The sequence below is a fragment of the Thalassoroseus sp. genome (assembly GCF_984380535.1).
In genome coordinates, this window is sequence record NZ_CFHRBF010000003.1 from 173015 (window position 1) to 335662 (window position 162648).

94 protein-coding genes, 1 tRNA gene and 1 riboswitch are annotated in these 162648 nt (G+C 53.3%); of the genes, 38 read left to right on the forward strand and 57 right to left on the reverse strand.

Annotated elements, in window-relative coordinates:
- Positions 1–30: 30 nt before the first annotated feature.
- Both AC5DDB_RS05210 and AC5DDB_RS05215 read right to left on the reverse strand, forming a co-directional pair.
- Positions 31–870, reverse strand: a complete 840-nt coding sequence (locus AC5DDB_RS05210; protein WP_491738628.1) for a hypothetical protein — start codon at positions 868–870, stop codon at positions 31–33.
- Positions 871–955: 85 nt separating this feature from the next.
- The gene (locus AC5DDB_RS05215) at positions 956–1726 is read right to left on the reverse strand and encodes a hypothetical protein (protein WP_491738629.1); all 771 of its coding nucleotides are present in this window, start codon (positions 1724–1726) and stop codon (positions 956–958) included.
- Positions 1727–2139: 413 nt separating this feature from the next.
- On the opposite strand from AC5DDB_RS05215, the gene AC5DDB_RS05220 reads away from it, so the two are divergent.
- Together AC5DDB_RS05220 and AC5DDB_RS05225 are read left to right on the forward strand one after the other, a co-directional pair.
- The gene (locus AC5DDB_RS05220; protein ID WP_491738630.1) at positions 2140–2340 is read left to right on the forward strand and encodes a hypothetical protein; all 201 of its coding nucleotides are present in this window, start codon (positions 2140–2142) and stop codon (positions 2338–2340) included.
- Entirely contained in the window at positions 2340–2669 is a 330-nt protein-coding gene (locus AC5DDB_RS05225) for a hypothetical protein (RefSeq protein WP_491738631.1), read from the forward strand. The genes AC5DDB_RS05220 and AC5DDB_RS05225 overlap by 1 nt, the downstream gene beginning before the upstream one ends.
- A 117-nt stretch (positions 2670–2786) precedes the next feature.
- Here the strand turns inward: AC5DDB_RS05225 and AC5DDB_RS05230 are convergent, their stop codons facing one another.
- The 7 genes from AC5DDB_RS05230 to bshB1 all read right to left on the reverse strand — a co-directional run bounded on the left by AC5DDB_RS05230 (position 2787) and on the right by bshB1 (position 11948).
- Entirely contained in the window at positions 2787–2957 is a 171-nt protein-coding gene (locus AC5DDB_RS05230; protein WP_491738632.1) for a sigma factor-like helix-turn-helix DNA-binding protein, read from the reverse strand.
- Positions 2958–2979: 22 nt separating this feature from the next.
- The gene (locus AC5DDB_RS05235) at positions 2980–5196 is read right to left on the reverse strand and encodes a PqqD family peptide modification chaperone (RefSeq protein ID WP_491738633.1); all 2217 of its coding nucleotides are present in this window, start codon (positions 5194–5196) and stop codon (positions 2980–2982) included.
- 85 nt (positions 5197–5281) lie between these two features.
- Positions 5282–6976 (reverse strand): NCS2 family permease, encoded by a 1695-nt coding sequence (locus AC5DDB_RS05240; protein ID WP_491738634.1) that lies wholly within the window; start codon positions 6974–6976, stop codon positions 5282–5284.
- A 67-nt stretch (positions 6977–7043) separates the two neighbouring features.
- Positions 7044–8444 (reverse strand): HEAT repeat domain-containing protein, encoded by a 1401-nt coding sequence (locus tag AC5DDB_RS05245; protein ID WP_491738635.1) that lies wholly within the window; start codon positions 8442–8444, stop codon positions 7044–7046.
- Positions 8445–8594: 150 nt separating this feature from the next.
- A complete protein-coding gene (locus tag AC5DDB_RS05250) occupies positions 8595–9686 on the reverse strand; it encodes a prenyltransferase/squalene oxidase repeat-containing protein (protein WP_491738636.1) in 1092 nt (363 codons plus the stop codon).
- A 42-nt stretch (positions 9687–9728) separates the two neighbouring features.
- Positions 9729–10760 (reverse strand): DUF1559 domain-containing protein, encoded by a 1032-nt coding sequence (locus AC5DDB_RS05255; RefSeq protein WP_491738637.1) that lies wholly within the window; start codon positions 10758–10760, stop codon positions 9729–9731.
- Between the two features lie 330 nt (positions 10761–11090).
- Positions 11091–11948 (reverse strand): bacillithiol biosynthesis deacetylase BshB1, encoded by an 858-nt coding sequence (gene bshB1 / locus AC5DDB_RS05260; RefSeq protein WP_491738638.1) that lies wholly within the window; start codon positions 11946–11948, stop codon positions 11091–11093.
- A gap of 202 nt (positions 11949–12150) precedes the next feature.
- On the opposite strand from bshB1, the gene AC5DDB_RS05265 reads away from it, so the two are divergent.
- The 5 genes from AC5DDB_RS05265 to AC5DDB_RS05285 all read left to right on the forward strand — a co-directional run bounded on the left by AC5DDB_RS05265 (position 12151) and on the right by AC5DDB_RS05285 (position 18265).
- Entirely contained in the window at positions 12151–13209 is a 1059-nt protein-coding gene (locus tag AC5DDB_RS05265) for an NAD(P)/FAD-dependent oxidoreductase (RefSeq protein ID WP_491738639.1), read from the forward strand.
- 11 nt (positions 13210–13220) lie between these two features.
- On the forward strand, positions 13221–14393 hold the full coding sequence (locus tag AC5DDB_RS05270) for a M24 family metallopeptidase (RefSeq protein WP_491738640.1): 1173 nt from the start codon (positions 13221–13223) through the stop codon (positions 14391–14393).
- A gap of 116 nt (positions 14394–14509) precedes the next feature.
- A complete protein-coding gene (bioF, locus tag AC5DDB_RS05275; RefSeq protein WP_491738641.1) occupies positions 14510–15706 on the forward strand; it encodes an 8-amino-7-oxononanoate synthase in 1197 nt (398 codons plus the stop codon).
- Positions 15703–16632, forward strand: a complete 930-nt coding sequence (locus AC5DDB_RS05280) for an alpha/beta fold hydrolase (RefSeq protein ID WP_491738642.1) — start codon at positions 15703–15705, stop codon at positions 16630–16632. Before bioF ends, AC5DDB_RS05280 begins: the two co-directional genes overlap by 4 nt.
- Before the next feature lie 190 nt (positions 16633–16822).
- Positions 16823–18265, forward strand: a complete 1443-nt coding sequence (locus tag AC5DDB_RS05285; RefSeq protein ID WP_491738643.1) for a sialidase family protein — start codon at positions 16823–16825, stop codon at positions 18263–18265.
- Positions 18266–18444: 179 nt separating this feature from the next.
- Here AC5DDB_RS05285 and AC5DDB_RS05290 read toward each other — a convergent pair whose 3' ends face one another.
- From AC5DDB_RS05290 to AC5DDB_RS05310, 5 genes are all read right to left on the reverse strand, one after another.
- Positions 18445–26847 (reverse strand): Calx-beta domain-containing protein, encoded by an 8403-nt coding sequence (locus AC5DDB_RS05290; protein WP_491738644.1) that lies wholly within the window; start codon positions 26845–26847, stop codon positions 18445–18447.
- 588 nt (positions 26848–27435) lie between these two features.
- Positions 27436–28512 (reverse strand): hypothetical protein, encoded by a 1077-nt coding sequence (locus AC5DDB_RS05295; RefSeq protein ID WP_491738645.1) that lies wholly within the window; start codon positions 28510–28512, stop codon positions 27436–27438.
- Positions 28513–28593: 81 nt separating this feature from the next.
- Entirely contained in the window at positions 28594–29295 is a 702-nt protein-coding gene (locus tag AC5DDB_RS05300; RefSeq protein WP_491738646.1) for a DUF2293 domain-containing protein, read from the reverse strand.
- Positions 29296–29993: 698 nt separating this feature from the next.
- A complete protein-coding gene (locus tag AC5DDB_RS05305; protein WP_491738647.1) occupies positions 29994–30470 on the reverse strand; it encodes a hypothetical protein in 477 nt (158 codons plus the stop codon).
- A 43-nt stretch (positions 30471–30513) separates the two neighbouring features.
- On the reverse strand, positions 30514–31953 hold the full coding sequence (locus tag AC5DDB_RS05310) for a sulfatase (protein ID WP_491738815.1): 1440 nt from the start codon (positions 31951–31953) through the stop codon (positions 30514–30516).
- A 281-nt stretch (positions 31954–32234) separates the two neighbouring features.
- Between AC5DDB_RS05310 and AC5DDB_RS05315 the strand changes: the two genes are divergently transcribed.
- Both AC5DDB_RS05315 and AC5DDB_RS05320 read left to right on the forward strand, forming a co-directional pair.
- The gene (locus AC5DDB_RS05315; protein WP_491738648.1) at positions 32235–33458 is read left to right on the forward strand and encodes a Tm-1-like ATP-binding domain-containing protein; all 1224 of its coding nucleotides are present in this window, start codon (positions 32235–32237) and stop codon (positions 33456–33458) included.
- An 18-nt stretch (positions 33459–33476) separates the two neighbouring features.
- Positions 33477–34319 (forward strand): phosphoenolpyruvate hydrolase family protein, encoded by an 843-nt coding sequence (locus AC5DDB_RS05320; RefSeq protein ID WP_491738649.1) that lies wholly within the window; start codon positions 33477–33479, stop codon positions 34317–34319.
- Between the two features lie 43 nt (positions 34320–34362).
- On the opposite strand, the gene AC5DDB_RS05325 is transcribed toward AC5DDB_RS05320, so the two are convergent.
- Complete coding sequence (locus AC5DDB_RS05325; protein ID WP_491738650.1) at positions 34363–36924, reverse strand: DUF1583 domain-containing protein; 2562 nt, start codon at positions 36922–36924, stop codon at positions 34363–34365.
- Between the two features lie 260 nt (positions 36925–37184).
- Here AC5DDB_RS05325 and AC5DDB_RS05330 point away from each other — a divergent pair, with 260 nt between their 5' ends.
- Positions 37185–39020, forward strand: a complete 1836-nt coding sequence (locus tag AC5DDB_RS05330; RefSeq protein ID WP_491738651.1) for a metallophosphoesterase — start codon at positions 37185–37187, stop codon at positions 39018–39020.
- A gap of 187 nt (positions 39021–39207) precedes the next feature.
- Here the strand turns inward: AC5DDB_RS05330 and AC5DDB_RS05335 are convergent, their stop codons facing one another.
- The 9 genes from AC5DDB_RS05335 to AC5DDB_RS05375 all read right to left on the reverse strand — a co-directional run bounded on the left by AC5DDB_RS05335 (position 39208) and on the right by AC5DDB_RS05375 (position 54394).
- Entirely contained in the window at positions 39208–40002 is a 795-nt protein-coding gene (locus tag AC5DDB_RS05335) for a tetratricopeptide repeat protein (RefSeq protein WP_491738652.1), read from the reverse strand.
- Between the two features lie 492 nt (positions 40003–40494).
- The gene (locus AC5DDB_RS05340) at positions 40495–41256 is read right to left on the reverse strand and encodes an HpcH/HpaI aldolase family protein (RefSeq protein WP_491738653.1); all 762 of its coding nucleotides are present in this window, start codon (positions 41254–41256) and stop codon (positions 40495–40497) included.
- Positions 41257–41333: 77 nt separating this feature from the next.
- Positions 41334–42203, reverse strand: a complete 870-nt coding sequence (locus AC5DDB_RS05345) for a fumarylacetoacetate hydrolase family protein (RefSeq protein WP_491738654.1) — start codon at positions 42201–42203, stop codon at positions 41334–41336.
- 130 nt (positions 42204–42333) lie between these two features.
- Positions 42334–43614: a DUF1501 domain-containing protein gene (locus AC5DDB_RS05350; protein WP_491738655.1), complete on the reverse strand. Its 1281-nt coding sequence runs from the start codon at positions 43612–43614 to the stop codon at positions 42334–42336.
- Positions 43615–43678: 64 nt separating this feature from the next.
- Positions 43679–47359, reverse strand: a complete 3681-nt coding sequence (locus tag AC5DDB_RS05355) for a DUF1553 domain-containing protein (RefSeq protein ID WP_491738656.1) — start codon at positions 47357–47359, stop codon at positions 43679–43681.
- 313 nt (positions 47360–47672) lie between these two features.
- The gene (locus AC5DDB_RS05360; protein WP_491738657.1) at positions 47673–50885 is read right to left on the reverse strand and encodes an efflux RND transporter permease subunit; all 3213 of its coding nucleotides are present in this window, start codon (positions 50883–50885) and stop codon (positions 47673–47675) included.
- Complete coding sequence (locus AC5DDB_RS05365) at positions 50882–52396, reverse strand: efflux RND transporter periplasmic adaptor subunit (protein ID WP_491738658.1); 1515 nt, start codon at positions 52394–52396, stop codon at positions 50882–50884. The genes AC5DDB_RS05360 and AC5DDB_RS05365 overlap by 4 nt, the downstream gene beginning before the upstream one ends.
- A complete protein-coding gene (locus AC5DDB_RS05370) occupies positions 52393–52830 on the reverse strand; it encodes a MarR family winged helix-turn-helix transcriptional regulator (RefSeq protein WP_491738659.1) in 438 nt (145 codons plus the stop codon). The genes AC5DDB_RS05365 and AC5DDB_RS05370 overlap by 4 nt, the downstream gene beginning before the upstream one ends.
- 199 nt (positions 52831–53029) lie before the next feature.
- Positions 53030–54394, reverse strand: a complete 1365-nt coding sequence (locus AC5DDB_RS05375; protein ID WP_491738660.1) for a tetratricopeptide repeat protein — start codon at positions 54392–54394, stop codon at positions 53030–53032.
- Positions 54395–54686: 292 nt separating this feature from the next.
- Here AC5DDB_RS05375 and AC5DDB_RS05380 point away from each other — a divergent pair, with 292 nt between their 5' ends.
- The 8 genes from AC5DDB_RS05380 to AC5DDB_RS05415 all read left to right on the forward strand — a co-directional run bounded on the left by AC5DDB_RS05380 (position 54687) and on the right by AC5DDB_RS05415 (position 64362).
- The gene (locus AC5DDB_RS05380; protein ID WP_491738661.1) at positions 54687–55760 is read left to right on the forward strand and encodes a hypothetical protein; all 1074 of its coding nucleotides are present in this window, start codon (positions 54687–54689) and stop codon (positions 55758–55760) included.
- A gap of 345 nt (positions 55761–56105) precedes the next feature.
- Entirely contained in the window at positions 56106–58019 is a 1914-nt protein-coding gene (locus tag AC5DDB_RS05385) for a DUF1588 domain-containing protein (protein ID WP_491738662.1), read from the forward strand.
- A 20-nt stretch (positions 58020–58039) separates the two neighbouring features.
- Positions 58040–59419, forward strand: coding sequence for a DUF1552 domain-containing protein (locus AC5DDB_RS05390; protein WP_491738663.1), 1380 nt, complete (start codon positions 58040–58042; stop codon positions 59417–59419).
- Positions 59420–59551: 132 nt separating this feature from the next.
- On the forward strand, positions 59552–60790 hold the full coding sequence (locus tag AC5DDB_RS05395; protein ID WP_491738664.1) for an RNA polymerase sigma factor: 1239 nt from the start codon (positions 59552–59554) through the stop codon (positions 60788–60790).
- Between the two features lie 133 nt (positions 60791–60923).
- On the forward strand, positions 60924–61325 hold the full coding sequence (locus AC5DDB_RS05400) for a YciI family protein (RefSeq protein ID WP_491738665.1): 402 nt from the start codon (positions 60924–60926) through the stop codon (positions 61323–61325).
- A gap of 116 nt (positions 61326–61441) precedes the next feature.
- Positions 61442–61903: a YybH family protein gene (locus tag AC5DDB_RS05405; protein ID WP_491738666.1), complete on the forward strand. Its 462-nt coding sequence runs from the start codon at positions 61442–61444 to the stop codon at positions 61901–61903.
- Positions 61904–61907: 4 nt separating this feature from the next.
- Positions 61908–62267, forward strand: a complete 360-nt coding sequence (locus AC5DDB_RS05410) for a YciI family protein (protein ID WP_491738667.1) — start codon at positions 61908–61910, stop codon at positions 62265–62267.
- A 202-nt stretch (positions 62268–62469) separates the two neighbouring features.
- Complete coding sequence (locus tag AC5DDB_RS05415; protein WP_491738668.1) at positions 62470–64362, forward strand: tetratricopeptide repeat protein; 1893 nt, start codon at positions 62470–62472, stop codon at positions 64360–64362.
- A 40-nt stretch (positions 64363–64402) separates the two neighbouring features.
- Here the strand turns inward: AC5DDB_RS05415 and AC5DDB_RS05420 are convergent, their stop codons facing one another.
- From AC5DDB_RS05420 to AC5DDB_RS05445, 6 genes are all read right to left on the reverse strand, one after another.
- A complete protein-coding gene (locus AC5DDB_RS05420; RefSeq protein ID WP_491738669.1) occupies positions 64403–67309 on the reverse strand; it encodes a CRTAC1 family protein in 2907 nt (968 codons plus the stop codon).
- 83 nt (positions 67310–67392) lie between these two features.
- A complete protein-coding gene (locus tag AC5DDB_RS05425; RefSeq protein ID WP_491738670.1) occupies positions 67393–70371 on the reverse strand; it encodes a CRTAC1 family protein in 2979 nt (992 codons plus the stop codon).
- A gap of 30 nt (positions 70372–70401) precedes the next feature.
- Entirely contained in the window at positions 70402–70914 is a 513-nt protein-coding gene (locus tag AC5DDB_RS05430; RefSeq protein ID WP_491738671.1) for a hypothetical protein, read from the reverse strand.
- Positions 70915–71019: 105 nt separating this feature from the next.
- Positions 71020–72123, reverse strand: a complete 1104-nt coding sequence (locus AC5DDB_RS05435; RefSeq protein WP_491738672.1) for a DUF1559 domain-containing protein — start codon at positions 72121–72123, stop codon at positions 71020–71022.
- Positions 72124–72339: 216 nt separating this feature from the next.
- Positions 72340–74121, reverse strand: a complete 1782-nt coding sequence (locus AC5DDB_RS05440) for a CRTAC1 family protein (protein WP_491738673.1) — start codon at positions 74119–74121, stop codon at positions 72340–72342.
- 12 nt (positions 74122–74133) lie between these two features.
- Positions 74134–75261 carry a tetratricopeptide repeat protein gene (locus AC5DDB_RS05445; RefSeq protein ID WP_491738674.1) on the reverse strand — a complete coding sequence of 376 codons (1128 nt, stop codon included), beginning with the start codon at positions 75259–75261 and terminating at the stop codon, positions 74134–74136.
- 95 nt (positions 75262–75356) lie between these two features.
- On the opposite strand from AC5DDB_RS05445, the gene AC5DDB_RS05450 reads away from it, so the two are divergent.
- The 4 genes from AC5DDB_RS05450 (at position 75357) to AC5DDB_RS05465 (ending at position 85194) form a co-directional block, all read left to right on the forward strand.
- On the forward strand, positions 75357–76355 hold the full coding sequence (locus AC5DDB_RS05450) for an SMP-30/gluconolactonase/LRE family protein (RefSeq protein ID WP_491738675.1): 999 nt from the start codon (positions 75357–75359) through the stop codon (positions 76353–76355).
- Between the two features lie 295 nt (positions 76356–76650).
- Positions 76651–78336, forward strand: coding sequence for a cation:proton antiporter domain-containing protein (locus tag AC5DDB_RS05455; protein WP_491738676.1), 1686 nt, complete (start codon positions 76651–76653; stop codon positions 78334–78336).
- Positions 78337–78576: 240 nt separating this feature from the next.
- The gene (locus AC5DDB_RS05460; protein WP_491738677.1) at positions 78577–83679 is read left to right on the forward strand and encodes a PVC-type heme-binding CxxCH protein; all 5103 of its coding nucleotides are present in this window, start codon (positions 78577–78579) and stop codon (positions 83677–83679) included.
- Between the two features lie 270 nt (positions 83680–83949).
- A complete protein-coding gene (locus AC5DDB_RS05465) occupies positions 83950–85194 on the forward strand; it encodes a sialidase family protein (protein WP_491738678.1) in 1245 nt (414 codons plus the stop codon).
- Between the two features lie 30 nt (positions 85195–85224).
- On the opposite strand, the gene AC5DDB_RS05470 is transcribed toward AC5DDB_RS05465, so the two are convergent.
- Both AC5DDB_RS05470 and AC5DDB_RS05475 read right to left on the reverse strand, forming a co-directional pair.
- Positions 85225–86712: a DUF1501 domain-containing protein gene (locus tag AC5DDB_RS05470; protein ID WP_491738679.1), complete on the reverse strand. Its 1488-nt coding sequence runs from the start codon at positions 86710–86712 to the stop codon at positions 85225–85227.
- A 28-nt stretch (positions 86713–86740) separates the two neighbouring features.
- Positions 86741–89644, reverse strand: coding sequence for a PSD1 and planctomycete cytochrome C domain-containing protein (locus tag AC5DDB_RS05475; RefSeq protein WP_491738680.1), 2904 nt, complete (start codon positions 89642–89644; stop codon positions 86741–86743).
- A gap of 298 nt (positions 89645–89942) precedes the next feature.
- On the opposite strand from AC5DDB_RS05475, the gene AC5DDB_RS05480 reads away from it, so the two are divergent.
- From AC5DDB_RS05480 to AC5DDB_RS05495, 4 genes are all read left to right on the forward strand, one after another.
- Complete coding sequence (locus AC5DDB_RS05480) at positions 89943–92327, forward strand: PSD1 and planctomycete cytochrome C domain-containing protein (protein WP_491738681.1); 2385 nt, start codon at positions 89943–89945, stop codon at positions 92325–92327.
- Positions 92328–92388: 61 nt separating this feature from the next.
- Positions 92389–93780 (forward strand): DUF1501 domain-containing protein, encoded by a 1392-nt coding sequence (locus AC5DDB_RS05485; protein WP_491738816.1) that lies wholly within the window; start codon positions 92389–92391, stop codon positions 93778–93780.
- A 316-nt stretch (positions 93781–94096) separates the two neighbouring features.
- Positions 94097–95407, forward strand: a complete 1311-nt coding sequence (locus tag AC5DDB_RS05490) for a hypothetical protein (protein WP_491738682.1) — start codon at positions 94097–94099, stop codon at positions 95405–95407.
- Between the two features lie 48 nt (positions 95408–95455).
- Positions 95456–97303, forward strand: a complete 1848-nt coding sequence (locus AC5DDB_RS05495; RefSeq protein WP_491738683.1) for a polymorphic toxin-type HINT domain-containing protein — start codon at positions 95456–95458, stop codon at positions 97301–97303.
- A gap of 142 nt (positions 97304–97445) precedes the next feature.
- Here AC5DDB_RS05495 and AC5DDB_RS05500 read toward each other — a convergent pair whose 3' ends face one another.
- The 7 genes from AC5DDB_RS05500 to AC5DDB_RS05530 all read right to left on the reverse strand — a co-directional run bounded on the left by AC5DDB_RS05500 (position 97446) and on the right by AC5DDB_RS05530 (position 114159).
- Entirely contained in the window at positions 97446–99224 is a 1779-nt protein-coding gene (locus tag AC5DDB_RS05500) for an FkbM family methyltransferase (RefSeq protein ID WP_491738684.1), read from the reverse strand.
- A gap of 12 nt (positions 99225–99236) precedes the next feature.
- A complete protein-coding gene (locus AC5DDB_RS05505) occupies positions 99237–101354 on the reverse strand; it encodes a hypothetical protein (protein ID WP_491738685.1) in 2118 nt (705 codons plus the stop codon).
- Positions 101355–101384: 30 nt separating this feature from the next.
- Positions 101385–102860 carry a glycosyltransferase gene (locus AC5DDB_RS05510; RefSeq protein ID WP_491738686.1) on the reverse strand — a complete coding sequence of 492 codons (1476 nt, stop codon included), beginning with the start codon at positions 102858–102860 and terminating at the stop codon, positions 101385–101387.
- The gene (locus AC5DDB_RS05515; RefSeq protein ID WP_491738687.1) at positions 102857–103225 is read right to left on the reverse strand and encodes a hypothetical protein; all 369 of its coding nucleotides are present in this window, start codon (positions 103223–103225) and stop codon (positions 102857–102859) included. The genes AC5DDB_RS05510 and AC5DDB_RS05515 overlap by 4 nt, the downstream gene beginning before the upstream one ends.
- Positions 103226–103337: 112 nt before the next feature.
- Positions 103338–107744 (reverse strand): protein kinase domain-containing protein, encoded by a 4407-nt coding sequence (locus AC5DDB_RS05520; RefSeq protein WP_491738688.1) that lies wholly within the window; start codon positions 107742–107744, stop codon positions 103338–103340.
- 276 nt (positions 107745–108020) lie between these two features.
- Positions 108021–109742, reverse strand: a complete 1722-nt coding sequence (locus tag AC5DDB_RS05525) for an exo-alpha-sialidase (RefSeq protein WP_491738689.1) — start codon at positions 109740–109742, stop codon at positions 108021–108023.
- A gap of 7 nt (positions 109743–109749) precedes the next feature.
- Positions 109750–114159, reverse strand: coding sequence for a hypothetical protein (locus AC5DDB_RS05530; RefSeq protein WP_491738690.1), 4410 nt, complete (start codon positions 114157–114159; stop codon positions 109750–109752).
- A 134-nt stretch (positions 114160–114293) separates the two neighbouring features.
- Between AC5DDB_RS05530 and AC5DDB_RS05535 the strand changes: the two genes are divergently transcribed.
- A complete protein-coding gene (locus AC5DDB_RS05535; protein WP_491738691.1) occupies positions 114294–116174 on the forward strand; it encodes an IGHMBP2 family helicase in 1881 nt (626 codons plus the stop codon).
- A 128-nt stretch (positions 116175–116302) separates the two neighbouring features.
- On the opposite strand, the gene AC5DDB_RS05540 is transcribed toward AC5DDB_RS05535, so the two are convergent.
- From AC5DDB_RS05540 to AC5DDB_RS05550, 3 genes are all read right to left on the reverse strand, one after another.
- Complete coding sequence (locus AC5DDB_RS05540; protein WP_491738692.1) at positions 116303–118228, reverse strand: TolC family protein; 1926 nt, start codon at positions 118226–118228, stop codon at positions 116303–116305.
- A gap of 308 nt (positions 118229–118536) precedes the next feature.
- Positions 118537–121971: an efflux RND transporter permease subunit gene (locus AC5DDB_RS05545; protein ID WP_491738693.1), complete on the reverse strand. Its 3435-nt coding sequence runs from the start codon at positions 121969–121971 to the stop codon at positions 118537–118539.
- Positions 121972–122075: 104 nt separating this feature from the next.
- On the reverse strand, positions 122076–123254 hold the full coding sequence (locus AC5DDB_RS05550; RefSeq protein ID WP_491738694.1) for an efflux RND transporter periplasmic adaptor subunit: 1179 nt from the start codon (positions 123252–123254) through the stop codon (positions 122076–122078).
- Between the two features lie 349 nt (positions 123255–123603).
- Between AC5DDB_RS05550 and AC5DDB_RS05555 the strand changes: the two genes are divergently transcribed.
- From AC5DDB_RS05555 to AC5DDB_RS05570, 4 genes are all read left to right on the forward strand, one after another.
- Positions 123604–124962, forward strand: coding sequence for a two-component system sensor histidine kinase NtrB (locus AC5DDB_RS05555; RefSeq protein ID WP_491738695.1), 1359 nt, complete (start codon positions 123604–123606; stop codon positions 124960–124962).
- On the forward strand, positions 124959–126323 hold the full coding sequence (locus AC5DDB_RS05560; protein ID WP_491738696.1) for a sigma-54-dependent transcriptional regulator: 1365 nt from the start codon (positions 124959–124961) through the stop codon (positions 126321–126323). Before AC5DDB_RS05555 ends, AC5DDB_RS05560 begins: the two co-directional genes overlap by 4 nt.
- Positions 126324–126526: 203 nt before the next feature.
- Positions 126527–127717 carry an SGNH/GDSL hydrolase family protein gene (locus AC5DDB_RS05565; RefSeq protein ID WP_491738697.1) on the forward strand — a complete coding sequence of 397 codons (1191 nt, stop codon included), beginning with the start codon at positions 126527–126529 and terminating at the stop codon, positions 127715–127717.
- 169 nt (positions 127718–127886) lie between these two features.
- Positions 127887–129899 carry a sulfatase-like hydrolase/transferase gene (locus AC5DDB_RS05570; RefSeq protein ID WP_491738698.1) on the forward strand — a complete coding sequence of 671 codons (2013 nt, stop codon included), beginning with the start codon at positions 127887–127889 and terminating at the stop codon, positions 129897–129899.
- Positions 129900–129971: 72 nt separating this feature from the next.
- Here AC5DDB_RS05570 and AC5DDB_RS05575 read toward each other — a convergent pair whose 3' ends face one another.
- The 5 genes from AC5DDB_RS05575 to AC5DDB_RS05595 all read right to left on the reverse strand — a co-directional run bounded on the left by AC5DDB_RS05575 (position 129972) and on the right by AC5DDB_RS05595 (position 140391).
- The gene (locus AC5DDB_RS05575) at positions 129972–131075 is read right to left on the reverse strand and encodes an alpha/beta hydrolase (RefSeq protein ID WP_491738699.1); all 1104 of its coding nucleotides are present in this window, start codon (positions 131073–131075) and stop codon (positions 129972–129974) included.
- Between the two features lie 68 nt (positions 131076–131143).
- Positions 131144–132031: an alpha/beta hydrolase gene (locus AC5DDB_RS05580; RefSeq protein WP_491738700.1), complete on the reverse strand. Its 888-nt coding sequence runs from the start codon at positions 132029–132031 to the stop codon at positions 131144–131146.
- A 45-nt stretch (positions 132032–132076) separates the two neighbouring features.
- The gene (locus tag AC5DDB_RS05585) at positions 132077–133114 is read right to left on the reverse strand and encodes a peptidase M42 (protein ID WP_491738701.1); all 1038 of its coding nucleotides are present in this window, start codon (positions 133112–133114) and stop codon (positions 132077–132079) included.
- A 71-nt stretch (positions 133115–133185) separates the two neighbouring features.
- Positions 133186–138693, reverse strand: a complete 5508-nt coding sequence (locus AC5DDB_RS05590) for a neutral/alkaline non-lysosomal ceramidase N-terminal domain-containing protein (RefSeq protein WP_491738702.1) — start codon at positions 138691–138693, stop codon at positions 133186–133188.
- 369 nt (positions 138694–139062) lie between these two features.
- The gene (locus AC5DDB_RS05595) at positions 139063–140391 is read right to left on the reverse strand and encodes a DEAD/DEAH box helicase (protein WP_491738703.1); all 1329 of its coding nucleotides are present in this window, start codon (positions 140389–140391) and stop codon (positions 139063–139065) included.
- 579 nt (positions 140392–140970) lie between these two features.
- Here AC5DDB_RS05595 and AC5DDB_RS05600 point away from each other — a divergent pair.
- Positions 140971–143856, forward strand: coding sequence for a choice-of-anchor Q domain-containing protein (locus AC5DDB_RS05600; RefSeq protein ID WP_491738704.1), 2886 nt, complete (start codon positions 140971–140973; stop codon positions 143854–143856).
- Between the two features lie 266 nt (positions 143857–144122).
- A tRNA-Arg gene (locus AC5DDB_RS05605) sits at positions 144123–144196 on the forward strand.
- A gap of 285 nt (positions 144197–144481) precedes the next feature.
- Here AC5DDB_RS05605 and AC5DDB_RS05610 read toward each other — a convergent pair.
- The 5 genes from AC5DDB_RS05610 to AC5DDB_RS05630 all read right to left on the reverse strand — a co-directional run bounded on the left by AC5DDB_RS05610 (position 144482) and on the right by AC5DDB_RS05630 (position 149503).
- Positions 144482–145390, reverse strand: a complete 909-nt coding sequence (locus AC5DDB_RS05610; RefSeq protein ID WP_491738705.1) for a tetratricopeptide repeat protein — start codon at positions 145388–145390, stop codon at positions 144482–144484.
- A 221-nt stretch (positions 145391–145611) separates the two neighbouring features.
- Entirely contained in the window at positions 145612–146655 is a 1044-nt protein-coding gene (locus AC5DDB_RS05615) for a hypothetical protein (protein WP_491738706.1), read from the reverse strand.
- 14 nt (positions 146656–146669) lie between these two features.
- On the reverse strand, positions 146670–147857 hold the full coding sequence (locus AC5DDB_RS05620; protein WP_491738707.1) for a multiheme c-type cytochrome: 1188 nt from the start codon (positions 147855–147857) through the stop codon (positions 146670–146672).
- Entirely contained in the window at positions 147854–148282 is a 429-nt protein-coding gene (locus AC5DDB_RS05625) for a hypothetical protein (protein ID WP_491738708.1), read from the reverse strand. Before AC5DDB_RS05625 ends, AC5DDB_RS05620 begins: the two co-directional genes overlap by 4 nt.
- A gap of 141 nt (positions 148283–148423) precedes the next feature.
- Complete coding sequence (locus tag AC5DDB_RS05630; RefSeq protein WP_491738709.1) at positions 148424–149503, reverse strand: DUF1559 domain-containing protein; 1080 nt, start codon at positions 149501–149503, stop codon at positions 148424–148426.
- 508 nt (positions 149504–150011) lie between these two features.
- Between AC5DDB_RS05630 and AC5DDB_RS05635 the strand changes: the two genes are divergently transcribed.
- The 3 genes from AC5DDB_RS05635 to AC5DDB_RS05645 all read left to right on the forward strand — a co-directional run bounded on the left by AC5DDB_RS05635 (position 150012) and on the right by AC5DDB_RS05645 (position 153469).
- Positions 150012–150929, forward strand: coding sequence for a metallophosphoesterase (locus tag AC5DDB_RS05635; RefSeq protein WP_491738710.1), 918 nt, complete (start codon positions 150012–150014; stop codon positions 150927–150929).
- A gap of 177 nt (positions 150930–151106) precedes the next feature.
- Positions 151107–152393, forward strand: a complete 1287-nt coding sequence (locus tag AC5DDB_RS05640) for an SGNH/GDSL hydrolase family protein (protein WP_491738711.1) — start codon at positions 151107–151109, stop codon at positions 152391–152393.
- 101 nt (positions 152394–152494) lie between these two features.
- Positions 152495–153469, forward strand: coding sequence for a hypothetical protein (locus AC5DDB_RS05645; protein WP_491738712.1), 975 nt, complete (start codon positions 152495–152497; stop codon positions 153467–153469).
- Positions 153470–153472: 3 nt separating this feature from the next.
- On the opposite strand, the gene AC5DDB_RS05650 is transcribed toward AC5DDB_RS05645, so the two are convergent.
- The 5 genes from AC5DDB_RS05650 to AC5DDB_RS05670 form a co-directional block, all read right to left on the reverse strand.
- Entirely contained in the window at positions 153473–154741 is a 1269-nt protein-coding gene (locus AC5DDB_RS05650) for a WD40/YVTN/BNR-like repeat-containing protein (protein ID WP_491738713.1), read from the reverse strand.
- Positions 154742–154801: 60 nt separating this feature from the next.
- Positions 154802–156373, reverse strand: coding sequence for an arylsulfatase (locus AC5DDB_RS05655; RefSeq protein ID WP_491738714.1), 1572 nt, complete (start codon positions 156371–156373; stop codon positions 154802–154804).
- A gap of 496 nt (positions 156374–156869) precedes the next feature.
- The gene (locus AC5DDB_RS05660) at positions 156870–157187 is read right to left on the reverse strand and encodes a DMT family transporter (RefSeq protein ID WP_491738715.1); all 318 of its coding nucleotides are present in this window, start codon (positions 157185–157187) and stop codon (positions 156870–156872) included.
- Between the two features lie 16 nt (positions 157188–157203).
- A riboswitch (guanidine-III (ykkC-III) riboswitch) is annotated at positions 157204–157268 on the reverse strand.
- Positions 157269–157412: 144 nt separating this feature from the next.
- Positions 157413–159035 carry a phytoene desaturase family protein gene (locus AC5DDB_RS05665; RefSeq protein ID WP_491738716.1) on the reverse strand — a complete coding sequence of 541 codons (1623 nt, stop codon included), beginning with the start codon at positions 159033–159035 and terminating at the stop codon, positions 157413–157415.
- A gap of 37 nt (positions 159036–159072) precedes the next feature.
- On the reverse strand, positions 159073–160389 hold the full coding sequence (locus AC5DDB_RS05670) for a Gfo/Idh/MocA family protein (RefSeq protein WP_491738717.1): 1317 nt from the start codon (positions 160387–160389) through the stop codon (positions 159073–159075).
- Positions 160390–160915: 526 nt separating this feature from the next.
- On the opposite strand from AC5DDB_RS05670, the gene AC5DDB_RS05675 reads away from it, so the two are divergent.
- The gene (locus AC5DDB_RS05675) at positions 160916–162019 is read left to right on the forward strand and encodes a hypothetical protein (protein WP_491738718.1); all 1104 of its coding nucleotides are present in this window, start codon (positions 160916–160918) and stop codon (positions 162017–162019) included.
- A 162-nt stretch (positions 162020–162181) separates the two neighbouring features.
- Positions 162182–162648: pentapeptide repeat-containing protein (locus AC5DDB_RS05680; RefSeq protein WP_491738817.1), on the forward strand; the 467-nt coding region annotated here is incomplete at its 3' end.

Consider the following 162648-nt stretch of genomic DNA (forward strand, 5'->3'; position numbering starts at 1 on the left):
ACATCTTGAAGCAGAAAGGCAATTTGCGATTCAGGATTCTTGCTTCGATTCGGCCGTTGCCGGCTCTGGGAAGGGCAACGTTGTCGGACTGGGCAGAAACATATTGTCGGTCTTCGGAACGTAGACTCCATCATTTTCCGCAACGCGATTCGCCAACTTCCACAGCGTCTGCAGAAGTTTTTCGATCTCCCGCTGTACCGGCTGCGACTGGCAAACCAACATTCCATGCGGCACTAGTGCAATTGTTCCCTTTTTCGAAGCCATCGGATTTGGCATCGGCGAGCGATTGTTTGTCGGCGGCTTCTTCGAAATGAAATTAACGCTGTCCGGGCTTCTTTGAACGCCTGTTCTGTCCCAAGTCAGGGGAGCGACTGTTTTCTGGATCAGTGTCGGCAAACTGTCGATCGGATAGTCGACAGCTTCGAGGGCTCTCAGGTCATAAACTACAGTTTCGAAACGATTTGCGGCGAAAGACTTCGGGACGATCATCAGGAGATTGCCCTCGATCACAAAGTCCGCTGCGGCTTTTTCACAAACCACGTTTAGGGCATCCTGAATGGTCGCATGTTCCATCTCGATACTCATCCGAGCGGCATAAAGGTGATGCCGAAACCCCTCTTGCTTGTCAAAGTAAACGGGAAGATCGGAGGCGTCTGCGAGGTATTGGATTGCCTCGAAAATTGTGTTGTCTTCGAAAATTATCTGGTATCGTGGAATGTTCGCGAGTTTATGGCGAATCATTTGTTCTGTTTTCGAATTGCTGGCAACTCGAAACGTCGGGGGGGATTTATCGGCATCACTCGCCACCCCATCAGAAGGCAATAAAAGAAGAATCGCCGTGGTCAGTGCCAATAGACTGAGTGATTTCATAATCGGACTCCAGGACGCGATTGATTGCGGACGCTAAAACAAGGTGGGCAATGCGAGATTCAGTTTCATGACGTGACGACCCAGATTATTGACCGATTTGACCACCTGATTCGGCGGTCCCTTTTTTTTGTCTCGCCAGAGTCCAGAGTTGCTGCAGCGTTCGTTCGACTTCTCGTTGCACTCGTGGTGACTGATAAACCACCATCCCCCCGGGCACGAGTTCGACATTTCCGCGTGACGATGAAGTATTGGTGCGAACGGCCGCTGCCACCGTTTGCCCATCCGGACTGTCGATCAGGTCGGTTCGAATCTCCCGAGAGTCCGTGGCTTTCGATCTCGCCCATGTGCCAGGAGCGACCGTTTTACGAAGTGCAGCGGGCAGGTCCTGCGTTGGATATTTGGCGTCCTCGAAGGCTGTAAGATCGTAGACGACCGTTTCGAATCGTTCCTCAGCGACAGCTTCCGGAACAATTTTGAGCAGACTGTCCTCAACAAGAAATTCTGCCGAGGCTTTCTCACAGAGCAGATTGAGGACATCCGAGATGGTGCATTGTCTCAGGTCCCCCGTGAATCGTGTCTGATCGACTACATCGGCAAATGCATCATCCGATGCAATATATATGGGAAGCTTCCCGAAATCTGAGATGTATTGAACAACCTCACGACCCGTGTTGTCTTCGAAAATAAGTTGAAACTCAGGGTCCTTCGAGATCTTTTCTCGAATCCTTTGTTCGGTTTCTGTCCCGCACGGAATCCGAAAAGTGGGGGGCGACTCTGCCTGCTCTTCTGCGATTGCCTTAACCGGGACACACAAGCCTATTGCAGAGACGGCGGTCAACAACAATTGCGTCTTCATGTGATGCCTCCCTGAAAGTTAGGAGCGGATGCCGACGATATGGCAGATTCCGAACGAGAATCACTCGGAACACGATGGTGATCGGTACACCATACCAGGGTTGCAAAAGGAATTCATCGAAATTCGACACACAAAGTTTTGACAACCGGAATTCTCGACCTATCTTTGCCGTGTCGCAGCGGATCAGCAGTTGGTGGGCAACACAACGAACTGTCTGCACCGCCGACGCATCTTTGACTACGGTGCGGCAAGGAAAGCTGGGAGCTTTGAGGGGACCTTGCCGTACCGTTTTTCATTCGCCTGCCAACCAATTTCGCGAATCTCGCACGTTTGGGACGACTCTACTGGCGCGAAGTGTTCGGGATTGCCGATTCTTTCAAGGACATGGCTTTTTTCCTCATTGCGAGCGTCCCATGGCAATCAGCCTGGATTTCCCAAACCGCGAAGAATTTTCGCATCGAATTCTGGAATCGCGACGAATTCGCTGGACACTCCTGCTGGTGGGAATCGTGCTTTGGATTCCCCTGATTTGGCGACGCGTGGCTGTGATGAATCAGCCTTCCGAATCAGCCGCTGTCGCGGAGATGGCTCTCCAGATCGAAGAGGTGCACTGATGGTCAATTTGCGAATTGCTCAGTATGCTTTGTCGCTGGGATTACTCATGTTGGGCGTGGCAGCAATGATCCCTAAGCCAAACCCATCACCGGCTTGGATCGCCGCGAGAAATGAGTCGTCGATTCGACCAACTGGGCAACCTAACCAGCCAGCGGAGACAATGATTGCTGAGCGGAAGACCGACGATCGCCCCGAAAGCGACGATCAACCGCCACGCATGCAACTTGCCATCCGCCCAGAACGTGTCGATGTGGAACGCCCAGCGTCTCCGATGAACACCTCGGAAGCCGCCGTTCCGATGCCGATCGATCTTCCACCACTGGAATAGTGTGGAATCGTGATAATTGGCACGCAGGCTATTAGCCCGTAGGTCAGACTGTCGCTGACAAAACCCATTTCTGCGGTTCGCAAATGTCTGGCATAGCCTGAACCACGACTTGCTGAATTACGAGCAGAACTGGAATTGCTGCCGGAGGATGTCTGTATGGACTGTCTCTACTTCGGTCCGGGAACGCGATAGAAGTTTGGCGATTTCCTCGAACGTGAGTTCTTCGTAGTTGCGGAGAATGAGAATGAGACGTTCGATGCGAGAGAGTTCAGAGTTCGCTGGTTTCATGCTAGTTGTTCGTCTGCGGGAACTACAATTTGAAGTGAAAGGTTTCCTGGACGCTTCGCCACACCCACTCAGCGGCCGTTTGTTCGGCGATGGTAATTCTTGCTCGTCCCCGCATTCCTGGCTTCGTAGCGAATGGCGGGGTGGGCATCGCCAGTGTGGCACGGTAAGCCGAGCGAGTTAGGACTTCGTCATTCTGTTCGTTGGACACCGTTGCGAGTGGTCCGCCGAATTTATTCGAAAGCGATGGCGGAGCTGTTTTGACATCCGCTGGGGCCAGATTCGTAATCGCCGTCGAAACCGTTTGACCGGGCATGCCATCGAACAGGATCTTCACGGCAGCTCCGCGAATCACTCGGTTTCGGTCGGATTGATCGATTAACAAGACCGCTTCCGTTTCCGCAGATGGGGCCAAACTCAGTAGGTGAGTCCGCGGAGGCAGCCAACAGCCTTGGTTCTCGGCGTCCAATGGAGATCCCTCCCAGGTCGGCAGGGAATCTTCGTCGGCCGAACTTTTACGAACCGGCGGCGGGGCAATCACGACACCATCACAGGGCGCGACCACTTCCAACCGCTCAAGTTTTTGCTTCGCTTCGGCCAACCGATCGCGTGTGGTTTGCAGCGTGGCATCGGCGAGTTCTTTTGACGGATGATCCTTTAAGATCTCATACATGCGAACTTCCACTTCTTGCGACTCGATGGTCATTTCCAGTTGTCGCACGCGTTGTTCCTGTTCGAAGTTCGTACATCGCGCGAGGACTTGCCCACTGACAACGTGTTCCCCCGGTTGCACAAGAACTTCTGTGAGTGCTCCTGGTGTCGAAGTGTAAACGTGCCGGACTCCGTTGGGTTGCAACGTTAGCGGGGCTTCCACACGAATCGGCAACGGAACGAACCACGCCGCCGCTCCAAGCGTTCCTAAAACCGCCAGGGTTCCCAGTACGCGAATCGGTTGAATCTTTTGTTTTCGAGGCATGGTTACGATCCGAACGACAGACATTACAAGACCGGCTAACACTCCGAAAATCGAAAGCAAGCCCAGAAACAATCCGAGAGTTTGCAAACCGTAGGGTTTCAGCCATTGGTAGAGCGTAAAGACAATTGTGAACGCAATGAACCAGCGGTAGCCGGCGGCGGCGATGGAGTACAACACAAATCGCCAGCGTCCGCGATCCGGTAGAAACGGGTCACGCGGCAAATGAATGCCAAAGCACAACCGCGCGAATGTGTTCCGTAACAAGCGGTCGGCTTTGCCTCGTAGGTTTGGAATTTCCAACCAATCGCTGAGGATGTAATAGCCGTCGAATTTCAACAATGGATTTGCATTGAAGATGACGGTCGTGATTGTCGTCACCAAGAACACGTTTAACGCTAGATAGTGCAGCAACCCCGGTTCCGTGTGCCACCACACGATAATCGCAACTGCGGAAACGGCGACTTCTGCCACCATCCCTGCTGCGGCGATACCGATCCGCTGCCATTTGCTGGGAAGAATCCACGAATCCGTCACGTCACAATACAAACACGGGCTAAACACGAGAAACGCCACACCGATTTCGTGACTTTCACGCCCCGCATGCCGACACGCCAAACCGTGAGCGATTTCGTGGAACAGTTTCGCCGCTCCAATCGTCAACCACAGATACGCCAAGTTCGGCCAACTGAAGAACTGTTGAAATTCCGGCAGACGACGTTCGAACTCTCCAAAGTTGATCAGCAAGAAAATCCAAGTGACCGCGACGCCCACACCGATGCCGAAGAGACAAATCGGGTGAAACAGCCACTTCATCAAAGGGTAGAGGAACGAAAGCAAGCCCTGCGGGTCCCAGCCTGGGACTTTGATGTAGAAGATGTTCTTGCAGGCGGCGAAGAACCGTTTTCGACGCTGTTCGCGTTCCCAATCACGAAGCGTTTGACCTTGGCCGTTACGTTCGCTGACGACCAAACCCTTTTTGTGCAAGTCGTGCACCAAACGGTGAATGTCTGCCAGTGTCGGCCGGAGTGTGGGAAACTCCTGTTGCAATTCCCGCCGGATTTCCTCGGGACTACGCTGTCCATCCAACAATTCCAACACGCGGAACTGTTCGCTACGCAGCCGATAGTATTCCAGCGATACCGGATCTTTGACGACATAGTCTTCAAAGTCCTGGTAGGCGATGGTTTCGATCGACAAGTCCGACCGCATCCGAATCGGAATCGGCCGTTTAGTCGTGTCGATGAGGTAGCTGGGCGTTTGGCTCATCCGTGAGCGAGTGGATTAATGGAATGGAGCAGACCGCAAGAATGCGGGATGTACCATTTCCAGCCATTTGGGGCAAGATGTTCCGTCAATCGGCAACGGCGATGGTTTCGTCGTTGACCTTCGCAGGGTTATTTTCTTCCTTCTGGAACCAACCTCCGTAAGCAAAGAACATAACCGCGAACAACCCCCAGCCAATTGCCACACCGAAACCACGGTAGACAAGACCAGTCTCCGGGGTGGGTTGGAAGAGGAATAGAAAATCCAAGCTGTTGCCGCCCATCTGATAAGCGTGCATCAAGCCAAGTACCGTAAACACACTGGCCACAAGTGCCCATATCCCGGCGGAGTAGAATTTCTTGTCGATCAAGTTAGCGGAAATGGCCGCGAGAATCATGCCGGTGAAAATGTAACCGCGTTCCATCACAAAGAGCCCATGCGCGAGGAAGCCATTCAGTTGGGCCTGCGGATTGTCCGTCAGTAGCTGTTCGAGTGTAATTCCACCGGAACCGGCGAGCATCACAGCGATGAACGCGCCCTGTGCCACCGTTGCTCCCCACGCTGCAATTGCCGGAAATAACCCGATTGCCACGGCCGGTGCATGTTCACGCGGCGTTTCTTGAAAACTCTGCGAGGTAATGATCACGCCAATCCACAGCAAAATTCCGATGCCCGCCTCCAGGGGAATCAGTTGGCTGATGGCAGAGACCGTTCCTGTGAGACAAATGATCGTGATGACCAATCCATTCAATGTCGAATACCCAGCCCGCGCTCCCAACCCCTTCCAGCCTGGGTGGCCGATGTAAATTGTCGTCGGGAAGCAACTCCCGAACAGGGCAGCGGCAATCGTCCCCAGTCCGTTGGCGGCGAGTGACGTTCGGGTGTCGAATTCATCACCGGAGGCGGCCGCCGATTCAATGTTCTGCAAACTTCCGACGAGATTGAACAACCCCATCGGTATGATGACGGAGAGATACCCGAGCCATTGTGGAGAATTTCCGAGCACCTCCCAAATCGCCCCACCCGCGAACGAAGGTAAATAGAAGCCCGCTGTTTCAGTGGCTTGGGTGAATCCGTCCCAACTCATTGCGGGACCGGTAAGCGACTCCGGCAAAATCAGTGGTCCGAGCCAACCCACGATCGCTCCGAACAACACCGCCACAAACCCGCCTGGCAATCCCAGCGGAAATCCGACCCGTGAGAAATACGTCAGCAACACGACCGCCAATGCGAGCATCGAAACCAATGGGCGTTGGAACATGTCCAACGTGAACTTCATCGAGATGAAACCGATGGCAATTCCGGCAAGTGTCGAGAGTAAAGCCGCTCGCGGCGTTTTGCGACGGACAAAACCGGCGATGAATGCCCCCCCGAATTCGATCACCCCGCTTCCCAGACACGCGATCAAACCCATTTGCCATGCAAATCTCGCCGGGTCTTCATAACCTTCGGCCGTCGCTTTTCCGAAGGCCGGCAGCATGACGAAGTAAACGTAAACGAGCAGCGATGGCGTGTTGATCCCGTATGGCAATGCGGTGACATCGTTCCGCTCGGTTCGCTTGGCCAAGCGGTGTGCCTGCCAAGCGTAGAAGATGTTCCCTAGTAACAAACTCACCGCAACGCCGGGAAAAATCGCTTCGAGCAGTAGCGGTGAATCTGCCGGGATTCCGCAGTAGCTGCAGAGAACGACGATCAAAAGAAGTTGGACGAGATTATCAATAAAGAGTCCAAAGAAACCGTCCAAATCGCCTTTGACGAAGTACGGATACCGGCTGCGTGTCATCGGATGTCAGTCTGGAGTTGGAGTCAATCAGGAGCGCGACGCGGTGGCTTGTGGTTCTTGCGGGGTGTCAATCGAGAGGTTCGTCTTCCGATATCGACTGAATGGCTGCTGCGGCCGCCCGACGCACGAATTTGTTGCGTTCGCGCATGGCAGCCGTGAGTTCCGGCAACGCCGATACCGCATGTTTGCCGGCTGTTCCAAGCCCGCGTGCGGCGGCACGACGAACTTGCCAATCTTCGTCGGTCAAAAGTTCGACTAACACGGGCAACGCAGATTTCCGCACGTTCGGATCGTGATCGATCAGTCGACCGAGCGCAATTGCGGTTCCGCGACGCTGGTCGCTTGAATCATCTTCGGCGGCTTTCTTGAGTTCCGCGAGCGATGTTTCCGAGACTTTTGTCAGCGTCTCGGCAATCGCATCGACGACATCTGTGTCCGATGTTGCCAACGCCGCGACCAAAGCCGGCACATGCGGTTGAAGGTTTTGATCGAGCGTGCGAAATGCGATCGCAGCATTTTCTCGGACTTGGGCATTAGCATCGGAGAGCGATTTCGCCAACGCATCGGCCGTTTCCGGCGAACGAGGTGCAACCCGAGCAATCGCGAGCACGGCAACCTGGCGAACGTATTCGTCGTCGTCGGTGGTTCGTGCAGTCAACACCTGCAATTCGTCCCGGGCCCCTTCACCGATCCGGCCCAACGCCCGCACAGCTTGTCGGCGGACACGCGGGCTGTCGTCCTGTGTGGCGGATGCAAGGGCTTTAGCGGAACCTGCAGCCTGTTCGCCAAGCACTGCTAATGCATCTGCCGCTGATGAGCGAATCACGATTTCCGAATTCGTCAGGAGCGTCGCCAACTTGTCGACTGCAACTTTGGCACTAGGATCAACCTGTGCCAATCCCAAAGCTGCCGCCACTTGGACTTCCGGTGTTTTCGCATCGAGAGCCGATGTGAGCACGTCGCGGGATTCCTTGGCCACCGGTCCGATTTCCCCGAACGTGCGGGCGATCACCGCTTGACGTTCCGCGTCGGATCGCTCGAAGACTTTGATTAACTCCGGTACCGCGGGTTTCGCGGCTGCGCCGAATCGACCCAACGAGACAGCCGCCGTATGACAGACAAAGGCACTTTTGTCATCGAGCTTCTTGACGAGTGCGGGAACGATTTCCTTTTCCACCGGACCGATTTCCGCCAGGGCTTCCACGCAAGCGGCTCGTGTCGGTTCGTCGGAATCGTCAAGGTGTTCGATCAAACTTGGCACAGCGGGTTTGGCGGCCTCGCCGAGTTGGAACAACGATCGAGCCGCCGCATACCGATTGATTGGGTTGGCATCATTCAATTGTTTGACCAGGGTTTGCACATCGTCTGTGGAGGTCGCAGCGTCTTGAGCCAACAGCGTCGGCGTGATGCAAACGAACGCCACGATCCACATCCAACCGGCACAACGCGGAGATTTTCGAGTGTTCATCGAACGCCATTTGTCATGAGTGAAGAACAGGAATTCAACATGGCTGTCATCATAACAGCGGTTGATCACTGATGCAGCGCAACGAAAAACCCGCCGATTGCAACCGGCGGGCTTTCGTTCGTCAAACGTCGTCACGAGAAACGCAGTGACTTACTTGCCGTCACAGTAGCTCAATGCCATCAAGGCGTACGCAGTGGAAAGATTCGGGTCACCTTCGTACCACCGCGGAGCCGTGTTGACCCAGCTTCCATTCTCTTTTTGTAGTTCAACCAGTGTGCTGGACAGATCGGTTTTCCAGTTGTGAGACTTTCCGTCGGCATCTTCGATCGTCGAATTGCCCAAGGTATCCAGGGCTTTCGCGAACGTGTGGAAGTAATAGAACCGACCTTGCTGGCCCAACCCGGGATTCTCGGTCAACGTGTAGTTTTTTTGAATCCAGGAGTATGCCGCTTTCACACGCGGATCTTTGGGCGTGAGACCGGCGTAGATCATGCTTTTCAAACCGGCGTAGGTCATTGATCCATACGATCGCAAGCCGCCGTTATCGGTTTCGCCGGCTTGAGACGTACCGCCGGCAGCGGGTGTGTAATAGAAGCCTCCATCGTCAACCTTCGAAGCGAACTCCGTCGTGTTGTGTTCGGTTTCGAGGTTCTGTGTACGGGAGACGAAGATCAAAGCCTTTTTGATGGCAGGATCATCCGGGCCTGCTCCCGATGCTTTCAACGCTTCCAGCAAGTATTGGGTGTTCGACAAGTCGGGACGCGAATGCCCACCGTAACCGGCACCCCCGTAGGAAGTATCGGAGCTTTCGAGGCCTTCGCCCTCATCCCATTGCAGTCCTCGGAGGAACTTCGCTCCATTGGCGATCACATCACTGTATTTCTTGCTATCGAGGTTGCTAAGAGCCAACATCGAAATCGCGGTTTCATAGTTACGGTGATTGCTGTCGGCAGCGTAGATTCCGCCGTCTTTCTGAATGTGTTTCTTAAGATAAGCGACGGCCTTTTGAACCGACTCATCCGATTCCGGGACGTCACTGAGTACCAACGCATTCAAGCATAAGGCGGTGATTCCGGGCGACTTGTCGGTCGTCCAGTATCCCTCTTCGTTCTGGGAGATCTTGAGAAACTGCACGCCTTTCTCAACGGCTTTTTCACGGGCATCGTTTGACTCAGCGGCGGACGCAGTCGAGGCGATAGCCGCCATTATGGTGAATACAACGAGTTTCCGAACTACTGACATAGGTCACTCCTAAATTGTATGGTTTCAAAATTGGTCGAAGGATCAAAAGTCGGACGGAATGACTTCACCACCGCTGCGGGTGCCCAGTCCACGCCATATGGCAAGGTCGATCGATTCACTCACGGATCGCACCGATCCATCCACCAATGCCGCATTGACAATCCCAGCGTGATAGCTGCGAGAAGTGATTGCGGCGTATGTGGGGCTGCCGGCATTGCCGTTGCGGCCTTCCTGCCAGGAGTTGTAATCCGCATCGATCTCCGTCCCGCCTTGATTATACGGAACGAAAGTATTCGGCGTGAGTGTCGTGGTGACACCCGTGTGATGCACGCGTCCGTCCGGCCATTCCGTATGCCCAGTGCCTTTTTCGTCGGTACCAGTTGCCGCTTGTGTTGCAACTGCTGCCGCATTGGCGGGAATCGCTGTGTTCGAGGGTCCGCCGTTGCGATTATAAAACTGCCAAGCTTTGACCTCGGCGGCCAATAACGTGTTTGTCGTGCCATCGGTAAAAGCGGCGATCCGCAGTTTTGCATTCGGGTAGAACGCCCCGTCACCTCCACGGTTGGTGGCCGGGTCGTACACGAACCATGGGCCAAAGTTGAAACCGTAATTCGTGGGATACAATGTCGGTCGACCATCAGTGAAAGTCCGAGCTTCATCCGAACGGGGATCGCTTGGGCAGGCATACGGAGGGATTTTCACTCCATCGATCACAGTCTGGCTGTCCCAAGCCGCTACCAAATCCACTTGTGCGTAGATATTGCCTTGTTCCAAATACGGCAGAATCCGCCCATGCACGCCCCAAGAACCGTTGTTGCCGGTGGACGATACACTCAAGTCGACAATCGCACTCGGTGGCAGAACGTTGTTCGTGGAAATGTAGTTGTGAATCGCCAGCCCGAGCTGCTTCAAATTGTTCTTACATTGGGTCCGACGTGCCGCCTCACGAGCCTGCTGCACCGCTGGCAATAACAATGCAATCAAAATGGCAATGATCGCGATCACGACCAACAGTTCGATTAGGGTAAAGCCTTGTCTTCGATGGGTCTGCATAATCTGTCTTTGCTCTTTCATTCATCTTCCCATTCTCAAGAGTAAACCTCCCCGGCATCTGAGACGACTTACAGTCGATATTCTAACCGCCAACGTCAGCGGAAAGTATTTGAATAGCATCACCCTGGTGAATTCGTTCTGAACTGTCCTTGACGAATCTTCGACCATTGATGCTTGCTATAAAACCCGGTAACAACTTGTGTTCCGTCAAACAATGCTCGGCAAATGCCGGAAGTTGACTCGCCAAAACGACATATAGACGCTCGATCGTCGCGTCGTCGGGAACTTCAATCGTGTGCTCTGCGACGCCAATCCGTAAACGTGGAATTCCGAAAAACTCAACGAGAACTTTCATATCATCGCCTGAAACGACGTCAGCCCGATTTCCTCCCGACACGCAAACGGTTCCGCATATGCTGTGCCGATTGTCCAGCCCCAATACCGTGCTCGATCTCGAATGTCGTCCAAAGGAGCCGGAAATTCTTGCGATTTCCCGACGAGAAACTGGCTTTCGTAACACCGAATGGCCGCCATTTTTCGTTCGATGACGTCACTGATATCGAACACGAATTTCGGATTCGGACGGATTCGGAGGTGAATGCTCCAAAAATAGAAGAGCTTAGGTGGCCAATACGGATCGCCGAGCATGTCACTTTTCGAAAGTTTCGCCCAGAAGCGGGCGTCATCGACCAGTCGGCTGGCTGCAACGTGATCTGGGTGGGCGTCTTCCCAGTATGGGGCCAACAAGACACGAGGGCGTGTCAACCGAAATACTTGTGCCAGTTCACGTTTCGCATCAAGCGTGTTTTCCAAACTCCGGTTCGTCAGCCCGAGATGGTAACGCCAGGAGAGATCGAGGATCTCCGAGGCAGCAGCAGTTTCTCTTTGACGAATTTCCGGAGAACCATGAGGAGTGGGTTCGCCGTTGGTGAGTTCCACGACACCGACTCGCAAGCCCTCGGCTCGACATCGCAAGATCGTCCCGCCGACACTGATTTCCGCGTCATCGGGGTGCGGAGCGACCACTAAAATGTCCAACGGTTCATCCAACGGCTTCAATGTTGTCTCCGATCCAGAGGGAAAATGGCAAATCGCAACAGCGGGAATCGGCAAGAGTTGCCAGGGGTTGGCAACTTTCGTATCGTTTCCTACCGTAAGTTCTCCGAGGCAGCCCACGCAAGTGCGGCGAGCAACTTCGGTTGGTAACATGGGGCTTGTGAAATCGGTGGCATCCGGTGCTGCGGACGGTTGGTCTGTGAGTGCAAATTGCTAAACGACTACTTAGATATCAGCAATTGCTTGCAAAACGCGGTGGATGCCAACCATTTTTCATGAGTGACTTTTGCATCAGTGATTACCCAGAGTTGTATGCCGCAATTCTGAGTGTAGTCGGTTTTGAAGGGACATCCCGGTGGCAGAAAAAGTTGTGATTATTGGTTCCGGACCGTCGGGATGGGCCGCTGCCATTTACGCAGCTCGTGCGGAATTGGAACCGCTTGTCTTCGAAGGCGCGGAGACCGAAGAGAACCGTGTGCAAGGAACCATGCCGCTCGGTCAGTTGAACTTGACGACAGAAGTCGAGAACTACCCAGGGTTTGCGGCAGGGGATATGGGCGGATATCTCGATTCGGCTTTGCCGGAAGAGTTGGTTCCCTACCGTGATCCGAAAGCCGAATCGCATCGAGCGGTTACCGGTCCTGAGTTGATGGAACTCATGCGGCAACAGGCGAAGAATTTCGGCACTCGGATCGTGACTGATGACATCGTCGAAGTCGATTTCTCTGAGAAACCATTCAAACTCACGCCGAAAAACGGCGACCCGGTCGAAGCCCATGCGGTAATCATCGCCACTGGTGCTCGTGCGAACTGGTTGAACTTGGAGAGTGAAACCAAATACAAGAATCAGGGTGTCTCCGCATGTGCCGTTTGCGATGGGGCTTTACCTCGGTTCCGCAATAAACCGTTAGTCGTGATCGGCGGTGGCGATAGTGCGATGGAAGAGGCAACGTACCTCACCAAATTTGCCAGCCAAGTTCACCTCGTCCACCGACGTGATGAACTTCGTGCCAGCCCGATTATGGCCGAACGAGCCAAAAACCACCCGAAGATCACAATTGAGTGGAGCACCGAAGTCGACGAGGTTCTCGGCGACGATAAAAACGGTGTGACCGGTGTTCGCCTCAAGAGCACGAAGGAAGTCGGCGAGACGAAAGAGATCGAAGCCGGCGGAATGTTCGTCGCGATCGGTCACACACCGAACACTGCCTTTCTTAACGGTCAGATTGAACTCAACGAAGCTGGCTATATCGTCTGGAAAACCCCGTTCCGGACACACACGAGTGTGGAAGGTGTGTTTGCCGGTGGTGATGTCGCCGACGATCATTACCGTCAAGCCGTCACCGCTGCCGGGACCGGCTGTATGGCGGCCCTTGATGCTCAACACTACCTCGAAGAACACGGCCTAACCTGAAAGACGTTTTGATGTTGACCGAATCTGGATGCCGAAGTCGTCAGGAACGGCTTTGGAACGCACTGCCTGAAGGCGTGGAATGGGTGTTGATTGCCGACCCGCGGCATGTCCAATACCTCTGCAACTTTTGGGTCAATCCGATTAGTTTCTCGCTCGGCGAACGTGGTTTGCTTCTTCTGGAACGCGAAAACGGCTCGACGTTGCTGGCGGACAATTTTTCGCTTCGCTCGGCGGCCTCGACTCCGTTCGTCGATCGGGAAGTGGATCAAAAGTGGTACGATCATCGACACTCCGTCGACAACCGTGATCACGCTCTGCTAGCAGCTCTCAATTCGATCTCGGAACGACTCTACGCGCATGAGGGAGTTGTCGAAGCCGAGTGGTTGCCTGTGGGAGCCTATGAAGTTCTCGGTTTGGATCACGAGCGACATTCCGTGACAGCGGAACCAAACCGGCGGGCGGGTCTGTCGGTTGACTTGGGGACAACGCTGCGGGAACTCCGTCGACAAAAAGATGCCGACGAAATTGCGTTGCTCAAGCAGTGCATGAAAGCCGGCGATGCGGGTCATGCCCGGGCGCGAGAATTCATTCAACCGGGCGTGACGGATCTGGACGTGTATCGCGAAGTTCAGTCCGCTGCGGTTGCTGCCGCTGGACGTCCGGCAATCGTCTACGGTGATTTCCGGGCCACCAACGCCGAAACTCCCAAAGCCGGGGGACCGCCTGCCAACAAGACGTTGGAAGAGGGCGACCTGTTCATCCTGGATTATTCCGTGGTGATTGACGGATACCGGAGCGATTTCACAAATACCTACGCCGTTGGCAAACCGACTGATCAACAAGAGATGATCTTCCGTCTCTGCGAGGCTGCATTGGCATCCGCCGAAGCCACACTTCGTGCGGGAGTCGCGGCGAAGGATGTCTTTGCGGCAGCGACAAAGCCCTTCGACGAAGCTGGTTACGGCCCACTGACTCATCATGCCGGTCACGGGTTGGGACTCGGACACCCGGAAGCGCCAATTCTGGTTCCCGAAAGTACCGACAGCCTGATCGCTGGCGATGTGGTAACGCTTGAACCCGGCTTGTATGTGGACGGTATCGGCGGTGTGCGGATCGAAAATAACTATCTCATCCTCGATGACGGCGCAGAGAAGTTGAACAACCATCTGATCGCCCTGACCTAATTTCGCGTGGCCCGTCCACAGCGTTGTCGTTGTGGGCGTTGCCATTCCCGATTTGAATCATGCTCATCCCAGCGTGGGCATGCCACTTGGCTCTTCGATAGAAGTGCGATCCGGTCATGTCCCGTTCGCTACCGTGGATCGACGCCGCTTTGGAGCAGTTGCAAGCCGACGGTTTGAAACGCGAACGTCGAGTGTCATCCGATTCGTCCCTGATCTCGTTTGCGTCGAACGATTATCTCGGGCTGTCGCGTGATCATCATGTCATCGAAGCGGCAACTGCTGCGTTGCAACGGTATGGCGTTGGTTCCGGCGCAAGCGCGTTGGTGACCGGCTACACCGATGCCCATCGGGAATTGGAAACTGCACTCGCCGACTTCGAAGATGAAGAGTCGGCGATTCTGTTTCCCAGCGGGTACGCTGCCAATGTCGGCACGCTGACGGCATTGATGAATTCCGAAGATATCGTCTTCTGCGAGCGACTCAACCATGCCAGTCTGATTGATGGATGCCGACTGTCGCAGGCTCAGTTTCAAGTCTTTCGCCATGACCAACTCGATCGACTGGAAAGTCGGTTGCAGCGGTCGATACAGTATCGACGACGGGTAATCGTCACGGATTCTGTCTTCAGCATGGATGGTCATGCCGCCGACTTGCGTTCGCTTTGCGAAATCGCGGAACGGTACGATGCGGCTGTCGTCGTCGATGAAGCACACGCAACGGGCCTGCTCGGCGAACATGGACGTGGTGTTGCCGAGTGGCAAGGTGTTTCCGATCGAATCGCGGTCTGCATCGGTACGCTAAGCAAAGCTATTGGCGCTCTTGGCGGGTTTGTTGCGGGCCCTCAGTCCTTTACGGATTGGTTGTGGAATTCCGCTCGATCGCAGATGTTTTCGACGTCACTTCCGCCAGCAGTTTGTGCTGCAGCGACTGCAGCTGTTCGCATCATCGGAAATGATCCGGAACGTCGGCAACGTGTGTTAAAGCTTGCAGACTCGTTGCGATCTCAACTCACCGAAGCCGGTTTCACGATTCCAAAGGGCGGGGTCAGTGCGATTGTTCCCGTCATCCTTGGTGATCCCGAAACGACTGTACGTTGGGCGGCGGAACTCGAAACCAGAGGATTTCTCGTCGGTGCAATTCGCCCTCCGTCAGTACCAACCGGGACGTCCCGACTACGAATCGTTGTTCGTGCCGATCATCAATTGGACGACATCCAACGGTTATTCGACGCACTGTGCGAGCTTCGACAGTCGCTTCCACTGAACTTCAACCGTTTCCCGTCGGAAACGAAAAGCCCTGAGCATGCGATATGACTGAAACTCTCACGACCGCGCCGGCAAATACCCGCGATGGATTCGAAGCCGAATATCCGTTTGCGTCCCGCTTTCTGAACGTCGATGGTCACCGGATTCACTACATCGACGAAGGGACCGGTCCGGTATTGCTGATGGTTCATGGCAACCCGACTTGGAGTTTTGCGTGGCGAAACTTTGTGAAAGATTTGTCGCAGGACTACCGGGTGATCGCCATTGACCATCTCGGGTGTGGCTTTTCTGACAAGCCACAAGACTACGACTACTGTCTGGCGAATCACATTCAGAACTTGACCACACTCATCACCGACTTGGAATTGAACAATATCACATTGTTTGCGCATGACTGGGGTGGTGCGATCGGGATGGGAGCTGCGAATCAGTTGCCCGAACGGTTCGAACGGTTTGTTCTCTTCAACACTGCGGCGTTTCGTTCGCAGGAAATTCCGCTGCGAATTGCGGTTTGCCGGATTCCGGTTCTGGGACGCTTGATGCTCCGCGGCTTGAATGCGTTCTCGCGGGCCGCGGTGCGAATGGCCGTATCCAAACCAGAACGTATGACGAAAGCCGTCCGGAAAGGATACCTGGCACCGTACAACAACTGGGCCAATCGGATTGCTGTCGCTCGATTTGTCGAAGACATTCCGCTGAAGAAGTCGCATCCAACCTATGCAACTCTTGAGGAAGTGGAGAATGGACTGAAGCAATTTCAGGATCGCCCCATGCTACTCGTTTGGGGCGAACAGGACTTTTGTTTCACGACGAACTTCCTCAAAGAATTTCAACGCCGATTTCCCACAGCCGAGACACTTTCGCTCCCCGATGCGAATCACTACGTCTTTGACGATGCCCACGAGGTAATCTTGCCCCGAGTTCGCGAGTTTCTAGCAGGAAACAATTCATTCGAACCGAGAAGCTCGAATTGAGATTTCGAGGCTGCGAACGCCACGGCTTCAAGACACTTTGAATCGACCGCGAATAACCGCGCAAGACGGCAAACTTACCATGCGACAGTTACCGTTACTTATCGTTCTTCTTACGAGCTTACCGTCCGGTACGAGAGCGGATGAACCGAGCCGTTCGCAATCACATGCGACAATGGGACCAGCTGTGTTCATGACTGCGAACGATTTCTCGATCGCAACCGGAAAGCCATCGTTAGTGCAAATGTCTCGCGGATCGACGCACATTCCCGTTTGGTCTCTATCGGGGGGCACGCCGGGGCAATCCGTATCCGGGGTGGCAGCTGGTTTTTCCCATACCGTTGCCGCGATCAAGGTCGAGATCATTGTCACAACGAATGACGCCGCGACGAGTCCCGAGTTCTCCGATGTTTATCGAGTTCACCTGTCTCAAATGGTAGACGACGAGGCATTCACCGAACGGTATCGCCTCGGCAAACCCGTTCAGACTGTCTTACCGAAAGGGCCATTTCAGACTCGAACAATCTTGCTAGAGTCCTATTACGAAATTGTTCCTGAAGCACCTCTAACAGTACGGATTCAACGAGAGCCTGCCCTTCCTGAAGATACCTTCACACGCCCGACTGGACTGGCTGCAGTGAAGATAACTCCTCTCAGAGCGCCCGCGGAGCCAAGAGTCGTTCAAAGTGTGGCTGGTTACAATTCTTGGCCGATGATCCAGGCGATCGGTGGAAAACTTGTCTGTACTTACAGTCGCGGAACCGCCCATACGATTAACGAAGACGCTCGGGCGGTTTTTGCGCGGACTTCGACGGATGGCGGAAAAACGTGGACGGCGGAAACAACGGTTGCGGATACTCCCGGCTATGGCGAAGTGACGGTTGGCAAAGGTTTGGACTCCGAGGGAGCAATGCTTCTTTGGGTCCGTCGGATCGGAAAGGATTGGAACCATGACCTGTATCGCTCTAAGGACGGCATTCACTTTTCACGCCTTGCGACTCCAAAGCTCGATGTGCAACCAATGCAGATTACCGACATCTTTGACGTTCCCGATGTCGGACTGATGTGTCTATGGTTCGCGGGGAACTACAGTCAGCAAAACGTGCACTCCTGGGGCACCATGACTAGTAGCGACAATGGTGTAAGTTGGACGCAAACGACCATTGAGTCCGAATTGGCGAAAAGCGACTGGCCAACCGAACCGGCGGCGGTTTACCTCGGGGACGGTAGAATCCTCGCGGTCGCCCGTACAGAAACTGGCCCGTCTCAATTTCAGATGGTCTCACAGGACTCTGGTAAGACATGGACACGTTCACGGACCAATATTAGTGACATCGCAGCATCGACTCCCACTTTGATTCATGACACCAAAACGGGACTTGTGAGCAATTACTACTACGAACGAGGTCGTGGACTCCTGCGACGACGCGTCGTCGATCCCGCCTTCATCTTTGATAACCCAAAGAGCTGGCCTCATTCCGAAGCCGTTGCGATTGGTAGCCAAGTGAAGTTCGATTCCGGAAATGCCAATGCCACCGTGATTGGTGACACACATTACGTCGCCTACTATTCCGGCAAAGCCCCCAATACATCGATACTCGTCTCAGTCCATCCCGCCCCCATTGCAGACAACTAGATCGAGTTGCGGTTTCGCGGCGTATTGATTGCGAATGTGAGATTCAATCAGACGTCTCTTGATAGCGGGTCTCGAAAACAGAAAAGCCAACCGAAAGCTTGAAGCGGTCTCGAAAGAGAAGGCTTCAAACCTTGGTTGGCGTTTTTTGTGATTAACCGGTTACTCTTTGCTGAGATGGACTAGACGAAGGCAACACGGTTCCGACCGTTTGTGGGATCCCAGAAGAAGAATTCGTCGCCATCGGCGTCTGCAAAGACATCGTCTCGCAGTTGGACGATTTCGTCATACTCACCATTAATTGCCAGCGGAGCAACTAGGTTATCAATGATCCGCGGTGGCGTATTTGCCATGGTATCGAACAACGCAACACGATTGATACCGCCGTCGTTATCCCAGGCGAATACATCGTCAATGCCGTTGCCATCAATATCGCTGATCGCGATGCGATTGTATTCGGAACCGTTGAATGCAAGTGTCGGCAACACGTCCGTTTGCACGTTCGCGACGCCTGTCATTTGTCCGGGCAGGACCGGTGTCAGTGTAACGATTCGGTTTGTGCCACCGGCAAGTTCGATAAACAGCAACTCATCCAATCCGCCGGCGTTAAACTGACCGACATACACAGAGTCGTATTGCCCGTTAATTGTCGTGGGATTGATGGCGGAGATTTGGACGTTATTAACGTTGGTGTCTCGACCCGGCGTGACGGTTGCCAGATGAACGAGACGATTGCGTCCACTACCGGGTTGGTAGAAGAACAAATCTTGCGGACCCGTGCCATTAAAGTTTCCAGCGACGACGGTTTCGAAGTCGTTGCCGTTGATGGCCCTGACATCGATCACGTTAGTCTCAACAATGCCAGTCACATTGCCCGACGGACCGGTCGCATGAATCAGTCGATTTTGGCCAGTTGCAGGATTCCAGAAGAACAAGTCTGTCCCGCCACCTTCATCGAAGTTTCCGGCGACAACTTGGGTGTAATCGTTGTTGATGGCGAGCGGCGAAATGGGGTTATTCTGCTGCTGACCGTTCCCAAAGACGATACGGTTTGCCCCGGTCTTCGGATCCCAGAAGAACAAATCGTCTTCCGGCCCCCCAAGTCCATCAAAGTTACCACTTACGACGATTTCAAAATTCCCGTTGATAAAAGCATTCGCGATGGGTTGATCGACAATCTGTCCCGAACCGGTATCGATATCGTCGTTCAAGATTGTGCCAATTCCCCGACTGTCACTTAGCGTAACGCTGAGCCCACCCGATTGAAGGTTCGACAGGTCGACGAAGAATTGCTCATCGTCTTCCACGACGGCGTCTGCGGTGATTGACACCGTGATTGTCGCAGTCGTCTGTCCGGCTGGAATCGTGATGGTACCGCTCGTGGGAGTGTAATCATCGGCGTTGGCAGAGTTGGGCGTCGTTGTGAAATCGATCGTCACATCAGTGCTAACCGGTTGTGATAGCGTGACGGTAAACGTCATCGCCCCGGCGTCTTCATCTTGAGTGACATCGCTGATGGAAACGGTCGCCATATCGTTATCAGTAATCGTTCCCGTACCGCGACTGTCGGCGAGTGTCACGTCCCTGCCGTTCGCTTGCAGGTTGGACAGATCGACGAAGAACTGTTCGCTCCCTTCAACGACCATGTCTTCGGTAATCGGGATGGTGATACTGGCCGACGTTTGGCCAGCAGGGATTGTGATGGTACCGCTTGTCGGCGTGTAGTCACTCAAACCTGCCGAATCCGAAACCGTCGTGAAGTCGATCGTGACGTCCGTATCGACGGTTTGAGTTAGTGAAACCGTAAACGTCATTGTTCCCGCGGCTTCATTGGCGGTTACATCATTGATTGAAATCGTGGCAGAGTCGTCATTACTGATCGTGCCCGCGCCGACACCATCAGCGATCGTCGCTCCGGTGGCACTCGATAATTGCACTAGGAACAATTCATCGGATTCCACAACTTGATCCGGCGTCAGCATGACCGTAAACGTTGCCGTGGTTTCGCCGGGAGCAAAAGTCAGTGTTTGAGCGGCGAATGTGTAGTCTTCACCTGCCTCAGCCGAGCCATTGCTCGTGAACACATTCACTGTTACCGGCTGGAAACTTGGAGCGGATAAGCTGACGGTAAACGTCGCCATTCCGGTGTCTTCACTGACCGTCACGTCATCGATGGACAATGTCGCTGCGTCATCATTGATGATCGTGCCAATTCCTTGGCCGTCAAGAATGGTAACGCTGAGACCGCCCGACTGCACGTTCGAGAGATCTACTGTGAATTGCTCATCCGCTTCCACCATCATGTCCGCAGTGATTGTCACGGTGATCGTCGCAGACGTCTGACCAGCAGGAATCGTGACTGTGCCGTTTGTTGGCGTGAAGTCATTCGCATCCGCCGAATCCGGCGTTGTGGTGAAGTCCACGGTGACATCGGAATCAGCCGGCTGACTGAGAGTCACCGTAAAGGTCATCACCCCAGCGTCTTCGTCCTGCGAGACATCGTCAATGGAGATCGTCGCGGAGTCATCATTCAGAATCGTCCCGATCCCCTGTCCGTTGTCGATGGTCACATCGCGGCCGTTCGCTTGGACATTGGCGAGATCGATGAAAAATGTTTCGTCGGCTTCAACCGTCGTGTCTGCGATGATATCGATCGTGATCGTGGCAGACGTTTGACCGGCCGGGATCGTTACACTGCCGTTTGCGGAAGTATAGTCCGTGGCATCGGCCGTGTCGGGAGTGGTCATGAAGTCGATTGTGACATCGACATCCGCCGGCTGACTGAGTGTGACTGTGAAGGTCATCGTCCCAGCATCTTCGTTTTGGGTGACGTCATCGATCTGAATGGTGGCGGCGTCATCGTTGAGAATCGTCGCCACCCCAATGCTGTCGGCAATCGTTGCACCATTGGCGTTCGATAGTTGAGCGGTGAACTGCTCGTCCGCCTCAACGACGAGATCTGTGGTCAACAAGACCGTGAATGTCATTTCAGTTTCACCAGGAGCGAAACTCAGCGACTGCGAAGCAAAAGTAAAATCGCTTCCGATTTGAGCCGATCCGCCGACTGTCGATACGTCAACGGTTACCGGCTGAACACTTTGCGAAGAAAGACGGATGGTAAACGTCGCCATGCCGGTGTCTTCGTCCACGGCAACATCGTCGATCGAGAGCGATGGCGGATTGGCATCGTTCAAGTTCTCGATGCCGGTAAATGAAATCTCCTGACTCATCATGTCATTGGGAGTCAGTGTTCCGTCGCCGGTTCCCGTAACATCGACTGTAGACGGTCCGTTATAGTTCAGCGAATCGCCAGGACTGATGCTCGGCTCGTTACCGTTGATCAAGATGTTTGGGCCGGCCGCAGGTGTCGGACTGACATTGAACGTGTCGCCGCCGGTGCCGCCGTTAATTTCGTAAACGTTCGTATCAGAACCCGTCGTGGCGAGTAGATCGATGGTGTCCTGGCCATTACCACCGTCGACCGTGACATTGGCATCGAACAGGTTGTCGAGTTCTTCGAGAGTCAGGATGTCGTTTCCGCCGCCAAGGTTCACCGTCAAAGAGTTCGTCGGGTTGATGAATTCGACTGGTAGTCCGCTGCCGGGGCCAGTGATTAGACTTTCGTTGTCTGAGTCCTCTCCGTCGTCGGATAGGGTGACATTGTCCTCCGCGACACCAAAAGTAAAGATGCGATCTTCGGCGGTGAGTCTATCGAGGATCGAGGCTTCAATAGCCGAGTAACTAACGGTGCCAGCCGGATCACCGCTGCCCGCATCGATGATGACTTGCCCGGACGACTCTCCACTAAAGATATGTTCGATCGTCGTGACATCAGTCCCATTGCTTTGCAACAGGAGTTGATCGTTGTCGCTAACGCCGTTGCCATCGAAACTGACTCCGCCGGTCGGTAGCGGATCGCCGAATTCGTAGTTGATCAACGCCGTGTCGTCATCATTGGAACCGACCAAACTAATGGAGTTCACATCGGCTCGCGGCTGGTCAAATATGACGACACCATTGACGAGCACTTGCACATCCAGCGGATTCGTGGGGTCGATGCGGACTTCGAACATGTCCGCGTTGCCGTCTTCGTCAGCGGTGATGGTGACGTCGTTGTTATCGATCGTCACGTTCTCCGCGTTGATCGTTTCGATGCCATTAAACATCACATCCATGAAGCCGGTCATCGAAATGGACCCGCTGTCATCGTCGGTGAAACTCACGGTGCCATCGCCTTCGAAGTTCAACGTGTCACCCGGGGTGACGTCATCAGGATCGTCGCCGTTGATCGTCAAGGTCGTGGCGTTGGTCGGCGCGACATCGAACGTGTCGGCTCCGTCGCCGCCGTTAATCGTCAGGTTGCTGACGTTGGTGTAGTTGAGCGTTTGCAGATTCGTCGATGAAAAATCAGTCTCGTTGACGTCAGTTACATCGGCGGCGTCAGAAAGTGTGACGTTCAGATTGGCGATATTTTGCAGGGTACCGCCGAGACTGTTCGTCTGAATGATGAGGTCGATCAGGTTCAGTGTCGATTGACCATCTGCGAGCAATGCGACCATCGAAAGCGTGATTCCGAGGTCCTGCACGGTGACTTCCGCCGGGCTGATGATCGAAAGCCCTAGACCACCCGAACCGTTGATCGTGACATCACCGGGATTGCCGCTGGCCCCTCGCAGTGTAAAGTCAGTGAATGTCGGGAAGTCGATCGTCACTTGCTCGTCGTACACTCCGTCATGCAAAATCACTTCCCCACTTGGCCCGGTAACGTGGGCAAACGCATCTTCAATTCGGCCCATTGCGTCGAGTTGGTCACCGAGCGTCGTGACGTGGATCGTGGAAGTATCGGCCTGAAAACCATCGGTGGCATCCATGTTAGCATCGCCACCATCGAGGAATGGCGTAAAGTCGACGGGCCCGTTGATGGCGGCGAAAATCTGAGCATCATCGGTGCTGCCGAACCAATTCAGTTCCGCATCAATCGGTGTTCCACTTTGGTTGTCGATGAAGATCGTGTTGCCGGAGAGATCGTTCTCATTGATTGTTGCGGTCGATGTGCCGTTCAGTTGCACACCGATGTTGTTATCAATGACGAAGTTGTTGCTGACCATCGCCATTGCGGTATCGTTGAGTCGCACGCCAATGTCGAAACCGCTGATCGTATTCGCTCCACTGGTGGCATCGATAATTGCTCCACCGTTTGCGTCAACGCCAATTCCGATTCCGCCCATCGTCCCGGTGTTCGTCAGCGAGTTCCCTTCCAGGAACACGGAATCGGTGTTGTCCTCCAGGAAGACGCCCGTCGCAACTTGCGTCAGTGTGTTATCCAAAAGTTGCACCGGATCACCATTCGTACCGAAGCGGAACTGAAATCCGGTGTTGGCTCCGTCGATCTGATTCCCCTCGTAGACTACCGTCGTGCCGGTACCGCTATTGGAAACGGAAGTCACCCGGAACGCTCTCTGCAGGTTCAACGTCGGATCGTTGTTGGGGTCGAGGTTGGTAAACGTGTTGTTCGAAATCGTGATGTTGCCATCGATCGTATTCGAGTTCTCCCAAATACCGATGATGGCTTCTGGATCGGCAGACTGAGCATTGAGAACGTTGATCGTATTGTTGTCGATCAGCAGACCGTTGTAAGACGTGCCACTTGTGTTCGACTGCATGGCAACCGAGGAGGCAAACGTGTTGTTGCCGGAATCGCTGATGCCATCACCGGGGATGTCGATCCGGTTGCCCTGGATGACTTGGTTTTCACCAAAAGCAAAGTGGATGCCGATGTTCTGGTTGCCATCGGTAATGATGTCCGTGGCCATTCGGATGTAGTTGTTTTGAATCGTCGTGTTATCGAACTGATCCACCGGGCCGCCGAAGAACAAACCGATGCTCAGATCGAAATCAAAAATCTGAAGGTTTGAGATCTCTAGACCGGCATAGCTATCCGGCGAATTAAAGTTCGAGACAAACACACCTTCCAAGTTGGCAGTGGCGATGTCGCCAGGACCTTGAATCGTGGCATCGCCAAGTGCATTCGCGGTGATGGTGACGTTCTCACGACCGGCGACTAAAAAGATCGAATAATCGTCGTCGGTTCCTGTCATACCGTCGCTACCGGCTTCCCAATCTTCGGCGGCGAATGTTTCGGTCCAATCGAACGTGCCTTCGAGGATGATTGTCGAACCCGCCCCGGCCGACTGCACGGCGTTGTTGATCCGCGTATAGTCGTTGTCGGTGTCGGTCGGTACGTCAGAGGTTGCACCTGTCGACTGGACTAGAATTGTAATCGCACCGGTCATCACGCCTTGCACGGTTTCGATGTCGGTGAAATTGATTTCCTCTTGACCGGCTTCAGCGATTGTTCCGCTGCCCATGCCGGTTGGGGTCAAAGTCCCGTTGCCGGAGTATTGAAGGATGTCACCGGTGAGTGTTCCGGTTGGAGTGCCACCATCCACATTGATGGTGAGCGGTCCGTCGGGCTGAGCGGTAATGGTAATGGTATCCGCTCCGTCTTCACCGTTGATGTTGATCGTGTCATCAAGACCAGCCGGCAGCGTGCCAAGAGTGAAGTCGTCCATTCCATCACCGGCATTGATGGTGATCGTGCCCATCGTTGTCGGTGCGTTGAACGAGGTTGTTTCAAACGTCCCGTTGACGCTGCGAAGTCGCAAGTCAAAGTTCATGTCCGGCGATTCTTCGAGGACGAATTCGTCATCAGTTGCCGGCAGGTTAAAGGTGACATCGTCACCAAGATCGCTGTCGATCAGAATCGGTTCGAGGCCGGTATATGTGATAGTGAAAGCCATCGCCGCTGCAGGTGTCAGTTCAATGCTGCCGTCGGTGGCGTTGTCATAATTGAAGACCGCTGCGTCGAATACCCCGCCGATTACTTGCAGAGTGTCGGACGCGCCTTCGCCGCCGATCACATTTACCGGAAGGTTGATCACTCCGTTGCTGTAATCAATGACGAATGTATCCGATTCATCATCCATGCCGCCGCTCGTTTCATCGGCTCCCAAGAGATTGATCTCTGTCAAACCGGCAAGCGGAATCGTGTCTTGCACGACGCCGTCGAGGACCAATACCACGGAGTCCCCCGCGCCGTTCAATCGGACCGTCAGCGTATTTGCGCCGTCACCTTGAGGTGCGGTCATTAAAGCCTGCACACCGGAAACGGTATTCACCTGAAAACCGTTTGTTGGGTCGTTATCCGCGTCGCCATCATTGAGGAATGTGGTGACATCAACCGGTCCGACGACCGACTGCGAAATTTCCTCGGCATCGCTTGTCCCGAAGAAATTATCGTTGGCGTCGACTATCTCACTGCCACCGATATCACCGACGACGATGGCGACCACCGTATTGTCGAAGCCGTTTTCATTGACGCTGACGTTGGGGCGGTTCTGCACGAAAATGTGATTGGTATTCGCTCCGAGGTTCGAACCGTCAAAAACGTTTTGAGCGATTTCCGTGTTCGGACCACGGGCACGCAGTTGAGAACCAAATCGCGTTGTTGTTCCGGCAAACTGGTTCCCTGTGGCGGTCACGCCATCAGAGTCAATCGTGACGAGCGTGTTGCCTTGCTCGCTTGTGTTGTCGTCAGAGCTGATCCCGCCTGCGATCCCCGTGATTTGATTGTTCGTGAAGGTAATGTTCGACGTATTTCCACCACCGCTGCCGCCACCGATTGTGACTAACTGACGAGGGACGTTTGGCGTGGTGAACTGGCCACCAAATCCAATTCCGGCCGGTTGAGCGCCAACAAAAGTCTGGCCGGAAAATTCATTGCCATCGATGACGAATCCGTCGATGGTTGCACCGAATTCGGTGAGCAAGCCGTGATCGCCGTTGGCACGAATTTCGTTGTCCTGAATGGTGGCTCCCGTGTGATTTCCTTGGAAATAGACGGCGGCATTTTCCAGACCTGGGTTACCGTTGTCGATTCCAATGATGGTAAAGCCCTGCGTCGGCGCTCCGATGGTGACATCGGATGTGTTGCTGGTGACAACCACCGTACCAAGACTTCCGACTCCGGAGATCCCTTCGATCGTTGTCGAGGCACGGCCATTCAACGAGACCAACGAAAGGTTTTGATCGATTCGGACATTTTCGTTGTATGTCCCATCCCCGACCGTCACGGTGGCCCCGACCGCAGCCGCATCGATGCCGTCTTGAATGCTCGCGGGCGATGTGACGTTGACCGTGGACGCGTTCCCGTTCACAGTGCCGGTGATATCTTGGTTGAACGTGGCCGTTTCGATATCGGTAATTGTCACGTCCTGTGCAAAGGCGGCGTCGCCAACGGAGAAGGTCACTGCTTGTCCGCCGGCTGCGCCGATGTCTTGCACGATAATTGTGGTCACACCGGCTTGGTCAGCGAGCACGTCTTCGCCGTTTTCGGATGTTCCGACGTCAATGTTTCCGCCATCGACGCGTAGAAATGCTTGATCATTAGCGGCATCCAAAGTGACCGTTAGCGTTCCAAGATTGAAGACAGCATTGACGGAAAGCAGGGTCCTGTCTTCCAACGATTCAACGCGGGAGACCAATTCGCTCGATCGCCGTCGACTCCGGCGGGACGAGGAAATCATCGCCGAAGCCGATGACCGAACGTGATGTTTTCTGGAGTGCAGTCGACGGGAGGAAGATACGAGATTAGACAGCCAATGTCGCAAAAGCATTGCAGAACTCCGTGGGTGGGTTCAAGTTTCAACGGTGGGGGTGCGTCCGTGCAATGGAAGGCGTCGACATTCGTCAATGAATGCCAGGACGTAGTTAGGAGGGGACGCTCATGGAGAACGCCTTAGGTGGGGTGCGTGCAATCGAGGATGTCATGGGCAACCGATGAGGCATTCATGGCACGCAGAAACCCTATTCGTAGAATTCCTCACAAGTTCGCCACATTCGGTTGCTTCGTTATATACCGCAGACCACTTTGATTGACATTGGGGGCAAGGTCAAGGGGACTTGAGCTGAAAATTGTTCAGCAAATTCCCGAGGTTTTTGGCGCGAAGTAGGGGGCAGTCCGCGGCTCTTGACAACGCAGCGTAAGAGTGCAATGTCCCGCGGATTGAGATCTTCGTAGCACGGCGTGTTGAATACCATATTCACACCGGGCTGCTGCCGTCACCGGCAGTGCGATGTCGATTCCGTTTTAATTCATCGCGAGCGGATGCGATTCATCGAGCGACGTTATCCGTCACGGCTTGTGAATTTGTCAGGGCATCGAGTCGCAGTGTCGCCAGGTAGATTGCTGCTTTTCCCTCGTGCGACGAGTAGTAAGAGACCAGGAGTCGGTTCTCCTGTTCGTTGATGACGAAACCCGGATAGCTAGTGTCGCCGCCACTCGGCAACGTGACGAGGTGCTGAAACTGGGAGGTCTTTAAATCGAGTTGCCAAAGTTCCGTAGCGGTTCTGCCTCCATACCCGCGACTGCCGGCTAACCAATTGCCGTCGGGCAATGAGATTAGGTTTGGTCCGCCGAAGCTTTGATTGGAAGCCTGAAATTGCCACTTCGTATACGGGGGGTTCGCTTGACCAATCCAACCGGCGGGTTTTTTGCCACCACGACGAATCATCGCGAGCATTGTTGCGTCCGGTAAAAATCGGAGCGTGGTTTCGCTCGGAAAGTCGACGTCGAGTGTGGCGACATGCTCGTAACGGATGCCATCGCGACTGCGGACAAGTTGGAGCGATCGCGGTTTACCGGGCGGCACTTGTTGCACACAACCCCAGACCCAATTGTCATGCCAAGTGACTCTCCAAAGCCAGTCGAATCCCGTTGTGATTGTTTCGGGTAAAACAACTCTGTGTGGTTCTCCGAAACGACCGGTCTCGTGGTCTCGAAAGAATACTCGCGACTCGATCCGTTTGCGTTCCGACCCGTGGTAGTAAGATGCGCCGGTATTGAGCATCAATCGACCGTCGGGTGTCACGGAGAGCTTCGGATCACGCAGGTCGACATGCGGTTCTGCAAGCAACGCGACCGATTGCCAATTCATGTCGTCACGGGAACGAATGACACGGATCACTCCGTTCTGTCCTGGCACATGGCCAGAACCCTCGCGGAAGGTGCAATACAGATCGCCTTCGAATCGGATCAGGTCGGTGAAGGCACTATGCTCGGCACGATCCCAAATTCTCTCGACGGAAACAATTCGCGTTTGCTCGGCGGTCTCGTCTGCCTGGACGACAGTCGAAGAAATGACGCCAACGAGATAACCGAGAAGTCCGATTCCGTTTCGGTATTTCCGCATGGTTTTGCTTTCTTCTTGGCTCGGGCGAAGTCGAATCCGGCCTGTGAATGCTCGAATGTCGATCGTGAGTGGAAGATGGTTCTACGTAGTCTCACCTGGCTGAGCCAATTTTGCCAGTGCCAGGTGGAGTGGACAGCTTGCGGTCGTCACTGGCTCTCCGCGTCGGTACGCTGCCAACAGCTTGCGAGACTCCTCGGCGAGCTGGCGACGGACTTCGCGACGCTTGCCTTTGATGCGGGCAATTTTCATGGAGTCGTACGCGGTCGTCTGATGTCGAAGCCAAGCAATCACGGCGGACTCGGCTCGTTGTTCGATCGGAATCCTTTTCGTACGAGCGACCGTCCCACTACCGACTGGAGTCGCATGTTGCGCGACAGCATCCGCAAGCCGCTCGGCCAGGGTGTCGTATGCGGGGGCGAAGTCCAGAAAGTCCCGAATCGCGGCGCGGAAGTCTTGCACGTATTCGAGATGTTGCTTTTCGCGTCGAGCCGTGTCGGCAGCTCGTCGTTTCGCGTAGGTTTCGGTGGAACGCTCGGCAGCGAGTTCTTGGCGGATCGAGTCGATGCGGTCAGCCGGTGCCCATACACCGCGAGAGAACGTCTTCCGTCCCTTTTTCTCCTGCACTGTCCAACTTGGACCACCGGACTTAACGCGTCGTGTCAATGCCGCATCGCCGGGCGGGAGCAGTTCCCAACCATCCGGGACTTGCAAAACTTGGCCGTCTGATGTGCATACCGTCCGCTCTTGCGGGCCGGGACTGACAATCCGTGTCTCATGGGGCATTTGTCATCTCGTGACTGAAATTTGGGAAAGTGCGGATATTCGTAGTTTTTGTTCCTCATAGATGTTGGTCATTAGGTCAAACAAGGTATTGCCTGTTCATCTGCGTTGATATGCAAGTCGAGACTGATCTTCAGCTATGGGCTCGCACCAAAAACGGAAACGTCTAATTCATTTGATTGTGCCACTCGTTAGTAATTCGAGGTGCTTTTTGTATACTGCTTCAGTTCTTGGTTTGAACTGAATGCACTTCGAACGAGAGACGCAATGGAGGAATTTTTGCGAGAGTGCCCAGCGTGCGGTCGGACTTTCGGAACCGCACTTCGTACGCCTGCGAAGATGACTTGGCGTGGTTGGTTCTTTTTTGTCTTGGGACTCTTGGTTGGCATCCCCTGGGGGATTCTTCTGGTGGGACTGACGGCTGGACTCGTGCTCATTATCCCGCTGAGTGGCGATGCACTTGCTTCTTCAATCAAACTGTTCTTAGGCCCCGGCTATTTACTCGCGAGATATGGGTTTGAGCTTCCGCGTGTCAAAATAATGCGTTGCTATGGATGCGGTTGGCGTGGCAAAGTGAGAGTCGCAGCGCCTCAATTTGGGGCACGGCGACGGACTCGGCGATGGTAAGAATCCGTGCGAATCAAGGTTTCATCAAATCAACATGGCGGTGCAACTTACTCGCGTCTTGACCGACGTGATGTTTAGAGCCACTGTTGTACGATGTCTTCAACTTCCTCGCCTTCGAGCGTTTCATGCGCGAGCAGATTATCGACGATCGTGGCGATCGCCTCCCAATGGTTCTCACGCTCTAACAGTCGACGGAGTTGCTGAGTCGCTTGTTCGAGGTAAGCCAATCGTTTGCGTTCGAAGGGCATTAACGGAGCAGCCGCTTCCCAGGCCAGTTTCCAGTCGGCCGACCATTCCGCGACGAAGCCGGGATGGTACGCTTCGCCACGATGAATCATCTCAGCAACGGGTCCAGCTAAAGCAACGAAGACTGACTTTTCGTGGAATTCACGATCCGTGAAATTTTGTATCGGCCATTCGACGCGGATGTCGGCATATCGTTCGGGACCGTCATCCCAATCAGGGTCGATCGTCACCGAACGGACGCGGGCTCCTACATAGATCGCCATGAAAGCATGACCCGCTTCGTGATACGCAGAAACTTCGGACAAGTCAAAAACCCAGTGTGAGAGCAGGGGACCTTGTGACAGGATCTTAGTTGCGATCGAGATCGTTCGTACGAACCGCTTGTAGCTTCGCAGCCATCTTCCTACGAAACGACTCGACGACGGTTTTGTACTCCGGCTTGTCGGCCAGGTTTGTGTATTGCTTGGGGTCGGTTTGCATATCGAATAACTCGATTCCCTTCTGCGCCCGTTCGCCGTATTGAATGTAGGCCCAGCGGTCCTCTCGCAATAGGAAACCCCGTCCGTTGACGCAGAATGCCGCATCGCGAACCTCAGCGGTTGGCGTATCGAGCAAACGGCTAATGTTCCGACCTTGCAGACGCTCGGGCACTTCAAGCCCACACAGACTCGTGATTGTCGGGTACAGGTCAAGCAACTCGACGAGCGAATTGCAGACGGCTGGCTTCTGGCCGGGCACACAAATAATCAGTGGCACCAACGCAGACTCCTCGTGCAAACTGACTTTGGCCCAGAAGTCATGTTCGCCGAGATGATAACCGTGGTCGCTAGTGAAAATCACGATCGTTTTGTCATCGAGTCCTGCATTTTCGAGTGCATCCAAAACCTTGCCGACTTGCGCGTCCATATAAGCGACTGAAGCGTAGTAACCGCCGACTGCTTTTTTCTGTCGCCGCACGTCCATCTTCATGTTGAGGCTGGTCTTGTAGTTGATCCCGGCCTTCGGAATATCGTCCCAATCACCTTCCACTTTTTCGGGCAGCTTCATGTTGTTGTATGGTAGGAACGGTTCGTAATACGGTCTCGGCGAGACGAATGGCACGTGCGGCCGGACGAAGCCAACACCTAGGAAAAACGGCTCATTGCGGTGTTGATCGATCAGTTCGCACGCCTTGGCTGCTGTTTTGCCATCGGAGTGAACCATGTCGTCGCCATCCGCTTCGACAACCACAAACGTGTTGCCGCCGACCACGGGTTTCTTGCCATCGGGATTACCTTCGAGCGTCTCGCCATCCCCCGGGGCTTTCCATTCCGGCCCGGGGCTATTGAACCGCTCCGTCCACGAGGCTGGATCGTCTTCCCCATCCGTTCCCGCTTCGATTCCGCCTGGCACACCCATGTGGAAAATCTTGCTCACGCGGGCCGTGTAGTATCCATTGTTTTTGAAGTGCTGTGGCCAAGTGGCGCGATCACCGATTGCCTTCCGCGGACTAATGTAGCCGAGAATGCCGGTCGCATGCGGATAGTAGCCCGACAAGAATGACGCTCTCGAAGGTCCACAGTACGTGCCTTGGCAATAGGCACGAGTAAAGCGGGTGCCTCTCGCTGCAAGTCGGTCGATGTTCGGCGTGGAACAAACTTCGTTGCCGTAACAGGAAAGTGCCGTCAATGTCAGATCGTCGGAGATAATGAACAGTACGTTGTACTTGCCCGGATTGGTTGCCCCCGTTGCGGAAGCGAATCCGAAGACGAGGGTAAGCGAAACGGCCAACGAACTGACAATGATCATGCGACGGTTCAACACTCGCAATGCGGTTCGAAGAAGCGGATGAAATCGAGATAGAAGCATCGACATTGCGATCGGCTTTCGTCTTGTTGTTCGGAGTTTCTGCTGCAAGAGCACACGGCCACGATAACGCGATCGACCGGATTTTCCACCCACACCGCTCGAAACTCTTTCGATCACACTCGTGACTTCAAAGGCCTGCTCCATCGATTGGACATCTTCGTCGATCCGTGGATAATGCGCAGCAACAACGTTAAACACCACTCACCACGCCGGGCATGCCGATGGAAGGTTACGTCTACGCCATTGCAACAATGGATACCAAGTGCGACGAATTGCTGTATCTCGTACGTTGTCTCGCTGCCGCTGGAGTAGCCGTGCGGACCATCGACGTGAGTGCGGCCGAGTCCCGTGATTTCGGTGCAGACGTATCCCCCACGGATTTGATGGGGCAAGAATGGGACCCGAGACATGTTGATCGCGGTGAGGCGATCGCGTCGCTGAGCCATGCGCTCGCAAGTTTTCTCGAACGTGAGGCGGCGGATAATCGCCTGCAAGGTGTGATTGGGATCGGCGGCAGCGGTGGGACGGCTCTGATCACCCATGCGATGCGTCGACTGAGAATCGGCTTACCAAAGTTGATGGTCTCGACGGTCGCCAGTGGAAATACGCTGCCCTATGTTGACTGTTCCGACATCCTAATGATGCCCTCGGTGATCGATATCGCCGGAGTGAATGCCGTCTCTCGCACGGTGCTGGGAAACGCTGCTCACGCCATGGCGGGGATGGTGACGCATCGAATGGAAGAATCCGCCAAACGCCCAACCCTCGGCATGACGATGTTTGGCGTGACAACTCCCTGTGTGACCCGTGTCCGTCAGCACTTTGAGCAACAAGGTTACGATTGCCTGGTCTTCCACGCGACGGGAACCGGCGGACGGGCTATGGAGTCACTCGTCCAATCCCAAATGATCGAAGGCGTGCTGGACATCACAACAACCGAAGTCGCGGACGAGGTTGTCGGCGGAATCTTCCCGGCGGGTGAAAAACGGTTTGATGTTTTGATCGAGCAAGGCGTACCGTTGGTAATCAGTGTGGGGGCTCTCGATATGGTCAACTTTGGCGGTTTGGATTCTGTTCCGCCGGAGTTCCGCCAGCGCAATCTACACGTGCACAATACACACGTGACACTCATGCGGACCACGCCTGAGGAATGCGTTCTCATTGCACAATGGATGGCTCGCAAGCTCAATCGTGCTCGTGCTCCGTTTGCACTTGTGATCCCAGAGAAGGGGATCTCGGCGTTGGATGCACCCGGCCAACCGTTTCATGACCCAAATGCCGACGCGGTACTGTTCGCCGAGCTAGAGCGGCAAATCGAACCAGCTGATAGCCGCCGAATTCTGCGTTCACCGACGCACATCAATGACGTTAAATTTTCCCAGTTTGTGATTGAGCAGTACGAAAATCTCGTTGCGGATTCTGGTTCATCACCTTCGACGACCTGATTTAGAAAGCAGTGAGCCGTGGCAGAACCACGCAAGACGATTCTTGAACGACTTCGAAAAAAACGCGCGGACGGTTTGCCGATTGTTGGCGGCGGCGCCGGAACCGGCATTAGCGCGAAATGCGAGGAAGCCGGCGGGATCGATTTGATCGTCATCTACAATTCCGGTCGATTTCGCATGGCCGGTCGCGGGTCGTTAGCCGGTCTGATGCCTTACGGCAATGCGAATGCCATCGTCAAAGAAATGGCGACCGAAGTTCTAACCGCTGTGACACACACACCCGTCCTGGCCGGTGTGTGCGCGACCGATCCCTTCCTCATCCGTGATCACTTTCTGCGGGAACTCAAGGAGTTGGGATTCGCCGGTATTCAAAACTTTCCCACGGTAGGCCTGATCGACGGCGTGTTTCGGGCCAATCTGGAAGAAACTGGAATGGGATTCTCGCTTGAAGTCGACTGTATCGCTGCGGCTCATGAGCTGGATTTGCTGACGACTCCCTATGCGTTCGATCCTCGGCAAGCCGAGCAATTAGTTCAAGCCGGTGCGGATATTGTTGTCGCTCATATGGGGCTGACCACCAAGGGAACCATTGGGGCTCAGACGAGTCTATCGTTGTTGGAGTGCGTGACACGCATCGCGGAGATCGTCGCAGCGGCACGTAGCGTTCGCGAGGATGTCTTTGTGTTGTGTCACGGTGGACCAATCGCGATGCCGGAAGATGCCCAGTATATCCTTGACCAACTCCCCGACGTCGACGGTTTTTATGGAGCCAGTTCCATGGAACGTCTGCCAACGGAAACCGCAATCATCGAACAGGTGCGTCAATTCAGCCAATTGAAATCCCAGTCAACCACGGACTAAGCAAAGCGTTCTGACTCGGTGAGTAAAGGCAAAACAATCACTGTCATTCTGCCAACGCCTCGGCGTGAATGTGCAGTTTCTTCCAGAGCACTTGGAGTCCCTGTTTCGGCGGTTTTTCATCGTAGGTCCCGATTCCGATCCGAATGCCGTTGAAGGCAGTCTGTTTGTCGTTGACCTTCTGCTGATGGATGAGTCGATAGTTGTGCGAATCTCCCTCGGCGATGAGGAAAGAATAGGTTTTGCCAATCCGCGTAATTCTCATCCGTCCCGCGGAAGATGCCTCAGCGGTAACGCCTTCGAATTGGATTTCGACATCCTGGCCAGGGCGGAAATAGTCAAGTTCCGCCTGAGTGACTCGCCGTCGATCGATACCGGGATGGGCGTAGACTCCGTGCCAAACCCGGGAGTGTGTCGTTAGGTCATCTTCCGTCACCACCGTGAGGTATAACGCAGCAGAGCCATTTGTCGGTTCCCCGAAACGAAGGTTTTCAAATTCCGCAATCACATCGAAATCACCGGCAATACGAATGTCAGGCGCAATCCAAACATCTTTGAACGACCTCGCGGGTGGACGTTGCATGTGCAGCCCGTTTTCCGTTTTCATCACCTTTCCAGCCATGTCGGTGTTGTTGAGAAAGAAGACACGGTTCTGAAAAACGAGTGGTTCTGTGGCGAACCTGTTATCCGCTGGTTTGGAGAAGTCGAAGTGGTATTCGATTGGCAACTCTGCTGACCGCGAATTGATCTCGTCAAGGTGTGTTCCATATAACTCCTGTCGAGCGAGTTCCGGGATTCGCGTTGGCCAGTTGCCTCGCCAAGTCATATTGCGGACTTGAACTTTCGATTGATCAGCATAGTGGAACAGACCAAACGTGCGATCATTGTGCTCGGAAATGTCGCCGGCATGGACTTCCGACTCATTGACGAAAATGGTGACTCTGTCGTCAATCAGTTCAAACCGCAATTTGTTCCAACCCTCCGTTAGAGGCACTTTGGAGGAACTAATCACTCGAGCATTTTGAGGGTCGAGTCCGGTTCGCTCCCAGATACCATTGGTGATCTCATGAACTCGGACTCCATCCGGTGCAAGTAGGAACGCCTGTTGATCGAGTGCGGGAAAAACCTCAAATTCTTCCGGTTGATAGTAGAATTCATACTCGATCGTCCCATCTTCAAGCATCGGGCGAAAATACCGCAGGAGACTCTCGTGATACGTTCCGACAAACTCCTCTTTTCGGCGGGCATATAGACCACCATTGGGGCCAAGCGTTTTTTCGAATCGCCAATCGGACTTTGGCCCGCCCACGTTGTCGCGATGAAATCGCATCCAACCGGAAAGATTAGGATCGGTCGTCATCTCGATCTCTTCCGGAACCGTTGGCGAACCGGTAATCCGAACATCCCGGATGCTCGCATTCGAGAAAAACATCGTCCGCAAGGCAATCCAAGGGAACTGGTGTTCGTGAAGCGGCTCAGAGACCAGTTCTCTCCCATTCATAAAGAGTCGACAAACCCCATCACGAACCACGGCTCGATAGTGAATCCAATCGTTGACCAACGACAGTTTCGGATCGACAGGGACTGGGTTCTTGACGATGCCTCGCAGGTTGCCAACTTCAAACGAATTGCGGTGATAGTGTGGGGAGATCCAATGACCGCCAATCACGAGTTGACCTTCTCGATATCCGAAACCGGTGATATCACATTCCACTTCATAGTTGCCCTGCAAGGGGATTCGATAAAGCAGATAGTCGTTTTGATGTCTAGCGAGGCACTCCACTTGCCGATCCGTCCGCTGCCAGCGTGACTCGGGAAAACCGACGCCTCGGGTTTTCTCATCACATTCACTGACCGGATGCCAGTTTTTTAACTGCGAATCTGAAGTATCTTCATCCCGCAGCCGAGTTTGCCCCCAGAGGGCTTGGATACATCGGTCCCATTCGTCATGACCGATGGAGTTCTCAGCGACTCGAACTTGCTGTTCAAGTATGCGTTGCAAGTATTCGGCTGCAATCTCCCGCAACGCCGGACTTTTGGCGGCGAAGCTAAGGAGCAGAGTTTCGGGCCAACGACCATAAAGATTGCGAGCCATTTTCTGGACACGACGGGACTCGAGTTCATTCAAAAATTTCTCAGCATCTGCGGTTTCGCCGCGACGAATCTGAACCATCCCGGAAAGAGCAAGTTGGCATCTTGCCTGGTGTTCTCCTCGAGGTTTTACTTCACGGACCCGTCGATACAACTCGTCTAGCATCCCTATTGCTTCCGCGGTCAGAATCAGATCAATCGCCGGTGAAACGATCGTTCCTGTCGGATTGAAATCGTAGGTGTTCGTCCGAGAAACATAGGGGCTGAAATTCGCCGTGAGTCGAATGGTCGCATGACTCTCGGATGGCAAAACCCAGTCGGCAAGAAACTCGTAACGCTCTTGAGAACTAAATGAAGCAGCGTGCTGGCGGACGACATCAACGTTTGCTCCCAATTGTTCGTCGCCAAACAAATCGTTCAAAACGTGGGCATCAGGTCCTGCAACGGTTATGGATGCATTCGCGTGACTCATCAGCAGCACGGCAAACACTTTCCACACTAGCGGCGACTGTCTCATCAGTTTCCCCCGTTAACGCTCTCGTTTGTGGTGACATGATTCTAACAGAGAATCGTGTCACAACGAGCACGATATGAGTGAATTAACGAAGCGTGACGAGATCCCGCCGACTGTCGACGCACGAAGATTTTCGCATGGGGCGGTTGGCTCGCTTGATGAGATTGTGGTAGTAATTCGAAAACTCCGATCGTTCATGAATACCGTTCGTTTCCGATTTCAACATCCGATTGAGTGCTATGCATTTCCGAATGACATATTTCGTGTTGACCGTTCTTCTAGGAGCGACTCCGTTATTGGCACATGACGGGCCTGACCCGTTAGCGCGTTGGCGTTGCGATGACCGCTCCGTGAGCACTCAACAGTCGACTTTGAAATCTCGGTTGGGTCCAGATGGCAAAATCCTTGGGAAGTACCGTGTCATTGAGGATCAGCAGACTTCCTGTCTATTCCTGCAAGGTGGTCAATGCGGCATCGAACTGGCAAAGAATTACGCAGATGCAACCAAGTTTCTCCCCTCCGAGGCGATGACAGTTTCTGCGTGGGTTTCGATCGATCGACCGTTGCAATGGGGTGGCTTGCTAGGTGTTGTTCAAGACAACGGCGATTCAGAATTCGGTTGGTTGTTAGGATATGATCAAAGGACATTCACGTTCGCTTTACGGGGCCAGCACGGACCCGAAAAGTTGACATATCTCAAAGGCAAAACCAAGTACCAGCCGGGAAAACTCTATCATGTCGTTGCGATCTATGATGGCGAATCCATGCAGCTGTTTGTCAATGGAAAACTCGACGCCGAGAGCCAAGAGCAATCCGGCCGCATCGTTTATCCAGCCGAAGCTCCCTGGATGCTAGGGGCATATCGTGACGAGAATGAATTCTATGGGCATCGAGGCCGAATTTATGAAATGGCTTTGTATGATCGAGCAGCAAAATCCGCCTGGGTTCAGCATGACTTCGATCACAACGCCGGCTTGGCCACGCTCCCCGTTGTTAACATCGTCGACCCGCCCGCATACATCGTCGAGCCATATCTTCAGTTTGGGACGATGACTTCAATGACGGTCATGTGGCGAACTAAAAGAACCGGCCATTCGATTGTTCATTATGGCGAAACTAGCGAGTGTCTTCAGAAAGTCGAAGGCGAGGAAGATGCAGAGATTCACGAGATTACGATCGAGAACCTCAAACCGGAATCCCAATACTTTTATCGGACGGAAACCCGATTCGAAGGGGCTTCGCCTTTACTGAGTGATGTCTTTACGTTTCAAACCGCGGTCAAACCCGAAACACCCTTTGCGTTCGCGGTTATTAGCGACACTCAGGGAAACCCGGCTGTGTCTGGAAAACTCGCAGAACATGCCTGGGGACAGCGGCCTAGTTTTTTGTTGCATCCGGGGGACCTCGTCTCGACTGGCGGAAACGATGCTCATTGGACGGAGCATTTTTTCCCTGGCTTACGTCCGTTGATCAACTATGTTCCCTTTTATCCTGTCTTGGGGAATCACGAACAGAATGCCCGCAATTACTTCGACTATGTTTCCTTGCCAAACCCAGAGTACTATTACGAGTTTCAGTTCGGCAACACTCACTTCTTTATGATCGACAGCAATCGTGTGATCGCTCCGAGTTCCGAACAATATCAGTGGCTAGACAAGGCACTTGCGAAATCAAAGGCGACATGGAAAATCGTTTGTCACCATCATCCTCCCTATTCGTCTGATGAGAACGATTACGGTGATCTCTGGAAGACGAATGTATCATCTCGTGGTGACCTGCGAGCGCGTCAACTTGTTCCCCTTTACGAGCGACACAACGTAGACATCGTCTGGAATGGGCATATCCATTCTTACGAGCGGACTTGGCCAGTTCGGCAGAACAAGGCGGTGGAATCCAACGGGCCGATCTACATGATTACCGGTGGCGGCGGAGGTGGCCTTGAAACGCCTGGGCCAATTCGACCGTTTTTCCAGAACACCGTCCGATATGGACATCATTACGCAATGGTACGCGTTAACGGTCGTCGTTTGGAACTTCAGGTGTACGACTTGGAGAACCGTTTGTTCGATCAGTTGGTCATCGATAAGCAGACCAAATGATCGTTAGATTTCATCGGTTCGAGCACCTTAAGTGCCATGCGACCTGCCTCGGATTCCGTAGGAGACATATCACAAGAACGTCAGCTGTGAAACGGGCAGGTTTCGTTTTTCGCTTGAACTAGAAACAGTGTAAAACGAAATTCTGTTTAATTATCTAACGTTGGTTCACAAGACTTGCGGGTGCGATTTAACATTCGAATCCGCAACCTCGTAGTCGCAGTTCGACGAGCCTCTGTCGACAGGCAATCACCCGTTGGTTGTCACTGGCACGTCGAAATAAATCGACGAGTTTTTCGAGACAACACGAACACGTTAGAGTAACAATCTGGGAGGTCGGCAACTCACGAACAAGCTCATATGCATCGTCGAGTCGGTTCTCCTTAACCAGGGGCGTTGCCAAACCGATTCGATAACGCGGGTTGCCAGGATCGCGTCGAATGGCTTTCCGAACCATCCGCTCTGTGGTCGAACTTGGGTACCCACATCGGCCGCTATAATATGCGAGGTCGTAATAAACCTGGGCGTTCTCCGGGCTTCGTTTGGCGGCGTTCCGGCAGGCGGTCATGGAAAGATCGGGGCGATCGACCAAATCCAGCGAGATGGCGACGTCGAGCAAATGCGTTGCAGAAAGTTCGTGGCTATCTGCGAGCTTGGAGAGCAATTCGGTGGCAACTTCGAATTGACCAGATCGGGCGTAGGCACTCGCAAGACAAACCTGACTGTTCTCGCATAGAGTGACCGCCAGAGAAGCCCGTTCGAAAGCTGAGATCGCCAGCGGAAAGTTTCCACTTTGAAAATGGACGCATCCAAATAGTTCCCAAGCTCGTCCGTCCTCGCGATTCCGCATCACGCAGGCTTTCAACAATAACTTGGCGGCCCGAAAGTTGCGATTTGCGATGGCATGTCTTGCAGCAGCCAGTTGTTTGTATCGCGATTGATTATTCGTCGGATTGAGCCGCTGAGTCGCCAGTTTCACCATCATTCTGCCCGTTTTCCGCTGACCTTGATCGTTTCTGTCTGATTAATTCTCACGCTCTTTCGAGGCGAGAACGCTGAAGCATCGTAACGTACCAATTAGCCGAGACTCCGCTGACGGACCCGCCCCGGCAACACTCATCGCATTCATGATATTGAGACTCATTCTCAAGACTGAAAGCAGGTTTGTCAATTCGTCGGTCGGAAAATCGGTGTATTTTTCAGTGACTTCGACGGGAGATGTCTGTAAGCAGTTACTCGATCAGAGTTTGTGCAATCGAGTTGGGCTTCGCTCGTGCAAGGCCTGAAGCCATATCAACTATGAAAGTATGATCGGGATGGGGCTTTCCAGTGGTGGAGATAAGGTCCCTGCCGCCTCGCAATGTTGGTCTTTGTGACAAAGCCGGTTCTTGTAGTTCGACTGTTGGATGTGTGCAAATGTTTCGGTTTTCGGGTGGGTCGTGTGGTCATTCCCGCATCGAGTCGGCGACTGGTTAGGTTATTGATTTGTTGACCGCAATTGAGACAGCATTTGCTTCGCCGTCTGGGCGATCATCAAAAGATCGACGCCGGACACGATAAGTGAGAAGCCTTTGTCGCGATACGGAATGACCGCCTCCGCCGTGACTCCGAATATCCCCAGGGGCATTTCGGCAGCGTGGCAGACGTCAGTCACATGGTCGATTGCAGCGACGACTTCCGGGTCCGTGACTTGGCCCATCTTTCCGAGGCTGGCAGAGAGATCGTATGGGCCGATCAGAATTGCGTCGACGCCTTCCACTTTCACGATCGCCTCGATGTTCTCGACAGCTTCGATATGCTCGGCTTGGACAATGACCGCCACGTTATCGTTGGCTGTCCCCACATAGTCCGCGAACCCCTGCCCGTAGGTGGTCGCCCGTCCCAGACCCACGCCACGGCTTCCCTGTGGTGAATAGCGACAGCAACGGACAACAGACTCCACCTGCTCAACCGCGTTGGTCTGCGGGGCGATGATACCGGTGGCGCCGATGTCGAGAGTCTTCTTGATCGGGATTTCTTCAGGGGCCGGTACGCGAACCACGCATGGAATTCGATGATCAACCGCCCGCAACACAGAAAGCAGATCTGTGGTTTCGTGAGGCCCATGCTCGGCATCGATAAATAGCCAGTCAAATCCGACTTCGGCCAGAATCTCCGCCGATGCAGGATCCGTGGAATTCACTAACGTGCCAAGCAACGTTTGGCGTTCGCGAAGTCTTTTGCGGAAGTCGTGATTCATTTCAGTATCCTAGATTCGATGGTCGATCGGCGGGCGTGTGATCCAAACGGATCTGCTTCAGGAATTCGGCGACGGGTCTAAAGCCCGTGCGGCATACGTCGACAGGGGTTCGCGAGCGTTCCTAGCCCTTCAATCGACGTTTCCAACAACCATCCGTCCTGAAGGTATCGGGGAGGTTTGCATCCCATCCCAACACCATCCGGTGTGCCGGTGAAGATGATGTCGCCGGTTCGGAGTTCACAAATGTTTGAAAGATAGGCGATTAGAGTCGGAATATCAAAAATCATGTCGCTTGTGTTTCCCTCTTGAAGCGTTTCGCCGGCCGCGTGGCATGTCAGTCGAAGCGACGTGATGTCGACCTCATCCGCAGTTGTCAGCCAAGGCCCCATGGGTGCGAACGCGGCGAAACTTTTGGCGATGCTAAATTGCGGAGGGGTGCAAGCGAGTTGCAGCGTCCGTTCGGAAATATCCTGCCCGACACAATAACCGGCGACGTGTTTCAGGGCATCATCGCGGCGAATGTTGCGACCAGCTTCACCAATCACCACGACGAGTTCGACCTCCCAATCTGTCGTGTCGGTGGGAAGCGGTATGGTGGCCCCTGGCCCTGTAATGGACGAGGGAAACTTCGTGAAAATCATCGGCTCTTGTGTTGCCGTCATGGAGACTTCGTCACCATGAGCCTTGTAGTTCAGGCCGATTGCAAAGACCTGACTTGGATTGGGAACCGGCGATTGCAATCGATCGAGTGATTCTTGCAAGCGGTCTGTGCTAAGAGACGGATCTGCGACCAGGTCGCTGCCTGCGTACCAGCTTTGGAGTTCGTCAAGTTGCAAGATGAGTTGTTGATTGTCCGAAGGAAATCGCCCGTCGGAAGCGAGTTCGACATCGACACCGCCCGACTCCGTCACGATGTGTGCACGGCCTTCGATATTGGCAATTTTCATTGTAGACCTTTCCGTGTGACACTTTACATGTCGGCGAAGCCCAGAATCACACTAATGCTCTGATGCTAGGCGTTGAAGTGCCGTTTCGGGTGTGTAGAGGGCTCTCATTCCACTTGCTCCGATTGCAGCACTAAGCGAACAATGCTTTGATCGACTGACCTTGATCGGTAATGGGTACGGGACGTGACCCATCGAAGAGTTCATGGGCTGGATCGATGCCGAGAGCATGATGAATGGTGGCATGATAGTCGGGAATGGAAACAGGGTTCTCGACGATTTTCTTGCTGAGTTCGTCGGTGACACCATACACACCGTGATGTTTCAAACCTCCACCCGCGAGGAGGAGACTGAAGCAACTTCCCTGATGACCTCGACCGCCGCGAGAGTCGAAACCGGCTGGACGTCCGAATTCCGTACCGACCGCAATGAGGGTCGTATCGAGCATACCCTGGTGCTCGAGATCCTGAATCAATGCCGACAACGCAATGTCGAGTTCCTTGATCAACAGATGTTGGTTTTTCTGGCCTTCGTTATGAGTGTCCCATCCTGTGCCGTTGATAAAATTGAGATTATGGGACACCTCAATAAATCGGACGCCAGCCTGGACAAGACGACGGGCCATGAGGCATCGTTGACCGAACTCGCCACCATATGCGTTTCGTAATTCCGCGGGTTCGTTTTTGAGTTGAAAGTGTCGCATGAATTTCGGACCGGCGAGTCGCATCGCTTCTGCCTGCGCCGCTTTGTATTGCTCGATGACCGAAGACTGCGGCACACGACTGGTCAAGGGTTCCAGAAGTTCGCGACGTCGTTCGACACGAGTCGGCGTGACGTCTTTGGGACGGGAGAAACCGGCAGGACCACTTTCGGTATCGACCAGATAAACATAGCCGCCTTTAGCTCCTAGAAAACCTGGGCCGCGACTGACATTCGGGTAACCGATCACCATGTAGGCGGGCACTTCAGGATTTATCGGGCCACGAATATGACCGATGATGGAACCAAGCGACGGATAGGTGATGCTTCCGCTGATCGGTCGCCCCGTATGGACGAAGTTGGTGCCAAAGGCGTGTTCGTCGACGAGATGATGATTGACCGTTCGGATCACTGTCAGCCGATCCGCGAGTTTCGCTGTCCGGTGCAAATGTTCGCAAAACTTCACACCCGGGACGACTGTGTCGATCGTGTCGTATTCCGACCCCGGAACGACGGGAGACGCTTTCGAGTTGCCGCGGTGTTTCGGATCGAATGTGTCAATCTGCGACATCCCGCCACCCAGCCAGAGAAAGATCACACTCTCGGCCTTCCCCTTCGAGACGTTGACAGCCGCAGAGGAGGCGAGCAACGACGGTGCTGTCAAGGCAGTCCCAGCGATTGCGCCGGTTTGTTGAAGAAATGAGCGACGGTCCATATGGAGTTTCCCAGCGATGTATCGGAGTCGTGAGTTTGCAGTCAGACGATTGATCTCTGAACGATCACGGCGTGTAAATCAATTCGGGTGCATTCAGGATTGCCCACAATGCGTCCTCCATGCGAAGACGCCATTCTTCCTGGAGGGCATTCGTCGGGGGATCACCGCGACGTGCGGCAACTTCTTTTTCTTGCGCTAAACTATTGGCTGGTCCATCGACGTGGTTTGACCAGCTTACGTATCGGACGCGTTCCCGTTTACCAGGAGCAGGACGAACTCTTTTGGACTTTGGAATCACCCGCGTGTCATAGCCTTCGGACAGGAAAGAGACATAGCGTTCCCGCTCAGTTGCCGATGGTTTGCGTGTCAGTATTCGAAGAAACATGCGATCGACGAGTTGTTCGACGGTTTGATCTTCCAGGGCTAATCGGGTCATGCCATGCCGGTCACTGAGTCGCGTCAACCAGATGCTCATGACACCGTTTCCGAAGATGGCTGGTTGAAGAGTGTTGGAGTCGGTGTCGCGTTGGCTCTGCGGATCTTGGCGGGCTCCACGCCATCCAAAAGCTTTCAGTACACTCGCGACCGCTGTCACGCGTGGCAACCCCAAGCTAGGGCGGTCGCGTTCGTTTGAAGTGGACGCCAGCATCCAAGACCGACGGGGTTTGCCGAGTGTCAACGCGTTCTTGATATCTCTCACGCTATCGATGTCCAAACTGACTTCTTCCAAATCGAACGGTGTGCCCGTCGCGTGAAAGACAGAGTCGACAATTTGCTCCGCCATCAATCGGCGTGGCGCCGGTGAAATATATAGAGGACTTGTTTCTACTAGCAGTGGATCTGTCGCTCGTTGGTAAGCATGGGAGTTAAGAATCAGCCGACTGATCGCCTTCATGTCATATCCTGACTCAACAAATCGACGAGCCAACCACCGCAACAACTCTGGATGCGAAGGGCCGCCTTTTTCCCAGTCCGCAACGTTTTCCACCAATCCTCGCCCCATCAAACGCTGCCAAATCCGATTTACCATGACTTGCGCAAAGCGTTCGTTTTGCGGGGCTGTGATTAAAGTGGCCAGGCGGTCGCGGGGGTTCTGCGGGTGCTCGGCCAGAAGATCAGCAACCGATTCGTCACAATAGCGTTCGAACGGCCAAGCCGGTTTGACGACGGCTCCGGGTTCCAGCGTGACCTCAATCAACGGTTTGCGGCCGGCTTGATGCAAGCGTCCGGCTGGTACACTGCTGGACTTTGGAAGTTTGATCGTGTCCTGTTTCAGCAAACCCGCTAATTGCAATAAATCTTTCTGCAGTGAGACGTGTGCTGGTGCGTCATGACAACGGGCGCATTTCATTTCCACGCCCAGAAATGCGGAACTGACGATGATTCCCTTAGCAGCCATCGGAAGATCATTCTGCGAAGCCGTACCAAAACCCGCCGGTCCGCCAAAGCGTTCGCTGCCTTCCATCCGAATGAGTTCCGTGACAAACAAGTCCGCAGGTTTGTTATCGATCAGCGACTCGTACAGCCACCAACGGAATGGACCCGTGTTGTTGAGTGTCGGGTTGATCATATTGGGATTCTCGGCGAGAACGTCTAGCCAGTAACCCATCCAATGATCGGCCCACCGCTCATCCGCTAATAGTCGATCGATAACTTTCACCCGTCGCGTTTGCGGGTCGTCCGCGAGGAACGATTCGATCTCGTGCTCGGTCGGGGTGACACCGACAGTGTCGAGCGTAACTCGGCGGAGAAACACCAAGTCATTTGCGAGGGGCGTCAGTTCAAAATTCTTGACATCGAACTGTGGCCAAATGGCACCGTCGTTGATCCAGCGTTTCAGCAATGCGATCTCATCTTTGGTGAGTGGTTCGCCTTTCGGAGGCATCACGAGGCTTTCGTCGGTCGACGTCACACGTTCGATCAATGCGCTCGCGTCTGAATTGCCGGGAACGATGGCCGGGCCTTCGGAATCACCACCTTGCAATGTCGCTGCATGATTATCAAGTTGCAAGTTGCCCTGAGCCTTGCCGCCTTGATGACAGTCGTAGCAACGGCTTTCGAGTAACGATCGGATGTCTCTGAAGTAATCGACTTCGGACTGCCGACTTTGTTCGGCATCACGAGCAACAGCAGCAATCCGAGCCGCGATGAAGTGATCGATTTCATTATGTGCCGGGTAGCCGTTTGGGAGCGCGGGGACTTCAACGGCCTTGGTACTTGTCAGCCAGTCAACGGCAGCCTTCCGGCGTTTGTTCCAATAGTCACTGTGCGCTTCGCGACACTTGGCTCTCGCAGTCGCGTTGATCTGATCCAGTCGCAATTGGCGTTCGGCAGCGTAGGATTCCCATCCGGCGTCATTGTACGCGACATGTCGTTCGCCGGGGGCAAGTAGCGACCATGAGTCGCTGCCTTCGAGCGAGATCGCCGCAACCGTCTCGCCAAGTTCCGGTCGTTGTCTGAAATTGCCTCTCACGTTCCCCAGAATGGTTTCTAAGATTACAAAGTGCTCACCGCCGGATGTTTCGAACTCGCACCAGGCATCACGGTTGCCGGGCGGTGCGAATCGGAAATCAGGACCGAGATCAAGGTAGTCGTCCTGCACCGCGAGCGGAGTATGCCCGCCGGAGTCCAACGATCGTCTTCCGTTTTGCAAGAGTTCTTTACCATCAATGAACAGCCGCGACATCCCGCGGCCTCGCAACAACAGTCGATGTTTGCCCGTGGGCAATTCGACAATTGCGGATGCACGCAAGTGTGACGGATTTTCGCGATCACCTCTCACGCCAGTGGAAACGTACTTGTGAGGAACCGCAAAAAATCCGAAAGCGTCTTCCAGATAGGTTTCTGTGACCTCGGGTTCTTCAGGCCAGCTTTGGGACCCGGCTACACCCTTTTCGCTGATCTGGACAAGAACTCGCCCCGCTGGAATCATGTCACGAGTTACTGCGGGTGGCGGCGGAACGTACTGGTATCGTCTCGCGATTTCCTCGGGATCAAAGCCGGAGCGGTATATCGCGAGATTGTCGAGCACGCCGCTAAACGATGAAGCTTCGGCCCGTGTGTATCCACTGCCGACGATCAGGTCATCCGCATCCTGCACCGGGGGAAGGTCCGTCTTGCCGTCGAGATCCCATTTGCCGGTGACCGGCTTACCGTCAATCCAAGCTCGTAGGCTGTCAGCTTCGCCGAAGGTGAATTGTAACGCCACATGATGCCAACCAGTCGCCGGCACCGCAGAGTCACTCCACCACCGATGCCAAGCATACTTGCCCGTCTCGGGATGCCGAGTGGTAAACAACAAGCCAACCTGAGAACCCGCGCCCGTTTCTTGGAATCGGACTGCATAGTTTTGATTCGTTTCCGGGAATGCTTCGCCGTGTTTCGGGTGTCGTCCTTTACCGAGCACATAGGACACATTGCCCCGACTTCCAGACTTTAGTTTCACCCAAGTTTCAAACGCGAACGTGTCGCCGAGGCCAAAACGAATATTCGTGAAACCACCCCGCTCGTGGTCCTTGATTTCGATAACGCCTTCGTGTCCACGGAACGTCATGGCGTGGTTATCCGTGGGGAATCCGGGATATCGCGGAGGGCGTGGCCCCTCAGTCGACGTCCCGTATTTGCCTAGCCATGCTCCCGGAGACGAGGCCCTATCAAAACGCCATTCCAAGATCGGGTCGGCGGCAACGCTCCATCCGCTCCACGCGAGAATGATGGTCGTCGTCAGTATCGTCAATGCTTTCATAGTCAACTCGTTGGCGAACGCTGCTACTGGCGTTTTCGGCGGTATCAAGGCGGTCGTTAGGTGGGAATGTGGCCAGGATCCGCCATTGTTACCCGGAACGATGCAAACGTGCAACAAAGCAAGACGAAAAGCATCGCATTGACGACATTCGCAGACGATTCCGTTCCTACGCCAACGACCGTAGAAACGGAATCAACTCGACCTGAGACCGCTCGGCAGCGTCTCATGGATTCGCGATCGCCTAAGCCTTGCCGCTTTACGCGGAAGCTTGTTACGAGAACACTGCGTAATTGTCCGCAGCGATTTCGTGGAATCACTCGGCCAACTCGTTCAAAGGGTTCTCGTTTCGCGTCAACAGCAAATACAAAGCAGGAATGATCATCAACGAAAATACCGTGGAGGCTATGAGGCCAAAGATGATTGCTGCACAAAGTGGTTCCCACATCGGGTCCGAAAGCCCTAGCGGAATCAGACCGATGACAGTTGTCAAACTCGTGCTGAGAACGGGGCGTAATCGATCCGCTCCACCCCGTGCTGCAGCCTCTTTGATTGTTGCTCCGCGACGACGGTGATCGTTCATCGTTTCCACCATGACGATGGCATCGTTGACCACGATACCGATCAGCGAAATGATTCCAATCATTCCCAGAAACGAAAACGGCATACCGGTTAAGAAAAAACCACTAAACGTGCCGATGAGTCCTAATGGAATCGTCGCCACAATAATAAATGGTTGTGTGAACGAGCCGAAAAGCAGGACTAGTAACGCAAAGACGAGAAACAATGCGACAATCATCGCGCTTCCTGCAGAGCCGAACGCCTCAGCAGACTCTTCGGCCTCGCCGCTAATCCGATAACTATAACCGTTCGGCCAGGCCGATTGAAGTTGGTCAAGTTTCGGCGTCCAGTCGGCTAGTATTTCAGCAGGTAATCGATTGTCGTCGGTCTTAGAGGAAACGGTGATCGAACGCTGTCCGTCTTGTCGTGTGATCGAAATTGGCGAAGTCCCGGTCACAGGCTGCACCACGGCTAGCACCGGGACAGATTGACCGTTCGGCTGAAAGGCACGGACCGTGACTAGTTCGTTCATTCGAGTCGGTCCACCGAGTCTCCCATCACGACTAGGCCATGCGGTACCCAAGCGGATCTCCAAGTCTTCCTCGACGCCGCCGATCGCGAACTTGCCAATCTCTTGATCGCCCATGGCAAAACGGATCTGAGAGGCGAGTTCTTCTGTCGTAATATTGTAAAAGTCGAGTGCTTCCCGTTTCGGAACCAACTTAATGTCGACTTGCACATTCCCTAAATTGTCCCGAACATCCACCGCACCTGGCACCGATCGCAAGGCGGCCTGTGCCTGCTTGGAAAGTTCTCGTAGCGTGTTCATGTCGTCGCCGATGATTTCGATTTGCACCGGGTCAGAAGCCTCGGGGCGACCGGTTTCCGCCATCAATTGCATACTAGCACCTGGGAAGTGGTTGTCGACGGCTGTCTGTAGTTCCGCCCGCAACTCGTCCACATACTCATACGCGATTTTCTCACGCTCTTCCCGAACCACAAACTGGCAAGAAAAGCCAAGCAAGTAGTCTGCTTCAGACGGTGCTAATGCTTCACCTAGTGACCCTTGGACAAGCGGACTTTTCTGTCCGACTAATTTCACGACACTTTCGAGATATGGCTTCTGGCGTAGAATCTCACCGACTAGGTCCGCGCACTCTTGCGAAGTTGCGAGCGTCGTACCAGCGGGGAGTTCAATCGTTACACCTAAGTTTTGCCCGTCACGTTGCGAGTACAACGTCTGCGGTAACGTTCCGAAGCCAATCGCCGAAACAACGAATAACCCCAGCGACGCACTGACCCATAGTAATGCCACGAAGCGATTGCGGAGAGTATTTCGTAAACTCCAGCTGGCTAGGTGACTAGACGACCATAGCGTCAACCGATCGACTAGTGTTTTACGTTCGTTCCCCCGAGATTTCATGTTCCCGAGCAAGAACCGTGAGAGGGGCACATCAACGGCAACGGCCACAATGAAGCTAAGAACTAAACAACTAATTGTCGTCACCGGCAGAATGCGAATGAATTTGCCCGATGTGCCACTAACCGCGATCAATGGAGCAAGTGCAAGAATGGTCGTCATCTGTCCCGCGAATGCCGGGACTGCAAACCGCCGAATCGTCCACATCGCCGAGCGTCCCCAAGAGAGATGCTCGACAAAGATGCCTTCGTGCAGACCTTCCATCATTAGGATAAACACATCAACTAGCAGACCAAGTGCTAGTACCATACCGATCAATACCATCTCGTTGAGCGTGTAACCCATAAGCCAGATGAGTGTCATCGCACCTAAGAAGCTAAGCGGAATCGACAGCCCGGCAATCAAAGCTTCACGCCAAGACAACATGAACAATAGCACGATGAACACACCGAGCATTGCTTGCCAGCCGTTATTGAACACCCGCAATAGAGATTCCCAAATCCGGCCGGATTGATCGCTAGTCACTCGGTATTCCAAACCATATGGCCAATCTTCGCTGCCACGAATTGCTTCCAACTCGGCTTTTGCATTTTCGATCGTCTGTAAGGTATCGGAAGCAGGGACTTTCGTCAGAGAGATTTCGATTGACTGCTTAAACGGCTCACCTTTCCAACTGAGAAACGCACGTGAGGTTTCGCGTTCCAAATCTCGCCGAACATCGGCAATTTCTTTTAATCGCACGACGCGACCGTTTAAGCCGTCGAGTCGTGTAATCGGTAGTTCTTGCAGATCTTCGACGTCACGAAAGCGACCATAGAGTCGAGCAGTCGCGCCGAGCTCATCGCTGTCAATCTCCCCCCACGGCATATCTTGGTTCGCTTTTTGAATGCGATCGCGAACCGTCGTCGGTGCGATTCCCAACGATGCCAACCGCTCGGGGCGAAGCTGAATCCGTACCACTTCGTTCCGCAGACCACCAATCTTGACCTCGTTCACGCCTTGGACTCGTTCCAAACGGTCTTCAAGATCCTCCGCTGTCCGACTGAGGATCGCCGGCCCGACATCGCCGTAAAGTGCGATACTAATGATCGGGCGGTCGTCCACAGATACCTGATTGACCTTGGGTTTCTCGGCTTCGCGTGGAAGTTCGGCTTCAGCGTCGCTGATCTTCGCACGGAGCAGTTGCATCGACTCCGCCAAATCCGCCTCGGCGACAAACTCGACGGCGATCATCGAGTACGAGTCAAATGAGGCACTTGTGACCTTCTTGACGCCCTTCAGTGATGAAAGCTCGTTCTCGATCTTCTCAGTAACTTCTTGTTCAATTGTCTGTGGGTCAGCGCCAGGCCAGAAGGTGGCGATCGTGGCTTGAGGAATGGCCAAGTCTGGGAGCGATTCCTTGATCAGCGCGTTGTACGCCATCAAACCGCTAGCGACAATTAGTACGACTAGTAGCAAGCCGAAAACCGGTTTGAGCACGAAGAACTGCATGAGTCCGCCAGCTTCGCTGACTTCGGGAATGTGCTCTTGAGTCGAAACATCATTCATCGATTGTTGCTCCGTGTTTGAGCCATTCGATGCGTGCGATCTATAACCGGCGGGGCTGGCACGTCGATGCGGAGTGCTTGATCAAATTGATGACGAGCCGCTTGACGTAACGCTTCGTCTTTGGGGTTGAGAATTCGGACTGGTGCACCATCGACAAGTCGATACCGCCCATCCGTTACGAGTAGCTCTCCCGCGGCCACCCCAGACACGATTTCTCGATGAGTCAAACCTTGAATTCCTAGCACGACATCGCGTCGCTCGACGACACCTTCATCCGCTGATTCGCTTTGTTGATAGACGAATACATAAGGGCGGTTTTCTTCGTATAGCAATGCGTCGAATGGAGCCAACACAGCGTCGGTCTTGCTCTGACTCGCAATCCAGCAAGTCACGAACATCCCGTCTCGGAGATGTTCAGCTCCGATAGTCGTTCGCACTTTGACTTGCACGCTTCGACCGCCCGGATTGACAGCCGGATTCACGGAGTAAACTTCACCGCGGGCTTGCCAATTGGGGGTAGAACCCGGAGAAGCATCGACGACTCCTTCGACCGCACTGATCGTAGCTGCTTCTGAAGTACCGCCAGGAAGCAATAGCACCTGCTGACCGACTGTAATGCGGTCTGCTTGGAACGAGGGTACATCCATCGTCACTTCATATTCGGATGGATCGATCACAACCATTGGGATCGTCTGCAAAGCTTCCGATTCACTCGTGGTTTTAACATTACTCTGCGTAAAGTAACGTCCTTCTTCGATGTTCAAATAGGCAACAATGCCGTCGATCGGAGATACAATTTCTGCTTCTTCCAGTGCGATATTGGCCTGTCGAAGTTTAGCCTCTGTGACTTCGATTTGACTTTTGATTGCTTCAGCTTGCGCCTGCGCTGCAGCAAGAGCGGATTGTGCATTGTCCAACTTCGCTTTCGCTTCTTCGACATCGGCTTCAGTCGCTGCGTTTCCGCGTTGGAGTTGAACCATTCGATTGTATTGAGTGCGGGCTAGTTCTAGCTGTGTTCCGGCCTGTGCTGCGTCTGCGAGCGATGCCTGTGCGTTCGTTTTCGCTTCTTGAATTCCAGCGAGAGCCGCATCGACATCGGCGACATATTTTCGTTTATCCAGCTGAGCCAACACCTCGCCTTTCTTGACCGCATCACCAGCTTTTTCAGGACCGACGAACGTAACACGACCGGTCATTTCAAAAGTCAAGTACTCACGCTGCACGCTCCTCGCTGTGCCCTCTGCAAATACCCAAGCTTGAATCGTATCTTGCAAAGCTCGCGTTACGCGTACTGGCTGAGGTGTATATCGCGGCTCTAACTCTGCCTCTGCAATCTGTTTCGACTCTTGCAGTCGATCCACCGCAGCGATCGCCACAAAGTAACCCGCAACACACAAAGGAATTAGCCAGACAAATGGCCGAAGATAGCGAAGCCAGGACATCGTTTGTTTTGGAGAAGACGATTCGTGCTGCGGAGTTTGTTCCGGATTTTGAGAAGCTTCTTGATTCATGCATCACCTCCTAGGTTTGCACAGATCGTCTCTAGAGATTTCATCAATTGTGAGACCTGTCGCTCACTGAGACCCTGTGTGATCTGTTCACGAATTTGCACTCCCACTTCGAGAATGGTTTGCCACACTGGGTCGACTTTGTCTGTCGTTCGTAACAGTTTGACACGACGATCGTTCGGCGACGGGAAACGCTCCACCCAACCGTCTCGTTCCATACGGTCGACGATCCGAACGACTGTTGACGGTTCGACCTGAATCCGGTCGGCTAGTTCTGTCTGTGACATCTCCCCATGACAGGCCAAGGTACCGAGTACCTGAACTTGCCGAAACGTGATGCCATGGGGTTGCAACTCGTCGTTCGCTACCCGTTCCAAGAGATTTGCCGCCGACAGCAACCAATAGCCGACGCCCTTTTCAAAATGACGATGCGTCATTACATGTACCTCCAATGAGTGTTCGGCATATTATTGCATGTGCAACTATTTGGCAAGGCGACTTCATGGTTCCGTAGTGACTAATTTATCAGTACGAGGTCAAAGAGAGAGTGGTTTGAGCGTATGCTCAGCGGACAGAAACTCGCGGCTTCCCACCGAGATTTCGTGCTCGACGCTTGGATCAGGCGAGAAACTGGCTCTAGAACTCCATCTCGATAACCAAGCCCGACTGATATCGCTCGGCAGCAAAAAGCGGGTTTTCCGAGTCGAACAGATCGTAGTTGAAGATGAGTGCCGTCGAAATGTTGTCAGTCAGGTAGTACCGAAGCTCGGCTCCTGCTTGCCACACGTTTTCGTTGCGTGATGGCTCAAATTCATAGGCGTAAAAGTCGCGATAACCCCAACCCCCTCGAACTGTAAGTTCCAGTTTCTCGATGAGCGGGACGACACCTTCTGTAAAGAGGTTTACACCTCGGTAGCGATAGTCACTGCCGTCGGTGTCGGCGGCCGAAAGATCAATGCCACCACGTACTAACCGCAAATACCGATATGGCAGAAAGATATCGTGAGCGATACCGAAGCTTTGTGTCAGACCGTCTTGCGATGTGACCGAAGGCAGAATCCCATCGTTCAGAAAGTCGGTATTATCAATCGCGTAGTAGACGAACGAGCCGTGCGTGTCATCCCAGAACGCAGACATACTTGCGAGAAGCGTGTGTCGATTACCGAGCGTCGTCCTGTCGAATTCGTCGTGCGTGAACTCGTATGCAATGCGGGGCACAAAGACAGATTCATCTCGAAAAATAAAGTACTCTGCAAACCAACCAGGACGGTAACTCTGCAAATTGAACTGACTAAAGTTTCCTTCGTTCAGAGTAAATTGGCCTCGCAATGTCGGACCGGTTCGCCACTGACCTTCGTCGATCATGCCGTATTGCAGGTCGGGAGACACATAGATTTGAGCACTACCGCGGTCACCAGGAGCAATTTGACGATTGATCGGTGCCAACGCCACATTGCTATTATAGAGAAGACCTGTTTCTAGACGAAAATCGAGCCGGTCTTTCATGAGTTGCCGCATTGGAGGATCGGCGTCGTCGAGCTGGTTGAGTACGTCTCGCGAGTCGAATGTTCGAACTTCATAGCCGGCTTGAACGACAGCTGTATTTTGAACATCGATCTCAGTCTGTGCTTGGGTGGCATACTCGCTTTCTGGCGCGATTTCGATCACCTTTTGATAACACTCGACAGCGATCTCTGTCCGCCCACTTTTCGCTAATGTTCCGGCCAAATCAAACCAAGCCGCCGCACTTTGTGGCGTTAGTGTAACGGCCTGCACGAGTGCTTGTTCAGACTCTTCATAAGCTTCCTGTTGTTGCAGGGCACGTCCTAGCAGTCGCCATGAGTTAGCGTCCTGGGGATTCTGCTGAACCCGGTTGCGAAGCATTGCGAGGATTTCTTGAGACTTCGCGGGCGATGAGTTTGACTGTGCCCAGGCAGCGTCGAGGAACCCGTATCCCGCGAAAGCGAAGATGAGCAATGTGGAACGAAAGATTCGATTCATGAACAACCGATGCGACTGAAACTGAGGAGTACGATTCGCGTCGACGGTAACGAAATCTCGAATTCCGTTTCCGCCTGGCCCAACGCGTCCTTGTTGTGAGAACGGTGGCTGCCGAGATTCGGAGACGGATTGATGTTCGTTCCGAAACTCAAAGACAGGACCAAGCTGAAGGGCGGGACTATCGCGAAAGTTTGGGATTGACGCAAGCCACAAAAATCGTTTATTCAGCGTGTCCTCTCTCACGATTAGTCAAAATCGTATCCACGAACTGCGGGCTTACTCGGAGGTTTCCATGAGAAAACTACCCGTTATTGCTTTGGCTGCGCTATTTGCCAGTCAATCCGTCTCCACCTTATTTGCCCAGGCTGCCAGCCGCGGTGGCAACGTTACTGGACGAGGCCAAGTAAACGCGTCTGCTGTACAGCGTGCGCTCGATAGTCGAGCGGCTTTGATCAATCGCGTGTCCGGTGCAGCACGAACTTCAGTTGGAAATAGCGCAGCGGCTAGTTCCCAGACGTCGCTGAATGCGAGCAGTCGTGTCAATGTCTCGACAGGCACGAACTCCCGTGGAATTGGTGTTTCTAGCGGTGTGAATGCCAATGCGAATGCATCGACCAATGCAAGCCTTGGAACCGGCGTGTTGATGCCATTGTCGGGCCAAGCAACCGGGCGATTGTCCCAAGAACTGCTCAACCGGCGTGAGCAATTGATGCAGACGCGTGGGCAGGTTCAGGCGGACACTCGCATTCGAACGCTGCTGCGTGCCGATGTTGCCTCGCAACAAAACGGTGGCGCTGAGATTCGTTTGAATCGTCAGTTCACGATACCCGAGCGAACACCGGCGACGGCCCCGGCTCTGGGCGCTCGGACCCGTGCGGAATTGATGGCTGCAGGACAGGCCGCCGTCACAACGACCCCCGGCGAACGTGTGTTAGCCGCACGGTTGGCGGAAATTGACCGGATGCGTGACTCCGCTTTGGCACGCGGAGACCTCGAAACGTTGGCACGTGCCGATCAGTTGGAAGCCACCGCACGAGCACAGTTCGAAAGCCGCACACAGCAAAACGCGTTCGGCGGCGTTGGATCGGTCATGCGAACTCGGGCTCAGGCGATGCAAGACACTCGTGTTCAATCTGCAGGATTCTTCTCTGATGCGAACGAAGCATCGACGGAATTCCAAGGCCGAACTCGTCAAACGATCGACGCCGCTTCCAACGTTCGCGGTCCTCAACCAAATATTCGTGGGAATGCCCGTGTGAATACGCGGACATCGACGACAGCAAATGCTGCCGGGACAGCCCAGTCGATTTCCAGCCAGTCGAAAACCACCACGAACACTTCGACCAACGTTAACGCGGTCGAATAGTGATCGAAGAGGCCAAGCCGTTTACAACATGCCACACTTCGAGCAACTCGAAGTGTGGCATGTTTCGTTAAACCCTTGGCACGTATTGATGATGAGTCACTTCCGTCGTTTCCCCTATCGGCGAGGTTCCCGTCCCGGTAAAATAGCAACTGCGCCCAAACTGACTTTCATCGAAGACGACGTTTATTTCCCGCCATGACAATCCCCATTCGCCGATTTTTGTCAATTCTCTTCTTATCTTATTTTGTGCCCAGCAGTTCGTGGGCAAATGCTGGCGACAAGCCGAAAGAAACGATCGGTACGTTCGTCGAGGAACACTGTACTTCTTGTCATAATACGGAAGTCATGAGTGGCAAGCTCAACTTGCAGCATGTGGCGGACGATCCGGCGACGGCGGATTCGACACTTTTCGAGCGGATACATGAGGTCGTCTCCGACGGTCAAATGCCGCCCGTCGACGAAACACAACCGAGCGACCGGAATCGAGAGCATTTTTTGCAGGAACTTTCGGCAGTGCTGAAGTCGCACTCCGATCTGGCGGAAAAGGCTCGCCAACCGGGTTGGGGAAACTTGGTGGATCATCAAGTTCTTTTCACAGAGCCCAAAGTCCGTAAGGCAGCGACGCCGGCACGATTGTGGCGGATGAGTCCGCATATCTTCATGCAACGAGCGAACACGCTCTCCCGGATGCGATTGTTAGTGCCTCGCCGGAATCAGGGCGGCGACGGACTTCACCCAGCGTTCGCGTACATGACACCTTCCCATACGTTCCGCGACAATGCCGACGCTCATGCCTTTGAAGAAGCGACAACGGAACTTTTGTTCGACATTTGCTGGGATATTGCCGGATTTCAGACTTCCGCAGATTCGCCGCGATTGAATCCTCATGTCGCAAGATTTCGAGCACAGTCCGGTCACAGCGATAAAGACTGGCGGAGGTTAATCGCTTTGCAATTGAATCTTGCCTTGCATCGTCGTCCAGACAAAGACGAGATGGAAGGCTTGCTCGAATTGGCACGCAAGACCGAGCGAGATGCTGGTCTCGATGCGGCATTACAGTCTGTTTTTACTGCGGTACTTTTGAAGCCGGAGGCGGTATATCGTTTCGAGGTTGGCGACGGCGAGCCCGACGAGTTTGGACGGGTCTTCCTTGCTCCATACGAACTGAAACACGCGATTTCCTACGCCCTCACCGATGCTCAGCCCGATGAAACGCTTGAAGAAGCGGCATCAACTGGCAAACTCGCCACGCGGGCCGATGTTCGTCGCGAAGTCAAACGATTGCTGGGCAATTTCGAAACCGTTTCGCCTCGTTTCTTGCGGTTCTTTCAAGAGTATTTCGAATACACCAATGCACCTGCGGTGTTCAAAGATCATCGACTAGCCAACGCCATCTTTGCCCGAGAGCGAGTCGAAGATGCCGACGAGTTGGTGTTGCACATTCTCAAGAAAGACGAGCAAGTTCTACATCGATTACTAACTGAGGACACCTTGTTTCTTGTAGCTAACGGATTGCGAATGAACGCGCCGACCGAACGGCGTTTTCGTCGGGATCTGTTGCCCGACTACGGACTTCCGCGAGATTGGGAATGGACGAAGCAGCAACCGCTTCAGCCAACTTTTGGTCGTCGGTCTGGCATTCTTACTCACCCCGTTTGGCTGCTCGCGTTCTCAGACAACGAAAAGAACCAAGCGATTCAACGTGGACGTTGGGTACAAATGAAATTGCTCGGAGGGACCGTGCCCGATACACCAATCGGCGTGGATGCCAAGCTCCCGACAGATCCGCACCTGACGCTTCGCGAGAAAATGGCTCAGGTGACCAGTGCCGGCTATTGTTGGACGTGTCACCTCCGCATGGACCCGCTCGGTCTCCCGTTTGAACAATTCGACGACTTTGGACGTTACCGCGAGACCGAGCTAGACCGCCCTGTCGACACAACCGGCCAAATCGCTGTGGGAATTTCCGAACTCGATGGTCCAGTGAAAGACCCCTTCGAGATGCTCGATCGGCTCGCCACATCGACGCATGTCGAACAGGTATTTGTCCGCCACGTTTTTCGCTATTTCCTCGGTCGCAATGAGACACCAGCCGACGCGCCCACATTGATCGATGCTCATCGCGTCTACCAAGAACACGATGGCAGTTTTAAGGCGTTGGTTGAGTCCCTGCTGACATCAGATTCGTTCTTGTACCGACAAACGATCACTCCGGTGAAGGCTGCCTCGGCTGATGCTCCGGTTCCATCGAATAACTAAACCGTGTGAATAGAATTTTTATGAATCATCCATCCCAATTGAACCGTCGCGGTTTCATGCAGAACCTTGCACTCGGAGCGAGTGCCCCCGTGTTAGCTCCGATGCTGAGCCGAGTCACGTACGGTGCCGAAGGGAACACTTCGCCATTGCGTTTCCTGTTCGTCGTGGAGGGCAACAGTGTCCCTCCTCGACAAGTCTGTCCGGAAGGCATTCCGTTCATCGAGCGAGAAGCACGGTCGAAGTTCGTTGAACACTCCCTCGATGGCACAACATTGCCGCCAGCGCTTCTTCCGGTCACAGAGTTCCGCGATCAGTTGACCATCGTGCAAGGTCTTTCCGGCCGTATGTGTTCCGGTGGACATTCCAGTGATCACGGTGCACTCGGGGCTTATCATGCAAACCAAGGTCGAAAGATTCAGGCTCCCACAGTCGATGCAGTGATCGGGCAAGCTCATCCGGGTATTTTTGAGAACCTTGTGCTCGGTATCTCGAGTGATGTGCGAAAAGCGGTTGACTTCAACTGCTCGGCCGCGGCCCGTGGACGGAGTCTCGCGACATTGCTTCATCCTGAAATCGCCTATACGAAACTCTTTGGCAGCATCGCTAAAGGCAAAGCTGGTTCCTCGTTCCAGGCACGAGCGAATGTGCTGGACTACATCAAAGATGATGTAAAACGTGCGCGACGCGAACTTGGGACGATCGAAAACCAGAAAATGGACGCTTATTTATCTGCGTATGAAAGTCTCGGCGTCACTTCGAAGCGACTTGTTGAATCACGGGAAACGCTCGAAAAAGTTGCACCAGAGCGGGCAGACAAATTCTCATCCGACGTCGAGACAGATCGGCTCGACGCACATTTTGAACTTGCCACGGCAGCATTAATCGGGGGGCTGACGAATTGCGTTACCATCGCATCAGGCGTTGGTTTCCCCAATTTCAATATCACATTCACCGGTCTCGGAATTCAAACCGGGAAACATCCTATTGGTCACGGTCTGTATGTCGAAGACGACCGGACCGCATGGGAGCAGTCGGAGAGAATCCGAGCCTTCCACTTCCAACTCATTGCCCGCACAATGCGAAAGCTCGCAGAGATTCCAGAGGGCGATGGCAGCATGTTGGATCGAACTGTAGTCGTGTATCTCAGTGACGGTGCAGAGACGCATCATAGTCGATGCTTCGAATGGCCGTTTGTTGTGCTCGGAAACGCGGGCGGACGTCTTCGTTCCGGTCGCTATCTTCAGTATCCCGACTACGGCACTGATGGTCACAGAACCATTAATGCCCTTTATCATACGCTGCTCCATGCAGCCGGCATTCCGCAAGATGACTTCGGTTCGATGGATCCCAATCTCGACAAATCGATGCACCGTGGACCTCTCGAACAGTTGTTCGTGTAGTCGGGACTTTGTCGTCGCCCAATCCATCCAGGTTTTGCGATCCAGGACCTGCAAGACATGAAGTTCGTCAGACTATGGCATAAGCCGCAAACAGAAACCTGCAAGAATTGAGTCAACGCAGGAGACGGATTCGTGCGCGACGTCAGTGCAATCATTGATGAACTATTTCGCTCGCAATCTCGCCGGGTGCTGGCGACGCTCATTCGTGCACTCGGGGATTTTGAGTTGGCCGAAGATGCAATGCAGGAGGCTTTTACAGCGGCCGCGAACGACTGGCGGTCGAAGGGCATCCCTGACGATCCAGTCTCGTGGCTTATCTCGGCAGGCCGATTTCGGGCGATCGATTTGCTCCGTCGCGAGGCGAAATTCCACGACTTGCAGCCTCATTTGGCTGCACGGATCCAAGAAACTGCATCGCGAAACGCTGAAACGGCAACCCGAGATATCGAAGATGATCAACTGCGGCTGATCTTCACGTGCTGCCATCCGGCGATTGATCCGCTAGTTCAAGTTCCGTTGACCTTACGTGAGGTCTGTGGTCTCACAACAGACGAGATCGCAGACGCGTTCCTCGTAAGCACCTCGACGATGGCTCAGCGGATTGTGCGTGGCAAGACAAAGATCCGCCAAGCTGGTATTCCGTTCGTGATTCCAAGGCGTGATGATCTGCCCGAACGACTTGATGCTGTCTTGTCCGTCATCTATCTCGTGTTCAACGAGGGATACTCCGCTTCAGCCGGCAATCAGTTAACACGGGTTGAGTTATCCAGCGAGGCTATCAGGCTCGGTCGTTTGCTTTTCGAACTACTGCCAGATTCGGAGGTTATGGGGCTGCTAGCATTGATGCTTCTACACGAGTCCCGACGCGAGGCCCGTGTCGATGCAGATGGTGATATCGTGCTCCTCGAAGCGCAAGATCGTGGGATCTGGAACCGTCAATACATTGAGGAAGGCCGCAGTCTTGTCCGACAATCGCTGGCTTCGCGTCGAATTGGAATTTACACACTACAAGCCGCGATCTCGGCCGTACATTCCGAAGCCACTGTCGCGTCTGACACCGATTGGCCGCAAATTGTGGCACTCTACAATGTGCTAATGCAAATCGATCCGTCGCCGGTCGTGGAACTGAACCGGGCCGTCGCGGTGGCGATGCAAAGTGGACCAGACGCGGGACTACGAATCATCGATGCGATCTTGAACCGTGGTGACCTAGCCGATTACTACTTAGCTCATGCTGCTCGCGGCGAGCTGCTGCGCCGCACCGGCGAAATCGTGGACGCTCGGAAGTCGTTTGAGCGAGCCATGTTACTCACGAAACAAGAATCCGAACGGCGTTTCCTCAGTAAGCAACTCGGGTCTCTCTCCGAGTAACCTCGAATCGTTGTCGAAGTAAAATTTCGATTTTCCGGCACTTTCTTGTCGATCCCGACACGCCCCGTTCGACTAAAGAATGAGACCGCGACAAGGTTCGCGAAGCCATTCGAATGTTGACCGGGAGTGCGCAATGAGATTCATATATTTGGGATATGCTGATCACGCCAAGTTTGATTCGATGAGTGAACACGAAATCAAACAGGCGATGGACGAGTGCCTCGCCTATGACGACCTTTTGCGAGAAGGCGGCCACTTCATCGGCGGAGAGGCACTACAAGCCGCAAACCAAGCAGTCACCTTGCGATACAACAACGGCACCGTTCAAGTAACTGATGGTCCCTTTGCGGAAACGCGGGAACAAATTGGGGGAATTCTACTTCTTGAAGCGGACAATATGGAGCACGCGGTTGAATTGATTTCCAAGCATCCGGGAGTCCGTATTGGGCCGTTCGAGATTCGACCGGCGGACGCACAAACGAATGCATTAATTGAAGCACGTAATCGCATTCACGAAACAAAGCCACCCAGTTGATTCGTCAATCTCGATTAAACAACCGGTTCAAAGCCTATCAGGGCTGTCCAAGATAAGACGGCATTCCACGGAACTGTTAGACACCGACTTTTAAAAATGAGTGTGAAGGGAAATTGATGAACAATAATCTGGAACAGGAACAGGAAATTCGTGACGCCATCGAACAATGGCGGTCAGCGTTGGAGGCGAGAGACCTTGACAGCATGATGACTGACTACACACCGGATGTTATTCTTTATGATGCCATTCCACCCTACAAGTCTGTGGGAGTAGCGGCTATCCGCCAGGCATGGGAATCTTGCATGCCCCACCTTCCGGACTTCAAGTCGGTTCATCGTGATCTAACAATAACTGTTACGGAGGACATGGCTGTTGTTCACGGCTTACATAATTTCGAGACCGCAGAACCCCATCCGTGTAGTCAATCGTGGATACGAATTACTGTATGTTACCGCCGCATCGATGGGCGATGGAAGGTGTTCCATGAACACGTCTCACTTCCCTTCAATCCCATGGACAACCAAGCATGGCCGATAACCGACCCTGATTCACTGACCATGCCAAACTACGGAGATTAGACCGATGAAATACATGCTACTGATCTATAGTGCTGAAGATTCTTGGACTGAAGAGACCCGACGAGCTTGCATGCTGAAATCAATGGCAATCTGCGATGAACTTTACGAGCAGGGCAAGTTTATCGACTCGTCACCTCTACATTCGATTTCAACTGCAACGAGTGTTCGCCTCCGTGATGGGAAACGCCTAGTGACCGACGGCCCTTTTGCAGAAACGACTGAACAACTTGGTGGCTACTATGTAATCGATGTTGAAAACCTGGACGAAGCAATCTCAATCGCAGCGCGACTTCCTCCGGCTGAGAAAGGAACTGTCGAGATCCGCCCGCTATTTCCACTTCCCGACCGCATGGAACAAAGCTGATGTCTGGTGGACGCAGGACAAAGCGTTCCCAGGCAGCGAATGTGTTCGACAAGTGGCTATGATGGTGCTTATGAGTCCTGTTGACTACCATTGAACGGAGGATATCTCGTACGCCAGTATAGGCTCTGCGTCGTAGCTGTTCTATCGTATTGGTTTTTCACCATTATAGTACTCTATAAGTTCACGACACGGAAAGATAACGATGACGGACACCGAGAAAAATTATCAGCGTCGTTCGCTTCGTATGACTTTTGTCTGTGTCGTTTGCCTTCTACTGTTGATTAGTGTCGGTTGGCTGATCTATCGGGCGCAAATTAAAAATAGGCAGGCATCGGAAGTTGACACGCAGGACACGCTAGGAAGTCGTGAGGCGAAAGTTTCGATCCAGTATGATCCGCCATCGACACAGGGGTATGTTGGCAGCGATGCCTGTCGACAATGCCATCAGGAGATCGCCGAAAGTTTTGATTTGCACCCAATGGCTCAAACTATTGGCCCTGCTGAAGCATTCGAGTTGCCCGTGTCGGAAAGTTCCAAGGAGGTGGGCATTGTCGGAGAGGCGAGACCATATGATGTCCTCAGTCAGGATGGGAAGATCTGGCATATAGAACGGCTAGTGGATACCAGCGGACGGACGATCGTTGATCAAAAAGTGCCGATGGAATACGTCGTTGGTTCGGGACAACGCGCAAAAGCGTTTCTACACCGTCGAGACGATGCGCTCTACATGTCGCCATTGAACTGGTATGCCTCGTCGAAAGTCTGGGATTTGGCACCGAGCTACGCCGTCCATGATTCTCGCGGGTTTAATCGTCGCGTCACAGACGAATGTCTCAATTGTCATTCGGGACGACCTGCCGTGCTCGAGCGTTCCACGAACCGATACCAACAACCGGCGTTTCACGAACTGAAAATTGGCTGCGAAAGCTGTCATGGCCCAGGAGCCGATCACATCGCGTGGCAACTAGCAGATGATAGTGGAATAGACGAAGGCGATCCCATTTGCAACCCGGCGAAACTCGACGCGGCTCGGCGTGAGAGTGTGTGTTATCGTTGTCATTTGCAAGGGGTTGGTCGTGTTCTACGTCCTGAGCGGAGTGCATTCGACTTTCGTCCCGGCCAGCGACTCGACGAAATTTGGACTGTGTTCGTTAACGGGACGGGCGTCGTCGACGGGGATACCAAGTCTGTAAGTCATGTCCAGCAACTTCGGAGTAGCCGATGTTTCCAGTCAAGCGATGGCCAGATGGGATGTATTTCTTGTCACGACCCGCACCGTATTCCGCCTAAAAGCGAGGCGCGAGCCTACTTTCAAACACGTTGTTTTTCATGTCATCAGTCCGAGAGTTGCGAGGCTCCTGCAGAAGCGCGACAGAATGTGAACGATGACTGCATTGGGTGTCATATGCCGCGACGGGATACCGCCGATGTGTCCCATGTCTCTCAAACCGATCACCGTATTCTGCGTGACTACACAGGAGATGGCGAAGATAAAAAATTTACCGTCGATCGGAGACTACAATTCTTTGATAATGCAGATGAACGATTGAGTGAATGGGAACGCGACCGCGCATTGGCTATTGGTACCTGGATGGATGTCACACGAACCGATGACATGTTACCAGCAGAATTACCAGAATTATTAGACCGCGTTCTCGATGCTCATCCTGACCCGACGTGTCTTACGATCGCAGCGACAATCGCAAGTTCGAAAGGCAATGCGACCAAGGCGATTCGACTGTATCAACTTGCGAGTGAGATCCCGGCTGCTCGTGAAACATCTCTGCTAGCATTGATGAATCTCTACTATAGTCATGCTGATTGGGGGCGTGCTCTCGAGGCTGCGGAACGCATTTTGAAATTGCTTCCTTCAGAAGCGAGTGCACTAGCGGTTCGAGCCGATTGTTTAGCGCATCTCAATCGAATACCCGAGGCGATTGAGTCGGCTGAAGACGCCATTCGGATTCAACCACTACTGATTCCTGTACGTGCTTGGCTCGTGAAAGCTTATGCAGTCACCAATCAAACCAAGAAGAAAGCCGAACAGCAGCAAATCCTAGACCGTATACGAGCGATTCGTCGCCAGCCTCAATGATCGACAGTTAAGTCTCACTGATAACACGTTTGCTAGTCTATCATCGATTCGAATCAATCGTTTCGACGATGCATTTTTCAGCGGGGACCGGTACGTCGTGTAGGGTTTGAGTTCTTCCCGATGGCCACTTAATGATGAGTTCATCAATCGTAGTGTCGTCACCAAGGCCAATAATGAGTCGTCTCTCGTTGGATGCTTGATATCCGTCGCCCGCTGTGAGTTGCCGAACGAGTCGCCGGTTGCCGACTTGGACAGTCACAATGGTTCCAATGGCGTCTCGATTTGATTCTACTCCAACAAGTCGCAGTGAGATCGAGTTTTTCGCTGGCGTCATATTCGTCAGTAATGCGATAGGGGTGTCGAGATGACCAACAACGAGGTCGTCTCGACCATCGCGATTCCAATCAAGTCGCGCGACCGAGCGACCGAGCCATTCGGATTGAAAATACTCACCGAGGTTGTCTCCGTCGAGTGATGTAAACTCTCTTCCTGTGCTTAGTAAGACTTGTGGACGCATCCGGTACGGCTTGCCGTATTTCCGTAAATCATCAATATGGCCGTTGCTGACAAACAACTCCTCCACGCCATCCAAATTCAAGTCGACAAATTGTGTGCCGAACCCGAGGACAGGAATAGAACTATCTTCTAAGTTGTAGTCACGCGTCGCATCCGTGAAGTAACGGTCAGGCGAACCGAGATAAAGCGTGTTCGACTCGTTCAAAAAGTTCGTCATGAGCAGATCGGTGAGTCCGTCTTGGTTTGCGTCTCCTAATGCGATCCCCATGCAGCCTTCAGCCTTACCGTCGGAGTTATAGGCCAAACCAGACAGAATGCCGCGTTCAAGAAAAGTTACATCGCTGTCTTGCGACTTCTCTGGATAGAAAAAGAAGTTTGGAGTGGTATCGTTTGCGACGGCCCAGCTTAATTCACCATTACCGGTCGCATCCCAAACAGCAATGCCAAGTCCTTTTCCGTCAGGGACTGTTGAGAGCAACTCCTTGGTCGAGTCTTGAAATTCACCGTTCCCCTGATTAATCCAAAGCCTATCCGGTTGCCCATCGAAATCAAACGGCATACAGAGGGCCGGAGAGCCATCTGGGTGTTTACAAACGCGATCGAAAATATCAGATCCCGTCAGGTAATTGACGTCGTAAATATCACAAAGTCCATCCTGGTTGAGATCGGCCATGACACAACTTGTCGTCCACTCATCGCTCTTTAGATTCGCAGTGTCTGTCACGTTCGTGAACGTGCCGTCACCGTTGTTCCGCCAGAGGGTATTGGCGCCAATGTTAGCGACGTACACATCCGGAAAACCATCGCTGTTGTAGTCGCCGACTGTGACTCCTTGTCCGAATCCGTGCTCTGAGATTCCGGCTTGATTGGCGACCATCTCGAATCGTTTTCCCAATTCGTTTCGATATAGGCAATCGTGATAGTCTTGACTATCAGAATTGACATCCCAAGTCCGACCTTGCGTGAACCAAACATCAGAATAGCCATCCATGTCGAAATCGATCACACCGATTCCGCCGCCGGAAAACTCGAACATACGCCGAGTCGGTTTTCCTGTCACTCCACTATAATAGCGAAAGTCTAACCCGACGCTTGCTGCTTGGTCGTTCAGGGTAATTTCACTTTTCCGCTGAGTGCTTACCGAGTTCGGCTTTGGGCTCGCTTGCGATTTGATTTTCGGTAGCGGGTAAGTCGAGTAGTCAAACCGCGATGCCACGTTACTGCGATCGTCTACCAACAGCAGTGGAAGATCGATGCATTGGGATTTGAGTTCATGAAGCAACTGCTGAGCATTCAGGTTGGAAGGTTCAACCGCCACTGCCAATTGACTCCAGCCATACGCTTCCCAAATTCGACCGCAGTCTCTGTAAGCTTTGATAAGTTTGATCAACGGGCTGATGTTTTCATGGACGCCTGAGAACAACACACGGGATTGAATGTCTTCGAGATTTTGAAGTTTCAAGGCGTATTGTTGAAATTCCTTCGCAGCTTTTGCGTTCTTGAGGCGTTCGGATAGTTGTGCTAAGTGGGTGATGACCAACTTGTGTTCTGGGGCGAGACGTGCCGCCTCCCAAAAACAGCGAATCGCTGCACGATCGTCGTTCTGTAACTCCGCGATCTGCCCAAGGACCACCCAGCCCATCGCAAACTCGAAGACACCCTCAGGAACGCTATTCGCCCATGACTGGAGTTCTGCCTGTCGATTGGTAGCCCACAACTGCTGCCCCAATGCTACCCACGCGGTTGCACAATCGGGTTCTCGCGCGATGACCTTTCTCAGCCAATCGATGGCGTTATCATGTTGCCCCTGCGACGACTCCATATGCGCGAGTCCTAGCATTGGCAGAATGTCACTTGGCTGGGCTTTGTGGGCGGCTTCGAGTTCATGAGGATCACTAATGGATGCGCTCTCGCGTGCCAGCAAAATTAGTAAGTCCGTTTCGTGCTGGGCACGAATGAGGCGAAGCACATGGGGAACTGCGTCGCGACGACGACCACATCTTCCGAGCAACCTTGCCAGTTCTTCGTTGGCTGCAATATCATCCGGGCGTATTTTTAGCGCACGAAGGAGAACCGCTTCCGAGTCGCTCAGTTGATGAGTTTCGTTTTGAAGCCATCGGGCCAGGTGCAGCATTGCTTGGACTTGTTCCTGAGAACCGTCCCAATGAGTGCTTTCCAAGTGAGCGATGGCTCTGCTGAGATCTTGCTGGGCGGCTGCTGATTTCGCCGCTAGAATTGCGGCTTCGACAACCCAGTTGTCGGAACTAATCAGTGCGACGGCTTGTCGCTCTGCATCGGCGTAACGTTGGTTCTGAAATGCTTGCCTAGCATCTTCAAGGATTTCCTCGGCATCCGGCGTCGCATTGTACCAGAGCAGCGAGCCCCCTATGAGAAGTGCGAGCGCGAGGGCAACGAGTCCTATTCGACGCATTGGAAATTGAGGGCGAGACTGGTCCGTAGATGGCGAGTTCATGTCAGGAGTAGTCAGTTGCTGAAGATCGATCTCACAGATGACTATTCATCGGGAGACCAGGTGACCGCCTGTTGTTTCGGAGTTTCGTCTCGCCAGATCGTACCGAATTGACTGCCTTCGACAATCATCAGCCTCGCGTCGGCCGGAATTGATTTTCCAACCGTGCGGGATCCCGAGGGCCAATTGACGGTCACTTCATCAATCGTTTGAGCATCGCCGACTCCGAAGATAAGGCGTCGCTGATTGCTAGCTTGATACCCGTCGCCGGCCGTCAGTTGTTTCGTCCAACTTTGTTGTCCCGTGTGCACAGTCACCTCCGCGCCAATCGCATCGCGAGCGGTGTCACGGGCAGCCAACGTAATTCCGAAGTAGTGTCCGACATCTTCTGAGACATTGGTCACGATGGAAACGCGTTCCCGAATGTTTGAGACGATAAAGTCGGGACGTCCATCGTTGTTCCAGTCAAGTCTTGCTAATGATCGACTCAAACGCTTCTTATTGAAGAACGGACCGGCTTGGTCGCCACTGAGTTCCAAAAACCGGCCGTCATCGTTTCGATAAAACTGTGCCCGCATCTGATACTCGCCGCCCTTACGGGCATAGTCATCGACGTGGCCGTTGGCGAGGACAATGTCGGCGTCGCCATCGAGATCGGCGTCTAAGAACTGTGTCCCCCAGCCGACGTATGGGTAACTGTCTTTGTATAGGCCTGCCGATTTTGTGGCATCGAGGAATAGACCGTTGGCATCTTGCAGATAAAGGGTATTCGCTTCGTCTGCGAAATTGGTTACGAAGAAATCGATGCGGCCATCGCCGTTCGCATCATCGGCGGCGATTCCCATACATGCCATGGGTAATCCGTCGACGTTGTAAGCTAAGCCATTGAGAAATGCTGAGTTTTCGAGCTCGATGTTATAAGAGTTGTCAGCCGGTCGATTGTCTAAGAAGTAGTTTGGAACTTGATCATTTGCGACAAACAAGCACGGACGATTTCGCTGGCTCAACCCGGCGGCGACAATACCAAGACCTTTCGAATCGTTCTCTGCCGTGATACTGTCGTGGTGCCGGAATGTCCCATCGCCTTGATTGATGAGTAGTCGGTTGGGAGTTCCGTCAAAATTCTTGGGAGAGCATGCATAGCCTCCACATATCGCCTGGTGAACATCACTGCCGGAAACATAGTTGACGTCATAAAGATCGGGCAATCCATCGGCATTGAGATCAACCGCTAGGCAACTTGTTGTCCAGTCATTGAAGGCTAAACTTGCAGAATCTGTTTTCGCCGTGAAGGTGCCGTCACCGTTGTTTAGGTAAAGCTCATTGCGTCCAATGTTTGCGATATAGAGGTCGTCAAAGCCATCGCCATTAATGTCTCCGACGGTACATCCCTGACCGAAACCTTGACTGTCGATGTTTGCCTGGCGTGTGACATCAATATACGTCTTGCCCTTGTTATTCAGATAAAGCCGATCGCTCAGTTCTGGCGTTGGCGTGGGATGATCGGCACCCGATTCCCAAGCACTGCCTTGTGTCAGGTAGAGGTCTGGCCAACCATCGAGATTGATATCCAAAATCGCGACGCCGCCGCCTGTTTGCTCCAACATCCGTACGCCAGGTGTTTCGGGATCATGCCCGTTTTCGTAGACGAAATTTACATTGTGACTGCCGTCATCAATGAATCGGATACGAGCAGCAATGGATGACTTTGCATCTGTCGTCACACTATTGCTGAGTTCATCAAAATACTTTAGAGCGGAACGTGAATCGACGGCCAGAGACAGATCGGTTGCGATTCTCGCAGCTGGAATTGTTTGCGGTGTGTGCTCGTCGAGTTGCTGTCGACAGAACTCCATATTGGTCTGCGGCCATTGGGATTGGGGAAAGTTCTCACTCGCCACGGCTGACCATGCCAACGCTTCCCATATTCGTCCGGTTTGGATGCAGATACTAGCAGTTTTACGTAGGGGTGTTTCGACTTGGCCTTGAGTCTTCAAAATCTGATCGAGCAGAGATGTAAGTTCAAAGAATTTCTTTGCCCGAGCTGCGAACAGTTCGCTAGTGCTGTCGTCAATTGCACTGAGCGTCAGACCAAGCTGATAGTTCGCTTGCTTATGAGCCGGGATAATACGCAGAACTTCAAGAAAACAGCGGGCAGCAATTGGCAATTGACCGTGCTTCTGAGCGAACAGTCCGCGGACAAACCAAATATTGGGCAACTCATTCGCGGATGTCGGAAGGTTGCGATGCCATGTCGCGAATTCTTCGATCGAATCGTCAACAAGTAGGCGTCCTAAAATCGAATGACACGCATCCCATTCCGGAAATCGGGAGATAAGTTCACGAAGGATGGGGATTGCAGCCAACGGTTGACCATCTTCTGCGGCTTGAGCAGCGAGACCAAGTTGCACGACTCGATCTTTAGGATACTTTTGGGCTAGTTTCCGGAGGTAGTCCCCGGGTTCCATCGGTCGTTCTAGGTCCCCAATTAACGCTAGCTCGTAATAGCTGCACTGGCCAGCTTTGAGTAATGTCATTAGGTGAGGGAGCGATTCCCAACGCCGACCCGTCACGCCAAGCAAGAACGCCATTCGTTCATGCACGTTGAGATTGTGAGGCTCGTGTTCTAGCACGTAGCGATAAGCATTTTCGGCCTTAGACAGTTGACCGACTGTTCTTAGCGTTTCCCCGAGAGACAATGCGGCGAGGATGGAGTCTTTGCTGCCGTCGTGCGGAACCGCAGCAAAATACTCGGCAGCCTCCATCATACGGTTTTCTTTGACTGCAGCCTCTCCAGCAACAAGAAGAGCTGCGGAACGATGGTGCTCGCTTTCCGCAGCTTGGAGGGCAATTTCTTCCGCCTGAGTATACTGGCCGTCGTGCAATGCCGACTTGGCCTTCTCGAGTAACTGGTTGTGGTCTTGCGTTCTAAAAAAATAAAATAAGCTGCCGCCTAATATCGATAGAAGTCCGAACGTAACGATCGCAATTCGTGTGTACGGATGAGACAAGAACGTATCCATCTGCAGTCGATCGAACGGAAATTCGTCCGGTTATTTTAAGTCGAAGTTATAAGCGGCTGTGTCACTTTCTGGCACAGTGACCTCAAGCGGAGTTTCACCAGCTTTGCTGTATTGTTCGGGGAGCAAGTGCTTAGGACCCGCGCTACCTTCGCCGCCGCCATGGGCACCACCGCTTGGCTGACTATGTGACGGAGCTTCCCCGTGACCGCCAGCTTCCCCATGACCGCCGGCATTAGGATCAGTCGCTTCCGTGCTAGCAGTAGCCTCGGTTTTTGTGATGGTGACCTTGAACTTACCTGCGGCAGCACCGTCACCTTGATCGTAGGTCGTTAATGTATAAGTACCGGTGGAGTCAGTTCTGCCGACTGCTGCCGGTTGACCGTCACGTGGCGCAAAGACAACCGCGGCATCCGCGACGGCCGCTCCGTTCAATGTCACTTTGCCGGTGACAGAATGAGTATCGACTTTATTCGGGTCACCTCCGCCACAACCGGTTGCAAGCCCTAAGAGAACGAACGCGTAAGCGAATTTGAGTTTCTGCATGCAGAATGAGTCCTTTGATGCAACGAGCACAGCAGAAAGAGAGAGGCGGGCATCGCCTCTCTCTATTGGATCGACAATGAAGAATCTAAGTTTGGATTCCAGTGTTCAGTTTACGGGAGCGATATCGCCACCACGTACAGAACCGAGAGCACCCCAAACCCCGTAAGGGCTTTCGCCGAATCGCGGAGGACATCCACCGGAAGCCGTTCCAGGAGCGTCGGGCGGTGCACAGGTGGGATCGCCGGTATCAATGGTTTCGCTGATGAATCGCACAGACCCATCGCCCATCAACGCTTGAATCCCACCAGCGTGTTGACTGGTCGGCTCATAGATGCCGTCCTCACCATCCCAAGTATTCTGGGTACAACTGGCTCGGTTCGGTCCCAGTACGGTTGTGCATCCAGTGAATGCTGGAGCACCATCCGGCCAGCGATGACCAGCCCAACGGCCGAGGTTTGTATTTGTATAGATACCTCCAGCAGCTTGTGCCAAACACTGCGAAGGGTCACTATCGCGGAACGTACTACCGATGCCTCGAACGACGCCCCCATCAAGAATCTTGTTTCCTTGCTTGGCCTGAACTCGTTCCGACATTGCGATCGTATTTGTTAGACCGTCGGTGATGTCACGGAAGGCTTTGCATTTCATTTGGCCACTGAACATACCGCGAAGCCCACGACCACCGTTACCGGCCCATTCGTTGTGATCCCAAGCGGAGTCACCACGGGAGAACATGTAATTGGTTTTGCCGATTCCACCATCAGCTGGCGTGTCTGACGGGCAAAGAAAACCAGGAATCTCTGTGGCAAAGTAACCGCCGCCACCAGTACTCCATGGCTCACGAGTAAAGTTTTCGGCAGCGGCCATATCGTGGAGGTTGCCTTGTTCGATGTAAGGTAGCAACGGCACGAAACCACTATGTCGACGGCCCCCGTAACCACCATTGGGGAAGCCTTCACCAAATGGCAGTTTGCTGTTCACGTCATGGTAGTTGTGGAGTGCAATTCCGAGTTGTTTCAAGTTGTTCTTGCACTGTGTACGGCGTGCCGCTTCCCGGGCCTGTTGAACAGCGGGGAGCAAGAGTGCAATCAGAATTGCAATGATTGCGATCACGACAAGTAGTTCAATGAGCGTAAAAGCAAGTCGCTGCCAATTGCGATACCGAGCGTGCTTCGACGCCTGATCGGATCTGTGGTTCCCGATAGGCATGGGAGGCCTCCAAAAGTATGAGTTGGGTGATAAGAACGACAGAGTCAGCAGAGTTGCCAACATGAAAGGAGCTGTCGCACACAAAGAAGCTATTCACTTCTCTTTAACAAAAACTTGATAAACCTCAAGAAGAAACTTGGAGGAAATTCAAATTTTGTTTGAGAAAATCATTTGACATGGTCGGGTGGTCACTGAGGTCTAAGATAAATTACGAGTTTATCGGCTCGAATCGACTAGCGAACCATTTTCGATAGCATGGTAACGACCTGCACGAATTTCTTGATATTCGTCCACCTCTCCGCTTGGCCAGTGAATGACGATATCGCATTTTGATGCACCGTTTAGACCGAGGTGAATTGTATGCGCGTTAGCGGACTGAAAGCTGCCGCCACCATATAATTCGTGAGTGGGAGACAACTCTATATCAGTTCGAATCACAACAACTCCAAAGCCATTACGATTTGATTTCGTTCCGATGAACTCTAACGTAATCGCGTTATTTGTCGTCGATGTTTGGTTCCATAGTAGAACTGAGGGATCCTGCTGGTGAGAGATTGCGACATCAAGTCTGCCATCGCGATCTAAATCACCGATTGCAAGTCCCCGGCCGAGCCAAGTCTGCTGGAAATAATCACCAGACCACTCAGAGACTTCACGAAAGGTTCCATAATCCTCATTGCGAAAAAGCTGAGGTTTCATCCGATAAGGTTCGCCATTTGGCATCCATGTTCGATCATCGATATGCCCATTGGCGACGATTAAATCTTGACTGCCATTGTTGTCGTAGTCGAAAAACGCAGTGCCCCATCCAAGCACCTGACGGCTTGGCGGGCCGATCGCACTAGCGCGGGTTGAATCATCGAAAACAAGTTCACCTTGATTCAGATACAGCGTATTGGTGTCGCCATAGAAATGAGTTAAGAACAGGTCTGAAAACCCGTCAGCGTTCACATCACCGGCAGCGACACCCATGCTTGCTTGAGCGTAGCCAACCTCGTTGAATGCTAGACCGGCGACTAGGGCGTGGTCCTCATATTTTAATTCCTCAGTAGTTTCACTCTTCGCTGAGAACAGAAAATTCGCCTGTCCATCGTTAGCAACGTAAATCTCTGGTAAGCCATTACGGTCGAGATTCGCCACCACGACTCCAAGTCCTTTGCCGCGTAGTCCTTTTAGACCTGCCTGTTCAGTTTGATCGATGAAATGTCCGGTACCGTCTGAAATCAACAAGGCGTCGTCGACACCGTCGAAGACAGCAGGTGAGCACTGAACATAGCCGTCAGGACTACCGGGTGCTGGACATAGCCGCGGCGACTCGGCGGATTCATCAAGATAATTGACCACGTACAGGTCGAGATGGCCATCACCATTAAGATCCGAAAATGCCGCACTTGCACTCCACGCTGGCACATCGACGCCGACCTCATGTGTCACATCTGTAAATGTGCCGTCACCATTGTTCCGCCACAACTGATTCGGACCGAGAGCTGTCACGTAAAGGTCATCGAAGCCATCGCTGTTATAGTCTCCAACAGCACATCCATAACCAAAACCTTTCTGCACGAGTCCTGAAGCAGACGTGATCGACGTAAACCGCATGCCGTCTAGGTTGTGAAACAATTCGCCGTGCGAACCGTCGTCCGCCGTTCGTGGTAGTTGACAACCGTTGGTGAAAAATAGATCGAGGTAACCATCATGGTCGCAATCGAACATTGCGACTCCGCCACCGTTGGCTTCCAAGATTCGGTGCAGACCTCGAATGTCATCGTTCCGGCGGAAATTGATCCCGGATTCTTCCGCGACCGTCTTAAAGAAGGGAAGTTCTCCCTCTGGTTTGGATCTTGTAGTCGCTTGAGAGGCGGCTTCGACAACAGGATCTGATTTCTTTGGCTGCTTGAGTGTTTGCGTGTCGCTAGGTTTAGGCGGATTTGCCTCGCAACTGCAGAGGCAAAGAATTGGGATGGATAGTAGAAACAGTCTCACAAAGTGAATAGTCATGTCTTCGAGCAACTAGCGATCTGGTGAAGTACTTGGCTGGTCTATGGTGGATTGTTGAGAGTTTGTTTGTGAGATTCGCTTTGCGTGACGATCAAACGCCACGGCCGCCTCTGCATAGCCGATTTCTCGACAGGCCTTAGCAACCTCGGCGGCTGTTTCGGCGTTTTGGCCGTCGACGTTGACCATGTTTACTCGGAGCTTTGCCAAGACGGCGGCATCGTTCAGTTCTTCCCGTTGCTTGTCTTCCTGCCCAAGCTCTTTCCAGACACGCGCCATCCCCATATGTGCTGCGGGATGAGCAGGGTCTGCCTGCAATAGGGCTTCGTAATATCGCTGCGCGTCTTCCCACTGCTCGTTGTGAAACGCCCATTCCGCACGCATATGCATCAGCGACCAAGGTTCGTTTTCATCAAATTCCGGGAAACGGTCGACTAGTGTGCTGAAGGAGTCCCAATCGTTGCGTTCGTAGTAACATACTAGGATGGCGGCCAGTGCTTCTCGGCTATCAGGATGTTCTGCTAGTAGTCTCTCAAGATTCGGCAATGCAGAATCCAACTCGCCCTGCATCGTCTGATAGCGTGCATTTGCAAGTTGTAGTTGAAAATCGCTCGGGGTCTCCTCGAGAAACTCTTCAAGGCGTCCACGACCATTCGCAGTATGCCACAAAAGCAAATGTGGAAAATAGAGTTGTTTTGAATCAAGAATATCTGCAAGGCCCCCGGCATGTGCGGCGAGCAATACCGGTTTGCGGTCCTCTAGTCGTAATTGAACGGAGTGCAGATACGCGAGCGACTTATACGCCGTTATGATGTCCTGCACCGACGTGGTGTTTCCCTGCTCAACTACAGAGAAAAACTCTCGCAGACACTGTTCGGCTTCCGACGCTCGATGGAGTTTCAGGAGGACTTGCCCTTCCATCAGGCGTGTGGATGCTCCGTAAGTCGGGTGCGATGTCGGAATCGCGTGGTAGCTAACGAGGGCTGTCTCGAACCGTTGCTCGGCGAGTGCTTGGTTGCCTAATAATGCAAAAATATCCGCCCGCTCGGGCTCACGTTGGTTCTGCTCGACGAACTGACTCTGTGCACGCCGATACTCCGATTCAGAGATGCCGGCCGGCAAATCCAAATCTGGTTGATCCACGACTGACGGTTGATCTGCACATCCGATACCGACGCCGAGACCGACCAGGAGAAGTAAAGAACGAACGTAACGAAGAGCAAGACGATGATCGGAAATTGAAGGTTGCGAACGCATTGCTCAAGTATTGGCTGGCCTCCGAAGATTTGCAAGCAGTCGATTGCCGTCGCGAATTGAGAACTGTTATTCTTCTGAAGACGCCATTTCCAAAATCTTCTTCTGTCGATACTCGATTGGCTCATTCGAGCCGGGTGGGACCAGTGACCTGCGTAAAGCCCTATATTTTCTTCGGATTCTGTTTCGCCTCCGGGTGTCTGTTCGAATGTCGATTGTCGGCAGCCGAGTTGCAATACCCGCTCGATGTCGCCACGGATGCCGATGGAAATATCTATGTGGCCGACCGTTACCTGCCCGGAATTTGGCAAGTTTCCCAGAATGAATTGAAGGTACTTCATGCGGGTGCCCAGAAATTTCGGGCCCCGATGAATGCCGTGCGATGCGTGGCTGTCAATTCGAAGGGGCAGGTGTTTGCGGGTGACTCCGCCACGCGGGATGTCTATCGCATCAACAATGACGGTACCGCCACGCCGCTTACCAACGGGCAGATTGGAATCCCAATGTCCATCGCCTTCGACAGTGACGACAATCTGCTGGTGAGCGACTTGGAACTTCACCGAATTTTTCGCATTCCCAGTGATGGTGGAGACGCAGAAGAGTTCGCCACGGTCGCAGCACCACGCTGTATCGTCACTGATGACAACGATCAGGTGTGGGTGCTTTCCCACGGAAAAAATCAGGTCGTACGGCTGTCTGCGGACGGGAAACAGCAAACAGTTGTCGTGAGCGGTCGGCCGTTTCAGTTTGCGAATCAGCTTCTGCTCGGACCGTCAGACGTTCTTTTCATTAGCGATGGCTATGCCGATGCCGTTTGGCGGTGTGAGCCAGGGAAACCGCCGGAAAAGTGGCTTTCTGGGGAACCGCTCAAGGGGCCAGTCGGGTTGGCATGGCAGAAAGAAAACCTGCTCATCGCCGACCCCCAAGCCAAAGTGGTGTTCTCAGTCAGCCCGAAGAAGGAGGTCACACGAGTGGCGGAGTAGGCTCATGTTCGGTGATCTGTTTCTTCCACCAGGCTCTGACCGAACTCGCGGTGCGTGATACCTGCGCAATGCTGGAGAGCAAAATGGGGGCTGAATTGCAAGCCTTGCGAAGTGACGGAAGGATCAATCTCAGACAAAATCGAGGATGATGATTTGTTGACTGGCACGATGGTCAACGACGGTACAGAATGTTTCTCCATAACTAGCGCTGCCCAGCGTCTTTCGAAGAACAACTTCCGGTTCTTCATCGACATCAAACGGAACGATTGCAAAAGGATAGCCTTTGACTCTTTCGATGAGCCTCGGACTCCTGCTGGCAGCGGGATTGATCGGTGGCCAGATTGCCGGTTGGATCGGTCTCCCAAGGGTAACGCTGTTCATTCTGATGGGCTTATTGTTAGGTCCATCAGCCTTGGATTGGATTCCACATGAGCATGTGCACGAGTTGGAACCAATCCTCAACTTGGCGTTGGCAATCGTCTTGCTGCAAATCGGCAGCCGGTTCACATTGGTTTCGTTCCGACGGATCATGCGGGCGGCCGCTCCGCTTTCGTTGGGTGAACTGACGTGTACGTTCGGGCTTGTGACTCTGGGGACATATTGGATCGGCGAAACGCTCGAAGCGGCATTGCTGCTCGGTGGATTGGCGTTAGCAACCGCACCGGCGACAACGATTGTCGTCTTGCAAGACTACGACTCAGACGGACCGGTCACCGCCTACACCTATTTGCTCGTCGCATTGAACAACTTGGTGGCGATTGTCGCGTTCGAGGTCTTGTTCGTCACTGGGAGTTTGATCGGTGGTCGTGGCGATGTCGATGTGGCAAGCCGGTTGCAATGGCTTGCGATCGATCTGGTGGGATCGGTGACACTCGGTGTATTAGCCGGGATGTTGGTCAGTTACGCGGAAACACAGCTTGCCGAACGACAACGAAATCTGGCGGTGATTACGACCGCTTTACTACTTCTCGGGTTCTGTGAACGTGCCGGGATGCCCTATTTGCTGGCCTTTCTGGCAATGGGCGTTTCCCTGGCGAACACGTCGCCAAAGGCCAAGGAAATCGTTACGGGGTTGTCGCCGATTTCGTCGCTGCTGTACGTCTTCTTCTTTGTGGCAGCGGGAGCGGAGTTGGATCTCGCGGCACTCAAGACGGTCGGGACGATCGGCGTTGCCTACATCTTGATGCGATGTTTAGGGAAATATGTCGGTGTCCGTGCGGTCGCATGGATTCGAGACGAACCGGAGTCTGTGCAGCATTGGCTCGGGGCAACACTCATCGCGCAAGCCGGTGCCGCCATCGGACTTGTCCAGGTGGCTGCCGCTCGCGATCCGGAACTTGGGAATCATTTGAAAACGATCATTGTTGGCACGGTCATTTTCTTTGAAATCGTAGGTCCACTGCTGACGCGGTTGGCAATTGTCCGTTCGGGCGAGGTACCCGTCGCTCATATGGTTCAGCCCGATCGTCCAGGGTGGCGGGAAACCATTGGCAATCTGATCAACCACTTTCGACAATCCCTCGGACAAGACCCACTTGCCTCACGTGTGCAGGGCGAACTGAGGGTTCGCGATCTGATGCGTCAGAATGTACAGTCGATCCACGCAGCCGCCGACTTTCTGAACGTCTTGGATTTCATCGAACATAGCCGGGATTTAGTGTATCCGGTGGTCGGCGATGAGTCCGAAGTGGTGGGAATTATCCGGTATCGAGATATCAGCTCGAACCTGTTCGACCCTGGTGTGGCTTCTCTGGTACGTGCCGAAGACTTATGCATTCCGCCTCGACCTCCATTGTTCCCGGAACAGTCGATTGACGATGCCCTTCGCGCATTCGAGAAAAACCCGGATGGTGTCATACTTGTCGTCGCTTCGCAGGACTCGCTCAAACTGATCGGTCTCGTCGAACGTCGCGATGTGGTTCGGTTTGCCAAACGTCGTCACTCGGACAACTCCGGTCGCAAAACAGATAATGGACACTAACAGTGAGGAAAAATCTGGCTTCGACGCAAGTTCGCATGACGAAGCATTCACGTCAAATAGCGAGGGTTGAATCAAACAAAAAGTTATGGCCTGTACACAAGCCAATCCGTCCAATCTTTGATACGATGCCTACTTTACCGAGATACTCAATTGTGAACCTACTGTTGTCTCCTGGTTGCGAACACCAATCTCACTGGGAATTCTGATCAGAATCGTAAGTTCAGGAGACACGGATTTTCGATGCAAAAGCACTCAAACGAACAAGGTCTAAGAATGCATTTGGTCATGGCATTTCTGGCTTCTCTTCTGCTGACATCCGCAGCAGTGGGAGCAGACACTCAGTCTCTGGTTTATGAAGGCGGTCGTGGTGTCGGCAACGGGAAGCACATCGTGTTTCTCGCCGGCGATCATGAATACCGTTCCGAAGAAACGTCGCCAGCACTCGCTCGGATTTTGGCGAAACATCATGGCTTCAAATGCACGGTGTTGTTCAACATCGATCCCGAGTCCGGGGAGATTGTCGCCGGGAACTCGAATATGCCTGGCCTGGACGCTTTGGATTCCGCGGATCTTGCCGTCGTCTTCCTTCGCTTTCAGAACTTTCCCGTCGAGCAGATGCAGCACTTCGACGATTATCTGAAACGTGGCGGCCCGGTCGTTGGACTACGAACCGCGACCCACGCCTTCCGCATGAAGTCAGACGAACCGTTCAGCAAATACTCGTTCGACGCCAAAACAGATGACTACGAACTTGGGTTTGGGCATCAGGTTCTCGGTCAAACTTGGGTCGGACACTACGGTCGGAATCACAAGCAGAGCACTCGGATTTCGGTGATCGACGGCAAAGAAAATCATCCGATTCTCAAAGGTGTGAAAGATATTTGGGTACAGGCCGGCGGTTATGTCGGTAAACCGACTGACGGCGAAATACTCACGATGGCACAACCGCTCAACGGTATGACGCCAGACTCTCCCGTCGACGAAACCAAACCACCGATGCCTTCCGAGTGGACCCGGACCTACAAGTCACCGTCAGGGCGTGAGGGCCGAGTTTTCACATCGCTCTATGGAACGCCAGAAGACATTTTGAACGACGGATATCGACGCTTGCTTGTCAACGGTTGTTTCTGGGCCCTGGGTATGGAAAACGCGATCGAGCCCGACGCAGAGATCTCGTTCGTCGGTCCATTTAAACCCAATACCTTCGGCAATGGCAGTCATGCGAGAGGAATCAAGCCGTCGGCGTATGCCGGCTTCGAAAGCCCGATTCCTGCCAACCACAACACGAAGTCCGAAAAGCCGAAGACCAACCGAAAAGCCGCCACGAAAAAAGAAACCACGAAAAACGCCCCGGTTGTCACCGAAAAGCCAGCTCGGTTCGTTCGCATTGAGCTTCCCGGTAATCGTCGAATTCTAACGCTTGCCGAAGTGGAAGTGTTTAGTGATGGAAAGAATATCGCACCAAAAGGAAAGGCTAAGCAATCCAGCACGAACGCAGGAGGAGTTGCTTCTCGGGGAATCGACGGCAACAAACATTCGGATTGGAACAAAGGCGGGCAGACGCACACGTCAAACTCTGGCGAAAAGAATCCCTGGTGGGAACTCGATCTCGGTCAAACTGCGACCATCGACAAAGTCGGTGTGTGGAACCGCACGGGGTTTGAACGACGGTTGGCCGGTTTCACGCTGACGCTTCTCGATGCAGATCGCAAAGAAGTCTTCAAAGCCACGAATATCGCTGCCCCTCAGGGACTCGAAATCGACACCAAAACCGGCAAACTGAATTATCTGACCTACGATGGCAAGCCCGGTAAGCCAGTTGCGGGCGATGTGATGCTCGCGGGTGGATCCAATCGAAGCTCTCAACCAAGTCAGCCAGCTGCCCCCGATTTGGCGGAAGTCCCAGCGGATTATCGGGATCCCCTGCCCTTCAAGTTTCAGAAAGGCGACGTCGTCTCGATTCTGGGTAACGGACTGCCTGACCGCATGCAGCACGACGGGTGGTTGGAAACGTTTTTGCAGTCGGAACTTGAAGGTCAGCAAGTTCGGTTCCGCAATATGAGCGCCAGTGGCGATCGGGCCAACCATTACCCCCGCAGTTCCGGTCAGATGTCCATGACTGAGTACTTGCGGACGGTTCAACCGACGGTCGTCTTCGCATTCTTTGGTTACAACGAATCGTTCGATGCCAAACCCGACGAATACGAAAAACAGCTTCTCGAATTCGTGCGACGAACCCGTGGTGCCAAACCGAACGGCAAGGATTTCCCGCGGATCGTGTTGTTCAGCCCCATCGCTCACGAAGACACGGGAAATCGCAACGTACCGGATGGGAAAGCCCACAACGTGCGACTCGCCGCTTACACCAAAGCTACCGAGTCGGCCGCCGAAAAAGCCGGCGTGCAGTTTGTCGATCTCTTCCATCCATCGCTGGAACTCTACGAACAATCGGATTCGCCGCTGACCATCAACGGTATCCATCTTTCCGAAACCGGCAATCGCCTCTTGGCTGAGGTCATTGCCCAAAAACTGTTAGGCAAACCGGTCAGTAACTCCCCATCGCTGGAACCGATCCGCGAGGCTGTGCTCGATAAGAATCTCCACTGGTGGAATCGTTATCGAGCTTCCGACGGCAACGACATCTGGGGTGGCCGGTCGACGTTGAGTTTCGTCGATGGTCAAACCAATGCCGACGTTCTGAAACCAGAGCTCGTCATGCTCGATGTCATGACCGCAAATCGCGACGAAGTCATTTGGGCTCGGGCAGTTGGCAATGAGAAAAAGGTCGACGATAGCAACGTTCCCAAACCCGTACCGGTGGTTTCCAATGTTGGCGGTGGAAGCAAAAGCTCCAGTGCCGTTAAAGAAGGTTCACTGGATTACCTCGGGGCCGAAGAAGTCATCAAACATATCGCGGTGGCGGACGGTTTTGAGGTCAAACTGTTTGCCGACGAAAGCCGGTTCCCGCAACTTGTCAATCCGGTGCAACTTCAGTTCGATACCAAAGGGCGACTCTGGGCGGCTGTTTGGCCGACCTACCCGAAGTGGGAACCGCTCAAGAAAATGGATGACGCCTTGATCATCCTCCACGATGACGACAATGACGGCGTCGCAGATCGTGTCACCGAGTTTGCCAAGGTTCAAAATCCGCTTGGCTTCGAGTTCTGGAATGGTGGAGTAATCGTCACCTTCCAATCCGAATTGGTGTTCCTCAAAGACACCGATGGCGACGACGTCGCCGACGAACGGACGATTCTCCTGCAAGGGCTCGACACGTCCGATACGCACCACGGTGCTAACAACCTCATCTACGGACCCGATGGTGGGATTTATTGGCAGAGCGGTGTCTTCATGGTTCACAACCACGAGCACCCGTGGGGGCCGTCTTTGCAGTCGACCGCATCGGCCATGTACCGCTTCGATCCGCGACGGTTCACGATCTCGATGCACGCCACCAATTCGCCGAACCCGCATGGTATTTCGTTCGATTATTGGGGATATCATTACGCCACAGACGGAACCGGCGGTCGGGCTTATCAAGTTCGGCCCGAAGGTAACGGCTTCAAAATGTACGAACTGCTCAAGAAGGAAGTTCGTCCGGTGACGGCTAGTGAAGTCGTCAGTAGCGAACACTTTCCCGAAGACATGCAGGGAGATTTCCTCATCTGCAATGTGATTGGATTCCTAGGAATTAAGCATTACGATCTCACTCGGAATCCAGAGACCGGAACAGTCTGGGGGGAACCGGCTGGTGACGAACTTACCGTCAAAATAACCAACGCAGACGGAAGTATCTCGGAAGATCATTCCCGCGGCTTCCTAATGAGCGGCAACAAAAACTTCCGTCCGTCTGACGCGATTTTCGCCCCAGACGGCTCGATGTACTTCAGCGACTGGCACAACGTCATCATCGGGCACATGCAACACAATGTTCGCGATCCCAACCGCGATCATAAGCATGGCCGGATTTATCGAGTGGTTGCCAAAGGCCGACCGCTGCAAAAACCCGTTGCGATCGATGGCGAACCAATCTCCGCGTTGCTCGACAACTTGAAATCGCCTGTCGACAGTATTCGTCATCGCACGCGAGTTGAACTCAGCGAACGTGATTCCGGCGAAGTGATCGCTGCGACCAAGAAATGGTTGGCACAGTTCGATCCCAAGAGCAAGGAAGATGCCCACCACTTCTTGGAAGCCCTATGGTTGCACCAGCAACACAACGTTCGAGATAGGGTGCTGCTCAACCAGGTTCTGAACTCACCCGAGCCACACGCCAGAATTGCCGCCAAGACGGTGCAGCATTTTTGGCGGAACGTCGAGAAAACTCTACGCGGTGGCGTGATTGCCGAGGCAACACTGGCCAAGTCACAAAAGTCTGGAGTGTTGAGCGACACGCCCGAACTGACCACGATTCGTGTCGGCACCGTCACAGAAAAGATGCGGTACGATGTCACGGAACTTACCGTCAAACCTGGCAAGAAGGTAAAACTGACCTTCGCCAACTACGACTTCATGCCACACAACATCATGCTCGTCAATCCTGGCAAAGCTGATGAAGTCGGACTGGCTGCGATTGCTCTAGGCGCGAAAGGTTTCGAACTTGGATTCGTCCCTGAGTCTTCCGAAATCCTTTGGCACAGTCAGCTCGTCGATTTCGGCCAGGAAGAAGTCATTGAGTTTACAGCTCCCACGAAAGAAGGAGCGTATCCCTATATTTGTTCGTTCCCCGGACACCATCGTCTGATGCGTGGAATGCTCTATGTTACGAATGACTTAAAGAAATTCCTCGCAGAGAATCCACAAGAGCAGATCAAAATCACGGAGTGGAAACACCAGGACTTTGTGGAAGATATCAAACGTGTTTCAGCGCATCGGAACTTTGCGGAAGGCAAGCAACTTTTCAAATCACTGGGTTGCGCCCAATGCCATCAACTCAGTAAAAGCGATGCCGGTGCCCTAGGGCAGTCGGTGGGACCGAACATCGACGAGTCTGTCACAAAGTACAAGCACAACGCGAACGCACTACTTCATGAAATTCTTGAACCGTCCAAGACGATCGACAAGAAGTTTCAGCAGGTGGTATTGGCACTTGAAGACGGCACCACACGAACCGGTGTTGTCGCTGCTGAAAATGGTTCTACCCTGACGCTTCTCTCAGGTAGTCCACCAAAAGAAATTGCAATTCCGAAAGACTCAATCATCGATCAGGTGACTTCACCGGTTTCGATCATGCCAGTTGGTCTTTTGAACTCGATTGATAAAGAACAAATTCTGGATTTGCTAGCCTATCTGTTAGCCGGTGGCAAACATGACAACCCGGCATTCCATCACCACGGTCACTGATTGATAGTTTCCGTCACGGCTCCGATGATGCAAAATCTTGCGAGCCATGTTGGCGGATACGTGTTGCTCATGCCGGCAGATATTGGCATTCCGTTCTAGCAATAAAGCGGGCAAGATTCTTGCCCGCTTTATTTTTGAGTCGCAGTAATTCCAGTGACTCTTAGTGGATACTATTTAGTCCTGGGGTTCGCCGAAGCAATGTCGATCATGAAGTTGTAAGCCCATCTGTCCTCAAGAATTCACCATAGAGACTGCGTTAGGATTCATCGCATGAGACACCTCCGTATTTTCGCATGGCTATTGATTTTCATCGCAGTGTCCCGGCAAATGCAACAAGATGCGATTGCTGAAACGCCTGAAGAATCAGCTGCTAGAATCGAACGCATGGAGAAAGTTGCCGACTATGCGCTCGTGCCACCGCAGGTCAATACTTCGCCATTGCCGGAGTATGATTACGACAAGCTCGACTATGGCATGACTATTGGCACCGAACGCACGCCAGGCGGTCGGTTATGGGCATGTTGGGTGGCAGGCGGTGATAGTCCGGATGCATTCTTCGTGCTCGCTTCCAGCGATGACGATGGGGAAACCTGGTCGAAGCCGCGTGTCGTGCTGGATTCGCATGACGACAGTCTGCCCACAAAACGCAGCATACTCGTCGGGAACTTATGGACTGACCCTCAGGGCCGACTCTGGCTGATTTTCGATCAGTCAATGGATATGTTTGACGGACGTGCTGGAGTCTGGGTGACCGTTTGCAACAATCCCGACGATGACGCCCCCAGTTGGTCGACTCCCCGCCGAATCTGGCATGGCGTGACGCTCAACAAGCCGACTGTGCTCTCCAATGGCGAGTGGATGTTGCCGATTTCGCTAGATCAAAGACCCGGGTTCCGCGAATTCCGCGGGTGTTTCCGAGAACTGGATCCGCTTCGCGGTGCGAATGTTTTTGTATCGACCGATAAGGGCGATACGTGGGAACGGCGTGGCGTGCGGACTTTTCCGAAGCCCGACTGGCACGAGCACATGATTGTGGAGCGGAAAGATGGCTCACTTTGGATGCTCGCACGCACACGCATTGGGATTATGGAATCAGAATCGACTGACGCTGGGAAGACATGGTCGGAGCCAACGGCTTCAAACATCAAGCACCCTGTTGCCCGTTTTCACATTCGGCGTTTAGCCTCTGGCCGCCTGCTACTTGTGAAACACGGCGAGAAGATCGACACGCATCAAGGAAGAAGCCAACTGACTGCTTGGCTAAGCGACGACGATGGCAAGACTTGGAAAGGCGGTCTAATGCTTGATGAGCGAACCGGCGTTTCCTATCCCGATGGTTTTCAAGCACCTGACGGGACGATCTACATTTCTTATGATCGCAATCGAGCGAAAGACGGCGAGATTCTTTTAGCCCGTTTCACCGAAGACGATATCCTTGCTCGTCAACTCGTTGGACCTAAGTCCAAACTCAAGATGCTGATTAGTCGTCCACTCGCCAAAAAGGCAAAGCCTTAGTGCGATCCATTCAGGTCGGCGTCGGAACTGCTATGCGATAATATCGTCAATCACATGAGCCGGTTTTACACCGGTCAACTTTTGGTTGAGTCCTTGGAAAGGAACACTGAATTTGTTGTGATTGAAGCCCAAAAGACGAAGCAGTGTTGCATGAAAGTCTCGTAGCTGCACCGGGTTCTCTGCCGCTGTGTAGCCGACAGGATCTGTCTCTCCATAGGTCATTCCAGGCTTCACACCACCGCCGGCCATCCAGAGTGTGAAGGCTTCAGGGTTGTGATCACGGCCAATATATTTCATTTCCTTGCCACCACGATTCTCTCGCATCGGTGTGCGTCCGAATTCCCCGCTCCAAACAACCAGTGTGTCTTTCAACATATCCCGTTGTTTAAGATCGGACAGCAACGCTGAAATTGGTTGATCGATCTGTCGACACTTATCTTTGAAGCCTTCGTTCAACGCCTCGTTCTTGCCAGCCCCATGCGAATCCCAGCCCCAATCGAACAGCTGGATGTAACGTACACCACGTTCGGCTAAGCGACGAGCAAGCAGGCAATTATTCGCGAATGACTCTTTTCCAGGTTGAGTACCGTACATCTCATGAATGTGGGCCGGTTCGTCGTTGATATTCATGACCTCGGGGACTGTCATCTGCATACGGAAAGCCATTTCGTACTGGGCAATCCTTGTCAGCGTTTCGGGGTCGCCAAACTCCTCATGCGATTGGCGATTGAGATTGCTAAGCGTATCCAAGATGGCTCGTCGCTTCTCGCGAGTCACACCGGTAGGGTTTGAGATGTTCAAGACGGGGTCACCTTGAGACCGACACTGCACACCTTGGTAAACGGATGGTAGGAACCCACTATTCCAAAGTGCATTGCCAGCCCGTGGCGGACGTCCTCCGGAAAGTAGCACAATGAACCCCGGCAAGTCTTCGTTTTCGGTTCCTAAGCCCCAGGTCACCCAAGAGCCAATCGACGGAGAACCCATACGTGCCTGCCCCGTATGCACCATCAATTGTGCCGGGCCATGATTGAACTGATCCGTCTGCAAGGTTTTGATAAAGCACACGTCGTCGACATGCTTCGCAAAATTCGGAAGACGATCAGACACCCAGGCACCACTCTGCCCATGCTGTTTGAAAGGATACTGTGGTCCTAGCATCTGAGGGATGCCCTTGATAAACGCAAACCGCTTCCCCTCAAGAAACTCCGCAGGACACTCTTTGCCATTGAGACGCTTGAGTTCCGGTTTGTAATCGAATAACTCGAGTTGGCTCGGAGCACCGATCATATGTAAATAGATCACTCGCTTCGCCTTCGCCGGTAATGGCGGATCGAGTGGGCTAAGTGGATTCGCTGGATGATGCGCCGGCTTATTGCCCGTCGACGCAAAAGCCGAGGCCTGGGCTCCTAGCCAAAGTGCCCCGAGCCCGGTTGTACAGTTCTGCAAGAACTGCCTCCGTGTCGACTTCAATAGAGTCTCGTAACGCAACTCGCGGAGTAAGTTTTGATTGCTCATTGTTATCTCTTCGCAGACTGATGACTGTCTATTTCGTGAGGACTTCATCTAAGTTCAGTAAAACACTAGCGACGGTATTCAATCGCGATAAGGGATCAGCTTCTGAGTCGAGATGATACAGGTCGAGTAAGGCCTGTAGTTCAGAGTCTCGCGGCAATCGACAAGTTACGATGAGAAATCCTTTTCGAATTTGCTCAATTGGTTTTGCACCTGCGTTTTGCATTCGACGGGCTAGTCCGCTAGTGCATTCGATGAATGATTCGTCGTTGAGTGTCATAAGAGCTTGCAAAGGAGTATTCGACGACAACCGTCGTGGCGTACAGAACTCTCGCGACGGCGCATCAAATGCCGCAAACATAGGGTATTGAATACTCCGTTTAACATAAGTGTAAATCGACCGTCGATAGCGATTCTCGTCGCCGACTTTCGGCGTGTTCCACTTGTCACCGCCATAAAACGGCTTCCAGACACCGTCAGGAATCGGCGGATGAACAGGAGGGCCGAACTGTTTTGCACTTAGCAACCCTGCAAACATCAAAGCTTGATCACGAACGATCTCGGCAGAAAGTCGGTGACGCGGGCCACGTGCAAGTAGACGGTTTTGCGAATCGATTTCTTCGAGCTCTGGTCGCGTTTTACGACTTTGCCGATATGTTCGCGACAGGACGATTTCTCGCAGGAGCTGTTTGATACTCCAATTGAATTCGTTCTGGAACTTGAGAGCTAAGTCGTCGAGCAGTTCGGGGTGCGACGGAGCTTCGCCTGATGATCCGAAATCCTCTTCGGTTGCTACGAGTCCAACTCCGAACAAACGAGCCCAAAAACGATTGACCGCAACCCGTGCAGTCAGAGGATTCTGAGGACTAACGATCCACTTTGCCAACGCCAAACGGTTTGCTGGCAAGTCTTCAGGTAACGGCGGCATCGACGCTGGTGTTCCTGGTTCTACCTTGTCAGCCTTGGTCAGAAATAGTCCTCGGTCAAAGACATGAGTCGGACGAGAAAGATGAACTGGTCGTTCTTTGAGAATGGGAATCGCTGTCGATGGAATACTCCGTCGCTGTTTCTCTAAGGCTGCAAGATTTGCTAGTTTTTGATTGTAGTCTTCGCTTGTAACAAGTTCCGTAAACTGTTTTTTGCCGCTGACTGCAAGATGTCCTCGGTTTGTTATCAATGCGAACGAAGCCAAGATAAACCGACGATGTTTGAGTTGCACTCGCAACTTGGACCCCACGGGAATTTCGAGCGGCTTCTTGAGCACTAGGGCGGTTTGCCGGGGATAATGGATGCGAGTGTAAGTCGAAAAACCTTCAGTTGATTTCGGATTTAAGCTTTGCTGTGGATCGTGAAAACTATCAGGCTCATCGACTAGCAGTCGTGCCAAATCGATCGTCTGGGGCTTCTCGGAATCTGGTACTAGCAAACTTGCTTCGATGTGTGAGAGTTCAAATCCCCATTCGGAATCGCTGACCGCTTTGTCCGGGTACAACGGCATTGCCGTTAGCCGAATCGCTGTGAGTTGTTGAAGCGTCTCGGGGAGTGGAGCTTCAAGTGTGAAGTCCGTATTTTGGCTCACTGTATCGACGGTGTAAAATTCATCGTGGTCGTCAACACGCTCGACACGAACTTTCGTGGCATTGATTGTTGAAGCGTCAAGGTCTATAAGTGGTTGCCAGGCATGTTCGTCATTGAGCAACGCAAACTCATCGTGCCAAATCTCCTGGCGGAGTGTATGAATCTGGCGGTCAAGTTCGTTAGCTTTGGAATAGTCTTCGATATTGTTTGGAACAGCAAGCGTCGGCCATTCTTCGTTTAAGTCGCAGTCTGCAGTATTGTTGAAGAAGGCAGCGAACTGGTAGTACTCGTCGTGACGGAACGGATCATAAGGGTGACTGTGACATTGCACACATCCAAAAGTCACTCCCTGCCAAGTTTGCCAAGTGGTGCTGACGCGATCAAGGACCGCTGCGACGCGGAATTCCTCGTCGTCGGTGCCACCTTCCTCATTGCTTTGAGTCAGTCGATGGGCAGCGGTCGCGATGTAGTCCTCCATACTCGGCTGAGGCAATAGATCGCCTGCAATCTGTTTGATCGTAAATTGATCATAAGGAAGATCGTCATTGAACGCGGATATTACCCAGTCACGGTATTTCCAGATCTTGCGTGGTCCATCGAGACCAAGTCCTTTGGAATCGGCATATCGTACTTGATCGAGCCAGACACTCGCCCAGCGTTCACCATAGTTGGGAGAAGCCAGCAACTGATCGACAACATTCGCATAGGCTGACTCACCATTAGTTTTGAGATCCTGTAGAAACGCCGCACGCGCTTCGAGACTGGGCGGTAAGCCTGTCAGGTCCAAGGTGACACGACGCAGCCAACGTTCTGGCGTGGCATTGGGAGCGGGTTTGATCTGTCGTTGTTCTAACCGATTGAGAACGAAATAGTCTAGTGGTTGTAGAGGCCAGTCGGTTTGTTGAACTGTTGGAATGGCTTGCGGTTTGGGAGCGGAAAACGCCCAGTGTTCCTCCCAGTGGGCTCCTTGCTCGATCCACCGGGTTAGCAAACCAATTTCGTATTGAGACAGGGCGGGACCATGTTCCGGCGGAGGCATTCGTTCTTCCGGATCGGTAGATTTCACTCGATCCAGCAACCACGAGGATTCCGGATCGCCAGGCTCGACAATCCATCCGTTCGGCGGCAACACTTGATCTCGATAGACAAACGAGACTTCACCAGCTTGCTTCACCCCTCCATGACAAGCAGTACAATGCTTGATGAATATCGGCCGGATGTGTTCGTTGAACCCGATTGTCTTCGGCAACGCCGGTTCGCCATCCGCACCTTGAACAGAACTGAAGTTCGCAGCGAGAATCAACGCGCAAAGCGAGGTTGAAAACCAAACTCGAATTCGTGGCGTGTTGTTATTCATTTTCGCACCGGGATGGCAATAAAAGTTCTTTGAAGACGCAGTCCCACTAGGAATGTGACTGGATGGATTGGTTTTACTGAGAGGAAGGCGTCGCGGTTACTAATCGTATCGATGTCACCTGCAACTGGGACAGTGTTTTCTTGTGCAGGTTTGGCCAGCTGGGGTTTATTCGTGGAGCGTTCGCGTTCTCTGCGTACGGTCTGGATCCGTTCGCGATATATCCAATCCATTTTCGGGACTGAAACGGTTGCCGTCCAGAGACAAGTTCGTCTCAGGGGAGTATGATATGGGAATCGCGATGCGGTCGCTTCTGTGTTCGATCACTCGCCTAACGGGACTATTTCTGGAGGTTCCTCCGTTGGCTTTGCTATATCGCTATACCGCTTTCATCGTGTTTTGCGCGGGACTGCTAGAAGTCGTCGCGTCGGCGGAGAATCCGTTGTTGGCAGCGGAGTCACCAATCAATGCCGATCGGGTTGACTTTCAGCGAGATATCCAGCCCATTCTGCGAGCCCATTGCTACGAGTGTCATGCCGGCACGACAGAAGAGGGCGGCTTGAATCTTGGTGTGAAGGCCAAGGCATTCCGAGGAGGCGATAGTGATCCGGCAATCGTGGCTGGAAAGAGCGGTGAGAGTCTACTGATTCAATTGGTGTCTGGAACGGATGACCAACGGGTAATGCCGCCGGAAGGCAAACCTCGCCTCGGTTCTGAACAAGTTGATTTGTTACGTGCATGGATCGATCAAGGGGCGTCTTGGCCAGATGGTATAGACGTGGTCGATCCGAAACTGGATCGTGCGAAGAAACATTGGGCTTACCAACGCCTTCAAATGGTACAGGCACCACCGCGGCAGCCGGAAGATCAATGGTCGAAAGGCCCCATCGACCGATTTGTGCGACAGCGACTCGACGATGTGGGATTACGTCCGTCGCAGCCTGCCGATGCACGGTCGTTGGTACGGCGACTCTATTTTGATGTCATTGGTTTGCCGCCTACACCGGAACAAATCAAGCATTTCATCGCGGCGTACAATGATGCTCCGGATGTGGCTGTTCGAAATCTTGTGAATGAACTGCTTGATTCGCCCCGGTACGGTGAGCGTTGGGGGCGGCATTGGTTGGATGTGGCTCGTTACGCAGATAGCGATGGACAGGAAGCCGACCAGGATCGGCCGCACGCATATACCTATCGCGACTTTGTGATTCAAGCCTTGAACGACGACATGCCCTACGACCAATTTGTGCGTTGGCAAATCGCAGGGGATGAGTTCGAACCGAAAAGCGATGCAGCAATTGCTGCGACTGGCTTTCTGACCGCCGGACCTGCGTTCAAATTGCCGGATACGTTTCTTGAGAGCGAACGCCTCATGAACCGCTATAACGAACTGGATGACATAATTTCGACATTAGGTTCGGGGCTCTTAGGGATTACTGTTGCCTGTGCTCGCTGTCACGATCACAAATACGATGCGTTCTCGTCGAAAGAGTATTACCAGTTGCTCGGCGTCTTTCACAGTGGCGACCGTGTAAACACGAAATTGCCTAGTGGAAAGGACGCCTTTGTCTTTCAGGATTTTGACAATCAGCGTCGCACAACTTGGCTGTTTCGACGAAGTGACTTCTATGATCGGGAAATTGAGGTCGATATCGGTTTTCCGGCGATGTTGTCGTCCGGCGTCGACGCCAGCGACTATTGGCAGAAGGCGAAACAGGCGGTTCATGAGAACCCTGAAGTGAAGAGCACGTCGCAGCGTCGTGCGCTTGCGGATTGGATCACCGATACAAATCACGGTGGTGGAGCACTTCTGGCACGCGTGTTCGTGAACCGAGTTTGGCATCATCACTTTGGCAAAGGCATCGTGGGTACGACAAGCGATTTCGGCGTTCGTGGGGACAGCCCTACCCATCCCCAATTGCTCGAATACCTGACCACTCAATTCGTTAAAAACGGTTGGAGTGTGAAGTTCTTACATCGCGAGATTCTCAACAGCGCCGTGTGGCGACAGGCGAGCACACGTGACGCGTCCGACAAGCGTGGCCCGGAAATCGACCCGGGTAACAGCCTGCTTTGGCGAATGAATCCGCAACGACTTCAAGCTGAGATTATGCGGGATGCGATGCTCGCAGTGAGCAATACTCTTAATTTGGAATCAGGCGGTCCCGGCTTTAAACCGTACATCGCCCCGGAGGCCAACCTCGCTCGGAATATCAAAGGCGAACGCTACCCGAAGGACGCAAAAGACGATGCCTCTACTCGACGACGTAGCGTCTACATGTTTCACAAACGGTTGATTCCTTACCCGATGTTTCAAGCGTTTGACCGTCCTGACCTCATGACAAGTTGTGCCCTACGACAGAACACCACCGTAGCTCCGCAGGCAATGGTCATTTTGAATGATCGTTTTGTGCGTGCGGTCGCTCATGACTTCGCTGAACTCATCACTGACAAAGCGCGAAAACCGAACATGGATCAACCCGAGTTGACGCCAGTAGTCGAGTTAGCTTTCGAGACCGCATTTGCCCGGAAGCCGACCGCACAGGAAGTCGCTGCTTCAATCGAGTTTATCGAAAAGCAATCGACAACACGTGCCAAGCGTGGCGAGAAGGAATCGCGTCAAGAAGCGTTGGCCGACTACTGTCAAACACTGTTCGGACTGAACGAATTCATTTACATCGATTGAGGAAGTGACCGTGCCGACTCGAAATTCTCAATTGTTTCCCTGTGGTCGCGTGGCGAATCTCATGAGCCGACGCGAGTGGCTTTGCCGAGCCGGTTCCGGTGCCGGAATGATTGGTCTTGCGGGTCTTATGGCCGAGCAAAACCTACTCGCGGCAACGAAACCGGACGCGGCAGGAACGCCAACCACGTCGCTTCTTCCCAGGCAAGGACACTTCCCTGCCAAAGCGAAGTCGGTGATTTGGCTTTTCATGGAAGGGGCTCCGAGTGCCGTCGATATGTTCGACCGTAAGCCAGAACTCGACAAACGCGACGGAACCAAAACGAGTATCCAAGCATTTTTCGGCAATCCCGGGCCATTGATGAAGTCGCCGTTCTCTTTCAAACAGTACGGCGACTGCGGACAGTGGGTCTGCGACAAATACACGAACGTCGCTCGACATGTCGACAAAATGGCGTTTCTCAAATCGTGCTACAGCGAATCGAATGACCATGTTCCAGCGATTTATCAGATCAATAGTGGTCTACCCCGTCCTGGTTTCCCGACCGCCGGCGCATGGGTGACTTACGGATTGGGCAGTGAAAATCAGAGTTTGCCCGGCTATGTGGTCATGGGGAACACTCAGGGAGCGAAAGGTGGTCCGCACAATTGGGGCTCTGGATTTCTGCCGTCGACGTTTCAAGGGACACTATTTCGGGCTCAGGGAACGCCGATTCTCAACCTCAAACGGCAACCGAAAATTACGCAGCAAGACCAGCGTGCACAGCTTGATTTGATGGCGAAATTGAATGACGAACATCTGCAGCGACATCCTCGTGATGCCGAGTTCGCCAACCGAATGGAATCATTCGAATTGGCCTTCCGCATGCAGCAAGAAGCGACCGAAGTTGTTGACCTTTCCCGAGAAACGCGGGCCACACATCGGCTATACGGGATCGATGATCCCAGGACCAAGTCGTTTGGTTCAAAGTGCCTGATGGCGCGGAGGCTGGTCGAAAGCGGCGTCCGATTCGTGCAAGTTTACAGCGATGGCGAGTGGGACGCTCATAGCAATCTTGCCGAGAATCACACGCAACATTGTGCTGCCACCGATGTGCCTGTCGCCGGTCTACTGAGCGATCTTGAAGCCCGCGGGCTTCTCGAAGACACGCTTGTGATTTGGGGAGCTGAGTTTGGTCGTATGCCGATTTCCCAAAATGGAAAGGGACGCGATCACAACCCGAAAGGCTTCTTACAATGGATGGCCGGTGCCGGTATCAAAGGCGGGGTCAGCTATGGTGAGACTGATGAAATTGGTTATGAAGCGGTCGAGAATCGCGTGAGCGTCAATGATTTCCATGCCACGGTCTTGCATCTTCTAGGTCTCGATCACGAACGGCTAACGTACTCCCACAACGGTCGAAGCTATCGCCTGACTGATGTCGCCGGTGAGGTCATCACCGAAATTCTTGCCTAAACGAATCGGTCATCTCTAAGCATCCGAACCCAAAGCAAGTCGAAAACCGTTTTTTTCTGAAAAAGCTGATCGAATCTGCGCGTCGGATGCATTTCTACAGTGGACGGCTGGCATGCGTTTCAATTCCATGTCGCCTTAGGACATGCCGTCCATAAAAATCACGACACCGATCTTTCGATAGGGAAGACGCGGTCGAGGTCCGTTGATGCCGGTACGTCGCCTGATCCACTTACTGACAGACGCGCCGGCTTGAGGTATCTCGCTGAGTCGGATGGACGGATATTTTTTGCAAGCACTCGTGCATTGGGGGAGTTCAATGCCAAGTGTCAGGATTGAAAATGTAGTACTCGTTGCATTGATCGTATTTGTGCCCCGGGCGGAGGCATTCCCCGATGGTCCTCAGACCACATCGCCGGCCGTGAAAGCTCTGCAAGGATTACGCGACGAGGGCTTTCGAAGTCGGGTTGATTTCCGCAAAGTCTCTAACGCGGCCGCTCGTGCTCGGATTGCGATGCCGAACAGTCCGATCCCCGAATATGCATACGGACTCATACTGCTTAGTCGGGTTCAACCGGAACGGGCAGTGACTTGCTTCAAAGCGGCGATCGACCGTGACACATCCTATCTCCCAGCCTGGAAAGCCTTGTTGCAAACTCGGTTGACTCGTCGACAAACGGACGATTTCCGGAAGGAATCCCTTAAGCTCGCGGAACTCGCAAGCAGCCAACAAGTCACTTGGCAAAACCCGCAAGACCGTCGGGAAGCCGCTGTTTGGTTGGGGCGGATGATGGGCTTTCTTTCGTTGCCTCACGTGAGTCTGTTGCATGCGGAGGAACGCTCTCGACTCGAAGCCGCTCTCATATCGAAGCTAGGCAAAGAACTGAAAATGTCTTACGCAGCAGGCCAAACTGAACTGAGGAAGGACCGGGAGCAACTGGAAACGGATCTTAAGAAGGAAGCTGCCCAAGCGTCTGCGATTCAGCAAAAGCAGAATCTCACAGAACTCTCGGTTCTCAATGATCGAGGCGAAGAAATCGACGAGAAGGCCGAGATCCTCGAGTTGACGACAGAGCAATGGGACGAATGGCTCCGGGAATCTCACGACGCAGCAGATAACCAACTCAAAGACTTGCAGAAGCAATACGATACCCTCAGCCGGGCAGCACAACTGATATCTCAGTTGATACAACAAACGCAGTACTCCGTGGGTCGTTATCAGACCCAGCTTGGCGTACGAGGCATCCGAGGTGTTCAGGCTGATCAGCAAGCGGGCTTGATTGAACTTCGGCGGGAACTTCTTCAATACCAGCAGCAGTATCAAGCGCTCGAGCAACGTGCAGCGGCGATCGTTTCCCAAGGCAGACAAATTGCTGCGCGACAGGCAGCCGTGCAACTGCGTTATCAGCAGGCCACCGGAAAAATTACCCGTGAATCAGCAATTCTCGACCGTTGGAAGAAGTCCGTTGCGAAGGAAACTGACAAGATCGGTAAACAAGATTTCCAAACACTGGAAACGAAACTCAAACGACGTCTGTATCAAGTTCCAAGCTATTTCAAACTCGATGCGGAAGAAGAATTGAACCGTTTGATTGCAGAAGTTGACAAAGATTTCGACGCGAACCAATAGCATCATGGACATCCCCAATCCTGCTGAACTATCAAAGGAGAAGCTGACATGCAGATGCGTTCTCTCATTCCCATGCTTATGATTGCAGTGGCTGCCCATGTTGCAGATGCTGCCAATCCAGAAAAAGTGGATAAGACCGGACCCGCCGGGGAATATCTTCAGGAAGCGTTCCAGGCAGAAATTGAAGGATTGCCAGCGATTCGCCAGCAGCGATTGAATGCAGCAATTCAAGAAGACCCCGATCTGAAGCTTGCCCGCTGGCAACTGGGGCAAGTTGAACGCGATGGCGAATGGATCTCTTTTTCTGAACTGCCCGATCAACTCGCAGCGGATGACGCAATTGCCGAGTATCGCAACATTCGTGGGTGGTACGGAAAAACGAAGGAAGCGCAGTTGGAGTTGGCCAATTGGTGTCGATCGGCGAAACTACCCGATCGCGAAAAAGCACACCTGATTGCATCCTTGGAATTGTCAGATAATCCTAACGATCCCGAACTTCGATCACGGTTGGGATTTCAAATGGTCGAAGGTGAATGGCGGACTCAGGCCGAGATCGATGAGCTTCAAGAACTCCGACGGGAATACGAAAAACACCTGACGTATTGGCGACCGAAAATTCAAACTTTGGTCCTGCAATTGAACAGTCGACGTTCCGGACTCCGAAAGCAGGCCATCGCGGACCTTAAGGCCATTTCCGAAATTGAAGCATTGCCAGCCTTAGAGATCGTACTCGGTCAGGCAGGGTTGGAAGCCGGCCGGATTCTGGTCGATATTCTAGGTCAGTTCCCCTCGCACCGAGCAGCCGACGCCTTGGCACGTGTGGCTGTCCTCTCGCCATGGAAAGTCGTACGTGCGGAAGCGGCAAAAGAATTGCGGTCCCGTCCCTATGGGGCCTACGTGCCGGAATTAGTTGCAACCCTCCGCACACCGATTGCAGCAGAAGTTCGTTTGGTCCTTGGTTCTCGCGGCGTGCATTTACTCGAACAGTTCACACGCGAAACGCAGACGGCTCACCAAGTCATTGATAAAACACGATCGAACTACGTGGTCGCGGTCGGACAGCGGAGGTTCACACCTCGTGGGGACTCGCAAGATGATCAGGCACGAATTGCGCGGGCGAATTTGAACTCAACGTTAGATGCCCGAATTCGGGCGGCCGAAACCCAACGTGCGGTCGATGCTGAAAACCGTCAGACCGAAGCTTGGAATTCGCGTGTGTGCGAGGTATTGGCTAGCGCCACCGGCAACCGACTCCCCGCCGAGCCAGCCACCTGGTGGCAGTGGTGGAGCGATTATAATCAGATGGACGAAGGTGAAAAGGAAACTCAATACCAACGCTACGAAGAACGCTATGTCGCAGAGGTTTCGGTTCGGAATCCGACGCGGCAGGCTATCAAACAGTCCTTGCAGAATCCATCGAGTTCAAGCTCGACTCAGCGTCCATGCGAGTGTCTTGTAGCCGGCACACCGATCTGGACCGATCGCGGCCCGGTGCCCGTCGAGGCTGTCGAACTCGGTGATTTGGTTCTCGCAAAAGATCCGCAAACCGGTGAGTTGACCTATCAACCTGTGCAACGGACAACAGTGCGTGAAGCCGAGCCTGTGATGAAGGTCGTCACATCATTCGGTTCGATCCGGGCAACCGGCGGGCACACGTTTTGGGTTTCTGGACAAGGTTGGACGAAACTTCGCGACGTTATTCCCGGCCAACAGTTCCACGGTGTTTCAGGACCGGTGGAGATCCAAAGCCTCGAAGACGATGGTGAAGAAAAAACTTACAACCTTCTGATCCCTGAAGTCCACACCTACTTTACCGGCGAGGAGTTGATCATGAGTCATGATGTGACAGTCGCCGAACCCGTCGATCCGGTGATTCCTGGCTACACTCCACAGTAGGTTGTGAATCGAGGATAACTTCGGAATCGCCTACTGGCAGAATAGACTGTATTGAGGTCTGTCGGGACTGCGTTGGAAACAGAATGTTTGTGATTTCCAACGCCCCCGAGATCAAAGTCGTTCCGATCAGTTGCAACCGGCCCTAGTTCTGGGCGATTGCGAGATGAATAAATCGGAGGAACCCCTCCGCAAGCTCGCGGTCGCTTGTGAACTGCCGGCGGGCAGCGCTCAAAGTTTCGCAACTGCGACTTAACCAGTAATCATCGTCTTCTTCGAGGCGTCGCAATTCACGGGCAATCTCGGTGGTGTTATCACCAATAAAGATACCGTCGAGATCCTCGAGAAAAGTTCGTTCACATGTCAGCCGATCGGTGACTACAGGGGTTCCCATTGCCATTGATCGCAGGATCGCAAAGCAACTGATTCCCTTGTCTTTGATGTGAACGGTCGCCCGCGTACGAGCCATTGAAGGTAAATCGGGTGTGGTACCATCCGGGTTCCCTTTTCCGTAAACCTTGATACGCAACGGAGCAGTTTCCTGGTTGATTGCTTGTACTCGCGACCACGCATCCGGCCATACCCGCTGAAGATGGTGAATGTATGCCGCGAACCCGCTGCGTTTACTAGGGTCGCGTGGTGCCGGTGGCAAACCACTCCAATTCAAAAGCTTACGAGTTTGAAACGTATTGCAATGGGCCATCTTTGCCAGTCCCCGGCGACTGGGACCCAGGAAATGCCTCACCTTGAGACGTTTGAACGCGTCAAAGATGTTGTTGCCATGTCGTACGATTAAAGGGACATGCAGATTGAATCGTCTGACATGTTCTTCGAACTTCTTGACTTGGAGATCAGTCGTGACGATCACTGCTCCATAGACGTTTTGGCGAAGTCGTTGCTTGATAGCGGCATCGTCGGGGAGACCAACACCGAGTTTCGCCAGTCGACGTTGCTCCGCTTTGGTCATGGTTGTACCGACCAGTCGGCTATTGGGCGGCCCGACATCGAACGGGATGCCGGCTGATTGACAGAGTTCCATGATCTCAAGAGTCGATTCACCATGCATCGAAAAGAACAAAACGGATGGCGTTGGTCGTGAATCGATAGAGGTGAGGAAAGGTCGATTCTCAATGCGATACCCACGACGTAAGAGTCGCTGCAACGAGGCCCGGTCTTCATGAGTAAACAGGGCGTTGTATTGCCCGTTAGGAGCATCGTTGAAGTTCCGAATTGGTTTCAGAACGTTGCCGCTGTAGTTCCAACCTTGATAACCCAGTTCGTCCATCAACTCAAACAGTTCACCCACCTCGTTTCCTAGTTCGCGAAAAAACCGGTCTGTCACTTCTGTAATCACCGCGGGACGCCAGCGACGCAATGTGTCTCGCATACCTCGAAGCGCTTTGACTTCAGCTCCTTCGATATCAAGCTTGACGACATGCACAGGTCGATCGATAGAAAGGTCGTCCCAAGACCGCGTTTCCACTTGATATTCGTTGACGCATTTGGAAATCGGTCTTAGCGAGGAAATACCTGTATGATGACTCGGCCCTTCATAAAACCGGTTGGTTCCACATTCGTCGGATAGCGCGAATGGATAGATCGTCACGTTCCCGCGACCGTTAGGAATCAGTCCGACGTTTTCTTGAAGTCGTCTGCGAACCGATGGCGAAGGCTCGAAGGTTGTGACGGCACCGGACGGCCCAACGTTTTCGGTTGCCAGGAGCGTAAAGTATCCAATGTTGGCACCACCATCGACGAAGTGATCACCGGACTTCAGAAGCGTGCTAATGAGCCGACTGGTGCAGCCTTCAAATTCACCGCAGCGGGCGATCGCTTGACCACAACGGTCGTGCTTGTACGCCTTAATGACGAATCCGAAGTTTGTCTGAATCAAACTGTAGGGTTCACTCGTGTCGACCGTCACGCCCTGTACCTTTCATGAAAGAGGCGAGTACAGGACTAGCTGACTCGGGTTGAAAAACTGACGGGAAAAGCCTGCATGTCGAAGTCGGTTATGAAAGATGACGTGTTCACAATCTCCCCCTGCATATTCCGCCGCGAGCATACATTCCATTCGATAAATGCCCACCCCCCCAAAACAGGATTCGACTGGCAACAATGGTCCGCCTCGTGGCAAGTCTAAGTCTCGCGGATGTTCTAGCGTTTGCTCGAGTATGCCGATCGCGGGACGGTAGGCCCAGGTGTCGAAGTGAAAGAACGGGGGACGTCCTGGTTTACGGTCCAGCCGACGATCCAAACCGTATGATCCTACATAGTCCCACTGGTCATGTCCGAAGGTGTGCGCGATTCCGTCATAGCTCCAACCACCGGCTAGATCGGTATCGACGACAATGACATAGTCGAACTTTGAATATTTTCGTTGAATCAGTTCGCGATATTGGTTGCGGCAAAATGCGAGCCACTTAGCCCGTTCTAGGCTTCGGCTTCGTTCGTATTTTCGGTGCCCTTTGGTCGTGCTTAGATATTCCACACGCGAGTTGCGGTGACACCAGTCGGATAGAAATTCGACCGTGGCATCTGTGGAATCATTTTCAAATAGCGATACACGGTAATCAGCGAACATTTCGCCTAGTCGTTCAATACGGGTGGCGGTCCGCGGAAGATATTGCCGAACGTCACGAGACAAACCGCAAACTACGACAGAGCATTCTGCCATTCGCTGTCGTCCACGTTCGATTCGTTCCTGGTACTCCGGTTGTCGTGATTCGTCGACGGGAAAAATGTCTTCCGGAAAATCCGTGAGTGATTCTTCACAACCAAGTTCCGACTCGACACTCCCACTGAACCAAGCGGCTCGCCGACCGGCGCGAAGTCCGGCGTTCATCCAAATCGTGCTAGTATTGCCGACGTGTTGTGAGAGGCTCGGGGAAGTCGACCACACTTCAATGTGATTGGCACGCGACCAACCGGCAAGCATTTCCGGCACAGGGATATGATTCCCACCGGCCGCCGCCAGCCACGCATGTGACAGTTCGGAATCACACAGCAACGCTCGCGCAGTCCCGGGAGAAATAAGCAAAGCTGTTGCACTGAAGCTCCAACTTCCGTGAGCATTAAACCAACCGTTTTCTGTTCGCGTTCCCGAGTAGAACAAGGAAATGATTCCGGGACGTGTTCCTGGCCAAAGAACCGTTTCGAGATATTCCCGAAGAGAGTGACGGTCATGCAGGATGGCGTCGTCTTGTAAGATGAGATATGCGTCCGCATCTGGCTGGTGCAAGATCAATTCCGCAAGTGCCATGTACCAAGCTGGCCACGCCCCGACGCTATCCTCTCGCCACGTCACTGGCAGATGCTCATAACGTTTGGGAGGGGCCAACGTCCCGTCGAGAAATAGCCGAATGTCGTCCCAACCCGCGCGCACAAGTGAATCGAGTGTGAGTTCCAAGGTCGGATCCCGTCGCGGAGCGGTGGTAACACCAACACCCCATTTTCGGACTTTGGGGCCACAACGTTTCTTAGGGCGTGGAACAAGTTCTTCCAGTGATAACATTCGCGAAATTGGCGGCTGCTTTAACCAATCGCGACACATGCGACAACGCGACTCGCTGGCGTACTGATGATTCGGATGATTACATTCGTAAAGCGTCTCTAAATCTTTCGGATCAGTCGCACTGTTTGATCGGCCGTTGGTTGAAACAGATTTCGCGGACAGCTTGGTATTGCCTTTCCAACAGCAGCTTTGACTCACTCTGGCTGGTGTCAGACGGAAGGCAGTCGGGTGCACGATATTCACAGAGCCGCTTGCACGCTGTCGGACGCTATGAGCGACTTCGAGACGACATTCGGATGTTCCTCCGGCAGCTTCGATGGCTCCCGCTTCGCGAAACAAGACGCTCGCAACGACCGGGTTCAATTTCCGTTCACACGGTGGGAACGAATCACAACACGCACGGCAGATTTGCTCAGTGACTCGTGATGCGGCAGGACCGAGCATCGAACTGACCAAGCCGCATTGGACGTTGTCCCCTTGCACGGAACGCCAGCGGCAAGTCTCGACGGTCGGCAGTACAAGCTTAGCTTTTCGGGGCATGGGAAGTCTTTCGCGAACGACCGTGACCGCTCAACGGGTTTCTCTGTGGGTGATTGTTTGCCGAATCCATTTGAGAATCTGAGGTTTGCGAATACGCCAGCTATGCTCTCTCGTTGCGAACCTTCGCGCTCGGCGGCTAGCCGCTGAAATGTCTTGGCCATGAACTGATTGAAGGACAGTCGCCAGCCGAGACGGATCGATGCGGGCTGCAGGAATACAAAGATCGTTACCGATTCGTAGGGCTTCGCTTTTTGCCGGTATTCGGGCCATCGGATTGTGTTCGTTCATCGGAGGCACATCGGTCGTGATCAACGGCATCCCAGCTGCTTGACATTCCAACAGCGGAAGCCCAAGTCCTTCCCAAAGACTTGGTTGCACACACACATCGCCTTCGCAGTAGAGTAGTCGATTGTCGATTGGCGGTGGACGCAGCTCAACGTTCGGCGGTAGGCGAGGAACTTGTTGACTCGCGGCGTAGACGATTACGTTGATTTCTGGTGCTCTTTCAGCAGCGGCCAAAAGCACTTTGAGGCCTTTTCGTCGCACAGTCGTCTCCGGCTCGCTGCACCATACTCCACGAGCCCCGCCGGACCCATGAACGTAGACAAATCGGCGACATTCACGACGCAACCGAAACGGAATACGACGCGTATCGATGGGCCAGGGCAGACACGCGACGGTCCAGTCGAACCGGTAACGCTGCTTCCACTGAGCGAGCATATGCGAAGTGTGCTGCGTGGGACAGAGCATGAGATCCACGTTTGCGACCCAATCCAAACTCGGCTGAATCCACTCCCAGTTTGGTACACAAATTACGCGTACGCCCATCCGCTGGGCTGTCATCAGGATTTTCGGAAAGTATGGACGTTCGATAAACAACACTGCATCAAGTCCATCAAGCCAGGCTTCTACTTCCGAGTCTAAGACCTCATGATCGATCCAGTCTTGTCGGCAGGAATACTCGCCCGAGTGGTGTCTGCCTCCGGGAATCAACCAGCGATCGATACCAAGATGTTGAGCGATGTCGCGACATTGATGGGCGAGACCGTATCCTCGATCCGGTCCGATCAAGCCGATACGGGGTGTCGACAAACGAGAAAACCATCGGCGTCGATTGCGACTGTGGGTGAATTGCTGATTGACTTTGGCAGCCTGATCGAAATCTGTTGCTTGCAATTGTTGTTCGTCAGCGTCTCTCAAGAAACGCTGAGCGAACCGTATGGTTTGCTGCAGCGGAGCTTGGGTGGGACACCCTGCCGCTATGCGATGTCGAACCCGATTGGCGGCGGAATAGACGAGTGCAGCCACAACGGGATTCAATTGTGGACCGATCGGAAGCGGCTCGGCACAGCATGATTCGCAAATCTGCGTATTCACGCGGGAGTCGCTTGGCGACGCACCATCAACCAACTCGGTCACTAGTCGACACTGCCACTGAGGACCGTAGCGATCAGAATCGAGTTGACGATATTCACAATCATCGGGACGACGCGAAGGGGCGGTCATTTGGGTTGGAGGACTACCCAGGTCTTCGAAATATCACCGGGAAATGCTCCCGTGTAGGGCGGTGGTGGTCCGGGGGAAACTCCGGCTGGCAAATCAATTGGCTTCCATGATTCGTCTTGCCATTCCCAGATTAGAAAGCACCCACCGCGGAATTTTCCATCCGCCCCGTGAGGCAGACCTTGATGATGGTCGTCAGCAGCCCATGCCGTCGGGCGGCGGCCGAGTGAGGTTGAAATTTGCAGCAAGACTGACCGGATATCCGGTAACAACTCCGACCGCAGAGCACGGACGTCGACCAGAAGCCGAATGATACACCCCAAGAGTACGATTAGCACGAGGAGGATCAGCGTCGTCAGTGTTGCCATAGTTTCTCCAGTTGCTTCATCATGAATTTCACCGGCGCGTGAGCACATTATGCGTTCACTCTGAAAGATTGCAAACGTATGGACACACGTTGTTGTCTAATTTCGACGAAAACTATTCTGGGGTGGTTAGCTCGTGAAGTTGGGGTGCCTCGAGAGCAACGGTGCGGGCAACTCGGAACCCGGTGAAACTGTACCCAGTGGCTGATTGTGGGTAACGGCGGTCTGAGCGAAGATGAGTGGCGGGGCTTTTGAAATTCCCCCCTCTTAGCACGATATCGGTATGAGGCTCGCTAACGTGACACCACTCGGCAACATTCCCTGCAATGTCGAAGAGTCCCCACGCGTTGGGCATCAACTGACCGACCGGGTGTAGCAATCCTTTGGAGTTGTAACCAGACCAGGCGAAGTTGTGCACTTTTTGTTCGTCGCTGCCAAAGTACCATCCGGTGTCCGAGCCGGCGCGACATGCACATTCCCATTCATGTTCCGTCAGTAAACGATAACCAGTTTTTGTGAGTTGCTCGTTTGACATTTTGGCATGAGTCATCTCGATCTGATCGACAGGCGGGTAACACATCTCGTCTTCGGGAATTTTCTCTTGCTCACTTAACCAGCGGCAATACTGCATTGCATCGATAAGGGAGACCTTATTAGCGGGGCAATGCAGCGACTTGGCGACGTCACTCGCATAACTAGAATTTGGTCGGAATCTTCGATATTGCTCAATTGTCACTTCGTGAGCACTGACAGCGAAAGAATATGGAATCGTAACCTGACTTGGCGATTCGTCATTTTCTTGTTCTGGGGCGTCCGTGTGAACCGTGACGACGTTCGGCCCAGGTATTACTGACATCACATGACCAAGAGAATTCACCCACCAGCCATACCGCATGAGTTGGCCATAACTAGGAGGACCGGGAGCGGCCAACTCGTTGTAAACCGATCGAACGTCAGACTCGTCCAAACGGTTTCGCAGCAACCATCCGGCGGCGCTACGTTCTGCCGGGCTTTCAGCATTATGGATCAGGTCGTTGAGCAGGTCACGAAGTTGTTGTTCGACTTGCGGCGAAATCTTCCAGCCGCGATAGCCGTTCAAGCTAAGAAGCAGAGCCTGCCGAGTCGCCGGATCGTCAGACTTTTCGATCCCCTGCAGAACGGTTTCCGGAGACACCCCGTATTCCGGCATTTCGAGAATCAGCTCAGTCCGCGCGGTGGGGTCTGCTGCTGTTGATAACACGGCTTCCACCGGTTCTCCGTGCTCCATCTGCAACAATGCGACAGTGGCATTTCGCCGTCGTCGTGTCCCTTTGGATGTCTTGTCTTCCTTAGTGATAGCATGTTTGAAGGTCTCGACCGCGACTTCGGAATCTCGTGGAAGTCCCGCGAAGAGCACGGGAAACTCACTCGACTCGGCCAATAGTATCAGCTCGGATAGAGTTTCCGGATCCGCCATGCGGGCTAATGCGCGAGCGACGTTGGCATGCTCGACCGATTCGATCGAGGTTTCTAAATATCGCTTGCGAAGTGCCGGCGTCAGCACGTTCGCGACTGGTTTGAGCATCTCGACATAGTTGTCAATCTGCAAGACGTTTTCCGTGAGCAATGCATCGACAACCGTTGGAGCGATTTCTTCCCAATCCGCGGAATTAGGATCGGCAATCGCCAATAAAATTGCCGATCGCACCTGCGACTCTCGGTCAGCATCTTCATTCCGAAGATTCCACCACAGAGTTTTGGCATGTGACTCCGCGTACGGAGCGATTCGTTGCCTGACTACCGCGAGCGTCCCGAGATCAGCATGCAAACTCTGTTCGACCAAACGGCGGGCCCGTTCTCCGGCGACATCGGCGAGAACGTAATTCGCACGCAGCCGATCGGACGGGGATGTAGACGGGTCGTCAGCAATCCTTTGCAAACGAATGAGTCCAGAAGTGGTTTCTTGTTGAATCGCGGCGGCGATTTCCGGCAGTTCTGAAAGTTCGGATGTTAGCAATTGATCGATTAGGCCATCAGTTCGAAGTTGCTCTTGGGTGTTCAAGAAGTGCCAACGAGCCGTCATGGTGCCACCGACGACGACCAAGGCACCGACGCAAAACAAAAGACAACGAAGCCGATGTCGCTTGGCTGCAACTGCCATCATCCGGCGTTCGGCATTGGTCCAAGTTCGCCGGGAAGTCCGGGTGACGATCGTCCAATATTCCCGAAGCGTCGGTAGTTGCCGCATCTCGGGATGACGATTCCACGTCGCCGAACGATCTTCGAGTAGGAGTTCAGCACGTCCGCGACGTGTTTCACGCTGCTTCCGCGTGAGCCACTGACGTAATGCGGGAACCAGGTAATCGTGAGTTAACTGGTAATAACGTCGTGCCCCTGTTTCCGTGGTCGACTCGAACTCATCGACACCAGCGACCTGTTGCGACGTGTTCGTTTCGGTGCTGACGCTTGAGCCTTCAGGATCAGTCGGTGTGATCAAGCGAAGTTCTGCATCGAGAATTCTGATGAGGCTGTTGAAGTCTTTGGTTCGATTTGCATAGCCGGAGACAACACGAAGTTCTTCCAGCGATTTCATTTGGCCTTTGATGTCCTGCCCCGCTCTGGGCAACAAATGCTTGAGTACCGCTTGAGCCGCTTGGCTGTGAAATCGATGTTGCGGTGGTGCCAGTGGGGAACTTAGTGTTTGCTCGAGAAACGCAACGCCCACACCATCGGCACCGCCGACTTCTTGTAGTGTGGAAGGTGTCCACGGGCGACCTTTGACCATTTCCGCAAATAGGGAAATGCGGACACACATGACCTTCCCATCTTCAGCCAATGTGTTGACTGCCTGTTGGAGGAACTCTTTCTGGTCGGCAGACAATTCGGCGGGGTATTCGGGAAGCTTTTGAAATGCCCGGCCGAATGCAGCCAACACATGCTGGGCATGGTCAACGTCAAACAGGTCCGCCAATGCAACATTGTGGCCATCGACGAGTTGAATTTCCAATTCCCGCAGAAACCGGCTGACAGCAAGCCAAAAGTCATCACGGATCAGGAGTAAACACTGTAGATGACCGCCATCGCATTGACGCAGTGCCTGCACCAATTCGGTGTTCGATTTGACATTTTTTCCATGAAGCCATTGCTCGAATTGATCGATGACAATCAACAGTTTCTGACTGCCTTGGCGGACACGTTGTCGTCTCAATAGAGACAAGGTCGCCTTCAAATCGAGACTTTGATCGATATCGGGAAATCGTTTCCGCAATACCAACAACAACCGCGATTCCGTACCCTCTGCCGACGCCTCCACATAGACATAGGGAATGCCGGGTTTCAGGATCGGCAAAAGACCCGCACGGACAAAAGATGACTTGCCACACCCGGATGGACCATAAATCAGGCCCACGGAAAACGTGCGATCGGTGTCGGTTTCTTCGATGCGGGTCTTCCAAAATCGAATACTCTCGGGTAGGCCGTCACGGTCACGGGGACCGGGAAGGAGTTCTTGGAAGAAGTCGGCATCGTGTTTTTCGAAGGACCGTAACCCTTTGGGAATCACACGGATCGCCCGACGAAACGGTGTGGTCACCGCGGACTGCGACTCTCGGATCGGAAGTGCGAAGTTCGCGACATCGGCAGTGCATTCTCGCAAATCGTTCGCTAAGTCGAGGGCTGTCGAATAACGCTCTGAAGCTCGTGGCGAGAGGGCACGCATGCAGATCCGCTCGATCTCCTTGGGAATCGAATCGTTGATTTGACGCGGCGGTCGGGGTTCATCCGCGGAAATTTTCTTGAGAAGGATACTTTCGGATTTGGCAGAGAATGTTCGTCGTCCGGTGAGCAGCTCGTAGAACACGGCTCCGAGACTGTAGATGTCGCTTCGACCATCAACCCGATGACCTTCGCCTCGAGCCTGTTCCGGCGACATATAAGCCGGCGTTCCGACATTGTCCGAACCAGGTCGTGGTTCTTCTTCGCGAAGGGCCAGGCCAAAATCTGCGATGAACGGCGTACCGCGATGATCGAGCAAGATGTTGGCCGGCTTCACGTCTCTATGGACGATACCTTTCAAATGTGCGTGGTGCAGTGCTTCGGCGAGCGTCGCAGTTAGCGAAATGGTCGACCGAATATCAAAGGGTTTTTGTCCCAACCGCTGCAAAAGGTCAGAGCCTTCGATGTATTTTGAAACGACGAAACAGGGAAACGACGTGGTGCTCCCGTAGTCGTAGACGGGAACAATATTCGGATGATCGAGTTTGGCAAGGGTACGAGCTTCGATGAGATATTGGTCGGCAGTGGTGTGATCTTGGAACCACTTCGCATGCGGAACCTTGATTGCGACCAATCGATCCAGCTGAAGATCCCGAGCGAGGAAGACAATGCCAAAGCCTCCCTTCCCTAAAACTCGTTCGACCGGGTAACGTCCAATTTGTTTCGGGATTTCGCCATCACGATACGACGGGGCCGGATCTCGATCTGTCGGATCGTCCTCCTGCTCCCCAAAACGATGGGTGTTACCGTAAGGGTCGAATTCAGCCATAATCCTAGCCCTGTCCAACTCGAACAGTCCACAGTTGACTCTCGTCGACATACTTTCCCGGTAATTCGGCCGACTGCCGACATCCCATGAAGTCGACGATCGCTAAAACCCGAGATTTGGTCTCTCTGGTATCGAAAATACTGTGTTCTCGGTGCTTGATCTTAGCAGAATCGCCTCAATTCGCACGTCGGATTCGGATGTCTTCCTCGGGTTTGCGAGTCGCAACGGCAATTGCGGGGCGAATATTTTTCATCCCCGCCTGCCATACTGCAAGGATCATTTGGCCGAGCCATTTGTAAGGATCTTCGCCGTTGCGAGACCGTCGTATGTTGGTGCCACTCGGATGTTTTCGAAGCCGGCAGAGGGAACAGCGTCCTGAGACACGATCACCTTTGACAAATCGGCGGCACTCCGACCTTTCGCGTTGATCACCGTCCATTGATCTGGCTCTGCGGGGATTCTCCGTGGTGGAGCAAGTTGCACGAACAATTTATCAGGACGACTCCGATAGCTTTCCAATCGAACCAGCACCGAACGTCGATGACCGGGCCTCAACTGGGGGCCGGTTACCGTTTCGCGAAAGAGTGTCGCGGTGAGTCGTGACTGATCGTCAATACCGATGAGCACCCGTTTCTCTCCGCTCGCAGTCGCTAAGGCAAAGTCGGTTCGTAACCCCTTTTTCGGAACGGTTAGTTCTGCGGTCGCGTAAAGTGTTTGTCCCTCTTCGCCGAGATCGATCCACGCGGGTGGCGGTTGTTGAGAGACCTGTTCGACTGCGGGGAGATGTCGATCGAGTTCGACGGAGTTCGGCATCGTCATACGCTCTAACTCATCAAGCGAGACTTTCACAACCTCCATCGTTTGTTTAGCGCCAGAGAAGGCAATGAGTAGATGCCCGTCGTGTTCAATGATGTGGGGGTAATCGATGTGACGATCGCCAACTAACCAAAAGAGCTTGGTGAAGACCAACCCGTCCTGACTCACAGCCAATGTGAGCGGGTCCCGCTTGCGTGGGTTCGAGTTAGAGACCATCACATAATATCCGCGACTAGTGCGATGCACGAAGAACTTGCTGGTGGCGTCTGGGAAATTCGTCTGTTGAATTTCACTCCACGATCTGCCGTTATCTCGGGAGAATGTGCGGAGGAGAAACTTCGACCCGCCGTTGTCACGAATTAGTCCGACGATCGTTTTTTGATCGGGAAGAATGTACCAGTACGGTTCTTCTGGACGGCCATGACCGTCGTACGCGGCTAACGGGCGAATTTGCCAATTATCGAAAGCTTTCGTTCCACCAATCATCACCGAGACCTGTCTGCGGTGATCGCGACGGGTCATCATCCATTCGCCCGAGGGAAGACGTTTGGGAGGAAAGTTGTTCATGGAATCATCAAGCACTGTTCCGTGGGACAACCATCTTTTTCCATTCCAGCGAAACGCTTCCAGGCTCAGTCCGCGACCGGCATAACCAGGGGCATTGAAATGGCTCGAAAGTGCGAGCAGATCTCCGTTGCGTTCCCAAAATCCGCGAGCGATCCAACCGTAACCGTCGATTCTCGGCGGGCCGGTCAGATCGGCAGGTTTTGTCCAATGTAAGCCGTCTTGACTTGTCGCGAACGAATTCCGAGTGTCGGGGCGATCGTGTCCTGGCACGATGTTGCGATGCTGCTCTGCCGATACCCCCGAATGCGGTAGTCCGGGACCATCGCTCCACATTGCCCAAAATTGACCAGCATAATGGGCGAGATAGGCATGCTGATGCACGCGAGTACCACCAAAGTCGCGAACGTCACTGATCATCGCATGCTCGACGGGAACACGAGGCAATTTCTTGTAATCGATCTGGTGTGGGTCGTTCGGTAACCAATCACCGGCCAACATGACCGCATGATTTTCTGGATGGGGTTTGGGGGCCGCCTCTTCTGCCTGAAGTGTGCCGCAAATGACCACCATCGAAAGAAGAAGGCAACCGTAGCAGTCAAGTAAGCAATTCATCATTGAGCCCTTATCGTGTTCCCCACTCGATTGTTCCCCACAGATGCGGTGTCAATTCCGCTTCGCTGGGGACGTCGGCCGTGATCCCGGTGGCCTTGTTCGACCAATACGAACGAGCGGTCGTTTCTGTCCCATTCCCCCTGAGAATACCGATGTCACCTTTCATCCGCATTCCCCCCGAGGGGACGAAGCCCAGAGTTTTCAGCGGAATCGATACTTCGAAGAAACCCTGTCCATCGTTAGCCAATTCGATTTGATCACTCACATCTTCCACGCGGTCGAATGTGATGGTACGCCAGGGCGAACTGAAGGGAACCTTCGCGGAATTCTCTCTGGACGAAACGGGTTCATAGAGCACGGCACGTGGCTTGCCATCAACTTCCGTGACCAACAGTCGGAAATCGCCGGGGACCGGTGATCGTCGTTGCGGATCGGCCTCGGGATTTGTAGCGAGCATGAGATCCAAGCCTCCCCCGGTCTTGAACAGGGCTTGAGGGATTTCGCCTGAGTTGCGTATCAGATCTCGCTGTGTTGTTCGCCAAGCCGCATGCAAATGCTCGCCGCTAATCGCGAGAGATCCGCTGACATCAAAGGGGCGGGAGTTCGAGTTGAAATTGGCCCGCACGCCACGTTTGTCGATGTCGACCCATTCAGCGTCCTTCCAATCACCGTCCTGTCCGTCAGTCCGCATGTGATTTGCCGGAAAGATGGGGGCATGCAAAATGCTTCGTCCAAATTCGGCTTGGCGCTTCGACTCACGTTCGAGTACCCACTGGCGGGCTTTATTCAGATGATCGACCGAAACTTCGACAGTAAATGGCTCAATGCGGCGGATTGTGTCCAGTCCTTCCAGTCGTACGAGGCTACTGTAGGAACCATCAACGACATACACATCACCCTCGGGAGTGCTGGTGATCGTTGGCCAAAAGTTCTCGTCGTGGAGCGAAATCGCATCGAGCGACATGCCACGCCTAGCCACCGGCATCTTCCAAAGTTTGCCTTGGCGGACATCTTCGAACACCGTCGCCACAAACAGACCATCGCGGGTGAATACATAGAAGTTGCCCATGTTGGCATTCACTGCCCATAACGGACCGGCTTCGCATCCCTTGACGGTGAACAAGCCGCCCATCAGCCGGGTCGGGCCAATGACTTGCCCCGGAAAACTTGGTGAGGCGGCTTCGTGCGACGCGTGTAAACCAGGCCACGGATTCGGGTAGCTCCAGATCGGCTTCCCGTTTCGCGTTCCGCTGAGTGAATGCTGATGGAACGGTTCGACTCCCAATGTGATTACAGCTTCATCGCTGTCATCAGTAAGCACTTGATCGCCACCCGAAGAACCCGGTCGTTGCACGGCACTCGCAAGAACAAATCGACTTGAGCGGTCGTAAACGGGAATGCCGGCATCGGTGAGTTTGACGGGGGCGAACCGCACCGCCTGACCATTCAATCGAGCGATGCAGAACGAAAGGTCGTTCATCACCGTGACTCCACCGCTTGTCGCCTGCTCCATCCAGACCTCGTTCGGTTGAACTTGGGCGTCTGCATTGAGGTCACTCCAAGCGAAGAAAGCCTGATTTCGACCACCGTGCCCGTGAACGTCACCTGAGTTCGGATCAATACCTTCCGGCCAACGATCGTGAAATGGTTCCGTTTTGAGCAAATCCCAATGATTGGCCAACCCCATCGCAGCGGCAGGCTGGGCCAGCCCGTCACGATCGTGAAACAGAAACGCCGTTGTATGACCGGCTACAGGATTCGTGTTGAAACAATTGGTGAAGTATCGCTGTCCGTGATGATGCAAAGACTGCTCGGGGGCCGCTGCGCGAAACGGCAATGGAAAGTCCGGCTCGCTCCGGTAAAGCACACGTTTCAGTTTCGAAGTGCCCGTGTCCCAATCTAGAGAAAACTCGAGTGATCCGCGGTTTTCGTCTGCGTAATAAAACAGCGATCGGTCAACCGAGTCGAGAACCCCACCACCGCCATATTTGCCGGGACCGTAGAAAGCGTTGACGAGTTCACCATTCTGCGTCCAAACACTGACCCGTTTGGGAAGATAATCGTGTTCAGTGACCCAGATGTGTCCCTTTGAATCGACTGCCAGACCAGCCGGATGGTTCATGTGCATCTCGTCGTAGTTGCCTGCGCGAGGCTTCCCAGGTGTTCCGATCACGCGGATCGATTCACCGCTCCCTGTGAACAACTTGACTTGATGACTATCGCCATGGTCGCTGATGTAAACATTGTCTTTCGCATCGAGCGTGAGACCGAACGGATCGTCGAGCCCGCGGGAAATGATCGTCTCCGCTTGCGACAATTCGGCTGGATCAATTGCCTCTGTAAACCGTAGAAGTCGATTTTCGGACAGTACCAACAAGCGGCCGCGGGAATCGAAGAAAACGCCTCTCGGACTCTCGACACCGGCTGTTCCTAAGACCTTGCCGGTCGCGCTGTCGATCCATAACAGCTGATTGTCTCGTCGCAAACTACAGACGATCACGCCGTTCCACGCTGCGATTCCACCGAGGTCTTCGAGGTGGTGAGTCCCAGTCTCCGAATGGTTTAGTCGATGAGTTACAACCGGCTCGGGTTTGAGACCAGGACCGGATCGTCGCAGTGCTGTCACGCGGAGTTCCGTGATCCCCGAGCGTTTGTCGGTTTCCCATGTCGAGGCAACAAAGGCGGCAACATCGGGTGATGCATCGGGACCGGTGTCACGTCCAAGGAACGGTGCGGCCGTCCAATTACCACCGATCCACTTGAGCCCACCACGTTTCTTGCCATCGAGATCGACCCACGCGAAACCGTCTGGCCCTTCTGTCACGTAGCAGCCCAAGAAAACAGCGGGTTCGCCAGTGGGAGATGTTCGAGCTGGTACGAAGACAGCCGCGGAGGGCGGAGAATGGTTGGCCAACCAAGCCCCGGTATGGTCGGGCGTGCTCCACGGTGGGGACCCAGACCCATAAACCGCGAACTCATAGTACGGCTCGATCTTCTTTCGCCACAAACCACGAGCCGTGTACTTGCCCGGCGAAACGAGTTGGGCGGGAATGTTGTAGAGACCATGCTGTGCCGCTTCGACATCGCGTCCAAGATCATCGGTGCCATCCCACCACACCACATTTTCACCAGCGGGAAATTGGGTTTCGGAGACTAAGTTGCGAATTCGCTGGCCCGTTTTGTCTTCGACCACAAGCGTCACAAAACCGTCTTCCGGCAATCGGAATCGCACAGGAATCGGGGCATGGGCGATCGTCTCCGAAGTTGTCGCCGGTGTCAGCTTCGTCAATGGGGCATCGCTCAGATTATGACAGGCGAGCAATTCTCCAAGCCAAACGCGTTTTCCGCCCGCCGGCCGATTGGCAGTGTGAGGATGCCGTGCAATCGATGGTTCAATCAGGCGGAGGCGAATCGCCCGTGTCTCGACAGCCGTCGGAAACACCATCGCGTTCGGCCACAGCTGTACCGGATAACCATTCTCAAGACCACGAAAAATGCCGACCGACCGCCAATCGGAATCGTCGGCTTCGAGCGGGTGCTGGGATTCCGACCCCACATACTCCTCCACCTCCGCGGCCCCAAAGCCAGTCCAAAGCGAAATGAGCCGATCGATCTGGACCGGCTGTGGCCACGTCAGTGTGATGAATTCGGGGTCCGAGTCCGAAACGACGGGGCGATCCGTGGTCTCTGCGATCGAATGCTCGATGTTCTCCCACTCGCCCCATTGATCGTTTTCGCCATTGATGATTTTTGCAACGTGTTTCTGGTTCGATGTTGCGGTCGGAGTCGCCAACGAAGCCAAATTCGTCAACCGCTCTTGCAGAATCATTACACCGCCCACACGCCCCGCATACGTTTCATCAGCCGGTTCCGCCATATGTGTGAACCGAATTGCTCGTGTCTTCACATTCGGCGGCAACGTCCAAATGCCGACACCTTGTCGCGTCTCGCGACCCACACGTGTTTCCAGGATCGGCTCAGACGATGGTACCCCGTCGACAAGACGACGAGCAGGAATCCATTGAGCATCGTCGTTCAGATCGCCAGGATATTCCACGTCGCTCCTAAGGACGCTCAGGACTCCACCACCTCGAACCAAGACGGACCCAACCGGGACGGCTTCATGGAATCCAATTCGCAAGTGACGAGCACCGGGGGACTTCGAAGTTCCAAACGTCAATCCGCTATGCCCTGGAGGTCCGTTCTTATCGTTCGTCCACAGTATCCACTCCGGGGAAGATTCCCGTTTGCTCGTATCGAGGGAGTGCTCTGCTCCATCCACCCACTCGGCAAAAACGGACGGATCAATCAAGTCCTGAGCAATCGGCGTATCAGGTCTTGCGGGCGTGGCTGCGTTAGCGATCGTGACGAACGCGTTGGTCACGCACCCTGCCAGAAAAAGGGCGTACATATGCTTCATGGAATTGCTCGTTGTCCGATGACGTCTAATAACGGATTTCAAAATTCTAGGGTGCACGACTTTGCAGACGCAAACGAGTGAGCGTATTCTGCGCATCCACCGCCTACCCAAACCAGATTGAGAAAGCCGACATCGTGACTGATAGCCAACAGCATTTCCAGCAGTTGTTGAAATGGCTGAGAATGGAGGCCGAGGCCGAGGCGGAGCGAATCGACGAACGACGACGACTCGGGACCAAGAAGGATGCGGAACGGTCGGGCGAGACAATTCTCGATCTTGTGGTCACCGAGCACGATTCTGGAGTTGGCGGACAGACCTTGTTGACACTCGTCAAACGGAATCGAACACTTCGCTTGCCCTGGACACGTCTGCGAAGCGGTTCGCCAATCGTGCTCACATCCGATGCAGCCAACGAGAAACCCGCACGGGGAGTCGTCATTGCGTTGAATCGAGAGTCGGTCACGTTGTCTGCTGCGGATTGGCCCGAAGGCGATCGGTACCGGATTGATCTGTCCGCCGATGAAATCACGCGGAAACGACAAGAAAAAGCGTTGAACGCGGTTCAGAAGGCATCTGGACGGACGGACCAACTACGTCAGGTTCTGTTCGGTGAACGAGAACCGCGGTTCTCAAAAGAAATTGAGGTTGAGGTGTCCGAATCACTGAACTCGACCCAACAGGAGGCCATTCGTTTCGCGTTGACCGCCGAAGATATCGCGATCATTCACGGTCCACCAGGAACGGGAAAAACAACGACCGTCGTCGAGTTAATTCTGCAAGCGGTGCAGCGGGGCCAAAAGGTGTTGGCATGTGCCCCCAGCAACATAGCGGTCGACAATCTTCTGGAACGATTGATCGCATCACGTTGCCAAGTCGTTCGACTAGGACATCCGGCACGAGTCGATGAACAGCTTCGCCAGTACACGCTCGATGCCCAAGTCGCTGCCCATGAGTTGATGGACGTCGCGGGTGAGATGTTCCGTGAGGCAGATTCGTTATTTCGAAAAGCCGGGCGTTACACTCGGGCGAAACCGGCTCCAGGTATGAAGCCGGAGATGCGTCGTGAAGCGCGGCGTCTGAAAGCCGACGCTCGTTTACTGGAACAACAAGCGGTGACGACGGTACTAGATCGAGTCGATGTCGTCTGTACTACACTAGTATTTGATGAAGGATTACTCGGAGATCGACGTTTTGATGTGACAGTGATTGATGAGGCTTGTCAAAGCACAGAACCTGCGTGCTGGATTCCTATACTAAGAGCGGATCGAGTTGTACTGGCTGGTGATCATTGTCAATTGCCTCCTACTGTGTTGTCGGCGACAGCTGCCCGTGAGGGTTTCACGACGAGCATGCTAGAACGATTGATAGTAGACCTGGGTCAATCAATCGTACGACAACTGACAGTTCAATACCGCATGCACGAACATATCATGGAGTTTTCGTCGCAGCAATTTTATGACGGAACTCTGAACGCAGACGAGTCGGTCGCAAGGCATACACTCCAAGGGTTGCCAAACGTTCAAGCGACGCCTTTGACAGATACACCTATCGTATTCATCGATTCGGCTGGTGCAGATTGGCATGAGGAAATCGAGCCCGATGGAGCTAGTAAACTCAACCCGCAAGAAGGCGCTTTCGTACTACGGAAAGTCGAACAACTTCTTGCCTCGGGACTTCAGGCAAAGGATATTGCAATCATTGCTCCCTACGCTGCGCAAGTCCGTTGGCTACGCGAACAATCAATACATGAAGATCTTGAAATCGATACCGTTGACGGATTTCAAGGACGCGAAAAAGAGGCATTACTGATTTCCTGTGTCCGTTCGAACTCGAAGGGCGAGATCGGTTTCTTAGCAGACACTCGGCGTATGAACGTCGCCCTGACTCGAGCGCGACGAAAGCTAATTGTCGTCGGTGATAGCGCGACACTTGGTGGTCATGATTTCTATGCGGCGTTACTCGCATATTTCGAGTGCTTCGACGCCTATCAGTCGATTTGGACTGAACTGGATTGAACAGTAGGTTTTACGTTGTCGCTCATGACGATATATTGTCTTCAGCCCTGAGCGGTTCGCTAAGCATTCGGCCTTCGGATCATTCGCATATTAGACTTGGAACCTGCTTGATCCAGATTTCATCAATACTATTGCGGACACCAAGGCAACGACGCAGCTTCGAACCCCCCACCACCGAGTGCTTGGTAAGCGTTGACGATAGCGCCAAGTTGCTGCTGTTTTGTCTCGATGAGTACCATCCTGGCTTCCATCATTTCACGCTGGGCTAACAGAACCTCGACATATTCCGCGCGAGCATTTTGGAACAGTTTGTTAGCTGCATCCACGGATGCTTCCAACGCCTCTAGTTGTTGCTTCTTGACTTCAATACTTTGCCGATAGTTCTCGACCTTAGTGAGAAAATTGACGACTTCGATATGAGCGACAAGGACCGTTTTCTGGTACTCGTAGATCTTTTGGAGTTGTGCAGCATTCGCGCTATAGTAGTCCGCTTTGATCGCACGCCGATTGATCAGCGGGCCGGCGATTTCTAAGGCTGCATGATAGATAAGCGATTCAGGCGTCGTGAATAAGTACCGCAAGTTGTATGCTTGTAGGCCAATACCCGCTCGAAGATCGAAACTAGGATAGAACCGGGCTCGGGCGACTTTGATATCTAGTCCGGCTGCGGCGACTTCACGTTCGGCTTGTCGAATATCTGCTCGGTTCATGAGCAGTTCGACCGGCAGGCCGGAACTTAGAGAAGTCAAGTTGAGGTTGATATAGTCGACCGACGAACGTTCCACAGGTTGAGGATAGCGGCCGACCAAAAAATTGATTCTGTTCTCGGCCTCGATGATTGCTTGCTTGATGACTAGTAATTCGCTTTCGTTTTTACGGACCTCGGCCTGGAATCGTTGGACGGCAAGTTCCGTCCCACGTCCCGCTTCTTTCTTCGCTTTCGCGACATCCAAACTTTCTTGTTGGATGCGAATTGTCTGCTTTAGAGTGAGGAGCCGATTGTCGAGTGCTAGTAGCTCGTAGTAAGTCTCAGCAATTTCGGCAACTAGGCGTGTCACGATATAGTTTCGACCCTCTTGCGATGCCAAGTATCGCATGCCGGCTGCATTCTGGGCGTTTCGTAATTTCTTCCAGACATCCAACTCCCAAGAGACACTCGCCCCTGCGAGGAAGTCAGGGAGCGGATCGGGAAAAGCTCGTCCGGGTGCAACTTCTAGCTCCTCTTCCACAGCACCGTCTCGTGTGAAACGGCTCGGTTTTTCCACACCTGTGGCCCCACCCAACCGTACGAATGGTCGGTATTCACCGCTGCGGGCATAGACTTCGTTATTCGCGATGTTAATCTCTTCGGCAAGAATCCGAAGTTCTTGATTTTCAGCGAAAGCTTGGTAAATCAAACCGATCAAATGGGGGTCGTCGAAGAACAGGTTCAGCGGGAGTCGAGCGGAGTTCTCCTCACATATAGGATCGGTTTCGGCCGTCTCGGTCGGGGTTGTTACTTCCGCCGGAAGTGGGGCCGGAGCCGTTTGACTGCTAATGGCCGACTTCGGAGACTCCTCGTCCTCGACGAGATCGTCGTCCGATGTGAGATCAGTCGTCGAGCCATCCGTGAGCAGGCTCGGTTCACTTGCTGGACTTGAGTTCTCGGAGGGAGTGTCGTTCTTCTCTGGAACCGTCAAGCTGGTCAATTCAATGGAAGCTCGAGGCCGGAACGTGTCGGTTGTCGACTCTTCTATGGCTTGGGATTCGATGTCAGTTGGAGCGACCGGATTTGATTCGGGGGCGTTAGCATCGGGAGCGTGATCCGGCTCGGCAGCTGGCGCTGGCGGTTTCGCGTCGACCGGGGCGGCGTTCGGTTCGCCAGCTTCGCCATTCCACCAGACGGGACGATTGTTGAATGCGAACTCGTGCGGAATTTCCGTTCCCGGCAGTGGTGGGCGGAGGGCGGGGACACAACCAGGTAAGGAGATTGCCAAGCAAGAAAATAGAATCGCAGCCGACGTAGTGAAGCGATCGAGTTTCGATTTGGCAATGGGTACGATTGATGAGTTCATGTTCATCCTTGAGACACGAACCGGTATCTATCCGGCCTGAATTGGAGCACAATTCGTTGACTTACTTCGCAGCCGAACCATCATCCCGACTTAACGCCTTGGAGGCTGGTCTACGCAACAATCGTATCGACCGGAACGGTTTTGACCGTCCTTCAATTTCGCGCTTTTGTACGGCTTGTGCAGACATTTGCAGGTCGTGCAAAGTGTTTGGTGGTAGTCTTTAACGATTATGCCGATCGTACCGCCCGTGGTCTACAATTCGATCGCTGGACCACTGAGGCCTTCCGCGAAAAACGACGGTGGAATGGTTATTCATCGCTCTCAAAAAGCTCGGAGATCGGTGCGTCGTGCTCGTCCTGAATTAGCTTCTTCCCGTCAGCCATTTTGGCGAACAGGTAATACAAGCCTGGTATGACGAACACCCCGACCAGAGTGCCCATCAACATCCCGCCCACCGCCGTCGTTCCGATGGTTCGGTTTCCAATCGCCCCCGGACCGGTTGCACGAACAAGTGGAATCAGACCGGCGATGAACGCGAATGAAGTCATCATGATCGGTCGGAAACGCAGCTTCGCACCTTCAATCCCAGCATCTTTGATCGGCACGCCCGAACGACGACGTTGGACGGCAAACTCAATAATCAAGATGGCGTTTTTGCCCAACAATCCGACCAGCATCACGAGGCCGATCTGTGCGTAAACGTCGTTGGCGAGCCCCATCGCTTTAAGGAAAAGAAACGAACCGAACAACCCGATCGGCAGCGAAATGATGACCGGCAACGGAAGCAGGAAGCTTTCGTATTGGCCGACTAGCACCAAGTACACGAACATGACCACGATCACGAAAATGTACATGGCGGTGTTCCCGGCTCGTGCTTCATCATAGGCGAGACCACGCCAGTCGATGTCATAACCACGTGGGAGCGTTGCCGCCGCAACTTCCTGGACCGCTTTGATGGCCTCACCACTACTAACGCCGGCGGCGGGGGCGCCTTGAATGGGAGCCGTCGGATAGAGGTTATAGCGACTGATTTCGTTGAGACCTTGTTGCTTCTCGATTTTCATGAAGGCCGAATAGGGAACCATTTCGCCTTCGTCGTTCCGCACGAACAGGTTCTCCAGGTCTTCGGGATAGCGGCGGTATTCCGGCTTAGATTGCACATAGACTTTATAGAACTGACCGAAGCGGACGAACCCCTGTTCCCAGGTGCTGCCGATCACGATCGATAGGTTGTCCATCGCATCGCGAATGGTAACTCCTTTCTGCATGGCGGCATCGTTGTCGATCTTGATTTCATATTGCGGATAGCTACTCGCGTAGAACGTAAATAGCCCTTTGAGTTCTTTCCGCTCGGCCAGTGCGGCCATGAAATCGTCGGTCACTTTGCCAAGTGCTTGGTAGTCGCCGCTGTTCGTCTTGTCTAAGAGGTTCAGCGAGAATCCACCAGCCGCACCGAATCCGGGAACCGCGGGCGGTTCGAAGAATTCCAGTTTAATGTTTGAGATCGCACGACCTCGTTCTTCGAGTTCTTCGATGACTTGCTTCGCGGTCTTGTCCCGTTCATGCCAGGGCGTCAAGTTGATGAGACATGTGCCAGCGTTCGAACCGCGGCCTTCGGTTAGGACTTCGTAACCGGCGATAGAAGAGACCGAAATAATCTCATCCATCTCCTTACAAATCGCTTGCAGTTCGTGACACTTCGCGTTCGTGTACTCCAAGGTCGATCCCGGTGGAGTTTGCACGATCCCATAAATCATGCCTTGATCTTCCTGAGGGATGAACCCGGTCGGCAAGACTTTGTTCACGAACATAATGCCATAGCAAAAACCGCTGATGATGAGAATCGTTAGAATTCGGCGAGTAACAATGCCGGTGACAACCCAGGTGTATCCACCGGTGACTTTCTCAACACCGCGATCGAATACATGCAGAAACATCCCCAGCGGACCTCGTTTGACCTGACCGCCATTGCTGCCGGAGAACACGGCTCGAAACGAGAGAATGGCAAGTAGCGAGATGACTCCAACAATCGTCCAAACAATTTCATCCGTAAGTGGTAATTGTTCGGAGACGATTTCATGAACGATTTCAACGTGGAACAGAAAATAGCATCCTGCACCGACTGCGGCTCCCAACAGGACGCAAATCAACCCTCTTAGTATTCGCGAGATGCTAGGGCCGGTTCTGTTGAGTCCGCGATTGATGAACCCGACAAGTCCGCGTTTCGATTGTCGCCCATGAGGTTTCAAAATCATTGCGCACAGTACCGGGGTTAGCGTTAGGGCGACGATTCCCGACAACACGATCGAGACGGCCATCGTCAACGCAAATTGCCGGTAGAACACACCGACCGGACCCGGAATGAACGTCACCGGGATGAACACCGCGGTCATCACGAGCGTGATCGCAATGATCGCCCCACTGATCTCATGCACGACTTCTTTCGTCGCGGCATACGGGCCAAGGTGTTTCGTGTGCATTTTCTCGTGGACGGCTTCCACGACCACGATGGCATCGTCAACCACGACCCCAATCGCAAGCACCAATGCGAATAAAGTAATCAAGTTGATAGACATGCCGAAAAGCAGCATGAAGAAAAAGGCACCAATCAGAGAGACCGGAACCGCGAGCGTTGGAATCAACGTGCTGCGGAAGTCACCGAGGAACAGATATACGACGAGCGACACGAGAATAAATGCCTCGAACAACGTGTGCAGCACTTTCTCGATGGACGCGTCTAGGAAGTTCGACACATCGTATGTCACGGCGTAGTCCATGCCTGGCGGAAACGATTCCTTCTTAATGCGTTCCACGGTGTCCTTGACCTGCTTGATCACTTCCGAAGCGTTCGACCCCGGTGTCTGCTTCAGGACAATTGCGGCCGCGGGATTCTTGTCGATGTCGGAATAAAGATCATAGAACGACGATCCTAGTTCCACGTCAGCCACCTGACCTAGCCGCAGGATTTCCCCTTCACGATTCGCTTTGAGAATAATCTGTTCGTATTGCTCCGGCGTTTCATAGCGACCAATCCAAGTCAACACATACTCGATCGTCTGGGATCGTGTTCCAGTCGCTTGACCGAGTCGTCCTGGCGAACCGATCATGCTTTGTTCGTCTAATGCTTTCATTACGTCTTCGGCGGTCACCTTGTGAGCTCGCATGCGGTTGACGTCGAGTTCGACACGCATCGCATACGATCGGTTGCCAAGAATGTTAGCTTGGCCCACGCCGGGAATTCGCTTGAGTTCATTCAGCACGTTGACCGTTGCATAGTTGTAGAGAAAGTTTTGGTCGACGCTCGGATTGGTGCTGAAGATGTTGAGGTACATCAACATACTGGTCATGTTCTGCTGAACGATGATCCCTTCCCGTTGCACAATCGGGGGAACATTATTCTTCACCGCTTGAACGCGGTTATTGACGTTCATCACCGCAACGTTCGGATCGGTTCCCGGTTCAAAGATGACTTGAATCGTGCCTTCACCGGCACTAGTGGCGTCTCCCATCATGTACCGCATATTGGGCACGCCGTTGATGGCCTGTTCCAAGATGACCATTGTCGAGTCGATGAGGATTTTCGCGCTCGCACCGGGATAAGACACCGAGACACTCACACTCGGCGGTGCGACCGATGGGAACTGAGAAATCGGCAGCGTAATGATCGCCAGTCCGCCCATGAACAAGATGAGCAGCGAGATGACAATCGCGAGTGCCGGGCGGTGCAATATTTTTGCAAACATGATGGGCCAAACGTACCTCGAACCTGCCTGTGAAACAGGTTCCGTTGAAGGACAAGTTGTGGGTGTGAACGAGAGATTCCCGGCTCGTGCAGACCGGGATCGTGTTATTCGGCGTGATTTTTGAGGTTGGCGAGGATTTGATCCGGTTCGCGAAACTCGAATTCCGCTTTATCACCATCACGGACTTGGAGTTTGCCCTCAAACACGATCGTGTCGTTTTCGTCAACGCCTTCTTTGATGACGTAGATGTCTTCCAATTCTTTCTCGACCACGATTTCGCGCTGCCGAACGGTTCCGTCTTCTTCGATGACGAAAACATACTGCTTTGCCAGAATATCGAACGTCGCTCGCTGCGGAATGACGATCGCATCCTTCAGTTCGCGGTGAATCAATACCGTTCCTGTTTGTCCGTTTCGCAACAGACCTTGAGGATTTGGGAAGTCGGCTCGGAACGCGATGTTGCCGGTTTCACTATTGAAGTCGGCTTCGATCGCACCAATCGTTCCGCGATGCGAAAAGATAGTACCGTTGGCGAGCAGCAGTTCAATCTGAAGCCGTTGGTCTGCGTCGTCATCGAGTTCGGCTTTGTAGTCGAAGTATCGCGATTCCGGAACGTTGAAGTAGACCCACATGAGGCTGTTGTCGGAAAGTGTCGTCAGGACTTCACCTTCTTCAATCAGGCTGCCCTGCTGATGGACTTGACGGTCCACGATTCCGTCAAACGGCGCTTTGATATCTGCGAAATCGAGTTCCGCCTTGGCGAGCGAAACTTTCGCTTGCGCCTTTGCAAGCTTGGCAGCCGCGAGTTTCAGTTCCGGCTCCGAAATAATGTTCTGCTGGACCAATCGTTTGGTGTTGTCATATTCGACCTGGGCAAGTTCCGCTTCGGCCAAGTCCGAATCGAGTTTCGCCTTGTAAAGCACCGGCAGAATTTTGAACAGCAACTCGCCTTTTTTTACCGATTGACCTTCCTGAACCGGGATCTCCTCGAGATAGCCACCTTCCAGGGCTCGCACTTCGATATGTCGACGTGAATGGATTTGGCAGACGTATTGTTGCGTGCTGATGACATCTTGCCTTACCGGTCGAGTGGCAATGATTTTGTGTTGGGGGTGATGCTCGCTACCGGCATGCTCATTGTCCGCGTGTTGGCCGTCCTTGTGCTCTTCGACTGATTCGGCAGAGTGCGATGACGCCGCAATATGATCCTGGATTGCCTGGTAAGCCGGGACGGAAAATGCCGACACTGCAACGCAGATCGCGGAGAGCAAAAGAAACTTCATTACAACAACACCTTTTCGCGTGTTTCACTCTGTGGTTGGAAGACTCAGTCAGGTGGGCTTATGATTGCCGGATCGTGGGGGGCCGACGGATACCGAGCGTGGTAGCCGTGACAAAGTGCAATTCGCGTACCAGTTTCCGCGTGGAATACTTGGTGACACGGCGATTGCATTGCGATTTTGGGATCTGTGTCGACATCGAGGCGAAATCCGCGATTGGATGCCTTAGCTGACGTGCTTTGTGACGGGGGAAACGGCGGAATGACGTGACATTTGCTGCACCTCTGCATCGGCTTGCAGGACTTCTGCAGATTCTTGCAGACTCGGTTGATTAAAATAGGAGCCATCTTGCATGTTCCATAGCAGGAATTCGACATCCGCGAGAAACCCACGCTGGATGATTGTGGGGCTGGCGTTGTTGAGCCTGACAGCCTTGGTTGTGACTGCGTGGATTCTTGCCGACTTCAGTCACGAGCAAGAGATCGTGGACGAACTCACTCGGCACCTGCCCGCCAGCGATCTTCCTGAAGCCTACGAGTTGGCCGGCGAACTCCGGCTGCAATGGCGGCTGACGGTACTGTTGATCCTGAATCTTGTTGTGTCCGGCGTTGCACTGACACTTCTCGTACGTGCCTATGTCAGTAGCGAACGTTCCCTACGAGACATTCGTGTTCTAGCAACGGATATTCTCGCGTGTCTCGATGAAGGCATTATCACAACCGATCGCGATGGCATTATCTTGAGCATCAATCCCTACGCACGGAAACTTCTGAGTCGCGACGACGGCGGAATAGGAGTTGCATTGCAGGAAATTCCTAGCGAGCATGCCGCCCTGAACGATATTCGGCGTCGGGTCCTCGACGAGCAGGAAAACATCCGTGATCAAGACTATACCGCGATGAACAATGGTAGCACTCGACACTTGCGGGCAGGGTGTAGTCTCCTGCGAGATCACAACCAAAATCAGTTAGGAACGGTATTGCACGTCCGTGATGTCACTGAAAAAACGTTGATTGAACAGCGTTTGCGTCGCATGGAACGCTACATGGGGCTCGGCTCATTGGCTGCCGGTCTTCAACATGAGATCAAGAACCCGCTGAGTGCGTTGTCGTTGCATGTTCAACTGCTGTCCGAAGCATTGGAAACAGAACATCCAACGCCGGCGGTTTTGGAAATGCTGGACGTCCTGAAAACAGAAACGCGACGCATTACGGCTGTGCTGGAAGGATTTCGCGATTTTGCTTCAGTGGCGAAACTAAGTCGAACAGAGGTCGAGGCCGCGCGATTGGTCGAGAAACTCGTGCGGCTCATCGAACCTCAGGCTCGCAATCAAGGAATCGAAATCAACGTTGATCTGCCACCGAGCGTCGAAACGGTATTGCGTGTCGATTCGGTTCGGATCGAACAGGTTCTGCTCAATCTTGCCATCAACGCAATCGCAGCAATGCCAAACGGCGGTCGGATGAAAATCAGCGTACGGGTTTCACAAGATTCCATCGAAATCGATTTGGCGGATAACGGACCCGGCATTCAAGAAGAAATTCGGGACCGTGTGTTCGATCCATACTTCACGACGCGAAGCACCGGGACTGGTATGGGACTTGCACTTTGCGAGAAAATCATCCGTCAACACAATGGAAATATCGATTTTGAAACCGGCCCCACGGGAACGGTGTTTACGGTTTCACTACCACGAAATGGTGCGTCATGAATTCCGACGACTTTCGCATTCTGATCGTCGATGACGAACTCAATATCCGGTCCGGGCTGGAAAAAGGTCTGTCGAAAGAAGCGGATTCCATCGAAACCGCCGCCGATGCTGAGGAGGCCCTTGCGAAGTTTCGTTCGACGGCGTTTCAATTGGTGATTGCCGACGTCCGACTTCCCGGCAGTTTGAACGGTCTGGAACTTATTGGACAGATGCTTCGTAGCCGTCCTCAAACGACGGCCATCGTCATCACTGCCCATGGAACCGTTGAGACAGCCGTGGAAGCCATGCGGATCGGCGCGTTCGATTTCGTCACAAAGCCCGTCGATCTCGAATTGATTCGCGAGCAAGTCCGCAAGGCCCGTGAACATCATCGGCTGCGATTGGAGAATTGCGAGTTACGCAATCGCTTAGCGAGTGCCGGGGAAGTTTCAGGGATCATTGGGAATTGCGCTGCGATGCAGGATGTGCTCCAGCAGGTTCGACAAGTTGCAGCGACCGATGCAACGGTTCTGATTCACGGCGAGAGCGGAACTGGGAAGGAATTGGTGGCGCGTGCGTTACATGATCTCAGTGACCGGAGCGACAACGCGTTCATTGCAGTCAATCTGGGGGCGTTGCCTGAGACACTTTTAGAAAGTGAGCTGTTCGGCCACGAGAAAGGTTCATTCACAGGAGCATCGCGACAAAAGCCGGGTTGCTTCGACCGGGCCAAGGGTGGCTCGTTGTTTTTAGATGAAATCACTGAGATTCCTGCGAAGTGCCAGGTGGATTTGTTGCGGGTTCTAGAGTCCGGTCAGTATTGCCGAATTGGAGGCGAGGAAATTCTGCAGAGCGATGTCCGGCTGATCTCTGCGACCAACAAGACGGCACAGACGGAAATTGACGAAGGTCGGTTTCGCGAAGACCTGTACTATCGCCTCAACATTGTCCCCATTCAAATTCCTCCGCTTCGTCAACGTCGCGATGATATCCCACTGCTAGTTGAGCATTTCCTCACGCACTTTTGCGAACGCCATCGTCGAGAACCGAAAACGATCACCACCGATGCCATGCAGGAGTTAACGTCTGCTCAATGGCCCGGCAATGTTCGTCAGCTTCGCAACGTGATCGAGCGTTTGGTCGTGACCGTTCCGAGTAGCACCATTCGGGCCGAACACATACCAGCCGAACTTTCGCTAGCGAATCCGAACGTTGGAAACACAACGCCGACCTCACTGATCGCCGCCGTCGAACAGGCTGAGAAAGCTGCGATTACCGCCGCCCTGAAAGCCTGTGAATGTCACCGTGAGAACACCGCCAAACTGCTCGGCGTGAGTGTTCGCACTCTGCACTACAAAATGAACCGCTACGGTTTGCACTAGCATCAAACGCATACCGTTTGCGATTTGTTAAGTGACTTCCAGCCGATTGGTAGTTCGAGCACGGTCGTTGATGACCGCGTTCGTTGACATTAGTCGTCGTTCTGCGCATGCCAGCCCACGTCGTCTTCGCATTTCGCGACGCAATACTGTAACTTGCATCCTGAAAACCATCATGGCCATACAACGCCCCGCAGGAGGCCCGCATGTTACAACCAATCCGTTTGCTCGCATTCATTCTTTTACTACCCGTTAGCGTGTTCGCGTCTGATGGGAGTCACAACGTGCATTTGCGTAGCGACTTCCAGAATTGCCGGGGTCAATTTGAACAGAAAAAGTCCGGACATGTCGCTTTCATCGGCGGTTCCATTACAGAGATGAACGGCTACCGTCCGATGGTTTGCGAGTTTCTCCAACTGCGGTTCCCGGATACGAAATTCAATTTCACGGCTGCAGGTATCTCATCGACTTGCTCCACGACTGGGGCTTTTCGGCTTCAGCGGGATGTGCTTAGCAAAGGACCAGTCGATTTGTTCTTCATCGAGTTCGCCGTCAACGATGATCAAGACGCCGGACACGCCCGTCGCGAATGTATCCGAGGAATGGAAGGCATTATTCGGCAAGTTCGCAGGCATAACCCGCACGCAGATATCGTAATTACGTACTTTGTGAATCCTGATATGTTGACAACGTTGCAAGCGGGAAACACTCCATTGACTAGTGATAGTCATGAAACTGTTGCCAAACACTATGGTGTTACTACTGTCAACGTGGCGAAGGAAGTGGCCGAGCAGATCTCCGCCGGTAAACTTACTTGGCAAACCTACGGCGGCACGCATCCAAAGCCTGCTGGTAATCGCATTTGTGCCGACATGATTGCCCACCATCTGTCAAACGTGTGGGCAAAGCCACTTTCCGCAGATGCGACGAAACATGCACACGCCATGCCCGCGAAACCACTCGATCCCAATAACTATGGACAAGCCAAGTTTGTGTCTCCGAAAAACGCGGAAGTCGTGAACGGATGGAAATGGGCCGTCCCTGACTGGAAAAACCTGCCAGGCAGCAAACGCTCGCGGTTTACTGCGATCGACATGTTGAGCGCCGAACAACCTGGTGCGGAATTGAAACTCACCTTCAACGGCAAAGCGGTTGGTGCTTACATCGTGGCCGGCCCCGATGCAGGGATTGTCGAAGCAAGCATTGACGACGGGCCATTTAAGCGGTTCGACTTGTATCATCATTTCAGTTCGGGTTTGCACTACCCACGGAGTGTGATTTTTGCCGCCGACTTAGAACCGAAAGAGCACACTCTGAAACTTCGCATTGCAAAGGACGCAAACAAAAAGAGTGTGGGTCATGCGATGCGAATTATTCAATTTGAGGTCAACGAGTGAGGCTCGTTCCTCGCTTATCTGAGTTTCGATCGTCACGGTTTCTGTATTGTAAGTACCGGCAGACGAAGGCCTATCTGTATCTTCTACGGATCAGAACGTGATCGTGGGGCTAATACGTTCTATAACTCAATGCCTTTGCGATTCCCTCGCAAACTTCGGAGAGTCAAGTATGAAAATGCAAAAACTCATTTTGATCCTGATAGTATGTTGTTTCAATAACCGCAATTTGCTTCATGCAGAACATCCTAACATTCTCTGGATCAATGCCGAAGATATGAGCCCGCATTTGGGCTGTTATGGGCATCCCGATGCTCATACACCGAACATTGATTCGCTAGCCCGTGATGGCATCGTTTACCGCAATGCCTTCGCGACTGCTCCCATATGCTCACCGTCGCGTTCGTGTCTAGCCACTGGCTTATACGCGACAAGTTTAGGGACGCAACATCTGCGTTGCGAGGTTAAGCTTCCCGATCGTGTGGTTCCGTTGGCGAATCGAATGCGAGAACTCGGATACTTTTGCACGAATACAGGAAAGTCCGATTACAATTTCAATCCTGATGGAATCTGGGACGAGTGGTCCGGCGATATCGCACCCTGGCGGAAACGAAATGCAGGACAGCCCTTCTTCGGGTTTGTTACCATCGGTGAAACTCATGAGGGGCCTACCAATCTTCGTGATCGCTACGACGACGCTGTCAAGAATCTGCCCCGCCATCTACGACACGATCCTGCCGAAGTGAGTATTCCACCGTTCTACCCTGACACACCTGAAATACGCACGATCTTCGCTGGATTGTACGACTTGGCCACCGTATTCGACCGAAAAGTTGGTGATATCGTTGAAGCATTGAAACAGGACGGCGAGTTAGAAAACACGATTATATTTGTGTTCGGCGATCACGGAAATGGTTTGCCACGCTATAAACGTTGGTTGAATGACTCCGGACTTCGGGTGCCACTCGTTGTCTATCTACCGCCTCAGTTCCGTCATTTGACTAGCGATGTCAATTTCGTTGCAGCTGGCAATGAATTGGAAGAGTCACAGCAAGGAAAGTACCGCACGACCGATCGGCTAGTCAGTTTCGTTGATTTCCCCGCTACTGCCCTTCGACTAGCAGGTGGGAATGTGCCGTCCGTGCTGCAAGGCATACCATTCTTAGGCGAGAAAACTGAAGAACAACGCAAATTCGTCTTCGGAGCAAGAAGCCGCGCGGATGATATGTTCGAAGTGTCCCGTAGTATCTCCGATGGTCGGTTCATCTACATTAGACATTTCCTCCCGCATTTACCTTATATTCAAGACTCTGTAATTTTCGATGATCGGAAATCGTCGTTTCGGGAGTTGCGAAAGTTATATCAAGCCGGCGAGCTTGATGCTCATGCCAAGCGGTTGTGGGCCAGACAGAAACCTGTCGAAGAATTTTACGACCTGCGTTCTGATCCCCATGAACTCGTCAATCTTGCGAAATCAAACGAGCATCAAGAAACGAAGAATGAACTAGCCGACCGGTTGCGACGTTGGATTCTCGAATCTCGTGATAGTGGCTTTCTCACGGAGGCGGAATATCAGATTCGAAGTGCTCGGAACGGATCAACCCCATTCGATGTTTTGCGTGATCCGTCACTCAACTTGAACGCAATTTTGGAAATGGCGTGGTGCGTTGGGGACGAAGAGACCTCAGTCGAAAGAATTCAAACGGGTCTCGAACATCAGGAATCTGCAGTTCGGTATTGGGCGTCGATCGCGTGTACCGTGCGGTTGAAGTCTTCAACCGAATCGAAGCAGGAGTTCTTCCGCAAAGTAAGCCCGTCGTTAGTGAACGCCTTGAACGACTCGTCCCCCTCGGTTCAAATTGCCGCCGCGGAAGCGATACTCTCTGCGAAAACTATGCGAACTGCACAACCTTTAGCGCTCGAGACACTGGGTGAAGTGCTCCAAGATACAAGACCTTGGGTTGCGCTTGAGGCTGCGAGCACACTGGCAAGGCTGGGAGAACAGGTTCAGCCGTTGGTGAAAGTCATGAAGGATGTCTGCAACAAGAATCGATCAGCCCCCGGGTCGAGACGTCCCTACAAGGATTTTAATTATGCATCCTTCACCGGTTGGGCACTTGAAACCGCATTAAAACGATGCGGCGAGAGCGATTTCGTAGAAGACATCAACACTAATGATAGGTAGATGATTGTTCTAACATTGAACTCGTATACTGCGCCGTAGCTTACTTATCGAACTCGGTGGTCGAACGTCGATCTATTCGATTTTTTGGGTACCGTATCCCGACCAAACCCATTCAATGGCATGGGGTAGAAACTGTTCTTTCGCGTTGCGGATCCCATGCCCCGCGTTTCGACAGAATAGGTACTGGTATTCATAGTCTTTCTCTTTTAGCACCTTCGCCATGCGGTGATTGGCTTCGACCCAATCATGCATACCATCCCGCATCACGTTGGGGTTGAGTAGATCACGGTCACCCACAGAGATAAAGATCCGAATCGGCTTCTTGGGACTATTCGGGATGATCGTCTTATGAAATCCCCAGGCACCGTCGGGGAACTTGGGATCGAATGGCCACGCCTGATTGACGAACGTTCCAGAAGTCGTCAACACACGACGATAAAGATCGGGGCGAAACCAGGCCATAATGAGTGCCGCTGAACCGCCGGAACTTGAGCCCATCGCCGCCCGTCCCTCGGGATCTTTCGTTAGCTGGACATGACAGTTTTTCTCGACGCGTGGAAGGACCTCGGTTTCAATGTATTCCGCAAATAGCCCGGACATATTGTCGTATTCTCGTCCCCGTTGATGACCCTGTGCATCACCACCGCCATTTGCAATTTGAATAAGTACAATGGGAGGTATACGTTTCTGAGCGATGAGGTTGTCGAGAATGCGTGGAAGCGTCATGTTTGGCTTCCCTTTCGGGCCATCATGTTCCACCATGAACGGTGCGACGGTATTCGGTTGATACCCCGCCGGAATGTAAACCGTGATTTGGCGTTTATAGTCAATTTCGTGAATATCAACGATCAGTGTCTTTGGGTTGCTCGGGTCGACAGTACCAAACTTTTTGCGAGCGATACCCGGGTTGAAGATTTTGGTGTCTCGAGAATCGATGGTGAATTGCACCACCTTGCCCTGAGGGACGCCCTTTACGAGTTCTCGTTCGGACGCAGGCACATATTCAGGCCCGATGACGAAATTATCGTACGCATCGAGTGGGGGGTTCTCACCCGTTTTGAGAACCTTGAACGGCGGGGCACCCGGCGCATCAAACTGACGCACTGGAGGAGCGGCCACCGCGTAATTTTGAATGGTGATGATGCAAACAAGAATTGCTAAAGTCTGTTTATTCATGCCTTCGATTCCGGAAAGTCGTTGTGAGATGACAATGAGCATTGATCAGCGATTGAAAATCTTTTCGCTCAACGAATCATCTGTTGCTTAGCGAGCCATTTGAGTGCACCTGTTTGCCAGGCGTCCCACATCGGTCCCTTGTAGCCGTTGAGACCATGCCCTCCCGAAGGAAGTTCTAGATACTCTGTCGGCACTTTGTGATCTTTCAACGCTTCATGAAACATCCGGCTGTTCGCAGGAACCACGACTTTGTCATCTAAGGCATGAGCAAGGTATGCAGGTGGGGTCTGTGGAGTGACTTGGGTTTCGTTCGAAAACAGTTCGATCATTTCAGTTGAAGGACTTGAACCGAGCAGGTTTCGTTTTGATCCTTGATGAGTGTGCTCACCCATTGATATGACCGGGTAGATAAGTATCAAAAAATCAGGCCGACAACTTTGCCGTTCGACAAGGTCAGAGCTTTTCGAGTTACCGGCATCGAAGTGTGTTCCTACGGTGGACGCGACATGCCCGCCTGCTGAAAACCCAATAATACCAATTCGTTTTGGGTTCAGTTTCCAGTTGGTCGCATTGGCACGAGTAAGACGAATGGCTCGTTGGGCATCGTGCAGCGGAACGAACGAACGGCCGTTGGGAAGTTCGTACTCCAAGACGATTCCCGTAATTCCATGCTTGTTCAGCCATTTCGCGATCCCATGGCCTTCCGCCCCTGTGACCAGTCCGCGATATCCACCACCTGGACAGATCACAATTGCAGTACCGTTCGGTTCGCTTGGGTGGTGGACGGTGATTTTTCCTTGGCTTTTCGGAGGACTTCCAGGCCACAACGACTGTTTCGTAGGCTTCATCGCGTTGTCTGCTCCGATGGCTAGTTGGAATGCTCCGAAGACTAGCAGGCAGAGTGTCATCGAACTCAGAAAGCTAAGGCGGCTGTGAATGAGCGACTTTTCAATCATTGGTGTGAGACTCTCGATAGGACTCAAGGCTGTGGTTCTCGAAACTTAGTTTGTCATGAATGACATTAGTAACCTGCGAATGGATCTTACGGAATTGATTGATGCCGTTTCTCGCGTTGTGTGGTAGCCAGTCGTCGGGATTTGCAATGTGGTGCCCGTGATCCTTCCTTGCGACGCGGAAACGAGACGACCTAGTTCAGTGCGTCCATATGACAATGGCGTGGCTCGGGTCTGGTTCACACGTTCAACATACTCGTCCTTGAAACTAAACGGAATCGAAAGATCTTCACAGCGATTGGCAATTTCTTCAGTTAACTCTTTGGCAAATTCACCGTTCGCATCTTTGCGTCTGAGAACCACATCCTGTTGGTCGGCTAGTTCTCTTGTGGGATATGGACTTGTATCGAGCACGATCAGTCGCTTGGTGGTAATTTGTTGTCGCTGAAACCACGCAAGTGCATAACGCCAACTACGCCCGGCTTCTTCCTGCGCAGTGAACAATGCCGTTCCTTGAAAACCATTTCTGTATAGGTCGATTAAAATTGCCACACTTAAAACGTTATCGAGTTGAGCCGAGAGGTAACCGTTTTGGACTTGCAACCGGTCTAAGAAGGAAATTGGTGTGCCGGGTTGCACGTAGTTCAAGCCCTCGAGTTCAAAGGTGAGGTTTTTTCGTTCCGGACACACGCTGGATTGTGTAATGATGCCTTGACCAAGGTAGGTTCCCGTGTAGGGCAGATGGGCTTGGACCCGTTGACCGACAAACCGGTCAGCGATTGAATCCATCATCTGCTCGGATACCGAGTCTCCGGTTTGCTCACTTTGATTGGATACTAAAAACGCTGCATACTGAAACTCATTCGGTCCCGTGCAGAGTAAGCCGTGTCGATCGATATGTGCTGACAGAATCAGCGAAGACGGATCGCTACCTTGGGCGACGAGCACACCTTGAAAATAACTGGTGGCTATTCCGACTTCTTCAAGTTCCCGCCGCAGTGAACGAAAGAAAGCATCTTCGGTACCGACCACCGAAGGCTCACGGATCAAAGTTTGCAGTGTTGCGATGAAACCATCAATTTCCAAGGGAGTTCACTTTCGAAGTTGCTAGGTACGGAGTGAGCTGTCTTTGACAATCTAGGGAGCAAATATGTCACCTAGGATTTCTGAATGAGTGGTCCAATCAACGTTTCGAATCGATTGCGAATGTCCGGCAGTGGGTGTTGGCGAAGCGTTTGTATTTCCTTTTCAGAAAAGACAAACTCGTTCTCTGCAACCCACTTGGCAAATGCCGTTGCCCGTTGATCGGTTCGAAGTAGTGCTTCCAACGCAAGTTGGCGATTGCGATCGTTAAGTTTCGGGAGAGTCGCAAATAGCAGATCAGTTGCTGATTTTGTATTGATGTCAGATAAGCCGCTAATGGCTCCCATTTGTAGTTCGCGTGAAGCGGACAGGTAGGTTTTCAACACGATCACAGCGTCTTCAGGAGGCAGCAAAGCCACCATTCGGAGTGCATCATAGCGTGTTCCGGAACGGATGTTTTCGTCATGGGCCATCTTCACTGCTTTGGCGAGCGCCCCCGGCCAATTTGCTTTGACTGCTGGTAAGCCTTCGAGTATCTCATCAAGCCGTTTCTGAGGCCACAAGCCAAGTTGCGAGACACCGTTAATCAGGCCGCCGCCAAGAACGACGGCTTGCCAATCTTCGAGCGTGTCCGCCGATTTGGGAACACTGATTTCCAAGAGATCACGGATTTCGCCGCCATCGTTACGTTTCGCAACAGCCATCGAGACTCGCCAAATCCAGGGAATACGCCGATACTGTTCCTTGATGTCTTTCGGATCGAGGTCTGATACCAAAAGACTGATAATGGCCGGCCCCATGCCTGGGCGTTGGTCGATCACTCGCTGACGTCGTTCGATCGATTGCGTATCGTCCAAAAGGAACGGTGCTATTTCAGGGGCTCGGCGTGGCAACTCGGTTTCGGTGACATCGTGAGACGCGAACATCGGGGGCTGCCCGGTTGGAACCAAACGGACTTCCCGCAGGTCGAGAAGTGCTTGTTTGACCGGTCCGGCAGCCCGTACCGTTATCGAGTGTCGACCTGCTGCGATTTTCGTTCGCCCGATCTTGGGCTGTCGATAGCGATCCCATCCGCCTGTGCTGGTAACTGTGCCAACGATTGGTGTTGCTAGACCGTCGATGCGGAATTGATCTCCCGCGGCCGAACTGAGACAGGCAAAGTTCAGATACACATCGAAATCCGTTGTCTTCGGCACTTCGATTTGCCACGTCACGGTGTCACTGACATCGTGCCAATAGCCAATATTTGAGAAGTCCGTCTCATAGGTAATATCTTTGCCGCGAATCTCGGCAACTGTCGCTGTAAGTTTGAGATGACTGTTTTCATCAGGGTGAACGACACTTGGTTGATTACCATCAAGTGTTTTGGCTGGCGACTGAAAGCTTGTTAGGTAGGCGATCACATCGCTGAGGTCCTGTTCCGAGAGGTCCCGCTCCAAGCCTTCGGGCATCAGGGACTTCTGAGACGACCGCAAGACTTCAATGTCTTCGCGAGCGATCGTATGTTTCTTTCCGCCGGATTCTTTCAAGTGAATACTGCCGACCGATTCTTCCGTGATCAGCCCAGCGGTGACACGTCCATCGACGGTCGCAACCGTCCACGATAAATATCGCGCATCGACCTGTTGGTTCGGATCGAGAATCGCAGTGAGCAACCAACCGGGATCGCGGACGGTAAGTGCCTGCAAGTTCGGGCCGACAGTGTGGCCGTGGTCTTCTAATCGGTGACATGCAGCACAGTGTTTCCGAAACACCACTCGCCCTCGGTCACTGTCCCCGATCTCATCAAGTGTCGCCAGCATCTTCTTGACGATCGTCGTACGATCGGTTTGAGTCGACCCGCCAAACGCTGCTAATGCTTGTTCTCGTACCGTTGGGGCGACGTGCGACAGCAACTTTTCACGGCGATTGGCGTCGAAGCGATCGGTCCGAATGCGGCCGTCCTCGATAGCCTTTAGCAACTCGCCCGGTCCCGTCTGATGATTCAACAGCGTATCGATGATGTCGGAACGAAGTTCGTTGCCGAGTGAGGCATATGCCTGGGTGAGCAACTTCGGTGTCTGCGATGATCCTGTTGCGACAACGGCATTCAACGCCTGTTTTTGAAGCACAACGGAACGTCGCGGCACAAGAAAACGAGCCAAAATCGTGGCGCGGCTGTCGGCCGAAAGCTCGGTTCCAATTTGGCTATTATCCGCCACAGATATCGAATAACCGCCAAACGGTCGGCCAAGAATCCGAAACGCCGCGTGATACTCATCTTCCGGGGCATCTGGCGACTTGATGACGGACAAAGCGTTCAAAAAAAGCGTCTCAGCTTGTTCCGATTGTTGGAACCCTTCGGGTAAACCATCCTGAGTTGCTCGACGATCAAGCGCCGTCAGAACCGATAGCCACGATTCGATAGCCAACTTGGTCGGCAACGGCTCGACAGGTGGGAGGTGTCGGGCGAGCACCTCTTGAAGGGTTGCCGCGTTACCAAATCGCACGGCTAGTACTAAGAGCTGCGACCAAGATGCAGAATTCCGACTCGCGGTCGGCAACTCTGCAAACGCATGCAGAACTTTCTGTGCGTTGTAAGACGAAACAGAGTTCAACGCGGCAGTGCGAACGTAGGAATTCTGTTCGTTTGAACTTGCTAAATGTGCGAGGGTATTTGCCGATTCTTGGCTGTTATCAAAACCCAAGGACAATGCGACTTGCCGACGGAGTCGCGTGTTTTCATGGCTCGCCAATTCGATGACGGCTTTTCGCAATTCCGGCGAGCGATCGAAGAAAGTTTCGCTCAGTTGCACAGCGAAACGTTGGACATCGGCATTCTGGTCATGCAGACCTTTGAGGACATCGTCGGGTTTCAGTACTGCCAACCCATCGAGGATCGCTAGCGATTGCAGTCGGGCTGCAGGATGAGATGAAGTTGTCGCAACCGTACGGATTGTTGATGCGGTATCGGTGGCTTTTTCCCAAAGAAGACGTTGGTGGACGAGATCCCGAATGACCCCATTGGCAGAATCGAGTCGCTTCGCCAATTCCTGATCAGATAGCTGCGATAGCTGGGGAATCGCGACTTCTTTCGTGTTCCGTTTTCGAGGCAAGACCCGATAGATCCGGCCGCGTCCTTGTCCGGCGTAGACGTCAAGTTCATCGCGGGTCGACTGCGGAATCCAACGCGAGTGTTCGATCACGAAGCGGTACATGTCGACAACCCACAGGGCACCATCGGGACCGGTCCGAGCTTGTACCGGTCGAAACCAGCGATCGTTTGAACTCAGAAACTCGCGTGATTCCTCACCCGCGCCTCGTGTCCCGACGTAATCCGGTTCGGCAGCCCGGAAATCAATGCGATGCACCGATTGGTGGACCGGTTCGCAAGTGAAGGCGTCGTTGATAAAATCGCTGCCGAGCAGTGTGTCTCGATAAATACCGAGTCCGCAGGCCGAAGTTGCATTACCGGGAGCACCTGACAACTCGAACCGCACGAGATTGGCCGGCGGTATCAGTCGCTGGGCTTCCGCGGCGATCTTGACGGTGGGCACCGGTGCCGGGGTGGCGAACGGATTGCGAGTTTCGTATCTCTCGTCCGACGGAATTGAACGCAACAGGGTTCCGTTCGAACAGCCGAACCAATCACCCCAATCATTCCGACAACGCCCTTGCTGCGTTCGTCCACTGACCGCTTCGATAATGCCCTCATCGGGTTTAATTCGAAAGTCCCGATTTTGGCAGTCCACCGTTTTCCCGGTTTCTGGATTGGTAATTTGGCCACCGAATAGCCCCGAGGCACCGTAAACCCAATTATCCAATCCGAGACGCAGACTGTTGACCCGTGCCTGCGCATTGCGGACTTCAAAACCGGTGAACAATTTCGAGATTTTGTCCGCACGTCCATCTTGATCGGTATCACGAGCATAGAGGATGTCCGGAGCATCACAGATTAGAACGCCGTCACGCCAGACTTTCACATCGGTTGGAAAGCGAAGACCGTCAACGAATGTCTCGGCTTTCTCGAAGTAACCATCGCCGTTCACATCTTGCAATCGGCGAATGCGGCCTTGTTGCGGAAATGTCTCGTAGACGTCGCGACCGTAGTCATTCATTTCCGCGACCCACAAGCTGCCATCGGGGCCAAAGTCGATTGCTACGGGATCGGCAATTGCCGGTTCGGCTGCTGCTAAGACGACCTCCAAGTCCGGTGCGACCTGCATCGTCTTGAGAGACTCTTCGGGAGTTTTTGGAGCGATCCCCCGTGTTCCCTGGTTGACTGCGAATTTCTTGGGGACTTGGCGTCGCACCTCGGTGACGATCTTTTCTTCTAACCCTGCTTTCAGCGTGTTCGGCAATGCGAAGTACGGAACTTCGCCCCCGCCGCCGTAACCACCCTCTTCTAACAACCGTTCCGAGGGGATGTAGCAACAAAAATCATTGGAGTAGGTATTCAGCCAAAAACGCTCCTTGTCGAACTCGCCTTTGAGTCGCAAGGCGTAGTCGACGCATACCTCACCCGCCAGAAATGTCATGCAAAAACTGTCGCCGAGCGTCCAGGTCTGGATCGGATAGTCGATCGCTGTGAGCAACGATTCACCCCGGTCCAACCGATCGAGTTGTGTTTGGGCGTTGTAACGATCTGTCGGTCGGCCTTTCTGCGTTTGGGCGACGAGTTCCTCTTGTGTGGGAGGTGGGTTGAGCGGAAGTGAAATGTTTCGGATGACGGCTGAGGGTGTGCCCGAAAGACGTTTCAATTCGCCGCCAAGTAGCCGTTCGACTTCGGTGGCAATTTCGACTCCTTGCGCCTCAGCAACTTGCACGTTGTCGCCGGTCACGCCGGAGATAGGGTTTTGATCGGACCCTGCCCCGATCGAAACCAATGCCACGCTGCCCGGCAAGCGTCGCTCAATCATCGTGGCGGCGTATCCGGCCCAGTCACCGTTGATCCGATTGAACGACAGCGTCACGCAGTGACACGCATACGAAACATAGACCGCACGTGGTCGACCAGTCTGTACGTCACGAACCACAAGCGTGGGTAGATCATGATCGGTCGGTCCACCGACGGTCCGTCGATTCTTCGCGAAATGCGCGCTGCCGATCGCGTACTCTAAGTGGGCCGGCTGCATCGATTCCAACGCTTGTTGAGCCGCCTGATAAATCAGGTCTGTCAACTCGCTGGTGTAACGATCGATATGTTCTTGATGCTCTTTCGGAATCGCTTGGCTGAAAATGTTGTCGCATGCGCCGTTCACTTTGGGCGTACAATGCGAGTGGGTGAACGTGATCGCCAAATTTTCCGGCGGTATGCCGTGAGACTCTTTCAGCCGTCGCGCGACTTCGTCCCGCATGGGTTGACGAATACCAAGACTGTCGAGCGTCACGAGAACCAGCGGTTTGGTGGTCTTCTTCGTGTCGGTGTGTTCCGCGATCGCCAGAGCTTTAGCGTAGATTGGCTGCGAAACGCCTTCCGATTCTTCCCGACGATTGCCAAAGCCGTTGAGACGGATTGGATAGGTGGGCGTGATGTCGACTGCGGAAACACCCACGTCGTAAACGTCACCGCAAAGCCCCAAGCGGCTGGAAAACAGCAGCACAATTGCTACCCGACACAGCAAGGGCAGTCTACGAACGAATTGGTCTCGGTTGCACCTGGCCCAGACTGGTTGTGTTGCCGTTCCACTCATCAAACCCAATCGCATGACACGTCTTTCCCGACCAACCGAGACGCAAAGCGCAATCGCGAATCGATGGCATCTCAAATCTAATGGAGTTCCACCGGAGGATTCTCCATCAATCGTCGAGGAAAGTAAACATTCACAAGCGGGTTTTGATTTGTGTTTACTCGGGAGGCTCTACGGACCTTGAAATAATGGGCAGTCAGGCGATTGATTTCGCCTTTTGCCCTTCAAAGAGTCCCGACCGATTAACACCGAATCATTCGTCTGGGGGAATGCGTTCTTCGATCAACCTTTTGGCGTGACCGATTGGTGTTCTGATGTCTTCGGCTTCGATCGGCGTCGTTTCCGCTTCTTGGCGGCGTTCTTAGGCTGTTCGCCCTTCGGTTGCCAGCGGTTTCGTTGCGTTTGCGAATTCTTGCCCTTGCCGTCGAAGCTGCGGTTTGGTCGCTTTCGTCGTTTGCTCGGCTCTGCGGTTTCGGGTTGTGGCTCTCCATTGATCATCAGAAGTTTCCGACCGATCAGTCGTTCGATCGCACGAAGTTCGTGACGTTCTTCGTCTGAACAGAACGAGATCGCCACGCCATCCGCACCCGCTCGGCCTGTCCGCCCAATTCGGTGGACATAGTTCTCTGGTTCTAACGGCAGGTCAAAATTGATGACGTGGGTGATGCCGTCTACATCGAGTCCACGAGCAGCCACGTCAGTCGCCACCAATACCCGAACGCGGTCTCGTCGAAAGGCATCAAGTGCTTTCTGACGTGCGTTCTGCGACTTATTGCCGTGAATTGCAGCAGCTTGAATTCCCGTCCGAAGCAATCGCTCGGCTACGGTATTCGCACCACGTTTTGTCTTCGTGAAGACAACCGCTCGTTCCACTTCAGGATCTTTCAGCAGTGTCTGCAAGGAATCGCGTTTCTCGCCATGCTTGACAAACTGCACCCGCTGATCGATTCGCTCAACGCTCGATGATGGAGGATTGACCGTGACAGTGACCGGGTCACTTAACAACTGCGCTGCCAACTGGCTGATCTTCGGAGAGATTGTCGCCGAGAAAAACATCGATTGGCGTCGCTTTGGCAGTTCGCTGATGATCCGCCGTAGAGCTGGGAGGAATCCCATGTCGAGCATTCGGTCGGCTTCGTCGAGGACGAAGGTTTCGAGTTGGTCGAGTTGAATGTGCCCCTGATTCATCAGATCGATCAGTCGTCCCGGTGTGGCCACGACCAAGTGAACACCGCGGTTCAGGGCACGAACCTGCGACGTTTGACCCACGCCTCCGTAAATCACGGTTTGACGATAACGAACGAATTGCCCGTACGTTTGGAAGCTCTCCGCGATCTGCATGGCCAACTCACGCGTTGGCGACAGAACCAGGGCTCTGGGAACTCCCGATTGAGCGGCTCGGCGGTCCGTTTCGAACTGATTCAAAATTGGCAACGCAAATGCTGCGGTCTTACCGGTACCGGTTTGAGCCGACCCCAGCACATCGCGTCCGTCCAGCAAATGAGGGATTGCCTGGGCTTGGATGGGCGTTGGGGTTTGGTAGTCTTCGGCCTGGATTGCCTGCTGAATGGCATCGGCCAAGTCGAGTTCTGAGAACGATTGAATATTCAAGTGGATCATCCAAATGTGGAATGTACGCAAAAGTTGAAGGGCGATAAATCGAGACCAATGACGATCGACATCCGATCATCGCAGATGACACAATTACTACTCGATCTTCGCATTCAACAGAGTGACCGTTTTTGCGAAAAAGATTGGGCACTCAATGGAGGAAGCGGCGGGGGCGACTTCCCAACGGCCATTCGTCCGGAAGTTCGAACTTCGGCCCTCGAGAAATGCCAGCAGAGAGCTGTGCTGCTATGAGAAGAATGACGCCGAGTCTTCGAGGATCAAGATCGGTCGAGAACTGGGTCACTCCCGGCGGGTTCGCTTCATCACCGAGCAGCAAACACACCGGTCGGCCCCGACATTGTAACGAAAGTTCAAAACTCAGCTAGTTCAGAACAGGTGGTTTCTCGATACTTTCGACAGAAATTCCGATGTCCGCTTGCGAACATTCTCCAGAATGACCGCCAAAATTTCATTGCGAAAGAAAACCCCATAGCAGTATTGTAGAGTTGCACACCTCTGGCCGGGTTGTCACTCAGTGCCGGGCCTCGCTTTGTCGCGTTACACAATGGGATTCCTGCCATGTCGCTCAACAACTGGTGGAAACAGCTACCAATTCGACTCGTCGATATCACCGGTTTGCGAGCAAAATCCCGTCGGAGACGACGCATCGGCGCTGACGTGATCGTTGCAGCAGAGGTTCTCGAAGATCGCACACTGCTAGCGGCCATCACCGTGAACACGACGATCGACAACACCGCTGACGATGCCTTCCTCACGCTTCGGGAAGCGATCTTGCTGGTCAACAACAACGGCAATGCCTCAGCCGCACTGGGGCGTAGTCTCAGTAGTGCCGAACAAACGCAAGTGGACCTATCGGAGGCATTCGGTGTCAACGACACCATCAGCTTCGATGCTGCCCTGTCGGGCGGCACGATTACCCTCCAAATTCAACCGACACTGCCGACTCGGTTGGAGATTGCCGCTTCGGTTGCTATCCAAGGTCTCGGTGCAAGCCAGCTTACCATTGACGGCAACTTCACGACGCAGCTGGTCTTTATCGACGGACCATCGGCCACTGGCCCAGTCGTGTCGCTGAGTGATCTATCGTTGGTCAACGGGATCAGTCTCAACGGTGGAGCTGTGCAGAACATTGACGGAGACCTCACGATCAGTCAAACGACAATTTTTAATAACTCCGCCAGTGGCGACGGTGGTGGGGTCTACAATGAGATGGGCCGACTGACGATTGTTGCGTCGACACTTTCGAATAATGAAACCAACGGCAGTGGCGGCGGAGTTTACAACTTAAGTGGCGACGCTGAAATTTCCGATTCGACGCTTGTCGGTAACCAGGCTGGTGTCGATGGTGGCGGCGTATTCAGCTCGGGCGATGGCGCGATCATCAACTCGACGATATCCGTCAATGAAGCAGCCCGCGACGGCGGTGGAGTTCGTTTACCAACCGGTTCTGGGGCAATCATCAACAGCACCATCTTTGGTAACATCGCCGACAATGATGGAACAAGTGATGGCACCGGCGGCGGTGTGAACACGACAGGCAATCTCAACTCGACAATCGGAATTTACAACTCGATCGTTGCCGGTAACTTGGTCGGTGACCTCGTGTCTCGCGGCCCCAGCGACATTGTCGTCGAAGCGACCGGCCTTGGCCAGCACAACTTAATTGGAGACCCCAATTCCGCCGGTGGATTTGTGCATGGGCTCGCAGGGAATATTGTCGGTGAAGACAACGGAATTGGCGGCCGAGCGGTCCTCAACGTCACCCAGACGCTCGACACCACTTTGCAACATAACGGCGGTTTGACTTCCACGCACGCCCTGCTCGCTGGTAGCCCGGCAATTGATGCCGGCAGCAACTCTGTCGCAACGACGCCCGGCGATGACGGCATTCCCGGGACTAGCGATATCGACGAGTTTCTTCTCGTGTTCGATCAACGCGGCCAGGGATTTAGTCGTGTTGTGGGGTCGGTCGTCGATATCGGTGCCTTTGAAACGCAGATCGCCGCCCCGCCTTACACAATAGTATCGGTATCCCCCGGCCAAGTCGAAGGAAACAGCGGCACAAAGACATTTCAATTCACCGTCACTCGCAACGATACATCGATCAGCGAAACACTCGACTTCTTCGTTTCTAGTCAAACGGCGACTGCCGATGACTTTGGTGGAACCCTGCCCAATGGCAGCGTCTTCTTTGCGAGTTCGCAGGCAACCGCGACCATCTCCATTACTGTCTCCGGCGACACCACCGTAGAACCGGACGAAGAATTTACAGTCACGCTAGGCGTCTTGAGTGGCATAAATTTTGTCGTCTTGGCATCGACAACAGCCACGATCTTCAACGACGACATTGCACCTCAAGTCGCCGATGTCGATGACGAACCGATCGCTACCGCCGCGATCAACGGCAACGCATTCCGAGAGGTCGTCGGCGGAAACTTCGATGCCTCTCCCATCCCAGGCTCTGCACCTCTCAACACAGACGTCTTGGACACAGCGGCCGCCAGAGCATTGATGGACGAAACAACGGGGGCCAATGGTCTCGCGGATGACCTCTTCTTCTGGGACCCGGCCACAGGGGAACACCGGATTGTTTTCGGGAACGGAGTTGTGCAATCCAACCCATTCCCTACGACAGCCATCAATGGCAACGATTTTACAGTGGTGTTGTTCGGCCAATTCGATGAAGGCGGCGGCAGCGATTTGTTCTTCTGGAATCCGCAAACCGGGCGAAATCGACTCATCCACGTGACCGGCGGAACCGGACAGGTCGTTGGCCAAATCGAAACTAACATCGTGCCACAGACTGCCATCAATGGGTTCGACTACAACGCCGTCGTTGCGGCGAACTTAGATAACGGTGGTGCAGAAGACCTCTTCTTCTGGAGTCCACGTACCGGCAGAAACCGTTTGGTTCACTTCCAGACCGTCACGATGGCGGCATCGACCGACGGAGCCAACTTCGAGTCGGATATTATCGATCAGACGTTCATCAATGGCGAAACGTACGAAACCGTCTCAGTGGGCCAATTTACAGGCGGCCAATTGCCCGAATTGTTGTTTATCAGTCTGCAATCAGGAGAGAATCGTATCGCTGCGTTAGTCGATGTCATGCCGGGCGAATCGACGATGGCCGGTGAAGTTCAAACCAACATGTTGCCACCCGAAGCTTTTAACGGCGGTGATTTTGAACGGACTGAGATTGCTGATATTAACGGCGACGGCATCGATGACGTATTCGCATGGAACATGGCGAGCGGTGCCAACCGCATCGCAATTGTCAGCCCTCTGCCGGTCGATCCCGCAATGATCGTTGACGACGCAATCGCCAGAGGAGCCATCAACGGCAGCTTCTCGCGATTAGAACGACAATCCGGACAGTCAGACCGCGACGAACTATTCTTCTGGGACCCCGCAAGCGGTAAGAATCGCAAAGCGTTTACCTAACAATCGTCAAACCATCTCCCGTCGTCTTGCCATACAGCAAACGGAAAAAACCATTCAACGCAGATTTGCAAAGAAAACCCAAACCAATTGACTCCACAGAAGTTCGACGACATCAAAACCTCAACTCGACCCCAGTAGCAAGTGCGAAATGCACTCCGTTCGCATCACAGAAATCAAAATAACCGCTCCCCGACTCCCACCCCCGTGCCATTTCCCTACTCGCCAACGCATGCTAGAATCACCAACCCAACGCACACCAACCACCCGCCCTCGTAGCTCAGCAGGATAGAGCGTCGGTTTCCTAAACCGAAGGCCGTGGGTTCGAATCCCGCCGGGGGTATTTTCTACAGCTTCCGAAAAACCCATGCTCCGACTGTGGTGCATGGGGTCTTTCGTTTTGCAACGATGTTCGCCGTTAACGACCGACTACCCTGTATTTGATACATGCTGGTCGAAGCTGAGGACGCACTGCGTTGGCGGCTTTCGTGCGTTTTTTGTGGCAGAATCTGTTCATTGAGATCGTGCCGATGATATCTCACGTTACTGGCGCGGGAGCAGATCGGTGAGCGTGGCCAGTTGGCTAACCGCACGCAACTATCGGACGATTGTCCACTGCAGACTTCTGTCACTCACTGTTTGACCAGCAGGAAAAATGTGACGTTTGCAGGTTACTCAAAATCTGGTCTGCCTGCTTCGCGTATTGGGCTGGTGACAACTTGCGAGCCTTTCGCGCGTGATAGCGAGCTTCGGTCGGCCGCTGATACGTCTGGTAAAACTTTGCAGCAAGTAGATGGTTTTCAGCTGTCGGAGCGATTTCGATGAGTTTCTGATATTCCTCGTCGGCCCGTTCGATCTGACCGCTATGTCGATCGGTAAAACCCATGCCTCGCATTGCTTGTGCTGCAAATGTTTTCGAATTTTCGTTCTGTGGTTCCTGCTTACATAGTTCATAAGCTTGGGCATAGAGGTGATGACTATTCTGCCAATGTCGCGAATGCTCCTCTAGCGTAGCGGCTAAGAGTATGGGACGAGGATCGTTCGGAATCATCTGGTGGAGTCGAGACAACACTCGCAGCGCGTTCTTGCGTTCGCCAAGCATTCCGAACATGCGAGCTCGTTGAAATTGAGCGGCCGGGGGGGCGTGCGGATATAGGGGGCGACTGATTGCCCGCCGGAGTTCGCGAATCGTCGAATCCAGTTCCCGGTTCAATCGATCCGCTGTCATTGTCCCGATAGGCTGTGAGGGATGAATCAATACGATTTCTTTTGCAAACTCATTCGCCTCTACTAGACGGCTTTGCTCTAACAGCTCTGTGATAACAGTTGCCAAGACTTCACATCGAGCTAATGAGTATGTGTAAGGGACAATAATAGAAAACAGTAAAACGAGAAGTGTTAAAAAGCCACGTGCGACACGCGAAGTCCACTTCGCCCGTTTCAATGCAGGCGGGGCCGAAACGAGGAGTATGCCAAGGGTTAGCAGGTAGACCGAGAACGATTGGCAGACCTGCCGGGCTAACGTCGCATCTGACATCCAGTCATCGGTTCTGGACCAGCAAATGGCGAGAACAATTACTCCGGTAAATGCTGAGGCCACTAGAAATCTTTGTTGACTGCGTCCGCAAACTCGCATCAATAAATTCGTTGTCAGCAACGCTGGTGGAATGCTGAAAGCGAGTGTGATTAAGACGAGATCCCACCAAGCTATCAAGAAGGTCATTTAATAATCTCGTGATACACTTGTTCTATCATGTGCTATGTCGCGCGGGACTGTCGCCAAATTAAGCCATCGTAGGCGTAGTGCAAGAATGCCACGATGACATTCGCGGTTAACCAAATCGGTGCCCAATGCCGGTTCATAGCCCAACCGGAAAGACCCAATGTCACCGCAAACACCCCGAATGTCAGTAGCCATTGTGGGGCTAGTCGTGTTAATGTGTCTTGCTCCTTTAAGTTGCGATCAGCTTGTTTCTGAACGGACCAAGTTACAATCACCAGGTATTCGCTCGCATGAAATAGGGCGGAGACCGTGGCTACCACCACAATGAGGGTATTTACCTCGAAGCGAACACACACGAGCATGGTCAGGAACAACGCATATACGCTGGCGAGATACACGGTTCGTCCAACAAGAAATACTGGCCGAAAGAAAATCTCTCGGGTGATCGTCATCAGAACCAGAGCAATGACAAGCCAGTCGGTGACTTGAAGAATCGTCTTTGCGTCGCTGCCTCCCCAACCGGCTCCAGCGACACGTGCTATGATATAAAGAAGGAGCACCCGCATTGTCCACTTATCGAACGAATTTGTGAAGGTTCCGCCCGACAGGCCAACCCGTTCATAGAGTCGAGAAATACCGTGATGCTGTGCGGCGAAATGCCAAGCGTTCCATAGGTAATCAATCAGCAGCAAGCATGTCAGAGCACCGGTCGCAATCTGAGTGCCGACACACAGTGTTACGATCACACTGGCAATTCCGATATAAAGCAGTTTATGCCGTCCAAAACGCTTGGAGTTGCCAACAACTAGCAACAGAGTCACCCAGCGGTGTGGTGCTGTGACAAAATAGACCTGCCAAAAACGCAAGCGTTCGTGGCCGATCGTCTCTCCTCCTAGTGCGACTAGCAGAACGATTGGCCATGCGACATTGCAGATAAACAGAAGATCCACAAGGGGACTGATAATCCATTGTTTGCCCTGCTTCGGCTCCGCGGGGCGCATATCTGTGCTATCAAGTTCTTCGTTTGGGATCTGTTGACTCTCGATCATCGTGCTTGTAGATGATGGAGCGTTCTGCATAGTCGACTCGTAATCTATTTCGCCGAATCGCTATTGAGCGAATCGACCGATGGCTGAACAACTCGAATGTTGTGGTCATGAAATGAAACGCCTGGAACCCATTCGACGCTCGGCATGTGGCAAGTCACACATTGCTTGTCATTCCGTTTTGCCCATGTGGCGGGGTGAGATTCCGTATGGCAGTTTTGACAGATCGAATTGTAATAAGTTTGGTCGTGTTCGACAGCATCATGAGGATCGTGACATGTCGAACAGGTGAGCGTTCCATCGCCTTTGAGATAGCACCGGCTTTTCATCAGACCGTACGGTTGAAATCGGGCAAGTTCATTAGCCGGTGCATCGCTGCGGACCATTGATTCGTCCCGATGGCATTGACTGCACAGTGCAAGTTCTGCCTCGGGAGTGTCCAGAGCGACCAGCGGTGGAACGGTCTCTGCGAGTCCTCGTCTAGCAGCGTCAACATGTTTCTTTCGAGGACCGTGACAACGCTCGCAATTGATGTTCGGTACGAGGGCCGAATTATCAACATGTCCGCTTGGTGGAGGCCCCCAAGTCATGTGGCACCCTAAGCAGTTTTTGAGATCTTCGCCATCAAGGGGACGTCCGAATCCTGTTAGCGGTTCGTCGGAGTTGTAGCTGAAGTCTTCATGACCAGGAGTCGGTCCCAAGCCTTGACTGTTGGTATAGAACGTCCAGCTATGTTCGACTCCGCGCTGCCCATCATTCAGTACGCTCACTGGGGTCCGGGCATGAATACCAGATCCCAAAAGCCAATGCACTGGGATCTGGTCGACGCCGTCCTCGGTGTGGGTCTGCACTTCGAATTGGGGAACTCGTTTGAGGAATCGCCAGGTCTGTTTGCGATCCTCATCTTCGTATTCAGTTCCCGCAAGATGCTCAGCTAGCTTCGTGTCGTGGAACTGCACTGCTGTATGCGAGTGTCCCGATCGTTGATGTGCTTCCGCCTGAAGTTCATGACATTCCACACAGGCCTGGTCACCGGCGAAGTTGGCGTGATAGAGTTGTGCCCATCTTTCGCGATCCGTCGATTCGCTAGTTACAACCGCCTTCTGCTCTGCAGATTGCTCTTGAGGCTTCGTGCTAGAGTCGCAGCCTGCTAGTAGCGATATCCCTATGGAAAACCAGAGGCTAAGGGCGGTCAATGACTCGTTGTTCCCATAGTTCTCGACTAAGCGAGTCACTGCAAGGGAGCGTCTTTTAGCTTCCACTCGCCATCAACCTCTTGAAGTTGCCATTCGACTTCGGTTGTGCCTGTGGAAGCACTAGCATTATTGCCCTTCCCGGCTCCATCACCCATTTGTGAGTTTGTGACTCCGGGGGTGACTGCAACAGTGGCTGTGCTACTATCGCCTGAGACACTCGGCTCGCCAACGATTTCGAAAATGGCCGATGCATAGGCCTGACGGTTGCTGGGTGCGGCACCATCGACGAAGGCTGCTTTGAAGGTGGCTTCGCTACCAGCGGCATCACCGAGTGACTGAATCGCAGCTTCGACCTTTTGCGATTCGCCGAGACCTTCACGGACATTATCCCCACAACCCGGGAGACCTAAGAACAACAGGAATAAAGCCGAGTACTTGCAAAATGTATCGATCGAGGAGTTCATTGGAAAGCTTAACGTCTGAAGTGTCAGTGACGTACTTTGGAGTACGCGTTTTATCGAGAAAAGATCAAGCGAACTACTGTATCGATCTACCGGTGATCTCCGGTGAACCCATACAGTAGTCCTAGTTTGCCTGCAGATGGCTTACCAGTCTGCGAGGACTTCACGGTTGCGCATCGTGTTTGCCCCCTGCCAGACAGTGAGGTTCACATTGTCGGCAACGAAGCGGACGGAACCGTCTGCCAGTAGGGCGTTGACACCGCCGATGTGGTAACTTCTTGCCGAGGCCCAAACGTCTGCAGTTGATCGTTCTTCGGTGCACTGGAGCGGGTCTCCGGCGGGAATGTTTTCATCACATGCAGCGAGTTGATCCGGCTGTTTCGAGTTGGGGCCGTACAATCCGCTAAAGATCGTCGCTCCCATGGCAGGAGAGAACCAAACGCCACGAATGTCCGTCGAAGAGTCGATCGAGATGATTTCACTAACTGCGATCGTGTTGCTGGTGCCGTCTTTGAAGTCGGCTGCACGGTGTCCCTTCGAATTTTGGAACCGATCGCCAGACCCGCCCAAGCTTACAACGATGTTTTCTTGGTTCGTAAAGTAGGTACCAAATGCACCTTTCGTGGCATTCGACTCCCATGACAGCATGTTTCCCGAGCCCCAACTCGCTGCGTAGTTCGTCTTGGCGAGCGATTCGAGACCGTAGCTACCGTCGCTGAACTGCGATTCGATTTGGTCTGAAGAGGGACAAACCATGAATCGGACCGGGTCGCGTCCGATGTGGCCGGTCGAGGCGTGATATTCGCAATCGTCGGCTGGGTTGTGAGTGTGTTCGTTCAAACGGTTGTCGTTGCAAGTGACGCATTGTTCATAGCGAGCATTTTCTTCCACGAAAGGAAGAATATTCGCAACCCAGTGGAACCCGAGTTCATTCTGGCCATGTTGCCATCCACCGGTCTTAAACCGGTTGCCTGATTCGTCATAGCACAGATAGCCGGGAGGAAAGGCTCCGTGCAATTCCAAATGGTTATGCAACGCCACGCCAATTTGCTTCAAATTGTTGGTACATTGCGCACGGCGGGCCGCTGCACGAGCTTGCTGAACTGCAGGAAGCAACAAAGCAATCAAGATCGCAATGATCGCGATAACGACCAGAAGTTCAATTAGCGTAAAACCAAGTAATCGTCGTTTGAAAGCGTGGTTTCTTTCGTTCACTTGGTGCATTCGGTGTTTCCCCCTATGTACTTGAAAGATGAGATCGACGATGGTTGAAACGTACAGTCGCCGACAAAATAACACTGCCGAAAGCAATAATACGCACCATGAGTACGGCAGATATTGGGGCCTTAGACTAGTCACCGATACTAAGTTGTCCTGAATGCAGAATTAAGTTTTTGTTAAAGTCTCGGCTTCGTCCTATTTGGCGATGGGCTCGCTCCCGCTTGGAGTTTGTGCTCCAATGCGAGATAATGGGCAAAGGGGCTGGGGAAAGTCCGCTTCCTCGAGCAACTTGACGGCAACTCTTGAGAAATCCAACACGGTGCATGATGTTCAGACTAACATCAACTAGATGCAGCCCTTTGATGTGGTCGTATGGTCACTGTGGGTAAGTGACCGTCTGGGTGTCAGTGGCGATTTGGCTGTTCCGTTTGACGAATTGAAGATCAGACTCGCCGCGGGCTCGAATTGGTCGGCAGAACACACAATAGAGGTATGGCAAGGTCGGCATGAGATGAATCGATTTGTTGCGGTTGGTGACATTCACGGGTGCAGTCAGACATTCGCAAAGCTCCTTGAGATGATCGAGTTGGAACCTGGCGATACACTATTGTCGACGGGTGATCTGTCATCCAAAGGTGAAGACTCGCGGGGGGTCCATGATCAGTTGCTCTCTCTGCAAGAACGTGGTGTGAGCCTGGTCCTGCTTCTCGGAAATCACGAGCTGATGTTGTTGGCGATGCAACGCCTTATCGGAGCAGAAATTAATCTCGATCGATTCCCGGCAGCGTTATTCGACGGAGCTGTTATCAGCTTTCTGGTCCGTGACAACGAGACCTGGGCTACACTCAAGTCTTACGGGCTCGAAGGGGCAGAGGACTCGCAGTGGTGGGCATTTCGCTATACGGATTCACGGAAGCATTTTGAGCATGTCGCCCCGATGTTACCGACCTTGAACTGGAAGTTGCCGCAAGCCCATCTCGACTTACTATCACAATGCAAGACACACCATATTGAACGGAATTGTCTGTTCGTGCACGCGGGGATTTTTCCGAAGTATTTGAAGCTGACGGACGCCCAGCAAGCGGTGGATTCCCAGCTTGCCGACGATGCCAAAGCGATTTGCTGGAACCGAGATTGGCTGGGCCAGCGTCCTGGGTTTTCACAACTTGTTGTGCATGGGCATACGCCGTTGCCGTATTTGCACTCTTGCCTTGCAGATACGAGTCCGTGGCGTGATGAAGACTTGGTTTTCAAGTCGGTTGTCCATAATGGAGCTTTGAATCTCGATAGCGGTGTGTTCCTCGAGGCTGGTCATTTGACAGCTGTTGAGATCCCCGAAGATGGCGATCCTGAGAAGCTCGAATTTATTCGTGTTGCACGGAATGACCCGGTTTGCAAAGACCGCTTATGGCATTTCAATTTTATGTAAGAGTCGAACATAGCCCCGCCCAATGTTCGTCTCGATTCCAATTGGTATCACGGTGCGATACTGTGTTCTTGCTCAGTTTCATTGAACCCGTATATTGTTGTTTCTTAGAACAACCGCTGCATCGACTGCTAGACGAATATTTTGAATACGTTCTCAACTTGATTTAATAGCTTTCCTATGATTGAACACCTTCGAACTCTTAGGTTTTTTGTTTGTTTCCTGCTAGCTTGTCCTGCTAGCATCTACGCGGAGTCGGACTATCCATTACGCGATGCTGTTGAATGTCATCCGCGTGATGGCCTGCCGAATTTCCTGCAGAAAATTGCCGCCGACGAGACGGTGCGAGTTGCCTATCTGGGGGGCAGCATCACCGCAGCACCTGGGTGGCGTGTTCAGTCGCGAGAGTGGTTGCAAAAGAAATACCCGAACGCCAAGTTTGAAGAGATTCACGCAGCCATTGGCGGAACCGGTTCTGACCTAGGTGTGTTTCGTTTGCAACGGGATGTTTTACAGCACCAACCGGATTTGCTGTTCGTAGAATTTGCGGTCAATGATGGTGGTGCACCGCCGACACGAATTCAGCAAGCGATGGAAGGTGTCGTCAGGCAAACATGGAAGGCTGACCCGTCAACGGATATTTGCTTTGTTTACACTTTGACCGACAAAATGCTAGGGGATCTTCATGCCGGGAAGATGCCTCGAGCAGCAAGTGCGATGGAAGAGTTGGCTGATCATTACGGAATTCCGTCGATTCACTTTGGTGTCGAAGTGGCCCGATTGGTCGCTAGTGACCAGTTAATTTTCAAAGCACCGAAACCTCAAAATCCCAATACGAAGCCGATGGTTTTCTCGACCGATGGCGTACACCCTCACGTGGAGACTGGGCATCGATTGTACGTGGAGGCAATTGCGCGTTCGTGGCCAAAGATCGCGAACAGCAGTGGCGATGCTAAGCCTCATCGAATTGTCTCTCCGCTTCGTTCGGATAACTGGGAGCAGGCGAAACTCGTTTCGATTCAGCCCGAGATGTTGCAAGGGGATTGGAAGAAACTCGCTGAGGATCACCCACTTGCGAAACGTTTTCAGAGAAACATGCCGGAGTTGTTCCAGGCTATGAGCCCTGGGGCGTCTTTGTCATTTCGATTTGAGGGGACTGCCGTCGGAGTCTTTGACATTCTCGGGCCGGATGGCGGACAACTCAGCGTCGAACTTGACGATTCGAAACCCGTGATGCGAAATCGTATCGACGGCTATTGCACCTATCATCGGATGTCAAAACTCAACGTTGGCACAGAGCTGAATCCGGGAGTTCATACCGTCACGATCACCCTGACCCCCAACATGCTTGATAAACGGGCTATTCTCTTCGAGCGAAATCGCAGTGACTTTGACACGAAGCCAACCAAGTATCAAAACCAGACTTGGTACGCAGGTGCATTAATGATGATCGGCGAACTCAAGTAACGCTAGTTTGGTCGGCTCGATTCTAGGATTAACTAGATTCTGGCTATGCAGTGCAATTCTCTATGAATTCAGTCTTTGTCATAATAGGAGCTAACCCGTTGATGATGTCCGCTTCAGTCCGCTATTTGGCTTTGAATTGCTTGCTATTAACTTTTAGCGTTTGTCGGCCGTGTATCGCCGGTGATCAGTCGATTAAAACAGTCACTGATATGGAGGGGCTCGTCGCATTTTGGACTTTCGACGAGGAAGCCGGGCAACCGCGAGAATCGGTTGGCACTGATACCTTATATCCGTTACAGGAAGTTGGCGGTCCGATTGCACGCGTGAAAGGTGGGCCGTTTTCTGGGTATTCGGCGGATCTCAACGGTAAGCAATACTTCAAAATTCCATACGCGGAAACTGGCAAACTGAATATCTCGGGGTCCGAAGCTCAAGTATCTATGTTTGCGGCTGTACGAATTGTGAATCTCAAGCAGAGTCGCACGATCGCTGGCATGTGGAGTGAGGGCAAAGGCAGTAATGACGACACTGGTACGCGTCAGTATGCGTTACTCATGAATATGCCTACGTACGGCGGCCCGAATAAACTCGTGCCACACATTTCTAGTGAAGGCGGCGTCACTCGTCGTGCGGATGGTAGCGCTTTTCCGTGGTGCTGTGACTACGCAGTTACCGCGTCTCCAGTTCCGACGGATGAATGGTGCACACTGGGCTTTACTTACGATGGAAAATACATCCGTGCCTATATCAATGGGCGTCTGGATGAACTGAAACTTGACCCCGCCAAACACCGTCGCACGGATCGATACTTTACGAAAGAAGGCCTGGACGGTGGCGACCGGGGCATGAACCCGTATTTTCACGGTCGTGGCATCTTTCGATACGATCCGATCAAACATGCAGAAACGAAGATCAGCGGCTCGGACTTTACCGTCGGCGCAAGATACGCCGTTGGGAGTTTTCTTCGTGAGGCCACGATCGGAAAGTTTGGCGGTCTGGCCGTATTCGATCGTGCCCTGACCGATGCGGAAATGAAGAAACTGCATGAAGCAGCCAACTTGGAGGATCTCGATTAAGGTCTACGGCTTGGGCTTAATAAAGAGGACCTCGCCCCGTTCGATCCAGCCTTTCCGCAGATCAACTCGAAACCAACCGTCATCGTTTTTCTTTTGAAAGCGAACCGGGGAACGACGGCCGAACTGCTGTAAATCATACTGGGCCCAAGTCTGCCCCATATCGGTCGAAATGATGAAACCGGTATGATACGGCGACGCCGGTGCGTAGTGGGCCGACAAGATCACTCCGTCCTCAATGATCATGTTGGCCGATTCGTATTGGGGATTAAACAGCAACGTGTGCTTTTCTGGTTTGGTAAGGTCGGCCGGGTCACAGCAGAAGATGCCTCGATCATGAGGCATCGGCCCGTTATTTCCATTGGCGTCCGATGCCCAGTAGAGTTTTCCATCGACGAAGTTAATTCCACCTGACTTGTATCGCGAGTTTGAGTCGACGGAAACAAGAACCATCCAGTCCCACTCGTCGTTTTTCGCATCGTAGGCACCACGCAGCCAATGGCACTCGTGTCGGTCTTTACGGTCATGGTCCCCGGTGCACGCATAGAACGCGTTCTCTGCCGGGTTGTACATAACCGTGTGAATGTGACGACAAATCACCGGGTTGTTCGGGTTCCCTAGTGGTGCATTCGTCTTGGCGTCCAAGTCGTGGAAACTTGGATTGTAACCGAACGAATAAGCGATCTTTATGGTCTCACCTTGGTCGGTTGAGTAGTAGATGTTGATCGGCACCGGCCCACCGAGCACATTGCAATAGTTCCCCCAGACCAACATCTCGTTGCCATCGATATCCCAGGTGTGAACTCCGTCGAGCGAATGAAAATACCACCCGGGACGATTGGGATCTTGTGGAGTATGTGGCAAATACTCGCTACCGTCATCATTTTTGACCACAATTGGTCGGTAGGTTTTGAGATTGTCGGTGCTGAGAAACAGTTTCGTGCGGGTCGCGAAGAGAATGTTCCCGTTTGCGAAAATACAGCTAAAGGTGATGTTGTTGGCGTTCGAAAACTGCGCAGAGTGCGGCCAAGACTGACCGTTGTCTTCCGATAGAAAGATTCGCCCGTCGCCAAACCCGAAAGCCTTGCGACCTCGTTGTGAATCGATGTACGGACCGTCCCCCGCGAGCCGGTACCAGAAATGATCGGTTTCCCCCTGCGTAGACATCGAACTCGCGGGAGCAGCGGGCGCGTTGCCGAGACCGGAAACATAAACGCCAGTTGCGATTGTTGTGCTGAGGAATTCACGTCGCGTAAACGATCGGTCAGATTTCATTGCAGTGCCTTTGAATTCTTGGTGGACCATGACAACAGCTGGATACGTGCGTTGTCATTATCATCTGGCGCCAACGCGTTGACGCCACGTTTCGTATTTGAGCGACATTTCGTGAACTCGGTTTGGAAACTTCGCCGCCAGATTCGTGGTCTCGCCGATGTCATCTTTAAGATTGTAAAGTTCCCACGGACGATCGTCGCGTGGTCGGACGAGTTTCCAATCCCCCATTTGGATCGCGCGTCCCCGACTGCAGTTCCAAGCGAGCAACTGGTGTCCCGTTCGCTGTTGACCATGAAGGATTGGCACGAGACTTTGACCTTCCATCGGCAATGGATGGCGGCCGTGAAATTCCGTCGGGTATTCAACTCCTGCGACATCGAGACAAGTTGCCATGATGTCGATGACGTGGCCCGGTTGTTGCGTCAGCTCACCGCCATGCCGAATAACATTGGGCCAACGGACAATCAGCGGTGTGCGAATACCACCCTCGTACGCGGATTGCTTATGGTCACGAAGCGGCGTGTTGCTTGTTGTCGCCCAGGCGATTCCGTAGCCTGCGAACGTATCGTGAGGCCCAGGCATCAAACTCGGTCCGCTGCCAGGCTTGATCGCAACGCGATCTTTTCTCCACCGACTGTTGTTCGCTCCCGGTGCAAATCCAAAACCACTTGTAGTCGGCCGAAGCCCACCATCAGAAGCGGCACCGTTGTCCGACAAGAACAGCACGAGAGTGTTCTTATCGTGTTCCGATTTGTTTAAGACTTTAAGCAAGCGACCGACACCACGATCGACATTCGCGATTTGAGCAGCATAGACTGCCATTCGTTCGGCTTGCCAATCCTTGTGCGGATCTTTCGACCACTCTGGAATCGATTTCGGTAATGCAGCCAGTGTCGTGTTCTTAGGTACCAGACCCAGTTCCTGTTGCCGATTGAAACGGGTCTCTCGCCAGGTGTCCCAACCTTGTCTACGGTAGCGGTCACGATACGGCGCGATTGTTTCTTCGCGGGCATGCAACGGCCAATGTGGGGCGATATATGCGAGGTAGAGAAAGAAAGGTTTCTCACGGCCGATCGCTTCTTCGAGAAATTCAACCGCGTAGTCGTTGAAAACATCTGTCATGAAGAAGCCGGTTTCGGGAAACTGCCACGGCTTGTCGTCTAAATAAAAATCGTTGGCGTTGACGGCATTCCAATAGCTGATTTTCCCCTGGCAGTTCGGCCCAAAGAAACGATCGAAACCGCGTCGAACCGCTAAGTCGCGTCCTTGCCATTTGCCGACCATTGCTGTTTGATACCCGGCGGCTTGCAACACTTCAGAAATCAAAACACACTTGTTGAAGTCTTTGGCCTCGTTCCAACGGTCGCCGCGGTGTCCTGTCTGCTGACAATACAATCCGGTCAACAACGAGGCTCGTGTCGCGCCGCAGACGGAATTGTTATAGAAGCGTGTCAATCGTAGTCCGTCCGCAGCGAGTGAATCGATGTGCGGAGTCTCGATTTCACCTCCATAGCATCCTAAGTCCGACCAGCCCATATCATCGACCATAATAACGACGATGTTCGGACGTTCCGCCGCTGAGACGATCGAACCCCACAGCAGCCACAAAACACAAAAACGGATGAACGTCATTGCGGTCCTTTCTGTCGCATGCACATTGCGATGACGTGCAAACGTGTTTCGTCCGAAATATCGGTGGTCGAAAACTTGGATGTGAGTTGTCGCAGTTAAGTTCGCTTTGTTACCCACGGAGATCATCTGTGGTTGTCACTATTGTTACCGGATTGTTCGTTGCATCTCAATATGCCCATGTGTTTATTCTTTTGGCACGAGAAATTGAGACGGGAACTCGAACGATTCGATCGGATACAGCGTCTTCCAATAGGTCTTCGTGAGTTGATCTACAGCAAAGACACGCCGCCATTCACTGGCGAGATTGCGCGGTGCTTGGACCGATTGTCGTTACAAACGGAGTCTCGGTTCAGCCGCAAACTGTGCTTTGGCCGGGCATCGCGGTTATTGTCTGCAAGTGCCTGAGAATGCGAATTGACTTGGGCGTCTCGTGAGATCGCAACCTTCGATGTGCCAGACCAATGGCACTTGCGATAGCGACGCGTAACATCAGGACTCATGCAGCGGTATATTTCAACCCGACGATGGCTATTAACAGCAGGATCAGAAAAAACACACGGCCGGCATTGATCGGTTCGTCGAGAAGCAGCATTCCCAGAAGAATGGCACCGCAGGTACCAATGCCAACCCATACCGCGTATGCCGTCCCGATGGGAATAGTTCGGGCAGCGAGGGCCAGCATATACATACTCGCGACGATTCCACCAATGGTCAAAATGCTGGGAACAAGCCTCGTGAAACCCTGAGTGTATTTGAGGCCGATCGCCCAACCCGCTTCTAAGAGACCCGCAACGATTAGAAGAATCCATGGCATGACAACGCTCCTTTAGGACGCGTCGTCTTGTCTTGACCGGGTACGTCGCACATCGTCCGGGCCGGATTGGCAATCCTCCAAGTGAGGAGAAGAAGTATAAGAACTCACCCGACAGTTGGTCAAGATTTTGCTGGTTTCGATGACTCTAATGACTTGCATCGTCGAATAAGCAGAACAAGGCAATCCAAGGTACCATCAAAAGACGCACTTTGCATGAGTTTATGTCTAGCGTCGGCCATCACGCATCATTTCCCGAGCGGCGTTTCGACCACAGATTCCCATCACTCCACCACCCGGATGAGCCGCGCTGCCACAGAGGTAAAGTCCGGTGATTGGTGTCCGGTAGTCGCACCAACCTGCGATTGGTCGCATCGCGTGTAATTGATGGAGCGACATCGCACCTTGGAAAATGTTCCCGCCGGTCAGCCCGAACGTCCGCTCCAGGTCGACTGGCGTGAGAATCTGTCGATGCAGAATCGACCCTGGTACGTTTGGTGCGAATCGGGCGATCTCCGCGATACAGCGGTCGGCGTATTCGTCCCGTATCGACTCCCAATTTCCTTCTCTAAGGTCATAAGGGGCATACTGAGTGAAAAGGGAAAGAATGTGACAACCGTCGGGAGCGATTGTTCGGTCGACCGACGTTGGAATGGTCATTTCCACAATCGGACGTTGTGACGGGACCCCGTATTTTGCGTCGTCGTAGGCGTGTTCCAGATGGTCGAGTGTCGCCCCGATGTGAATTGTGCCACGATGTTGCGGGCCAGGTGTTCCATCAAGAGCGGATGGCAGACATGTAAAGTTCGGTAACTCGCTGACGGCCAGATTAATCTTCAAACTCGCGCTACGATAATCGATTCGCGAGACCGCATCGGAGAATTCACTGGGAAGTTCATCCGGTGTAAGCATCCGTTCGAAGGTCTGATGGCAGTCAACATTCGATGCCACTCGACGCGCGTGGATCTCTTCGCCGTCTTCCAATCGCACTCCAACGACTTTGCCGTGTTCCGTCAGAATTCGATCGACGGCGGCATTTGTACGAATTTCGACGCCGCGTTCGCGTGCGGCAGCGGCGATCGCGTTCGATAGTGCTCCCATTCCGCCTTCGACATATCCCCAGACTCCGCGAGCACCGCCGGCGGAGCCCATCACATGATGCAACAACACATACGCCGTTCCCGCCGCAGAGATCGGTTCGAATGTGCCGATGATGGCATCAGTGGCCAGCGTCGCTTTCAGGACGTCAGATTCGAACCAACGATCGAGAATCGCCCGTGCGGACCCGGTTAGAATCTCGATCGCCTGTGGTAGATCGCTACCAAGCTGCCCGAATGCTGTGTGCAACGATTTTCCGCGTCGAATGTCTTGGAACCGCTGCCAAAGGGAACGTTTTCGCCAGGATGAGGGCAACGGGAGAAGGTTTGGCGGAGTCTCGCTGAGCGTCGGTTCGAGGCACTCGGCAATGCGTTCTAAGAGTCGTTCATATTGCGGATAGCGTTCGGCGTCTCGCTGTGAAAACTTGGCGATTTCACGTTTGTTCTCGACGAGGTCACGCCCGAGCATGAGGTAACGCCCGTCTTCGAAAGGTGTAAACGACGACGGATTCCGTGCCAACACACGGTAGCCATGGCGTCGCAATTCGAGATCGTCCTCAATATCCGATGGCAACAAACTGACGACATAAGCAGCGGTCGAAACTCGAAATCCTGGCCAAAGTTCCTCGGTCACGCATGCACCGCCGAGAACCGTGCGTCGTTCGAGCACGCAAATTTTCCAACCGGCGTTCGCCAGGTCTGCTGCGCACACTAAGCCATTATGACCGCCGCCAATGATCACGCAGTCATACATCGCTCGCCCTTGATCTCACGCTCGCGTCGGCCGAAGGCTAGACGGCCGGGAAAGGCCAATCCTTATGGTAATCGCGTCCGAGAAGCGCGTTCGCGGCCAAGTGATTGCCGAAAGTCATTGCCTGGGAATCGAAATGCAGCTCCGGCCCGACACGGTAGGCGATATTACCGAGGTGGACGAGGTTCGAACTCTCCGCGGTCTCCACAAGACTGGCGGTGGGTTGTTTTCGGGTGCGAATACAATCGATGAAGTTCCGCAGGTGCGGCGTGAGACAATCGGTGGCGGCAGCCGAAGGTGCGTCTTTGATCCCATAGACCTTCCATCCGCCACGATCAACGATCAGCGTGCCATGTTCCCCATAAAACGCGACGGCGGCATTACGGCCTTCGATCCCGTGATTCGTCCAAAGCCGGTGTTCCCACTCGATGGTACGGCTGACTTCAGGGTACCGGTAGCTGACGTGCAGAGTGTCGGGAGTTTGGCGATCGTCATCGAACGCATGCTGTCCACCGACAGCAACGATGGATTCCGGGTTCTGAAGTCCCATTCCCCAGCGTGCGACATCCAGAAGGTGCACACCTAGGTTGCCAAGTTCACCAGAACCATAGTCCCAGAACCAACGCCAGTTCTGATGGAACCGGTTCGCATAGAAGTCATTCGTCGTCGCCGGTCCACGCCACAAATTAAAATCGATACCTTCCGGCGGTGACGAGGGTTGGTGATGCCCAACGCTTTTTCGCCGATGCACGGTCCACGCTTTCGCCAACCAAACTTCGCCGAGTTGTCCGCTCTGGACGAACTCGATCGCGGATTGGAAATGCTCGCCACTACGTTGTTGCAGACCGACCTGGACAATGCGTTTTGAATCGTGTGCGACGCGACGGACTTGTTGGATCTCCGCAAGCGTATGGGCGATCGGCGGTTCGAGGTAGATATCCTTGCTGGCCTGACAAGCGAGGGTCGCCATGTGTGCATGCCAATGATCGGGGGTGGCGATGACAACCGCATCGACGCACGGGTCGTCCAGCACATGACGGAAGTCCGATTCACGTCGCGGATAGGAACCCTGATGTTCACCTAACGTCCGGGCGACTCGTGAGAGAACCGCCTCGTCGACATCGCATACACTGGTGATCACGGAATTCGTATGGCGTAAGAATTCCAGCCCTAATCGTTCGCCGTGACCACGTAGTCCGATCACTGCCAAGCGGACCGGATCCTGGCTGTTGCCCGAGGTATTGGCATTCGCCGTCCCAACCGCCACCATTCCAGCGGCGACACCCGCGGCGTTCTTGGCACTGGAGCCAAGAAACTGACGACGGCTAATGCGATCTAGAAACTGCTTTGTATCCATAAATATCGATTGCCAACTCGTTTTCCCGATTTTTCCAGGTACAGTTTATCACGCCCGGCACGCTGACGAAACAGTTTCCCCCATGGGAAAGCGTCTTTATTGGGAGTCTGGCGGCTCGGTCGGCCCGCAACAGGGGAGTTGGCACTCTTGACACCTCTCACGAGTTAGGGAAGATGGGGGTTATAGGAGTTCGCACCGAAATGGCATCACCAATTGTTCAAGGATTGACCACTTGTGCGCTGGAAAACTTGGATTCGGCGGGTATTGTGGTCGGGGGTCGTCCTAAGTTTCGGATTGATCGTATCGACAGCCTTGTGGCAAAGCTTACGTGCAGTGGGAGATGCGACCGGCGCCCGTGTCGCGGGCGGGATCGCGTTAGGACTACTGAGTTGCTGGATTGTCAATGGAGTTCTACTTGTTGTCCTTCTGGCGGTGGAAATGCTGTCTGTGAATGGAGACCAACGGAAAGACAGTGACCGACAAAAGAAGTGATTTGGTCGCGTAGTTTATAGGGTCGCTGAATTCCATGCCTATCCGCTTTCGCTGTCGGCATTGTCGGCAGAACCTGGGGATTTCCCGGGCCAAGGCTGGCGAAGATGTCGATTGCCCGACCTGTGGACGCTCGATCCGAGTCCCCCCGACCGACGGCCAAGCCGATGAAGCCGGTCGACCGCAAATGAACTTCCGTGACCCGGCTATTGCCAAAGCGATGGCAGAGATTCAGTCGTTGAGTGATGTGAAGCCCAAAAGAAAAGAGACTCCGAGCAGTGACGAGGTTTCCATCGAGGAGCCGGATGAGCAGAGGCCAATCGTGCTGTCCGAACCGGACGTGCAACCACCGCCGGTTCTGGAAATCACCCCACACTCGTCAGAGAAAAAGTCCCGTGAGAGTCGGGCGGCCGGGGCAGCCGCTTCGGATGAGACCAGTGCCGAGCGAAACCGGAAGGAGTTGGAACGGCTAGCGGCTCAGGCGGAGGAAATTCATGATCGGTCGAAAACCGAACTCAAATCGCTGCGACTTTCGATTCCAGCGATTAGTGGTCTGGTGTTGGGGTTCGGTTTGCTGATGGGGCTTGGCATTGGGTACCTCGTCTACGACCCAGAGACGCCAGAGAGCGACCCGAGTATCAATTCGAGCTCGCAGGAACCCGGAGAAACCGACTCCGTTGATTCGAAGAAAGACGGGACCGATCAGTTCACGATCCAGGGGGTGATCACTTACGATCCCGAAAATGCGGCCACACGTCCGGATACGCAGTCTCTGATCGTGTTGCTGGCGGAGTCGCCGAGAGGGCAGGTCAAGATTCCGGGGGAATCGCTTTGGGAACCCGAAGACAGTCCCGACTTCGAAGTCGCCGCCGCCACGCTCGAATTAATCGGCGGGCGGGCGGCGTTGACAGACCGGGCCGGGCGGTTCTCATTGGCCGTCCCAAAGGCGGGCTCTTATCATCTGGTTGTGGTATCTCGACATGCCTTGCGGGAGAACACTGCGGTGGACTCGTCGTTGGAGGCCGTCTTGAAGAAGTATTTCGAGCAACCGCGACAACTACTGGGACGGCGAGCCTATCACGTGGAAATGTTGACAGTCGATGGTTCGAGACTGAACACGTTGCGTCATCGTTTCAAGTGATCACGCAAGACCGACTTGGGATTACTCAGCGAAGAGCCATTGGCAAACCAACCAGGCTGGTGGCGAGATTTGCGGTGCAATCAGCGTGAACCAGTCGTGTGAGTGGATTTCAAGTTGCTGTTCCGGTTGAGCGTCTGCCACGATTGCAACCGACGAGTGACGATGTGGACCGGCTTCTGCAACCGCAGGACCAGCGACAGATGTCGTCGCTTTCACTTCCAGCACTTCGACTTCAGCGACTTCAACTTCAGCGACTTCAACTTCGGCCACTTCAACTTCGGCCACTTCAACTTCGGCGACTTCAACCTCGGCGACTTCAACCTCGGCGACTTCAACCTCGGCGACTTCAACTTCGGTCACTTCAACTTCGGTCACTTCAACTTCGGTCACTTCAACTTCAGCCACTTCAACTTCGGCCACTTCGACTTCAGCGACTTCGACTTCAGCGACTTCGACTTCAGCGACTTCGACTTCGGCGACTTCGACTTCGGCGACTTCGACTTCGGCCACTTCGACTTCGGTCACTTCGACTTCGGTCACTTCGACTTCGGTCACTTCGACTTCGGTCACTTCAACTTCGGTCACTTCGACTTCGGTCACTTCGACTTCGGTCACTTCAACTTCGGTCA

What these genes read in the sequence shown, in the direction of transcription:
- AC5DDB_RS05310 (WP_491738815.1), bottom strand. Translation starts at nt 31,953, where the DNA reads ATGATCATTGTCAGTTCGTTGGCCGTTTCGCTTACCCTCGTCTTCGGA.
- AC5DDB_RS05465 (WP_491738678.1), top strand. Translation starts at nt 83,950, where the DNA reads ATGAGACACCTCCGTATTTTCGCATGGCTATTGATTTTCATCGCAGTG.
- AC5DDB_RS05570 (WP_491738698.1), top strand. Translation starts at nt 127,887, where the DNA reads ATGAAAATGCAAAAACTCATTTTGATCCTGATAGTATGTTGTTTCAAT.
- AC5DDB_RS05385 (WP_491738662.1), top strand. Translation starts at nt 56,106, where the DNA reads ATGAGTGGCAAGCTCAACTTGCAGCATGTGGCGGACGATCCGGCGACG.
- AC5DDB_RS05540 (WP_491738692.1), bottom strand. Translation starts at nt 118,228, where the DNA reads ATGAACTCATCAATCGTACCCATTGCCAAATCGAAACTCGATCGCTTC.
- AC5DDB_RS05610 (WP_491738705.1), bottom strand. Translation starts at nt 145,390, where the DNA reads ATGTCAGATGCGACGTTAGCCCGGCAGGTCTGCCAATCGTTCTCGGTC.
- AC5DDB_RS05230 (WP_491738632.1), bottom strand. Translation starts at nt 2,957, where the DNA reads ATGAAACCAGCGAACTCTGAACTCTCTCGCATCGAACGTCTCATTCTC.
- AC5DDB_RS05655 (WP_491738714.1), bottom strand. Translation starts at nt 156,373, where the DNA reads ATGACGTTCATCCGTTTTTGTGTTTTGTGGCTGCTGTGGGGTTCGATC.
- AC5DDB_RS05435 (WP_491738672.1), bottom strand. Translation starts at nt 72,123, where the DNA reads ATGCCTATCGGGAACCACAGATCCGATCAGGCGTCGAAGCACGCTCGG.
- AC5DDB_RS05355 (WP_491738656.1), bottom strand. Translation starts at nt 47,359, where the DNA reads ATGAAAGCATTGACGATACTGACGACGACCATCATTCTCGCGTGGAGC.
- AC5DDB_RS05350 (WP_491738655.1), bottom strand. Translation starts at nt 43,614, where the DNA reads ATGGACCGTCGCTCATTTCTTCAACAAACCGGCGCAATCGCTGGGACT.
- AC5DDB_RS05415 (WP_491738668.1), top strand. Translation starts at nt 62,470, where the DNA reads ATGACGGACACCGAGAAAAATTATCAGCGTCGTTCGCTTCGTATGACT.
- AC5DDB_RS05315 (WP_491738648.1), top strand. Translation starts at nt 32,235, where the DNA reads ATGGAAGGTTACGTCTACGCCATTGCAACAATGGATACCAAGTGCGAC.
- AC5DDB_RS05270 (WP_491738640.1), top strand. Translation starts at nt 13,221, where the DNA reads ATGTTGACCGAATCTGGATGCCGAAGTCGTCAGGAACGGCTTTGGAAC.
- AC5DDB_RS05420 (WP_491738669.1), bottom strand. Translation starts at nt 67,309, where the DNA reads ATGCGTCGAATAGGACTCGTTGCCCTCGCGCTCGCACTTCTCATAGGG.
- AC5DDB_RS05600 (WP_491738704.1), top strand. Translation starts at nt 140,971, where the DNA reads ATGTCGCTCAACAACTGGTGGAAACAGCTACCAATTCGACTCGTCGAT.
- AC5DDB_RS05400 (WP_491738665.1), top strand. Translation starts at nt 60,924, where the DNA reads ATGAGATTCATATATTTGGGATATGCTGATCACGCCAAGTTTGATTCG.
- AC5DDB_RS05215 (WP_491738629.1), bottom strand. Translation starts at nt 1,726, where the DNA reads ATGAAGACGCAATTGTTGTTGACCGCCGTCTCTGCAATAGGCTTGTGT.
- AC5DDB_RS05220 (WP_491738630.1), top strand. Translation starts at nt 2,140, where the DNA reads ATGGCAATCAGCCTGGATTTCCCAAACCGCGAAGAATTTTCGCATCGA.
- AC5DDB_RS05575 (WP_491738699.1), bottom strand. Translation starts at nt 131,075, where the DNA reads ATGAATAAACAGACTTTAGCAATTCTTGTTTGCATCATCACCATTCAA.
- AC5DDB_RS05255 (WP_491738637.1), bottom strand. Translation starts at nt 10,760, where the DNA reads ATGAAAGAGCAAAGACAGATTATGCAGACCCATCGAAGACAAGGCTTT.
- AC5DDB_RS05675 (WP_491738718.1), top strand. Translation starts at nt 160,916, where the DNA reads ATGCCTATCCGCTTTCGCTGTCGGCATTGTCGGCAGAACCTGGGGATT.
- AC5DDB_RS05325 (WP_491738650.1), bottom strand. Translation starts at nt 36,924, where the DNA reads ATGAGACAGTCGCCGCTAGTGTGGAAAGTGTTTGCCGTGCTGCTGATG.
- AC5DDB_RS05490 (WP_491738682.1), top strand. Translation starts at nt 94,097, where the DNA reads ATGCCAAGTGTCAGGATTGAAAATGTAGTACTCGTTGCATTGATCGTA.
- AC5DDB_RS05425 (WP_491738670.1), bottom strand. Translation starts at nt 70,371, where the DNA reads ATGGATACGTTCTTGTCTCATCCGTACACACGAATTGCGATCGTTACG.
- AC5DDB_RS05375 (WP_491738660.1), bottom strand. Translation starts at nt 54,394, where the DNA reads ATGAATCGAATCTTTCGTTCCACATTGCTCATCTTCGCTTTCGCGGGA.
- AC5DDB_RS05345 (WP_491738654.1), bottom strand. Translation starts at nt 42,203, where the DNA reads ATGAAAATTGCCAATATCGAAGGCCGTGCACACATCGTGACGGAGTCG.
- AC5DDB_RS05340 (WP_491738653.1), bottom strand. Translation starts at nt 41,256, where the DNA reads ATGAATCACGACTTCCGCAAAAGACTTCGCGAACGCCAAACGTTGCTT.
- AC5DDB_RS05495 (WP_491738683.1), top strand. Translation starts at nt 95,456, where the DNA reads ATGCAGATGCGTTCTCTCATTCCCATGCTTATGATTGCAGTGGCTGCC.
- AC5DDB_RS05515 (WP_491738687.1), bottom strand. Translation starts at nt 103,225, where the DNA reads ATGGCAACACTGACGACGCTGATCCTCCTCGTGCTAATCGTACTCTTG.
- AC5DDB_RS05365 (WP_491738658.1), bottom strand. Translation starts at nt 52,396, where the DNA reads ATGAATCAAGAAGCTTCTCAAAATCCGGAACAAACTCCGCAGCACGAA.
- AC5DDB_RS05615 (WP_491738706.1), bottom strand. Translation starts at nt 146,655, where the DNA reads ATGCAGAACGCTCCATCATCTACAAGCACGATGATCGAGAGTCAACAG.
- bioF (WP_491738641.1), top strand. Translation starts at nt 14,510, where the DNA reads ATGTCCCGTTCGCTACCGTGGATCGACGCCGCTTTGGAGCAGTTGCAA.
- AC5DDB_RS05565 (WP_491738697.1), top strand. Translation starts at nt 126,527, where the DNA reads ATGTTACAACCAATCCGTTTGCTCGCATTCATTCTTTTACTACCCGTT.
- AC5DDB_RS05505 (WP_491738685.1), bottom strand. Translation starts at nt 101,354, where the DNA reads ATGCCCCGAAAAGCTAAGCTTGTACTGCCGACCGTCGAGACTTGCCGC.
- AC5DDB_RS05485 (WP_491738816.1), top strand. Translation starts at nt 92,389, where the DNA reads ATGAGCCGACGCGAGTGGCTTTGCCGAGCCGGTTCCGGTGCCGGAATG.
- AC5DDB_RS05210 (WP_491738628.1), bottom strand. Translation starts at nt 870, where the DNA reads ATGAAATCACTCAGTCTATTGGCACTGACCACGGCGATTCTTCTTTTA.
- AC5DDB_RS05285 (WP_491738643.1), top strand. Translation starts at nt 16,823, where the DNA reads ATGACTGCGAACGATTTCTCGATCGCAACCGGAAAGCCATCGTTAGTG.
- AC5DDB_RS05530 (WP_491738690.1), bottom strand. Translation starts at nt 114,159, where the DNA reads ATGAAGCATATGTACGCCCTTTTTCTGGCAGGGTGCGTGACCAACGCG.
- AC5DDB_RS05295 (WP_491738645.1), bottom strand. Translation starts at nt 28,512, where the DNA reads ATGCGGAAATACCGAAACGGAATCGGACTTCTCGGTTATCTCGTTGGC.
- AC5DDB_RS05560 (WP_491738696.1), top strand. Translation starts at nt 124,959, where the DNA reads ATGAATTCCGACGACTTTCGCATTCTGATCGTCGATGACGAACTCAAT.
- AC5DDB_RS05470 (WP_491738679.1), bottom strand. Translation starts at nt 86,712, where the DNA reads ATGAGCAATCAAAACTTACTCCGCGAGTTGCGTTACGAGACTCTATTG.
- AC5DDB_RS05670 (WP_491738717.1), bottom strand. Translation starts at nt 160,389, where the DNA reads ATGGATACAAAGCAGTTTCTAGATCGCATTAGCCGTCGTCAGTTTCTT.
- AC5DDB_RS05545 (WP_491738693.1), bottom strand. Translation starts at nt 121,971, where the DNA reads ATGTTTGCAAAAATATTGCACCGCCCGGCACTCGCGATTGTCATCTCG.
- AC5DDB_RS05645 (WP_491738712.1), top strand. Translation starts at nt 152,495, where the DNA reads ATGATGTCCGCTTCAGTCCGCTATTTGGCTTTGAATTGCTTGCTATTA.
- AC5DDB_RS05360 (WP_491738657.1), bottom strand. Translation starts at nt 50,885, where the DNA reads ATGAATGATGTTTCGACTCAAGAGCACATTCCCGAAGTCAGCGAAGCT.
- AC5DDB_RS05550 (WP_491738694.1), bottom strand. Translation starts at nt 123,254, where the DNA reads ATGAAGTTTCTTTTGCTCTCCGCGATCTGCGTTGCAGTGTCGGCATTT.
- AC5DDB_RS05520 (WP_491738688.1), bottom strand. Translation starts at nt 107,744, where the DNA reads ATGGCTGAATTCGACCCTTACGGTAACACCCATCGTTTTGGGGAGCAG.
- AC5DDB_RS05250 (WP_491738636.1), bottom strand. Translation starts at nt 9,686, where the DNA reads ATGTCAGTAGTTCGGAAACTCGTTGTATTCACCATAATGGCGGCTATC.
- AC5DDB_RS05280 (WP_491738642.1), top strand. Translation starts at nt 15,703, where the DNA reads ATGACTGAAACTCTCACGACCGCGCCGGCAAATACCCGCGATGGATTC.
- AC5DDB_RS05635 (WP_491738710.1), top strand. Translation starts at nt 150,012, where the DNA reads ATGAATCGATTTGTTGCGGTTGGTGACATTCACGGGTGCAGTCAGACA.
- AC5DDB_RS05665 (WP_491738716.1), bottom strand. Translation starts at nt 159,035, where the DNA reads ATGTATGACTGCGTGATCATTGGCGGCGGTCATAATGGCTTAGTGTGC.
- AC5DDB_RS05335 (WP_491738652.1), bottom strand. Translation starts at nt 40,002, where the DNA reads ATGATGGTGAAACTGGCGACTCAGCGGCTCAATCCGACGAATAATCAA.
- AC5DDB_RS05380 (WP_491738661.1), top strand. Translation starts at nt 54,687, where the DNA reads ATGAGAAAACTACCCGTTATTGCTTTGGCTGCGCTATTTGCCAGTCAA.
- AC5DDB_RS05290 (WP_491738644.1), bottom strand. Translation starts at nt 26,847, where the DNA reads ATGATTTCCTCGTCCCGCCGGAGTCGACGGCGATCGAGCGAATTGGTC.
- AC5DDB_RS05525 (WP_491738689.1), bottom strand. Translation starts at nt 109,742, where the DNA reads ATGATGAATTGCTTACTTGACTGCTACGGTTGCCTTCTTCTTTCGATG.
- AC5DDB_RS05300 (WP_491738646.1), bottom strand. Translation starts at nt 29,295, where the DNA reads ATGCCCCATGAGACACGGATTGTCAGTCCCGGCCCGCAAGAGCGGACG.
- AC5DDB_RS05630 (WP_491738709.1), bottom strand. Translation starts at nt 149,503, where the DNA reads ATGCACCAAGTGAACGAAAGAAACCACGCTTTCAAACGACGATTACTT.
- AC5DDB_RS05430 (WP_491738671.1), bottom strand. Translation starts at nt 70,914, where the DNA reads ATGCAGAAACTCAAATTCGCTTACGCGTTCGTTCTCTTAGGGCTTGCA.
- AC5DDB_RS05235 (WP_491738633.1), bottom strand. Translation starts at nt 5,196, where the DNA reads ATGAGCCAAACGCCCAGCTACCTCATCGACACGACTAAACGGCCGATT.
- AC5DDB_RS05480 (WP_491738681.1), top strand. Translation starts at nt 89,943, where the DNA reads ATGCGGTCGCTTCTGTGTTCGATCACTCGCCTAACGGGACTATTTCTG.
- AC5DDB_RS05390 (WP_491738663.1), top strand. Translation starts at nt 58,040, where the DNA reads ATGAATCATCCATCCCAATTGAACCGTCGCGGTTTCATGCAGAACCTT.
- AC5DDB_RS05245 (WP_491738635.1), bottom strand. Translation starts at nt 8,444, where the DNA reads ATGAACACTCGAAAATCTCCGCGTTGTGCCGGTTGGATGTGGATCGTG.
- AC5DDB_RS05440 (WP_491738673.1), bottom strand. Translation starts at nt 74,121, where the DNA reads ATGACTATTCACTTTGTGAGACTGTTTCTACTATCCATCCCAATTCTT.
- AC5DDB_RS05640 (WP_491738711.1), top strand. Translation starts at nt 151,107, where the DNA reads ATGATTGAACACCTTCGAACTCTTAGGTTTTTTGTTTGTTTCCTGCTA.
- AC5DDB_RS05625 (WP_491738708.1), bottom strand. Translation starts at nt 148,282, where the DNA reads ATGAACTCCTCGATCGATACATTTTGCAAGTACTCGGCTTTATTCCTG.
- AC5DDB_RS05660 (WP_491738715.1), bottom strand. Translation starts at nt 157,187, where the DNA reads ATGCCATGGATTCTTCTAATCGTTGCGGGTCTCTTAGAAGCGGGTTGG.
- AC5DDB_RS05225 (WP_491738631.1), top strand. Translation starts at nt 2,340, where the DNA reads ATGGTCAATTTGCGAATTGCTCAGTATGCTTTGTCGCTGGGATTACTC.
- AC5DDB_RS05580 (WP_491738700.1), bottom strand. Translation starts at nt 132,031, where the DNA reads ATGATTGAAAAGTCGCTCATTCACAGCCGCCTTAGCTTTCTGAGTTCG.
- AC5DDB_RS05510 (WP_491738686.1), bottom strand. Translation starts at nt 102,860, where the DNA reads ATGACCGCCCCTTCGCGTCGTCCCGATGATTGTGAATATCGTCAACTC.
- AC5DDB_RS05240 (WP_491738634.1), bottom strand. Translation starts at nt 6,976, where the DNA reads ATGACACGCAGCCGGTATCCGTACTTCGTCAAAGGCGATTTGGACGGT.
- bshB1 (WP_491738638.1), bottom strand. Translation starts at nt 11,948, where the DNA reads ATGTTACCAACCGAAGTTGCTCGCCGCACTTGCGTGGGCTGCCTCGGA.
- AC5DDB_RS05370 (WP_491738659.1), bottom strand. Translation starts at nt 52,830, where the DNA reads ATGACGCATCGTCATTTTGAAAAGGGCGTCGGCTATTGGTTGCTGTCG.
- AC5DDB_RS05455 (WP_491738676.1), top strand. Translation starts at nt 76,651, where the DNA reads ATGAGCCTCGGACTCCTGCTGGCAGCGGGATTGATCGGTGGCCAGATT.
- AC5DDB_RS05475 (WP_491738680.1), bottom strand. Translation starts at nt 89,644, where the DNA reads ATGAATAACAACACGCCACGAATTCGAGTTTGGTTTTCAACCTCGCTT.
- AC5DDB_RS05405 (WP_491738666.1), top strand. Translation starts at nt 61,442, where the DNA reads ATGAACAATAATCTGGAACAGGAACAGGAAATTCGTGACGCCATCGAA.
- AC5DDB_RS05410 (WP_491738667.1), top strand. Translation starts at nt 61,908, where the DNA reads ATGAAATACATGCTACTGATCTATAGTGCTGAAGATTCTTGGACTGAA.
- AC5DDB_RS05460 (WP_491738677.1), top strand. Translation starts at nt 78,577, where the DNA reads ATGCAAAAGCACTCAAACGAACAAGGTCTAAGAATGCATTTGGTCATG.
- AC5DDB_RS05650 (WP_491738713.1), bottom strand. Translation starts at nt 154,741, where the DNA reads ATGAAATCTGACCGATCGTTTACGCGACGTGAATTCCTCAGCACAACA.
- AC5DDB_RS05555 (WP_491738695.1), top strand. Translation starts at nt 123,604, where the DNA reads ATGTTCCATAGCAGGAATTCGACATCCGCGAGAAACCCACGCTGGATG.